The following is a 163,790-nucleotide window of genomic DNA, read 5'->3' as shown; positions in this document are numbered from 1 at the left end:
GGGCTTCGCTGCACGAACTGCAGCAAGCGAAGGAGCGGAATTCTAGTCACACGGATGTCATCTGGCAAGGGGTTTTTGGGACCCACCTCTGAACCGCTTCGTATGACCACATAAGCGGCAACCTTCCGAACGACAGCTTTCAGATTGCCTGCCACGAAGTGCGAGGCCTCCGCTCCACACGCCTTCCTTTGGTCGTCCTGTAGGGCAAACCGATGGGCCGCGCGGAACAGACTAGAATATGGGGTTCTCTGCATCCCAACTCACGGATTTATGCGCTCGCGAATCGCCAAACGCCTCCCTCCCGATGCCGACAAGCTCGTCGGCCTGTCGCTCGCCCTGTTCGCCTCGGGCAGCCGCACCGAAGACCGCTTCTGGGAGGCCAAGCTCGACACGCTGCTCGCGAAGGTCGTGCGCAACGGCAACCAGACTACGCTCGACGCCGCGCTCGATCATCTGCAGCAAAACCACCCGGACGCCTATGGTGCGCTCGCCGATATGGCCGAGACCCACAGCGAGTCGTTCCTCGTCGAGCATGACGGCGCGCAATACGAAGCGCTGCTCGTCGCCGCACCGGTGCTGGCCTGGACCCGCTACGTCATTCCGTCAGGCCCGCTGAAGGCGGATGCGTCGGATGCCCTGCGCACCCATCTTCAGGCGCACGTGCTGGCAAACGGCACGCGCGTCGCGATGGCGCCCTATCTCTATAGCATCGACCAACTGCCCCGGCACCATGTCGAAACCTGGCGTCTCGCCCAGCAGCTTTCGCAGGCCGCGCTGAACGGGACCGCGGCCAGGATCAGCGCGGGCGAGCTGCCCGAGACTTCGCCGATCCTCGCCGACCCCCGCTTTCTGCTGGCCGTGGTCGCTGCGCCAGTCGGCACGCCGCTCTTCCGCTGGCAGGAAGAGGAGCACGGTACGCGCATCGAGCGCGGCCAGTGCCTGGAGCAATGGACTACGCAGGGCGGCGCCAATCTCGCCATCGTCATGCCCGGTTGCGAATTCGAATGCCTGCTGCCGGACGCCTATTACTCGGCGTGCCGCGACGCCGACGAGCGAGTGCGCCCGCATACCATCCGCACCGCGGTGCGCTATCTGCTCGACACGATCGGTGCGAGCGCCCAGGATCTGCGCGCCGTTGTCGCGGGCTTCGGCGAGCGACGCATCGACGAATACCGTGTCGGCTTCACGAAACGCGGCAGCAACGACGTCCTGTACGGCGTGGTCTGGCCGCTCTATGGTCGAGAAAACGGCGATGCCGACATCGACGAAGAGCCGTCCGAAGAAAATGTCAGCAACGGGCCCCTGGAAGAGATCGTCGCACTCCTGAAGGAGTCGGGCATCACCGACATCCGCCGCCATGCCGGCCGTTTCGAGCCCGAGTATTGCGACGACTGCGGTGTGCCGCTCTATGCCGACCCACTCGGTGAGATTGTTCACGCTGAAATGCCGGAAGATGCTGAGCCCGTGCAGCCACATTTCCACTAAGCAAAACGGCTTATTCCTACTCCGCCCCGCCTCTGTGCGGGGCTTTTTTTTGCCCTACGTCCTACGCCATCTGGACAGGCCGCCGAGACGCAAGCTTTTTGTCATGATGGTGCCGTTGGCCCGGTTTTAAGCAGCGCATGCAAGGCATGCACCGCACAACATTTCGAGAGGGGCCATTTACGAGGAGGGCTTGGCTATGCGGTTCGCGGTATTCAATCCGGACGCCGAACGGCGCGAGGGGCTCAAGGCGCTGTTACGACAAATCGACCGGCGCGCGCGCTTCAACGACGCGCCGGACTGGCGCAGCGCAGAACGCGCAATGCAACGCTTCACACCGAACCTGCTTGTGATCGACTGGCACGACGGTATCCGTCCGGGCGAACTGCGCAACTTCGCGAATCGGCATCAGACGCTGCCGGTCGCCGTGCTCGTCGATCGCGCCGAGCCGCCCCACGCCGTGCGCGCAGTGCTTTCGGAAGGCGCGCGAGGCATCATCCGGCGCACCACCGATTCGATCCTGATCGTGAAGCTGCTCGAGCTCATCCTGCTCGGCGGCGATCATCTGCCTGCCGACGTCTTCGGTCCTTCGTTCTGTCCGCCGGGCGCGTGGCCGGTGCCCCAGCGGCGCAACGGCAAGAGCGCCGCGCATATCGCCAAGGCACGCCTCAAGGTGAGTCTTTCGCCGCGTCAGGAGCAAATTCTCCGCTGCGTCCACATGGGCAGTACAAACAAGATGATTGCCCGTGCGCTCGGCATCAGCGAAGGCACCGTCAAGGTTCATCTCGCGAGCATCTTCCAGCAACTCGGCGCTCCCAACCGGGCCGCCGCCGTGGCCATCTACAACGGCTTGCTGTCGAATCAATTGCAAGTGCTGCGAACGCGTCGGGACAGCGCGCCGAAACCGGCCTACGGCGAGCATGGCCCGATGCCGCTGCGCACCCGTGCCGAGCGGTCCTTCCGCTATCCGTTGCGACAAGACGACACTGCCGAAGCGCTACCGATCGCCGCCGAGCCCACCGTGCCTTACGGCGGCGCGGCACCCGCCCCGCTAGCGCCACGCTCCGAAGCCGAGTCGAGCAGCGAAGAGCAGGAAGCACCGCCCAGCTGTGCACACGATTTGCGTTCCAACGAGTAATATGAAGCATATGGGGTTCCTGTATACGCCGCTTCCGCTGTGGGTCATCGTCGGTGCATGGATTGCAACCGGGGGCCTGCTCGCGCTCGCGATATGGAACAACCCGTTCAAGCGTCTTCAGGACGCGACGCTCCAGCACGTGTGGCTCGCCATCATCGTGGCCGTCTCCGTGCTGTGGGCGAGCAATGCGTGGCTCGAGGACGGCACCGTGCTGCATCTGCTAGGCGCCACCCTCGTGGTCACGCTATTCGACTGGGGCCTCGCGCTCATCGCCATGGCGGTGGTCGTTGCGCTGGCCGCCGTGGTGTTCGACGCGCCCTGGGACGGCGTCGCACTCACCTTCCTTGTGTTCGGCGCGTTCCCGGTGGCCATATCGGCATTGCTGCAGCGCGCCTGCGCTGCATGGCTGCCCCGCAATCTTTTCATGTTCATCGTCGGCCAGGGTTTCATATCGCCTGCCATCGCGGTATCCGCGGCCGCCTATCTGGCGCTCGGCACTCACGTCGCGCTCAACAGCGGATCGCTGGTTACCGTTCCAGCAGGCTATGCCTTTAGCGTATTTCTGCTGGCGTCCGGCGAGGCCTGGTTCACCGGCATGGCTACGGCGCTGATCGCGGTCTATCGCCCCGCATGGGTCACGACCTATGACGTGCGGCGCTACCGGCTGGGCGGCCCGCGCACCTGAGCGGTTTGTCGCATGCGCAAGGCATGCGGTTGGCGCGCCGTTGACCCATACTCGACCGTTTCCTCGGGCACCAGGCAGCACGCCTGCGCTAGAATGGCCTGGCGCCAAAGCATGCGCGGCCACAAGCCGCAGCTAGCCCGCCAGCCACGCCAGAAAGCCCTTCCCCCAGCCGGCACCACGAAATATTTGTCCAGGACTGGAACTCATCCATGCGGCGCAGCATCTTACGGTGCCTGACGTCTCACCCCTCACCCAGAATAATCAGATGGACCGCAACAACGCATCCCGCCAGTTGCTGACTGTACTTGGCCGACTGGCCGCCTGCGCCGTGAGCCTCACGTTCGTATGCACGCCGCCCGCACTGGCCGATCAGGTCGACCCGATCGCTCAACCGGGAGACATTGCCAGCACGCAAAGCGATCTCGCCAACACCTACGTGACACAGATGCACGCCGATCCGCTGGTCGCCAGTTGCGCCGCGCATGGCAACTTCATCGCCAGTACGTCGAACGCGCTCGATCACGTCGAGTTTCCGCCCAGTTCCTTCGACAGCGCACACGCCACCGTGACGCCCTGGAACGACTCGTTCGACGAAGGCAAGCAGCGCGTGAAGGTGGACACGATCGTAACCGTCGATGGCATCGGCATTCCGAAAGACAGCAGCCACGCCCCCTACGATCTGAAGTTTCGTTGCGGCTACATCGGCCAGCAGATCCTCGCGTTCAGCTGGAACGATCCTGTCCCGCCATTGCGTGCACACAGCGAACCCCGCGCCACTGAAAGCGGCGCCGCGGCCCATGTGAGCGGCAAGCACGGCTCGAAGTCGAAGAAGGCAAGCGGCAAGAAGAAGGCGACGTCGGGCAAATCGAGCCACAAGTCTTCGGCGACGAGCACGAAGCACAGCAGCAAGTCGGCAGCCAAATCGACGACGAAATCGAGCACGAAGTCGACGGCAAAAAAGACCAGCACGAAGAAGAAGTCGACGAAGCAATGACGGCATGATGCCGCCGCGCACCACGCGGCGCAGATGAGAAAAGGGGGACGCGGCTCACACCGCTTCCCCCTTTTCTCATGTCATCGCCGCGATGATCCGCGGCTTTGCGTCAGGCGAACGTTTCGACGTGACGCAAGACGGCCTGCAGCATCGCGGCGCCCAGTGCGGCGCTGCGCTCGCCGTTCCAGCCCACGCGTTCGTCGGGCAGGTTCGCGTTGTCCTTGAACGGCATTTCGAGCGTGAGCGACAGGCAACCGTAGCGGTGCCCGATGTATTTCGACGCGAGCTTGAGCGCGTCTTCGCGATAGCGGCTCGCTTCGTAGCCGTGCTTGTCCTGGAAATCCGGGCTCGCTATCTTGAACGCTTCGATGAACGCCGTCTGCTCGGTACGCTGCTGGTCGGTAAAGCCCGGCAGCATCTCCGAGCCCGCCACGAACACGTACGGCAGCGTCTCGTCGCCGTGAATGTCGAAGAACAGATCGACGCCGGTCTGCTCGATCGCGTCGCGCACGACGAGCACCTCGGGACTGCGCTGCGCATCGGGCTCCATCCATTCGCGGTTCAGGTTCGCGCCCGCCGCGTTGGTGCGCAGGTTGCCGTGCACGCTGCCGTCCGGATTCATGTTCGGCACGATGTGGAAGATGACGCGGTCGAGAAGCTTGCGCGCGACCGGGTCGCCGGCCCAGTCGCCCCAGCCCGCCAGCCGCTTCACGAGCCCTTCGACGAACCACTCGGCCATCGACTCGCCCGGATGCTGGCGTGCGATGATCCAGACCGTCTTCTTGGGCTTGCCCTCGGGCGTGGCGTCGCCGGGCATACCGAGCGAAAGCAGCGTCATCGGCCGCCCCTCGACCGTCTGGCCGAGTTCGCTGAGCGTGGCGTGCGGCAGTTGCTGCAGCGCGCCGAGGAATTCGGAATGGCGCTCCTCGCTATAGGGCTCGAAATACGCGTAATAGATGCTGTCGAAGTCGGGCGTATGGTCGATTGTGAGCGTCTTGCCGTCGTACGAGGTCGGCACGCGGAACCAGTTCACGCGGTCGTAGCTCGCCGCGGCCTGGTAGCCGCGCCAGCCCTCGGGGAATGCGCACGCGGAGGCATTCTCGAACGTCATCACGCAACGCTCGCCGCGCGCGCCCGTGAGGCGGAAGTAGAACCACTGCGCAAAATCCGATTGATTGTCGGCACGCACGCGCAGGCGGATGTCGTCGGCTTGCTCGCACGAGAGCACTTCGATCGCGCCCGCGTCGAACTGGCTGGAAATGGAAATCGTCATGTCGGGGTCCTTCGCTGGGTCAGCAATCAATATGAAGCCATCGCGGCACAATCCTGCTTAATCGGTCAGACGCCGGCGGAATACATAGGTCGAATCGTTCGATGCCTCTGCATCGAATGCGTAGCCCTCGGAATCGAAGGCCTTGAGCGCCTCGGGCTCGGCGATGCGGTTCTCGACCGCATAGCGCGCCATCAGTCCGCGCGCGCGCTTCGCGTGGAAGCTGATGATCTTGTAGCGGCCGCCCTTCCAGTCTTCAAAGACCGGCGTAACGACAGGCGCCGCGAGCTTCTTCGGCTTCACGGCCTTGAAATACTCGGTCGATGCGCAATTCACCAGCACGCGCGCGCCCTTCGTTGCTTTTTCGTGGTTGCGCTCGAGCTGGGCGTTGAGCGCGTGCGTGATGCGCTCGCCCCAGAACGCGTAGAGATCCTTGCCGCGCGCGTTTTCGAAGCGCGTGCCCATTTCCAGCCGATACGGCTGTAGCAGATCGAGCGGACGCAGCACGCCGTACAACCCCGAGAGCACACGCACGTGCTGCTGCGCGTAATCGAGATCGGCGTGACTCAGCGATTTGGCGTCGAAGCCCTCGTACACGTCGCCGTTGAACGCAAGCACGGCCTGCTTCGCATTGGTCTGGCTAAAGTGCTGCGACCAGTCGGCATAGCGCTGGAAGTTCAGCCGCGCGAGCGGGTCCGAGATGCTCATGAGCGTGCCGATCTGCTGCGGCGAAAGACGGCGCAGGCCGTCGATCAGCTCGGCTGCGTCGTCGACGAAATCGGGGATGGTGTGGGTTTCGATGTGCGCCGGGGTGTCATAGTCGAGCGATTTGGCCGGCGACAGAACGATTATCATAGAGGCTTGCAGGCACCAGCGTGCCGATATTCAAAGGCGAAAGCCCGATTGTAGCGAATTCACGAATGACCGGTTTTACGCCCCCAGACAGCGCCCATGCGGATTCCCGCGCGGCGCTCGCGCAAGATGCCCTTCCCGTCGTGCTCGACTCGAACGTGTGGCTCGACATCCTCGTATTCGACGATCCGCATACGCGCCCCATTCGCGCCGCGCTCGAACGCGGCGCGCTCGCGGCGCTGATCGACGCGCGCTGCCACGCCGAGCTCGCCCACGTGCTCGATTACCCGCAATTCCAGGGCCGCGGCACCGACAAGGCGGCTGCGCTCGCCGCGCTGGCGACGCTCGTGCGACAGATCGAACCGCCAGCGCTGCCCGCCGACGCCCGCGCGCTGCCCCAATGCCGCGACCGCGACGACCAGAAGTTTCTGGAGCTCGCGCGTGCCAGCGGCGCTGCATGGCTCGTCTCGAAGGATCGCGCGGTGCTCAAGCTCGCGAAGCGCATCGCGCGCGATTTCGGCTTTCGCATCGGCACGCCGGACGCCTTCGTCGCCGAATGCGGGCTGACCGCTGCCGAGGTCTCGGCGGCCTGAGCCCGATGTGCCATCCGGCCGGTGTCGGTCAGGCACTCCCGGCCCAACCGCGCGCGGCCCCAGCGATTTGCCTACAATCAAGCTTTTCCGTTCCACCGTCCTCCTTCCGCCAGCGCCATGAACGCACCGCATCCCTCGCAAGATCCGTCGCACGCCCCGCTGCTCTCGCCCTCTTTTCCCTCGCGCCTGCCCGACGTCGGCACGACGATCTTCACAGTGATGAGCGCGCTCGCCGCCGAAAAGCGCGCGGTGAACCTGGGCCAGGGCTTCCCCGATTTCGACTGCGATGTGCGCATCGTCGACGCGGTCGCACAGGCCATGCGCGACGGCCACAACCAGTACCCGCCGATGGCCGGCGTTCCCGCGCTGCGCGAGGCCATCGCGGAGAAGATCGAGAGCGTCTACGGCCGCCGCTACGACGCGAATACCGAGATCACCGTGACGGCGGGCGCCACCCAGGCGCTGCTCACGGCCATCCTGTGCACGGTGCATCCCGGCGATGAAGTGATCGTGGTGGAGCCGACCTACGACAGCTATCTGCCGTCGATCGAACTGGCGGGCGGCAAGCCCGTGTTCGTGACGCTCGAAGCGCCCGACTATGCGATTCCGTTCGACCGCCTGGCCGCGGCCATCACGCCGAAGACGCGCCTCATCCTCATCAACACGCCGCACAATCCCACGGGCACGGTCTGGCGCGCCGAGGACATGCGCAAGCTCGAAGAGATCGTGCGCGGCACCAACGTGCTGATCCTCTCCGACGAAGTCTACGAACACATGGTCTATGACGACCAGCCGCACGAGAGCGTCGCGCGCTATCCGGAACTCGCGGCGCGCAGCTTCATCGTCTCGAGCTTCGGCAAGACCTTTCACGTGACGGGCTGGAAGATCGGCTACGTGGCGGCGCCCGCGCCGCTCACGGCCGAATTCCACAAGGTGCACCAGTTCAACGTGTTCACGGTGAACACGCCGATGCAGGTCGGTCTCGCACACTATCTGCGCGATCCCAAGCCGTACCTGGAACTGCCGGCGTTCTATCAAAAGAAGCGCGACTTCTTCCGCGCGGGCCTCGCGAACTCGCGCTTCAAGCTGCTGCCATGCGAAGGCACGTACTTCCAGTGCGTGGATTATTCGGCGATCAGCGACCTGCCCGAAGCCGAATTCTCGAAGTGGCTCACGGCCGAGATCGGTGTGGCGGCCATTCCGGTGTCGGCGTTCTATCACGAGCCGCACGAATCGGGCGTCGTGCGGTTCTGCTTCGCCAAGAAGGAAAGCACGCTCGCGACCGCGCTCGAGCGCCTTGCGCGGCTGTAGACGTTACAGATATTGCATCGTCACGGTCATCGAGGTATTCGCCGGACCCGGCGTGATGGCTGCCGCGGTCTGGTAATAGCGCGCCCGGAACGGAATCGTATAGCTGCCGCCCGTGCTCGTGACATAGCCGCTGAAGGTCTTGACCGTGCTGAGCGGGAACACCGCGCCGTTGCCGTCGAGCAACTGCACGCCGACGCCCGTCGCGGTCGAGCTGCCGTCGAGCGCCACCACGGATTGCCCCGCATTGAGCACGGGCGTTGCCGGATCGATCCGGTAGGTGACGCTCTTCATGCCGGACGGGCAGTTGCTCAGTGCGACGTTGAAGGACGTTGAAGACGAGAAAGTATTGACGCCCTTGAACTCCGATTGGAGGTGGTCGCCAAGCGGCACCGTCACGTCGGGCGTGGTGCATGCCGCAGCCTTCACGGCGATGTCGCTGGCCAGCACCATATCGACCACGTTCAGGCCGCCGATGGCACCGTAAGCGATCACGGTTCCTCCCGGTATGACCGTTCCGGCCGCGAGCGACCCCGTCTTGATCAGGCGGAAAGCATGAGGCGTGTTATACGGCGAACCCGAGCCGCTGTACGGATAAGTGCCATAGGACGTTGCCGGCGTGCCGTTGTAGATCCACTGGAACGCCAGCCCCGTGTCGCTGCCATTGACGTAGATCGGGTACTGGTTCGCGCCGTTGGCAGGCTGCGGTCCGATATTGTTCAGGATGCCCGACGGCGACGACGACGTGCACGTGATGTACGCGTTTCCCGAGGGCGAGACGTTGGGCGACGTGTAGAGCGTGCCGTTGGCCGCGTCGCGACTCACCGTCAACGTGGGCGGCACCGGCATGACGATGGTCTGCTCGCTACCTCCCGAACTGAAATTGCAGCCGGCATAGGCCGGCGCAGCCAGCCCTCCGAGGCACAGCACTCCCGCCAGAACCACCCATTTCCGCAAACCAGACATAGTCCCCCCTCCAGGTGCACCTGGCACTGTTGATTTCCATTTCGCGATGAGGGCGACAAACCTGCAATGCAGAAGCTGGCAAGGCCTGAGTGGGCTTGCCAGCCGGGTCTGAGCACCCTGCCGGGTCCGCTCACGTCTTCGGACGGAGAAATCTCTGAAGGCCCACGAGGCTTTACGCGGGCACTGCCGACAAAACGTTTACAGCCCGCTATCGTACAGCGCGCGAACGCGGCGCCAGGCGACCACCGCTCGGGCGCTCGTGATCTCAATCAACCTCCAATCGAACATTCCTGAACTGGGTGGCTGCCTGGCACGAAACAGTCAAGTCCCTTTAACAATCCAGGCCTTACGGTCGGCGCTCACGCGCGCCGCGGCGGGACGCTCCTCCAGTGTCTTAACGTAGTGCTTCCAGTCAATGCCGGCCTCGCTCAGGAAGTCGCGCCCATAAATTGCCCTGGTCGCCAGCGCCACCAGCGGCAGGCTCGCGTACCCCGCCGCATCGGCCACCGTAAAACGCTCGCCACGCAGATAGGGAGCAAATTTCGCGAGCCGCAGAAAGCCGGCGATATGGTGTACAAGAAGCTTTTCGGTTCGGTCTTTGGTCGCATCGCTGATGGTGCCGCCGAAGAACGCCTGCTTGTACAGATTTCGCGCGGTCAGTTCGAGGTGCACGTCGACGAACGTGATCAGCTCACGCTCCTTCGCCGCTTCCCACGGATCGGCGGAGAAAATCCCCTTATCGGGAAAACGCGCGGCCAGATACTCGACGATCACCTGCGATTCGCACAGGTCGCCGTGCTCCGTTTCCAGATACGGAACCTTGCCGAGCGGTGAATGCGCGAGAAACTCGGGCGACTGGCCCGGTTTCACCTCGACCTCCTCGAACGGAATGCCATACTCGAGCAGCACGAACTTGACCTTGTTGTAGTAGTTCGACAGCGCAAAACCATGCAGCTTGATCATTCTCATTAGCTCCTTGCGAGCGGCGGTGTCCGCAATGAACCCACCCAACCGCTATCGTGAGTTATCGTGAAATTGTACGACCGTGCTATTCTAGGCCAATCATGGAGCCAGGCTTCCAATGACTTCACATCATTTCAATATTGAGACAATCGGCATCGTCGGCACCGGCGCGATGGGCCGCGGCATCGCCCAGATCGCCGCGCAGGCGGGCCTCGCGGTGCGCCTCTACGATACCAATGCGCAGGCGGTCGCCGCCGCGAGCGCGTACCTCGCCGACACCTTCGCGAAGCTCGCCGCAAAAGGCAAGCTCAGCGAGACCGACGCCCAGGCCGCGCTCGAACGCGTGACGGGCGTGAATACGATCGACGGCCTGGCGGGCTGCGACCTCGTCGTCGAAGCGATCGTCGAGAATCTCGACGCCAAGCGCATCCTGTTTCGCGAACTCGAAACCGTGGTGAGCGGCAAGTGCGTGCTCGCCTCGAATACCTCGTCGCTGTCGATCACGGCAATCGCCGCCGCGTGCACCGATCCCTCGCGCGTCGCGGGCTACCACTTCTTCAACCCCGTGCCGCTGATGAAGGTGGTCGAGGTGATCGACGGCCTGCGCAGCGATCCCGCCGCCGGCGACGCGCTCATGGCGCTCGCGCGCCGCATCGGCCACACGCCCGTGCGCGCGAAGGACATGCCGGGCTTCATCGTCAACCACGCGGGCCGCGGCATGAACACCGAAGGCCTGCGCGTGGCCGGCGAAGGCGTGGCGAGCTTCGCCGAGATCGACCGCATCATGCGCGAGCAGGCGGGCTTTCGGCTCGGCCCGTTCGAGCTGCTGGACCTGACCGCGCTCGACGTCTCGCATCCCGTGATGGAGTCGATCTATCACCAGTTCTATGAGGAGCCGCGCTTCACGCCCTCGCCCATTACCGCCGTGCGGCTCGCGGGCGGGCTCGTGGGCCGCAAGGTGGGCGAGGGCTTCTATCGCTACGTCGAGGGCAAGCAGCAGACGCCCGAAGAACCCGCCGCGCCCACCACGCTGCCCGCACGCGTCTGGGTGAGCCGCCGCCACGCCGCGGCGCGCGATGCCGTGCTCGCGCTGGCCGCCCAGGCGGGCGTCGCCATCGACGAAGGCGACGCGCCCGGCGCCGATTCGCTCATCGTGGTGACGCCGCTGGGTCTCGACGCCACCACGGCCGCGCTCGAAGAGCAGCTCGACGCGAGCCGCGTGGTCGCCATCGATACGCTGTTTCCGCTCGCGGGCGCGAAGCGCCGCACGCTGATGACGACGCCGGCCACCACGCGCGCCGCCCGCGACGCGGGCCACGCGCTCTTCGCCGCCGATGGCGTGCCGGTCACCGTGATCCGCGATTCCACGGGCTTCGTCGCGCAGCGCATCGTCGCGACGATCGTGAACATAGGCTGCGACATCGCGCAGAAGCAGATCGCCTCGCCGCGCGACATCGATCTGGCCGTCACGCTCGGCCTCGGCTATCCGCACGGGCCGCTCGCGCTAGGCGACGCACTCGGCGCGCGCACGATCCTCACGATCCTGCGCAACATCCACGCCGTGCTCGGCGACCCGCGCTATCGCCCGTCGCCATGGCTTGCGCGCCGCGCGCAACTCGGCCTCTCCCTCACGCAACCCGACGCAGCAGACATCCACGCAACAGACGAGGCAACGCAATGAGCGCCGAACTCCGCAGCACCCGCCCGCACGACCACGAATCGACGCTCGTACTGACGCTGTCGAACCCCGGCGCACGCAACGCGCTGCACCCCGACATGTACGCCGCCGCCATCGAGGCATTCGATGCCGCCGAGCGCGACCCCTCGCTGCGCGCGATCGTCCTCACGGGCGCCGACAACTTCTTCTGCGCGGGCGGCAACCTGAACCGTCTGCTCGAAAACCGCGCCAAGGACCCATCGGTGCAGGGGGCCAGCATCGACATGCTCGCGCAATGGACCACGGCGATGCGTCAGTCGAGCAAGCTCGTGATCGCCGCCGTCGAAGGCGCCGCCGCGGGCGCGGGCTTCTCGCTCGCGCTCGCCGCCGACCTGCTGGTCGCCGCCGAGGACGCGAAATTCGTCATGGCGTACTCGCGCGTGGGCCTCACGCCCGATGGCGGCGGCTCGTGGTTCCTCTCGCGCTCGCTGCCGCGCGCGCTCGCCTTCGAGCTGATGATCGAAGGCAAGCCGATCGGCGCGCCGCGCCTCGCCGACCTCGGCGTCGTGAACCGCGTCGCCAAACCGCAGACGGCGCTCGATACGGCGCTCGCCTGGGCCGACGATCTCGGCAAGATCTCGCCGAACGCGGCCGCGCGCATCAAGGGGCTGACGAACGCCGCGCTCACGCAATCGCTCGACGACCAGCTCATCGCCGAACGCGAAAGCTTCGTGACCTCGCTCCATCATCGCGACGGGCTCGAAGGCATCACCGCGTTCCTCGAAAAGCGTCAGCCGGTCTACAAATGATGAGCGAATTCACCTTGCCCTCGCGCCGGCGCATCTATCTGATGCGTCACGGCGACGTCACCTACTTCGACGATTCGGGGCGCACCATCGACCCCGAGACCGTGCCGCTCAACGAAAACGGCCGTGCCCAGGCCACGGCCGCGGGCGAAGCCTTCGCGCAGCAAGGCGTGCGCTTCGACCGCGTGATCGTGAGCGGCCTGCGGCGCACGGTCGAGACCGCGCAGCGCGTGCTGGCCGCCACCGGCCAGCGCATCGAGCTCGACATACAACCGGCGTGGGAAGAAATTCGCGGCGGCCGCCCCGGCTCGATTCCGCCCGAGCAAGTCGAAGACGCGTTCCTGCGCGTCTTCGACGGCGTCGTGCCCGAAACGACGCGCTTTCTCGGCGGCGAGACCATCGGCGATCTGCTCGACCGCACGCTGCCCGCGCTCGCCGCGCTGCGCGCCGACACCTCATGGGACACGGCGCTGCTGGTCCTGCACGGCGGCGTGAACCGCGCGATCCTCTCGCACGCGATCACCGCGGGCGGCCGCGCGTTCTTCGGCCACCTCGCGCAGTCCACGGGCTGCATCAACGCGCTCGACGTGGGCGCGGCGCCCCACGACTGGGTCGTGCGCATGCTCAATTACGCGCCGCCCTCGCCGCTGCACCGCGACGTGCGCAATACGACGATGGAGATGCTGTACGCGCAATATCTGCGCTATCGCCCGCAGCGCTAGCCCGCGCAACGCCAATACAGCAGGGAGACGAACATGGCGCAAGCCACCCCAGAGGGAGACAAAACGAACGCCGATCGCTCGACCGATTTTTCGGCGTTCGAAGGCACGCGCCCCGTCGCCGAGCGTCAGCGCTTCGACACCGGGGCGCTCGCCGCGTGGCTTGCCGCGCATGTCGACGGCTTCGCGGGACCGCTCACGGTCGAGCAGTTCGCGGGCGGCCAGTCGAATCCCACCTTCAAGCTGATCACGCCAAAGCGCAGCTACGTGATGCGCGCGAAGCCCGGCCCGAAGGCGAAGCTGCTGCCATCGGCGCACGCGATCGAGCGCGAGTATCGCGTGATGGCCGCGCTCGGCGCCACCGACGTGCCCGTCGCCCGGATGCTCGCGCTCTGCGAGGACGAAGCCGTGATCGGCCGCGCGTTCTACGTGATGGAGTTCGTCGAGGGCCGCGTGCTCTGGGATCAGGCGCTGCCCGGCATGACGCGCGAAGAGCGTGGCGCGATCTACGACGAAATGAACCGCGTGATCGCCGCGCTTCACAACGTGAGACCCGACGCCATCGGCCTCGCCGATTACGGCAAGCCCGGCAATTACTTCGCACGCCAGATCGACCGCTGGAGCCGCCAGTATCAGGCCTCCGAAACGGAGTCGATCGACGCGATGAACCGCCTGATCGAATGGCTGCCGCAGCACCTGCCCGACGAGTCCGATGGTAGTGGCTCGCGCGTCTCGATCGTGCACGGTGATTACCGGCTCGACAACCTGATCTTCCACCCCACCGAGCCGCGCGTGCTCGCGGTGCTCGACTGGGAGCTCTCGACGCTCGGCGATCCGCTCGCCGATTTTTCGTACCACTGCATGGCCTGGCACGTCGAGCCGGGCCAGTTCCGCGGCATCGGCGGGCTCGACTGGAAAGCGCTCGGCATTCCCGACGAGCAGCACTATGTGCAGCGCTATGGCGAGCGCACGGGCCTCGAGATCCGCGGCGACTGGAACTTCTATCTCGCGTACAACATGTTCCGCATCGCGGCCATCTTGCAGGGCATCATGAAACGCGTGGTCGAGGGCACCGCCGCGAGCGCTCAGGCCACCGATGCGGGGCGGCGCGCGAAGCCGATGGCCGGGCTCGCATGGCAGTACGCGCAAAAGGTGCGCTAGCGCCGCATCGCATCGCATCGCATCGCATCGCATCGACATTCCATCAGCACGCGATCCTTACGCAGTGCTCTTTATTGGCGAGGTCCTGGATGAATTTCGACTACACCCCGAAAGTGCAGGCGCTGCGCGAGAAACTGCTCGCGTTCTTCGACGAGCACATCTACCCGAACGAGACCGTCTATCACGAGGAAGTCGAGCGTAATCGCGCGAGCGGCAATGCCTGGGTGCCGACCCAGATCGTCGAGCAACTCAAGGTGAAAGCGCACGAGGCGGGCCTCTGGAACCTCTTCCTGCCCGATTCGGCGCGCGGCGCGGGGCTCACCAACCTCGAATACGCGCCGCTGTGCGAGATCATGGGCCGCGTGATCTGGGCGCCCGAAGTGTTCAACTGCAGCGCGCCCGACACCGGCAACATGGAAACCATCGAGCGCTACGGCACCGAAGAACACAAGCGCCAGTGGCTCGCGCCGCTGCTCGAAGGCCAGATCCGCTCGGCCTTCCTGATGACGGAGCCCGAGGTCGCTTCGTCGGATGCGACCAACATCCAGACGCGCATCGAACGTGACGGCGACGACTACGTGATCAACGGCACCAAGTGGTGGTCGTCGGGCGCGGGCGATCCGCGCTGCGCGGTCTATATCGTGATGGGCAAGACCGACCCCGATGCGCCGCGCCATACGCAGCAGTCGATGATCCTCGTGCCCGCCGACGCCGCCGGCATCACGGTCAAGCGCCCGCTCACGGTGTTCGGCTACGACGACGCGCCGCACGGCCACATGGAGATCGAGCTCGAAAACGTGCGCGTGCCGGCGGCGAATATCCTGCTCGGCGAAGGACGCGGCTTCGAGATCGCCCAGGGGCGACTCGGGCCGGGCCGCATCCACCATTGCATGCGCCTGATCGGCCTCGCCGAGCGTGCGCTCGAATTCATGTCGAAGCGCGCGCTCTCGCGCACGGCATTCGGCAAGACCCTCGCGCAGCAGACGGTCACGCAGGAGCGCATCGCCGAGGCGCGCTGCATGATCGAGCAAGCGCGCCTGCTCACGCTCAAGACCGCGTACATGATGGACACCGTCGGCAACAAGGGCGCGCGCGGCGAAATCGCGATGATCAAGGTGGTCGCGCCGAACATGGCCTGCCAGGTGATCGACTGGGCGATCCAGGTGCACGGCGGCGGCGGCGTGAGCGGCGACTTTCCGCTCGCCTATGCCTACGCGCAGGCGCGCACGCTGCGCTTCGCCGACGGCCCCGACGAGGTCCATCGCAACGCCATCGCCAAGCTCGAACTCGCGCGCTATGTGGATCCGGCGGCGGCCTCGCGCGTGGAGATGCCGATCACGCGTTCGTAGGCGACTCGCCGATTCCGCGCTCATCGTGGGCCATTGCAGCACCGTCGCAAGCCCAGACGAGCCAAGCCCACAAGCGCAGCAGGGGCGCTCGTGGGCCTTCTGCGCCGCCCGGCGATCTATGCTAATTTGCGCCAGTTCAGGCGCCGTGGACCACCTGGTGGCGCCTTTATCAAAGCAGGCGCCAAGGAGCCACGATGATCGACGTCTACAGCTGGGCCACGCCCAACGGCCACAAAGTCCATATCATGCTCGAGGAGACGGGCCTCGAGTACCGCGTGCATCCCATCGATATCGGGGCCGGCGACCAGTTCAAGGCCGAGTTCCTCGAAATCAGCCCGAACAACAAGATTCCGGCCATCACGGATTCCGAAGGCCCCGCGCGCGCCGACGGCAAGCCGTTCTCGCTGTTCGAATCGGGCGCGATCCTGATCTATCTGGCCGCGAAGACCGGCAAGTTCATGCCCGAAGACCTCGCGGCGCGCTACGACGTGCTGCAGTGGGTGATGTTCCAGATGGGCGGCCTCGGCCCGATGCTCGGCCAGGCGCACCATTTCCGCATCTACGCGCCCGAGAAGATCGAGTACGCCGTGAACCGCTACACGAACGAGGCGAAGCGCCTCTACAACGTGATGGAGACGCAGCTCGAAAAGACCGAGTACCTGGCCGGCGACGACTACACCATCGCCGATATTGCCGCGTTTCCGTGGACGCGCTCGTGGCAGAACCAGGGCGTCGATCTCGACGCGCTGCCCAACGTGAAGCGCTGGCACGAAGCGATCGCGGCGCGCCCGGCGGTCAAGCGCGGCGTCGAGGTGCTGGCGAACGCCCGCAAGCCGCTCATGGACGACAAGGCGAAGGAGATACTGTTCGGCGCGACGCAGTACGAGAAGCACGGCTCGAAGGCGGCCTGACGATCGACGCAAAACCGACGCCAAGCCGACACCAGCCAGAACGAACGAGGGGCGTCCGGCTCAAGGCCGGACGCCCCTCTCGCATGCTGAACGCGCCAGGGCGCGCGAACGTTCTAACGCTTAGAAAAAGCGTTCAGAAGTAGTGCCGCGAAATGAATTCGGCCACGCATGCGGGCCGCTCGCTGCCCTCGCATTCGATGGCGATGTTCCAGACGACCTGCGCGCCGCCGCCCTCCACGTCGCTGACCTCCTTCACGCCGATGCGCGCCCGCACCCGCGCGCCCACGAGCACCGGCGAGGTGAAGCGCACGCGGTTGAGCCCGTAATTCACGCCCATGCGCTGGCGCATCGCCACGGTCTCCGCGAGCAGCGCCGGCACGAGCGAGAGCGTGAGAAAGCCGTGCGCGATCGGGCCGCCGAACGGCGACTCGCGGCGCGCACGCTCCGCATCGACGTGTATCCATTGATGATCGCCGGTCGCGTCGGCGAAACCGAGCACGCTCGCCTCGCTCACCGCGTGCCAGTCGCTCAAGAACGGCTCGGCGCCCACGAGCGCGCGCAAGCCGGCGACGTCGGCAATTTCCACCGCCGTCACCGCGCTCATGACCCGGCTCCCGGCTGGCGCAACCCAAATAGCGCCTTCGAGCTCACCGTCACCACGGTCTCGCCATGCTGATTGCGGCCTTCCCAGCGCGTCTCGACGATACCGCGATCGGGCTTGCTCTCCGAAACGCGCTTGCTCACGACGTGGTTGGTCATCGTGAGCGTATCGCCGACGCGCACCGGCTTGATCCAGCGAATCCCGTCGATGCCGGGCGAGCCCATCGACGTCGAGCCCTCCAGGAAATTGCGCACGAGCATGCCCATCATGACCGAGCACGTGTGCCAGCCGCTCGCGACGAGGCCGCCGAAATGCGACGCCTCGCCGGCCGCCTCGCTCAGATGAAACGGCTGCGGATCGTACTGCTGCGCGAACTGGACGATCTCTTCGCGCCCGAACGTGTGCGAGCCGACTTCATACGACTTGCCCACTTCGAGATCTTCGTAACTGACTCCCATCAATGCCTCTCCGTTTCGAATGGCTTCACAACGCGCTTCACGACACGCCTGCCGGCACGCGCTTCAGGCAGCCGCCTGCGCAAATCCCGGCAGCGACGCAAAACGTTCGAGATGGTGATCGACGTCGCCGAGCGTGGTCTCGATGATCGCGAGACGCTTGAACAGATGCGCCGCCGCGACCTCGTTGGTCACGCCCATGCCGCCATGCAATTGCACCGCCTGCTGGCCCACGTAGCGCGCCGCCTGGCCCACCCGCACCTTCGCCGCCGAAATTGCATGGCGGCGCTCGTCGGGCGAAGCGCTACTGTAGCGCGCGGCCGCGAGGTAGGTGAGCGAGCGCGCCTGCTCGCCGTGAATCAGCATCTCGGCCATGCGGTGCTGGAGCGCCTGGAAGCGTGCGATCGGCACGCCGAACTGCTGGCGCGTGTTCGTGTACTCGACGGTCGCGTGATTGAGCGCGTCGATGGCGCCCACCGCTTCCGCGCACAGCAGGAAGGTGGCGTAATCGGCGATTCGCTCCCACGTGGCCGCGCCCGCGTCGCCCAGACGGCGTGCGCTCGCGCCGTCGAACCTGAGCGCGGCGGCGCGCTGGCCGTCGATCGTGCGGTAGTCGCTCACCTCGACGCCCTTCGCATCGCGCGCCACCACGAACAGCGCGACTTCGCCCGCGAGGCGCGCCGGCACGATCCAGTAATCGGCTTGCGCGCCGTGCTGGACGACCGACTTGCTGCCCGTGAGCGCGAAGCCATCGCCGGTTTCCTTCGCGAGCGTCTCGAGCGCGAACAGGTCGTAGCGCGCGCCGGGCTCGTGAAATGCCGCGGCGAGCTTGATCTCGCCTGCCGCCACGCGCTCCAGCAGTTGCGCGTTTTGCCCATCGTCCGCGCCCGCGAGCTTGAGCGCCTCGACGCCTACCGCGCTCGCCCAGTACGGCTCGACCACGAGCGTGCGGCCCAGCTCCTGCATGACCACAAGCATGTCGAACGGCGAGCCGTCGAAACCGCCCTGTTCCGCCGGCACCGGCAGCGCCGTGAGCCCGAGTTCGACGAACGCCGTCCAGTGCGCGGCCGAGACGCCCTCGGGCGTCTTCACGATCGCCTGCCGCGCTTCGAAGCCGTAATTCTTGTCGAGATAGCGACGCAGCGCGTCGGCAAGTTGCTGTTGCTCTTCGGTGAAATTGAAGTCCATTGCGCCGCTCCTCAAATCCCCAGAATCATCTGCGCGATGATGTTCTTCTGGATTTCGTTCGACCCGCCGTAAATCGACGTCTTGCGATAGTTGAAGTAGTAGGCCGCGAGCGGCGCTGCGTCGTCGTCGCCGCCGGCCGCATGGGCGTGCTCGCCTTCGAGGAACGCCGGATCGAACGGCGCGGCGAGCGGCCCGACCGCGTCGACCATCAGCTCGGTGAGCGCCTGCTGGATTTCGGTGCCCTTGATCTTGAGCATCGACGCCTCAGGCCCGGGGCCGCGGCCATGGCCGCTGCTCGCGATCACACGCTCGGCCGTCACTTCGAGCGCCATCAGCTCGATCTCGACGGCGGCCACGCGCGCCGCGAAAACCGGATCGTGCAACAGCGGCTTGCCGTGCTTCTTCTGCGCGAGCGCGACGTGCTTGAGGAACGCGAGCTCGCGCTTGGACGCGCCCACGCGCGCAATGCCCGTGCGCTCGTGGCCGAGCAGATATTTCGCGTAGGTCCAGCCGCGGTTCTCCTCGCCGACGAGATTCTCGACGGGGACCCTCACGTCCTCGAAGAACACTTCGTTGACCTCGTGGTCTTCGTCGAGCGTGATGATCGGGCGCACGGTGATACCGGGCGTCTTCATGTCGATGAGCAGGAACGAGATGCCCTCCTGCTTCTTCGCGGCGGGGTCGGTGCGCACGAGGCAGAACATCATGTCGGCGTACTGGCCGAGCGTGGTCCAGGTCTTCTGGCCGTTCACGACGTAGTGGTCACCCTCGCGCACTGCGCGCGTGCGCAGCGAGGCCAGATCCGAGCCCGAGCCCGGCTCCGAATAGCCCTGGCACCACCAGTCTTCGCCCGAGAGGATACGCGGCAGGTAGCGGCGCTTTTGGGCCTCGTTGCCGTACTTCATGAGCACGGGCGCGACCATCGAGACGCCAAACGGCAGAACGGGCGGCGCGCCGATGCGGCCGCACTCCTCGTCCCAGATGTGGCGCTGCGTCTCGCTCCAGCCCGGTCCGCCGTACTCGGCGGACCACGCGGGCGTGGACCAGCCGCGCTGGCCGAGCAGCTTGTGCCAGCCGGCGATGTCGTCGCGACTCAGGCGTTTGTGGTTGAGAACCTTCTCGCGCACGGCTTGAGGCAGATTGGCCTCAAGCCAGGTGCGGACTTCGGCGCGGAACGCGTCGTCGGTGGGGGTGTAATCGAGATCCATGCGGGTTGTCTCCTGGCCGCGGCTGGTGGGGCATGCACCCCAAGCCACGGCGAAGACCCGCATGACCTTATTGCAGCGGATCCTTCAACGCGGCCGGAACCGGCAGCGGCATCACATCGATGCCTTCTTCGACGAGAGCTTGCGCATCTTCCGCGGATGCCACCCCGCGGATGTTGCGCGCCGGCGCTTCGTTGTAATGAATGCGCCGCGCCTCCTCGGCGAAACGGTCGCCTACGTTCTCCGTCTTCTCCAGGACCTCGCGCATCACGCGCATGGCATGCGCCTGCCATTGCGCCGCTACGTGTGCCGCCTGCCCGGCCTGTGACGCCTGGCCGGCAGCGGACGGCGCCGCGCTCGCGCCCGACAGATTCAGTCGGGGCGCGGACGGCACGCGGCTCACGTTGGTGGCGCTGCACATCGGACATTCGACCAGCTTGCGCGAAAGCTGCGACTCGAAGTCGTCAGCGGAAGCGAACCAGCCTTCAAACCGATGGCCGTCTGGGCACTGTAAATCGAGGACCTTCATGGGAATCGAGGCTTGCGTTGAGTGTAGCGCAAAACGGAAATTTGTGAACGACCGTTCGTAAAATTTTCGATGGGCTCGGCGGATCGTATCGAACATCATCGCAGCACCGGACGGCCGGCTAGCCGGTGGTCGATTGTAGCGCCGCGCGCGGCGGCCCGCTCGACACAAACATGCCGCGCTCAAGTGAATACGGCGGCCACGCGCCCGAGAGCGCCTTTTCGAGCCAGAAGGTGCCGATGATCGTCTTCACGTCGGTGATCTTGCCCGTGCGCACCCATTCGAGCAGCTCGGGCAGCGTCGCCGTAAACGTTTCGAGGAATTCGCCTTCGTCGAGCTTCGCCTCGCCCTCGATCAGGCCGCGCGCCAGATAGATGTCGATGAATTCGGTCGAGTACGAGATCACCGGGTGGATCTGCGCGAGATAGACGTACTCGCGCGCCTCATAGCCCGTCTCTTCCTTCAGCTCGCGGATCGCGCAGGCGAGCGCGCCTTCCTGCGGATCGAGCTTGCCCGCCGGAAATTCGGTCATCACGCGCGAGAGCGGATAGCGGTATTGGCGCTCCATCAGCACGCGGCCGTCGTCGAAGAGCGGGATCACCATCACGGCGCCCGGATGCTGGACGTATTCGCGCGTCGCGTGCTTGCCGTCCGGCAACGCGACCGTGTCGCACTTGAGCGTCAGGAATTTGCCCGCGTGGAGCGTCGTGCTTTCCACACACGTCTCGGCGAGCGCCGGGTCGTGTTTTTGATGTTCAGCAGCCATGTTCAACCTCTGGGAAGCGCCTCTACGGAGAAGTCGTGGGAATCCGCGATGCGATCGAATGGCGTACGCCCCGTCAAGAACGAGGCGTACGCATCACGCCGGACGGCGTTTGACGAGATATTGCCAGGTGAAGCCAGGAAACGCGAACACGACAAAGAGACTGAACGTGATGGCGTAGAACTGCCAGCCCTGGTCAAAGCGGTTGCCGGCACGCGCCTCCAGCATGAAGCCGAACGCGCCGACCACAAAATACAGCACGATCATTTCGGCAATGCGAATCCACGCGCTCTTCTTCGGTGCGCGCAGCGGCACGATACCGAGCAGCCGTTGATTGGCAAACGGCAGGTTGGCGCCCGCGAGCGCCAACAACACAATAAACCACCCTGCTGACGACATCAGAGCGGCAGCGTATGCGAAACGGCCTGCAGGCACAGCGACATCAGCGGCCCGGGAATGATGCCGAGCACCAGCACGGCCACGCCGTTGACGGTCAGCAGCGCGCGATTGAATGCGTGGCCCTCGATCGGCGCGGTATCCGTGGGCGCGTCGAAGTACATCAGCTTGACGATGCGCAGGTAGTAGAACGCGCCGAACAGCGACGTAATGACCGCGAGCACGGCAAGCCACGTGAGGCCGGCGTTCATGGTCGCTTCGAGCACGGCGAGCTTCGCGTAGAAACCGACCGTCGGCGGGATGCCGGCGAGCGAGAACATCATGAGCATCATGACGAACGCGAACACCGGGCTGCGCTGGTTCAGGCCCTTGAAGTCGTCGAGCGTTTCCGCCTCGAAGTCGCGACGGGCGAGCAGCATGACGATACCGAACGTGCCGAGCGTCGTGATCAGATAGATGATGCTGTAGAACATGGCCGAGCTGTACGCGCTGGCCGCGCCGGTCGCCTTGTTGTCGACGATGCCGGCCAGGAGGCCCAGCAGCACGAAGCCCATGTTCGAGATGGCCGAGTACGCGAGCATGCGCTTGACGTTGCGCTGGACGATACCCGTGATGTTGCCGACGATCATCGAAAGCGCGGCCAGGATGATCAGCATTTCCTGCCAGTCCACGGCCAGCGGCAGCAGACCCATGACGAGGAAGCGCACGGCCCACGCGAACGCCGCGACCTTCGGGCCACCGCCGGTGAGCAGCGTCATGGCCGTGGGCGCGCCTTGATAGACGTCGGGCACCCACATGTGGAACGGCACCGCGCCCATCTTGAACGCCACGCCGGCGACGATGAACACCACGCCGAACAGCAGAACGATGTCGTTGACGTGGCCCGAGGCAACCACCTTGAACACGTCGCCCAGATCGAGCGAGCCGGTCGCGCCGTACAGCATCGAGATGCCGTAGAGCAGGAAGCCCGATGCGAGCGCGCCCAGCACGTAGTACTTCATGGCCGCTTCGTTCGACTGCGTCGCGTCGCGGCGCAGCGCGATGACCGCGTAGAGCGAGAGCGACATCAGCTCGAGGCCGAGGTACAGCGTGAGGAAGTTGTTACCCGAGATCATCACGATCTGGCCGAGCAACGAGAACAGGCCAAGCAGGAAGAACTCGCCCCGGAACATGTCGCGGTCTTCGAGATACTTGCGCGAGTACACGATCGTGACCGCGTAGCCGAGCGTGACCACCGACTTCATGGCACTCGCGAACGCGTCCACCACGTACATCCGCGTGAAGTAGTAGTACACGTGCGGATCGAACGCGTTCACCGCGAACCAGATGCCGGCGATGACGGTCGTCAGCAGCGCGATGAAATAGGTCGTGCGCCGGCCCGAAGGACCGGTGAACGTATCGTTGAGCCACGCAACGATGACACCGGCCATCACCAGCGCATCAGGTAGCAGAGCGTTCATAGGGGCGTTTGGCATGATCTTTTGTTCCTCCGCTCGGTATTACTGTGACAGCGGCAGCTTCGACACTGCGACGTGGGAGAGGAGGTTTTCCACGGAAACGTGCATCACATCGGTAAAGGGCTTCGGGTAGATGCCCATGAGAAGCGTAAGCAGCGCGAGCACCGCAAGAATGAAGTATTCGCGGCAGCTGATGTCCTTCAGCTCGCGAACATGATCGTTCGCGATGGCGCCGAAGTACACGCGCTTGTACATCCACAACGTATAGGCCGCGCCCAGGATCAGCGTGAACGCCGCCCCGAAAGCGATCCAGAAGTTGAACTTCACTGCCGCCAGAATCACCATGAATTCGCCGACGAATCCCGAGGTGCCCGGCAGGCCGCAGTTGGCCATCGCGAACAGCATGGCCAGCGCCGCGAACTTCGGCATCGTGTTGACGACGCCGCCATAATCGGCGATGTCGCGCGTGTGCATGCGGTCATACAGCACGCCGATGCACAGGAACATGGCGCCCGAGACAAAGCCGTGCGAGATCATCTGGATGATCGCGCCTTCCATCGCGAGCTGGCTCGACGGGCCGAACATAAAGAAGCCGAGCGTGACGAAGCCCATGTGGGCGATCGACGAGTACGCGACCAGCTTCTTCATGTCCGCCTGCACCATCGCCACGAGGCCGATGTAGATCACGGCGATCAACGACAGCGTGATGATGACCGGCGCCAGGTAGTGACTCGCGTCCGGCGTGACCGGCAGCGAGAAACGCAGGAAACCGTACGCGCCGAGCTTGAGCATGATGGCGGCCAGCACCACCGAGCCGCCCGTGGGCGCTTCGACGTGCGCGTCCGGCAACCACGTGTGGACCGGCCACATCGGCACCTTGACCGCGAACGCGAAGAAGAACGCGATGAACAGCAGGATCTGCGGCGTCATCGCAAGCTTGGCGGCCTGCCAGGTGGCGAGGTCGAACGTACCGGTTTCGCGGTAGAGGTACAGCAACGCGATCAGCATCAACAGCGAGCCGGCCAGCGTATAGAGAAAGAACTTGAACGCCGCATACACGCGGTTCGGGCCGCCCCACACGCCGATGATGATGTACATCGGAATGAGCGTGGCTTCGAAGAACACGTAGAACAGCAGGCCGTCGGCGGCGCAGAAGACACCGATCATCAGACCCGACAGGATGAGGAACGCCGAGTAGTATTGCGCGACGTTCTTCTGGATGACCTGCCAGCCCGCGATCACGACGATCACGGTGATGAGCGCCGTGAGCACCACGAGCCACAGCGAGATGCCGTCGACGCCCAGGTGATACGAAATATTGAACCGCTCGATCCAGACCGACTTCTCCTCGAACTGGAGCGCAGCCGTGGAGGTGTCGAAGCCCGAAACGAGCGGAAGGGTGACGAGGAAACTTAGCACCGAACCGATGAGCGCGATCCAGCGGTCCGCGCTCGAGCTCCGCAGGGAACCCACTACAAGAACGATGATGCCAAAAACGATAGGCATCCAGATCGCAATACTGAGAATCGGAGTTGCGTGCATGCGTTTTTTTCCTCGCCTTCTTATTTGCCGCTGAGCGTTACAAACAGGGTAAGGAGGCCAAGCATGCCAATGATCATGGCGAATGCGTAGTGGTAGATATAGCCGGATTGCAGGAAACGAATCACAGTTGCAAACCAGCCGATAAACTTGGCGCTCCCGTTGACGACGCCGTCGATCACGACGACATCACCCTCCTTCCACAGACCGCGACCGATAGCGACCGCTCCGCGAGCGAAGACGATTTCGTTGATCTTGTCGAGGTAATACGCATTGCACAGCAGCTTGTAGACCGGCGAGAACGTGCGCGACACGACGGCCGGCAGCTCCGGGCGCTTCATGTAGAAGAACCACGCCACAATCACGCCTGCCAGTGCGAGCCAGACCGGCAGGCCCGAGAACGCATGCGCGCCCATCGCGGCCCAGCCCTGGAATTCCTGCCCCATCTCGGTCAGCGCCTCATGGTTCTGGCCGATGAAGATCACGTCCTGGAACGCCACGCCGTGCGAGAAGAAACCACCGTACAGCAACGGCTGGATCGCGTACGCGCCGGCGATCACCGAAGGAATCGCGAGCAGCACGAGCGGCACCCAGATGACCCACGGCGACTCGTGCGGCACGTGCACGTGATGCTCGTCGTGACCGTGACCATTGCCGTGACTGTGCGATGCGGCTTCGGCGCCCATCGGCGAGTCGGGGTGCTTCGGACCGCGGAAACGCTCTTCACCGTGGAACACGAGGAAGTACATGCGGAACGAGTACAGCGCCGTGACGAACACGCTCGCGACCACGGCGAAGTAAGCGAAGCCCGAACCCGGCAGGTGCGAGAGCTTCACGGCGTCGATGATCGAGTCCTTCGAGTAGAAGCCCGAGAAGAACGGCGTACCGATCAGCGCGAGCGAACCGATGAGCGAGGTGATCCACGTGATGGGCATGTACCTGCGCAAACCGCCCATGTTGCGCATGTCCTGGTCGTGGTGCATGCCGATGATGACCGAACCCGCGCCGAGGAACAGCAGCGCCTTGAAGAACGCGTGCGTCATCAGGTGGAAGATCGCGACCGGGTAAGCCGAGACGCCGAGCGCCACCGTCATGTAGCCGAGCTGCGAGAGCGTGGAATACGCGACCACGCGCTTGATGTCGTTCTGCACGACGCCGAGGAAGCCCATGAAGAGCGCGGTAATGGCGCCGATCACGACGATGAACGAGAGCGCGGCCTCCGAAAGCTCGAACAGCGGCGACATGCGCGCGACCATGAAGATACCGGCCGTCACCATGGTGGCGGCGTGGATCAGTGCCGAGATCGGCGTCGGGCCTTCCATCGAATCGGGCAGCCAGACGTGCAGCGGGAACTGCGCCGACTTGCCCATCGCGCCGATGAAGAGGCAAATACACGCGACCGTCAGCAGGTTCCACGAAGTGCCCGGGAACGTCAGCGCGGCGATTTCGTGGCCCTTCGCGAACACGTCGTTGTAGTTGAGCGAGCCGCCGTACGCGAGCAGCAGACCGATGCCCAGCAGGAAGCCGAAGTCGCCCACGCGGTTCACGAGGAACGCCTTCATGTTCGCGTAGATGGCGCTTTCACGCTTGAAGTAGAAGCCGATCAGCAGGTACGAAACGAGACCCACCGCTTCCCAGCCGAAGAACAGCTGCAGGAAGTTGTTGCTCATCACGAGCATCAGCATCGAGAACGTGAACAGCGCGATGTACGAGAAGAAGCGCTGGTAGCCCTCTTCGTCCGCCATGTAGCCGATCGTGTAGATATGCACCATCAGTGACACGAAGGTCACGACGACCATCATGAGCGCCGTCAACGAGTCGATCAGGAAGCCGACTTCGAACTTCAGGCCGCCTACCGACATCCATTCATAGACGGTCGCGTTGAAGCTCGCGCCGTTCACCACGTCGAACAACGTGATGCACGAGAGCACGAACGCAATCGCGACGCCGAGAATGGTGACCGTATGCGCGCCCGCGCGCCCTACCGTCTTGCCGAACAGACCGGCAATGAGAGAACCGGCGAGGGGCGCCAGCGGGATCGCCAGCAATAAGGTTTCGTTGAGTGTCGTTGCCATAAACAGCCTGCCTTAGCCTTTGAGCTGATCGAGGTCCTCGACATTGATCGTGTCGAGGCTGCGGAACAGAGTCACAAGAATAGCCAGACCAATCGCGGCTTCCGCTGCCGCAACAGTTAGCACGAAGAACACGAAAATCTGTCCGTGAACGTCACCGAGGTAATGCGAGAACGCGACGAAGTTCGTGTTCACCGCTAACAACATCAGCTCGATCGCCATCAGGATGATGATGACGTTGCGCCGATTGAGAAAAATGCCAACGATCGAGATCGCAAAGAGGATCGCGCCGAGGACGAGGTAATGGGCCAGGGTTAGCATGGTTCGCTCCTCTTCGCTTAAGTCTTGGTGCCGGAGCCGGACTGCACCGGCGCGGCCACGCCGGTCGCGACCGCCGCGGCCTGGTCGGTTTCGGCGACTTCAGGCAGTTCCTTGACGGCTTGCATCTTCACGAGGCGCACGCGGTCCTCGCGACGCACGCGCACCTGCTTCGAAACGTTCTGGCGCTTGGCGTCCTTCGGTTCGCGCACCGTCAGCGAGATGGCCGCGACGATCGCCACCAGCAGCACGAGGCCGGCGATTTCGAATGCGAAGATGTAGTCGGTATAGATGATCTTGCCGATCAGGTGCGTATTCGACACCGAGGCAGCAGCGGCAGCCGACGTGTCGGGCACCGGCGAGGTGGTCGCGCCGTAGCCGTGCCACAGGATCAGCGCGGTCTCGAGCACGATGATCGCGCCCACGATGGTGGCCACCGGAATGAAGCGCTTGAAGTCGCGGCTCAGTACGTCGATGTTGATGTCCAGCATCATCACCACGAACAGGAACAGCACCATCACCGCGCCCACGTAGACGAGCACCAGCAGGATCGCGAGGAATTCGGCCTCGAGCAGCATCCACACCGCAGCCGCGTTGAAGAACGCGAGCACGAGGAAGAGCGCGGACGAGACAGGATTGCGCGAGGTGATCACCTTCAGCCCTGATAGCGTGAGCAACAGCGCGAAGATGTAGAACAGGACGGTCGTGAATTCCATGATTACTGGTTCATCGTTGAGGCCATCGTAAGGCGGATTGCGCAGCGCAGACTGGCGGCCAGACCAGGGAGCGTCGCGCCGCGGTTCCCGGGCTGCGGCTTCGCGGTGTTTTCAGGCACACGCGTTCCCCACAGCCGGCCCGAACCGCGGGCCGATGCAGCGTCAAACTGAAGATCAACGGTACGGTGCATCTGCTGCCTTGTTCGCCGCAATTTGTGCTTCGTAGCGGTCGCCGACAGCCAGCAGCATTTCCTTCGTGAAATACAGATCGCCGCGCTTCTCGCCGTGATACTCGAGAATGTGCGTCTCGACGATCGAGTCGACCGGGCAGCTCTCTTCGCAGAAACCGCAGAAGATGCATTTGGTCAGGTCGATGTCGTAGCGCGTCGTGCGGCGCGTGTTGTCCTCGCGCACCTCCGACTCGATCGTGATGGCGAGCGCGGGGCACACGGCCTCGCAGAGCTTGCACGCGATGCAGCGCTCTTCGCCGTTTTCATAGCGGCGCAGCGCATGCAGACCGCGAAAGCGCGGCGAGATCGGCGTTTTTTCTTCCGGGAACTGCACTGTGAACTTGCGCTTGAAGGTGTAGCGCCCCGTCAGCGCGAGCCCCTTGAGCAGCTCGGTCAGGAAGAACGTCTTGAAAAAGTTTTGGATAGCGTTCATGTCTCGTTCGCCCCTTATTTCCAGATGCTCAGCGGCGACATATACCAGAAGCCGATCACGATCAGCCACACGACGCAGACCGGAATGAATACCTTCCAGCCAAGACGCATGATCTGGTCATAGCGGTAGCGCGGGAACGTCGCGCGGGCCCAGATGAACACCGACAGCAGGCAGAAAACCTTCAGCACCAGCCAGAACACGCCCGGGATGAAATCGAGGAAGCCGAACGGCGCGCTCCAGCCGCCGAGGAACAGCACCGAGGCCAGCGCCGAGATCACGATCATGTTGATGTACTCGGCGAGGAAGAAGAGCGCGAAGCCCATCCCCGAGTAATCGACCATGTGACCCGCGACGATTTCCGACTCCCCTTCCACCACGTCGAACGGATGGCGGTTCGTTTCGGCGATGCCCGAGATGAAGTAGACGACGAACATCGGCAGCAGCGGCAGCCAGTTCCACGAGAGGAACGTGATGCCCCAGTTCGCGAACATGCCGCGCATCTGGCCATGGACGATGTCGGAGAGGTTCAGGCTGCCCGAGACCATCAGCACCACGACGAGCGCGAAGCCCATCGCGATTTCATACGAGACCATCTGCGCCGCGGCGCGCATCGCGCCGAGGAACGCGTACTTCGAGTTCGAGGCCCAGCCCGCGAGAATCACGCCGTAGACGCCGAACGACGAGATCGCCATCACGTAGAGCAGGCCCGCGTTGATGTCGCCGAGCACCGCGCCCGCCTGGAACGGAATCACCGCCCAGACCGCGAAGGCCGGCACCACCACCATGATCGGCGCGACCATGTAGACCCAGCGGCTCGCCTGCGCGGGCTGAATGACTTCCTTGAGCAGCAGCTTGAGCACGTCGGCGATCGGCTGCAACAGGCCCGCCGGACCGACGCGGTTCGGGCCGAGACGCACGTGCATCCAGCCGATCAGCTTGCGCTCCCACAGGATCAGGTAGGCCACGCACAGCAGGATCACCACCGCGACGACGAGAATGCGCACCAGCGCCCAGACGGTGGGCCATGCCACGCCGAGCAACTGGCTGCCGCCTGCATTGATCGTATCGAACAAGCTCATTTACGCCTTCTCCACCAGCAGTTCACCGAACAGGCTGCCGAGCTGCGCGGCGGCCGGCGTTGCCGCCGACACGCGCACCACCGTCGGCGCAAGATTCGCATCGCGCGTCGCGGGCGCGCTCACCGAGAGCTCGCCCTGACGCACGCGCACGGCGTCACCTTCCTTCAGGCCGAGCTGGTCGAAGAGCGCAGCCGGCAAGCCGATGGCGTTCGCCACGCGGGCCGCCATCGTGAGCTGCAGCGCTTCGCCGCGGCGCACGAGTGGATCGGCGCGATAGATGGGCACGTCGGAGATGCGCTCGAAGCGGTCATCGGCTGCCTTCGCGAGGCTGCCTTGAGTGACTTGTGCCTCGGTCTTGTTCGACAGACGCGCTTCGAAGCTGCCGTCGCCGAGCGCCTTGCGGCGCACGTCTTCCGACGTGTCGTATTCGAAGCCTTGCGCGCCGAGCAGCGTGCCGAGCACGCGCAGGACCTTCCAGGCCGGACGCGCGTCGCCGAGCGGACGCACGACGCCGTTGAAGATCTGGACCGTGCCTTCGGCGTTGACGAACGTACCCGAGGTTTCCGTGAACGGCGCGATGGGCAGCAGCACGTCGGCGTAGTCGAGGCCCGTCTTGAACGGCGAGAACACGGCGACCATCTCGGCCTGCTCGAGCGCGGCGCGCGCGGCAACCGGGTTGGCCGTGTCGAACTCGGGTTCGACGTTGAACAGCAGATAGCCCTTGCGCGGCTGCTCGAACACTTCGCGAGCGTTCAAGCCGTCGCGGCCCGGCAGTGCGCCCACGAGGTGCGCGCCGACCGTGTTGGCCGCTTCCGTGAGGAAGCCGAGCGTGGCGCCCGTGGTTTCGGCGATGAACTGCGCGGCCGCGTGCAGGCGCGAGAATTCCGGATGCTGAACGGCCGCGTTGCCGAGCAGCACGAAGCGGCGCTCGCCGCTCGCGAGCGATGCGGCAACCTGCTTCGCGGCGTCGCTCGCTTGCGCGCCGGCGAAGCCTTCGGGCACTGCGACGCCCTTCGCCTCTGCGACGGCGGCGGCGATCGACGCGAGCTCGTCGAGCCATGCCGAAGGCGCGGAGACGATGCGCTGCGCGTTCGGGATCAGCGAGCCATCGGCCGATGCGTTCAGGAACGACACCTGTGCGCCGCCCTTCGCAGCCTGGCGCAGACGCGCGGCGAACAACGCGTGGTCGCGGCGCAGGAACGAGCCGATCACGAATGCCGAGTCGGCATACGAGAGTTCGGCGATCTTCGTGCCGAGCCACGGCGCGCCCGCGAGCGGCGCCGAGAAGTCGCTCTGGCGCAGGCGAAAGTCCACGTTCGGCGTACCGATTGCGTCCGCGAACTGCTTCGCGAGATAGAGTTCCTCGGTCGTGCAGTGCGGGCTCGCGAGCAGCGCGAGCTGGTTCTCGCCGTGCTCGTCGCTGATGCCCTTGATGCCCTTCACCACGTATTCGAGCGCGGTCTGCCAGTCGGTCTCGACCCACTGGCCGCCCTGCTTGATCATCGGGCGCGTGAGGCGGTCTTCGGCGTTCAGGCCTTCATACGAGAAGCGGTCCTTGTCCGAGATCCAGCACTCGTTGATGGCTTCGTTCTCGAATGGCAGCACGCGCATCACGCGGTTGTTCTTCACCTGCACGACGAGGTTCGCGCCCGTCGAGTCGTGCGGGCTCACCGACTTGCGGCGCGACAGTTCCCAGGTCCGCGCGGAGAAGCGGAACGGCTTGCTCGTGAGCGCACCGACCGGGCACAGGTCGATCATGTTGCCCGAGAGCTCCGAGTCCACCGTCTTGCCGACGAACGAGGTGATTTCCGAATGCTGGCCGCGGCCGAGCATGCCGAGCTCCATCACGCCGGCGATTTCGTCGCCGAAGCGCACACAGCGCGTGCAGTGGATGCAGCGCGTCATCTCTTCCATCGAGATGAGCGGACCGACGTTCTTGTGGAACACGACGCGCTTTTCTTCGCTGTAGCGCGAGGCCGACTTGCCGTAGCCGACCGCCAGATCCTGCAGCTGGCATTCGCCGCCCTGATCGCAGATCGGGCAGTCGAGCGGGTGGTTGATCAGCAGGAACTCCATCACGGCTTGCTGACCCTGCACAGCCTTTTCCGACATCGTGCGCACGACCATGCCTTGCGAGACCGGCGTCGCGCACGCGGGCACGGCCTTCGGCATCTTCTCGACATCGACGAGACACATCCGGCAGTTGGCCGCGATCGACAGCTTCTTGTGATAGCAGAAGTGCGGAATGTACGTGTCGACCCGCTGCGCAGCCTGGATCACCATGCTGCCCTCGGGCACCTGCACCTTCTTGCCGTCTATTTCAAGTTCAACCATGATGGTTAATCGTCCCTAACCTGTTACCGCCCAATTTCACAGCGGTCTACCCCGTTGCGTTCCGCCACGCGGTTCGCGCTCAACACGCCTTGCCTCTGCACTCGCCCTTCAGGCGGCCACTGTTTCCGTAGCCGCGTGCGAGCCGGCATGTCCGCCGACGAGACAACGCTTGTTGTGCACGTGATATTCGAATTCGTCCCAGTAATGCTTGAGCATGCCGCGCACCGGCATGGCCGCCGCGTCGCCGAGCGCGCAGATCGTGCGGCCCATGATGTTGCCCGCCACCGAGTTCAGCAGGTCCAGGTCTTCCTGGCGGCCCTGGCCGTGCTCGATGCGGTTCACGACGCGATACAGCCAGCCCGTACCCTCACGGCACGGCGTGCACTGACCGCACGACTCTTCGTAATAGAAGTACGACAGACGCAGCAGCGAGCGCACCATGCAGCGCGTCTCGTCCATGACGATGACCGCGCCCGAGCCGAGCATCGAGCCCTGCTTGGCGATGGAGTCATAGTCCATGTCGGTCTGCATCATCAGGTCGCCCGGAATGACCGGCGCCGACGAGCCGCCCGGAATCACGGCCTTCAGTTTCTTGCCGCCGCGCATGCCGCCGGCGAGCTCCATGAGCGTCGCGAACGGCGTGCCGAGCGGAATCTCGTAGTTGCCCGGACGCTCCACGTCGCCCGAGATCGAGAAGATCTTGGTGCCGCCGTTGTTCGGCTTGCCGAGCTCCATGTAGGTCTGCGGACCGACGCTCAACAGGAACGGCACCGCCGCAAAAGTCTCGGTGTTGTTGATCGTGGTCGGCTTGCCGTACACGCCGAAGCTCGCCGGGAACGGCGGCTTGAAGCGCGGCTGGCCCTTCTTGCCTTCGAGCGACTCGAGCAGCGCGGTTTCTTCGCCGCAGATGTACGCGCCATAGCCATGGTGCGCGTGCAACTGGAACGAGAAGTCGGTGCCGAGAATGTTGTCGCCGAGATAGCCCGCCTGGCGCGCTTCTTCAAGCGCGGCCTCGAAGCGGCGGTAGACCTCGAAAATCTCGCCGTGGATGTAGTTGTAGCCCACGGTAATGCCCATCGCGTAGGCGCCGATGGCCATGCCTTCGATCACCGAATGCGGGTTCCAGCGCAGGATGTCGCGATCCTTGAACGTGCCCGGCTCGCCTTCGTCCGAGTTGCAGACGAGGTACTTCTGGCCCGGGAACTGACGCGGCATGAAGCTCCACTTCAGGCCCGTCGGGAAGCCTGCGCCACCACGGCCGCGCAAGCCGCCGGCCTTCACGTCGGCGATCACCTGCTCGGGCGGAATCTTCTCTTCGAGGATGCGGCGCAGCTGCTTGTAGCCGCCGCGCGCGACGTAATCTTCGAGATGCCAGTTCTCGCCGTTCAGGCCCGCGAGAATCAGGGGTTTGATGTGACGGTCGTGCAACGAAGTCATTTCGAAAGCTCCTCGAGCAGCTGGTCGATCTTCTCGCGGCTCATGAAGCTGCACATGCGGTGGTTGTTCACGAGCATCACCGGCGCATCGCCGCACGCGCCCATGCACTCACCTTCCTTCAAGGTGAACTTGCCGTCGGGCGTGGTTTCGCCGAAGTCGATTCCGAGCTTCTGCTTCAGGTATTCGGCGGCGCTTTCCGAGCCGCCTTCCGGGCCGAGCTGGCACGGCAGGTTCGTGCAGAGCGTGATCTTGTACTTGCCGACCGGGTGGGTCTCGAACATCGTGTAGAACGTGGCGACTTCCTGGACCGCGACAGGCGGCATGCCGATGTAGTCGGCCACGAACTGCATGATTTCGGGGGACAGCCAGCCATGCTCTTCCTGAGCAACGGCCAAAGCCGCCATCACGGCGGACTGTCGCTGATCGGCGGGGTACTTCGTCAACGCGCGATCGATTTCTTTCAGGCCTTCAGCTGAGATCATTTTCAGACACGACTCTTTCATTTCCTACCGTTGCAATTCCCGCCACACAAACACCCGCCGCGCGTTAGCCTGGCTGCTCGCTGCGACAGACGTGGCGTTCCCGGTATTTCGCCGTGCGCCCTTCCGACCCGGCGCACAGCAGTTTGCTGCCTAGCGGTCGATTTCGCCGAACACGATGTCCTGCGTGCCGATGATCGTGACCGCGTCGGCAATCATGTGACCGCGCGCCATTTCATCGAGCGCGGACAGATGGGCATAACCCGGCGCGCGGATCTTCAGACGATACGGCTTGTTCGCGCCATCCGACACCAGGTAGATGCCGAATTCACCCTTCGGATGCTCCACGGCTGCGTAGGCCTCGCCTTCGGGCACGTGGAAACCTTCGGTGAAGAGCTTGAAGTGGTGAATCAGCTCTTCCATGTTCGACTTCATGTTCACGCGCGAGGGCGGCGCAACCTTGTGATTGTCGATCATCACCGGGCCCGGATTCTTGCGCAGCCACTCAATGCACTGTTTCGCAATGCGAGTGGATTGGCGCATTTCCTCGACGCGCACGAGATAGCGGTCGTAGCAGTCGCCGTTCACGCCCACCGGGATGTCGAAATCCATCTGGTCGTAGACCTCGTACGGCTGCTTCTTGCGCAGGTCCCATTCGATGCCCGAACCGCGCAGCATCGCGCCCGTGAGACCGAGCTGCATGGCGCGCTCAGGGCTCACCACGCCGATGCCCACGAGACGCTGCTTCCAGATGCGGTTGTCGGTGAGCAGCGTTTCGTACTCGTCGACGCAGCCGGGGAAGCGCGTGAAGAAGTCGTCGATGAAGTCCAGCAGCGAGCCCTGGCGCGCCTCGTTCATCCTGGCGAGCGCCTTCTCGTTGTGGATTTTCGACGCCTTGTATTGCGGCATCGCGTCAGGCAGGTCGCGATAGACGCCGCCCGGACGGTAGTACGCCGCGTGCATGCGCGCGCCCGAGACAGCCTCGTAGACGTCCATCAGGTCTTCGCGCTCGCGGAACGCGTAGAGGAACACCGCCATCGCGCCCACGTCGAGCGCGTGCGAGCCGATCCACATCAGGTGGTTCAGCACGCGCGTGATTTCGTCGAACAGCACGCGAATGTACTTCGCGCGCACCGGCACCTCGATACCGAGCAGCTTTTCGATGGCCATCACATAGCCGTGCTCGTTGACCATCATCGACACATAGTCGAGACGGTCCATGTACGGCACCGACTGAATGAAGGTCTTGTTCTCGGCGAGCTTTTCCGTCGCGCGATGGAGCAGGCCGATGTGCGGATCGGCGCGCTGGATCACTTCGCCGTCGAGCTCGAGCACGAGACGCAGCACGCCGTGCGCTGCCGGGTGCTGCGGGCCGAAGTTGAGCGTGTAGTTCTTGATCTCTGACATGCGACCCTCTTAGTGTTTCCTCAGACCGCCGTAGCGATCCTCGCGGATCACGCGCGGCGTGATTTCGCGCGGCTCGATCGTGACCGGCTGATAGACCACGCGCTTCTGCTCCGGGTCGTAACGCATCTCGACGTAGCCCGAAACCGGGAAGTCCTTGCGGAACGGGTGGCCGATGAAACCGTAGTCGGTCAGGATGCGGCGCAGGTCGGGGTGACCTTCGAAGACGATGCCGAACAGGTCGAACGCCTCGCGCTCGTACCAGTTGGCCGAATTCCAGATCTCGACGAGCGAGGGGACGATGGGCACGTCGTCGTCCGGCGCGAACACGCGCAGGCGCAAGCGCCAGTTGTTCGTGATGGAGAGCAGATGCGACACCGCCGCGAAGCGCGGGCCTTCCCACGCGCCGTCGCCGTACGTCTGATAGTCGACGCCGCACAGATCGATCAACTGCTCGAAGCGGAGCGACGGATTGTCGCGGAGCTCCGTCGCCACGCCGAGGTAATCTACTGATTTTATGACCAAGGTCAACTCACCGAGCGCTTCGGTGAGGCTGACGACGCGCGCACCAAGGGCCGCTTCGAGGTTCGCTTTCAGGGTCTCGAGTTTGCTTGCCATATTGTGGGGAGGCGCTTGGCCTTTATTGACGGGCGATGGTGCTGGTGCGGCGGATCTTGGCCTGCAGCTGGATCACCCCATACACGAGGGCTTCCGCTGTCGGCGGACAGCCCGGCACATAGACGTCGACGGGCACGATGCGGTCACAACCGCGCACGACCGAGTACGAATAGTGGTAGTAGCCGCCGCCATTGGCGCACGACCCCATCGAGATCACCCAGCGCGGCTCGGCCATCTGGTCGTAGACCTTGCGCAGCGCGGGCGCCATCTTGTTGCACAGCGTGCCGGCCACGATCATCACGTCGGACTGGCGCGGGCTCGGGCGGAACACCACGCCGAAGCGGTCGAGGTCGTAGCGGGCCGCGCCCGCGTGCATCATCTCGACCGCGCAACACGCAAGGCCGAACGTCATCGGCCACAGCGAGCCAGTGCGCGTCCAGTTGATCAGCTTGTCAGCCGTGGTGGTGACAAACCCTTCCTTCAAGACCCCTTCGATACTCATGTGCTTTCCACTCCAGACGGACGGCCTGCAGTGTACCCGCAGCGCCGCCCATGCTATCCGCTATCCGGCGATTAACCCCTCATTCCCAGTCGAGTCCGCCCTTTTTCCAGATGTAGGCGAAGCCCAGCAGGAATTCGAGCAGAAACAGCATCATCGACAGAAAACCGGGCCAGCCGATGTCGCGCAGGGCAACGCCCCACGGAAACAGGAATGCCGTTTCGAGGTCGAAGATGATGAAGAGAATGGCCACGAGGTAGTACCGTACATCGAACTTCATGCGCGCGTCTTCGAACGCTTCGAAGCCGCACTCGTACGGCGAATCTTTTTCGCTGTTGGGCCGGTTGGGACCAAGGATCTTGCCAATTGAGACCAGCGCTACGCCCAGACCAAGACCTACGAGAAGGAACAACAGGACGGGGTAATAGGTAGCGAGATTCAAGGCTATCCTCTATCGGTTGGTTCTGAGGTTCCGCAGGAACTTCAAGTCGCTCTGCGGGAATCACTTTACGTACTTCGCGCTGCGATCGAAACGAACACGACGTATAAAGCAAAAATGCCAGCCGAAGCTGAAGCAAGCGGCTGGCATTTTTTAGATAACATTGGTGCCGACGGCGAGACTCGAACTCGCACAGCTTTCGCCACTACCCCCTCAAGATAGCGTGTCTACCAATTTCACCACGTCGGCACTACATGCAATCCGGGACAACAATTTATTGAAACCCGCGAATCGCTTCAAGACTTAAATTCTAACTTGTTCCCGTCATTTGTTCAATGCACAAAAACAAGTTTTTCAGAATTATTTCGGTACGTCGTTACCGGGGTTCGATGCCGCCGCGGCCGGCGCTGCCGCCGGAGCGCTTGCCGCAGAAGCCACAGGAACCGATGCAGCAACCGGAGCCGAAGCCACGACCGGGGCGGGAGCCGCAGCGCCCAGCACGCCTGCCGAAGGCTTCGAATGATACGACCCCAAGTACGTTAATGCAAGCGTCGAGACGAAAAACACCGTTGCGAGAACGGCCGTGGTACGCGACAAAAAGTTCGCCGAACCGCTCGCGCCGAACAGGCTGCCCGAGGCGCCGCTGCCAAATGCGGCGCCCATATCGGCGCCCTTGCCGTGCTGCAGCAGGACGAGGCCGATCACCCCGAGCGCCGACAGAATCTGGACGACGATAATCAACGTTTTCAAATACAGCATCACACTCACCTGAGTCCTTGTTGAGCGCAGCCTCCCCGGAGGCATGCGCATATGCAGCCGGCACGCGTCTCACCAGAGAGGCGCCATGCCCGAGCCTTATTTTTATCCCGCGACGCTCGCGCCCGCCCCAGCGGCCGCGCAAATCGCGAGGAAATCTGTCGCCTTCAGCGCTGCACCGCCGATCAGGCCGCCATCGATATCGGCCTGACGGAAGAGCTCCGCCGCATTCTCCGGCTTCACGCTGCCACCGTACAGCAGCGGCACGTCCGCTACCCGTGCGCCCTTCGCGGCAAGCCGCGCGCGCAGGAACGCGTGGACCTGCTGCGCCTGCGCCGAAGTCGCGCTCTTGCCCGTGCCGATCGCCCAGACCGGCTCGTACGCAACGACGATGCGCGCCGCCTCGTCGGCCGACAACGCCGCCAGCACCGCGTCGAGCTGCGCGCCGACCACTTTCTCGGTCGCGCCGCTTTCACGTTCTTCCAGCGTTTCGCCCACGCAGACAATCGGCGTGAGGCCGGCCGCGAGCGCGCGCTGCGCCTTCTGCGCGACGAGTTCGGAGCTTTCGCCGTGATAAGCGCGACGCTCCGAGTGACCGACGATCGCGAAACCGGCTTCGAAGTCGGCGATCATGCCCGCGGCAACTTCGCCCGTATAGGCGCCCTGCTCGTGCGCCGACACGTCCTGCGCGCCCCAGACCACCCGGCTGCCGCCGAGCAGCGCCTGAGCCTGCGCGAGATAGGGAAACGGCACGCATACGCCGACACGCACATCGGACGGCAGCGCCTGCGCACCCTGCGCGACGCCTTCGAGCAATGCCGCATTGGCCGCGAGGCGGCCATGCATCTTCCAGTTACCGACTACGAGCTTCGATCGTTGATTCGTCATTGTTCCGGTTGCTGTTAAAAGCGGACGCAAAACGCACGATTTTACTGCGCGCAATCGAGGCGGGTCAAACTGGCCCGCCCTGGTCACGCGAAAAAAGTCTCGAAAAAGCCCGAGGAATCAAGCACGAAACCGCTGCAGCGCCCGAGGAGCGGGCCTGCAGCGGCGCCATCAAGACGCCTGGCCCCAGTCGAGCACGATTTTGCCGACGTGCTCGCTGCTTTCCATCAATGCGTGGGCCTCGGCGGCCTGCGCGGCGGGAAAGACGCGGAACACGACCGGCTTGATCCTGCCCTCTTCGAGCAGCGGCCAGACATTCGTCTTCAATTCCTGCGCGATCTGCGCCTTGAACTCGACCGAGCGCGCGCGCAGCGTCGACCCGGTAATCGTCAGGCGGCGGCGCAGGATCTCGCCCATGTTGACTTCGGCCTTCGAGCCGCCGAGCGTCGCGATCAGCACGATGCGGCCGCCGTTGGCGAGCGCAGAAAGCTCGCGTGGCACATAGCCGCCCGCAACCATGTCGAGGATGACGTCCACGCCGCGATCGTTCGTGAGCGCCTTCACGACCTCGACGAAATCTTCGCTGCGATAGTTGATCGCACGTTCCGCGCCCAGTTGCTCGCAGGCGCGGCACTTGTCGTCCGACCCCGCGGTCGCGAAGACGCGAAAGCCGAGCGCATGCGCGATCTGGATCGCCGTCACGCCGATCCCGCTCGAGCCGCCCTGCACGAGCAGGGTCTCGTTCTCGCCGCCCTCGCCCTTACCGAGCAAGGCGCGCTGGAACACGTTGCTCCAGACCGTGAAGAAGGTCTCGGGCAACGAAGCCGCTTCGATGTCCGTGAGCCCCTTCGGCACCGGCAGACACTGGCCGAGCGGCGCCACCACGTACTCGGCATAGCCGCCGCCCGCGATCAGCGCGCAGACACGGTCGCCCATCTTCAGCCCGAACGGATTGTTCTTTTCGTCGATCGTCCCGCCGACGATCTCGCCCGCCACCTCGAGCCCCGGCAGGTCGGAAATACCCGGCGGCGGCGCGTACGAGCCCTTGCGCTGGAATACGTCGGGGCGATTGACGCCCGACGCGCTCACCTTGATCAGCACTTCGCCGGCCTTCGGCTCGGGCGTCGGGCGCTCGGTCAGCTTGAGCACGTCCGGTGCACCGAATTCGGTAATCTCGACAGCCTTCATCTCACGTCTCCCAAGGGCCTGGACTTCGACTTCACATTCTCATAAAAAAACGGCCGGCGCGCTGATCGCGTGCCGGCCGTTTAGGGGAACCGCCTTACTGCTGCGGCTCGCCCTGCGGTGCGCCGTTAGCGGCTGCTTCGTTGAGCAGCGCCTTGGCGGACAGGCGCACACGGCCCTTCTCGTCCGTCTGGATGACCTTGACCTTCACGATCTGGCCTTCCTTCAGGTAGTCGTTGATGTCCTTGATGCGCTCGTTGGCGATTTCGGAGATGTGCAGCAGGCCGTCCTTGCCCGGCAGCAGGTTCACGATCGCGCCAAAGTCGAGCAGCTTGAGAACCGCGCCTTCGTACACCTGGCCCACTTCCACTTCGGCCGTGATGTTCTCGATGCGCTTCTTCGCTTCGGCCATGCCTTCGCTCGACGTCGAAGCGATGGTCACGACGCCGTCGTCGGAGATGTCGATCGTGGTGCCCGTTTCTTCGGTCAGCGCGCGGATCACCGAACCGCCCTTGCCGATCACGTCGCGGATCTTTTCCGGGTTGATCTTGATGGTGATCATGCGCGGCGCGTAGGCCGACAGTTCCGTGTTCACGCCCGAGACCGCCGAGGTCATCTTGCCGAGGATGTGCATACGGCCTTCCTTCGCTTGCGCGAGGGCGACCTGCATGATTTCCTTGGTGATGCCCTGGATCTTGATGTCCATCTGCAGCGCGGTCACGCCAGCTTCCGTACCCGCGACCTTGAAGTCCATGTCGCCGAGGTGATCTTCGTCGCCGAGGATGTCGGTCAGCACGGCGAACTTGTTGCCTTCGAGGATCAGGCCCATCGCGATGCCCGCGACGTGCGCCTTCATCGGCACGCCGGCGTCCATCAGCGCGAGGCAGCCGCCGCAGACCGAAGCCATCGACGACGAACCGTTCGACTCGGTGATTTCCGACACGACGCGGATCGAGTAGCCGAACTCTTCGGCGCTCGGCAGGCACGCGACGAGCGCGCGCTTGGCGAGACGGCCGTGGCCGATTTCACGGCGCTTGGGCGAACCCACGCGGCCCGTTTCGCCGGTCGCGAACGGGGGCATGTTGTAGTGAAGCATGAAGCGGTCGCGGTACTCGCCTTCGAGCGCGTCGATGATCTGCTCGTCGCCCTTGGTGCCGAGCGTCGCCACGACCAGCGCCTGCGTTTCGCCACGCGTGAACAGCGCCGAGCCGTGGGTGCGCGGCAGCACGCCGGTGCGGATCTCGATCGGACGCACGGTGCGCGTGTCGCGGCCGTCGATACGCGGCTCGCCGTTCAGGATCTGCGAGCGCACGATCTTCGCTTCGAGATCGAACACGATGTTGCCGACCGTGGCCTTGTCGGCCGCCGTCGTGCCGGCCGCAGCCGCTTCTTCTTCGAGCTTCTTCGACGTCGCCGAATAGACTTCCTTCAGCTTGGTCGAGCGCTGCTGCTTGTCGCGCAGTTGATACGCGCCGAGCAGGTCGTTGTAAGCGATGTCGGTGACACGCGCGATCAGCGCTTCGTCCTTCGGCGCCGGCTGCCAGTCCCATTCGGGCTTGCCGCCGTCACGCACGAGCTCGTGGATCGCGTCGATGGCCGTTTGCATCTGCTCGTGGCCGAACACGACCGCGCCGAGCATCACGTCTTCGGGCAGCTGGTCGGCTTCCGATTCCACCATCAGCACCGCGCGTTCCGTACCGGCCACGACGAGGTCGAGGCGCGATTCCTTGATCTGCGCGCGCGTCGGGTTCAGCACGTACTCGTTGTTGATGTAGGCGACACGAGCGGCGCCCACCGGGCCGTTGAACGGCAGACCCGAGATCGCGAGCGCAGCCGACGCGCCGATCAGCGCGGGGATGTCAGCGGGGACTTCCGGGTTGATCGACAGGACGTGGATCACGACCTGGACTTCGTTGTAATAGCCTTCCGGGAACAGCGGACGCAGCGGACGGTCGATCAGGCGCGAGATCAGCGTCTCGCCTTCCGACGGACGGCCTTCGCGGCGGAAGAAGCCGCCCGGGATCTTGCCGGCCGAATAGGTCTTTTCGATGTAGTCGACGGTGAGCGGGAAGAAGTCCTGACCCGGCTTCGCGGTCTTCGCGCCGACGACGGTCGCGAGCACGACAGTGTCTTCGACGTCGACGATGACAGCACCGCTCGCCTGACGGGCGATCTCACCCGTTTCGAGGCGAACATTGTGCTGGCCCCATTTGAATTCCTTCACGACTTTATTGAACATGGTCATGTCACTCACTCCTTACTCATTTGTTATGCGCCGCCCGCACACGCGAACGACACGGCAAGACAGAATCCGGCACCGCGCAGGTAGAGGAGTGTTATGCCATTCCAGCGGATCGCGCGGATGCCACGGCGACGCTACGCGCACGTGACCTGTTGTCGCGCACGACTCGATGGAATGACACAAAGCTCTGCCCCGAGGCCCGGTCCTGCTGCTTTTACTGCACGTCCTGCTGCAGATTGACTGCGTGGTTTACTGCTTCGTACTGCTATCCGGCACGCATCGTATGAAGCGTACCGTTCAAAAACAAAATGCCTGCATCAGTGGAACTGACACAGGCATCTTTCTGCAAGACCTTGCGATTACTTGCGCAGACCCAGCTTCTCGATCAGTGCGCGGTAACGATCTGCGTCCTTACCCTTCAGGTAGTCGAGCAGCTTGCGACGGCGGCTCACCATGCGCAGCAGGCCGCGGCGGCTGTGGTGGTCCTTCGCGTGCGACTTGAAGTGACCAGTCAGTTCATTGATGCGCGACGTCAGGAGTGCAACCTGAACTTCGGGCGAACCCGTGTCGCCGGTGCCGCGCGCGAACTGCGCGACGATGTCGGACTTCTTGATATCTGCTACGGACATTTGCTTTTCCTTTAAAACAAACAAGCGGTCACGGAAGAATGGCCGTGCCGTGAGTGTTGTTGCTGACTTGCCGTGGATTACGACAAGGGGCGTATTGTAGCACAGGCCCGATTCGCCGCGAAGCCGGCCTGTGCGAGGCGATTCAGGGGACACCGCTGGGACCACTCCGCTTGTTCGCGCCGGAATTCAAGGCCGCTTCATCTTGCAGACGGTTGCCGGAATCGTGCGCTCCGCGGGCAGCGCCAGCACCGTGCGAAAGCCGTAGCCCGAGCCTTCGTTGTCGTAGCGCACGCCGGGCGTGCCCTGCTTGTCCATCTGCATCACGTAAAGGGGCTGGATCGCCTGATGATCGGCGGCGCGCATCCACATCGGATGGAAGGCGCTTTCGTCGCCCCTGTAGCGCATCCCTTCCAGCGCCTTCGCCACCGCCTCCGGTTGCGCCGAGCCCGCCTTCGTCATGGCCTGGGCGAGCATCTCGACGAGCATCGTCATGCGCAGCACCGGATAGTCGTCCTGCACCGCCGGGTAGCGCGCGCGGAACGCCGCGTACCAGGCGTCGGAGGCCGCGCCGCCCGCGTTCGGATGCCAGTCGGCCACGGCGATCACGCGCTTGACGCCCGCCTCGCCGAGCGCCGCCGGCGCGCCAAGGCTGTTGCCATAAAACGTATAGAACTTCGCATCGAGCCCCTGTTCGCGCGCCGCCTTCACGAGCAGCGTGAGGTCGTTGCCCCAGTTGCCGGTGACGACGGCGTCCGCGCCGGCCGCGCGAATCTTCGCGATATACGGCGTGAAATCCTTCACCCGGCCGATCGGATGGAATTCGTCGCCCACCACGGCAATGTCGGGGCGCGTTTTCACCAGCGCTGCGCGCGCGAGCGTGCTCACGTCGTGGCCGAAGCTGTAATCCTGATTCAGCAGGTAGACCTTCTTGATGGAATGATCGGCGGCGATCACGTCCGCGAGCGCGTCCACGCGCATGCCCGCGTGCGCGTCGAAGCGGAAGTGCCAAAAGCTGCAGTCCGCGTTGGTGAGCGCGGGGTCATCCGCCGAATAGTTGAGGAACAGCTCGCGGTTACCGGGCTCGCGCGCGTTCTGGCGATCGATGGCCGCCACGAGCGCCGCCGCCACCGCCGAACTGTTGCCCTGCAGGACGAAGCCGATGTGGCGATCGGCTGCCGCGCGCAGTTGCATCAGCGCCGCCTCGGTGCTGCCCTTGCTGTCGAGCACGACCAGTTCGAGCGGATGGCGCCCGTCCGCGAGCATGACGCCGCCGCGCGCATTCACGCGCTCCACGCCAAAGCGCAGATTGCGCTCGACGGCCGCGCCGGCGTCCGCGAATGGCCCCGACATGCCCTCGATCAGCGCAAGCTGGATCGGCTTGCCGGCGGGCGTCCCGGCGCTCGCCGCGTGCGCGCCGGCAGCCATCAGTCCCGCGCCCAACGCGGCCGCAGCCAGCAGGGCCGCCGCCGCGCGGGTCCATCGTTCCTTCATACGTCCCTTCGTGCCTGCCTTCATGCGCTCTTCCCTCTCCGTTCTTCCTGTACGAGCCTCGCCGTATGAAGCGCGGATCATAGGACGCCCATGCGCACCGCCGCAAGCCGTCGCCATCCCGACGTGTCAAAATAACGGTTCCAGAGAGGGTTCCGGACAGTTCGAACCCAGCTTCGAATCCGCACGGCGTCCAGCGCGCACGTGCCATCGGGGGACTTCATGCTCAATCGCCTTTCATCCGCCATCGCGACGCGCCTGCCGCGCGCCACGCGCCGTGCGCTCGTCGCCAGCCTGGGCGCGCTCGCGTTGGCCGGCTGCGTGCCGCCGTGGCAGCAATTCCACGCGGGCGACGACGCCCAGTCCGTGATCGCGCGCTTCGGCCAGCCCGGCGAGGTCTACGACCTGCCCAACGGCGGCAAGCGCCTGATGTGGCCCACCCAGCCGATGGGCGAAATCACCGTCGCCGCCGACATCGACGCCAGCGGCAAAGTCGTCAACGTGCGCCAGGTGCTGCAACCCAACGAGTTCTACAAGGCCGAGATCGGCAAATGGACGCGCACCGACGTGCTCGTGAATTTCGGCCGCCCGGAAGAAACGGCCTACTTCCCGCTGATGAAGCGCGAAGCCTGGACCTATCGCTACCTCGAAGACGGCGTCTGGTACATGCTCTACAGCTTCTATTTCGACGATCAGGGCATCCTGCGCCTCACGCAAAAAACGCCCGACCCGCTGCACGACCCCGACCGGCGCAATCTGTTCTGAGCGCGGGAGGCATTCGAAACGCCTCGGTAGCGAATCAGCCGGTCGAACCAAAGCAAAACCCCCGCGCTCTTCGCGAGCGCGGGGGTTTTTCATGGATCGGCGCACGCGGGGCAAAGCGCCCCGCTGCCCCACCGCTTACGAGCGCTGCGGATTGAGCTTGTCGCCCGAGTAGAGCTTGTTGAGCGCCGAGATATACGCCTTCGCCGAAGCCGCGACGATATCGGGATCGGTGCCCACGCCATTGACGATGCGGCCCGCCTTGGACAGACGCACCGTCACTTCGCCCTGCGCCTGGGTGCCCGTCGTGATCGCGTTCACCGAGTAGAGCAGCAGTTCCGAGCCGCTGCCCACTTCGGTTTCGATGGCGTTGAGCGTGGCGTCCACGGGGCCGTTGCCCGCCGCTTCGCCGGTCACTTCCTTGCCGTCGGCCGAGAACACGACGCGCGCGTGCGGACGCTCGCCCGTCTCCGAATGCTGCGCGAGCGAGAGGAACTTGAAGTGCTCCTTCTCCTGCGCTTCAGCCGATTCCTCGGTGACGATCGCGATGATGTCTTCGTCGAAGATTTCGGCCTTGCGGTCGGCCAGTTCCTTGAAGCGTGCGAACGCGTTGTTGAGCTCGGCTTCGCTGTCGAGCGCGATGCCCAGTTCCTGGAGGCGCTGCTTGAACGCGTTGCGGCCCGAGAGCTTGCCGAGCACGATCTTGTTCGCGGTCCAGCCCACGTCTTCCGCGCGCATGATCTCGTAGGTGTCGCGCGCCTTGAGCACGCCGTCCTGGTGGATGCCCGACGCGTGCGCGAACGCGTTCGCGCCCACCACGGCCTTGTTCGGCTGCACCACGAAACCGGTGATCTGCGAGACGAGCTTCGAAGCCGGCACGATCTGCGTGGTGTCGATGCCGAGATCGAGGCCGAAGTAGTCCTTGCGGGTCTTCACGGCCATGACGATTTCTTCGAGCGACGTATTGCCCGCGCGCTCGCCGAGACCATTGATCGTGCACTCGATCTGACGCGCGCCGCCGATCTGCACGCCGGCCAGCGAGTTCGCGACGGCCATGCCGAGATCGTTATGGCAGTGGACCGAGAACACGGCCTTGTCGGAATTCGGAATGCGCTCGCGCAGCGTCTTCACGAGGTTGCCGTAGAGCTCCGGAATGCCGTAGCCCACCGTATCGGCGATGTTGATCGTGGTCGCGCCTTCCGCGATCACCGTTTCGAGCACGCGGCACAGGAAGTCCAGGTCCGAGCGGCTGCCGTCTTCGGGCGAGAACTCCACGTCGTTCGTGAACTTGCGCGCGTAACGCACGGCCAGCTTCGCCTGCTCGAGCACCTGCTCGGGCGACATGCGCAGCTTCTTCTCCATGTGCAGCGCCGAGGTGGCGATGAACGTGTGGATGCGGAAGTGGTCGGCGGGCTTGAGCGCGTCGGCGGCGCGCTGGATGTCCTTGTCGTTGGCGCGGGCGAGCGAGCAGATCGTGCTGTCCTTGATCATGCCGGCGATCGTGTGGATCGCGTCGAAGTCGCCATTCGAGCTGGCCGCGAAGCCCGCTTCGATGACGTCGACCTTCATGCGCTCGAGTTGCTTCGCGATACGGATCTTCTCTTCTTTCGTCATCGACGCACCGGGCGACTGCTCGCCGTCACGCAACGTCGTATCGAAAATGATGAGCTTGTCTGCTGCCATTTCGGGTCTCCAGGGGGACTTGTTCAGTGTCTAAAACGGATTTTGGGTGTTCGCGCCACCGATGGCGACGCTGACAATGAACGAGGCTTACGGAGGGCGAGCGAGATCAGCGCGGCAGGCGCGCTAGCGCTAGCGTGCGTAGGGACGCGCCGGCTTGAAGAGAAGAGAGGGGGAACTGGATGGTGTCCATGCCGCCGACTATAGCCGGAATCCGGCGATAGCGCAATTGGCAACGGTCCGCCGTTCCGGGAGGCGGAATAAAAAAGGGCCGCGCTCGTGCGCGGCCCCTGGTGCGTTTGCCTGCGGCGTGCCTGCTAGTTGCCCGAGGCCAGCGCCCTAACGCTCGCGCGGCGAGGAGCGCGCCGGATTCGCGCGCCCGCGTATGCCCTGCCAGGCCCAGAACACATAGCCCGAAAGGCCATAGAGCACGAACAAGCCGAACAGCATCAACGGCGGATCGGACGAGACGAGCACGAACGCCACCACCACGAGCAGCGTGGCCGCGAACGGCACGCGGTGCCGCACGTCGAGCGCCTTGCCGCTGTAGAACGGCGCGTTCGAGACCATCGTGACGCCCGCGTAGATCGTCAGCACGAAAGCCACCCACGGCAGCCAGGCGAGCTTCACCGGCACGCGGTTGTCGGTGGCGAGCCAGACGAAGCCCGCGATCAGCGCCGCCGCGGCCGGGCTCGGCAGGCCCTGGAAGAAGCGCTTGTCCACCACGCCGATGTTGGTGTTAAAGCGCGCGAGGCGCAGCGCGGCGCCCGAGCAGTAGACGAAGGCCGCCAGCCAGCCCCAGCGCCCGAGGTCCTTGAGCACCCACTCGTACATCACGAGCGCGGGCGCCACGCCGAACGAGACCATGTCCGAAAGGCTGTCGAACTGCTCGCCGAACGCGCTCTGCGAGTGCGTCATGCGCGCGACGCGCCCGTCCATGCCGTCGAGCACCATCGCCACGAAGATGGCGATGGCCGCCACCTCGAAGCGCACGTTCATGGCCTGCACCACCGCGAAAAAGCCGCAGAACAGCGCCGCGGTGGTGAACGCGTTGGGCAGCAGGTAGATGCCGCGCTTCTTCAGGAAGTCCTGGCGCGCGGCGCGGCGGCTCGCGGCCACGCCCACGGGATCCTGAACCGCCTTGTTGCGGCGAAACGGGCGCGGCAACGGCGCGCCGGCGGGATTGCGGGGTCGACGCGGTTTGAGTCCGGCCATCGCTACCCTCCTTATGCCGATTGCGTGGGCAGTTCGGCGAGGATCGTCGACGAGGCGGAGACCTTTTCGCCGATCGAGACACGCGGGCGGCTGCCCACGGGCAAATAGACGTCCACACGCGAGCCGAAGCGGATGAAGCCGTAGCGCTGGCCGCGCGAGAGCGGCTCGCCGGCGCGTACGTAGCAGAGAATGCGGCGCGCGATGAGGCCGGCGATCTGCACCGAGGTGACGGTCGTGCCGTCGGCCATCGTGAGCACGACGGCGTTGCGCTCGTTCTCGGTCGAGGCCTTGTCGATGGCGGCGTTCAGGTAGGCGCCCGGGAAGTATTCGACCTTCGCGACGGCGCCGTCCACGGGCGAGCGCTGCGAGTGCACGTTGAACACGTTCATGAACACGCTGATCTTGAGCGCTTCACGGTTGGCGTACGGGTCGTGCGCGGTTTCGACCGCAACGATGCGGCCGTCGGCGGGGCACAGCACGGCGTTGGCCTGGGTGGGAATCGGGCGCGGCGGATCGCGGAAGAACTGGACGACGAAGATCAGGATCAGCCAGAACGGCCATGCGAGCCCGAAGCCTGCGACCGCATGGATCAGGAGCGCGACGACGGCCGCAATGGCGATGAACGGCCAGCCTTCGCGCGCGATGATCGGATGAGGGTAATTCATGGTGGCTTCGCTGTTATTTTAAAAACCGTAGGATAGCAAAAGCCGCCCAGGGTTCATCCCACCTGGGCGGCTTTCTTTGATACCGCTTGTGGCGCGCGACGGCATAAACCCGTACGCGCGACCCGACTTGCACCGTCAGATTAGTTCTTCGACTGGTCGACGAGCTTGTTCTTGGCGATCCACGGCATCATTGCGCGCAGCTTGCCGCCGACCACTTCGATCTGGTGCTCGGCGCCCAGACGGCGGCGCGATTGCAGCGTCGGTGCGCCGGCCTTGTTTTCCAGGATGAAGCTCTTCGCGTATTCGCCGGTCTGGATGTCCTTGAGGACGTCCTTCATGACCTTCTTCGTCTCTTCCGTGACAACGCGCGGGCCCGTCACGTACTCGCCGTACTCGGCGTTGTTCGAGATCGAGTAGTTCATGTTCGCGATGCCGCCTTCGTAGATCAGGTCGACGATCAGCTTCAGCTCGTGCAGGCACTCGAAGTACGCCATTTCCGGCGCGTAGCCGGCTTCCACCAGCGTTTCGAAGCCGGCCTTGATCAGCTCGACCGTACCGCCGCACAGCACGGCTTGTTCGCCGAACAGGTCGGTTTCGGTTTCTTCGCGGAAGTTCGTTTCGATGATGCCGGCACGGCCGCCGCCGTTCGCTGCCGCGTACGACAGGGCGATGTCACGCGCCGCGCCCGACTTGTCCTGGTGGACGGCGATCAGGTGGGGCACGCCGCCGCCTTGCGAGTAGGTGCCGCGCACCGTGTGGCCCGGCGCCTTCGGGGCGATCATGATGACGTCCAGATCCGCGCGCGGGATCACCTGGCCGTAGTGGACGTTGAAGCCGTGCGCGAATGCCAGCGCTGCGCCGTTCTTGATGTTCGCGTGCACTTCCTTCGCGTAGACATCGGCGATCTGCTCGTCGGGCAGCAGCATCATGACGACGTCGGCGTTCTTCACCGCTTCGGCCACTTCCTTGACCTGCAGACCGGCGTTCTCAGCCTTGCTCCACGATGCGCCGTTCTTGCGCAGACCGACCGTCACGTTCACGCCGCTGTCCTTCAGGTTCAGTGCGTGGGCGTGGCCTTGCGAGCCGTAACCGATGATCGTGACCTGCTTGCCCTTGATGAGGGAGAGATCGGCGTCCTTGTCGTAGAAAACTTTCATGTTGGTTCCTTGGCGAGATACTGGGTGAATTCGTTACTGCTATTAGCTTTGCTGCACCGGATGCATGGCCGCGGAGGCCCGGCATCCGGTCAAGTTCCGGTGCAAGATCGACTGTGGTCGGGTCACACCTTCAGAATGCGCTCTCCGCGCCCGATGCCCGAGCCGCCCGTCCGGACGGTTTCGAGAATCGCGGTGGCGTCGATCGCTTCGATGAACGCGTCGAGCTTGTCGCTCGCCCCCGTCAGTTCGATCGTATAAGTCTTTTCGGTGACGTCGATGATGCGGCCGCGGAAAATGTCCGCCATCCGCTTCATCTCCTCACGTTCCTTGCCGACCGCCCTTACCTTGATCAGCATCAGCTCGCGTTCGATGTGGGCGCCCTCGGTCAGGTCGACCACTTTCACCACCTCGATCAGGCGGTTCAGATGCTTCGTGATCTGTTCGATCACGTCGTCCGAGCCAATGGAAACGATGGTCATGCGCGACAGCGAACGGTCTTCGGTCGGCGCCACCGTCAAGGTTTCAATGTTGTAGCCGCGTGCGGAAAAGAGGCCGACCACGCGCGAAAGTGCGCCCGGCTCGTTTTCCAGCAAAACGGAAATAATGTGTCTCATGATGAAAATCCGCGATTTATCCAGTTGACGTGACTGCCGCCCTTCCCCGCGAACCCGCGCGCCCTTTGTGTGGACGCGCGCCGCGCGAGGTCGAAACGGCGCCGTGCAAATACCGTTAGAGGTCTTCCGAGCCGAGCAGCATCTCGGTGATGCCCTTGCCGGCCTGTACCATCGGCCAGACGTTTTCGGAAGGGTCGGTCTGGAAATCGAGGAACACCGTGCGGTCCTTCAGGCGCAGCGCTTCCTTGAGCGCCGGCTCCACATCAGCCGTCTTTTCGATCCGCATGCCGACGTGGCCGTACGCCTCCGCGAGCTTCACGAAGTCGGGCAGCGCATCCATGTACGAATGCGAATAGCGCTTGCTGTATTCGATCTGCTGCCACTGGCGGACCATGCCGAGGTAGCGGTTGTTCAACGAGATGATCTTCACGGGCGTGTCGTACTGCTTGCAGGTCGACAGCTCCTGAATGCACATCTGGATCGAGCCCTCGCCCGTGATGCACAGCACGTCGTCGTCGGGGTGCGCCATCTTCACGCCCATCGCCGCCGGCAGGCCGAAGCCCATGGTGCCGAGGCCGCCCGAGTTGATCCAGCGGCGCGGCTGGTTGAAGCGATAGAACTGCGCGGCCCACATCTGGTGCTGGCCCACGTCCGAGCACACGAACGCGTTGCCGCCCGTGAGCTCCCACGCCTTTTCCACCACGTACTGCGGCTTGATGATGTCGCTCGAACGGTCGAACTTCAGGCAGTTCTTCTCGCGCCAGCCTTCGATGTCCTTCCACCAGTCGGCGAGCGCGGCCGTATCGGGGCCGTGCTCGGCGTGCTGAAGCTGCTCGATGAGCTCCTTGAGCACTTCCTTGACGTCGCCGACGATGGGGATATCGACCTTCACGCGCTTCGAGATCGACGACGGGTCGATGTCGATGTGAATGATCTTGCGCGGACGCGAGGCGAAGTGCGCCGGGTCGCCGATCACGCGGTCGTCGAAGCGCGCGCCGATCGCGATCAGCACGTCGCAGTGCTGCATCGCCATGTTCGCTTCGAAGGTGCCGTGCATGCCAAGCATGCCGAGGAACTTGCGGTCGCTCGCGCGATAGCCGCCCAGCCCCATCAGCGTGTTCGTGACCGGGTAGCCGAGCAGGTCCGCGAACTGGTTCAGCTCGCGCGACGCATCCGCGAGGATGATGCCGCCGCCGGTGTAGATGTACGGACGCTTGGCCGAGAGGAGCAGCGAGACCGCCTTGCGGATCTGCCCCGAGTGGCCCTTGGTGACCGGGTTGTACGAGCGCAGCGCGACGTTTTTGATCGGTTCATACGCGCACGGCGTCTTCGACACGTCCTTCGGAATGTCGATCAGCACGGGGCCGGGACGGCCGGTGCGCGCAATGTAGAAAGCTTTCTTGACGGTGGCGGCGAGATCGCGCACGTCCTTCACGAGGAAGTTGTGCTTCACGCAGGGACGCGTGATGCCGACCGTATCGCACTCCTGGAAGGCGTCCTGACCAATCGCGGCGGTAGGCACCTGGCCGCTGATGATCACCATCGGGATCGAGTCCATGTAGGCCGTCGCGATGCCGGTCACCGCATTGGTGACGCCAGGCCCCGAGGTCACGAGGCACACGCCGACCTTGCCGGTCGAGCGCGAGTAGGCGTCGGCCGCGTGCACGGCTGCCTGTTCGTGGCGCACGAGAACGTGCTGGATTTTGTCCTGCTTGTACAGCTCGTCGTAAATGTAGAGCACCGAGCCGCCGGGATAGCCCCAGATGAATTCGACCTGCTCGTCGGCGAGCGCCTTCATCAGCACGGTTCCGCCGATGGAGGTGTGAGCTTGAGGGTCAGATTCTTGCGAGGGGGGGACCGACGTGGAGAATTCCGCGCTGGGCATATTCATCGTTGACCTTTCGAATTTTCGGCAAAAAATTGATCGGGTGCTCTCTGCCGGGCTTGTGGCTCGGGTTCAAGCGGCGCGTCCAGTTGACAGATGAGCCTCATGGGCCACACCTGAATTGAGACAAGTCACTTATGTTGCGAACCATCGACGATATCGTTTCATCATTGTTCGGTCAAGCGATTATTGGCGCTTTTCGGGGCAGCGGGCATAAACGTTGCGTATGTGCCCAACTTGCGACTCATCCGGCCGCCTGGCTGCGCGATATATACCTGCGATAGTCCATGCCGCGGCCCGTCCCAGCGGCCTTCGGATGGCATCCGGTGCGGGACTCGACACGAGGCTTGACGTAGCGCAGGTGCCGCCGGCTACCCTCTTGGCGCGAAAATTTGCTAGCATCCGCGAGTTTTACGACATTTTTCAAACGATTACGCGTACGCTGGTGGCGGCGCCCTGCAACGGATGGCATCAGACAAGGAACTCGCCGACTTTCTGGCGGGCGTCGAAAGACGCGCGTTCAAGCAGACGGTCTACGCCGTGCGCGACGACGACGCCTCGCTCGATATCGTGCAGGACGCGATGATCAAGCTCGCGGAAAAATACGGAGACCGCCCCGCCGCCGAACTGCCTCTGCTGTTTCAGCGCATCTTGCAGAACACGATGCACGACTATTTTCGTCGGCAGAAAGTACGCAATACGTGGGTGAGCCTCTTCTCCTCGCTCGGCAACGCCGACGACGAGGAATTCGATCTGCTCGAGACCTTCGAGGCCGAGTCGGGATCGGCGGGCGCGGAAAGCAGCGAGCAGCAGATCGAGCGCGCGCAGGTTCTCAATCTGATCGACGCAGAAATCCAAAAATTACCGGCACGTCAACGGGAGGCGTTTCTGATGCGTTACTGGGAAGATATGGATGTCGCCGAAACCGCCGCCGCCATGGGTTGTTCCGAAGGGAGCGTGAAAACGCACTGTTCGCGGGCCACCCACACGCTGGCTCAAGCGCTCAAGGCCAAAGGAATCACGCTATGAGCTCCGCCCTCGACAATAAAGAACCAGAGTTCGTGCAGGCGATGCGCCGCGCGCTCGACGAGAGCGCCGCGAGCCTGCCCGCTGCCACCACTGCCCGTCTCGCCGCTGCCCGCAAGGCCGCGCTCGGCCGCAAAAAAGCCGAGCAGCCTGTGCTCGTGCGCGTGCCGTCGTTCGCCGCCGCCGGCGTGGGCACGCTTCCCGGTGGCCTGCATGGCGGCTTCAAGGCGCCGCGCCGCCGCTCCGCGCTGGCGCGCTTCGCGCTCGCCTGGCCGCTCGCGGCCCTCGTGGCGGGCCTGTTCGCCATCGCGTACTTCGAAGACCAACAACGCACTGCCGAACTCGCCGATATCGACGCGGCCATGCTGAGCGACGACCTGCCGCTCACGGCCTATCTCGATCACGGGTTCAACGCGTACCTGTCGCGCGCGCACTAAAGCGGGGGATTCACGGGGTGAGTTACAAGCGCGGCCTGGCCGTTGTCATTGGATCTGTGGTCGCGGCACTGGTGTCGTATGCAGCGACGTATCCGCGCTTTCATCCCGAGCCCGCCGCGGCCGCCGCGCCCGCGCAATCGCAGGCCCCCGCCGCCGAGACCGCGGCGGCCTCGCCTTTCACCCCGTTGCCCGGCAATGGCGGCCCGCTCTCCTGGGCGCGCCTCTCGGACGCGCAGCGCGCTGCGCTCGCGCCCTTCGCCGGCGAATGGGACCAGTTCAGCGACGCGCGCAAGCGCAAATGGCTGAAAATCGCCGTGCGTTACCCGAAAATGTCGCCCGAAGCGCAAAAGCGCTTGCAGGAGCGCATGACCGAATGGGTGCGCATGACGCCCGAGCAGCGCCGCGTCGCGCGCGAGAACTATCAGGTGTCCAAGGAGATGACCGCGCAGGCGCGTCAGCGCGCCTGGAAGGCCTATCAGCAGCTTTCCGAAGAGCAGAAGGAGCGTCTCGCCGCCAGCGAGCGCAAGCGCCGCACCGTGGTCAGCGCGCCGCCGAGCGGCAACAAGAGCGAAATCCGCGACATCGAGCGGCTCGTGAACGAACGCGAGCATCGCGTGCGCGCGCACACGGCGTCCGGGGCTTCGGGCACGCCCGGCGTGCCCTCGTCCTCGCCTGCGCTGCCGGGTCAGCCCGGCACGTCGGGACAGCTCGCGACGCCGCCCGCCTCGGCGCTCGCGGCCAGCGTTCCCGCCATTCCGGCCGCCGGTAGCTTCGAGCCGGCCATTCCCGTGCCGGTGTCGCCCGCCGAGGCGCCTGCGGCGTTCAAGGGATCCTGAGCGCGCTTCGGCGCGGGTTTCGGCACGCGTGCGTGGCCCTCGCACGTTTTCACGCTTGCCTGAAAGCGGTCACCGGCCTCACCTGACCCACCACCGCGTTTTCCCGCGTTCCACGCCGCGCCCCTTCGCGGTGGCCGCCACTTGCGGTTATTCTCACGGTGTCCCGTCCCCTATCGCCTTTACCCTTTGCGCCATCGCGACGCCGCCGTGACCGAACCCGTCTCCGCCACCGAGCCCGCCACGCGCGCGGCGCAACGCCCATCAGCCGCAAACGGCGCATCGCCCGATGCCTCGCTCCTTGCGGCCACCGCATCGGGCTCCGGAACGCCAACCGGTGTGCAAGACGAAGCGCAAAACGAAGCACCAACCGGAACGCCCGCACCGCCGTTGCCGCCCGTCACCGTGCGCCGCCGGCTCGCCGCGCTGCTCTACGAGAGCGTGCTGCTCTTCGGCGTGGTCTTCGTCGCCGGCCTCGCGTTCAGCCTCGTCCTCCAGCAGCGCAACGGCTACGTCCACCACCGCCTGATGGCCGCGTGGATCGCCCTCGTTGCCGGCATCTATTTCGTCGGCTTGTGGCATCGCGGCGGCCAGACGCTACCGATGAAAACCTGGCGCCTGCGCGTGATCGGCCCCGACGGCGCCCCGCCCTCGCTCGCCCGCGCCACGCTGCGCTACCTCGCGGCCTGGCTGTGGTTCCTGCCGCCGCTCGCGCTGCATCCGCTCCTTAACCTCACGGTGCCGCACACGCTCGTGCTCGAAGCCGTCTGGTTCGTGCTGTGGACCGCCTGCGCGCGCTTCATGCCGGAGCGTCAGTTCCTGCACGACCGGATCGCGGGAACGCGCATCGTCGCGGTGCCGAGGTAAGCGGGGCACAGGCGGTACAGGTCACGACGCGCCGTCACGCGTGAACGCGGTGTCTGCGCGGCGCCACGTCATCAAACCGTCACGGCCCGGCGCGCGAACCCTGCCATGCGCACCGCCAGCCACGCTGCCAGACGGCGCCGGCCTGCCACCAGCGCGGCCCGCGTGCAACTTCGCGTGGCGCCCTCCGCGCAGCTCGCAAGGACTGCGTAACAAGACTTTCTCGTGACTGTCACGGCGTCGTCACGGCCCCATGGCGCAATGCGCGTATTGCAACCTGCCGCGTGAGCCATGGCCCAGAAGACGTCCGCGACCCCACTCCTCCGGCAAACCACCGGTCCGGGCGCCGATCCCGCCGCCTTCCATCCCGGTCCGGGCGCCGCGACGCCCACCCTGCCGCTGCCCTTGCCGCTGAACAGCGCGCCCTCGCCGAGCGCCCACGACGACGATCATCCCGCCCCGCACCGCTACCGCACGATCTGGCTCTCCGACATTCATCTCGGCACCAACGGCTGCCAGGCGAACTATCTGCTCGACTTCCTGCGCCACAACGAGTCGGACTACCTCTATCTGGTCGGCGACATCATCGACGGCTGGCAGTTGCGCAAGGGCTGGTTCTGGCCGCAGGCGCACAACGACGTCGTGCAAAAGGTCCTGCGCAAGGCGCGCAAAGGCACCCAGGTGATCTACATCCCCGGCAATCACGACGAAGGTGCGCGCCAGTTCTGCAACCTCGCGTTCGGCGACATCCACGTGCGCGAGGAAGCGTTCCACACGACGCTCTCCGGCAAGCGCCTGTGGGTCGTGCACGGCGATCTGTTCGACGGCGTGATCCAGCATGCGAAGTGGCTCGCCTATCTCGGCGACTCGGCCTACACGGTGATCCTCGTGCTCAACCGCTGGTTCAACCGCGTGCGCGCGAGGCTCGGATTCCAGTACTGGTCGCTCTCGCAGTACCTCAAGCACCAGGTCAAGAACGCCGTGAATTTCATCTCGTCGTTCGAGCGCGTGATGACCGACGAAGCGCGCCGGCGCGGCTGTGACGGCGTGGTCTGCGGCCACATCCACAAAGCCGAGATCCGCGAGATCGACGGCATGCTCTATTGCAACGACGGCGACTGGGTCGAAAGCCTCTCGGCGCTCGTCGAAACCTTCGAGGGCGAATTGCGCATCGTCTACTGGACGGTGATGCAAGCCCCCCAGGCGCAGGGCGCCACGCGCAAGGCGCGCGTGAGCGCGGCCTGATCTGCCGCCCGATTCCCCAACACACGAAACCCGAGGGCCGACGACCGATGAAAGTGATGATCGTGACCGACGCATGGGAGCCGCAAGTCAACGGCGTGGTACGGACGCTGAAGAATACGACGCGCGAGCTCATCGCGCTCGGGCATCAGGTCGAACTGCTCACGCCGCTAGAGTTCCGCACGATACCGTGCCCGACCTACCCGGAAATCAAGCTCTCGCTGTTTCCGAAGCGCCACCTGCGCACGCGCATCGACGCCTTCCGCCCCGATGCGATCCACATCGCCACCGAGGGCCCGCTCGGCCTCGCCGCGCGCCGCTATGCGATCGACCACGACCTGCCGTTCACGACCGCCTATCACACGCGCTTTCCCGAATACGTGCAGGCGCGCTTCGGCATTCCGCTCGAAGCCACCTACCGCTTCCTGCGCTGGTTCCACAAGCCCTCGCTCGCGGTGATGGCGCCCACGCCCGTCGTGAAGACCGACCTCGAGAAGTTCGGCTTCACGAACGTCGTGCTCTGGACGCGCGGCGTCGATCTCGAGATCTTCCAGCCGATGGAGTCGAAGGTGCTCAACACGGCGCGCCCGATCTTCCTCTATGTGGGGCGCGTGGCCGTGGAGAAGAACGTCGAGGCCTTTCTCAAGCTCGATCTGCCGGGCTCGAAGTGGGTCTGCGGTGAAGGCCCGGCGCTCGCCGAGCTCAAGTCGCGCTATCCGCAGGCCAACTACCTGGGCGTGCTGAGCCAGCCCGAGCTCGCCAAGGTCTACGCCGCCGCGGACGTGTTCGTGTTCCCGAGCCGCACCGACACGTTCGGCCTCGTGCTGCTCGAAGCGCTCGCCTGCGGCACGCCGGTGGCCGCCTACCCCGTCACGGGTCCGATCGACGTGCTCGGCACGGGCAGCGCGGGCGCGATGAACGACGACCTGCGCGAGGCCTGCCTCGAAGCGCTCAAGATCGAACGCGCCACGGCGCGCGAGTGGGCCGAGCGCTTTTCGTGGATGGCCGCGTCCGAGCAGTTCGCGTCGCACCTGAAGCCACGCGCGCACGCGACGATGCAGGAATCGGGCGCCACGGCCTGAGCGCCGCCTGATGCCCACCCAAGGCCCGCAACGAAGCCGATGACCCGCCCCAGCACCGCACCCGGCGCCGACGACGGCGACCAGACGCTCGCAGCCATCCCCCGCGCAGCGGGGCAGGACGCGTGCGATACTGCGGCATCGACTCCGATTGTTATGGCCCCACGTCCTTCCTCCCCCTCGAAAGCGTCCGCCGCGCCGCGCGACACCGACGCGCCGCACGCGAGCGCCGGCGCCGCTTCGTCTCGCGAACCGCTGGGGCCGCCCGAGCCGCCGGAACCCGCGCATCTGCACGAGCCCTTGGGCCCCGACGATCCGCTGGCCCCGCTGCCGTTCAACCCCTACAAGGGCAACCGCGGCGTCATGCGCGCCTGGAACGCGCTCAAGTATTCGATCAAGGGTTTTCGCGTCGCGATCCGCGAAGAAAGCGCGTTTCGCCAGGAGCTCACGCTCGCGGCCATTCTCGTGCCCATCGGCGTGCTCGTGCCGGTCGAGCCGGTCGAGCGCGTGCTGCTGCTGGGCTCGGTGATGCTGGTGCTCATCGTCGAGCTGCTCAATTCGAGCATCGAGAATGCCGTCGATCGTATCGGTCTCGAGCGCAACGAGCTCTCGGGCCGCGCCAAGGATCTCGGCAGCGCCGCGGTGACGGTCGCGCTCCTCACCTGCGTGATGGCCTGGGGCTTGATCCTCGTGCCGCGCTTCGGCCCCGCGCTGCTGCACTGGCTCGGCGTGCGCTGAGTCCACACCTCCCCGCTCCCGTCCGACCCGCGTTTTTCTGCGTTCCTGCCCTGCTTGCCGGACAGGCTGGCTTCGCGCCCGGAACGTCGGTTTATAATCGAACGACAGTCTTTAAAAACGACCACCCGCGTACGGGCAGGCGGCGCAGCGCACAGGCAGCAGCGCTGCCGGCCCGACGCCGCACATCCAAGGCCGGACGACATGGATTCCAAACCTCCCCGACGTACACGCGAACGGATTCTTGAGCTGTCGTTGAAACTGTTCAACGAGATCGGCGAGCCCAACGTCACCACGACGACCATCGCCGAGGAAATGGAGATCAGTCCAGGCAACCTGTACTACCACTTCCGCAACAAAGACGACATCATCAACAGCATCTTCAGCCAGTTCGAGCAGGAGATCGAAAAGCGTCTGCGCTTCCCCGACGACCATCGCGCCACCATCGACGAAATGTGGGCGTATCTGCAGTATATGGTCGACTTCACATGGCGCTACCGCTTCCTCTATCGCGACCTGAACGACCTGCTCGCGCGCAATCGCACGCTGGAGATGCACTTCAAGCAGATCATCAGCCACAAGGTGCACTTCGCGAAGCAGTTCTGCGAGCAGCTCGTGGAAGACGGCGAAATGGTCGCGACGCCCGCCGAGATCGACGTGATCTCGACCAATATCGGCGTGATTGCCACGTACTGGCTCTCGTACCAGTTCGTGATGAACCCGCGCAAGTACAACGACCAGGAAGCGATCCAGGCCGAGCTGCACCAGGTGAGCGTGCAGATCATCTCGCTGATGGCGCCTTATCTGCGCGGCCGCGCGCGCCAGCTCTTCGACGACCTCGTCACGGGCAAGCTGCCCAAGCGCGAGTTCTACGATTACCTGCCGCCGCGCGAAGGGTCGGCGGGAAGCGCCAAGGACAACAAGGATTCACGCGAATGAAAGCAGTCTGCGTCTATTGCGGCTCCTCGATGGGAGCCCGACCGGTTTATCACGAGGCGGCGCAGGCGTTCGGCCGCGCGCTCGTCGATGCGAATCTCGCGCTCGTCTACGGCGGCGGCAAGGTGGGCCTGATGGGCGTGATCGCCGACACCGTGATGGCGCACGGCGGCCGCGCGATCGGCGTCATTCCCGAGCTGCTGGTGGACAAGGAAGTGGGCCACAACGGTCTCACCGAGCTGCACGTCGTGCCCGACATGCACCACCGCAAGAAGATGATGGCCGATCTCTCCGATGGGTTCGTCGCGATGCCCGGCGGCGCGGGCACGCTCGAAGAGCTGTTCGAGGTCTACACATGGGCGCAGCTCGGCTATCACCACAAGCCGGTAGGCATCCTCAATATCGGCGGCTTCTACGATCCGCTCATCGCGCTGCTCGAACACACCGTGAGCGAAGGCTTCATGCGCCAGACCTATCTCGATCTGCTGCAGATCGACAGCGATCCCGCCGCGCTGATCGGCAAGCTCAAGCACTATCACGCGCCCGCCAAGGACAAGTGGGCCGATCTGCGCGAGAACGTTTGAGCGCGTTTGGGTTCTAGCCCGAACCCCGGCAGCCGCAGCGCCCGATCACATCGACAGGAGGTGACACCCAGATGGGCAAGGTCGTTCTCATCACCGGCGCGAGCCGCGGCATCGGCCGCGCATGCGCGCGGCTGCTCGGCGCGCACGGCTGGACCGTGGGCGTGAATTATCAGCACAACGAACCGGCTGCCGAGGAAACCGCGGCCGAGGTGGGCCGCGCGGGCGGCCACGCGCGCGTGCTGCGCGGCGACGTGGCCAACGAAGCCGACGTGGTCGCAATGTTCGACGCGCTCGAATCGGCGTATGGGCGCATCGATGCGCTCGTGAACAACGCGGGCATCGTCGCGCCCGCGTCGCGAGTCGCCGACATGGACGCCGCGCGCCTCAAGCGCATGTTCGACGTGAACGTCTACGGCGCGTTCCTGTGCGCGCGCGAAGCGGCGCGGCGCATGTCGAAGGATCGCGGCGGCGACGGCGGCGCCATCGTGAACGTGTCGTCGGCGGCGTCGCGGCTCGGCTCGCCCAACGAATACGTCGACTATGCGTCGTCCAAAGGCGCCATCGACACGATGACGATCGGTCTCGCCAAGGAGCTCGGCCCGCAAGGCGTGCGCGTGAATGCGGTGCGGCCCGGCTTGATCGACACGGAGATCCACGCGAGCGGCGGCCGGCCCGATCGCGCGGCCGTGCTCGGCGCGCAGACGCCGCTCGGGCGGCCGGGCAGCGCCGACGAAGTGGCACAAACGATCGTGTGGCTGTTGAGCGATGCGGCGTCGTACGTGACGGGCGCTTTGCTCGACGTGACTGGTGGGCGCTGAGCCGATGCCTTGCGATCATCGGGTAGCTGACTCACTAATCGCCTGAAGCACGCCCGGCGCGCTAGAACGACGCGCCCGGCTCGCGCAGGAACGCGGCTTCGGCTTCGCTGCTCGCGCGGCCGAGTTGCGCATTGCGGTGCGGGAAGCGCCCGAAGCGCTCGATGACGGCGGCGTGGCGCCGTGCATATTCGTAGTACCCCTTAGCTTCCGGATCCTTCGCGAGCTCGCCGAAGAGCCGCAGCGATTCGCGCTGCGCGTCGGCCGATTCCGCATGCTCGAACGGCAGATACGCGAACACACGATGCTGGAGGCCAGGCAGGCGCTGATCGGCACCGCTCGCCACCATCGCGCGCGCGATGCCGAGCGCCTTGTCGTCCGAGGAAAACGCGCGCGGCGTGCCGCGATGGCAGTTGCGCGAGAACTGGTCGAGCACGATCACGAGCGCCAGCGCCCCTTCGGGCGTCGCGCACCAGGCGTCGAGCTCGCCCGCGCACGCGGCGTCGAGCAGCGCACCGAAGCGCTCGCGCAAGCGCGCATCGAACGCCTCGTCCTTGCGAAACCACATCTTGCGCTCGCGGCCGAATTCCTCGGAGCCTGGCATACCGAACCAAAAATCGAGCACCTCGCGGGCGCGCGGATCGAGCACCTCGTGAATGCGAGCGCTGTCCGGCGCGGCGCTCATTCGGCCAGCTCCAGCACGAGCCGGCGCGTACGCGCGCTCTTCTTTTCGAGCTTCGCCACGCGCAGCCGGCCGATCTCTTCGGTGTTGCGCACGTGCGTGCCGCCGCACGGCTGCAGATCGACGCTCTCGATGCGCAAAAGACGCACGCGCCCAAGCCCCATCGGCGGCTTCACGCTCATCGTGCGCACGAGCTCGGGGCGTTGCTGCATTTCGTCGTCGGTGATCCATTCGGTGGCGATGGGATGCGCGCCCGCCACCAGCTCGGCGAGGCGCGCCTCCACCCTCTCGCGCTCGATCGGCTCGACGGTCGCGAAGTCGAGCCGCGCGTAGTCGGTCGTGATGCTGCAGCCGTCCACCGCATACGGCAGCACCGCGCACATCAGATGGCTCGCCGTGTGCAGGCGCATATGCCGATAACGGCGTGCCCAGTCGATCTCGGCGCGCACGCGCTCGCCGGCGGCGAGACGCGCGAGCAACGCCTCCTGGCCCGGCGCGGGAACGTGCAGCGCATCGTCGGGCGTCGCGCCTTCGAACTTGGCCTTGCGCGTGTCGGCGATCTCGATGCGCGTGCCGTCGGCGAGCACGAGCGCACCCGTGTCGCCGGCCTGGCCGCCGCCGAGCGGATAGAACACGGTCTGGTCGAGCCGCACGCCGTCCTCGCCGACGGCGATCACGGTGGCGTCGCACTGCGTGAGGTAGGCGTCTTCGCGAAAGAGCGCGCGGGTGGGGGGTGTCGTCATGGGGTTCTGTCTCCTCGATGGGCCGCCGAATCCTGCATTATGACGATGCGCGTACCGGCCCGAAATGCAGACTGCGCGCGCGGCGCCACCGGACTGTATCGGTGCGCTCACCGGGCCAGTCGGTTCTCTAGCGCGCGCCTCAACCGGGCCGATTGCGCATCCAGTCCGCGGTATCGAAAAAAGAGTGCAGCAGGCGCTCGCGCAGCGTCTCGGGCATCCCGACGTCCTCCATCGCCCACGCCATGCAGCGCAGCCACTGGTCGCGCTCGGACGACGCGATGGCGAACGGCAGATGACGGGCGCGCAGACGAGGATGGCCGAAGCGCTCGATGTAATGGTCCGGGCCGCCGAGCCAGCCGCACAGGAACCAGAACAGCTTGTCGCGCGAGCCGTCCAGCGTCTGCGGGTGCATCGCGCGGATGCCGGCGAACTCGGGTTCGAGGTCCATCAGGTCATAGAAGCGGTCGACGAGCTCGCGCACGCGCGCCTCGCCGCCGACGAGTTCGAAGGCCGTGGGCTGCTGCGGCGCTTCGTCGGCAGGATCGGTCATACAGTTCAATCGTTGCGAAAAGGGAGGCGGCAAGGCGCCTCGCGCCCTGCCGGAAAGACCTGCATTTTCGCATGGCGGCGCAGGCGGCGCGTGCACCGCTCCTTCCTGCGCCATGCCCGCGGAGGTGGAGCGGCTAGCCCGCTCGTGCCCACACCCGCATGGCGTCGTCGATAAAGAGCGCCACCGCTTCGCCCTCACGCAGCGCCGCGTCGCTGCGCGCGATCACGACCGGCCCCGCCGGCGTGCGCACGCTGGCGAGGTAGACGTCGCCCGTGCCCTGCGCCCCTACGCGGTGCCGCACCACGGTGCTTTCCTCCACCACGCCGCCACCGGCTGCGGGCTCGCTCGTCCAGTGCGCCGCGCCGCAGCGCGGGCAGCGGTAGCGCGCCGGAAACACGGCCTCGCCGCAGGCGTTGCAGCGCTCAAGCGCCAGAACCGTTTCGCTCATGCCGACCTCCTTTCGAGCACGACGGCATTCGCACACATGCCGTATCGATACTGCACCATGCCGTAGCCGCTCGCGAGCGCGAGCTTCGCGTCGCTCACCTGACGTGCGCCCGCCGCGCCCTGCAGTTGCCGGATCGCTTCGACGAGCCCGTGCATGCCGCCCGCCGCCCCCGCCTGCCCCGCCGATAGCTGTCCGCCCGAGGTGTTCACCGCGAGCTCGCGCGACGCGATGCGCGCGATCAGCGCGCGCAGGTCGCCGTCGGGCGCGAAGCCGAGATCGGCGAGCTGGATCAGCGACATCACCGGGTAGTCGTCGTAGACCGAGATCACGTCGATGTCGGCGGGCGTGGCCCCGGCCTGGGTCCACAGCGCATCGGCGAGCGCGGCGAGGCCGGTTTCCAGGCCGTCGCCGCTCTGATGATCGGGGTTGTAGCGGCATTGCAATGCGCGCAGATGGAGCGGCGCGCCTGCCTGTGTGGCGCGCGCTTTCACGAGATCGGCACGGGCCACCACGATGGCGTTCGCGCCGCACACCACGGGCACGCAATCGAAGCGCCCGAGCGGGTCGGCGACGCGCGGCGCGCCGAGATAGTCGTCGAGCGTGAGCGGCGCGCGGTACACCGCGTCCGGATTGAGCGCGGCCCACTCGCGCTGCGCGACGCACAGCGCGCCGTAGTCGCGCGCGTCCAGCCCGTGGCGCCGCGCGTGGCGCTGCGTGAGCATCGCGAAGAGGCTGTTCGGGCCGCCGTTTTCGAGCGGCCGCAGATACGTGCGCGTCGTGAGGTTGTAGTGCTCGACCAGTTGGCGGAAATCGGCGGCCTCGAAACGGTCGCCGGAAAGCAGCACGATCACCGAGGCATCGCCGTGCTGCACCGCGCGCGCCGCGTGCTGGAGCAGATTGATCGCGCTCGCGCCGCCGTGGCAGTCGTCCATGCACCAGCGCGGGCTGATGCCCAGCCGCCAGGCCATGTCGATCGCGTGATCGGGCGCGAGCGTGAACGAGGCCACGCCGAGGCCATCCACCTCGCGCGCATCGAACCCCGATTGCTCGAGCGCCAGTGCGAATGCCTGGGCTAGCAGATCGCCCGTGGTGTGCCCGGGCGCCTGGCGGCGGTACGGCACCTCGACGCCGCAGACAACGGCAACGCCGTCGAAATCAGATTGCATGTCCCCTCCTCGCCCGGCCTGGCGCCGCGCGTGTCCTGTCCGTGTTCATCTTGCCTCGACTCCTCCGCGGTTTCCCGCCGTTTCCCGCTGTTTCCATCTGGTCCGACGATTCTTGTCCGACGAAACGCGGCGCCTCCGCCTCGGGAGCACCCGCCTTGACAGCCGGTTTTTTTCATTATCCAATAAAACACATGAATTTTCATATTTTCGAATCTAAAGGGTTTACGCGCAGATGGCCTCGCCGATGCGCCCGCCCCGCCCCACAAGGAGCCTCGAAATGAGCGCCGCGTCCGTCACCGATGCCTTCGACGTCATCGTCGAAGCCGTAGAGCCGCTCACGTCGCACGTCACCGCATTCCGCCTGCGCGCGCAAGACGGCCGGGCGCTCCCCGGCTTCGCCGCGGGCTCGCATGTCCGCGTGCAAGTGGGCGAAGGCGGCGGCGACTGGCGCGCCTATTCGCTCGTCAATCTCGCGTCGGAAGCCTGCGCGGCATGCGAACAGGCACCCGATCGCTATCTGATCGCAGTGCGCCGCGAAGACACGGGCGCAGGCGGCTCGCGCTGGATGCACACGCAGGTGCGCGCCGGCAACACGCTGCGCATCGCGCCGCCCGTCAACGCATTCGCGCTCGAAGAGCACGACGACGCCAGCGCCGACGTCGTGCTGATCGCAGGCGGCATCGGCATCACGCCGATCGCCTCGATGGCCGCCGCGCTCGCCGCGCGCGGCCGCCGCTACGCCTTGCACTACACGGGGCGCTCGATCTCGCAGCTCGCCTTCGTCGACGAATTGCGCGCGCTCGCGGGCGAGCGTCTGCATCTCTACGGCGACGACGAAGCCAGCGAGGCCGACCGCTTCGACCTCGCGCGCCTCTTCGCCACGCTCACGCCGGGCCAGCCGCTCTACGTGTGCGGCCCGCAAGGCCTGATCGACGCCGTCATCGCGCTCGCCACCGAACGCGGCTGGCCGCGCGAGCGCATCCGCTCCGAGCTGTTCGCGGCCGCCGCTCCCAAGGCCTGCGACGCCGCATTCGAAGTCGAGCTGCGCCAGAGCGGCATGACGCTCACCGTGGCTCCCGCGCAGACGATCCTCGACGCGATGCTCGACGCCGGCCTCGATCCGCTCTACGACTGCAAGCGCGGCGAATGCGGCGTGTGCCAGGTCGGCGTGATCGAGGGCGAAGTCGATCATCGCGATTACTGCCTGAGCGAGGCCGAGAAGTGCTCGGGCAAGGTGATGCATATCTGCGTGTCGCGGGCCCGCGCGGCGCGCCTCGTGATCGACGCATAAGCGCGACGCACAGGCACGACGTACAAGCCCGCGCCCCGCAGCACAACGCACAAACAAACAGCCCCAGCCAAGGAGCCCACCATGCCCCGCTATCGCGAAAACGACGCAGCGCTCGCCGCGCTCGTCGAGCCGGACCAGGTTCACCGCGACGTCTATCTGGACCAGGAAGTGTTCGACCTCGAAATGGAGCGGCTCTTTCACCGCACCTGGGTCTATCTCGGCCACACGAGCCAGGTGCCCAATGCCGGCGACTACCTCACCGTCGATATCGCCAGAGAGCCGCTCGTGATGGTGCGCCAGGCCGATGGCAGCGTGCGCGTGCTGAAGAACCGCTGCGCGCACAAGGGCGCAAAGCTCGTGAGCGCGCCCAGCGGCAACACCGGCAAATTCTTCCGCTGTCCTTATCATGCGTGGACCTACAAGACCGACGGCAAGCCGCTCGCGATCCCGCTGAAGAACGGCTACGAAGGCACGCGCATGACCGAATGCCCCTCGGGACAGGGCCTCACCGCCGTCGCCAACGTCGAGACGTATCGCGGCTTCGTGTTCGTGCGCCTGTCCGACGAGGGCCCCACGTTCAGCGAGTATTTCGGCGATTCGCTTTCGTCCATCGACAACATGGCCGACCGCTCGCCCGAAGGCGAGCTGGAAATCGCGGGCGGCTGCCTGCGCTACATGCACAACTGCAACTGGAAGATGTTCGTCGAGAACCTCAACGACACCATGCATCCGATGGTGGCGCACGAGTCGTCGGCGGGCACGGCGAAAAAGCTCTGGGACGGCAAGAGCGCCGACGAACCGAAGCCCATGGCCATCGAGCAGTTCGTGCCGTTCGTCTCCGGCTACGACTTCTTCGACGGCATGGGCGTGCGCGTGTTCGAGAACGGGCACAGCTACACGGGCGTGAACTTCTCGATCCATTCGAGCTACTCGGCGCTGCCCGAGTACGAGCAAAAGCTCGCTGCCGCCTGGGGCGAAGAGAAGGCGAAGCAGGTGCTCGGCACCGCGCGCCACAACACGGTCTACTACCCGAGCCTCACGATCAAGGGCGCGATCCAGGCGATCCGCGTGGTGCGTCCCATCGCGCCCGACAAGACGCTGGTCGAGTCGTGGACCTTCCGCCTCAAGGGCGCGCCCGACGCGCTGCTGCAACGCACGCTCACGTATTCGCGCCTCATCAATTCGCCAATGTCGGTCGTGGGGCACGACGACCTGCACGCCTACCGCGCGATCCAGGAAGGGCTCGCCGCGAACGGCAACGCATGGGTGAGCCTGCACCGCGACTATCGCGCCGACGAGGGCGAAGCGCAGGACCTCACCGTCAACGGCACGAGCGAAATCTCGATGCGCAACCAGTTCCGTGCATGGGCGCGCTACATGGCGCCGCAAGCGGCGAAATAATTTCGGGGAACCAGGCCATGACCGCAACACACGACACCCTCCTGAGCGACGCAGCGCAGTGCGCCGCTGCCCTGCGCGAGACGCTGACCGACTTCGCCTACCGCGAGGCGCGCCTGCTCGACGAAAAGCAATTCGACGCGTGGTACGAGCTCTTCGCCGAAGACGGCCTCTACTGGATTCCGCTCGCGCCCGATCAGCGCGACGGCCTCAATCACGCCTCGCTGATGTACGAAGACCGCCTGCTGCTGAAGCTGCGCATCGAGCGCCTGAAGCAGCCGCGCGCGTTCTCGCAGCAGCCCGAGAGCCGCTGCCAGCACGTGCTGCAACGGCCCGAAATCGAATCCGCCGGCGCCGAGGGCTATCGCCTGCGCACGCCGTTCTTCTACGCCGAAGCGCGCGGCGACGAGCAACTGGTCTTCACCGGCGTCGTGCGCCATTACCTCGTCGAGGAAGGCGGCGCGCTGCGCATCCGCGAGAAGCGTATCGACCTGCTCAATTGCGACGCGGCGCTGCCGTCGGTCCAGCTCTTCATGTGAGGCACGCGTGAACCACGAACAACGCCATTCCGATCCGTTGCCTTACCTGTCCGTTTATGCGGCCTTTGCGGCCAGCGCCGCGCGGTATCCCGATCACGACTTCCTCGTCGTGCTGCCGGAGACCGCGCAGATCTACGGCATCGACGCCCAAACGCTGCGCTATGGCGAGGCGCTCGCACGCGTGGACGCCCTCGCCGCGCGCTACCGCGCGGCGGGCTTCGGGGCCGGCCATCGCGCGGGCCTGATGCTCGAGAACCGGCCTGCGTTCTTCCTGCACTGGCTCGCGCTGAACGCGCTCGGCGTCTCGGTCGTGCCGCTCTCCACCGAGCTGCGCGCCGCCGAGCTCGAATACATCACGGGCCACAGCGAGCTCGATCTCGCCGTGGCGCCCGCGGCGCGTCACGCCGATCTGCACGCGGCGGCGCTTGCGGCGCAACGCAGCGTCGCGATCTGCACAGCCGATGCCGACGCCGATATGCAAGCGCTCCGGCGCGCCGCCACCGCGCCGCAAGCACGCACGCCCGACGCCGATACCGAATGCGCGCTGCTCTATACCTCGGGCACGACGGGCCGCCCGAAAGCCTGCGTGCTGCCCAACGAATACTTCCTGCTCGCGGGCCTCTGGTACAACCGCGTCGGCGGCCTGTGCACGTTGCGGCCCGGCGTCGAGCGCCTCGTCACGCCGCTGCCGATGACGCACATGAACGCGATGGCCTACTCGACCATGGCGATGATCCTCGCGGGCGGCGCCATCGTCGCGCTCGACCGCTTTCATCCACGCAGCTGGTGGGACAGCGTGCGCGCCGCGCGCGCGACCGTGATCCACTATCTCGGCGTGATGCCGGCCATGCTGCTCGGCGCGCCGGAAAGCGCGCACGATCGCGAACACACGGTGCGCTTCGGCTTTGGCGCCGGCGTCGACAAGACCTTGCACGCGCCGTTCGAAACGCGCTTCGGCATTCCACTGCTCGAAGCATGGGCGATGACCGAAACCGGCGCGGGCGCCGTGGTGATCGCCAACCGCGAGCCGCGCAATATCGGCATGTCGTGCTTCGGCCGGCCCGAGGCGGCGCTGGAGGTGCGCATCGTCGGCGACGATGGCCTGCCCGCGCCCGCAGACGAGCCCGGCGAGCTGCTCGTGCGCGCGAGCGGCGACGATCCGCGCCGCGGCTTCTTCCGCGCATATCTCAAGGATGCCGAAGCAACGGCGGCCGCGTGGGAAGGCGGCTGGTTCCATACCGGCGATATCGTGAAGCAGGACGCCGACGGCCAGATGTACTTCGTCGATCGCAAGAAGAACGTGATTCGCCGCAGCGGCGAGAACATCTCGGCGGTCGAGGTCGAGAGCGTGCTGCGCAAGCATCCGTGCGTCGCCGACGTGGCCGTCGCGGCCACGCCCGATACGGTGCGCGGCGACGAAGTGCTCGCCTGCATCGTCGTGCGCGAGCCGCTGCGCGAAGCCGACCGCGCCGCGCACGCCGCCGAACTCGTGCAGCTCTGCCTCGCGCAGCTCGCTTATTTCAAGGCGCCCGGCTATGTCGCGTTCGTCGACGCGCTGCCGCTCACGGGTACGCAGAAGGTCCAGCGCGCGGCGCTCAAGGACCTCGCGCGCACGCTGCCCGGCACGCCGGGCTGCATCGACACGCGCGCCATGAAGAAGCGCCAGGACTGACATGACGAACACGAACCGCGAGGAGAGCACCATGAACCGCAGTACGCACCGCGCCGCCATCGTCACCGGTGGCAATGCCGGCATCGGCCGGGCGATCGTCGAGCATCTGCTCGAAGCCGGCTATGAAGTGGTCTCGCTCGATCTGCGCGCGAGCGCGCCGGGGCACGCGCGCCTTCATACCGTCGAAGTCGATCTCTGCGACGCCGCGGCGACGCGCGAAGCGGCCGCCGAAGTCGCCGCGCGCCATGCGCCCACCACGCTGATCCACAACGCGGGCGCGATCCGCCCCGCGCTCCTGCCCGAGGTCGCGCACGAGGACCTGCTCGCGCTCACGAACCTGCATCTCGCGGCGCCCATCGCGCTCGCGCAGGCCATGCTGCCCGCGATGCGCGAGCAGCATTTCGGTCGGCTCGTGCTGGTTTCGTCGCGTGCGGCGCTCGGGCTCGCCACGCGCACGGCCTACTCCGCGACCAAGGCGGGCATGCTCGGCCTCGTGCGCACCTGGGCGCTCGAACTCGGGCCGCTCGGCGTCACCGCGAACGCGATCGCGCCGGGCCCGATCCAGACCGAGATGTTCCACGAGATCGTCCCAGCCGACAGCCCGAAGGTCGCGCAAATCGCGGCCGGCATTCCCGTGGGGCGCCTCGGCCAGCCCGACGACATCGCGCGCGCCGCGATGTTCTTCGCGGCGCCGGAGAACGGCTTCGTCACGGGGCAAACGCTTTATGTTTGCGGCGGCACGAGTACGGGGAGTCTTGCGCTTTGATACGGCTTTGATGGACCCGGCGCGCGCCTCACTTCGAATGCTGCGCGATCAGTTGCCTGAGCACATCGACGAAGATCTTCGCCGTCTCGGGCGCAAACGGCAGCAGCACCGAAGCCTCGTGCTCCAGCGCGAGCACGACCAGCTCCGCGGCGAGCGTGCTGCCATGCGGCGTGAGCGCGACGAGCGTGCGGCGGCGGCTCGCCGGGTCCTCCTGGCGCACGACCAGCCCCGCCGCTTCCATGCGGTCGATCAGCTTGCTCACGGTGGGCTGCTTCGCAAGGATCACGCGGCCCAGGTCGCCCATCGGCAGCGAGCCGTCGGAGAGGCACGCGAGCACGCGCCATTGCAGGACCGAAATCTTCTTGCGCGCGAGCGTCGCGTGGAATTCGTCGGAAATCAGGCTGCTCGCGCGTGCGAGCAGCGCGGCGAGGTAGGTGTCGAGAAAGCGCATCGGCGCGGCGTCGTGCGTTGACGGATCCGTCTCGATGCGGGCCGGCGCGGCCGGCTTGATGGAGTGTGGGGTCGCGCGCTTTGGAGCGCGCCTGGGGGTCGATTCGTTGGTCATGGCATCGGCAAGTAGAGCCCCGGCATCATATGCCGAAATCCCTGCCGCGGGCACCACCCACGCGTCGCGAAACAGTGACGCACGCCCCTGCCCTTCAAGTTCTCTACGCGTCGCGCAACGACTGCAGCGCTGGCCGCGCGAGCACGTGCCGCAAGCTGATCCATCCGCCCACGCCCGCGCAGGCCACGCCCGCCGCGATGCCCGCGGGCACGAGCCACGGATCGAATGCGAGGTAGAACGCGAACACGCGCGTGGCCAGCACCGAGCCCACGATCTGCGCGCCCACGGCCGCCATCAGCCCCGCGAGCGCGCCCACCGCGATGAACTCCGCCACCTGCACCGCGCGCACCTGCGCGTGCGAGGCGCCCAAGGCGCGCAACAGCGCCGACTCGCGCATGCGCTCGTCGCGCGTTCCCGCGAGCGCCGCATACAGCACGAGCACGCCCGCCGCGAGCGTGAACAGAAACAGGAACTGCACCGCGCCGATCACCTGCTCCAGCATGCGCTGGATCTGCGCGAGGATCGGCCCGACGTCGATGGCGGTCACGTTCGGATACTGCGCAACGAGCCCGTCCACCACGGCGCGCTGCGTCTCCGCCAAGTGGAAGCTCGTGATGTAGGTGGCCGGAAAATCGCGCAGCAGCGCGGGCGGCATCAGCACGAAGAAGTTCACCTTGAACGAGCCCCAGTCGAGCTTGCGCACGCTCGTCACGGGCGCCGTCACTTCGAGGCCGGTCACGTCGAAGGTCAGCACGTCGCCGGGCTTCACGCCGATCAGCTTCGCGAGGCCCTGCTCGATCGAAAGCTGCGGCGCGCTCGAATCGCCGTACCACGTGCCCGCCTCGATACGGTTGTCGTCGGGCAGTTGCGTCGTGTACGAGAGGTTGAACTCGCGATCGACGAGCCGGCGCGCATCCTCGCTCTTGTAGTTCGCGGGGTCCACGGGCTTGCCGTTGATCGTGACGAGACGCCCGCGCACCATCGGCTCCAGATCGGGATTCGCCATGCCGTGCGCCGTGAGCCACGCGGCCACGGCGTCGTGCTGGGCGGGCTGGATGTCGATGAGGAATTCGTTGGGCGCGTCGGGCGGCGTGGACTTGCGCCAGCCCTCGATCAGGTCGTTGCGCGTCATCGCGATGAGCAGGAGGCACATCAGGCCGATCGCGAGCGAGGTGATCTGCAGCGCGCTCGCGCCGGGCCGCCGCTCGAGCGACGCGAGCGCATAGCGCCAGCCCACGCCCGCGCGCGCCTCGAGGCCGTTGCGCTGGCTGCGCGCCACGCGCGCCGCGCCCCAGAGCGCGAGCCGCGCCACGATCGCGAACACGAGCAGACCCAGCGCAAAGCCGCCCGCGACGATGCCGCCGAGCTTGAGCTCGCCCGCCGCGATCACGAGCAGCCCCGCAAAGAGCGCGATGCCGATGGCGTACGCGGCCCACGCGGTGCGGCTCTCCTCGCCCCACTCGCGGCGCAGCACGCGCACGGGCGGCACGCGCGTGAGCGGCAAGAGCGGCGGCAACGCGAAGCCGAGCAGCAGCACGAGGCCGGCCGCGACGCCTTCGAGCGCGGGCAGCGGCCCCGGATACGGCAGCGCGACGTCGATCAGGGTGCCGAGCCACGCGAGCAGCGCGAGATGCCCCGCATAGCCGAGCGCCACGCCAATCGCCCCGCCCACGAGCCCGAGGCCCGTGAATTCGAGCACGAAGAGCGCGCGCAGCGTGCGCTGGCTCGCGCCGAGGCAGCGCATCGCGGCGCAGCCGTCGAGATGGCGGCGCGTGTACCGATGCGCGGCCATCGCGATCGCCACGGCCGCCAAGAGCGCCGTGAGCAGCGAAACGAGCGTGAGGAAGTGGCGCGCCCGGTCGAGCGTCTGACGCACCTGCGGCTGCCCCTCCTGCAGCGATTCGAGGCCGACGCCGCGCATCTTGCCGCCATCGACGCGCGCGTGCGCCCAGGCGGCGAACCGCGCGACGGCGGGATCGGCGCCGGCCACGAGCAGCCGGTAGGTCACGCGGCTGCCGTAACCCGTGAGGCCCGTCGAGGGAAGATCGGCGGCGTTGAGCATCAGGCGCGGCGAGAAGTTCACGAACGAAAAGCCGCGGTCGAGCTCGCGCGTGATGAGCGCGCCGATCGTCAAGGTGCGCGTGCCCACCTTGACCTGGCTGCCCACCTGCACCTTCAGCGCGTCGAACAGTTGCTGGTCGACCCAGACCGTGCCGGGCGGCGGAATGCCCTGCGCCGCGCGGTCGGGGGCGCCGGGCGCGGACGCGATGCGCAACGCGCCGCGCAGCGGATAGCCCGGCGAGACCGACTTGACCGCGGCAAGGCGCGTGGGCGTCTGGGCGTCCGGCGTGCTTGAGGCCGAGGCCGGGGCCGGGGCGCCTGCGGCGCTCACCATGCTCGGGAAAATCGCCGTGGTCGCGGTGCGCAAGTCGAGCGACTGCGCTTCGCGCAAGAACGACGGATCGACGGGATGATCGGCGCGCACGATGAAGTCGGCGGCGATCATGCCCCGGGCGTCGCGTTCGAGCCCGCGCTGGAGCCGGTCGGCGAGAAAGCCCACGCTCGAGAGCGCCGCCACCGCGAGCACGAGCGCCAGCAGCAGCATGGTCAGCTCGCCCGCGCGCCAGTCGCGCGCGCTCATGCGCGCGGCGAGACGCACGAGATCGGGCCAGCCAAGGGTGGCGCGGGTGACGCGCTCAGGGGTGCCGGCGCTGCCGTCGCGCGGATCGTCACCGCCCGGACGGGGCGGCGTGGACCCGGCACGGCCAGAGCCGCCGCCGGGCGCGGCATTGGACGAAGACGAGGAAGGCCCGGCGCCGCTCAATCGTGACGGCTCCGCAGCGAGAAACGCGACACCATATGGGTCGCCATGCCGCGAAAACCGCCCTGCACGCCGCGCCACAGACGCGGCAGCGCCCACGCGGCCACGAGCAGGAAGGCCACGAGCAGCACCAGAAACAGCACCGGCACGAAGAACGCGAGCAGCACGCCCACGAAGGTCATACCGTCTTCGGCGCCCGAGGTGACGACGTTCGACACCGGCTCCGGCGAGAGATTGATGAGCGCGCGCGTGCCGGCCTTGGCCAGATGCGCGGTGCCGGCGAGCGTGCCGCCCGCGAGCGCCGCGACCGTGAGCAGCGCCGGATCGGCATGGCCGAGCGCACCGGCCGCCAGCACGGCGCCCGCGGGAATGCGGATGAAGGTATGCACGGCGTCCCAGAGCGAATCGAACGCGGGGACTTTGTCGGCGAGGAATTCGAGCACCGTGAGCGCGGCGGCGACGCCGATCACCCACGGCGAGGCGAGGATCGCCAGCGTGTCAGGCAGATGGATGAAGCCAAGGCGTTGCAGCACGCCGGCCATCAGGACCGTGAGGTAGAGGCGCAGACCGCTGCCCCAGGACAGGCCTGCGGCAAGCGAAAGGGGTTCCAGCATGACTGCCTCCTCGCGCGAGGCTCGCGCGGCGCCGTCCCCACGAATCAGGCATGGCGCGGCGCGCAGATAAACGCGGCGCCAGGTGTAATCGGGCGCGGAGTGGTGTTATCGGGTTATGACCGTTCCATTATAGCCACGCTCGTTGCGGCGCCGCAGCGTTGTTGCGTGGGCGCGCCACGCGCGGCGCCGGCGGAACGGCACGAAGCGAGGCCAGGCGAATGGCGAAAATGTCGCAAAGCGGGCGCAAAGCGCCTCAGGCGCCCGACGAGAGCTTGAGCCCGACGAGTCCGAGCACGATCAGCGCGGCGCTGGCCACGCGCGCGACGCTGGCGGCCTCGCCCATCACGACGATGCCGAGGATGAACGCGCCCACCGCACCGATGCCGGTCCACACCGCATACGCCGTGCCGAGCGGCAGCTGGCGCATGGCGAGCGCGAGCAGCCAGAAGCTGCCGAGCGCCGTCACGATCGTGAACGCCGACCAGCCCAGTTTGGTAAAACCTTCGGATAGTTTGAGACCGGACGCCCATGCAACTTCGAGCACGCCGGCGATAAGGAGGTAAATCCAGGCCACGAGAACGCTCCCCTGAGAAGTGGGGCCGTCCCCGTTTGAAGATGAGACGCAAGGTCGTCCTTACGCGTCTGTAAGTATATCACGGAGGGGCCTGCAGCCGGCGCGGGCTGGCCGCCCGCGGCTGGCCGTCCGCGGCTGGCCGCCCGCTACTGGCCGTCCGCTACTGCACGCCCACGAGCCGATACCCCACGCCCGTCTCGGTGACGATGTGCTCGGGCTGCGCGGGATCGCGCTCCAATTTCTGCCGCAGATGCGCCATGTAGATACGCAGATAGTGGCTGCTCTCGACATGCGAAGGTCCCCAGACCTCGCGCAGCAGTTGCCGGTGCGTGAGCACGCGGCCCGCGTCGCGCACGAGCGTCGCGAGCAGGCGGTACTCGATCGGCGTGAGATGCACCGCCGCGCCGCCGCGCGTCACCTGGCGCAGGCCCAGGTCGACGATCACCTCGCCGAAGCTCACCTGCGGCGCCTCGTTCGCCCCGCCCCGGTTGCGGCGGCGCAGATGCGCGCGAATGCGCGCGAGCAACTCGGAGACGCCGAACGGCTTGGTGAGGTAGTCGTCGGCGCCGGCGTCGAGCGCGGCGACTTTTTCGCTCTCCTGAGTGCGCGCCGAAAGCACGATCACGGGCAGGTCGCTCCAGCCGCGCAGCTCGCGGATCACGTCGAGGCCGTCCGTATCGGGCAGGCCCAGATCGACGATCACGAGGTCGGGCTTGCGCGTCGCCGCCTCGACGAGCCCCTGCTTGCCGGTCTCGGCGTCGTAGACGGCAATGCCCTCCCCCTCGAGCGACGCGCGCACGAAGCGGCGGATCTGCTTTTCGTCTTCGATCAGGACAACGGAGAGGCTCGGGTCACTCATGGGCGGGCTTGGCGGGTTTGGGTTCCATGGCGGATTCGCCTGGGTCCGCGACATCGGCAGCATCGGCAGCATCGGCGACATCGGCGACGTCGGCAACGTCCGCGACATCGGCCGGCAGCGGCGGCGGCGTCTGAACCGGCAGCGCGAACCAGAACGACGCGCCTTCCACGTGGCCATCGGCGGCCACGCGGTTGGCCGCGCCGATTGTACCGCCGTGCGCCTCCACGATCGCGCGGCAGATCGCGAGCCCGAGGCCGATGCCAGGCTTCGCCGACTCCTTCTCGCCGCGCGTGAACTTCTCGAAGACGCGCTCGCCCATGCCGTGCGGCAGGCCCGGGCCCGTGTCGTCGATGCTCACGCGCACGAACGGCTCGCCGTTCTCCTCGATGCGGCGCGCGGCAATCGTGAGCGGCGTATCGGGCGGCGTGTACTTCGCGGCGTTTTCCAGCAGGTTCGAAAACAGCCGCTCCATGAGCACCGCGTCGAGCTGCAGCAAGGGCAAGCCCTCTTCGAGCTTCACTTGCACCGGATGCCGTGCCAGCACGCGCCGGCACGCGGCCAGCGCCGCGCCCACGGTCTCCTCGAGCAGTGTCCATTGGCGGTTGAGCTTGAGGCTGCCCGCCTGCAGGCGCGCCATGTCGAGCAGATTCGTGACGATGCCGGTCATGCGCAGCGCCTCGTCGTGAATCGCCTCGATGAGCTCGCCCGAGCGCGCGTCGCTGGCGTCGTCGGGCGTGCCGTGCGCGTTGGACGCGTTGGGTGCATTGGCCTCGCGCGTCTGCGCGAGCATCGACGAAAAGCCGACGATGGCCGTGAGCGGCGTGCGCAAGTCGTGCGAGATCGCCGAGAGCAGCGAGTTGCGCAATCGTTCGGACTCCATGTTGACGAGCGCGTCGCGCGCGATCTCCACGTAGTGCACGCGTTCGAGCGCGAGCGCGATCTGCGCGGCGAACGCGTCGAGCATGCGCTGCTGCTCGGGCACCAGCAGCTCGCGCGCGTCGCGCGTGACCACGGCGAGCACGCCGCGCGTGCGCATCGGCGCCTTGAGCGGCAGATAGAGCGCCGCCGCCGCGGGCAGCGTGTCGGTGCCGTGGCCCGCGGGCTTTTGCTGGTCGTAGACCCACTGGGCCACGTCGATGTCGAGGCTCCCGGCTTCGAGCATGATCTGCGGATCGGGGTCCTCGATCTTCTGCTGCACCTTGTCGGCGCTGTCGGGGAGGAGGATCGCCACGCGCGCGCCGAACACCTCGCTCACGTGGCGGCTGCCGGTCGCGACGATCTGCTCGGTCGCGAGCGCGGCGGCCAGCTCGCGCGCCATCGCGTACATCGCGCCGGTGCGCTGCTCGCGCCGCTGCGCGACGCTCGCTTCGCGGCGCAGGCTCGACGTGAGATGGCTGATCACGAGCGAGGTCAGCAGCATGCCCACGAAGGTCAGCAGGTATTGCGTGTCGCTCACCGAGAACGACATGCGCGGCGGCACGAAGAAGAAGTCGTAGGCCGCCACGCTCGCGAACGAGAGCAGCACGCCGGGGCCACGCCCGAGCTTCGTCGCCGTGAAGATCACGCCGAGCAGATAGAGCATCACGAGATTGGCGAGCGCGATGCGGTCGTTCAGCTGGTTCGCGAGCAGCGTGATGCCGGCGCAGATCGCGAGCGCCGCCGCGTAGGCGCGCGGCGGCGAGCGATGCGCGGCGCTGCCGGCACCCTCGGCGATGGCGGCGCGCCAGGCGTTGGCCGCACGCGCGGCGGCCGAGGCTTCGCGCGGCGCGCGGCCGGCGAGCCGGTCGTTATCGGTAGCGCTCGCGCGCACGAGGATCAGGTCGACGTCCTCGGCCTTCACTGCGAGGCGCTCGCCGAACGGCCGGCGCCACGCGCGCCACCATCGCGACGGGCCGTTGCGTTGCGAAGCGCCCGCCACGAGCTTCGAGACGTTGCGCAGCCGCGCATAGCCCGCGAGCGTAACGGCGGCGTCCTCGCCCGCGAGCGTGGCGGTTTCCGCGCCTAGTTCGGAAGCGAGCTTGAGCGCGCCGAGCGTGCGCTGGCGCACCTCGTCGGGCAGGCGCTGGAGCTTCGGCGTCTCCACGTAGACGGCGATCCAGTCGGCCTTGAGGCTCGCGGCAAGCCGCGCCGACGCGCGCACGAGCGCGCTCGCCTCGGGGCCCGGCCCCACGCAGACGAGCAGCCGCTCGCGCGCCTGCCACACATGCTGGATCGAGCGGTCGGCGCGGTACTCGTGCATCTGCGCGTCTACGCGGTCGGCCGTGCGGCGCAGCGCCAGCTCGCGCAGCGCGATCAGGTTGCCCTTGCGGAAGAAGTTGCGCACCGCGCGCTCGGCCTGCGCGGGCAGATACACCTTGCCGTCGCGCATGCGGTCGAGCAGCTCCTCGGCGGGCAGGTCGACGAGCGTGACTTCGTCGGCGCCGTCGAACACGCGGTCGGGCACCGTCTCCCAGACGCGGATGCCGGTGATCTGCCCCACCACGTCGTTGAGGCTTTCGAGGTGCTGGACGTTGACGGTCGTGTAGACGTCGATGCCCGCGTCGAGCAGCTCGTAGACGTCCTGCCAGCGCTTCATGTGGCGCGCGCCCTGCACGTTCGAGTGCGCGAGCTCGTCGACGAGCACGAGTTGCGGCTTGCGCGCGAGCGCGGCGTCGAGGTCGAACTCCTCGAGCGTGCGCCCGCGGTACGCGATGCGCAGACGCGGCAGCCCTTCGAGGCCGCTCGTGAGCGCGGCGGTCTCGCTGCGCCCATGCGTCTCGACGATGCCGACCACCACATCCACGCCGTCGTCGGCGCGGCGGCGCGCGGCCTGGAGCATCGCATAGGTCTTGCCGACGCCCGCCGACGCGCCGAAGAAAATCTTCAGCTTGCCGCGGCGGCGCTTTTCTTCGTCGCGCTGGAGCCGGTCGAGGAGTTCGTCGGGATCGGGGCGGTTCATGCGGATTTCATAGGGAGTGGCGCGTGGCTGAGGTGCCGGAAAGCACCGGAAACGCTACGGGGATCGTCTCACCGTGGCGATGAATAAGCAAACGGCCCCACCGCCGACAACGGCATGCGGTGCCCGCCCCGCGTCTTCGGCTCCTTGGCCCTGGCTCAGCTCGCCTCCTTGCCATCGAGCGCGAGGTTCAGCTCAAGCACGTTCACACGCCGCTCGCCAAGCACGCCGAACTGGCGGCCCTTCGTATAGCGGTCCACGAGCGCCTGCACGTCGTTCGCGTTCATCTTGCGCGCCTTGGCCACGCGCGCCACCTGGTAGGCGGCGGCGGCCGGCGAGATCTCGGGATCGAGCCCGCTGCCCGACGAGGTCACGAGGTCGGCGGGAATCGGCTGCGAGACGTCGGTGCCCGCGGCCTTGAGCGCCGCAATACGGCCTTTGACTTCGTCGGCGAGCGCCGGGTTGGTCGGGCCGAGATTCGAGCCGCCCGAACCCGCCGCGTTATACGGCATCGGCGAGGTGGCCGAGAGACGGCCCCAGAAATACCGGGGCGCGTCGAACTGCTGGCCGATCAGCGCACTGCCCACCACCTTGCCGTTCAGCTCGACGAGGCTGCCGTTGGCCTGGCGATGGAACACGGCCTGGCCGAACGCGGTCATCACGGCCGGATAGACGAGACCCGTGATGACCGCGAGCACGGCGAAGATCACGATGAGAGGTCGAAACTGCGTTTTCATTTTGGTTTCCTATTGATCTGGCGACGCGAGTGGGTCAAGCCCAGCCGAACGCGTGGAGCACCATATCGATCAGCTTGATGCACGGGAACGGCAGGAGGATGCCGCCGAGGCCGTAGATCAGCAGATTGCGGCGCAGCAGTGTCGCGGCGCCGAGCGGCCGGTACTTCACGCCCTTGAGCGCGAGCGGAATCAGCATCACGATGATGAGCGCGTTGAAGATCACCGCAGAGAGGATCGCCGAAGACGGCGAACTCAGATGCATGACGTCGAGCACGCGCAACTGCGGATACGTCGTGGCGAACGCGGCCGGAATGATCGCGAAGTACTTGGCGACGTCGTTGGCGATCGAGAACGTCGTGAGCGAGCCGCGCGTCATGAGCATCTGCTTGCCGATCTCCACGATCTCGATGAGCTTGGTCGGGTTCGAGTCGAGGTCGACCATGTTGCCCGCTTCCTTCGCGGCCTGGGTGCCCGTGTTCATGGCCACGGCCACGTCGGCCTGCGCGAGCGCCGGGGCGTCGTTGGTGCCGTCGCCGGTCATTGCCACGAGCTTGCCTTGGGCCTGGTGCTCGCGGATCGTCGCGAGCTTGGTCTCCGGCGTCGCTTGCGCGAGGAAGTCGTCCACGCCCGCTTCGGCCGCGATCGCGGCCGCGGTCAGGCGGTTGTCGCCCGTCACCATCACGGTCTTGATGCCCATCTTGCGCAGCTCGGCGAAACGTTCCTTGATGCCGCCCTTCACCACGTCCTTCAGCTCGATCACGCCGAGCACACGCGCGACCTTGTCGTGCATCTCGGCCACCACGAGCGGCGTGCTGCCGCGGCGCGCGATGTCGTCCACGGCCGTGTCGACTTCAGACGCAAAGCGCCCGCCACGCGTTTCCACGTAGTGCTTGATCGCGTCGGCCGCGCCCTTGCGGATCTCGCGCGCGTGCGTGCCGGGCGCCGTTCCCTCGGGCGAGAGGTCCACGCCGCTCATGCGCGTCTGCGCGCTGAAGGCGAGGAACACCGCGTGCAGCGCGCCCATGTCGCGCTGGCGAATGTTGAAGCGCTGCTTCGCGAGCACCACGATGCTGCGGCCCTCGGGCGTCTCGTCGGCGAGCGACGCGAGTTGCGCGGCATCCGCGAGCGCTTCCTCGGTCACGCCCGGCGCCGGCACGAAGGCTGAGGCCTGGCGGTTGCCGAGCGTGATCGTGCCGGTCTTGTCGAGCAAGAGCACGTCCACGTCGCCGGCCGCTTCCACGGCGCGGCCCGAGGTGGCGATCACGTTGGCCTGCATCATGCGGCTCATGCCCGCCACGCCGATCGCCGAAAGCAGCCCGCCGATGGTGGTCGGAATCAGGCATACGAGCAGCGCGACGAGCGCCGTGATCGTCACGACATGGCCCATCTTCGCGGCTTCGACCGAGAACATCGAGAACGGCAACAGCGTCGCGGTCGCAAGCAGCAGCACGATGGTCAGCGCGACCAGCAGGATCGTGAGCGCGATCTCGTTCGGCGTTTTCTGGCGCTTCGCGCCTTCGACCATCGCGATCATGCGGTCGAGGAAGGCCTCGCCCGGATTGGCCGTCACGCGCACGACGATCCAGTCGGACAGCACGCGCGTGCCGCCCGTCACCGACGAAAAGTCGCCGCCCGACTCGCGGATCACCGGCGCCGATTCGCCCGTAATGGCCGATTCGTCCACCGACGCAACGCCCTCGATCACCTCGCCGTCGGCCGGGATGGTGTCGCCGGTCTCGACCAGCACCATGTCGCCGCGCCGCAGATCGGACGCGGTCATGATGCGGATGGGCGACTTCGGGTGCGGCTCGTTGAGCTTCTTGGCCATCACGTCTTTCTTGGCCTGGCGCAGCGATGCGGCCTGCGCCTTCGAGCGGCCTTCGGCGAGCGCCTCGGCGAAGTTCGCGAACAGCACCGTGAACCACAGCCACAGCGCGATCGCGAGAATGAAGCCCGCGGGCGCCTCGGCCTGGCCCATGAGCGCCGCGATCCAGAGGATCGTCGTGAGCACGGAGCCCACGTAGACGCAGAACATCACCGGATTGCGCAACTGCGTGCGCGGCTTGAGTTTCCTGAACGAATCCACGATGGCCGGACGCACGAGCGCCGGATCGAACATGGACCGTGTAGCACTATGTTGTGTCATTTGATGAAGTCCCCGTTCAATGCACGCCCATCATGATCAGATGCTCCACACCCGGCCCGAGCGCGAGCGCCGGCACATAGGTGAGCGCGCCCACCAGCAGCACGGTGCCGAGCAGCAGCACGACGAACAGCGGCCCGTGCGTGGGCAGCGTGCCGCCCGTCACGGCGATGCGCTTCTTGCTCGCGAGCGAGCCGGCGATGGCGAGCACCGGCACGATGGTGCCGAAGCGGCCGAACCACATCGCGATGGCGAGCAGCCAGTTGTAGAACGGCGTGTTGACCGAAAGGCCCGCGAACGCACTGCCGTTGTTGTTCGCGGCCGAGCTGAACGCGTAGAGAATCTCCGAGAAGCCATGCGCGCCCGGGTTGGCGATGCCGGCCTTGCCCGCGTCGGCGAGCACGGCGATCGAGGTGCCGAGCAGCACGAGCAGCGGCGTGAGCAGCACGACGATCGAGACCATCTTCATCTCGAACGACTCGATCTTCTTGCCCACGTACTCGGGCGTGCGCCCGATCATGAGGCCCGCCACGAACACCGCGAGCAGCGCGAACACGAGCATGCCGTAAAGGCCCGATCCCACCCCGCCGAAGATCACTTCGCCGAGCTGGATGAAGAGCATCGGCACGAGGCCGCCGAGCGGCGTGAGCGAGTCGTGCATCGCGTTGACGGCGCCGCACGAGGCCGCCGTGGTCGCGACGACGAAGACGCTCGTCTGCGCGATGCCAAAGCGCGTTTCCTTGCCTTCCATATTGCCGCCGGCCTGCAGCGCGCTCGCGTGCTGATCGACGTTCAGACTCGCAAGCATCGGATTGCCGGCCTGCTCCGCCGAGAGCTCGACGCCCACCGCGACGGCGAATGCGATCGTCATTACCGCGAGCACCGCCACGCCCTGCCTGCGGTCGCCCACGACGTTGCCGAACACGAGGCACAGCGCCGCCGGAATGATCAGGATTGCTAACATCTCGACGAAGTTCGAGAACGGCGTGGGGTTCTCATACGGATGCGCCGAGTTCGCGTTGAAGAAGCCGCCGCCGTTGGTGCCGAGCATCTTGATCGCGACCTGCGAGGCGACCGGACCCATGGCGAGCGTTTGCGTCGTCGCCTGGGTGTCGACGGTGACGGGGTTGCCCTTCGCATCCTTGACTGGATTGCCTTGCGCGTCGAGCCTGGGCGCCGCGTAGGTCGTGGTCTGCAGCGTGGGCACGTCCTGATACGACTTGAAGTTCTGGATCATGCCCTGGCTCATCAGCAGCGCCGCGATGATCGCCGCCATCGGCACGAGCACGTAGAGCGTCGTGCGCGTGAGATCGACCCAGAAGTTGCCGATGGTCTGCGCCGAATGGCGCGCGAAGCCGCGGATCAGCGCGATCACCACGACGATGCCGGTGGCCGCCGAGAGGAAGTTCTGCACCGTGAAGCCGAGCATCTGCGTGAGGTAGCTCACGGTCTGCTCGGGCGTGTAGTCCTGCCAGTTCGTGTTGGTGACGAAGGAGACGGCGGTGTTGAACGCGCCATCGGTCGTCATCGCGCCGAAGCTCTGCGGGTTGCCGGGCAGCCAGCCTTGCACGCGCAGCAGCACGTAAAGAAAGCCCACGCCCAACACGTTGAACGAGATGGTGGCGAACGCATAGCGCTTCCAGTTCATCTCGGCGCTCGGGTCGACCCCGGCGATGCGGTAAAGCAGGTTTTCGAGCGGCGCGAACAGACGCACGACGCGTGAGCGTCCGTCGAGCACGCGCGTGATATAGCCCGCGACGGGGACCGCGAGCGCGAGCAGGACGACGATGAAAATCCCCGCTTGCAGCAGATTGTTGGCGTTCATTCGATATCCTCCGCGCGCAGGAGCGCATGGACGAGATAGACGAACAGCAACAGCGTCGCCGCCCCCGATAGCCAGAATATCCAGGTCATGAGCGCGCTCCCGTTGCGCCCCGATCCGCGCGGCGATACTGCATGAGCTTCTCGCAGCCGGCGATCAACGCGTAAGTGAGCGCGGCGAAGACCGCCAGCCCCCCGATATACAGCACATCCATTGTCGTGTTCTCCATTCGCGGATGACGGATGGCGGTAAGGTAAGGGTTATCGCGTTAAATCCGGATCAAAGCTGCTGGTGCGCGTATAAAAATTGCGTAAACGCGGTGGGGAACGGGACGTGGCATTGGCCTGGGAGGCTTGCTACGGGTGGCTGAAGGCGAATGAGCGGGAGATAAACAGCAAGCAAAAAGGCGCGCATGACTGGCATGCGCGCCTTTTTGCTTGAACGAAAACGAAGCGATTTAGATGCCGCGAAATTACGGCAGCAGAAGGGTCGATCCCGTCGTGCGGCGCGCTTCGAGATCGGCGTGCGCCTGGCCCACGTCCTGCAGCGCATAGCGCTGATTGATCGAGGTCTTGACCTTGCCCGAGGCGATCACCTCGAACAGCTCGGCGGCCATCGCTTCATAGTCCGAGCGCTTCGCGATATAGGTGAAGAGCGTCGGTCGCGTGAAGAAAAGCGAGCCGCGCCCCGCGAACTCCGACGAATCGATGGGCGGCAGCGGCCCCGACGCATTGCCGAAGCTCACGAACATGCCGAGCGGCGCGAGGCAGTCGAGCGATTTCGTATAGGTGTCCTTGCCGATCGAGTCGTACACCACGGGCACGCCCGCGCCGTTCGTGATCTCGCGCACGCGCGCCTGGAAGTCCTCGCGCGTATAGACGATCGGGTAATCGCAGCCGTGCGCCTTCGCGACTTCTGCCTTCTCGTCCGAACCCACCGTTCCGATCACGGTCGCGCCGAGCGCCTTGGCCCACTGGCACACGATCAGGCCCACGCCGCCCGCGGCGGCCTGGATCAGGATCGTGTCGCCGGCCTTCACGCGGTACGTGCGGCGCAGCAGATATTGCGCGGTCAGGCCCTGGAGCATGACCGAGGCGGCTTGCTCGTCGCTAATCGCGTCGGGCAGGCGGATCACCTGGTCCGCGCGCAGCACGCGCTCCTGCGCGTAGGCGCCCGGCGGACGCGCGACGTAGGCTACGCGATCGCCCGGCTTCACGAGCGTCACGCCCTGGCCCACGGCCACGACTTCGCCCGCGGCCTCCATGCCGAGCCCCGCCGGCAGCGGCTGCGGATAGAGCCCCGTGCGAAAGTACACGTCGATGTAATTGAGCCCGCATGCGCTCTGCTTCACGCGGATCTCGCCCTCGCCCGGCTCGCCCACCGTGACGTCCACCCACTTCATCACTTCGGGGCCGCCGGTCTTGTCGTAACGGATTGCCTTGGTCATCTTGCCTCCTTCGTCCTGTGAGTCCTGTGAATCCTGCGATCCTGAACCAGCCCGAGCGCGCCGCGCTCAGATCTCGTCTTTCAGGCGCAGCGTGAGCACGTCGAGGATCATGCGCGCCGTCGAGATGTTGGTCGCGCACGGTACGTCGTGCACGTCGCAGGCGCGCACGAGCGCGTTGATGTCGGGCTCGTGCGGCTGCGGAGTCATGGGGTCGCGCAGGAAGATCACCACGTCGACGTTGCCTTCGGCGAGCTGCGCGCCGATCTGCAGGTCGCCGCCGTGCGGGCCCGAGAGCATGCGCTCGACGTTCAGGCCGTGCGTCGCCGCGATGCGGCCGCCGGTCGTGCCGGTCGCGAGCAGCTCGCAACGACGCAGCGTGTCGACATATTCGCCGGTCAACCTGACGATGTCGTCCTTCTTGTGATCGTGCGCGATCAGCGCGACGCGAGTGGGCATGGCCTTGTTCCTTGTTTCGATGGGTTGAATGTGTCGTTCATGCACGCGGCAATGCGTGGCGGCGTGCGGTGATGCGCGGCGATAAAGCAGCGCGCCGCCACGCGCGAATCGAAACGTACCGGATCAGAATGTGCCCGGATAGGCGCCGCCGTCGATCAGCCAGTTTTGCCCCGTGATATAGCCCGCGTGGACGCTGCACAGGAACGCACAGGCGCGCCCGAACTCGTCGGGCGTGCCGAAGCGGCCCACCGGAATCGCCTTCGCGCGGCGCGCGCGCACTTCGTCGAGCGAGAGGCTGCTCGCCTTCGCCTGCGCGACGAGGGTGGACTGAATGCGATCGGTGTCGAAGGAGCCCGGCAGCAGATTGTTGATCGTCACGCCCGTGTGCGCGACCTGGCGCGCCACGCCCGCGACGAAGCCCGTCAGCCCCGAGCGCGCGCCGTTCGAGAGTCCGAGCACGTCGATGGGCGCCTTCACCGAGGAGCTCGTGATGTTGACGATGCGCCCGAAGCCGCGCTGGCCCATGGCGTCGACGGTGGCCTGGATCAGCGCGATCGGCGTGAGCATGTTCGCTTCGAGCGCGGCGAGCCAGGCTTCGTGCGTGTAGCTGCGGAAGTCGCCCGGCGGCGGGCCGCCCGCGTTGTTCACGAGAATGTCCGGCGACGGGCACGCGGCAAGCGCGGCGGCACGGCCGGCCTCGGTGGTGATGTCGCAGGCCACGGCCTTGACCTCGACGCCGGTGTTCGCGCGGATCTGCGCCGCGGTCTCCTCGAGCGTTTTTTCCGTGCGCGCGACGATCGTCACGTTCACGCCCTCGGCCGCGAGCGCCTCGGCGCAGCCGCGCCCCAATCCCTTGCTTGCCGCGCACACCAGCGCGCTGCGTCCTGCGATGCCCATGTCCATCGTGTTACGGTCCTCGTTCGTGATTGCGTGACGAATCTGTGACGGCAAGGCGACGGTGAGCGTCGTACGACTTTGCCCGCTTTTGCCCGCTTGCCGGTCCGGTTTTTGCGATTCTAGAAGAATCGGGCCGCGCGCGTTGAGCGCCGCGGACCGCGGATCGCATACCGCGCACGAGCGGCGCCGCAATCCGGCGCCAGTCGGCCTCAGTCCGGCCCCGATCCCGCTCAGTTCGCGCCCAGTTCTCGTATACTTGCGCCTGTAGCGCGGCCCAGCGCTCCCGCGAGCCACGCCGGACTTTCGATCCGGCTGCCTGCCGCGCGTGCGGCGGGCCCTGCTCGCCGCACGCTGCGCGCCCCCGCCCGCCTGGAAGCCCAGGCGGTTCGAGGCGCCCGGCGGCGGCACGACCGACACCCCGATCCCCCTTGCAGCCTCGTGCGCCCCGCCATGAAACAGGACAGCCGCTTTCCGAATCTCTTCATCCTCGATCACCCGCTAATCCAGCACAAGCTCAGCCACATGCGCGACCGGGACACGTCCACGCGCACGTTCCGCGAGCTGCTGCGCGAAATCACGTTGCTGATGGGCTACGAAATCACGCGCGAGCTGCCCGTCACGACGCGCCGCGTGCAAACGCCACTCGTCGAGATCGACGCGCCCGTGATCGCCGGCAAGAAGCTCGCGATCGTGCCGGTGCTGCGCGCGGGCGTCGGCATGTCCGACGGCCTGCTCGAGCTGATCCCGTCGGCGCGCGTGGGCCACATCGGCGTCTATCGCGCCGACGACCACCGCCCCGTCGAGTACCTCGTGCGTCTGCCCGATCTGGAAGACCGCAACTTCATCCTGTGCGACCCGATGGTCGCGACCGGCTACTCGGCCGCGCACGCGATCGACGTGCTAAAGCGCCGCGGCGTGCCCGGCGAGCGCATCAGCTTTCTCGCGCTGGTGGCCGCGCCCGAAGGCGTCGAGGTGTTCCAGCAGGCGCATCCGGACGTGCGGCTCTACGTGGCTTCGCTCGACTCGCATCTGAACGAGCACGCCTACATCATCCCGGGTCTCGGCGACGCCGGCGACCGCCTGTTCGGCACCAAGAACTGAGGCCGCCCAAGGGGCGGCGCCCCGGCCCGCCCCTCTGACGTCCCTCAAACGTCCCGCCGCGCTCCCCCGCTTTCCTCCGATCCTTGCCCCCGCGCGCTCGCGCGGCCCCCGCAAAATCCCCGCTCCATCACGCGCACGGGTGAGGCCGAGCGAGCCCGGCGTGATAAAATTCAGGTCCGCCCGACGGTCCCGAAGCAGTCGCGCAGCGCGCCGAAAAGCGCCTGGCGCGGCGCCGAGCGGCCCGGGAAGGGTCCCGGCCGGTCCAGGCGACACCGCCACGGCACTGGCAAGCCGCCGCAGGGCGCGCCAGGCAATCCGGTGCGCGTCCCGGGAAAGCGCGGAAAGCAACCGTGGGCGCCACGGCGCCGGACGCCGCCGTGCAAACCCCGGCCGCTTGCCCGAGCGCCAGCCGAGCAAACGCCGGCATGGCGGGCGGACAGCTTACTCATGGGTACTTCGGGCACATCGGCATGGATGCACTGGCCGCGAGCGCGCCACGCCGTGCCCTGGCATCGTATTGAAAACTGCAGCAACGACAACTGCACCATGCACGCGTGAAGCGTGCGACGGAGAAAGGTATGGCGGGTCATTCGAAATGGGCCAACATCAAGCACAAGAAAGCCGCGGCTGACGCCAAGCGCGGCAAGGTCTGGACGCGGCTCATCAAGGAAATCCAGGTCGCGGCGCGCATGGGCGGCGGCGAGATCGACTCGAACCCGCGCCTGCGTCTGGCCGTCGACAAGGCCTACGACGCCAACATGCCCAAGGACAACATCAACCGCGCGATCCAGCGCGGTGTGGGCGGCGTCGATGGCGCGAACTACGAGGAAATCCGCTACGAAGGCTACGGCATCGGCGGCGCGGCCGTCATCGTCGACACCATGACGGACAACCGCACGCGCACCGTCGCGGAAGTGCGCCACGCATTCTCGAAGTTCGGCGGCAACATGGGCACGGACGGCTCGGTGTCGTTCATGTTCGATCACGTCGGCCAGTTCCTGTTCGCGCCGGGCACGCCCGAAGACAAGCTGATGGACGCCGCGCTCGAAGCCGGCGCCGACGACGTCGTCACGAACGAGGACGGCAGCATCGAGGTGATCTGCCCGCCCAACGACTTCCAGAAGGTCAAGGACGCGCTCGAAGGCGCGGGCTTCAAGGCCGAAATGGCCGAAGTCACGATGAAGCCGCAAACGGAAGTCGAATTCACGGGCGACGACGCGGTGAAGATGCAGAAGCTGCTCGATGCGCTCGAAAACCTGGACGACGTCCAGGAGGTCTACACGAACGCGTCGATCGACGAGGAATAAGCAGCATCGGCGCTGCGCGGTCGCCGCCTGGCGGGTAGCCGCCCGGCGGTTAGCCGCCCGGCGGTTAGCCGCCCTCACGATTTCACGGCCGGCGCATGGGTGCGCCGGCCGCAACTGTTTCTGGTTCAGGTCTTTCGGGGATTTACATGAAGTTACTCGTCGTCGGTTCTGGCGGCCGCGAACATGCGCTGGCGTGGAAGCTTGCGCAGGCGCCGCGCGTCCAGCTCGTCTACGTCGCACCGGGCAACGGCGGCACCGCGCAGGACGAGCGGCTCGCCAACGTCGACATCACGGACATCCATGAGCTCGCCGATTTCGCCGAGCGCGAGCAGATCGCCCTCACCGTGGTCGGGCCCGAAGCCCCGCTCGCGGCCGGCATCGTCAACACGTTCCGCGCGCGCGGCCTGAAGGTGTTCGGCCCCACGAAGGAAGCCGCGCAGCTCGAAAGCTCGAAGGACTTCGCGAAGGCGTTCATGAAGCGCCACCACATCCCCACGGCCGCCTACGAGACCTTCTCCGACGCCGCGGCCGCGCACGCCTGGGTCGAGAAAAACGGCGCGCCCATCGTGATCAAGGCCGACGGCCTCGCGGCGGGCAAGGGCGTCGTGGTGGCGATGTCGCTCGAAGAGGCGCATCAGGCCATCGACATGATGCTCGCCGACAACAAGCTCGGCGACGCCGGCGCGCGCGTGGTGATCGAGGAATTCCTCGCGGGCGAGGAAGCGAGCTTCATCGTCATGGTCGACGGCAAGCACGTGCTCGCGCTCGCGTCGAGCCAGGACCACAAGCGCCTGCAGGACGGCGATCAGGGCCCGAACACGGGCGGCATGGGCGCTTACTCGCCCGCGCCCATCGTCACGCCGCAGCTGCACGCGCGCGTGATGCGCGAAATCATCCTGCCGACCGTGGCGGGCATGGAGAAGGAAGGCATCCGCTACACGGGCTTCCTCTACGCGGGCCTGATGATCGACGCGCAGGGCAACCCGAAGACGCTCGAATTCAACTGCCGCATGGGCGACCCGGAAACGCAGCCGATCATGGCGCGCCTGAAGGGCGACTTCTCGAAGGTCGTCGAGCACGCGATTGCCGGCACGCTCGACCAGGTCACGCTCGAATGGGACCGCCGCACGGCGCTCGGCGTCGTACTGGCCGCGTACAACTACCCGGATACGCCGCGCAAGGGCGACCGCATCAACGACATCCCCGCCGAGACCGAGAATTCGGTCACGTTCCACGCGGGCACGCAGATCGTGGACGGCAAGCTCGTGACTTCGGGCGGCCGGGTGCTGTGCGTGGTCGGCCTCGCCGATTCCGTGCGCAGCGCGCAGAACGTGGCCTACGAGACCGTGAACCGCATCTCGTTCGACGGCATGCAGTATCGCCACGACATCGGCTATCGCGCCGCCGGGCGCAAGCAGTAAGCGCAGCGCAGGACACGCGCACGGGGGCGGTTTGCGAACCCGTGCGCGCGCTGCCGGCATACCGGCGTGCGCGCCATCTGGCGTGACCGGCGCCGCCCCGCCTGGCGGTGCATCGCGCCACACGGCAAGCGCACGTGGCCGCCAGGCCGCGCCGGAGCGCAAGCGCCTGAAACCGCGGCGGCGGCGCCTGGCCAAACGGACGACTATCGCCGAACGGCCCGATGGCGTGCAATGCACGCAACAACGGCAACAATGCATGGGCGTCATAGCCGCGAAGCCGCGCCGAACGGCGTAAACTTCCCGCTACCGGCCGCGCCGCGCGACCCGTACCCCGATTCCGAACCCTATCCTGGCGCAGTGCCGGCCCCGCCGCCTCGCCCGCCCCATCGATGACCGAACCGATTCAAGACGGCCAAGCCCGCGTGACGCCCGCAAGCGCCACCCACGGCGCAACCCATGACAGCGCAGCCGTGCGCGCCTGGCTCTCGGGCCTGCAGACGCAGATCGCCGACACGCTCGGCGGCTTCGACGGCACGCCGTTCGCCACCGACAGGTGGCAGCGCGAACCCGGCGAGAAGCTGCGCGGCGGCGGCTGCACGCGCATTCTCGAAGGCGGCCGGTTCTTCGAGCGCGCCGGCATCGGCTTTTCCGACGTCGCGGGCGACGCGCTGCCGCCCTCGGCCACGGCCGCGCGCCCCGAGCTCAACGGGCGCGGCTTCGAGGCGATGGGCGTCTCGCTCGTGCTGCATCCGCGCAATCCGTACTGCCCGACCGTGCACATGAACGTGCGCATGCTGCTCGCCACGAAGGCGGGCGAGGCGCCCGTGTTCTGGTTCGGCGGCGGCATGGACCTCACGCCCTACTACGGCTTCGAGGAAGACGCGCAGCATTTCCACCGCGTCTGCCGCGACGCGCTCGCGCCTTACGGCGCCGGTCTGTATCCGCGCTTCAAGCGCTGGTGCGACGAGTACTTCTTCCTCAAGCACCGCAACGAGGCGCGCGGCGTGGGCGGCATCTTCTTCGACGACTACGCCGAAGGCGGCTTCGACGAGGCATTCGCGATGCTGCGCAGCGTGGGCGAGGGCTTCCTGAAGGCCTACGTGCCGATCATCGAAAAGCGCCGCGCGACACCCTACGGCGAGGCCGAGCGCGAATTCCAGGCATACCGGCGCGGCCGCTACGTCGAGTTCAATCTCGTCTGGGACCGCGGCACGCACTTCGGCCTGCAAAGCGGCGGGCGCAGCGAATCGATCCTCATGTCGATGCCGCCCAGCGCGAGCTGGCGCTACGACTGGCAGCCGCAGCCGGGCACGCCCGAGGCGCGCCTGTACACGGACTTCCTGCCGGTGCGCGACTGGATCTGACGCCGTGACGCAAGACTTGACCGTCCCCGCCGACGCGCCCGCCAGCGCCCCCGGCAACCTGCCGGCCGGCGCGCTCGCGCGGCGCGTGGGCCTGCTCGGCGGCACCTTCGATCCGATCCACGAGGGCCATCTCGCGCTCGCGCGCCATTTCGCGCAGGTGCTGGGCCTCACCGAGCTGATCCTGCTGCCCGCCGGCCAGCCCTGGCAGAAGCCCGAGGTGAGCGCCGCGGAGCACCGCCTCGCGATGACGCGCGCGGCGGCGGCCTCGCTCGTGCTGCCAGGCGTGACGGTGAGCGTCAGCACCGACGAGATCGAGCACGACGGCCCCACCTACACGGTCGAGACGCTGCGCCGCTGGCGCGCGCGCAGCGCAAGCAACGGCGCGGCGGCGCTCACGCTGCTGATGGGCGCCGATCAACTGCTCCACCTCGATTCGTGGCACGAGTGGCGGGAGCTGTTCGCGCTCGCGCATCTCGGCGTGGCGAGCCGCCCCGGCTTCGATTTCACGGCGCTGCCGGGCGCCGTCGCCGCCGAAGTGGCCGCGCGCCGCGCCGGCGCCGCCACGCTCGCGGCCACGCGCTGCGGGCATCTGCTGATCGACGCGACGCTCGCGCTCGATATTTCGGCCACCGAAATCCGGCGCGAGCTGGGCGCGTGCGTGGAGCGGCAGGTCGCGCCGGACGCAATACCAGAACAACGCGGCGGCACGGCCGCCGACAAGGTCCCCGCAGCAGTGTGGGACTATATCCTTCAACATCATTTGTACAGGCACCACGGGTAAACATGGACATCCGCAAACTTCAACGCGCCATCGTCGACGGTCTCGAAGACGTCAAGGCACAGGACATTCGCGTCTTCAACACGAGCCATCTGACCGAGCTGTTCGACCGTGTGGTCGTCGCGAGCGGCACCTCGAACCGCCAGACCAAGGCGCTCGCCAACAGCGTGCGCGAGAAGGTCAAGGAAGCCGGCGGCGACATCGTCAGCACCGAAGGCGAGGACATCGGCGAATGGGTGCTGGTCGATTGCGGCGACGCGGTCGTCCACATCCTGCAGCCCGCGCTGCGCCAGTACTACAACCTCGAGGAAATCTGGGGCGACAAGCCGGTGCGCGTGAAGCTCGCGGCCACCACGGGCTTCGTGGGCGCGCGTCCGAGCGAGCCGATCGACGACGAAGACGAGGACGAAATCGCCGCGCCCGCCGTGAAGAAACCCGCGCGCAAGGTCGCCTCGCGCCGCAGCGCGAAGTAATGGCGCCAGCGACGCGCATTGCGCGCGCAACGACCGGCCACGCGCCGGACCACCCGCGCACAAGCGCGTCACGCATTCGTTTAGCACCATGAAACTGCATATCGTCGCCGTCGGGCACAAGATGCCGGACTGGGTGGCCGAGGGCTTCGAGGAATACACGAAGCGCATGCCGCCCGAGCTGCGCATCGAGCTGCGCGAAGTGAAGCCCGAGCAGCGCTCGTCGGGCCGCTCGGCCGAGAGCGTGATGGCCGCCGAGCGCACGCGCATCGAGGCGGCGCTGCCGAAGAACGCGCGCATCGTCGCGCTCGACGAACGCGGCAAGGATTGGACCACGATGCAGCTCGCCCAGGCGCTGCCCGGCTGGCAGCAGGACGGGCACGACGTGGCGTTCCTGATCGGCGGCGCGGACGGGCTCGATCCGCAGCTCAAGTCGCGCGCCGACACGCTGCTGCGCCTCTCCTCCCTCACCCTGCCCCATGCGATGGTGCGCGTGCTGCTGGCCGAGCAGCTTTACCGCGCCTGGACCATCACGCAGAATCACCCCTATCATCGCGTTTGAAGCGGGCCGGATCGCGGATGGAATGTGCTGGATCGCGGCGCGCCGCAGCCGCCGCGATGCATAAACCCGCGCGAACCCGATTTCCGCCTCATCAAGACGTAAAAACGCCCCGATGACCACTACTGCGCCCTATCCGTTCGTCTATCTCGCCTCGCAAAGCCCGCGCCGCCAGGAACTGCTGCAGCAGCTCGGCGTGCGTTTCGAGCTGCTGCTGCCGCGTCCCGACGAAGACGCCGAATCGCTCGAAGCCGTGCTGCCCGGCGAGGCCGCCGCCATCTATGTCGAGCGCGTGTGCGCCGCGAAAGCCGATGCCGCGCGCGCCCGGCTCGTTGCGGGCGCGCACGCCTATGCGCCGATCCTCACCGCGGACACCACCGTGAGCGTCGACGGCCATATCCTCGGCAAGCCGCACGACGCCGCCGATGCCTACGCGATGCTCGAACGGCTCGCCGGCCGCGAGCACGAAGTGCTCACTGCCGTGGCCGTGGTCAATGCCGAAGGCGTCTGCCTGCCGCTCGCGCTCTCGCGCTCGCGCGTGCGCTTCGCCCCCGCGCTGCCCGCGGCGCTGGCGCGCTACGTCGCGAGCGGCGAGCCGTTCGGCAAGGCCGGCGCATACGGCGTCCAGGGGCGCGCCGCCGAGTTCATCGAGCGAATCGACGGGTCCTATTCGGGTATCATGGGTTTGCCACTTTTCGAAACGGCCGCCCTCCTGCGCGCCGCCGGCATCGACTTCTAAAACCAATCATGAACGAAGAAATCCTGATCAACGTCACGCCTCAGGAGACGCGTGTCGCGTTGGTCCAGCAAGGTGCAGTCCAGGAGCTTCACGTCGAGCGCACGCTGTCGCGCGGACGCGTCGGCAACGTCTATCTCGGCAAGGTCGTGCGCGTGTTGCCGGGCATGCAGTCCGCCTTCATCGACATCGGCCTCGAGCGCGCCGCGTTCCTCCACGTCGCCGATATCTGGCATCCGCGCATCGCGGGCGAAGCGCATGCGCCGGTCCATCATCAGCCCATCGAAAAGACCGTGTTCGAAGGGCAGACGCTGATGGTCCAGGTCGTGAAGGACCCGATCGGCACCAAGGGCGCGCGGCTTTCCACGCAGGTGAGCATCGCGGGGCGCACGCTCGTCTATCTGCCGCAGGAGCCGCATATCGGCATCTCGCAGAAGATCGAGAGCGAGGCCGAGCGCGAAGCCGTGCGCGCGCGCCTGACCGCCGTGCTGCCCGCCGACGAGAAAGGCGGCTACATCGTGCGCACGATCGCCGAGGACGCCACGAGCGAAGAGCTGGCCGCCGATGTCACCTACCTGCGCAAGACGTGGACGACGATCCTCGCGCAGGCGCAACGCATGCCCGCCACCAGCCTGCTCTATCAAGACCTCAATCTCGCGCAGCGCGTGCTGCGCGACTTCGTGAACGACGAGACCTCGCGCATTCAGGTCGATTCGCGCGAAACGTTCCAGCGGCTCACCGAGTTCGCCAGCGAGTTCACGCCCGCCGTGCTGCCGATGCTCCATCACTACACGGGCGAGCGGCCGCTTTTCGACCTCTACAACATCGAGGCCGAGATCCAGCGCGCGCTCTCACGCCGCGTCGATCTGAAGTCGGGCGGCTACCTCGTGATCGACCAGACCGAGGCGATGACGACCATCGACGTGAACACGGGCGGCTACGTGGGCGCGCGCAACTTCGACGACACGATCTTCAAGACCAATCTCGAAGCGGCGCACACCATCGCGCGCCAGTTGCGGCTGCGCAATCTGGGCGGCGTGATCATCATCGACTTCATCGACATGGAGAACGTCGAGCACCGCGACCAGGTGCTCGGCGAGCTGAAGAAGGCGCTCTCGCGCGACCGCACGCGCGTGACCGTGAACGGCTTCTCGCAACTGGGGCTCGTGGAGATGACGAGAAAGCGCACGCGCGAATCGCTCGCGCATGTGCTGTGCGAGCCCTGCCCCACGTGTCTCGGCAAGGGGCAGGTGAAGACCTCGCGCACCGTGTGCTACGACGTGCTGCGCGAAATTCTGCGCGAGTCGCGCCAGTTCAATCCGCGCGAGTTTCGCGTGGTGGCCTCGCAGCAGGTGATCGATCTGTTTCTCGAGGAGGAGTCGCAGCATCTGGCGATGCTGATCGATTTCATCGGCAAGCCGGTGTCGCTGCAGGTGGAGTCGAATTTGAGTCAGGAGCAGTACGATATTGTGTTGATGTGAGGGGCGTGCTGGGTCGCCTCGATCGCCCTCGATCGGGAAGACGCGCTTCGAATCCGTGGCGAAGCGCGCCGCCCCCCGATCACTGATAGCTTGTCACGACCGACACCAACGTCGGCCCCGCCGTGCGTGACAAGGCGCCTGCCTGAAGCCGGATCACCCCGCCGGCGCTGCCAATACCGTATCGTTCGTTGCCATCGACCTGGCGTCTATCGACAGCCCGGCCAGCAGCGCTTACCGACACAGCAGCCGGCGCGGCAAGCGACGCGCTCGCGTTGTCGCCGAGTGCAACGATCGATACGTCGGCGTAAGCCCTGCTGTTTGGCGCGGCGACATACGCGATGGACAGCGCGCCATCGGGCGCGACCGTCCACATGGGCGCGCTCGTGTTTGAAGCGCCGGCAAAACTGCCGGGGGCAGCGGTGATGCCGAACGTCGGTTCAACGATCGCGCCGCTGAAGCGAATGGTTCCCCCCGTTCCAGCCAGCGCGGCATCGCAAGCCGTGAACAGCATCGATGCGCCGAGCGCCCATTGCCGTGCCTTTCGTCCGTGCTTCGATTTCATCGTGCCTCCGTATGGAAGATCGCAAACGCCGCCCATCGGCGGAGCGCGTCTGCGCATGGCTTAACGGCGCATCACGAGCAAATCGTAGGTAGTGCTAATCCTAATTTAAAGATATGGGCGGCGTCATTCGTTGCACGGGCAAGTGGGTCAAGCAACCGTAGATCGTCGCTGACTCGCCACGTCGCGAACCGAATGCCGAGCGGGAAGTGCAAAGACTTGTCAAAGCACCGCGCAGATCAGTTCCGCTTGCCTCCGGAATGGCAATTCGTGCTGTGCGACGGGCGAGAATGCAAACGGCAACACCCTTTCCGGCCCAAGCCATCCGCATACCACGCATGGCAACCGCCCTCGTGCAACGCCCTTGCCTCTCATCCTGACTTGAAATCATACGGGATTCCCGTATAATCGAAAATGCGGACCGTAATCGAAACACCGACATTCCAGAAGCAGGCGGAGCGAATCTGGTCCGACGCCGAACGCCTCGACTTCATCACCTGGATCGCTGCCAACCCGCAAGCGGGAGATGTGATTCCAGGTGCGGAAGGCGCCCGCAAGGTTCGCTGGAAGCGTGCCGGCACCGGCAAGTCGGGCGGTACGCGGATCATCTATTTCGATCTGAGCGATGCGGAAATCGTGTTGCTCGTAGCGGTCTATGCCAAGGCCGAGCGCGAGAACATGCTCCCCAAGGACATCCGGAAGGTAGTGTGATGAAGGACATAGAGAGAATCGCCAAGGCCATTGAGGCCGATGCCGGCGAGCCGCTGCCGGATCTGCGGCAGGCGCTCGAGGAAGCGAAGGGGCGCATCGGTCGCGTGACCACTCCAGAGCAGATGCTCGTGCGTCAGGCACGTGAGGCGTCGGGCATGACCCAGCCGGCGTTTGCCGAATGCATCGGGACTCCCGTTGCCACGCTGCGCGATTGGGAACAGGGACGATTCGCGCCATCGGGCGCTGTGCTGTGCCTGCTGCGCCTGATCATCAAGCATCCCGAACTCATGGCCGAGCTCGCCGCCTGACCCCAGGTCTGCGCTAACTCACATTGCGGCTTCGCGCCTCCCGGCGCGAAGCTGTCGCACGCATCATCGGAGCACCGCAGTTGAATCATCAGCGCGCCACCCTTTCCCAGCTGGGCGAGTTCGACGAGATCGTCGACGTGAGAACGCCGCTCGAATACGCCGAGGATCACGTGCCCGGCGCGATCAATGCCCCCGTGCTCAGCAACGAGGAGCGCGTGATCGTCGGCACGTTGTACAAGGACTCGCCCTTCGAGGCCACGCGCGTGGGCGCGGCCATCGCCGCGCGCAATATCGCCATGCATCTGGACACGACCTTCGCCGGGCGTCCGCGCAACTGGCGCCCGCTCATCTACTGCTGGCGCGGCGGCAAGCGCTCGGGCTCGATGACGGCCATGTTCAACATGATCGGCTGGCGCGCGCGGCAGCTCGAAGGCGGCTACAAGACCTGGCGCCACGCCGTGCTAGAGGCGCTCGGCACGCTGCCCGCCCATCTGCGCTACGTCGTGCTCGCCGGGCCCACGGGCAGCGGCAAGACGCGTCTTCTGCAGGCGCTCGGCAAGGCCGGCGCGCAAATGCTCGATCTCGAGGCGCTCGCCGCGCATCGCGGCTCGCTGCTCGGCGCGCTGCCCACGCGCGCGCAACCCTCGCAGAAGTCGTTCGATACGGCGCTGGTTCAGCAACTGCGCGCATTCGACCCCGCGCAGCCCGTCTTCGTGGAGGCGGAAAGCCGGCGCATCGGCGCGATCACGCTGCCGGCCGCGCTCGTCGAGGGCATTCACGGCGCCACCTGCATCGTGGTCGAGGTGGCGCGCGAGGAGCGCGTGGCGCTGCTGCTGGAGGAATACGGGCATCTGCTCGACGACGAGACCTACTTCCGCGAGCAATTGCTGAAGCTCACGCCGCTGCACGGGCGCGAGCGCATCGAGTCGTGGTGCCGTCTGCTCGCGGAAGGCCGCCACGCGGAGCTGTCCGAGGTGCTCGTCACCGAACACTACGATCCCGCGTATTCGCGCAGCACGCGCAAGCACTATTCGACGCTTTCGGCGTCGCCGCACTTCGTCTTCCATCCGATGACGGGCGACCCGGTCGAAGAAGCGCGCGCGCTGCTCGCGCAACTGCACGGCGAAGATCTGCTTGGGGAGAAGTCGGAGCAAGCGCCCGGTTGAATCCGGGCGACGCTCGCCCGCTGTCTGCTTGTGTCGGGGACGGGCGCCGGATGGTGCGTGCCGCCCCCGCTGGCCAACCCGGGAAAAAGCGCCCGGGCACCCATTCCGTGCCCGGGCTAAGCCATCGGAGTCCCGATGGTGGAGGTTTCCTCCGGGGCAGGCCTCGTTTCGGAGCGGCATTGCACCGCCCGATCGCTACTCGATCGCCCACCGGCTGCGAGCGCCGCGTCGCCCTCCAGCAGCACGGCGCTCGATTGCTCAACCAGGCATTCGACTAAAGCCGGCTAGCGGCTTAGGGATGCGCGTACATCGCATTCCAGTCTTGCGCCGACACCGTCGCACCACGGACGCCCGATTCCGATGCATTCGCGACACCGCCGTACGCGCTATTGCCGTTCTGCGCGGCGATCCTGGCTTGCGCGGCCTGGATCGCGTCCGGGTAGTGCGCTTGATCGCCATCGCCGACGCGGTAACCGACCTTCTGGAGTTGCACGAGCTCTTCGCGCACCTGGGCGCGGGTGATGGTCGAGTGCGACTGCGCGAACGAAGCGACGGGAACGACGAGTGCAGCGGCAACAGCAACGGCTTGAATCAGGGACTTCATGGTTACGACCTCCAGTTTGTTCAGGACGGCCGACGTGCGACTGTGTGTATGTGCATGCGACCGATGTACGCATCGTATGCCTGTCAGACTCCAGGGTTAACCCTTGAAATCCTAGGGGTCCTTTCCAGATTTCGGAAGAATCGCGGGAGGCGCCGCGCGGGCACGCGGCGCAAGCTAGCGGGTCGGGGAAATGTCGGCGACGAGTTCGAGGAGCGCGTCCACGTGGGCCTGCACGCTCGCGTCGTACAGCACGGCGGAATGGAAGCCCGATGACCCATCGATGGGTCCGACGGGCCCCTCGGGTTCGACGCGCTGTCCGGGCGCCGCCACGGCCGCTTCGATCGCGCGGCGCAGGTCGGCGGCGTCGCCGGGCTGGAACAGATATTTGGCGGTATCGGCGATGGCGTCGCAGCAGCCGATATTCGAGGAGAGGATGACCGGCGTGCCGCACATGACCGACTCGATGCCGACGAGCCCGAACGGCTCGTAGGTCGACGCAAGAATCGAGTAATCGGCCGCGCGATAGGCGTTTTCGAGGTCCTTCACATAGCCGATGTAGCGTACGCGCTCGCTCGCGCGTTCGGGCGGGCGCCCCGCCACGGCCACCACGACGGGCAGGTCCAGCGCTTCGACGACCTGCTCGATGAGCGGCAAGCCCTTGCGTTCGTGGCTGCTCGATGCGAAGAGCAACACCGTCTCGTGGTCGGCGAATCCGTATTGCCTGCGCAGCGCGGCGCGCGTCGGGGCGTCCACGGGTGAGAAGCGCTCGCCGTCCACGGGGGGACAGAGCACCCGGATCTTCGCCGCGTCTACGCCATAAAGCTCGCGAAGTTCCGAGCGCATAAGATCCGAATGCGCGACGATCACGCGCGATCGCGCATATTGCTGGCTTTCGAGCGCGATCTGCCGGCTGTCGGAGCCGCGCTGCGTGCGCCCCGTCGCGCGCAGAAAGCCGCGATGCGTGCCGCCGCAGATGGCGATCTCCGAGGAATCGACCCGGTTGCAGCCGATCAGCACGTCCACGCCCGCGCGCCGCCGCAACGTCGTGAGCCGCCGCGAGAACCACGCGTCGCGCAGCTTCCCCGGCAGCAACGAAACGTTGATGCGATGCGGCTCCACGAGCGTGTATTCGGGTACGGATGGATCGAACTTGCGGGCAAAGAACACGGGCCGCACGCCGCGCGCGGCGAGGCCCCGGACCAGGTCCATCGCATAGCGTTCGAGGCCGCCGCTATGCTTGAGCGCGTTGCAGGAGATTCCAACCTTCATGACCGGTCCGACAGGTAAATTATTGTGCGCAATTCTCGCGTGGGCCGATTATAAAGCGCCAGTTCCTGACAGCGCCGAAGCCCGCCGCGCGAGAGTCTTAGGCGTGGCCCGACGCGGGCGTACACGATCCGCGAAAATTTCTGTAATGCGCCCGGTAAGCCGGGGTAAGCCGCCTGTCAGCGCATCCCGCGTACCCAAAATGCCCTCCGGTATAATCGATCGATTCATGGGCAGTCGCGCCGGGTCATCCGTTTGACCGGCTTGCACTGACCGCGGGGGGCGCAGCAGCGCTCGCCCGGCTGCATCGACATAACAACTGACTGCCCGCCCCGATTTGCGCCGGCCGACATGAATCACGATACGACGACCTACCCTCGCCGCCTGGCTCCAATCGTTACCCTGCTGCTCCTGCTTGGACCCGCCACCAATCTGGTCTGGCGCGGCGGTACGGGTTACTGCTTCTTCCTGCTGCTCGCGTTCGCGCTCTATGGCGCCTGCGCGTACCGCCGTGACCCCCGCTATTTCGCGCCGTGGCGCGAATACCGCTGGTACACCGCCGCGATGCTCGCCCCGCTCGTCGTGGTCGTGCTCCAGCAGCCGTTGCTCGGCTACTGGGCGCCGCACCAGTTCGACGCGCTGTCGCGCCTCACGCTCGCGCTGCCGATCTTCCTGCTGCTCGCCCGCCTGCCTTCGCGCCGCCTCACGGTGGTCGGCTGGGGCTGCGCGCTGGGCGCGCTCGCGGCGAGCGCCTGGGTGTTCGTCGACCGTCCCGCGGGCGGCTGGAACGACACCGAGCGCCTCTCGAACTACTACACCAACGCGATTCCGTTCGGCGACACCGCGCTGCTGTTCGCGTTTCTCGCGGTGTTCACGTTCGGCTGGGACCGCAAGGCGCGTCCGCTGGCGCTCATCGTCAAGCTCGCCGCACTGGTCGCGGGTGGCTTCGTTTCCTATCTCTCGGGCACGCGCGGCGGCTGGATCGCGGTGCCCGTCTTCGCGCTCCTGCTCGGCGTGCAGTATGGGTGGTTTTCGCACTGGAAACGCGTGGTCGTCACGCTGGCGCTGCTCGCCGTGGCGGCCGGCGCGTTGTTTTCGACGAACGGCATTCGCCACCGCGTGGCCGACGCGGGCTCCGATTTCACCCTCATGCAGCGCGGCGACAAGGACACGTCGGTGGGGCTGCGCCTGCAACTGTGGAACGCCTCGGTGACGCTGTTCGAGCGCCATCCGGTCTACGGCGTGGGCAAGGGACGTCTGGAACAGGCACTCGGCGAGCTCGCGCAGCACGGCGAGGCGAGCCAGCAGATCGTCAATGAGCGCGCGCACAGCGACTTCTTCTCGGCCATCGCCGAAATGGGCGCCGTGGGCGCGGCCACGCTCTTGTTGGTCTACTTCGGCACGTCGGTTTATTTCTGGCGCGCGCGCCGCGCCGCCGATTCCGTGATCCGCACCGCCGCCTGCAGCGGCCTCGCGGTGTCGTTCAGCACGATCCTGTTCGGGCTCACGATCGACGTGCTGGTGCCGATCCAGGTCGTCGTCCTGATCGCGCTGCTCACGACCAACTTCCTCGCGATCATCGTGTCGCGCAAGCGCGAACTCGAAGGCGGCGCCGCGGCCTGAGCGGCCGCTCCTCCCTGCCCTTACGCCGCGTTCTGCTGGAACTGGATCTGATGCAGATGCGCGTACAGCCCGCGCTGTTCGAGCAACTGCTGATGCGAGCCGCGTTCGACGATACGGCCCGCTTCCATCACGAGGATGCGGTCCGCGCGCTCGATGGTCGAAAGCCGGTGCGCGATCACGAGCACCGTGCGGCCCTTCATCAGCGTTTCGAGCGCCGCCTGCACGTGGCGCTCCGATTCCGAGTCGAGCGCCGACGTCGCTTCGTCCAGAATCAGGATCGGCGCGTCCTTGTAGATGGCGCGCGCGATCGCGAGGCGCTGGCGCTGGCCGCCCGAGAGCTTCATGCCGTTGTCGCCGACCAGCGTGTCGATCCCTTCAGGCAGCGCCGCGATCGTGTCCCAGAGATTGGCCGCGCGCAGTGCGTCCTCGACGCGTGCAGGATCGGCTTCTTCGCCATAAGCCACGTTGTTCGCGACCGTGTCGTTGAAGAGCGTCACGTCCTGGCTCACCATCGCGATCTGGCTGCGCAGCGCGTGAATGTCGTACTCGGGCAGCGGTACGCCGTCGACGAGAATCTCGCCGCCGCTTGGATCGAAAAAGCGCGGCAGCAGGTTCACGAGCGTGGTCTTGCCGCTGCCCGAGGGGCCCGCCAGCGCGATCATCTCGCCCGGCGCCGCGCTGAACGTCACGCTTTCGAGGATCGGCCGCCCGTTCCCATAGTCGAACGACACGTTGCGGAACTCGATCTCGCCGCGCGCGCGCTCGAGCGGCTTGCCGCCGCCCGCGGGCTCGGCCGGCTCGTCGATCAGGCCGAAGATCAGCTCGGCGGCCGTCATGCCGCGCTGCAGCGGCTGGTTCACGTCGATCAGGTGCTTGAGCGGCGAGATCACGAGCAGCATCGAGGTGACAAAGGCCACGAAGCCGCCCACCGTCGTCTGGTCGTGCGAGGCCTGCACCACCGCAATGGTGATGACGATCGCGAGCGCGATCGAGGCAAGGAACTGCGTGAGCGGCTGCGCAAGGCCGCCCGAGATCGTCATGCGCATCTGGTAGCCGCGCAGGCGCTTGCTCATCTCGCCGAAGCGGTCCATTTCGTACTGCTCGCCGTTATGAACCTTGACGACCTTGTAGCCGCCCACGGTTTCTTCGACGATGTACGACAGCTCGTTCGTGAGCGCCTGGTGCTCGCGGTTCAGGCGGCGCAGGCGCCGGTTGATCTTGCTGACGAGCCAGCCGATGGCCGGCAGCAGCACCGCCACGATCAGCGTGAGGCGCCAGTTGAGGATGAACAGGTAGCCGAGCAGGAAGACCACAGTGAGCGAGTCGCGCACGGAGGTGACCAGCACGCTCAACAGCACGCCGAGAATCTGGTTGACCTCGAACACGATCGCGTTGATGACCGTGCTCGCCGTCTCGCGCTGGAAGAAGCCCACGCTCGCGTGGATCATGCGTTCGAACATCTTCAGGCGCAGCTCGAGCAGGATCCGGTTGGACACGTACTGGAGCAGGTAGCCGGAAGCGTACTGCGCGAGGCCGCGCACGAGCGCAAGGCCGATCACGGCGCTGGGCACGATCCATCGGGCGCTCGGGCTGCCCTTGGTGCCGAAGCCGTGGTCGAGCAGCGGCTTGAGCAGCGCGGGAATGCCGGCCTCGGTCGCGGCCACGATCGCCAGCGTGGCAATGGCCGCGATCGACACCCAGAGGAGCGGCTTGAGGTACGGCCACAGCCGCCGTCCGACCGACGCGGGATTCGACTTCGTGCCGGTGCCGATCGGCTTGCTGAGGGTGGATTGTCGGGACGTCTCGCTCAAGGAATCCTCTGGAAAGGCGTGTGCTGGAAATGCGCGATGAATACGGGTGTGAATGCGACGCGTGCCGGGACAACTGCCTCGGCCAACCGGCCGGGCCACCTGCCGCTTCGGGGCAGCCAGACAGTCTGACGGACGGTCCGGCGGCGCGGTACGCATTGTATACGCTTGGCGCGGGTGCGCCCGACGCGAGAAGCATCGTCTAGAATACGCACCTCTGCGCCTGGCCGGTCCCCGGCGGGCGCGACGCGGCTCACCGCTTCCGACACTCCTCCAGAACAGGCGACCTCTGCATGTCCGACGGACTTTCTCCGACCCGCCCTGGCCGCGAGGCCAGCGGCACGCCGCGCGCCACGCTTTCGGTCATCGTGGTGGCGATGAACGAGGCGCACGACATTGGCGACTGCCTCGAATCGGTGCGCGGGCTCGCGATGGAAACCATCGTGTTCGACTCCGGCAGCACCGACGGCACGCCCGATATTTGCCGCGCGCTCGGTGCGCGCGTGTTCGAAACCAACTGGCCCGGCGACGGCCCGCAGAAGAACCGGGCGCTGGCCGAAGCGCGCGGCGACTGGGTGATCTGCCTCGACGCCGACGAGCGCCTGAGCCCCGAGCTGCGCGACGAAATCGCCACGCTGCTCGTGCAAGGCTCGACGCACGCCGCCTTCAGCACGCCGCGCCGCTCGAGCTTCTGCGGGCGCTTCATGAAGCATTCGGGCTGGTGGCCCGACCGCATCGTGCGCCTGTTCCGGCGCGGCAGTGCGCGCTTCACCGACGTGCGCACGCACACGCACCTCGAAATCGACGGCACGACCGGCCGCTTCGACGGCCCGTTCATCCATATTTCGATGCCCAACCTGCACGAGGCGCTGGACAAGACCAATGTCTACTCGACGGAGGGCGCGCTGACGATGGCCGAGGCCGGCAAGCGCTCGTCGCTCGCGAAGGCGCTCGGCAAGGGTTTCTGGGCGTTCTTCCGCACCTGGGTGATACGCGCGGGTTTTCTCGACGGCGCCGAAGGGCTGATGCTCGCCATCAACAACGCCGAGACGACGTACTACCGCTACGTCAAGCTCGCGCTGCTCACGCGCGACGGCAAGGTCGCGAAAAAGCGCTAAACGGCGCTCATTGACGGCGCTCCATTTGATTGCGCTCCGTTGAGACCTGAAACGCAGAACGGGCGGCCCTGGCCGCCCGTTCTGCTTTCACGCGCCCGATAACCCGTCGTCAATAGACGATTTCGATGGCGCTGCCCGCGAACTCGCCACGCAGCGCGGCGATGAGGTCGTCGGTGGGCTTCACGCGCCAGGCGTCGCCGAGACGCACCTCGCCTTGCGCGCGGTCGTTGCTGTAGACGATCTGCACCGCGAGGCCATTGGGAATGACCACCTGCTCGCGCTCGCGGCCCCGGCCGCCATAGCCACCGCCGCCGCCATCGCGCCCGCCACGCCCACGCGTTTCCACGACCGGCGCGGGCAGCGAATCGTCGGGCTTCGCGCGATGCGCCTCGAGCACCGTGCGCAGCGCGAGCGCGTCGGCGTTGCCGTTCATCTGCACCTTCACGGCCTGCGCGTAGCGGCTGCGAGCGCGTTCGAGATCCATCACGGTATCCACGGTGAAGCGGATGCCGCCCGTGAACGCGTCGTTGCGCGCCCCGCCCTGCACGACCAGCAGCTCGTCTTCCTTGAAGAGCGCCTTGTGCGCCTCGTATTGCTCGTTGAACACCGTCACTTCGCACTGGCCGGTGCCGTCGTCGAGCAGCGCGATCAGCATCTTGCCGCGCTGGGTCATCTGCGTGCGCAGCGAGGCGATCACGCCCGCGACGAGCTTGTCGCGCCCTTCCTTGAGCTCGCCGATCTTCTGGCGCACGAAGCGCCGCACTTCGTCCTTGTAGGCGTCGAAGAGGTGGCCCGACAAATAGAAGCCGAGCGCACCCTTCTCTTCCTGGAGCCTGCGCTTGTCGCCCCAGGCGGGCTCGTCCACCAGCTCGTGCGCGGCCAGCCGCGCGTCGCCCATGTCGAAGAGACCCGCCTGCATGGCGTTGGCGCTCGCCTGCTCGGCGGCCTCCATCGCCATCGGCACGGAGGCGAGCAACTGCGCGCGGTTCGCATGGATCGAATCGAACGCGCCCGCGCGGATCATTGCCTCGATCGTACGGCGGTTCACGAGACGCCGGTCGATACGCTCGCAGAAGTCGAACAGGTCCTTGAAGAGACCGCCTTCCTCGCGCGCACGCAGAATTTCTTCGATGGCGTTCTGCCCGCTGCCCTTGATCGCACCGAGACCGTAGCGGATCGTGCGCGAGCGCTTGCCTTCGGCCACATGGGCATCGGCGACCGGCTCGAAGCGATACGCCGACGCGTTGACGTCGGGCGGCAGCACCTTGAGGTTGTTGGTGGCGCAGTCCTCGAAGAGGATCTTGACCTTGTCGGTGTCGTCCATGGCGAGCGACATATTCGCCGCCATGAATTCGGCCGGATGGTGCGCCTTGAGCCATGCCGTGTGATAGGCGAGCAGCGCATAGGCGGCCGCGTGCGACTTGTTGAAGCCGTAGCCCGCGAACTTCTCCATCAAATCGAAGGTTTCGTCGGCCTTCTCGCGCGTGAGGCCGTTTTTCGCCGCACCTTCCGCGAAGATCTCGCGGTGCTTGGCCATTTCCTCGGGCTTCTTCTTGCCCATCGCGCGGCGCAAAAGGTCAGCGCCGCCGAGCGAGTAGCCGCCGATGATCTGCGCCATCTGCATCACCTGCTCCTGATAGACCATGATGCCGTAGGTCTCTTTCAGAACCGGTTCGACGCGCGGATCGGGATACTCCACCACTTCACGGCCGTGCTTGCGCGCGCAGAAGCTCGGGATCAGGTCCATCGGGCCCGGACGATACAAGGCCACGAGCGCGATGATGTCCTCGAAGCGGTCGGGCTGGGCGTCCTTGAGCATGCCCTGCATGCCGCGGCTTTCCAGCTGGAACACGGCGACCGTATTCGCTTTCTTGAGGATCTGGAACGAGGCCGCGTCGTCGAGCGGCACCTGCGCAAGCGACCAGTCCTGCTTCGACGGATCGAGCATGCGGATATAGCGCTCGGCCCAGTCGAGAATCGTGAGCGTGGTCAGGCCCAGAAAGTCGAACTTCACGAGGCCAACGGCTTCCACGTCGTCCTTGTCGTACTGGCTCACGACGCCGCTTTCGTCGCCCTGCGTGTAGAGCGGGCAAAAATCCGTGAGCTTGCCCGGCGCGATCAGCACGCCGCCCGCATGCATGCCCACGTTACGCGTGAGCCCTTCCACGAGCTGCGCAAGATCGAGCAGCTGGTGTACTTCGTCTTCGTTGTCGTAGCGCTCCTGGAGCAGCGGCTCTTCCTTCATCGCGTCGGCGATGGTGACGTGCTTGCCCGGCTTGAACGGAATCAGCTTGGCCACGCCGTCCGTAAAGTTGTAGCCGAGGTCGAGCACGCGGCCGATGTCGCGCACCGCAGCCTTCGCGGCCATGGTGCCGAAGGTCGCGATCTGCGAGACCGCGTCGGCGCCGTACTTCTCCTTCACGTACTGAATGACGCGATCACGCCCGTGCTGGCAAAAGTCGATGTCGAAGTCGGGCATCGAGACGCGTTCCGGATTCAGGAAGCGCTCGAACAGCAGGTTGTAGCGCAGCGGATCGAGGTCGGTGATGCCGAGCGCGTAGGCGACGAGCGAGCCCGCGCCCGAGCCCCGGCCCGGCCCCACCGGCACGCCGTTGTTCTTGGCCCAGTTGATGAAGTCCGCGACGATCAGGAAGTAGCCGGGGAAGCCCATCTTGATGATGGTCCCGCACTCGAAATCGAGCCGTTCGTAGTAGCGCGCGCGCTCGTTCTCGCGCTCGGCTTCGTCGGGATAAAGCTGCACGAGGCGCTTTTCGAGGCCCTCTTTCGAAAGCTGCACGAGGTAGTCGTCGAGCGACATGCCATCGGGGGTCGGAAAGAGCGGCAGCTTCGGCTTGCCGAGCTCCAGCTTGAGATTGCAGCGCCGCGCGATTTCGATGGTGTTCGCGATGGCCGAGGGAATGTCCGCGAACAGCGCGGCCATTTCTTCCTGGGTGCGAAAACGCTGATCGGTCGTGAAGCGCTTCTGGCGGCGCGGATTCGCGAGGATGTCGCCTTCCGAGATGCACACGCGCGCTTCGTGCGCGGTGTATTCCTCGTCGGTCATGAACTGCATGGGGTGCGTGGCGACCACGGGCAGCTTCAGCTCCGCCGCGATCGCGACGGCCTGCTCGACGTACTGCTCGGCGCCTGGCTGGCCGCAGCGCTGCAGCTCGATGTAATAGCCGTTCGGGAACAGCTTCGCCCAGCGCTGCGCATGACGCTTCGCGCTTTCGACGTTGCCCGCCGCGAGCGCGAGGCCCACGTCGCCCTGCTGCGCGCCCGAGAGCGCGAGCAGCCCTTCGCCGAGACCCGCCTCGAGCCAGGCAACGTCGATTTCCGCGCGGCCGCGATATTGATTCGTGAGCCACGCCTTGGAAAGCAGTTCGCAGAGATTCAGGTAGCCGACCTTGTCCTTCACGAGCAGCAGCAGGCGCGAAGGCTTGTCGCGGTCGTCCGGATTCATGATCCAGACGTCGCAGCCGGCAATGGGTTTGACCCCTTTGCCGCGGGCTTCCGTGTAGAAACGGACGAGGCCGAATGCGTTGCCGAGGTCGGTGAGCGCGAGCGCGCCCTGACCGTCCCTGGCCGCCGCCTTGACGAGGTCGTCGAGGCGCACGATGCCGTCGGCAATCGAGAATTCGGAGTGGACGCGGAGATGGACGAAGCGGGGATCTGACATGGGCGTCATTGTACCTCTACGATCCGGCGATTTTTGCCGCCGCCTGCACGCAGAACGCCGCGTTGGCCAAAACGGCCCGGGCCATACGGATAAGGCCTTGCGCGCCATCAGCATTGCGCGACATGCAGTGCAGCGCGCAGGAGGCGCCGCATCGCCCGGTTGAGGGATAATAGCGGATTACGCCCGCCGCGCAGCCTGTCGCACTTTGGCCCCCTTTGCCACGCCTCACGCCGCGCCCTCACCGCGCTTTCACCCCGATTTCGCCACCGGCTCGATCGGCGCGCGCCGAAGAGGCGGGTCCGTCCGATTCAGGTTTTCAAGTTGGCCATGCGTATTCTCAATCTCTCCGCCTACCAGTTCGCGACACTCGACAAGACCGCCGAATGGCGTCCGCTCGTGCTCGAACGCTGCCACGCGCTCGACTTGCGGGGCACCATCCTGCTCGCGCCCGAAGGCATCAATCTGTTCGTCGCGGGCGACGAAGGCAACGTGCGCGCCTTCATGGACTACATCAACCATGACCCGCTCTTCGAAGGCAAATTCGCGACGCTGCGATTCAAGGAAAGCTTCTCGGAAAATCGCCCCTTCAACCGCATGCTCGTGCGTCTGAAGCGCGAGATCATCACGATGAAGAAGCCCGCGATCCGCCCCGAGGAAGGCCGCGCGCCCTCGGTCGCGCCGGTCGTGCTCAAGCAATGGCTCGATCGCGGCTTCGACGACGCGGGCCGCCCCGTCGTCATGCTCGACACGCGCAACGCGTTCGAAGTGGATGTCGGCACGTTCGAGCAGGCGCTCGATTACCGCATCGACAAATTCAGCGAATTTCCGGGCGTGATCGAAGCAAACCGCGCCGATCTCGAAGGCAAGACCGTGGTGTCGTTCTGCACGGGCGGCATCCGCTGCGAAAAGGCCGCCATCCACATGAAGGAAGTGGGGATCGAGCACGTCTATCAGCTTGAGGGCGGCATTCTCAAATATTTCGAGGAAGTGGGCGGCGCGCACTATAGCGGCGACTGCTTCGTGTTCGATCAGCGCACCGCGCTCAATCCGCAGCTCGAACCCACCGACACCGTGCAATGCTTCGCATGCCGCGCCGTGGTCTCGCCCGCCGAGCAGGCTTCGCCGCTCTACGTCGTGGGCGAGAGCTGCCCGGCGTGCCATCCGGAGCGCGCGCAAGCGTCTGCAGGGGCCCAGGCTCCGGCCCAGGCGGCTTGATTCACGTGTGAGCGTGAGCGCACCGGCTCGACCGCAGCAGGAATATCGCGGGCGCTTCGCGCCCTCTCCCACAGGACCGCTGCATTTCGGCTCGCTCGTCTCGGCGCTCGCGAGCTGGCTCGACGCGCGCGCGCATGGCGGCGCGTGGCTCGTGCGCGTGGAGGACATCGACGGCCCGCGCACGGTGCCCGGCGCCGCCGAGGACATCCTCGCGACGCTCGAGCGCTTCGGCTTTCACGCCGACGAGCCGCCCGAATGGCAAAGCCGCCGCGTGGATCTTTATCGCGCGGCGCTCGACCGGCTGATCGCGAAGGGGCACGTCTATCCGTGCGGCTGCACGCGTAAGGAAATCGCCGATTCGCAACTGCACACGCACCGGCGCAACAGCACGTTGATCTACCCCGGCACCTGCCGCGACGGCCTGCACGGCAAGCCCGCGCGCGCGTGGCGTCTGCGCGTGCCGGACGACGATCCGCACGCCGCGCACCATCCTGCGCTGATCCTTTTTGACGACCGCTGGCAAGGCCCGCAGCAACAGGACCTCGCGACCGAGGTCGGCGACTTCGTGCTGCTGCGCGCGGACGGCCAGTGGGCCTATCAGCTCGCCGTGGTCGTCGACGATGCCGCGCAACACATCACACACGTCGTGCGCGGCGCCGACCTGCTCGACTCCACGGCGCGCCAGATCTGGCTCCAGCAGTGCCTGGGCGTGCCGACGCCCGCGTATCTGCACGTCCCTGTGGTGACCAACGAGGCCGGCGAAAAGCTCTCGAAGCAGACCGGCGCGCTGGCGCTCGACGCAACGCGGCCTCTGGAAGCCCTGCTGGCCGCCGCGCGGCATCTCGGGCTCGAATTGCGCAACCCCGCGCCCGCCACGCTCGAAGCCTTTCAGGCCGACGCCATCGACGCCTGGACGCGCCGCCTCGCGCAACTGCCGGCCATCACTGCGTGAACGCGTAACGCTCGATTGCGCACAGAAATGCGAAAGCGGCGTGCCGGTCGAAACCGGCACGCCGCTTTTTTCATCGCGCGAAGCCGCGCCAACAAGCTAAATGCGTATCACGACGACGACGAAGACGTCGGCTTGTTACGCCACGCCGAACCCAGGCCGCCCAGCAGCGCCGCGAGCGGCTGCTTCGGCTTTTGCGAGGTGGCGGCGGCCGCGGGCTTGTCCTCGGCCTGGCTGCGCGCGCTCGGCGACGGCTCGTAAGGCTTCAGGAAGAAGTCGTCGACGGGCTGCGCCTGGCGGTGATGATGCGGCCGCTCGTACGCGCCGGCGCGGCGGTGGCCCACGCGCTCCCCGCGGCCTTCGTGACTGTGGCCGTCGCGCCCGTCACGCTCCCGGCGGCGGCTGCCGCCCTCGTGATGCGCGACCGGCGTGTCGACCACGAGACGCTCGACGGTCAGCGGGCGCTTGATCAGCTTTTCGATGTCGGCGAGCTGCTTCTTCTCGCTCGGGCTGCACAGCGAGAGCGCGTCGCCCGAGGCGCCCGCGCGGCCCGTGCGGCCGATACGGTGCACGTAGTCTTCGGCGTTGAACGGCAGATCGAAGTTGATGACGGCCGGCAGCTCGGCGATGTCGAGGCCGCGCGCGGCCACGTCGGTTGCCACCAGCGCCTCGATCTCGCCGCGCTTGAAGGCGTCGAGCGCCTGCATGCGCTCGTTTTGCGAGCGGTCGCCGTGAATCGCGGCGGCCACGATGCCCTGCTTCTCGATCTGGCGCGCGAGCCGGCTCGCGCCGATCTTGCTGTTGCAGAACACGATCACCTGCTTCAGGCCCCGGTCACGGATCAGTTGCACCACGGCGCCCGTCTTGTCACCTTCGGCCACTTCATAGACGACCTGGGTGACATTGGTGGCCGTCGAGTTGCTGCGCGCGACCTCGATGGTCTGCGGCGTGCGCAGGTAGGTCGCCGCGAGCTTCTTGATTTCGGGCGAGAACGTGGCCGAGAACAGCAGCGTCTGACGCTCCTTCGGCAGCAGGTTCAGGATGCGCTGGAGGTCCGGCAGGAAGCCCATGTCGAGCATGCGGTCGGCTTCGTCGAGCACCAGCATCTGCACCTGGCCCAGATTCGTGGTCTTCTGCTGCACGTGATCGAGCAGGCGGCCCGGCGTCGCGATCAGGATTTCCACGCCCCGGCGCAGCTCGTCCGATTGCGGATTCATGTCGACGCCGCCGAACACCACCGCGCTGCGCAGCGCCGTGTGCTGCGCGTAGGTGCGCACGTTGTTGGCGACCTGGTCCGCGAGCTCGCGCGTGGGCGTGAGGATCAGCGCGCGCACCGGATGGCGCGCGGGCGAGGCGCTCGTGCTCGCCATCGGCAGCAGGCGCTGCAGGATCGGCAGCGAGAAGCTCGCCGTCTTGCCGGTGCCGGTTTGCGCGGCGCCCATCACGTCGCGGCCCGTGAGGACCACGGGAATGGCCTGCGCCTGAATGGGCGTGGGCGTCGTGTAGCCCTGCTCCTTGATCGCCTTGAGGATCTCGGGCGCGAGGCCGAACTGATCGAAGGTCTCGGTGCTGGGCTTGACGGCTGTGTCGGACATGGTGGCTTCGCTATAAAGGCGCTATGCGCGTGAGGCGCGGCGCGCCTCTGAATAATCACTGCTGGTTGCTGCCGGGTTGCTTCGAAACGTGCTGGCAAACCGTGCTGACGAACGCTACGGCGGCTGCGGGGCCGCAGCGGCTTTCTGCCCGGACTGCCGGCCGCGGCAGCCGCGGCGTCAATTCGACGAACGGCTCGCGCAAGATGCCCGGCATTTTCGCGGGAACGCCATCGATCGATGGTGCGCAGGGTGCGCTGGCTGCACGGCCGCGCTCGACCCGCTCGTTCCCTTGTTGCCGGCCGGTGTGCCTCGATGCACTTTCATGCACGCTGGCCCGGCCGCTTCAGTCGATGTCGACGTCCTGACGCCCCGGCGTCCGTAATGTCCGCCTTGCGTCCCCACTTCATGGCGCCGGATCGTACCGGCGCTCACGGGCGTGGCAATCTGCCCCATCGCCGGCCGGAGCCCGCCACGAGGGCGGACGCAATCCGGCGAAAGGCCGGTATTGTAGCACCTTGGCATAAATCCCTATGGCCGCGCGGATCGGCTTCTGCAACGCCGGGCGCCGCACGGCCGGACCCAGACTGCGGCAGATCCGGCCCTTTGTGGCCATCCAGGCCAATTCAAACCGCCCGCGCTCACCACGTTTCGCGCATCACCATGAGCCGCAGCTCGGTCATGTCCTCGATCGCGTAGCGCACGCCCTCGCGCCCGAGGCCCGAATCCTTCACGCCGCCATACGGCATGTTATCGACGCGAAATGACGGAACATCGTTGATCACGACGCCGCCCACTTCGAGCCCGTCCCAGGCGCGGTGCGCGTTCGCGAGCGAATCGGTGAAGACGCCCGCCTGGAGGCCGAAGTCGCTGTCGTTGACGATCTCGAGCGCCTTGCCGAAGTCCTCGAAGCGCTCGAGAATCGCCACCGGCCCGAACGCCTCGCGCCGGTAGAGCTCGGTATCGCGGCCCACGTTTTCGAGCAGCGTGGCCTCGAACATCGCGCCGTCGACCTGGCCGCCCGCGACGATCTTCGCGCCCGCCTGCACCGCGCGCTCCATCCAGCCCGCCAGACGCTTCGCCTCGGATCCGGAGATCATCGGCCCGACGAAGGTCTGTTCGTCCTTCGGGTCGCCCATCTTGAGCGATTTCACCTTGGCGATCAGCTTCTCGCGCAGCGCGTCGTAGATCGACGCGTGCACGAGAATGCGCTGCACGCCGATACAGCTCTGCCCCGACTGGTAATAGGCGCCGAACGCGAGCCGGTCGACTACGTAGTCGAGCTTCGCGCCCTGATCCGCGTCGACCACGGCCGCCGCGTTGCCGCCCAGTTCGAGCACCACTTTCTTCTTGCCCGCCTTGTTCTTGAGATCCCAGCCCACGGCGGGCGAGCCCGTGAACGAGAGCAGCTTGAAGCGCTCGTCGGTGGTGAAGAGATCGGCGCCGTCGCGGTGCGCGGGCAGGATCGAGAATGCGCCCTTGGGCAGATCGGTTTGCGCGAGCACCTCGCCGATGATGAGCGCGCCCACCGGCGTGCGGCTCGCGGGCTTCAGGACGAACGGCACGCCCGCCGCGAGCGCCGGCGCGACCTTGTGCGCGGCGAGGTTGAGCGGGAAGTTGAACGGCGAGATGAACGAGCACGGTCCGATCGGCACGCGCTTCACGTAGCCGTGATAGCCCTTCGCGCGCGCCGAGATTTCGAGGTTCACGATGTCGCCGTCGATGCGCACGCTCTCCTCGGCGGCCACGCGGAACGTGTCGATCAGGCGCGTGACTTCGCCGCGCGAATCGTTGATCGGCTTGCCTGCCTCGATGCACAGCGCCATCGCGAGCTCGTCGAAGCGCTCGCGAAAGCGCGCGACGCAGTGGTCGATCACGGCCTGGCGCTTGAAGGGCGGGAACGCGCGCATGGCGGGCATCGCGGCCTCGGCGGCGGCGATGGCCTGGTCGATGGCCTTCGCATCGGCGAGCGCGACGCGCGTGGCGACGGCGCCGCTGTATTTGTCGGTGACTTCGAGATCGGTGTTGGCGGCAACGGCCTCGTTGGCCAGGTAATACGGATAAGTCGGTTTCAGCATGACGTGTTCTCCGGAAATACGGGGCGTGGCGCAAGGCACGCGCCTGTTCGTTGTGCAGCCCGCACGCCGCGGCACCTCAGAGCTGCGCGCTCAGCCGCTTGATCTCGCGATTGAGCACGCGTTCGTTGTCCGAATAGTCGACGGGCACGTCGATCACATGCACGCCCGGCGTCGAGAAACACTGCCCGATGAGCGGCGCGAGCTGATCCGCCTCGCTCACGCGATGGCCGTGCGCGCCATAGCTCTGCGCGTACTCGACGAAATCGGGGTTCTGCAGCGTCATCCCGTAGTCGGGGAAATTCATGTTCTCCTGCTTCCAGCGGATCATGCCGAAGGCGTCGTCGCGCAGGATCAGCACGACGAGGTCGAGCTTCAGGCGCACCGCCGTCTCCACTTCCTGCGAGTTCATCATGAAGCCGCCGTCGCCGCAGACGGCGACCACCTTGCGCTCGGGGTGCACGATCTTCGTCGCGATGGCCGAGGGCAGCCCCGCGCCCATCGAGGCGAGCGCGTTGTCGAGCAGCAGCGAATTGGGCTCGCGCGCCCGGTAGTAGCGCGCGAACCAGATCTTGTACATGCCGTTGTCGAGGCAGAGGATGCCGTCCTCGGGCATCGCGCCGTAGACGTCGTGCACGAGGCGCACCGGATACATCGGAAAGCGCGGGTCGTGCTGGCCCTTCGCGAGATGCGCGTCGAAGTGGCGCTTGATCTCCTCGAAGCGCGCGAAATCCCACGCGTGCTCGCGCGGCTTGAGCGCTTCCTTCAATTGCCACACCGCGTTGGCGATGTCGCCCACCACCTCGATCTGCGGGAAATAGACGGGATCGACCTCGGCGCCCAGAAAATTCACGTGAATGACGGTCTTTTCCTCGGCGCTGCGCATGAAGAACGGCGGCTTTTCGATCACGTCGTGGCCGACGTTGATGATGCAGTCGGCGTGCTCGATCGCGCGGTGCACGAAGTCGCCGTCCGAGAGCGTGGCGTTGCCGAGCCACAGCGGATGCGATTCGTCGATCACGCCCTTGCCCATCTGCGTGGTGAAGAACGGGATGCCGGTCTGGTCGACGAACTCGCGCAGCACGTTGCGCGTGGTCTTGCGGTTGCCGCCCGCGCCGATCATCAGCAGCGGATGGCTCGCCGAGCAGATCGCCGCCACCGCATGCGCGACGGCCTTTTCCTCGGCGACGGGACGGCGGCTGTAGCTCTTGGGGATGGGCTTGCCGTCGCCCTCTTCGTCGGCCACGTCCTCGGGCAGCTCCAGATGCACCGCGCCCGGACGCTCCTGCTCGGCCTGGCGGAACGCCTCGCGCACGAGCGCCGGAATATTGCCGATGGAGACGATCTGGCGCGCGTACTTGGTGAGCGGCTCCATCATGCGCACCACGTCGACAATCTGGAAGTGGCCCTGCTTGCTGGTCTTGATGGGCTTCTGGCCCGTGACCATGAGCATCGGCATGCCGCCGAGCTGCGCATAGGCGGCGGCGGTCACGAAGTTGGTGGCGCCCGGCCCGAGCGTGGCGAGACACACGCCGGTGCGGCCCGTGAGCCGGCCATAGGTGGCGGCCATGAAGCCCGCGGCCTGTTCGTGACGCGTGACGATCAGACGGATCTTCGAGCGCCGCAGCGATTCGAGCAGATCGAGATTCTCCTCGCCCGGAATGCCGAACACGTATTCGACACCCTCGGCTTCGAGCGCCTTCACGAACAGATCGGATGCTTTCATCGGCTACCTCGCGGTTCTGCTAGCGCCAGTTCAATGCGCTTGCGTACGACATGGCCTATACGCAATCCGCATGAATCGTGCGCGACGACCGCCAGATTACGCCGGTGGCGCGGATCGCGTCGGCAAGCGTGCATCGGCTCCCGAGATCGCTCGCGCGGCGAGCGGCCTAGCGCATGATCGTGGCGCAGCCGGACACGATCGGCTTGGGGCTCGCTTCGTTCATGGCGTCGTAGAGATCGGCGCCGGGACCCTTGGTCCACCAGGTATAGCGGTCGGCGACGTACTTCACGCCGGACGCGGCGATCACGCCGACGAACAGCAGATTGCGGCCCTCGACGGGAACGAGCGCGAAGCTCTGCCCGTTGGTGCCGTTGATGTAGGTGACCTTGAAGGTCTTGCCGTCCGCGCAGGTATAGCGGAACGTGTGGCGCGGCTGGGTCTGGATCTCACGCACGTCGAGCGAGGCGGCCTGCGCCGCGAGGCTCGCGCCCATGCCGGCGCCGAGGACGGCAAGCGCTGCCGCGCAGGCCGCGAGCCTGCGCGGCAGCGCACGCGCGTCGGCCGGTGCGCTGAGGTTGTGGGCGAAGGGGCGCGCGTCGCTGCGTCCGCGGATCATGGCGTGTTCTCCGGTGTTGGGTTGAGCTGGGCGGGTACGTTGCGTCGCTGTTGCGTCGCTGTTGCGTCGGCTGGCGCGCCTGGCGCACGCGTCAGGGGTCGATCACATCGGCGCAGGCATCGGTGGGCGCGGCGGCCACGTGCCCGACCAGTGGCACGATCTTCAGGCCCGCGGACGCCACGCGGCACGGCGCGGCGGCAAGACCACAGCCCGAGAGCGCGAAAACGCATCCGACCACGGCCAGCGTGCGCAGCGCATACAGCGCAATCGACTTCATCATCCCCACCTTCCTGCAGTTGCGTGACACGATAACCCGGCAAACGCCGTGGCGCCTTGCGGATGCGCCGCCGCTGTCGCACGCCGCGCAGTGAAAAACCGAAATTATTTGGCGCCGGGCGCGCGGCGCGCATGCGGCAGATGCGCGCCGTGGTGAGCCAGGAGCACCGACTATTCCGACGCCTCGCCCGACACAGGACGCACCGCCGCCGCCGCGGTCCGTGCGCGCGAGCGTGCTTCCTCGATATCCGCGCCCGTCGCGAGCGCCACGCCCATCCGGCGCTTCACGAAGCTCTCGGGCTTGCCGAACAGGCGCAGGTCCGCGCCCGGCACGGCCAGCGCCTGCGCGACGCCCTCGAAGGCGATGCCGCGCGCATCCATGCCGCCATAGATCACCGCCGACGCGCCCGGCCCGCGCGCCGTCGTATCGACGGGCAGCCCGAGAATCGCGCGCGCATGCAATTCGAACTCCGAGAAGCGTTGCGACGCGAGCGTCACAAGGCCCGTATCGTGCGGACGCGGGCTCACTTCCGAGAACCAGACGTCGTCGCCGCGCACGAACAGCTCGACGCCGAAGAGGCCGCGGCCGCCCAGCGCCGCCGTCACCTTGTGCGCGATCTCGCGCGAGCGCTCGAGCGCCCTCGCGCTCATCGGCTGCGGCTGCCACGACTCCACATAGTCGCCGTCCACCTGGCGATGGCCGATCGGATCGCAGAAATATGTCTCGACGGCGCCGCTCGCGGAATCGGTCGCGCGCACGGTGAGCAGCGTGATTTCGTATTCGAAGTCGATGAAGCCTTCCACGATCACGCGGCCGTGATTCACGCGCCCGCCCGCGAGCGCGTATTGCCAGGCGCGCTCGACGTCGGCGTCGCTCCTGAGCACCGACTGCCCCTTGCCCGAGGACGACATCACCGGCTTCACCACGCACGGGTAGCCGACTTTCGCGATGCCGGCCTTCAGTTCGTCGAGCGAATCGGCGAACGCGTAAGGCGAGGTCGCGAGGCCAAGCTCCTCGGCGGCGAGGCGGCGGATGCCTTCGCGATTCATCGTGAGCTGCGCGGCGCGCGCCGTGGGGATCACGACGGCGGCGCCCTCGGCTTCGACGGCCGCCAGCGCATCGGTGGCGATGGCCTCGATCTCGGGCACGACGAGGTGCGGACGCTCGGCGTCGATGAGCGCGCGCAGCGCCTTGGGATCGGCCATGTCGATGACGTGGGCGCGATGCGCGACCTGATGGCCCGGCGCGTTTGCGTAGCGGTCGACGGCGATCACTTCGACGCCGAGGCGCTGCAGCGCGATGATCACTTCCTTGCCGAGCTCGCCCGCGCCGAGCAGCATGACACGGGTGGCGGAAGCGGAAAGCGGCGTGCCGATGCGAGTGCCGGTCTGCATGATGATCTCCAGGAATGACGATGAAGCCGCGCGCGAAACGCGCATGACGGGCGCGTTTCGGGATGCACGAAGGCGAGGGAGCGCCGATGTTAACACCGCCGGCAGCGCGCCGTGGCGCCTGCGCGTGAAATAGGCGCGAATTGCTCGCGAGTTGATCGCGAACGGTCCGCGAACGGTCCACGATGGCGGATGAATGGCTCAGCCATGGCGCCCGGAATGCGTCTCGACCGCGCCGGGAATACCGCTCGAACGTGTGCGCGAAGCCTGCTTTTGTGAATCTTTGACGAACGTTTGCGCTCGCATGCCGCCCCTTGGTGCGTTACGCTTACGCCTTCGCCAGTTACGAGGAACGATGCGATGCCCCACCGCTCGAGCGCACGCCCCGCCGCACGCAATATTGCGCGCCTGCTCGCCTCGCGTGTTTCACGTGTCTCACGCGCCGCGCCGCTCGCGGCGGCGGCAGCGGCTGCGCTGATGCTGGCCGCCTGCAAGCTGCCGGTTCACGAGCAATCGTCCGCGCCGCCGCCCGACCCGTTCACCCCCGCGGCAACGCAGTTGCTCGACAACACCCAGTGGCAGCTCGTCGAATGGAAACGCGCCGACGGCACGCTGCGCGCGGTGCCCGGCGCGAACACCGCCAACGGCGCGCCCACGGATACGGCGGGCGCACCGAACGCGCGGCCCGTCACGCTCGACCTGTCCACCGCCAGCGGCCAGCGCCGCGCGAGCGGCTTCTCGGGCTGCAATCGCTACATGGGCAGCTACACGCTCAAGGACGGGCTGATCTCGTTCGGCCAGCTCGCGGGCACGCGCATGGCGTGCATCGGCGCGGGCGGCGAAATCGAAGGCCCGTATCTCGACGCACTCGCGCATATCCAGCGTACAGGCGTACAGATGCGCGATCCGCAGGCGCTGCTGCTCATTCTCGACAATGGCGACCGTCTGACGTTCGCCCGTCCGGGTTCGTCCGCGGCCGCCGTCGCGCCGACCGGTGCATCCGGTGCATCCGGTGCATCCGGCGCCGCCGCGCCCGCGAAGCAGGGCGAGTGAGGCGTCGCACCGTCCGCAGCCGCGCCCTCGCACGGCGCGGCTCTTTTTTTGGCGCGCGCCGCAGCACGACGTGCGCACGCATGACGCGCACGGGTTGGCGGCGCAGGCCGCCACGACCTGATTTCCCGCTGAATTTTCCGCTGCAGGCTGCCCGATGTTCGGCCCCTCCGGCCTCACCTGGCGTCTATCCGATTGATGCCCGCGCCGGCAAAACTGCAGCGCCGCGGCAACGCGCATTGCCGTACGCCGAGGCCTGGCGGTTACACTCGACACGTTGCACCTCTTTGTTGCACCTCTTTTAATCGTTGATCTCTGGCATGCACACGGTAGTCCCTGGCTGGTTCGGCTTATCGGCCGTCTGGTTCATCCCTCTGATCTGGCGGCTCGTGAAGTCGGTGCTGCCCGGCGGCGCGGGCTTGCGCGGCCCAGGCACCATCCGGCTCTGGCTCGGCTTTGTCTGCGTGTTGCTGGCGAGCTGCACGCTCGAGGCCACGCTCCTGCACATCGACGGCTTCGATGCGCTCGGGCATGCGCTCGCGCTCGGCCTCGGCAAGCTGGTCGGGCACACCGCCGCGCCGCTCGCCATGACGGCACTGCTGTTCGTGAGCCTGCCCTGGCTCATCGATTTCCGCTGGCGCAACTTCTTCGCATGGGCCGACGACTCGCTCGGATTCGGACTGAATATCCGTCTGGCGAGCAGCGACAACGACGACGGCGAGCGCCGTAGCCGTCGCGCCGCGAGGCAAGACGCCGCGCCGCCGCAAGGCGCGGCGCGCTCGGGGCTGGACGGCCTCGGCAGCCTGGGAAACCTCGGCAAGCTGGCGAGTGGCCTGGGTAGTGGACTCGGGCTCGGTGGCGGCGGCCTCGCCTCAGGCACGGGGCCGAGCATCGGCTCGGGCGGCGGCGCGGCCGAACCGCTCGACGGCACGCGCCGCAAGCGGCCGACCGTGTGGCGTCCGCAGATGCCCGGCAAACGCGCGGCGAGCGCCGCGGGTGCTGCCGGTGCCGCTGCCGGCGCTGCGGCGCAGGGCAAGGACGGTGCCTCCGCTGCGCACGGCGGCGCACGTGGCGGCGCCTCGCCCTGGCGCACCGAGCCGGATTTCGCTTCGCCGGAGCCCAGCCCCGCTGCCGCGTGGGCGCGCACCGAACCCACCGCACCGGCAGGCTGGCTGCGCGACGGCCAACCGGCCGCGCGCCCTCCCATGCCCGGCGCACATGGGCCCAATACCGTGAATACGGCGCCCGGCGATGCGTGGCGCAATCCGTCTTCGAGTCTGAATGGAACCGCGCCGCTGTCCGCGTCGGCTGGACCTGCGCGCGCTGGCGCGCCGGCCGATGCACGTCGCGGCTCGGCCATGGGCGCGCACGGCACGCCACTGCCGACACCGTCGGCCAGCTTCCCCGCTGACACCCGTCGCCAGGCAATGGCCGGCATCGGCGGCACGGCGGCTGGCATGGCCGCCTCCGCCGTGGCGGGAGCGCCTGGCGGTGCCGCGTTGGGCGGTATTGCGTCGAGCGGCGCTCTGTCGGGCCGTGCGTCCTTAGGTAGTGCGGCCCCAGGTAGCGCCCCGTCAGGCAGCGCGACGCTTGCTGGCGCGACCGGCAACTCAACGCCGTGGCGCGCGTCGCCGACACGTGCGGCAGCCACACTGGCGGCAGCTCCGCTTTCATCCCCGCTTTCGCCTCTGAGCGCGCCCGGTGCGCGCCCGGCGGCTGCATCGGCCGCGCACGCCGCGGCGCTCGCCTCGATGACCACCGTCACGCCGCGCGGCCCTTCGGCGCCGCGTGACCCGCTGGTGTCGCCCTTTGCGCAGCCGGCCCCCGTGCGCCGCAGCACGCCGCCGCCCGTTGCCGGCAGCACGGCCGCGCGCGCGGCGGCAGCGGCCGCACCGCAAGCGCGTCAGCAGAAGCCGCAGCGGCCGTTCGTCTGGCCGACGAAGAGCACGCCCAGCACGGCGCAACGGGCACCCGCGCCATTCGGTGCGTCCGCAACGACGCCGCTCGCGTCCGCGGGCCAGGTCACGCCGGCCTATTCCCGCCCCGCGCACGGCGCGGCATCCGCGCCGCAAGCGCCGCTCTCGACGAGCGTGCTCGAAACCTTGCGCTCGATCGAGGAAAACGCCGCCCGCTGGACGACGCTCGCGGGTGCGAGCCTCGCGCGCCGCAGCAGTATCGATCAGACCGTTGCGCAAACCGAAGCGCCCCTCCGTACGGAGGCGACGCCCACGTCCGGCGACGCGAGCGCCCCCCCGGCGCACGCGCAGTTTCCGCTCGCCGCGCCGCAGATCGCGCCGCCGCCCGAAACGGCGATGCCCGATGAAGCGCGCCCGGTTAACGGAGTGGGAGGAAACGCCGATGTGACAGCGCCTTCGGACGCCGCATCGGCCGGATTCGCTCAAGAGCCTGTAAGGGTGCGCGACGATGCGTCGCTGGCCTCGCCGCCTCTGGCGCAACGGGCCGAGCCCGCCTTGGTGTCCGTTACACCAACTGCCTCGATGGCACCGGTTGCGCCACTCGCCGATGCCGAATCCGGTACGCCGTGGACCTACGCCGACGACACATCGAATCCGTTCGCTCTGCCCTCGTTCCTCATCGATGTCCCGGAAGAAGACGCGCCGGCTGATGTGGCATCGGCGCCAGTATTCACGGCGCCTGGTTCAGTCGACGTAGTACCCGCCGAACCCGTCACGCCTGCCAAGTTCGTCAAACCTGTCACGTCCGTCGCCACCGCCACGCCTGCCGCAGCGGTCGCTCCACAGGCTACGACTCCATCAGCAGAGCACGCGAACTCGTCCATCCAGTGGCCGACCTTCGATAACGGCATGCCCTGGATCATGCTCGACGACGAGCTCGACGCAACCGAACCGGCAAACATTGCGCACGACGAAGCCGCCTCGACGCCCGAGCAAGCGCCTGCTGCTGCCAGCCTCGTAACGCCCGGCGACGCTGCCGCCGCGAATGCTGCCTCGTCGTCGGTGCCTCCCCTGCAGGATGCCGCCGCAAACGCGACGCACGAGGCGCACCAAACGCACGTAACGCCAATTCCCGAGGCAACGCGCGATGCCCCCGAACCGGAAAGCGCTGAAAACGTAATCCGCTTCCCGCGCGTTGCGACCGGGTCGTTGCACGCTGTGCCGTCCACGCCGGCAAGCGGCGACGCCATCGCGCAAGTTCCGCCCGTGAGCGCCGGGCAACGCGAGGACGCTCCGGTTGACCACTACGAAGCCCCGTCGCGCACGCCGGACACCAACGTGTTCACGCCGACACCCATCGTCGAAGTGCCTTCGTTCCTGGCCGCCGTCCCGACTGCCGCGCAGCCGACGCCCGTTGCGACGCCTGGCTTCGCGCCCCACGCACCTGTAGCGCCGCACGCCTGGCCGACGCCGGCTTCGTTCAGCACCGCGCCAGTCCACACAACCGATGCGCCCGCCATCGTGACCGCCGAGCCGGAGCCCGCGGAACCTGCAGAGTCTGGTCCGGAAGCGCCACAAGCCGCCTCCACGACACCGGCATCAGCATCTGAACCGGCATCAGTTAGCGTCACGAACACGCCCGCCGTTACCGCACCTCAAGCGGCGCCCCAGGCCACGCCTGGCACCGCACCATTCGTTGCGTCGACGGTCGAAGTGCAAGCGCAGACCGCTGCGCCCACAACGATCAAAGCGCAACCGCGCACGGCAGCGCCCACGACACCCGTCGCGCACGAACCAACAGCGCCGCTGTCGCCCACGAGCGTCGCACCGGGCGGCTACGCCGACGCGACCCCGCCCTGGGCGCAGCCACAGCCGGCAACAACCACGGCACAACCGCTCGCGGCCCTGGGCAACGGCGCACAAACACCGCCCGCCCCCCAGCCCGAAGCCCCGCGCCAGCCCGTGCGCGGCCATGCGCCGACCTCGTTCGAGTTCCAGCCGCTCAGTGCATCGGCGGTCGAGCTGCCCGGCATCGATCTGCTCGAGCGCGCCTCGTCCGAAATCGAGCCCGTCTCCGAGCAGAAGCTCGCCGAAACGAGCCAACTGATCGAGCAGCGCCTGCAGGAATTCAAGGTGCCCGTCACCGTCGTGGGCGCGTCGGCGGGCCCGGTCATCACGCGCTTCGAAGTCGAGCCCGCGCTCGGCGTGCGCGGCAGCCAGATCGTCGGCCTCATGAAGGACCTCTCGCGCGGCCTCGGCCTCACCTCCATCCGCGTGGTCGAGACCATCCCCGGCAAGACCTGCATGGGCCTCGAATTGCCCAATGCGCGCCGCCAGATGATCCGCCTTTCGGAGATCCTTGAATCGGCGCCCTACCACCGCTCGCAGTCGAAGCTCACGATCGCGATGGGCAAAGACATCGTCGGCCATCCGATCGTCACGGACCTCGCCAAGGCGCCGCACATGCTCGTCGCGGGCACGACCGGCTCGGGCAAGTCGGTGGCGATCAACGCGATGATCCTCTCGCTGCTCTACAAGGCGACGCCCGAGGACGTGCGGCTCATCATGATCGACCCGAAGATGCTCGAGCTCTCGGTCTACGAGGGCATTCCGCATCTGCTCGCGCCCGTTGTCACCGACATGAAGCTCGCCGCCAACGCGCTCAACTGGTGCGTGGGCGAGATGGAGAAGCGCTACCGGCTGATGTCGGCGGTGGGCGTGCGCAATCTCGCCGGCTTCAACCAGAAGATCCGCGACGCCGCCGCGCACGAGAAGAAGATCGGCAATCCGTTCTCGCTCACGCCCGAGGCGCCGGAGCCGCTCTCGCCGCTGCCGATGATCGTCGTGGTGATCGACGAGCTCGCCGACCTCATGATGGTGGCGGGCAAGAAGATCGAAGAGCTGATCGCGCGTCTCGCGCAGAAGGCGCGCGCGGCCGGCATCCACCTGATCCTCGCGACGCAGCGTCCTTCGGTGGACGTCATCACGGGTCTCATCAAGGCGAACATCCCGACGCGCGTGGCGTTCCAGGTGTCGTCGAAGATCGACTCGCGCACGATTCTCGATCAGATGGGCGCCGAGTCGCTGCTCGGCCAGGGCGACATGCTGTTCCTGCCGCCGGGCACGGGCTATCCGCAGCGCGTGCACGGCGCGTTCGTCGCCGACGAGGAAGTCCATGCCGTGGTCGAGTATCTGAAGCAGTTCGGCGAGCCGGAATACGTCGAAGGCATCCTCGACGGGCCGGCCGGCGAAGGCGCGCCGCAGGACCTGTTCGGCGACTCGCCCGACGCGGAAGCCGATCCGCTCTACGACGAAGCCGTCGCGTTCGTCGTGCGCACGCGGCGCGCGTCGATCTCGTCGGTGCAGCGGCAATTACGCATCGGCTATAACCGCGCCGCGCGCCTCGTCGAGCAGATGGAAGCGGCGGGACTCGTCTCGCCGATGGGCATCAACGGCAGCCGCGAAGTGCTCGTGCCGGGCCAGCCCGAATAAGCCAGCGCACACGATAAAACGCCGCACCGGACCCGATCCGGCGCGGCGTTTTTTTCATCCATCCACTCGCCGCGCGGCGCTCAGAATTCGTAGCGCGCCCAGAAGAATCCCAGATCGCCCTTGTTCGCGCCGCCCGGCAGGCGCGGAATGAACGCACCCATCACCGACGCGCGCCGATAGCGCAGCGAGGCCACCGGCAGAACCAGCGGAAACGGCACGTAGTGCGCGATATCGGCGCGCGCGCTAAAGCCCGCGAAGTAGCCGCCGCCGATCGAGAGGCCGCCCAGCACCGGCTTCGTGTACCACTGGCGCGCCCAGCCGCCGATCGGCTCGGGGCTGTCGTGCGAGTCCATGAAGACGAACAGGAACAGGATGTCGTCGTTGCCGTTTTCGTCGGTGAAATGCTTGCCCGCTCCGCCGCCCCACGACTTCGCATTGAGCGCGTGACGCTCCTCGGCGGTGTAGCCGTCGATATGCCAGCCATAGCCGGTCAGATAGAGATCCCACGTGCCCTGGTCCCACACGCGCTCGACGCGTGAGCAGGCGCCCGCGATCCAGGCGCTCGAAAAGTCGCACGCGGCGCGCGCATTGTTTGGCAGACCGAACTGAAGCAGGACCGCCACGCCGATCGGCAAGGCGAACGCGTTGACTGCGCGTGGTATCCGGGCCATGTGGAAACCTCACACGGATCGCAGCGGCGGCGCCGCGCGCATGCCCACGCGCGGCGCCCCGCTTCAAGGCGCGACGAACTTGAAGTCGACGGGCGAGCCGATATCGATCCGCTTCGGATTCGGTTCGAGCAGGCCCGTCTCCTGATCGCGGCGGAACACGTAGGCCGTGTCGCTGTTCTGGTTGCCGACGATGAGCCACTGGCCGCTCGGATCGATCGCGAACTCGCGCGGCGACTTGCCGAGGCTCGACTGACGGCCCACGCGCTTGAGCTTGCCCGTCTGCGCGTCGACGGCAAAGATCGAGATGTCGTTGGCGTCGCCGCGGTTCGACACGTAGAGGAACTTGCCGTCAGGCGAAAGGTGCAGCGCCGCCGCGCCCACGGCGCCCTTGAAGCCCGGCTCCGCGAGCTTGTCGACCTGTTCGAGCGTCATATGGCCGTCGTGATACGCGAACACGCTTATCGTGCCCGCCAGCTCGCTCGTGAGATACGCGTAGCGGCCATCGTTGCCAAAGACGAGATGGCGCGGGCCCGTGCCGGCCTTCACATCGGTATAGCGCCACTCGGCCGGGCTCACGAGGCCGCGGCTGCCATCGGGCGTATAGCGATAGGTCCAGAGCTTGTCGGTGCCGAGATCCTGGGTGAAGAGGTAGCGCCCGTCCGGCGAAAACACCGTGGAGTGCACGTGCGCGTTGTCCTGGCGCCCCTTCACGGGGCCGCCGCCCTCGTGGTGCACGGTGAGCACCGATTGGCCGAGCTTGCCGTCCTGCTCGACGGGCAGCACCGCGAAGCTGCCGCCGGGGTCCGCGGCCACCGAGTAGTTGGCGACGAACAGGTAGCGTCCATCGGGCGAGAGGCTCAGATAGCACGGGTCGTTGCCCTGCGAGGACACCTTGTCGAGGAACGTGAGCTGGCCGCTCGCGGCGTCGAAGCCGAACGCGCTCACGTCGCCGCGCAAGCTCGCCGGGCCGTTGTCGCCGGGCAGCTCGTTCACGGCATAGACGAAGCGCTTGTCCTTGCTCACCACGAGATACGACGGATTCACCGTCTTCGCCACGCTCACCTGCTGGGCGTCACCCGTCTTCGAATCGAAGCGATAGACGTAGATGCCCTCGCTCTTGCCACCGGTATAGGTGCCGACGATCAGGTCGTAGACGCCATTGGCCGCATTGGCCATGGTGTCGGCGGGCGCCGTGCCCGCGCTGGTCTGAGCGAACGCCTGGGTTGCGGCGACTGAGGCCATGATGGCAATACCCTTGATGATCTGATGAATGAAGCCGCGCCTTTTCGTGCGCGGCGCATGGTGACGACGATCACGCCGATGCGCGGGCATGGCGATTGCGGCGGCATGAACCTGAAACATGTCGACCTCCTTTTTCTTGTCGAAGCTGGAGCGAATCGGCGGCGCACGGCGGCGCGAGTCGATGCCAACGAGCATTGCGCGAACACCGATCTGCCGCGCGAATGTTATGAGGGTTTGAAGCCCAGTATAAGAGACGTTGCGCGCGGCTGGGCGTTGGGCGCGCAGCGCACTTCATGCTTCGCCACGCCCGGCTATCCAACACCGTGGGAGAAACACTATGGACGTCCATGTCGCCATCGGCCCGCTCGTCGCGCTCATCGCCGGCATCCTGATCCTCGTGGTGCCGCGCCTGCTCAACTACATCGTTGCGCTATATCTCATCATCATCGGCTTGATCGGGCTCTTCGGCGTCGGCGGGCATCTCGGGCATTTTTGATGCCGGCTGTTGATGCCGGCCGCGCCTTCGCGAAAGTTCCCGCATCGGTCTTTTGTGCGCGGCGGGCAGTAAAACGCGTTGCGCGAGTCCCCCCGCACCCACTACTCTTGTGCGTGCATGTGCCCTATCCGCGGGCCTGTTCCTGTTCGTAACGGGCCCAAGCGTAATGCTGTCAATCTGCTTACCATGCCTGCACTCATCGAAGACTATGCAATGATCGGCGACGGCCATACGGCCGCGCTTGTGTCCCGCGACGGTTCCATCGACTGGCTCTGCTGGCCGCGCTTCGACTCCGGCGCGTGCTTCGCGGCGCTGCTCGGCACTCCGGAAAACGGCCGCTGGCTGATTGCGCCCGTCCCGCCCGCCGACGGCGCCCAGGCCGAAATCAAGACCACGCGCCGCTACCGCGGCGACACGCTGATCCTCGAAACCGACTTCGAGACGCCCGAGGGCGCCGTCACGCTCATCGACTTCATGCCGCCCGGCAATGGCTGGAGCGAGCTCGTGCGGCTCGTGGTGGGCCGGCGCGGCACCGTGCGCATGCAGTGCGAGCTCGTGCTGCGCTTCGACTATGGCTTTTCCGTGCCGTGGGTGAGCCGCCTCACTTACGAGAGCGGCATCAAGGCCACGGTCGGCCCGGACACCGTGGTGCTGCGCACGCCCGTCGACCTCCAGGGCGAGAACATGCGCACCGTCGCCGAATTCGACGTGAGCGAAGGCGAGCGCGTGCCGTTCTCGATGGCCTACGCGGCCTCGCATCTGCGCCTGCCGCCGCCGCGCGACCCGTTCACGGCGCTCGCGCGCACCGAGAACTTCTGGGAGGAGTGGTCGGCGCGCGGCACCGTCGAGGGCCGCTGGGCCGAGCCCATCCGCCGCTCGCTCATCACGCTCAAGGCGCTCGCGTTCGAGCCCACGGGCGGCATCGTCGCCGCGCCCACCACGTCGCTGCCCGAGCAACTGGGCGGCACGCGCAACTGGGACTACCGCTACTGCTGGCTGCGCGACGCCACCATCACGCTGCTCGCGATGATGCGCGGCGGCTATTACGACGAGGCGCGCGCCTGGCGCGCGTGGCTCGGCCGCGTGATGGCGGGCTCGCCCTCGCAGTTGCAGATCATGTACGGCCTCGCCGGCGAGCGCCGCCTGCCCGAGTTCGAGCTCGACTGGCTGCCGGGCTACGAAGGCGCGAAGCCGGTGCGCGTGGGCAACAACGCGGTCGGGCAATTGCAGCTCGACGTTTATGGCGAAGTCATGAACGCGCTGCATCTCGCGCGCGTGGGCGGTCTGCAGGCCGACGAAACCGCGTGGTCGATCCAGTGCGCGATGCTCGAGCATCTGGAGAAGATCTGGACCGAGCCCGACGAAGGCATCTGGGAGACGCGCGGCGGACGCCAGCACTTCACGTTCTCGAAGGTCATGGCGTGGGTGGCGTTCGACCGCTGCATCCGCTCGGCCGAAAAATTCGACCTGCCGGGCCCGCTCGATCACTGGCGCACGCTGCGCGACACCATCCACGCGACCATCTGCGAGCGCAGCTTCAATCCCGCGCTCAACTCGTTCACGCAGATCTATGGCGGCACCGATCTCGACGCGAGCCTCCTGCTCATGCCGCTCGTGGGCTTCTTGCCCGCGACCGACCCGCGCATCGCGGGCACGGTCACGGCCATCGAGCGCGACCTGATGTGTGAAGGTTTTGTGATGCGCTACCGCACCACCGAGTTCAACGACGGCCTGCCCCCCGGCGAAGGCGCGTTCCTCGCCTGCAGCTTCTGGATGGTGGACAACCTCGCGCTCCAGGGCCGCATGGACGACGCGCGCAAGATGTACGAGCGCCTGATCGCGCTCGCCAACGACGTCGGGCTGCTCGCCGAGGAATACGACCCGATCGAAGGCCGGCTTGTGGGAAATTTCCCACAAGCGTTCTCGCATGTGGCGCTCGTCCATACGGGCCTCAATTTGATGCGCCACGAGCAGGAAATGGCCCGGGCGACGGGGCATCCGGCGGTTGGCGGCGTTCCGCCGATCGAATCGGACCTCGCGACGACGACCAGTACGGCGTCGTAAAGCGACGAAAAGGGATAAAAAAGGTTCGATACTGCACGAAAGCGACCATGCCCGTGCCCCAAGTGCGCTACACTTGAAATCTGCGTTGCTGCGTTGCACAACGATCGGACCTGGCCGGAAACCGGATGGCGGTTTCTGGCACGAGGATTCGCGTTGGCTCGCGGCAAGCCGTGTGCCGCGCCGCTTGAGCGGCCGACTGCAAAGCCGATAAACAGGCTAATTGACCAACTTACCGGCCCGCTTCTGCGCCGTGCTCATCCAGCGCGGCCCGGGGGCGAACCGCCTCTGATGCCGGAGCGTCCATGCTCTACCAAATCCGTGAATTTCAGCGCGCCCTGCTGAGCCCGCTTACCGCCTGGGCCCAGGCCGCCTCCAAGTCGTTCTCGAACCCGTCGAGCCCGTTCTCGCTCGTGCCGGGCGCCACGCGCCTCGCGGCGGGCTACGAATTGCTCTACCGTCTCGGCAAGGACTACGAGAAGCCTGAATTCGATATCCGCCAGATCGAGAAGGATGGCTTCAACATCCCGATCGTCGAGCAGACCATCATCGAAAAGCCGTTCTGCCGGCTGCTGCGCTTCAAGCGCTTCGCCGACGAAACCGCCGCCGTCGCCGCGCTCAAGGACGAGCCCGTGGTGCTCGTGTGCGCGCCGCTCTCGGGCCACCACTCGACGCTGCTGCGCGACACCGTGCGCACGCTGCTGCAGGACCACAAGGTCTATATCACCGACTGGATCGACGCGCGCATGGTCCCGCTCGAAGCCGGTCCGTTCCATCTGGACGACTACATCGCGTACATCCAGGAATTCATCCGCCATATCGGCGCGAAGAACCTGCACGTGCTCTCGGTGTGCCAGCCCACGGTGCCGGTGCTCGCGGCCATCTCGCTGATGGCGAGCCGCGGCGAGCCCACCCCGCTCACCATGACGATGATGGGCGGCCCGATCGACGCGCGCCGCTGCCCCACGGCGGTCAACTCGCTCGCCACCGAGCATTCGATGGAATGGTTCGCGAACAACGTGATTCACACGGTGCCCGCCAACTATCCGGGCGAAGGGCGCGCGGTCTATCCGGGCTTCCTGCAGCACGCAGGCTTCGTCGCGATGAATCCGGGCCGCCACACCACCGCGCACTGGGACTTCTACAAAAGCCTCCTGCGCGGCGACGAAGAGGATGCCGAAGCACATCGCCGCTTCTACGACGAATACAACGCGGTGCTCGACATGGCCGCCGAGTATTACCTCGAGACCATCCGCACGGTGTTCCAGGAGTTCAGCCTCGCCGAGGGCACGTGGGACGTCGCCGGTGAGCGCGTGCGTCCGCAGGACATCCGCGAGACGGCGCTCTTCACGATCGAAGGCGAACTCGACGACATCTCGGGCTCCGGCCAGACGCGCGCCGCGCACGATCTGTGCACGGGCATCCCGGAGCACGAGAAGCATCATCTGACCGCGGAAAAGTGCGGCCATTACGGTATTTTCTCGGGCCGCCGCTGGCGCACGATCATCTATCCGCAACTGCGCGACTTCATCCGCCAGCATCAACGCGCGAAGCAGAACGCAAAAGAAAGCGCCGTGGCCTGACGGGCAACGACGCTTTCGGGTGCTAAAGAATCTCGAAGCGGTAATCGAAGCACGATATCAAACGCCGCGCCCTGATCGAACAGGGCGCGGCGTTTTTCATTTGCAGCACTTTAGTTGCGTGCCCGGTTGCGCATCGTTAGCGCCTTATTTGCGCATCAGAAACGCGAGCAGCATCTCGGTGTTGAGCTGGATGATCTCGGCGCGCTCGGCGCTCGTGCTGAAGTCGCGTCCGAGCGTGGCGTTGAGCGTGTAGCGATTGGACACGATGTAGTAGCCCATGCCCGAGAGCGTCACATAGAGGCGCAGCGGATCGATGTTCGCGCGAAAGAGCCCCGCGGCCTCGCCGCGCGCAAGAATGGAGCCGAGCGTGGCGACGATCGGCGAAACCATCTCGTGAATGCGCGTGGACTTGCCCATATAGCGCGCCTCGTGCAGGTTCTCGTTGTTCACGAGCCGCAGGAGATCGGGATGATCGCGGTAGTAATCCCAGACGAAATGCGCGAGCCGCGTGATCGCCTCGACTGGTGCGAGCCCGGCGAGATCGAGTGCGCGTTCGGCCTCGTTCAATGCGCCGAATGCGTGCTCCAGCACGGCAGTGAACAACTGCTCCTTGCTGCCGAAGTAGTAGTAGAGCATGCGCTCGTTGGTTTCCGCGCGGCGCGCGATCTGGTCGACGCGGGCGCCGAACAGGCCGCCGCTCGCGAATTCTTCCGCTGCGGCAAGCAGGATGCGGCGGCGCGTGCCTTCAGGATCTCTTTTGATTTTCGTCTGATTCATGGTGGCAGGATCGCTCAATAGGCGCGCGGCTTTCCACTTTGCGCTGCCGGGCCTCTCCAAGCCCATCTTGCGGCAGCGTGGCATGGAGCGCGCCGGGTTAATGGACTGACACCCTTCGCTTCCCGGTCTTTCTTTGTTTGCAGTCGTCTTGACCCCTCGCCCGACGCTGCGTATTTGACGCCGTCCTGCGGACTCGATCCGATGCCTCGCGCATGCGTGCAAACACTCGCGCAGCCATTCGAATTAAGCGCTTTGATTATGGCACATGCCCCGCCGATGGCAATGCGGGAAATCGGCGATAATGCGGGCTTTGGCACGCGTGCGTGCGCCCCGCAGACGTTGCGCTCCCGCAGTCCGTCGCCTGTCCACGCCGCCGCCCGGCCAGACCCGCTCTCGTCAAACGCGCGACATCGGACCAGGCCCGGCGGGCCCGCCCAGAAATCGCAACCGTGAACGATTCCAGAACACTCGCAGATCGCATCGAAGATCTGCTGCCCCAGACTCAATGCACCAAGTGCGGCTACGACGGCTGCTGGCCTTATGCCGAAGCCGTCGCCGCCGGCACCGCGAATTACAACCAGTGCCCGCCCGGTGGCGCCGAAGGCGTCGCACGCCTTGCCAGGCTGCTCGGCAAACCGGTGATCCCCATCAATCCCGTGAACGGCGTCGAGCGGCCGCGCCCCGTGGCCTTCATCGACGAGCAGTTGTGCATCGGCTGCACGCTGTGCATGCAGGCGTGCCCGGTCGATGCGATCGTCGGTGCGCCCAAGCAGATGCACACCATCGTCAAGGATCAGTGCACGGGCTGCGATCTGTGCGTCGCGCCGTGCCCCGTGGACTGCATCGCGATGATTCCGGTGACCGGCAACGCAACGGGCTGGGACGCCTGGAGCCAGCAGCAGGCCGATGAAGCCCGCGTGCGTCACGACCGCCGCCAGGCGCGGCTCGCCGCCGAGCGCAACGCAGCCGAAGCGCGCGCTGCTGCGCGCCGCGCCGCTGCAGCGCCTGCGGGAGCGGCCGCTTCCGGTGGTTCAACCGCTGCGAGCACCGTGCCCGATGCGCCGGCCAGCGCGCCTGCGAGCACCGACGATGCCGAAGCGAAGAAGAAAGCGATCATCCAGGCCGCGCTCGAACGTGCGCGGCGCAAGAAAGCGGAGCTGGCCGAGCACGGCGTTGCCCCGCGCAATACCGAGCACGTGAGCGCCGACGTGCAGGCGCAAATCGATGCCGCCGAGGCTCGCCGCAAACGTCTCGGTATCGGCGACGATGCGGGTGCTCCGGCGCAAGCCGCGGGCAAGACCGCTGGCACCGCTACGCCCGCCGCAGCGCCTTCCGCCACGCCCGAGCCGCCCGCACAAAACAGCGGCCAGAACGAGCGCAGCGAACACGACAACCCTCCGCACGACGACAAACCCGCATGAGCCGCCTCGAGCGGACGGCCCTCGCATACCAGTCATGAACGCCACCAAGCGCCGCGCCATCTACGAAACCTTCCAGAGCCTCGATCCGCACCCGACGACCGAGCTGGAGTTCACGACACCCTTCGAACTCCTGATCGCCGTGATGCTCTCCGCCCAGGCCACCGACGTCTCGGTGAACAAGGCCATGCGCAAGATGTTTCCGGTCGCCAACACGCCCGAGGCGGTGCTCGCGCTGGGCGAGGAAGGCGTCGCCGACTACATCAGGACGATCGGCCTCTATCGCACCAAGGCGAAGAACGTCATCGCCACCTGCAAGATCCTGATCGAGCAGCACGGCGGCGAAGTCCCGCAGACGCGCGAGGCGCTCGAAGCCCTGCCCGGCGTCGGACGCAAGACCGCGAACGTGGTGCTCAACACGGCGTTCGGCCACCCGACCATCGCCGTGGACACGCACATCTTCCGCGTCGCCAACCGCACCGGTCTCGCGCCCGGCAAGGACGTGAAGGCCGTGGAAACGGCGCTGGAAAAGGTCACGCCGGCCGAATTCCGCCAGGACGCGCATCACTGGCTGATCCTGCATGGGCGCTACGTGTGCAAGGCGCGCCGCCCGGAATGCTGGCATTGCGTGATCGAGCCGCTCTGCGAATTCAAGCCGAAGACGCCGCCGCCCGAGCTCTGACGAGGCCCGCCGGCGCCCCGGCGCGGGGCGCATGCATCGGCATCAAGGCATCGGCGTAAAATTGCGGCTTGAGCCGCCGCGTCAGGCGGATTCGCAGCGCTTCAGGCGCTCGCTACCGAGCCCTTTTCACCGCACGTTTCAAGCACGACACGATGTTCAATCCCAGCCGCGACGAAGTCCGCCGCTTTTTCACCGAGACCTGGCGCAAGCAGCGCGCGGGCGAAATCCTCACGCCGCTCGAAGCGATGGCCGCCGACTGGATCGTCGAGCATCCCGAGTACCACGCACAGCTCGCCGACGCCGAAGCGGCCGCCGCCGAGGACTACTCGCCCGAGCGCGGCCAGAGCAATCCCTTTTTGCATCTGTCGATGCATCTCGCGATCAGTGAGCAGCTCTCGATCGACCAGCCGCCGGGCATCCGCGCGGCGCACGAGCGGCTCGCGGCGCGACTGGGCTCCACGCACGACGCGCAGCACGCCATCATGGAATGTCTCGGCGAGACGATCTGGGAAGCCCAGCGCACCAATACGCCGCCCGACACCGACGCTTACCTCGCCCGCATCGAACGGCGCGCCTCGCGCGACTGAATTCCGGCCGGGTCCCCACTGAGAAACGGGAAAAGGCCATGAAAAAACACCCCGTGTGAGACGCCTCTACGCATCTCACACGGGGTGTTTCGCATCCGCGCGCAACTCGTGCACAGCATCATGCATATCGCATGACGCCCGCTCCGCGCTTATTTTTTCTCGACCAGATCGCCCTTGAGCGATTCGACGTAGGCGGCCAGATCCTTCAGATCGCGCTCCGAGAGGCTCTGCACCTGCGCCTGCATGATCGGATTGCTGCGGCCGAAGTTCGGGTTGCCCGTGCCCATCTGGTACTGGCGCAGCGCCCAGTAGACGTAGTCGGCGTGCTGGCCCGCCAGCTTCGGATACTCGGGGCTCACCGGCTTGTTCAGGTTCACGCCGTGGCAGGCCGCGCAGTTGTGGCTGTCGGCGAGCACCTTGCCGTTGGAGGCGTCGGCGGCCTGCGCCGGCTGCAGGGCCAGCGCGAGCGTTGCGGTGGCGCAAACCGCGAGAGCGGTCTTGAGAAGCGAGGCGCGGGCAGCAATGCCGCCGCGGCGGGCAGACGTGTGCTCGGCCGTGTAGGGCTTGTTCATGGATTCTCCTGTCCCGTGCCGGTTACTTCTCGGGATTGTTTTTCGTGGCGGCCGTCTGCGACGAGTAGTACGCCGCGATATCGGCGATGTCCTGGTCGGACAGCGACGACGCGATCGCATGCATCGTCCCGAAGTGGCGGTCGCCCTTCTTGTAGCCGTGCAACGCGTTTTCGATGTACTGCGCGTTCTGGCCGCCCAGGATTGGCACGTGATAGACCTCGGGATAGGCGGTGCGGTAGTCGGGAATACCATGACAGCCGATACACATCGCAACCTTGCCCTGCCCTGCCTTCGCGTTGCCCACGACATCCGCGTGTGCCGTGGCCGCGAAGCCCGCCAGCACTGTCAATGCTCCGAACATGACGTGCTTGCCGACAATTTTTTTCATAGCATCCAACCTGGCTTGAGGGGATTCGAACGCCCGAACCGCAGGCCACGGCCTGCGCCGCATTACTGCTGTTTTACTTTTGGGTCGCCGTGCAGGCCGAAAAAAATCGGTCCGAGTATACCGCGACGCCCCGCCACACGTCCACCGGGCTGCCGCCCGCATGGCGCCCGCTCAGGCCCGCCGGACGGGGCTCGGGCGTGAATGGAAAATTCGCGGGCGGTCCGGCGTGGGGGCGTGCGGGTCATCCCTGATGCGTCTCGCCCATCAGGCGCGAGCCACAAACAGGTGCCGCATCGGGCGGACCCAACGATACGCGAGCCCCCCCGGACCCAACACCCCTTCTGACTTATACTGGGATTTTTTTAGCGAGCGGTTGATCATGCGCGCCACGCGTTTCGAAGGCTCTTCGCAGTATGTCGCCACCGACGACCTCAAGCTCGCGGTCAACGCCGCGATCACCCTCAAACGGCCGCTGCTCATCAAGGGCGAGCCCGGCACCGGCAAGACCATGCTCGCCGAGGAAGTGGCGGCGGCGCTCGACATGCCGCTCATGCAGTGGCACATCAAGTCCACCACGAAGGCGCAGCAAGGCCTCTACGAGTACGACGCGGTCTCGCGCCTGCGCGACTCGCAGCTCGGCGACGAGCGCGTGAAGGACATCGGCAACTACATCGTGAAGGGCGTGCTGTGGCAGGCGTTCGAGTCGGAGCAGCAAAGCGTGCTGCTGATCGACGAGATCGACAAGGCCGACATCGAATTCCCCAACGACCTGCTGCGCGAGCTCGACCGCATGGAGTTCTACGTGTACGAGACGCGCGAGCTCGTGAAGGCGAAGCAGCGCCCGCTCGTCATCATCACGTCGAACAACGAGAAGGAACTGCCCGACGCCTTCCTGCGCCGCTGCTTCTTCCACTACATCAGCTTCCCCGATCCGGCCACGATGCAGCGCATCGTCGAGGTGCATTACCCCGGCATCCGCCGCGATCTGCTCAACGCGGCGATGGAAAGCTTCTTCGAGCTGCGCAACGTGGCGGGCCTGAAGAAGAAGCCGTCGACTTCCGAGCTGCTCGACTGGCTCAAGCTGCTGCTCGCCGAAGACATTCCGCCCGACGCCCTGCGCGCGGCCGATGGTTCGAAGTCCATGCCGCCGCTCGCCGGCGCGCTGCTCAAGAACGAGCAGGACATGACCCTCTTCGAGCGGCTCATCTACATGAACCGCCACAACCGCTAAGACCACCGCCAGGCGCGGGGCAAGCTCGCAAGGCCGGAGAATCCGCATGCTGATCGACTTCTTTTACACGCTGCGAGACGCGAAGCTGCCGGTCTCCGTGAAGGAGTACCTCACGCTCGTCGAAGCGCTCAAGGAGCGCGTGATCGCGCCCTCGCTCGACGACTTCTACTACCTCGCGCGCATGACGCTCGTGAAGGACGAGCAGTATTTCGACCGCTTCGATCAGGCGTTCGGCGCGTACTTTCGCGGCATCGAGAAGAAGTCCGAACTGGCCTTCGAGATTCCCGAAGACTGGCTCAAGAAGAAGCTCGAACGCGACTTCACGCCCGAGCAGCGCGCGCAGATCGAGGCGATGGGCGGCCTCGACAAGCTCATGGAGCGCCTCAAGGAGCTGTTCGAGGAGCAGAAGGAGCGCCACGAAGGCGGCAGCAAGTGGATCGGCACGGGCGGCACCTCGCCGTTCGGCAACGGCGGCTATAACCCCGAGGGCATCCGCATCGGCGGCGAAGGCGGCCAGCGCAGCGCGGTGAAGGTCTGGGACGCGCGTGCATACCGCGACTACGACGACCAGGTCGAGATCGGCACGCGCAACATCAAGGTGGCGCTGCGGCGCCTGCGCCGCTTCGCGCGCGAAGGCGCGGCCGAAGAGCTCGACCTCACGGATACCATCCGCAGCACGGCCGCGAACGCGGGCTGGCTCGACATCAAGATGGTCCCGGAGCGCCACAACAACGTGAAGGTGCTGATGCTGCTCGACGTGGGCGGCTCGATGGACGATCACATCAAGCGCACCGAAGAACTCTTTTCGGCAGCGAAGGCCGAGTTCAAGCACCTCGAGTTCTACTACTTCCACAACTGCGTCTACGACTATCTGTGGAAGAACAACCGCCGCCGTCACGCCGAGCGCACGCCCACCTGGGACCTGCTGCACAAGTTCACGCCCGACTACAAGCTCATTTTCGTGGGCGACGCGACCATGAGCCCCTACGAGGTGCTGCAGCCGGGCGGCTCGGTCGAGTACAACAACCCCGAGGCCGGCGCCGTATGGCTGCGGCGTCTCGCCGACCAGTTCCCGCATTTCGCGTGGCTCAACCCCGAGCCCGAGCGGCTATGGGAGTATCGCCAGTCGGTGTCGATCATCCGCGAGATACTCGGGCATCGCATGTATCCGCTCACCGTCGCGGGGCTCGAAACGGCCATGCGCGTATTGAGCAAATAGCGGCACCGTACCGCGAGGCGCATGGCGAGACCGTTGCGCACACAACCATAAAACGAGGAGATTTCCTGCATGAACGCGCCTTCGTCCCCGGACCTGCCATCGACGTTCCGGCCCGGACCGCTGCGGCCCTTCGCCGATACGTCGGTGGCCACGATCGTCGCGGGCTTCGTCGCGATGATGACCGGCTACACGAGCTCGCTCGTGCTGATGTTCCAGGCCGGCCAGGCCGCGCATCTTTCCCCGGCGCAAATCTCATCATGGATCTGGTCGCTCTCGATCGGCATGGGCCTCACCACCATCGGGCTGTCGCTCTGGTACCGCGCCCCCACCGTGATCGCCTGGTCGACGCCGGGCGCGGCGCTCCTGATCGGCTCGCTGCCGCACGTGCCCTATGCCGAGGCCATCGGCGCCTATCTCGTCTGCGCGCTGCTGCTCACGGCCGTGGGTGTGACCGGCTGGTTCGATGCGCTGATGAAGCGCGTGCCCGCCGGTATCGCGGCGGCGCTGCTCGCGGGCATCCTGTTCGAGATCGGCATCGAGATCTTCCACGCCGCGCAGGTGCAGACGCCGCTCGTGCTCACGATGTTCTTCGCCTACCTGCTGATGAAGCGCTGGGTGCCGCGCTACGCGATCGTCGGCACGCTCGTGGTGGGCGTGGCCGCGGCCGCCGCGCTCGGGCTGCTCGACTTCAGCCACTTCCGCGTGGCCGTCGCGAAGCCCGTGTTCACGATGCCGGCGTTCTCCGTTTCGGCGATCGTGAGCATCGGCATTCCACTGTTCGTCGTGGCGATGGCCTCGCAGAACGTGCCCGGCATCGCCGTGCTGCGCGCCGACGGCTACAGCACGCCCTCGTCGCCGCTCATCGCCACGACCGGCATCGCCTCGCTCATACTCGCGCCGTTCGGCTCGCACGGCATCAATCTCGCGGCCATCACCGCGGCGATCTGCACCGGCCCGCACGCCCATGAAGACCGCGCGAAGCGCTATATGGCGGCCGTCTGGTGCGGCATTTTCTATCTGATCGCGGGCATCTTCGGGGCCACCATCGCGGCGCTGTTCGCGGCGTTTCCGCAGGCGCTCGTGGTCTCCATCGCGGCGCTCGCGCTGTTCGGCTCGATCATGAGCGGTCTCACCAACGCCATGCAGAACCCGAAGGAGCGCGAAGCCGCGCTCGTGACCTTCATGGTGACGGCTTCGGGGCTCACGCTGCTTTCCATCGGCGCGGCGTTCTGGGGGCTCGTGGCGGGGGTGATCACGCAGGTGATCCTGAACGCGCGGCGCGCGTGAGACCTGGAGGGCCGTCGCGCGGCACTGCACTTGCGCAGTCGTCGGCAACGCCTGCAGAGCCGACCCGCGCGGCGCCTTGGCGCGTGCCTGAGACGTGCCTGATGCATGCCCGAACGCATGCGAGACGCATCCCGGACGCGCACGTCATCGCACCGCCACCCGATCCGCCATAAAATGGTGGCGTACGCCGTGCCCGCCGGCACGGCATCGCGCTCCGTCCCCGCACTCGCGGATGACCGTGCCAGGGACGGCGACGCAGCGCCCCGTCATGCGCCGTTACGGTGACGTATTGCGGGTGTGCAGGCGTTTCAGGCGTTCTGCATTTCGCGTTCCGCCCTTCGCGCCAGGAGCCCGCAGCTCCGGGGCGCGAGGCCGTTCAACTCCTACCAACGCCGGCGCGCATGCGCCCACAAGGCCTGACATGACTACCGCACTCGATCAGCTCAAGCAGTACACCACCGTCGTCGCCGATACGGGCGACTTCCAGCAGTTCGTCCAGTACAAGCCGCAGGACGCGACCACGAATCCGTCGCTGATCCTCAAGGCCGTGCAGAAGGCCGAGTACCGGCCGCTGCTCGAAAAAACCGTGCGCGATCATGCGAGCGAATCGGTCGAATCGATCATCGACCACCTGCTGGTCGCCTTCGGCACCGAGATCCTCAAGATCATTCCGGGCCGCGTCTCGACCGAAGTGGATGCGCGCCTCTCGTTCGACACGAAGAAGTCGATCGACAAGGCGCATCACATCATCGACCTCTACAAGCAGGCCGGCATCGCGCGCGAGCGCGTGCTGATCAAGCTCGCGTCCACGTGGGAAGGCATCCGCGCGGCCGAGGTGCTGCAAAAGGACGGCATCCGCTGCAACATGACGCTGCTGTTCTCGCTCGCGCAGGCCGCCGCGTGCGCCGAAGCGGGCGCGCAGCTCATCTCGCCGTTCGTCGGCCGCATCTACGACTGGTACAAGAAGGCCAAGGGCGCCGACTGGGACGATGCGAAGGATGGCGGCGCGAACGATCCGGGCGTGCAGTCGGTGCGCAAGATCTACGCGTACTACAAGAAGTTCGGCTACAAGACCGAGGTGATGGGCGCGAGCTTCCGCAACACGAGCCAGATCGTCGAGCTGGCCGGCTGCGACCTGCTCACGATCAGCCCGGACCTGCTGCAAAAGCTGCACGACAGCACCGACAAGGTCGAGCGCAAGCTCTCGCCCGAAGCGTTCAAGGACGCGCAGATCGAGTGCGTGGCCGTGGACGAGCCGTCGTTCCGCTTCCAGATGAACGAAGACGCGATGGCGACGGAGAAGCTCGCGGAAGGCATCCGCGCGTTCGCCGCCGATGCGATCAAGCTCGAAAAGATGATCGAGGAACTGCGCGCGCGTTAATCGCGATGCCGCCATCGAGCGGCCACTGAGCCTTCGTTGAGTCTTCATTGAGCCGCCGTCGGGCCGCACAGGCATCCTGTGCGGCCCTTTTTGCATGCCGCGCCGGGTGGGCGCACGATCCCGTTCGCGGCGCCCCGCCGCGCATACTCCATTCCCGTCTGCGCACTCGCAAACCCTGGTGACACGGGCCCGCGAAACAGGCATTTGGACATCCGGAGCGCCTAGAATCAGTGCAGCGGCGCCCTATGCCGCGCCATCCCGGCCCCGCCCTGCCGCGCAGCGTCATCCAGTCCGCGCGGCATGGCTTCATGGGACCGGCCATCCCGGGATCGCCCACCGTGGGATCGCCCGGCGATCCAGTCCGCAAGGAAATTGACGATGCAAATCCAGCCCTATCTGTTCTACAACGGCAACTGCGAAGAAGCGATCGCGTTCTACCGCGAGGCGCTCGGCGCGCAGGAGCTGTTCAGGATGCGCTTCAAGGAGGCGCCGCCCGACCCGGAGGGCCCAATGCCGCCCGAATTCGCCGAAAAAATCATGCACGCCACGCTCCAGATCGGCGACGCGCAAATCTTGATGTCCGATGGCGGGTGCATGACGCAGAACGACAAGTTCGCCGGTTTTAGCGTCTCGCTCACGGGAACCGACGCCGCCGCCGCACGGCGCCACTTCGACGCGCTCGCCAAGGGCGGGCAGGTGACGATGCCGTTCCAGAAGACCTTCTGGTCGCCCGGCTTCGGCATGCTGACCGACAAGTTCGGCGTGCCGTGGATGGTCAGCGCGCCGCACGACAATCCCGCCGCCTGAACGGCGCGAGAACGCTCCCACGCAGCGCCCAGGCGCGCGTCACACCATGCGGTGCATGTGGGCGCGTTCGATGTTCCATCTGGGCTCGGTTTCGAGGAGCAGGGCACGCAGTTGCCCCACCTGCTCCTCGAAGCGCTGTTCGAGCCAGTACGGCCCCTGCATTTCCGGCGCGAGCGGTGCGGCACCCGGCTCCAGCGGCGCCGTGCCGGGGACGCCCGTTGACACACCTGTTTGCGTCGCCTCGGGCGCCAGGTCCGGTGCGACGCCCGATCCGGCCAAGCCCCCCGCCCCGCCCGAAGCCGCCTCGAGCGCCCCCGAGCGCAACGCGCGCGCGGCCGCCTCCGGATGCCGCGTGCCGCCAAAACGCAGCGCCCGCGCCGTCGCCAGCAGCGCTTCGCGCACGGATGCGCTGCGCCCCGCGAAGGCCACGCGCACAAGCTGCTGCTCGTAGTTCCCGAGTCCCGTCGACATCATCTCCAGCGAACTCAGCAGCGAGCGGTGCAGACGCTGCACCTGCTCGAGCCGCGCGAGCGGCACGTCGATCTCCTTAGCCACCGAAGGCATCAGGCCGCGCAGTTGCACGAGCCGCGCGTTCAGGCGCCGGAAGGTCTCCACCTGCGCATCGGTGCTTACGTGCGCGCCGCTCACCACCTGGGCGTAGACGCGCGCGATCTCGCGCAGATTGTCGGCGAGCCGGTAGCGCCACGAATAGGTCGCGTGCAGCGGCAGCGCGAACGAAAACGCCAGCGCGATCACGATGCCGATCATCACGTTGAGCGTGCGCCACAGACCCGTGTCGATGAGGTTATCGCCGTGGCCCGCGACGATGCACATCGTGATGGCCGTGAGGAGCGGCACGTAGCCCGCCTTGCCGATCGCGTAATAGCTGCAGACGGCCGCGACGATCGCCATGAGCAGGTAGGTGAGCCACGTGAGGCCCGTCACCGCCTGCACGACGATGAGCGTCAGGCCGATCAGCGCGCCGAGCACGGTGCCGAGCGCCCGCTCGGCGGCCTTCTTGCGGATGTTGCCGTGGTGCTGGAGCCCGCCGATCACCACGAGCAGCGTGACCGACGCCCAGATGCCGTGCGGAACGTCGATGCCCGTGGTGGCGAGGATCGACACGAGCATCGCGAGCCCCACGCGCACGCCGTGGATGATCCCGGCATTGCGGTAGCGATAAAACGGCGACGTGAGCGAGCGCCAGATGCGCGCCGCGCGCGAGCGCCGGCGCACGGGCCTGCGGCGGCCGGCGGTGTTCGCGTCCTGGCGCAACGCATCGCCGGTCGCGGCTGCTGCTGCGGCGGCGGATTCGGAGTCGGTTTCGGTGTCGTGGTCGGACGAAGCCATGGCGCGCTCGAAGCCTGCTGGACGTGACGCAAGTGGGCGGAAAATCGACGAAAAAGCGGCGAGGAACCGCGAACGACGTCTCCGCAGAGGTCGTCCCTGCGAGCATCGTGCACCAGAAAAACAAATGCCCGCAACCATGACGTTGCGGGCATTGCGTGGAAACGAGGCGGCGCGCACGGGACCCAGGCTCGAGCCCGGCCCCCGGCGCGCACCCGGTCAGCCTTCGACCGGGTCGAGATAGTCCTCGGGGCGCGTACGGTCCTCGCCCTTTTGCATGCCGACCAGGTGCACGAGCAGCGAAACCACCACCGAGACCACGAGGTTCACGATCAGCGACCACACCGCCGCATAGCCCGGCACGTCCATCCCGAACAGATGCACGACGAAAATCGAGCCCTTGAGGTGCAGCGAGATGGCCATCCACGTGCCGGTGGCAATGCCCACCGCCCAGCCGAGCAGCAGGCCGCGCCAGTCGAGCATGCGCGTGTAGAGGCCGAGCACGATCGCGGGCAGCGTCTGGATGATCCAGATACCGCCGAGCAGTTGCAGCTGGATCGCGTACGTGAGCGGCAGGCCCAGGATGAACGCCACGGCGCCCACCTTCACGATCAGCGAGACCAGCTTGGCGATGTTGGTCTCCTGTTCGTGATTCATGCCGCGGTTGATGAACTCCTTGTGGATGTTGCGCGTATAGAGGTTCGCCGCCGCGATCGACATGATCGCCGCCGGCACCAGCGCGCCGATGCCGATGGCCGCGAACGCCACGCCCACGAACCACGACGGGAAGTACTGCAGGAACAGCGCCGGCACCGCGAAGTTCGGGCCGAAGGCCTTGAAGTACGGCGCGTACTGCGGCATGTCCTTCACGCCCGAGGCGAGCGCCATGTAGCCGAGCAGCGCGAGCAGGCCGAGCACGAGCGAGTACGCGGGCAGCATCGCCATGTTGCGGCGGATGGTGTTGCCCGACGACGACGAGAGAATCGCCGTGACCGAGTGCGGATACAGGAACAGCGCGAGCGCCGAGCCCACCGCGAGGGTCGCATAGGCGCTATAGCCGTTCAGGCTCGACGCATCCGGGGCCTTGAGCAGCAGCTTGGCCGGCGGCACCGCGCTGAAGATATGACCGAAGCCGCCCAGTTGCGCGGGAATCACGATCATGGCCACGATGATCGTGACGTAGATGAGCACGTCCTTCACCACCGCGATCATGGCCGGCGCGCGCAGACCCGAGGTGTACGTGTAGGCCGCGAGGATCGCGAACGCGATGATGAGCGGCAGGTCGCCGACGAAGCCCGTCGTATTGAAGCCGAGCGCGCCGATCACCACCTCGATACCCACGAGCTGCAGCGCGATGTACGGCATGGTCGCGACGATGCCGGTGACCGCGATGGCGAGCGCGAGCATGCGGCTGCCATAGCGCGCGCTAACGAAGTCGGCCGAGGTGACGTAGCGGTGACGCTTGGCGATGGCCCAGAGCTTCGGGAACACCACGAACGCAAACGGATAGATCAGGATCGTATAGGGCAGCGCGAAGAAGCCCGTTGCGCCCGCACCGAACACGAGCGCCGGCACCGCCACGAAGGTGTACGCCGTATAGAGGTCGCCGCCGAGCAGGAACCACGTGACGACGGTGCCGAAGCGCCGGCCGCCGAGACCCCACTCGTCGAGATGGGCGAGATCGCCCTTGCGCCAGTGCGCGGCGAGAAAGCCGACGATCGTGACGCCGATGAAGAGCAGGACGAAGACGAAGGTTGCGACGACGTTCATTGCGCACCTCCCGCCTTGCCGGCGCCCGTCGAGCGGCCCTTGGTCTTGAAGTAGACGAGCGCGGTGATAACGGCGCTGATCAGCACCCAGAGCAATTGATACCAGTAGAAATAGGGGAAGTCCCACAGCGTGGGCTCGACCTTGTTGTACGACGGCACCCAGATCATGGCGATCCAGGGCAAGAGCAACAGCCACAGCCAGTGCTTGCTGGCCTTGTTGGCGTCGGCGTCGTGAGCCATGACGTCTCCTTGTTACTTATGTAGTTATGGGGGTTTTGAAACGGTCCACCGCCCGATATGAAGCGGCTCCTGGCCTGCGAGATCGTGCCTCGCAAGGTCCCCGAAAGCGCAGAAAAGAGTAGCGACGCCGCGGCGGCGGGTCAAGAAGGGCGGACCCCAATTTAGATGAGGTTGTCAAGACACAGTGCCAGCGCGCTTGACGTGAAACTGTCAGCCGTTAGAAAGCTTCGTGGTTCGAAGCGTAAAAAAACCGGCCCCACTTGTCATGGGGCCGGCTTTTCCTTGTACACGTCCGGCCTCTGCCGATGCCTCGATGCGCCGACGTGCGCCACGCCTCGCGGCGCTGGGCACAGTCCGCAACCGTCAGATAGCGAACGTTTCTCCGCTCTTGCCGTTTTCGGCGTCCGACGCGCGCAGCGCCTTCACCCATTGATGCGCCGGCAAGCCGAGCTTGCTTTCCAGCAGGCGCGCGCGCTTGTCGAGCGCCGCCCAGCTCACCTCGAGCGCCGGACCCGAGAACGCCAGCGCAATGCGATTGCCGTCGTGCACTTCGGGCAGCGCGATCACGCGGCCGTCGAAGGCCTCCTTCAGGCGCTTCATGTTGCGCACATAGCTCGGATGATCGCCGAACAGATTGATGGTCGCGACGCCCGCATCGGCGAGGCACGCGCGCGCCGCGCGATAGAACGCCACGCTGTCGAGCACCGGACCGCGCGCGGTCGCGTCGTAGACATCGATTTGCAGCGCGCCGATCGTGCCGTGATTGGCGCGGTCGTGCACGAAGTCCCACGCATCGAGCTCGCGCACGGCGAGACGCGCGTCGTCGTGCGGCAGCTCGAACATCGTGCGCGCGGCCACCACGACCGCCGGGTTCAGCTCGATCGCCTCGACCTTCGCGGGACGCAGATAGCGATGCGCGAACTTGGTCAGCGACGCGGCGCCGAGACCCAGTTGCACGATGCGCGCAGGCGCGGCGAGGAACAACAGCCAGGCCATCATCTGCTGCGCGTATTCGAGCTCGATGTGCTGCGGCTTGGACAGACGCATCGCGCCCTGTACCCACTCGGTGCCGAAGTGCAGATAGCGCACGCCGCCCTCTTCCGAGAACGTCACGGGCGCAAAGCGCGGCTTGCGCGGCGCCTCGATGACCGGCGCGTTGTCCAGATCGGCGTCGGCCTGCTTCGAGGCGGCGTTGCTGCGGGTCTTGCTGCGCGTCTTGCTGAATGCGCGCGCTTCGGCCGAAGCGCGCTTGATGAGAGTCGTCATGTGAAGATGTCTTGCTTGTGAGGAGCAGATGCAGAGGCGAAATCCATCGCCACTGCGAGGGCGACCGAGAGCATAGCATTGGCGGCGCATCGGGCCGGTTTTATGCGGCAGGCGTCGGCCCGGTTTTACGGGTTCCGCCCGGCTTCCGCTGCTTCAATTGCATGCGCTCACGCCGCCCACGCCATTGCAATGCTGCACGCGCCAATGGCTTTCGTCGGAGAGACCCACGCCCGCGTTCGTGCCGCCGATCGCGGGCGTCCCCGCTTTCAAGGCGATGGGATTCACGCGCACCGGATGAAAATGCATGTCGATGCGCGCGATATGCAGCGGCAACGGCACCGCGGGCAAAGGCGAAGCCACGTCGATCGCATGCTCGACGGACTCGTCGTAGTCGTCATTCCCGGTCGAGTGCAGGAGCTTCACGGAGCGGATCGAGCCATCGGACGCGACGCTGATCGAGACAACGGCTTCGGCATCGAGCGGCACCTTCTTCGGATTCACGAGCATGTTGCCGCCGAGCTTGCAGCTCACGTAGCGCCGCCATTGCCACGAACTCAAGCTGGCTTCCGTGGGCGGCGCGAAGCCCGGCGTCGCGACGAACGCGAGACAGCGGTTCATCACTTCCTGTGGCGAAGGACGCACGTGCGGCCCCACCGTCGACAAGTCGTCGGATGCGCAGGCGGCCAATGCGAGCGCGAGGGGAACAGCGATCAGGAACGGGCGTTTTTTGTTCACTATGGTCTCGTGTCCCGGCGACGAGGAGAATGCGCCCGGACGGGCGCGAGACCATGCTAGCGTGGCGAGATTGCAGCGGGTTTACGTTTGGGTGCGCTGGCGCGCGGTTCTCCGGCGAACTCGCCCAGCGCGCGCCATGCCACGAGCTTCGCGGCAAAAGTCATCGACGCATAGGCAGGACTACTGGAGGGCAGACGCAGGATGCGAAAGCGCCTTGCGTGTGGCCCGAGAATGCGCTCGCCGATGCGCGCCGCGGTGCCGCCGTTGAATGCGATGGCTTCCCCGGCCGAATGGCCAACTTGCACTGACCCGGTAGCCGGAGGATATTGCATCGCAATTGCGACGCATCGAGGTACGCCATGAAATCCGCCACCATTCCCTCTATCCGGGTCGAACCGGAACTCCTTGACGCGGCCGAAAATGTCCTGGGCGAGGAAGAAACGCTCTCGGGCTTCGAGCAATCGATCCGCGAGGGCATCGAACGTCGTCGCAACCAGAGCGAGTTCATTGCTCGTGGCATCGCATCGCGCGATGCGGCTCTACGCACCGGCGACTACCTGCCCGCTTCCGAAGTGCTGGCAAAACTGGAAAGGCAGCTCGATGCCCTTCGCACGACGCGGGCAAAATCTCGATGACGAATACGGTCCGGTTCACACGGGCGGCTTCCGATGATCTGGATCACCTTTATGGCTGCATTGTCGAGCGCGACGACGCCGATGTCGAACTCACTTCCCGCGCACTTGTGGCCATCGCTGCCGGTATCGCGACACTGGAATCGTCACCATTTACTTGCCGCAAAGCGCATTCGTCAATGCCATTTTTGCGGGAACCGGTTATTCCGTTCGGCGCATCGGAGTATGTTGCGTTATTCGAAATCGACGACGATCAAACGGTGACGATCCTCGCCCTGCGCCGCCAACGCGAAAGCGATTATCACTGAGCCGGAGTTTTCGAAACAAGCGACGTATTCGACACGAAATCGCTCGTTCGCGTTGAGAAAAGAAGGCGTCCCGGACCTCGTACCTACATCTGCAACCACTGACGCAGCGCCACCCAGGCGCGCCGCTTCACGTCGTAAGGCACCGCCGCGTACGCCGGGCTGCTCGAGGGCAACCGGATGAGCCGATATCGACCTGCCGTCTCATCAAGCGAGCGCATCCCGATCTTCTCCGCAGTTCCGCCGTTGAACGCGATGGCGACCAGATTCGGCAGCGTATCGACCAGCGCAACCAGATCGTTATGCGCATGATCGCGAATACTGCTATCAAGGCTCCCGATACGTCGAGCCTCAGCAACAACGTCCCACAAGCCGACGCGATGTTGCAGCAAGGTTTCGAGCCGAGTCGAATAATCCATCGCGATGAGATCCGCCCCGATCACATCACCAACAAGCGCCCAAAACTTGTTCTGCTTGTGCGCGTAATACTGCTGATGCGCGAGCGACGCCTCGCCCGGCAAGCTGCCGAGGATCAGCACGCGCGTATGCGCGTCGACGACGGGGGCAAAGCAGCGCTTGAGGCTCATCGGCGAAGGCTCGCTGGCTTGGACGACGGCGCTCAGCGCACCGCTTGTTGGGACGGATGAGAGGCGCGGGAGGCCGTGTGCCCGAGCGGCCCTCGCTCGCGCGCCGAATGCGCGGACAAGGCCGGCTGCGCATCGCGTGCGAGATGGGCCCACAGCGCGGGCAGCATGCATTCGGTCACGAGCAGCGGCGCGCCGTGGCGCTCGAACACCGAACGGCGCGCCACGAACGCGTGCGGCACATGCGCCTGCGTCTCGCGCGCGGCGAGCGCATGGAGCGGATGCCGCGCGCCCACGCGCCGGCTCACGAGCGCCGAGCGCGCGACGCCGCTATCGGTGTAGAGCAATTCCGCCAGCGGACGCGTGCGCAGGCGGCGCATGGCCTGCCAGATACCGTGGCTCGCCACGAGCGGCGTGACGCTGTGCGCGGCCACGAACGGCACGCCGTCGACTTCGAGCACGATCTCGCGCACCCAGGCGCGCTCGCGCGGCGCGAGGCCGAGCGCTGCGCATTCGTCGGGCCAGGGCATATCGACGGCTTCGCGCGTCACGCGCACGACGACGTGGCCGAGCGCGCGCAGATGCGCGGTGAGCGACCCACCGCGCGTGAGCCAGTCTTTCTGATCGGCATTAAAGGCCGCGAGGGGCGCGACGCGCCAGTGCGCGTCGGCGGCATCGAATCGGATGGGCATGGCGCGCATTATAGGCCGCGTGCATTGCAATCCGCCGGCGGCCGCACATCGAAGCTAAACGGAGCCGATTGAAGCCATAAAGAAAATCCCCTTGCAGCTCAAGGCCGCAAGGGAATCGATGATGCAATCGCCGCGCACACGCGAAGCATGCGCGGTGACATCCGCCTTAACCCGGCCGCCCCAGCAACAACGCATTCGTCCGCTTCACAAAGCTCGCCGGGTCCTCAAGCGCACCGCCTTCGGCCAGCAGCGCCTGATCGAACAGCAGATGGCACCAGTCGCCGAAGTCCGCGCTATCCGTGCGCAGCGCCTTCACGAGCGGATGCTCGGGATTGACTTCGAGGATCGGCTGCATCTGCGGCGCCTGCTGGCCCGCGGCCTTGAGCATGCGCTGCAGATAGCCGCTCATGTCGCCTTCGTCGGCCACGAGGCAGCTCGGCGAATCGGTCAGGCGGAACGTGAGGCGCACGTCCTTGGCCTTGTCCTTGAGCGCGTCCTTCATCTGCTCCACGAGCGGCTTGAGCGCTTCGCTCACCTTCTCTTGCTGCTGCTTTTCCTCGTCGTTGAGCGCGCCCAGATCGAGGTCGCCGCGCGCCACGCTCGCGAGCGGCTTGCCGTCGAATTCGTTGAGGAACGAGAGCATCCACTCGTCCACGCGGTCCGTGAGCAGCAGCACTTCCACGCCCTTCTTGCGGAATACTTCGAGGTGCGGACTATTCTTCGCGGCCTGCCAGGTATCGGCGGTCACGTAGTAGATCTTCGTCTGCTCGGGCTTCATGCGCGCGACATAGTCGGCGAGCGAGACGGTCTGCTCGTTCGTGGCGTTGTGCGTCGACGCAAAGCGCAGCAGCTTCGCGATGCGCTCGCTGTTGCCATGATCTTCGCCCACGCCTTCCTTGAGCACCTGGCCGAACTCGGTCCAGAAGGTCGCGAACTTCGCCTTGTCTTCTTCCTTCGCTTGTGCATCGGTTTGCGCCGAAGCCATTTCTTCGAGCATCGAAAGCACGCGCTTGGTCACGCCGTCGCGAATCGCCTTCACGTCGCGGCTTTCCTGGAGGATTTCGCGCGAGACGTTGAGAGGCAAATCGCTCGAATCGACCACGCCCTTCACGAAGCGCAGGTAGTTCGGCAGCAGTTGCTCGGCGTCGTCCATGATAAAGACGCGCTTCACGTAGAGCTTCAGACCGCTCTTGTGGTCGCGGTTCCACATGTCGAACGGCGCGTGCGCCGGCACGTAGAGCAGTTGCGTGTATTCGCTGCGGCCTTCGACGCGGTTATGCGTCCATGCGAGCGGATTCTGGTGATCGTGCGCGAGGTGCTGATAGAACTGCTGATACTGCTCGTCGCTGATGTCGTTCTTCGCGCGCGTCCACAGCGCGCTCGCCTGGTTGATGGTCTCGTACTCGTCCTTCGTGACCATCTCGCTCTTTTCCGCGTCCCATTCTTCCTTCTTCATTTCGATGGGCAGGCCGACGTGATCCGAATACTTCTGGATGATCGACTTCAGCTTCCACGCCGAGAGCAGCTCGTCTTCGCCTTCGCGCAGATGCAGCGTGATCGTGGTGCCGCGCTGCGCGCGCTCGATCTTGTCGACCGAGAATTCGCCCTCGCCCGCGCTTTCCCAGCGCACGCCTTCGCTCGTGGGCAGGCCCGCGCGGCGGCTTTCGACCGTGATCTTGTCCGCGACGATGAAGCCCGAGTAGAAGCCCACGCCGAACTGGCCGATGAGCGCCGCGTCCTTCTGCTGGTCGCCCGAAAGCTTGCCGAAGAATTCCTTGGTGCCCGAGCGCGCGATCGTGCCGAGGTTGGCCACGGCTTCGTCGTGGCTCATGCCGATGCCGTTGTCGTCGATGGTGACGGTGCGCGCGGCCTTGTCGAAGCCCACGCGGATGCGCAAGTTCGGATCGTTTTCGTAGAGCGCGCTGTTCGCGAGCGCCTCGAAGCGCAGCTTGTCGGCCGCGTCCGATGCGTTCGAGACCAGCTCGCGCAGGAAGATTTCCTTGTTGCTGTACAGCGAATGGATCATCAGATGCAGAAGCTGTTTCACTTCCGCCTGGAAGCTCATGGTTTCTTGTGCCATGGTCGGGGTCCTCGTTCGTTGCAATCAGATCAGTAAGGTTGGCGGCGCGCGGGTTCCTGCCCAGCCGGCTCCCGCGGCGCATTGCTCGCGCATATGGGGACGCGCTGCGCAGGTTTCAAGGGCGCCGGGCTCGGGCGCTGCGGGCGCCCTCGGGCTCAGGCGCGCCCGGCTTGGGCAGCGCCGGATCAGGGCCGCCGGGCCGCGCCGTCCAGGTAGCCGGAGAGAAACGTCGGCAGCGCCGGGTCGCCGCAGTTCGCGATGTTAAAGCGCATCCACGTGGTGGGCGACTGGTGCGGCGAAAACAGGCTCCCCGGCGTGAGCAGGAAACCCGCCTCGTGGCCGGCGGCCGTGAGCGCGTCGGCGTCCACGCCGGTGTCGACCCACAGGAACATGCCCGCGCCCGGCGCGATGAAGAGCTTGCAGCCCGCGCGCTCCAAGAGGCGCGCGGCCTTGTCGCGCACGGCGTCCAGCCGCGCGCGCAGGCGCTCCACGTGGCGCCGGTAGTGGCCTTCGGTCAGCACGCGAAAGAGCACGCGCTCGTTGAGCTCGGGGCTCGTCATGCCCACGAGCATTTTCTGGTCCGCGACCGCCTGCGCCACATCGAGCGCACTCGCGACGAAGCCCACGCGCAGGTTGGGCGCGAGCGTCTTCGAAAAGCTGCCGAGGTAGATCACGCGGCGCAGCTGGTCGAGGCTCGCGAGGCGCGTGGCCGGATAGCCCGTGGGGCAAAGATCGCCGTAGATATCGTCTTCGACGACGATGAAGTCGTACTGCTCGGCGAGCCGCAGGATGCGAAACGCCTGCGCGGCCGTGAGCGAGGTGCCGGTGGGGTTCTGCAGCACCGAGTTGATCACGAGCATTTTCGGCCGCCACGTTTGCACGAGCGCTTCTAGCGCGTCGAGGTCCGGCCCTTCGGGCGTGTACGGCATGCCGACGAGACGCGCGCCTTGCGAAGCGAAGCGGCCGAACATCTGGAACCATGCGGGGTCGCCCACCACGACGGTGTCGCCGGGCTGCACGTACAGTCGCGCGAGCAGGTCGATAGCCTGGGTGACGCCCGAGACGAGCACGATCTGCTCGGGCGTCGCGCCGATCTCTAGCTCGGCAAGGCGCGTCTGCAACTGCTGGCGCAGCGGCAGGAAGCCTTGCGGCGAGCCGAAGCCGAGCAGTTGCGCGCCGCTCTGGCGGCCGAGCGAACGCATGGCGCCCGCCAGCAACTCGCCGTCGAGCCAGCGCGCGGGCAGGTAGCCGAGCCCCGGCCCCTTTTCCGGATGCGTCGACGAATGGAGCATGTTGCGCAGCAGCCAGACCACGTCGAGGGTGGGCGGCGGCGCGGGTTCGGCGCTCCCGCTGGCGTCGATGCCGGCCGCGGTCGAACGGCGCTCGAGCGGCGTCACGGCCGCGAGCCGCTCGCGCACGTAGAAGCCCGAGCCGCGCCGCGAATCGAGATAACCTTGGGCGACGAGGCGCTCGTAGGCCTCCACCACCGTGAAGCGCGAGACGCCCTTGTCGAGCGCGAGCTTGCGGATGGACGGCATACGCATGCCGGGTCGGAACACGCGCTCTTCGATACGGCGGCGGCCCCATTGGACCAGCTGGTCGACGAGCGTGGTCGTGGCCGCGTCGTGCGGCGCCGGGATCTGGTCGAGGGGGACGGACACAAGGGGTACGGACGACATGGCGGCTCCAACTGTACCGAACACTATCGGAGCGATTGTACCGTTACTGTCTGCCACCATACCGGTACATTTCTTCGCATAGGGACCGGTAAGGCGCCGATCATGCGCGCACTGCATGCATCATCAGGCTTCCCGTCCTTCCGGCCGCTTTTCGTGCTTCCTGTTGCGACTGGCGCTCACCGTGCGCCGTGGGCCCCACGCGCGCCAGTCCGCCCCGCTCTCCAGACGATTTTTATGACCGCCACGCCGCTCCGTCTCGATCATCTCGTCGTTTCCGCCCGCACGCTCGACGAAGGCGGGCAATACGTCGCCGATACGCTGGGCGTGGCGCCCGCGGGCGGCGGCGCGCATCCGCTCATGCGCACCCACAACCGCCTGCTCGGGCTGTGGGGCGGCATCTACCTCGAGGTGATCGCGATCGACCCCGGCGCGAGCCCGCACGCCGCCGGCCGCGCGCGCCTCTTCGCGCTCGACGATCCCGCCGTGCAGGCGCGCCTCGAAACGGGGCCGTACCTCTCGCACTGGGTCGCGCGCGTCGATCCGCCCAAAAGTCTCGAACGCTGGCGCGGCCAGTATCCGCAGCGCATTGCCGACCTCGTGCCGATGACGCGCGGCAAGCTGAGCTGGCAGCTCACGGTGCCGCTCGACGGCGCGTTCCCGTCCTGGCAACGCGCGGGCGACGGCATCGTGCCCTCGCTGATCCAGTGGGACACGCCGCGCCATCCGTCGCAGACGCTCACCGACACCGGCATCGTCCTCAAGTCGCTCACGGGCTTCCACCCCCACGCGCAAACCGTGCGCGAGCAGGTGAGCTGGCTCGGCGCGGCGTCGCTGATCGCGGTGGAAGAAGCCGCTGCGCCCGCGCTCGTCGCGCAGTTCGAAACGCCATCGGGATTGCGCACGCTCGGCACGCCCGTGTCCGCGCGCGCCGTCTGAGCGCGATTCGCGTCATAATCAAAGGCTTTCGGCGGTCCGCGCCCCTTGCGCCGGCGCCGCCTCAATCCGGGCCAGTGCGGCCCGCCCGACCTCAACAAGGAGACCCCATGGACCAAAGCGATCTCAAGGCTGCCCCCGCGTGGCAACTGTCCGAGCGTGCGATCAAGCTGACCAGCTCGGCGATTCGCGAAATCCTGAAGGTCACCGAACGGCCCGAGGTCATCTCGTTCGCGGGCGGCCTGCCCGCGCCGGCCTCGTTCCCGGTCGAGGAAATGCGCGCGGCCGCCGACCGCATCCTGCGCGACAGCCCGACGGGCGCGCTCCAGTACAGCGCGACCGAAGGCTATCTGCCGCTGCGCGAATGGGTCGCCGAGCGCTACTCGGTGGGCGGCGCGAAGATCCGCGCCTCGCAGGTGCTCATCACCACGGGCTCGCAGCAGGCGCTCGACCTGCTCGGCAAGGTGCTCATCTCGCCCGCGAGCCCCGTGCTCGTGGAAACGCCCACTTATCTGGGCGCGCTGCAGTCGTTTTCGCTCTACGAGCCGCGCTACGTGCAGGTGCCCACCGACGACCAGGGCCTCGTGCCCGAAGGCCTCACGCCCGAGCTCACCGCCGACGCGCGCCTGCTCTACGCGATCCCGAACTTCCAGAACCCGACCGGCCGCCGCCTGCCGCTCGAACGCCGCGAGGCGCTCGCGCGCTTCGCGCAGCGCGCGCCCTTCCCGGTCATCGAAGACGATCCCTACGGCGCGCTCGACTACGCGGGCCAGCCGCTGCCCACGCTGCTCTCGATGGCGCCCGAGCATATCGTGCATCTGGGCTCGTTCTCGAAGGTGCTGGCGCCGGGCCTGCGCGTGGGCTACATCATCGCGCCCGAAGATCTGCACTTCAAACTGGTGCAGGCCAAGCAAGCCACCGACCTCCATACGCCGAGCTTCACGCAGCGCATCGTCCACGAAGTCGTGAAGGACGGCTTCCTCGACACGCATATCCCGAAGGTGCGCGCGCTCTACCGCGACCAATGCGCGGCGATGCTCGACGCGCTCGCGCGCAACATGCCCGAGGGCGTGAGCTGGAACCGCCCCGAAGGCGGCATGTTCGTCTGGGTGACGCTGCCCGAGGGCATCGACACCATGAAGCTGCTCGAAGAAGCCGTCGCGCAGAACGTGGCCTTCGTGCCGGGCGCGCCGTTCTTCGCGAGCGAGCCGCAGCACAACAAGCTGCGCCTCTCGTTCGTGACGGTGCCGCCCGCGAAGATCGACGAAGGCGTGGCGACGCTCGCGAAACTCATCCGCGCGCGCATCTGATGTGCGCGCACCGATCACCCCAACCGTACAAGGACTCCTGATCATGGCTGACATCAACGTCTACGACCGTCTCGAACAGCTCGGCATCGAACTGCCCGAGGCAGGCGCACCCGCCGCGGCCTACGTGATGAGCGCGCAGAGCGGCAAAACCGTGTACCTCTCGGGCCACATCGCGAAGAAAGAAGGCAAGGTCTGGGCCGGCAAGCTCGGCGAGTCGCTCACGACCGAGGAAGGCAAGGCCGCCGCGCACTCGGTCGCGATCGATCTGATCGCGACGCTGCACGCCCACACGGGCGACCTCAACAAGATCAAGCGCATCGTCAAGCTGATGAGCCTCGTGAACTCGACGCTCAGCTTCACCGAGCAGCACATCGTCACGAACGGCGCCTCCGAGCTGATCGCCGAAGTGTTCGGCGAGAAAGGCAAGCACGCGCGCTCGGCATTCGGCGTCGCGCAGATTCCGCTCGGCGCGTGTGTAGAGATCGAGCTGATCGCCGAAGTCGAGTAAGTATTCGCTGTAAAGCGGATCGGCCTGAGCGGTCCGCACCCGCGCAGCTTCCTCCCGCGCACGCGCCGTCCGGTGCGTGCGCCACCATCGCGGCGAGCGCGCGATGCAGCCTGCAGCGCGTTTTGCCCCTCCCGGCCGCCGCCCCCGTCACGCTTCTTTCTCTCGCGCCATGACCCAGCCCAGCGTCCGCTTCAAACAGGTCGACGTGTTCGCGTCGCGTCCCTTCACGGGCAATCCGCTCGCCGTCATATTCGACGCCGACGGGCTCGACACGGCGCAGATGCAAACCATCGCGCGCTGGACCAATCTCTCCGAAACCGCCTTCCTGCTCGCCCCCACCGACGCGCGCGCCGACTATCGCGTCCGCATCTTCACGACGCAGGGCGAATTGCCTTTCGCGGGCCATCCGACGCTCGGCGCCGCGCACGCGTTTCTGGAGAGCGGCCGCGAGCCGAACACGCCGGGACGCCTCGTGCAGGAATGCGGCGCGGGCCTCATCGAACTGGCCGCGCGCGGGCCGGCAGCGCACGCCGACGACGCGACGCCCATCTGGGCATTCGCCGCGCCGCCCGCGAAAATGACGCCGCTCGCCGAGTCGCAATACGACGCGTTGCGCGCGGCCCTGCGCTCGGACGCGATCGATTTCGGTGCAACGCCCTACGGCGTCGACAATGGTGCGCCCTGGCTCGTCGTGCATCTGTCCTCGGCGCGGGCGGTGCTCGCGCTCGACATCGACTACGACGCGCTCGCCACCGTCGCCGCGAGCGTGGGCGCGCAAGGGCTCGCGGCCTACGGCGAGCATGGCGCGGACGGCCCGGCCACCTTCGAGGTGCGCTGCCTCATGACGGGCCTCGGCAAAGGCGAAGACCCGGTGACCGGCAGCGCCAATGCCGCCATCGCCATGTTGCTCGCGCAGCAAAACCGCCGTCCCGGCAGCCGCTATACGGTGCGCCAGGGCACCGCGATGGGGCGCGACGGCCGCGTCTTCGTGGACTACGACGACGCGGCGGGCAAGATCTGGATCGGCGGCACCACGCGCACGGTCGTCGACGGTACGATCCGGCTCGCATGAGCGGCGCGTGATCCCCGCGTGATCGTCACGCGACGGTAATCCGTCGTCACCGGATCGCCGCAGATGTGCATGCGAGGCGTGCGCCCAACACCGCCCCGCATTAATCGAACCACACAGGCGCATCCAGCGCGCATACGTCGATCCCTACGTTTGCAGGCATGCGTCCTGCGCAGACCCGCGCCGGTTCATGCTCCGCGCCGCCATGCGCGGCATCTCGTCTATGCGCCGCGAATCGCGGCCGCGCCCCCGCCCGCCCGCGACTGGCGTATACCCGGGGAGGGATGGCTTCCTTATTCATTGCCCAACCATTAAGATCCAGACATCGGGCGCAAACACGCGTCCGCTGGCCCTTGTTCGCGCACTTCGCGCTATTTCCACAGCCGCTTTTCGCATTCGATGCCGCCGATCCAACCGAGCGCCTTGTCATCGTCCCGGCCGCCGCATCAGCGGCGCGACGGTGCGTGCGTGCGGCGGGCGAGATGAGCGCGAACTGGCGCCCTTTCTCGCGCGACGCGGGCCTGCGCAGCGCTGCGCCCGGGCCGGCCTACACACGTCCGCGCACGCTGCTCGCCATTCCGCTGCTCGGCGTCCTCGTGCTGATCCTGCTGTGGGCCGTGATCTTCACGCGCCTTGCGGTCGAGAAGGACGCCACCGAGCGCGAGGCAACGGCCTCGGCCGCCATTCTCTCGGCGGCGCTCGAGCAGCACACGGTGAAGGCGATCCACCAGGTCGACCAGATCACGCGCTTCGTGAAATACGAGTTCGAAAAGACGCCCGACCACTTCAATCTCATCAGCACGGTCGAGAAAGGCGTGGTGCAAAGCGACTCGCTCGTGCAGGTGTCGATCATCGACGAGCACGGCACGCTCGTCGCCAACACCGCCGAGCCCAATCCCAAGCCCATCGACCTCTCGGACCGCGAGCACTTCAAGGTGCACGAGCACGAGAACGACGACCAGCTCTACATCAGCAAGCCGGTGCTCGGCCGCGTCTCGGGCCACTGGACCCTGCAGATGACGCGCCGCCTCAATCATCCCGACGGCTCGTTCGCCGGCGTGGTGGTGGTCTCCGAAGACCCGAGCTACTTCACGAGCGACTTCTACAACAACGCCGCCATCGGCCGTGACGGCGTGATCGCCGTGATCTCGGACACCGGCGCCGTGCTCGCGCGCCGCACCGGCAATGCTGAGCGCGCGAGCGGCGCGTTCTCGGCGAGCGGCGTCTATCCGATTTCCGAGCATGTCTCGGGCACCTACGTCGATCCGATCGACCACGTCATGCGCATCGTCTCGTACCGCCATATCGACGGCTATCCGCTCGCGGTGCTGGTGGGCCTCTCGCAAGCCGAGCAGTTCGCGGACTACAACCACACGCGCAACGTCTACCTGATGATGGCGACCTTCATCTCGCTCGCCATGCTCTCGTTCTTCGCCGTGGCCACAGGCTTGATCGGCAAGCTGCTCGGGCGCGAGCGCGAGATGTCGCAACTCGTGCAGTACGACCTGCTCACGGGCCTGCCCAACCGCTACGCCACGCTGCAGCGGCTGCGCCACGAAGTCTCGCAGCCGGGCAATCTCGGGCGCCTCGCGATTCTCTTCATCGACCTCGACAACTTCAAGACCGTCAACGACACGCTCGGCCACAACGCGGGCGACATCGTGCTGCAGATGAGCGCCGCGCGTCTGGCCGACGCCGTGGGCGGCGCCGGCACGCTCGCGCGCATCGGCGGCGACGAGTTCGTGGTGATCGTCAAGGGCGACGAGATCGAGAAGCGCGCGAGCGCGATCGCCGAAGTGACCAACGCCGCGTTCACGCATCCGTTCGACGTGCGCGGCAGCGCCTTCGTGCTCCATGCGAGCACGGGCATCGCGCTCTTCGCCGTGGCGCACGAGAGCGAGATCGACCTGCTCAAGAAGGCCGACCTCGCGATGTACGCCGCGAAGGAAGCGGGCCGCAACTGCTTTCGCTTTTACTCGCCGCAGCTCGCGCACCGCGCCGACCATCTGATGAAGTGGGAGCAGCAGCTGCGCATCGCACTCGGCGAAGGCCAGCTCTTTCTCGCCTATCAGCCGAAGATCGACCTGCGCCGCCGCTGCATCACGGGCTTCGAGGCGCTGGTGCGCTGGAACCATCCGCAGTACGGGCTCATTCCGGCGAGCGAGTTCATTCCGGTGGCCGAATCGACCGGCCTCATCGTGCCGGTGGGCGACTTCGTGATCCGCACGGCGTGCGCGCAGCTCGCGCAATGGCAGCAGCAAGGCTACGAGACGCTCTCGCTCGCCATCAACATCTCGGCGGTGCAGTTCTGGCGCGGCGACCTCTACGAAACGGTCGCGCACGCGATCGAGGAGACCGGCATCGCCGCGCACAAGCTCGAACTCGAAATCACCGAGACCGCGATGATGGAGTACCCCGAGCTCGTCTCCGAGAAGATCTTCGCCTTGAAGCGCCTCGGCGTACGCGTCGCGCTCGACGACTTCGGCACCGGCTATTCTTCGCTGTCCTACCTGAATCGCTTCGCCGTCGACACGCTCAAGGTCGACCGCTCGTTCGTGCAGGCGATTCCGGCCGACCGCAGCGTCTGCGTGATGGTCTCGGCCATCGTCAATCTCGCGCGCTCGCTCGGCCTCACCGTGGTCGTGGAAGGGACCGAGACCGAGGAGCAGATCGCGTGGCTCTCCGCGCTCGGCCCGATCGAGGCGCAGGGCTTCCTGTTTTCGCGCCCCGTGCCCGTGGAAGGCGTGCCCGCGCTGATCGAGCGCTTCGGCGTCTGCGGCATGTCGCAGGCCCTCGGCACGGCCGGGCAAGGCGAACGCCTGAGCGACGCCCCGCAGTCGCGCTGAACGGCGGCCGCCCTCACCCGCAGTGCGCCGCCGTGCACTAACGTGCGCGTGTCCCCGTAAAGCCGCCGAAGAACGCCCGCGCGTTGGCCTCGAGGCTTTCGAGGTGGTAGCCGCCTTCCTGCACGATCACCGAAGGCAGGTCCAATGCGCCAATCGCTTGACCGAGCTTGCCGAAGCCTTCGGTGCTCACGGCCACCTTCGACTGCGGATCGTCCTTGTAGATGTCGAAGCCGAGCGCGAGCACGAGCGCATCGGGCTGAAAGCGCCTGAGCACGCGCAGCGCCGCATCCACGCGCTCGAAGAACGCGTCTTCCGACGCGCCGTGCGGCATCGGCAGATTGACGTTGTAGCCCGCGCCCGCACCATCGCCGCGCTCGTCCTCGTAGCCCGCGACCACGGGATAGAAGTTGGTCGGGTCGCCATGAATCGAGATATAAAGCACGTCGTCGCGGCCGTAGAAGATCTCCTGCACGCCCTGGCCGTGGTGCATGTCCGTGTCGAGGATCGCGACTCGCTTGAAGCGTCCGCGCAGCGACTGCGCCGCGATGGCCGCGTTGTTCAGATAGCAGAAACCGCCCGCCGCATCGGCACGCGCATGGTGGCCGGGCGGGCGGCACAGCGCATAGCTCGCACGCGCGCCGTCGTTGACCGTCGCGGCCGCCGCCAGCGCGCTCTGAGCCGACCAGTAGGCCGCGCGCCAGGTATTCGTCCCCACCGGGCAACTGCCGTCGGCGAGATAGCGCGCCGCCTGGGCGAGCACGCCGCGCAACGGATTCGGATCGCGCACGTAGATGTTCGACATCACTTCGTCGCCCCAGTCTTCGGGCATGCGCTTCCACTCGGCGTGCGCTTCCTCGAGGAAGCGCAGGTAGTTCATGTCGTGCACGGCGGCGATCGGCGCGGTGCCGAAATCGGCGGGCTCGCTCACCTCGAAGCCGAGCGCGTGCGCGGCGGCAACGAGACGCGCGGCGCGCTCCGGCACTTCCTGCGGCTCGCGCATCTGGCCGCGCGAGAGATAGCTGCGCGGATGATGGAGCAGTTGTTCGGGATGAAACCAGGTCTTCATGCTCAGTATTCCTTCAAGGTTTGCTCATGCACTCGAGTGCGCCGGATAACCTGCACTCCGGTGCAGCACGGTTCGTGCAATTTCATGCAGACAAGGCTTGCGGCGCACGTGCACTAATGTGCTCGCCCACGCGCACGCCGGCGCGCGCGGCCACCGCGTTGAGCAGCACGTTCGTGCCCGCCGTGACGTCCTCGGGCAGCGCATCTTCGGCTTCGTTGTGCGAGAGGCCGTCCACGCAGGGGATGAAGACCATCGCCGTCGGGCAATAGCGCGCGAGGTGGATCGCGTCGTGGCCCGCGCCGCTCACGATGCGCTCGTTCGAATAGCCGAGACGCTCGACCGCCTCGGCCACGAGCGCGACGCAAGCCGGGTCGAACGGCGTGGCCGGCGAGGTCCAGCAATGCGCGATCGCCACGCCGAGCCCGCGCGTGCCGCCCACCGCCGCGCAGACCGCGCGCAGGTCCTGCTCCATCGCGTCGAGCTCTCCATCGTCGGGATGGCGCAGATCGACCGTGAAGGTCACGTTGGCCGCGATGGTGTTGCGCGACGAGTTGGCGATCTGCACCTGGCCGATCGTCACAAGGCCGAGCGGCGCATGGCGCGCCATCGCGCGCTCGATCTCCAGCGCCATGTGCGCGGCGCCGAAGAAGGCGTCCTTGCGATAGCGCATCGGCGTCGTGCCCGCGTGCGCGGCCACGCCCGACACCGTCACGTCGAACCAGCGGATCGCCTGGCCGCCCGTCACCACGCCGATGGTCGTGCCGTTCGCCTCCAGGATCGGGCCCTGCTCGATATGCGCCTCGAAATACGCATCGACGGCCACGCCCTGCACGGGCCGCGTGCCGCGCGCGCCGCATGTGTCGAGCGCCTCGCCGAGCGTCACGTCCTGGGCGTCGCGGCGCGCGAGCGCGTCGTCGAGCGTCATCGCGCCCGCGAACACCGCCGAGCCGAGCATCGCGGGCGTGAAGCGCGCGCCCTCCTCGTTGGTCCACGAGCAGATCTCGATGGGCTTTTCGGTCACGGCGCGCGCATCGTTGAGTGCGCGCACCACTTCGAGCGCGGCCAGCACGCCGTAGACGCCGTCGAAGCGGCCGCCCTCGGGCTGCGTATCGAGATGGCTGCCCATCAGCACGGGCGCGGCCTGTGGATCGGCGCCTTCACGCCGCGCGAAAAGATTGCCCACCTGATCGGTCCACACCGTCATGCCGGCCTCGCGGCACCACTGCGCGAACAGCTCGCGGCCGCGCCGGTCTTCCTCGGTGAGCGCGAGACGGCGCACGCCGCCGCCCGCGGTCGCGCCTATGCGCGCCATGTCCGTGAGGCTCGCCCACAGGCGCGGGCCGTCGATATGCAAGAGGTTGTTCATCGGTCTATCCATCTCCGGTCGAATAGTAGTTTGGGTCTGCACGGCCTGCGCCTGAGTGCAGGTCATGCACTGCGGCACAGGCAGTGCAGATTGCGCAATGCAGTGCAGGGCGCGCAGCGGCATTACCGTGCAGCGCGCCGCGCGTATCAATGCATCAATGCGAACTGAGCGCCTCGGCGGCTGCTTCGTCATGCGCCTGAGAGGCGCGGCGCGCGTCGAGACCGACGATGCACAGCAGCGACACCGCAGCCAGGCAGGTATAGAACACCGCGAGCGGCCACCATTGACCCGCATAGCGATGCGCGAGCCAGGTGCCGACGAGCGGCGTGAGACCGCCGGCCACCGCGCCGCACACCTGGTAGGACAGCGAAATAGCGGAGTAGCGCACGCGCGTGGGGAACACGCCCGAGACGAAGCCCGCGATCACGGAATAGAAGCTCGCCATGCAGACCACGGCGATGGCGATGCCGATCACCATCGGCACGACCTGGCCGCGCTGGACCAGCACGAACATCGGGTACGGCGAGAGCATCGCCGCGATGGCCGCGCACTTCAGGAAGCGCGCGCCGCCCATGCGCTCCGCGAGCCACGCGGCGATGGGCTGCGCGAGGAACTGGATGATCGCCACCGCGAACAGGCAGTCGAGAATCAGCGAGCGCGTGATGCCGACGTACTGCGTCGTGTACGCGATCATGAAGGTGTTGGTGAAGTACACGCCCGCGATGCCGATGGTGTTCGCGCCGATGCACAGCAGCACGAGCCCCCACGCCGAGTGGAGCACTTCCGCGACCGGCAGCTTCACGGTGCGGCGCTGGACCTTGAGCTTCTCGAACTCGGGCGACTCGTTCACGCCGAGGCGGATCATGATGCCCACCACGAGCAGCACCGCCGAAACGAGGAACGGCAGGCGCCAGCCCCATGAAAGGAAATCGGCCTTGTCGAGCGAGGTGACCGAGCGGAACGCCAGCAGCGAGAGAATCAGGCCCGCCGGGGAACCGAGTTGCGCGAACGACGCGAAGAAGGTGCGGCGGCCTGCGGGCGCGTGCTCGCCCGCCATCAGCACCGCCCCGCCCCACTCGCCGCCCACCGCCACGCCCTGCACGATGCGCAGCAGCACGAGCAGCGCCGGCGCGAGCAGGCCGACCTTCGAGTACGACGGCAGCAGGCCGACGCAGACGGTGGCGACGCCCATCATCATGAGCGTGGTCATGAGCGCCTTCTTGCGGCCGATGCGGTCGCCGAGATGCCCGAAGATCACGCCGCCGAGCGGCCGCGCGAAGAAGCCGACGGCGAACGTGGCGAACGAAGCCATCGTGCTCACGAAGCGGTCCTCGGACGGGAAATAGAGTTCGCCGAACACCAGCGCGGCGGCCGTGGCGTAGATGTAGAAGTCGTACCACTCGATCATGGTGCCGATGAACGCCGCTGCAGCGGCGCGCACCGGCTGTCGTGTGGCAGGGGTGGTGGTTTGCGGGGTGGTCATGGGGGTGTCTCCTTGCGGTTTGGTCGTGCGTGCTGCTTGCCGCAGGACTTGCAATACGCATGAAAGCTTTATCGCTGTCCATAAAACATTAGTCAAATTTCGAGTTATTATTCGGCACATAAATTTGACTAATGACTGCGCCGCAGACCGGCGAGGAGACTGCCCATGCGCGCCGACACCACCCGCTTTCTCAACGACCGGCTCGACTGGAACCTGCTGCGCACCTATCTCGCGATCATGCAGGAGCGCAGCCTGAGCCGCGCCGCCGCGCGCCTCTACGTGACGCAGCCCGCCGTGAGCCAGGCGCTCAAGCGGCTCGAAGACGCGCTCGGCCGCAAGCTCATCGAGCGGCGCGGCGCGCATTTCGTGCCGACCCAGGCCGGCGAGGAGGTCTATCGCATCGCGAGCGACATCTACGGCACCATTTCGCAGCTCGAAACCGGGCTCGACGAGCGCACCGCCGACATCACCGGGTCGATCCGGCTCCTCACGGTGAGCCGGATCGAATCGCGCGTCTACGACGAATTCCTCGCCGAATTCCACCTGGCGTATCCGCGCATCGATCTGCAGATCGAAGTGATGCGCTCGTCGGACATCATCTCGTCGCTACTGCAGAAGACCGCGACCGCGGGCCTGAGCCTATGCCGCACGCCCGTCGAGAAGCTCGAGATGCGCTGCTTCCTGCGCCAACGCTACGCGATGTTCTGCGGCCGGCACCACCGGCTGTTCGGCCTCTCGCAACTGACGATGGAAGACTTGCTGGCCGAGAATTTCGTGTCGTTCACGAGCGACCAGATCGGCGACAGCCTCTCGCCGCTCACGGTGTTTCGCGATCAGCGCGGCTTTACGGGGAGAATCGTGGCGTCGTCGCCGAGCCTCGACGAGGTGCGGCGGCTCATCTTCGCGGGCTACGGCATCGGCTGCCTGCCCGAGCACGCGGTGAAGGACGATCTGGCGCGGCAGCGTCTGTGGCGGCTGCCGCCGGAGGAAGGGCTCGTGGACGTCGACATCCACTTGCTGTGGCATCGCGAACGCAAGCGGAATGCGGCCGAAGAAGCGTTCTTCGACGCGATGGAGCGCTGCATGCAGCGCCATGCGCTCGCGGAGCGGCTTTGAGAACATATTTGAACTGACATCGCATCCTCCTTGCGCGCCGTTGTCGCAAAAACGCATGCATCGCGCATTTGTTCGCTTTAGCTTGATTGTCTGCAATCGTGCTTTGACAGTTTTTGTCGATTG

Annotated in this window: 149 protein-coding genes, 1 tRNA gene and 1 pseudogene; 65 read left to right on the top strand and 86 right to left on the bottom strand. The window is 66.4% G+C overall.

The window, feature by feature from the left end; translation table 11 throughout:
• Positions 1-270: 270 nt before the first annotated feature.
• The 4 genes from U5775_RS19240 to U5775_RS19225 all read left to right on the top strand — a co-directional run bounded on the left by U5775_RS19240 (position 271) and on the right by U5775_RS19225 (position 4,299).
• On the top strand, positions 271-1,485 hold the full coding sequence (locus U5775_RS19240) for a DUF2863 family protein (RefSeq protein ID WP_322059668.1): 1,215 nt from the start codon (positions 271-273) through the stop codon (positions 1,483-1,485).
• Between the two features lie 196 nt (positions 1,486-1,681).
• Positions 1,682-2,620, top strand: a complete 939-nt coding sequence (locus tag U5775_RS19235; RefSeq protein WP_322059667.1) for a response regulator transcription factor — start codon at positions 1,682-1,684, stop codon at positions 2,618-2,620.
• A 10-nt stretch (positions 2,621-2,630) separates the two neighbouring features.
• Positions 2,631-3,305 carry an energy-coupling factor ABC transporter permease gene (locus tag U5775_RS19230; protein ID WP_322059684.1) on the top strand — a complete coding sequence of 225 codons (675 nt, stop codon included), beginning with the start codon at positions 2,631-2,633 and terminating at the stop codon, positions 3,303-3,305.
• Positions 3,306-3,570: 265 nt separating this feature from the next.
• Complete coding sequence (locus U5775_RS19225) at positions 3,571-4,299, top strand: BspC domain-containing protein (RefSeq protein ID WP_322059666.1); 729 nt, start codon at positions 3,571-3,573, stop codon at positions 4,297-4,299.
• Between the two features lie 109 nt (positions 4,300-4,408).
• On the opposite strand, the gene U5775_RS19220 is transcribed toward U5775_RS19225, so the two are convergent.
• Positions 4,409-5,572, bottom strand: a complete 1,164-nt coding sequence (locus U5775_RS19220) for a M14-type cytosolic carboxypeptidase (RefSeq protein WP_322059665.1) — start codon at positions 5,570-5,572, stop codon at positions 4,409-4,411.
• A gap of 57 nt (positions 5,573-5,629) precedes the next feature.
• Positions 5,630-6,424 carry a peroxide stress protein YaaA gene (gene yaaA, locus U5775_RS19215; RefSeq protein ID WP_322059664.1) on the bottom strand — a complete coding sequence of 265 codons (795 nt, stop codon included), beginning with the start codon at positions 6,422-6,424 and terminating at the stop codon, positions 5,630-5,632.
• Between the two features lie 65 nt (positions 6,425-6,489).
• On the opposite strand from yaaA, the gene U5775_RS19210 reads away from it, so the two are divergent.
• The gene (locus U5775_RS19210) at positions 6,490-7,014 is read left to right on the top strand and encodes a putative toxin-antitoxin system toxin component, PIN family (RefSeq protein ID WP_322059663.1); all 525 of its coding nucleotides are present in this window, start codon (positions 6,490-6,492) and stop codon (positions 7,012-7,014) included.
• A 117-nt stretch (positions 7,015-7,131) separates the two neighbouring features.
• Positions 7,132-8,325, top strand: coding sequence for a pyridoxal phosphate-dependent aminotransferase (locus tag U5775_RS19205; protein ID WP_322059662.1), 1,194 nt, complete (start codon positions 7,132-7,134; stop codon positions 8,323-8,325).
• A 3-nt stretch (positions 8,326-8,328) separates the two neighbouring features.
• Here U5775_RS19205 and U5775_RS19200 read toward each other — a convergent pair whose 3' ends face one another.
• Positions 8,329-9,288, bottom strand: coding sequence for a fimbrial protein (locus U5775_RS19200; protein WP_322059661.1), 960 nt, complete (start codon positions 9,286-9,288; stop codon positions 8,329-8,331).
• A gap of 321 nt (positions 9,289-9,609) precedes the next feature.
• The gene (locus U5775_RS19195) at positions 9,610-10,251 is read right to left on the bottom strand and encodes a glutathione S-transferase (protein WP_322059660.1); all 642 of its coding nucleotides are present in this window, start codon (positions 10,249-10,251) and stop codon (positions 9,610-9,612) included.
• Positions 10,252-10,369: 118 nt separating this feature from the next.
• Between U5775_RS19195 and U5775_RS19190 the strand changes: the two genes are divergently transcribed.
• The 6 genes from U5775_RS19190 to U5775_RS19165 all read left to right on the top strand — a co-directional run bounded on the left by U5775_RS19190 (position 10,370) and on the right by U5775_RS19165 (position 16,854).
• Entirely contained in the window at positions 10,370-11,932 is a 1,563-nt protein-coding gene (locus U5775_RS19190; protein ID WP_322059659.1) for a 3-hydroxyacyl-CoA dehydrogenase, read from the top strand.
• Entirely contained in the window at positions 11,929-12,717 is a 789-nt protein-coding gene (locus U5775_RS19185; protein ID WP_322059658.1) for an oxepin-CoA hydrolase, alternative type, read from the top strand. The genes U5775_RS19190 and U5775_RS19185 overlap by 4 nt, the downstream gene beginning before the upstream one ends.
• Positions 12,717-13,436 (top strand): histidine phosphatase family protein, encoded by a 720-nt coding sequence (locus tag U5775_RS19180; RefSeq protein ID WP_322059683.1) that lies wholly within the window; start codon positions 12,717-12,719, stop codon positions 13,434-13,436. Before U5775_RS19185 ends, U5775_RS19180 begins: the two co-directional genes overlap by 1 nt.
• A gap of 33 nt (positions 13,437-13,469) precedes the next feature.
• The gene (locus U5775_RS19175) at positions 13,470-14,594 is read left to right on the top strand and encodes a phosphotransferase (protein ID WP_322059657.1); all 1,125 of its coding nucleotides are present in this window, start codon (positions 13,470-13,472) and stop codon (positions 14,592-14,594) included.
• Positions 14,595-14,683: 89 nt separating this feature from the next.
• On the top strand, positions 14,684-15,943 hold the full coding sequence (locus U5775_RS19170) for an acyl-CoA dehydrogenase family protein (protein ID WP_322059656.1): 1,260 nt from the start codon (positions 14,684-14,686) through the stop codon (positions 15,941-15,943).
• A gap of 194 nt (positions 15,944-16,137) precedes the next feature.
• Complete coding sequence (locus U5775_RS19165; protein ID WP_322059655.1) at positions 16,138-16,854, top strand: glutathione binding-like protein; 717 nt, start codon at positions 16,138-16,140, stop codon at positions 16,852-16,854.
• Between the two features lie 133 nt (positions 16,855-16,987).
• On the opposite strand, the gene U5775_RS19160 is transcribed toward U5775_RS19165, so the two are convergent.
• The 28 genes from U5775_RS19160 to U5775_RS19025 all read right to left on the bottom strand — a co-directional run bounded on the left by U5775_RS19160 (position 16,988) and on the right by U5775_RS19025 (position 44,230).
• The gene (locus U5775_RS19160) at positions 16,988-17,458 is read right to left on the bottom strand and encodes a MaoC family dehydratase (RefSeq protein WP_322059654.1); all 471 of its coding nucleotides are present in this window, start codon (positions 17,456-17,458) and stop codon (positions 16,988-16,990) included.
• A complete protein-coding gene (locus U5775_RS19155) occupies positions 17,455-17,913 on the bottom strand; it encodes a MaoC family dehydratase (RefSeq protein ID WP_322059653.1) in 459 nt (152 codons plus the stop codon). The genes U5775_RS19160 and U5775_RS19155 overlap by 4 nt, the downstream gene beginning before the upstream one ends.
• A gap of 63 nt (positions 17,914-17,976) precedes the next feature.
• Complete coding sequence (locus U5775_RS19150) at positions 17,977-19,098, bottom strand: acyl-CoA dehydrogenase (RefSeq protein ID WP_322059652.1); 1,122 nt, start codon at positions 19,096-19,098, stop codon at positions 17,977-17,979.
• An 11-nt stretch (positions 19,099-19,109) separates the two neighbouring features.
• Positions 19,110-20,306: an acyl-CoA dehydrogenase family protein gene (locus U5775_RS19145; RefSeq protein ID WP_322059651.1), complete on the bottom strand. Its 1,197-nt coding sequence runs from the start codon at positions 20,304-20,306 to the stop codon at positions 19,110-19,112.
• Positions 20,307-20,373: 67 nt separating this feature from the next.
• Entirely contained in the window at positions 20,374-20,832 is a 459-nt protein-coding gene (locus U5775_RS19140; protein WP_322059650.1) for a DUF1178 family protein, read from the bottom strand.
• Between the two features lie 118 nt (positions 20,833-20,950).
• Positions 20,951-21,595, bottom strand: a complete 645-nt coding sequence (locus U5775_RS19135) for an NUDIX hydrolase (protein ID WP_322059649.1) — start codon at positions 21,593-21,595, stop codon at positions 20,951-20,953.
• Between the two features lie 93 nt (positions 21,596-21,688).
• Positions 21,689-21,991, bottom strand: a complete 303-nt coding sequence (locus U5775_RS19130; RefSeq protein WP_322059682.1) for a DUF2818 family protein — start codon at positions 21,989-21,991, stop codon at positions 21,689-21,691.
• Positions 21,991-23,463 carry an NADH-quinone oxidoreductase subunit NuoN gene (gene nuoN / locus U5775_RS19125; RefSeq protein ID WP_322059648.1) on the bottom strand — a complete coding sequence of 491 codons (1,473 nt, stop codon included), beginning with the start codon at positions 23,461-23,463 and terminating at the stop codon, positions 21,991-21,993. Before nuoN ends, U5775_RS19130 begins: the two co-directional genes overlap by 1 nt.
• A gap of 24 nt (positions 23,464-23,487) precedes the next feature.
• The gene (locus U5775_RS19120) at positions 23,488-24,987 is read right to left on the bottom strand and encodes an NADH-quinone oxidoreductase subunit M (RefSeq protein WP_322059647.1); all 1,500 of its coding nucleotides are present in this window, start codon (positions 24,985-24,987) and stop codon (positions 23,488-23,490) included.
• 20 nt (positions 24,988-25,007) lie between these two features.
• Positions 25,008-27,059 carry an NADH-quinone oxidoreductase subunit L gene (nuoL, locus tag U5775_RS19115; RefSeq protein ID WP_322059646.1) on the bottom strand — a complete coding sequence of 684 codons (2,052 nt, stop codon included), beginning with the start codon at positions 27,057-27,059 and terminating at the stop codon, positions 25,008-25,010.
• A 12-nt stretch (positions 27,060-27,071) separates the two neighbouring features.
• A complete protein-coding gene (gene nuoK / locus U5775_RS19110; protein ID WP_006052894.1) occupies positions 27,072-27,377 on the bottom strand; it encodes an NADH-quinone oxidoreductase subunit NuoK in 306 nt (101 codons plus the stop codon).
• A gap of 17 nt (positions 27,378-27,394) precedes the next feature.
• Positions 27,395-28,090 (bottom strand): NADH-quinone oxidoreductase subunit J, encoded by a 696-nt coding sequence (locus U5775_RS19105; RefSeq protein WP_322059645.1) that lies wholly within the window; start codon positions 28,088-28,090, stop codon positions 27,395-27,397.
• Between the two features lie 174 nt (positions 28,091-28,264).
• Positions 28,265-28,753, bottom strand: coding sequence for an NADH-quinone oxidoreductase subunit NuoI (nuoI, locus tag U5775_RS19100; protein WP_322059644.1), 489 nt, complete (start codon positions 28,751-28,753; stop codon positions 28,265-28,267).
• A gap of 14 nt (positions 28,754-28,767) precedes the next feature.
• A complete protein-coding gene (gene nuoH / locus U5775_RS19095; protein ID WP_322059643.1) occupies positions 28,768-29,832 on the bottom strand; it encodes an NADH-quinone oxidoreductase subunit NuoH in 1,065 nt (354 codons plus the stop codon).
• Positions 29,833-32,166, bottom strand: coding sequence for an NADH-quinone oxidoreductase subunit NuoG (gene nuoG, locus U5775_RS19090; RefSeq protein ID WP_322059642.1), 2,334 nt, complete (start codon positions 32,164-32,166; stop codon positions 29,833-29,835).
• Positions 32,167-32,274: 108 nt separating this feature from the next.
• Positions 32,275-33,603 (bottom strand): NADH-quinone oxidoreductase subunit NuoF, encoded by a 1,329-nt coding sequence (gene nuoF, locus U5775_RS19085; RefSeq protein ID WP_322059641.1) that lies wholly within the window; start codon positions 33,601-33,603, stop codon positions 32,275-32,277.
• A complete protein-coding gene (gene nuoE / locus U5775_RS19080; RefSeq protein WP_322059640.1) occupies positions 33,600-34,085 on the bottom strand; it encodes an NADH-quinone oxidoreductase subunit NuoE in 486 nt (161 codons plus the stop codon). Before nuoE ends, nuoF begins: the two co-directional genes overlap by 4 nt.
• A 150-nt stretch (positions 34,086-34,235) precedes the next feature.
• Entirely contained in the window at positions 34,236-35,489 is a 1,254-nt protein-coding gene (locus U5775_RS19075; protein ID WP_322059639.1) for an NADH-quinone oxidoreductase subunit D, read from the bottom strand.
• Positions 35,490-35,498: 9 nt separating this feature from the next.
• Complete coding sequence (locus U5775_RS19070) at positions 35,499-36,104, bottom strand: NADH-quinone oxidoreductase subunit C (RefSeq protein ID WP_322059638.1); 606 nt, start codon at positions 36,102-36,104, stop codon at positions 35,499-35,501.
• A 22-nt stretch (positions 36,105-36,126) separates the two neighbouring features.
• Positions 36,127-36,606, bottom strand: a complete 480-nt coding sequence (locus U5775_RS19065) for a NuoB/complex I 20 kDa subunit family protein (RefSeq protein WP_027819582.1) — start codon at positions 36,604-36,606, stop codon at positions 36,127-36,129.
• Between the two features lie 79 nt (positions 36,607-36,685).
• The gene (gene ndhC, locus U5775_RS19060; RefSeq protein WP_028218518.1) at positions 36,686-37,045 is read right to left on the bottom strand and encodes an NADH-quinone oxidoreductase subunit A; all 360 of its coding nucleotides are present in this window, start codon (positions 37,043-37,045) and stop codon (positions 36,686-36,688) included.
• Between the two features lie 161 nt (positions 37,046-37,206).
• Positions 37,207-37,291, bottom strand: a tRNA-Leu gene (locus tag U5775_RS19055).
• 111 nt (positions 37,292-37,402) lie between these two features.
• Complete coding sequence (secG, locus tag U5775_RS19050; RefSeq protein ID WP_322059681.1) at positions 37,403-37,801, bottom strand: preprotein translocase subunit SecG; 399 nt, start codon at positions 37,799-37,801, stop codon at positions 37,403-37,405.
• Positions 37,802-37,903: 102 nt separating this feature from the next.
• Complete coding sequence (tpiA, locus tag U5775_RS19045; protein WP_322059637.1) at positions 37,904-38,686, bottom strand: triose-phosphate isomerase; 783 nt, start codon at positions 38,684-38,686, stop codon at positions 37,904-37,906.
• 168 nt (positions 38,687-38,854) lie between these two features.
• On the bottom strand, positions 38,855-39,871 hold the full coding sequence (locus U5775_RS19040) for an NAD(P)H-quinone oxidoreductase (RefSeq protein WP_322059636.1): 1,017 nt from the start codon (positions 39,869-39,871) through the stop codon (positions 38,855-38,857).
• Between the two features lie 94 nt (positions 39,872-39,965).
• Positions 39,966-42,113, bottom strand: a complete 2,148-nt coding sequence (pnp, locus tag U5775_RS19035) for a polyribonucleotide nucleotidyltransferase (protein ID WP_322059635.1) — start codon at positions 42,111-42,113, stop codon at positions 39,966-39,968.
• A gap of 356 nt (positions 42,114-42,469) precedes the next feature.
• On the bottom strand, positions 42,470-42,739 hold the full coding sequence (gene rpsO, locus U5775_RS19030) for a 30S ribosomal protein S15 (protein WP_027795476.1): 270 nt from the start codon (positions 42,737-42,739) through the stop codon (positions 42,470-42,472).
• 186 nt (positions 42,740-42,925) lie between these two features.
• A complete protein-coding gene (locus U5775_RS19025) occupies positions 42,926-44,230 on the bottom strand; it encodes a branched-chain amino acid ABC transporter substrate-binding protein (protein ID WP_322059634.1) in 1,305 nt (434 codons plus the stop codon).
• Positions 44,231-44,449: 219 nt separating this feature from the next.
• Between U5775_RS19025 and U5775_RS19020 the strand changes: the two genes are divergently transcribed.
• Positions 44,450-44,992 (top strand): hypothetical protein, encoded by a 543-nt coding sequence (locus U5775_RS19020; protein ID WP_322059633.1) that lies wholly within the window; start codon positions 44,450-44,452, stop codon positions 44,990-44,992.
• 135 nt (positions 44,993-45,127) lie between these two features.
• Here the strand turns inward: U5775_RS19020 and U5775_RS19015 are convergent, their stop codons facing one another.
• The 6 genes from U5775_RS19015 to U5775_RS18990 form a co-directional block, all read right to left on the bottom strand.
• Positions 45,128-46,672, bottom strand: a complete 1,545-nt coding sequence (locus tag U5775_RS19015) for a 2-isopropylmalate synthase (protein ID WP_322059632.1) — start codon at positions 46,670-46,672, stop codon at positions 45,128-45,130.
• A 336-nt stretch (positions 46,673-47,008) separates the two neighbouring features.
• On the bottom strand, positions 47,009-47,884 hold the full coding sequence (gene pssA, locus U5775_RS19010; RefSeq protein WP_322059631.1) for a CDP-diacylglycerol--serine O-phosphatidyltransferase: 876 nt from the start codon (positions 47,882-47,884) through the stop codon (positions 47,009-47,011).
• 11 nt (positions 47,885-47,895) lie between these two features.
• Positions 47,896-48,549, bottom strand: coding sequence for a phosphatidylserine decarboxylase (locus tag U5775_RS19005; protein ID WP_035534386.1), 654 nt, complete (start codon positions 48,547-48,549; stop codon positions 47,896-47,898).
• Positions 48,550-48,689: 140 nt separating this feature from the next.
• Positions 48,690-49,706: a ketol-acid reductoisomerase gene (ilvC, locus tag U5775_RS19000; protein WP_322059630.1), complete on the bottom strand. Its 1,017-nt coding sequence runs from the start codon at positions 49,704-49,706 to the stop codon at positions 48,690-48,692.
• A gap of 122 nt (positions 49,707-49,828) precedes the next feature.
• The gene (gene ilvN / locus U5775_RS18995; RefSeq protein WP_027795483.1) at positions 49,829-50,320 is read right to left on the bottom strand and encodes an acetolactate synthase small subunit; all 492 of its coding nucleotides are present in this window, start codon (positions 50,318-50,320) and stop codon (positions 49,829-49,831) included.
• Positions 50,321-50,435: 115 nt separating this feature from the next.
• Positions 50,436-52,211: an acetolactate synthase 3 catalytic subunit gene (locus U5775_RS18990; protein ID WP_322059629.1), complete on the bottom strand. Its 1,776-nt coding sequence runs from the start codon at positions 52,209-52,211 to the stop codon at positions 50,436-50,438.
• Positions 52,212-52,670: 459 nt separating this feature from the next.
• On the opposite strand from U5775_RS18990, the gene U5775_RS18985 reads away from it, so the two are divergent.
• From U5775_RS18985 to U5775_RS18940, 10 genes are all read left to right on the top strand, one after another.
• Positions 52,671-53,234 (top strand): RNA polymerase sigma factor, encoded by a 564-nt coding sequence (locus U5775_RS18985; RefSeq protein ID WP_322059628.1) that lies wholly within the window; start codon positions 52,671-52,673, stop codon positions 53,232-53,234.
• Entirely contained in the window at positions 53,231-53,668 is a 438-nt protein-coding gene (locus U5775_RS18980; RefSeq protein WP_322059627.1) for a DUF3619 family protein, read from the top strand. The genes U5775_RS18985 and U5775_RS18980 overlap by 4 nt, the downstream gene beginning before the upstream one ends.
• A 17-nt stretch (positions 53,669-53,685) precedes the next feature.
• On the top strand, positions 53,686-54,504 hold the full coding sequence (locus U5775_RS18975) for a DUF3106 domain-containing protein (RefSeq protein WP_322059626.1): 819 nt from the start codon (positions 53,686-53,688) through the stop codon (positions 54,502-54,504).
• Between the two features lie 387 nt (positions 54,505-54,891).
• Positions 54,892-55,368, top strand: a complete 477-nt coding sequence (locus tag U5775_RS18970; RefSeq protein ID WP_322059680.1) for an RDD family protein — start codon at positions 54,892-54,894, stop codon at positions 55,366-55,368.
• 288 nt (positions 55,369-55,656) lie between these two features.
• Positions 55,657-56,610: a UDP-2,3-diacylglucosamine diphosphatase gene (locus U5775_RS18965; protein WP_322059625.1), complete on the top strand. Its 954-nt coding sequence runs from the start codon at positions 55,657-55,659 to the stop codon at positions 56,608-56,610.
• Between the two features lie 47 nt (positions 56,611-56,657).
• Positions 56,658-57,689: a glycosyltransferase family 1 protein gene (locus U5775_RS18960; RefSeq protein ID WP_322059624.1), complete on the top strand. Its 1,032-nt coding sequence runs from the start codon at positions 56,658-56,660 to the stop codon at positions 57,687-57,689.
• Positions 57,690-57,842: 153 nt separating this feature from the next.
• Complete coding sequence (locus tag U5775_RS18955) at positions 57,843-58,424, top strand: diacylglycerol kinase (RefSeq protein WP_322059623.1); 582 nt, start codon at positions 57,843-57,845, stop codon at positions 58,422-58,424.
• A gap of 201 nt (positions 58,425-58,625) precedes the next feature.
• The gene (locus tag U5775_RS18950; protein WP_322059622.1) at positions 58,626-59,360 is read left to right on the top strand and encodes a TetR/AcrR family transcriptional regulator; all 735 of its coding nucleotides are present in this window, start codon (positions 58,626-58,628) and stop codon (positions 59,358-59,360) included.
• Positions 59,357-59,941 (top strand): TIGR00730 family Rossman fold protein, encoded by a 585-nt coding sequence (locus U5775_RS18945; protein ID WP_322059621.1) that lies wholly within the window; start codon positions 59,357-59,359, stop codon positions 59,939-59,941. Before U5775_RS18950 ends, U5775_RS18945 begins: the two co-directional genes overlap by 4 nt.
• Positions 59,942-60,012: 71 nt before the next feature.
• Positions 60,013-60,759 (top strand): SDR family oxidoreductase, encoded by a 747-nt coding sequence (locus U5775_RS18940; protein ID WP_322059620.1) that lies wholly within the window; start codon positions 60,013-60,015, stop codon positions 60,757-60,759.
• A gap of 61 nt (positions 60,760-60,820) precedes the next feature.
• On the opposite strand, the gene U5775_RS18935 is transcribed toward U5775_RS18940, so the two are convergent.
• The 5 genes from U5775_RS18935 to U5775_RS18915 all read right to left on the bottom strand — a co-directional run bounded on the left by U5775_RS18935 (position 60,821) and on the right by U5775_RS18915 (position 64,345).
• Positions 60,821-61,441: a DUF924 family protein gene (locus U5775_RS18935; protein WP_322059619.1), complete on the bottom strand. Its 621-nt coding sequence runs from the start codon at positions 61,439-61,441 to the stop codon at positions 60,821-60,823.
• Positions 61,438-62,181 carry an alanyl-tRNA editing protein gene (locus U5775_RS18930; RefSeq protein ID WP_322059618.1) on the bottom strand — a complete coding sequence of 248 codons (744 nt, stop codon included), beginning with the start codon at positions 62,179-62,181 and terminating at the stop codon, positions 61,438-61,440. Before U5775_RS18930 ends, U5775_RS18935 begins: the two co-directional genes overlap by 4 nt.
• A 139-nt stretch (positions 62,182-62,320) precedes the next feature.
• Entirely contained in the window at positions 62,321-62,731 is a 411-nt protein-coding gene (locus U5775_RS18925; protein WP_322059617.1) for a group II truncated hemoglobin, read from the bottom strand.
• A gap of 133 nt (positions 62,732-62,864) precedes the next feature.
• Positions 62,865-63,179, bottom strand: coding sequence for a Zn-ribbon domain-containing OB-fold protein (locus tag U5775_RS18920; RefSeq protein ID WP_322059616.1), 315 nt, complete (start codon positions 63,177-63,179; stop codon positions 62,865-62,867).
• The gene (locus U5775_RS18915) at positions 63,176-64,345 is read right to left on the bottom strand and encodes a thiolase family protein (protein ID WP_322059615.1); all 1,170 of its coding nucleotides are present in this window, start codon (positions 64,343-64,345) and stop codon (positions 63,176-63,178) included. The genes U5775_RS18920 and U5775_RS18915 overlap by 4 nt, the downstream gene beginning before the upstream one ends.
• A 277-nt stretch (positions 64,346-64,622) precedes the next feature.
• Between U5775_RS18915 and U5775_RS18910 the strand changes: the two genes are divergently transcribed.
• The 5 genes from U5775_RS18910 (at position 64,623) to U5775_RS18890 (ending at position 70,011) form a co-directional block, all read left to right on the top strand.
• Positions 64,623-65,636, top strand: a complete 1,014-nt coding sequence (locus tag U5775_RS18910; RefSeq protein WP_322059614.1) for a PDR/VanB family oxidoreductase — start codon at positions 64,623-64,625, stop codon at positions 65,634-65,636.
• Positions 65,637-65,717: 81 nt separating this feature from the next.
• Entirely contained in the window at positions 65,718-67,037 is a 1,320-nt protein-coding gene (locus tag U5775_RS18905) for an aromatic ring-hydroxylating dioxygenase subunit alpha (protein ID WP_322059613.1), read from the top strand.
• 17 nt (positions 67,038-67,054) lie between these two features.
• Positions 67,055-67,573 carry an aromatic-ring-hydroxylating dioxygenase subunit beta gene (locus U5775_RS18900; RefSeq protein WP_322059612.1) on the top strand — a complete coding sequence of 173 codons (519 nt, stop codon included), beginning with the start codon at positions 67,055-67,057 and terminating at the stop codon, positions 67,571-67,573.
• A 37-nt stretch (positions 67,574-67,610) separates the two neighbouring features.
• Positions 67,611-69,245 (top strand): AMP-binding protein, encoded by a 1,635-nt coding sequence (locus tag U5775_RS18895; protein ID WP_322059679.1) that lies wholly within the window; start codon positions 67,611-67,613, stop codon positions 69,243-69,245.
• A 31-nt stretch (positions 69,246-69,276) separates the two neighbouring features.
• Positions 69,277-70,011, top strand: coding sequence for an SDR family NAD(P)-dependent oxidoreductase (locus tag U5775_RS18890; protein WP_322059611.1), 735 nt, complete (start codon positions 69,277-69,279; stop codon positions 70,009-70,011).
• A gap of 28 nt (positions 70,012-70,039) precedes the next feature.
• Here the strand turns inward: U5775_RS18890 and U5775_RS18885 are convergent, their stop codons facing one another.
• From U5775_RS18885 to U5775_RS18820, 14 genes are all read right to left on the bottom strand, one after another.
• Positions 70,040-70,576: a MarR family winged helix-turn-helix transcriptional regulator gene (locus tag U5775_RS18885; RefSeq protein WP_322059610.1), complete on the bottom strand. Its 537-nt coding sequence runs from the start codon at positions 70,574-70,576 to the stop codon at positions 70,040-70,042.
• A 103-nt stretch (positions 70,577-70,679) separates the two neighbouring features.
• On the bottom strand, positions 70,680-73,217 hold the full coding sequence (locus U5775_RS18880; protein WP_322059678.1) for an ABC transporter permease: 2,538 nt from the start codon (positions 73,215-73,217) through the stop codon (positions 70,680-70,682).
• Between the two features lie 179 nt (positions 73,218-73,396).
• Positions 73,397-74,011 carry a DUF4126 domain-containing protein gene (locus U5775_RS18875; RefSeq protein WP_322059609.1) on the bottom strand — a complete coding sequence of 205 codons (615 nt, stop codon included), beginning with the start codon at positions 74,009-74,011 and terminating at the stop codon, positions 73,397-73,399.
• A gap of 253 nt (positions 74,012-74,264) precedes the next feature.
• Positions 74,265-74,585: a multidrug efflux SMR transporter gene (locus U5775_RS18870; RefSeq protein WP_322059608.1), complete on the bottom strand. Its 321-nt coding sequence runs from the start codon at positions 74,583-74,585 to the stop codon at positions 74,265-74,267.
• 160 nt (positions 74,586-74,745) lie between these two features.
• Positions 74,746-75,444 (bottom strand): two-component system response regulator KdpE, encoded by a 699-nt coding sequence (gene kdpE / locus U5775_RS18865; protein WP_322059607.1) that lies wholly within the window; start codon positions 75,442-75,444, stop codon positions 74,746-74,748.
• The gene (locus U5775_RS18860) at positions 75,437-78,382 is read right to left on the bottom strand and encodes a sensor histidine kinase KdpD (protein WP_322059606.1); all 2,946 of its coding nucleotides are present in this window, start codon (positions 78,380-78,382) and stop codon (positions 75,437-75,439) included. Before U5775_RS18860 ends, kdpE begins: the two co-directional genes overlap by 8 nt.
• A 155-nt stretch (positions 78,383-78,537) precedes the next feature.
• A complete protein-coding gene (kdpC, locus tag U5775_RS18855) occupies positions 78,538-79,116 on the bottom strand; it encodes a potassium-transporting ATPase subunit KdpC (RefSeq protein ID WP_322059605.1) in 579 nt (192 codons plus the stop codon).
• A gap of 34 nt (positions 79,117-79,150) precedes the next feature.
• Entirely contained in the window at positions 79,151-81,262 is a 2,112-nt protein-coding gene (gene kdpB, locus U5775_RS18850) for a potassium-transporting ATPase subunit KdpB (RefSeq protein WP_322059604.1), read from the bottom strand.
• Between the two features lie 16 nt (positions 81,263-81,278).
• Entirely contained in the window at positions 81,279-83,084 is a 1,806-nt protein-coding gene (gene kdpA, locus U5775_RS18845) for a potassium-transporting ATPase subunit KdpA (protein ID WP_322059603.1), read from the bottom strand.
• Complete coding sequence (gene kdpF / locus U5775_RS18840; RefSeq protein ID WP_027819619.1) at positions 83,081-83,173, bottom strand: K(+)-transporting ATPase subunit F; 93 nt, start codon at positions 83,171-83,173, stop codon at positions 83,081-83,083. Before kdpF ends, kdpA begins: the two co-directional genes overlap by 4 nt.
• On the bottom strand, positions 83,170-83,295 hold the full coding sequence (locus tag U5775_RS18835) for a potassium ABC transporter ATPase (protein ID WP_322059602.1): 126 nt from the start codon (positions 83,293-83,295) through the stop codon (positions 83,170-83,172). The genes kdpF and U5775_RS18835 overlap by 4 nt, the downstream gene beginning before the upstream one ends.
• A gap of 258 nt (positions 83,296-83,553) precedes the next feature.
• Positions 83,554-84,528, bottom strand: coding sequence for a quinone oxidoreductase (locus U5775_RS18830; RefSeq protein ID WP_322059601.1), 975 nt, complete (start codon positions 84,526-84,528; stop codon positions 83,554-83,556).
• Positions 84,529-84,594: 66 nt separating this feature from the next.
• Positions 84,595-84,984: a methylglyoxal synthase gene (locus U5775_RS18825; protein WP_322059600.1), complete on the bottom strand. Its 390-nt coding sequence runs from the start codon at positions 84,982-84,984 to the stop codon at positions 84,595-84,597.
• 123 nt (positions 84,985-85,107) lie between these two features.
• Entirely contained in the window at positions 85,108-85,887 is a 780-nt protein-coding gene (locus U5775_RS18820) for an SDR family oxidoreductase (protein WP_322059599.1), read from the bottom strand.
• A gap of 444 nt (positions 85,888-86,331) precedes the next feature.
• Here U5775_RS18820 and upp point away from each other — a divergent pair, with 444 nt between their 5' ends.
• The 9 genes from upp (at position 86,332) to rng (ending at position 95,098) form a co-directional block, all read left to right on the top strand.
• On the top strand, positions 86,332-86,982 hold the full coding sequence (gene upp, locus U5775_RS18815; RefSeq protein WP_322059598.1) for a uracil phosphoribosyltransferase: 651 nt from the start codon (positions 86,332-86,334) through the stop codon (positions 86,980-86,982).
• 578 nt (positions 86,983-87,560) lie between these two features.
• Entirely contained in the window at positions 87,561-88,289 is a 729-nt protein-coding gene (locus U5775_RS18810) for a YebC/PmpR family DNA-binding transcriptional regulator (RefSeq protein ID WP_322059597.1), read from the top strand.
• Positions 88,290-88,435: 146 nt separating this feature from the next.
• Positions 88,436-89,710, top strand: coding sequence for a phosphoribosylamine--glycine ligase (gene purD / locus U5775_RS18805; RefSeq protein ID WP_322059596.1), 1,275 nt, complete (start codon positions 88,436-88,438; stop codon positions 89,708-89,710).
• Positions 89,711-90,099: 389 nt separating this feature from the next.
• Positions 90,100-91,074: an oxygen-dependent coproporphyrinogen oxidase gene (gene hemF / locus U5775_RS18800; protein ID WP_322059595.1), complete on the top strand. Its 975-nt coding sequence runs from the start codon at positions 90,100-90,102 to the stop codon at positions 91,072-91,074.
• Between the two features lie 16 nt (positions 91,075-91,090).
• Positions 91,091-91,855, top strand: coding sequence for a nicotinate-nucleotide adenylyltransferase (locus U5775_RS18795; protein WP_322059677.1), 765 nt, complete (start codon positions 91,091-91,093; stop codon positions 91,853-91,855).
• A gap of 2 nt (positions 91,856-91,857) precedes the next feature.
• Complete coding sequence (gene rsfS / locus U5775_RS18790; protein ID WP_322059594.1) at positions 91,858-92,325, top strand: ribosome silencing factor; 468 nt, start codon at positions 91,858-91,860, stop codon at positions 92,323-92,325.
• A gap of 88 nt (positions 92,326-92,413) precedes the next feature.
• Complete coding sequence (gene rlmH / locus U5775_RS18785) at positions 92,414-92,884, top strand: 23S rRNA (pseudouridine(1915)-N(3))-methyltransferase RlmH (RefSeq protein WP_322059593.1); 471 nt, start codon at positions 92,414-92,416, stop codon at positions 92,882-92,884.
• Positions 92,885-92,996: 112 nt separating this feature from the next.
• Complete coding sequence (locus U5775_RS18780; protein ID WP_322059592.1) at positions 92,997-93,620, top strand: Maf family protein; 624 nt, start codon at positions 92,997-92,999, stop codon at positions 93,618-93,620.
• An 8-nt stretch (positions 93,621-93,628) separates the two neighbouring features.
• Positions 93,629-95,098: a ribonuclease G gene (rng, locus tag U5775_RS18775; RefSeq protein ID WP_322059591.1), complete on the top strand. Its 1,470-nt coding sequence runs from the start codon at positions 93,629-93,631 to the stop codon at positions 95,096-95,098.
• Between the two features lie 79 nt (positions 95,099-95,177).
• Here rng and U5775_RS18770 read toward each other — a convergent pair whose 3' ends face one another.
• Complete coding sequence (locus U5775_RS18770) at positions 95,178-95,660, bottom strand: hypothetical protein (protein ID WP_322059590.1); 483 nt, start codon at positions 95,658-95,660, stop codon at positions 95,178-95,180.
• A gap of 411 nt (positions 95,661-96,071) precedes the next feature.
• On the opposite strand from U5775_RS18770, the gene U5775_RS18765 reads away from it, so the two are divergent.
• From U5775_RS18765 to mnmH, 3 genes are all read left to right on the top strand, one after another.
• Complete coding sequence (locus tag U5775_RS18765; protein WP_322059589.1) at positions 96,072-96,368, top strand: DNA-binding protein; 297 nt, start codon at positions 96,072-96,074, stop codon at positions 96,366-96,368.
• Complete coding sequence (locus U5775_RS18760; protein ID WP_322059676.1) at positions 96,368-96,676, top strand: helix-turn-helix domain-containing protein; 309 nt, start codon at positions 96,368-96,370, stop codon at positions 96,674-96,676. The genes U5775_RS18765 and U5775_RS18760 overlap by 1 nt, the downstream gene beginning before the upstream one ends.
• A gap of 80 nt (positions 96,677-96,756) precedes the next feature.
• Positions 96,757-97,842 (top strand): tRNA 2-selenouridine(34) synthase MnmH, encoded by a 1,086-nt coding sequence (gene mnmH / locus U5775_RS18755; RefSeq protein ID WP_322059588.1) that lies wholly within the window; start codon positions 96,757-96,759, stop codon positions 97,840-97,842.
• A 292-nt stretch (positions 97,843-98,134) separates the two neighbouring features.
• On the opposite strand, the gene U5775_RS18750 is transcribed toward mnmH, so the two are convergent.
• Positions 98,135-98,446, bottom strand: a complete 312-nt coding sequence (locus U5775_RS18750; protein WP_322059587.1) for a DUF4148 domain-containing protein — start codon at positions 98,444-98,446, stop codon at positions 98,135-98,137.
• Between the two features lie 174 nt (positions 98,447-98,620).
• Positions 98,621-99,715 carry a glycosyltransferase family 4 protein gene (locus U5775_RS18745; RefSeq protein WP_322059586.1) on the bottom strand — a complete coding sequence of 365 codons (1,095 nt, stop codon included), beginning with the start codon at positions 99,713-99,715 and terminating at the stop codon, positions 98,621-98,623.
• A gap of 348 nt (positions 99,716-100,063) precedes the next feature.
• Between U5775_RS18745 and U5775_RS18740 the strand changes: the two genes are divergently transcribed.
• Positions 100,064-101,335 carry an O-antigen ligase family protein gene (locus U5775_RS18740; protein ID WP_322059585.1) on the top strand — a complete coding sequence of 424 codons (1,272 nt, stop codon included), beginning with the start codon at positions 100,064-100,066 and terminating at the stop codon, positions 101,333-101,335.
• Between the two features lie 20 nt (positions 101,336-101,355).
• Here the strand turns inward: U5775_RS18740 and msbA are convergent, their stop codons facing one another.
• Positions 101,356-103,107, bottom strand: a complete 1,752-nt coding sequence (gene msbA, locus U5775_RS18735; protein ID WP_322059675.1) for a lipid A export permease/ATP-binding protein MsbA — start codon at positions 103,105-103,107, stop codon at positions 101,356-101,358.
• Between the two features lie 329 nt (positions 103,108-103,436).
• On the opposite strand from msbA, the gene U5775_RS18730 reads away from it, so the two are divergent.
• Complete coding sequence (locus U5775_RS18730) at positions 103,437-104,261, top strand: glycosyltransferase family 2 protein (RefSeq protein WP_322059584.1); 825 nt, start codon at positions 103,437-103,439, stop codon at positions 104,259-104,261.
• A gap of 109 nt (positions 104,262-104,370) precedes the next feature.
• Here the strand turns inward: U5775_RS18730 and dnaE are convergent, their stop codons facing one another.
• Complete coding sequence (gene dnaE, locus U5775_RS18725) at positions 104,371-107,949, bottom strand: DNA polymerase III subunit alpha (protein ID WP_322059583.1); 3,579 nt, start codon at positions 107,947-107,949, stop codon at positions 104,371-104,373.
• Between the two features lie 318 nt (positions 107,950-108,267).
• Between dnaE and U5775_RS18720 the strand changes: the two genes are divergently transcribed.
• Both U5775_RS18720 and gluQRS read left to right on the top strand, forming a co-directional pair.
• Positions 108,268-109,155 (top strand): sulfurtransferase, encoded by an 888-nt coding sequence (locus U5775_RS18720; RefSeq protein WP_322059582.1) that lies wholly within the window; start codon positions 108,268-108,270, stop codon positions 109,153-109,155.
• A gap of 13 nt (positions 109,156-109,168) precedes the next feature.
• Positions 109,169-110,107 carry a tRNA glutamyl-Q(34) synthetase GluQRS gene (gene gluQRS / locus U5775_RS18715; RefSeq protein ID WP_322059581.1) on the top strand — a complete coding sequence of 313 codons (939 nt, stop codon included), beginning with the start codon at positions 109,169-109,171 and terminating at the stop codon, positions 110,105-110,107.
• A 107-nt stretch (positions 110,108-110,214) separates the two neighbouring features.
• Here gluQRS and U5775_RS18710 read toward each other — a convergent pair whose 3' ends face one another.
• The 6 genes from U5775_RS18710 to purT form a co-directional block, all read right to left on the bottom strand.
• Positions 110,215-111,699 (bottom strand): DEAD/DEAH box helicase, encoded by a 1,485-nt coding sequence (locus U5775_RS18710; RefSeq protein ID WP_322059580.1) that lies wholly within the window; start codon positions 111,697-111,699, stop codon positions 110,215-110,217.
• Positions 111,700-112,337: 638 nt separating this feature from the next.
• A complete protein-coding gene (locus U5775_RS18705) occupies positions 112,338-113,774 on the bottom strand; it encodes an aldehyde dehydrogenase family protein (RefSeq protein ID WP_322059579.1) in 1,437 nt (478 codons plus the stop codon).
• A 76-nt stretch (positions 113,775-113,850) separates the two neighbouring features.
• Complete coding sequence (locus U5775_RS18700; protein ID WP_322059578.1) at positions 113,851-115,497, bottom strand: acetolactate synthase large subunit; 1,647 nt, start codon at positions 115,495-115,497, stop codon at positions 113,851-113,853.
• Positions 115,498-115,663: 166 nt separating this feature from the next.
• The gene (locus U5775_RS18695) at positions 115,664-116,113 is read right to left on the bottom strand and encodes an MliC family protein (RefSeq protein WP_415913604.1); all 450 of its coding nucleotides are present in this window, start codon (positions 116,111-116,113) and stop codon (positions 115,664-115,666) included.
• 91 nt (positions 116,114-116,204) lie between these two features.
• The gene (locus tag U5775_RS18690) at positions 116,205-116,390 is read right to left on the bottom strand and encodes a DUF6726 family protein (RefSeq protein ID WP_322059673.1); all 186 of its coding nucleotides are present in this window, start codon (positions 116,388-116,390) and stop codon (positions 116,205-116,207) included.
• A 170-nt stretch (positions 116,391-116,560) separates the two neighbouring features.
• A complete protein-coding gene (gene purT, locus U5775_RS18685) occupies positions 116,561-117,784 on the bottom strand; it encodes a formate-dependent phosphoribosylglycinamide formyltransferase (protein WP_322059577.1) in 1,224 nt (407 codons plus the stop codon).
• Between the two features lie 357 nt (positions 117,785-118,141).
• On the opposite strand from purT, the gene U5775_RS18680 reads away from it, so the two are divergent.
• Both U5775_RS18680 and U5775_RS18675 read left to right on the top strand, forming a co-directional pair.
• The gene (locus U5775_RS18680) at positions 118,142-118,834 is read left to right on the top strand and encodes an META domain-containing protein (RefSeq protein ID WP_415913603.1); all 693 of its coding nucleotides are present in this window, start codon (positions 118,142-118,144) and stop codon (positions 118,832-118,834) included.
• A 317-nt stretch (positions 118,835-119,151) separates the two neighbouring features.
• Entirely contained in the window at positions 119,152-124,239 is a 5,088-nt protein-coding gene (locus U5775_RS18675) for a DNA translocase FtsK (RefSeq protein WP_322059576.1), read from the top strand.
• A gap of 80 nt (positions 124,240-124,319) precedes the next feature.
• On the opposite strand, the gene U5775_RS18670 is transcribed toward U5775_RS18675, so the two are convergent.
• Both U5775_RS18670 and U5775_RS18665 read right to left on the bottom strand, forming a co-directional pair.
• Positions 124,320-124,910 (bottom strand): antimicrobial peptide resistance and lipid A acylation PagP, encoded by a 591-nt coding sequence (locus U5775_RS18670; protein WP_322059575.1) that lies wholly within the window; start codon positions 124,908-124,910, stop codon positions 124,320-124,322.
• A 63-nt stretch (positions 124,911-124,973) separates the two neighbouring features.
• The gene (locus U5775_RS18665; RefSeq protein ID WP_415913605.1) at positions 124,974-126,242 is read right to left on the bottom strand and encodes a lactonase family protein; all 1,269 of its coding nucleotides are present in this window, start codon (positions 126,240-126,242) and stop codon (positions 124,974-124,976) included.
• A gap of 247 nt (positions 126,243-126,489) precedes the next feature.
• Here U5775_RS18665 and U5775_RS18660 point away from each other — a divergent pair, with 247 nt between their 5' ends.
• The 3 genes from U5775_RS18660 to U5775_RS18650 all read left to right on the top strand — a co-directional run bounded on the left by U5775_RS18660 (position 126,490) and on the right by U5775_RS18650 (position 130,292).
• The gene (locus tag U5775_RS18660) at positions 126,490-126,648 is read left to right on the top strand and encodes a DUF3096 domain-containing protein (RefSeq protein ID WP_322059574.1); all 159 of its coding nucleotides are present in this window, start codon (positions 126,490-126,492) and stop codon (positions 126,646-126,648) included.
• Between the two features lie 186 nt (positions 126,649-126,834).
• Entirely contained in the window at positions 126,835-128,712 is a 1,878-nt protein-coding gene (locus U5775_RS18655; RefSeq protein ID WP_322059573.1) for a glycoside hydrolase family 15 protein, read from the top strand.
• A 302-nt stretch (positions 128,713-129,014) separates the two neighbouring features.
• The gene (locus U5775_RS18650) at positions 129,015-130,292 is read left to right on the top strand and encodes a polyhydroxyalkanoate depolymerase (RefSeq protein WP_322059572.1); all 1,278 of its coding nucleotides are present in this window, start codon (positions 129,015-129,017) and stop codon (positions 130,290-130,292) included.
• 144 nt (positions 130,293-130,436) lie between these two features.
• Here U5775_RS18650 and U5775_RS18645 read toward each other — a convergent pair whose 3' ends face one another.
• Positions 130,437-131,069 carry a TetR family transcriptional regulator gene (locus tag U5775_RS18645; protein ID WP_322059571.1) on the bottom strand — a complete coding sequence of 211 codons (633 nt, stop codon included), beginning with the start codon at positions 131,067-131,069 and terminating at the stop codon, positions 130,437-130,439.
• Between the two features lie 449 nt (positions 131,070-131,518).
• Between U5775_RS18645 and rsxB the strand changes: the two genes are divergently transcribed.
• The 3 genes from rsxB (at position 131,519) to U5775_RS18630 (ending at position 133,756) form a co-directional block, all read left to right on the top strand.
• Entirely contained in the window at positions 131,519-132,490 is a 972-nt protein-coding gene (rsxB, locus tag U5775_RS18640; RefSeq protein ID WP_415913602.1) for an electron transport complex subunit RsxB, read from the top strand.
• A 34-nt stretch (positions 132,491-132,524) separates the two neighbouring features.
• A complete protein-coding gene (gene nth, locus U5775_RS18635; protein ID WP_322059570.1) occupies positions 132,525-133,169 on the top strand; it encodes an endonuclease III in 645 nt (214 codons plus the stop codon).
• Positions 133,170-133,321: 152 nt separating this feature from the next.
• Complete coding sequence (locus U5775_RS18630; RefSeq protein ID WP_322059569.1) at positions 133,322-133,756, top strand: DUF1841 family protein; 435 nt, start codon at positions 133,322-133,324, stop codon at positions 133,754-133,756.
• Positions 133,757-133,905: 149 nt separating this feature from the next.
• On the opposite strand, the gene U5775_RS18625 is transcribed toward U5775_RS18630, so the two are convergent.
• Positions 133,906-134,328 carry a c-type cytochrome gene (locus U5775_RS18625; RefSeq protein WP_322059568.1) on the bottom strand — a complete coding sequence of 141 codons (423 nt, stop codon included), beginning with the start codon at positions 134,326-134,328 and terminating at the stop codon, positions 133,906-133,908.
• Between the two features lie 22 nt (positions 134,329-134,350).
• A complete protein-coding gene (locus U5775_RS18620; protein WP_322059567.1) occupies positions 134,351-134,716 on the bottom strand; it encodes a cytochrome c in 366 nt (121 codons plus the stop codon).
• A 379-nt stretch (positions 134,717-135,095) separates the two neighbouring features.
• Between U5775_RS18620 and U5775_RS18615 the strand changes: the two genes are divergently transcribed.
• The 5 genes from U5775_RS18615 (at position 135,096) to yjdN (ending at position 140,641) form a co-directional block, all read left to right on the top strand.
• On the top strand, positions 135,096-135,947 hold the full coding sequence (locus U5775_RS18615) for a MoxR family ATPase (RefSeq protein ID WP_322059566.1): 852 nt from the start codon (positions 135,096-135,098) through the stop codon (positions 135,945-135,947).
• Positions 135,948-135,993: 46 nt separating this feature from the next.
• A complete protein-coding gene (locus U5775_RS18610; RefSeq protein WP_322059565.1) occupies positions 135,994-137,166 on the top strand; it encodes a VWA domain-containing protein in 1,173 nt (390 codons plus the stop codon).
• Between the two features lie 69 nt (positions 137,167-137,235).
• Positions 137,236-138,453 carry a benzoate/H(+) symporter BenE family transporter gene (locus U5775_RS18605; protein WP_322059564.1) on the top strand — a complete coding sequence of 406 codons (1,218 nt, stop codon included), beginning with the start codon at positions 137,236-137,238 and terminating at the stop codon, positions 138,451-138,453.
• A 421-nt stretch (positions 138,454-138,874) separates the two neighbouring features.
• A complete protein-coding gene (gene tal, locus U5775_RS18600; protein WP_322059563.1) occupies positions 138,875-139,834 on the top strand; it encodes a transaldolase in 960 nt (319 codons plus the stop codon).
• 378 nt (positions 139,835-140,212) lie between these two features.
• Positions 140,213-140,641, top strand: a complete 429-nt coding sequence (yjdN, locus tag U5775_RS18595; protein ID WP_322059562.1) for a VOC family metalloprotein YjdN — start codon at positions 140,213-140,215, stop codon at positions 140,639-140,641.
• A gap of 39 nt (positions 140,642-140,680) precedes the next feature.
• Here the strand turns inward: yjdN and U5775_RS18590 are convergent, their stop codons facing one another.
• The 6 genes and pseudogenes from U5775_RS18590 to U5775_RS18565 form a co-directional block, all read right to left on the bottom strand.
• Positions 140,681-141,991: an FUSC family protein gene (locus U5775_RS18590; RefSeq protein ID WP_322059561.1), complete on the bottom strand. Its 1,311-nt coding sequence runs from the start codon at positions 141,989-141,991 to the stop codon at positions 140,681-140,683.
• Between the two features lie 216 nt (positions 141,992-142,207).
• Positions 142,208-143,758 carry a monocarboxylate uptake permease MctP gene (gene mctP / locus U5775_RS18585; RefSeq protein ID WP_322059560.1) on the bottom strand — a complete coding sequence of 517 codons (1,551 nt, stop codon included), beginning with the start codon at positions 143,756-143,758 and terminating at the stop codon, positions 142,208-142,210.
• Positions 143,755-143,997: a DUF3311 domain-containing protein gene (locus U5775_RS18580; protein ID WP_322059559.1), complete on the bottom strand. Its 243-nt coding sequence runs from the start codon at positions 143,995-143,997 to the stop codon at positions 143,755-143,757. The genes mctP and U5775_RS18580 overlap by 4 nt, the downstream gene beginning before the upstream one ends.
• 363 nt (positions 143,998-144,360) lie before the next feature.
• Positions 144,361-145,263 carry a spermidine synthase gene (locus tag U5775_RS18575; protein ID WP_322059558.1) on the bottom strand — a complete coding sequence of 301 codons (903 nt, stop codon included), beginning with the start codon at positions 145,261-145,263 and terminating at the stop codon, positions 144,361-144,363.
• 153 nt (positions 145,264-145,416) lie between these two features.
• Positions 145,417-145,998, bottom strand: coding sequence for an energy transducer TonB (locus U5775_RS18570; protein WP_322059557.1), 582 nt, complete (start codon positions 145,996-145,998; stop codon positions 145,417-145,419).
• A gap of 56 nt (positions 145,999-146,054) precedes the next feature.
• Positions 146,055-146,273 (bottom strand): annotated as a pseudogene (locus tag U5775_RS18565) (hypothetical protein); the annotation flags it as partial.
• Positions 146,274-146,357: 84 nt separating this feature from the next.
• Here U5775_RS18565 and U5775_RS18560 point away from each other — a divergent pair.
• Positions 146,358-146,633 (top strand): YlcI/YnfO family protein, encoded by a 276-nt coding sequence (locus U5775_RS18560; RefSeq protein ID WP_322059556.1) that lies wholly within the window; start codon positions 146,358-146,360, stop codon positions 146,631-146,633.
• Positions 146,630-146,938 (top strand): type II toxin-antitoxin system RelE/ParE family toxin, encoded by a 309-nt coding sequence (locus U5775_RS18555; RefSeq protein WP_322059555.1) that lies wholly within the window; start codon positions 146,630-146,632, stop codon positions 146,936-146,938. Before U5775_RS18560 ends, U5775_RS18555 begins: the two co-directional genes overlap by 4 nt.
• Before the next feature lie 83 nt (positions 146,939-147,021).
• Here the strand turns inward: U5775_RS18555 and U5775_RS18550 are convergent, their stop codons facing one another.
• The 4 genes from U5775_RS18550 to U5775_RS18535 form a co-directional block, all read right to left on the bottom strand.
• Entirely contained in the window at positions 147,022-147,522 is a 501-nt protein-coding gene (locus U5775_RS18550) for a DNA-deoxyinosine glycosylase (RefSeq protein ID WP_322059554.1), read from the bottom strand.
• Positions 147,523-147,554: 32 nt separating this feature from the next.
• A complete protein-coding gene (locus U5775_RS18545; protein ID WP_322059553.1) occupies positions 147,555-148,211 on the bottom strand; it encodes a chorismate--pyruvate lyase family protein in 657 nt (218 codons plus the stop codon).
• A gap of 166 nt (positions 148,212-148,377) precedes the next feature.
• Positions 148,378-150,291: a molecular chaperone HtpG gene (htpG, locus tag U5775_RS18540; RefSeq protein ID WP_322059552.1), complete on the bottom strand. Its 1,914-nt coding sequence runs from the start codon at positions 150,289-150,291 to the stop codon at positions 148,378-148,380.
• 185 nt (positions 150,292-150,476) lie between these two features.
• Positions 150,477-151,952, bottom strand: a complete 1,476-nt coding sequence (locus U5775_RS18535) for a PLP-dependent aminotransferase family protein (protein WP_322059669.1) — start codon at positions 151,950-151,952, stop codon at positions 150,477-150,479.
• Positions 151,953-152,204: 252 nt separating this feature from the next.
• Between U5775_RS18535 and U5775_RS18530 the strand changes: the two genes are divergently transcribed.
• The 5 genes from U5775_RS18530 to U5775_RS18510 all read left to right on the top strand — a co-directional run bounded on the left by U5775_RS18530 (position 152,205) and on the right by U5775_RS18510 (position 158,636).
• On the top strand, positions 152,205-152,906 hold the full coding sequence (locus tag U5775_RS18530; RefSeq protein WP_322059551.1) for a VOC family protein: 702 nt from the start codon (positions 152,205-152,207) through the stop codon (positions 152,904-152,906).
• 107 nt (positions 152,907-153,013) lie between these two features.
• On the top strand, positions 153,014-154,213 hold the full coding sequence (locus tag U5775_RS18525) for a PLP-dependent aminotransferase family protein (RefSeq protein ID WP_322059550.1): 1,200 nt from the start codon (positions 153,014-153,016) through the stop codon (positions 154,211-154,213).
• Positions 154,214-154,256: 43 nt separating this feature from the next.
• The gene (locus U5775_RS18520; RefSeq protein ID WP_322059549.1) at positions 154,257-154,721 is read left to right on the top strand and encodes a RidA family protein; all 465 of its coding nucleotides are present in this window, start codon (positions 154,257-154,259) and stop codon (positions 154,719-154,721) included.
• A 169-nt stretch (positions 154,722-154,890) separates the two neighbouring features.
• Positions 154,891-155,793, top strand: a complete 903-nt coding sequence (locus tag U5775_RS18515) for a PhzF family phenazine biosynthesis protein (RefSeq protein ID WP_322059548.1) — start codon at positions 154,891-154,893, stop codon at positions 155,791-155,793.
• A 479-nt stretch (positions 155,794-156,272) separates the two neighbouring features.
• Positions 156,273-158,636, top strand: coding sequence for an EAL domain-containing protein (locus U5775_RS18510; protein ID WP_322059547.1), 2,364 nt, complete (start codon positions 156,273-156,275; stop codon positions 158,634-158,636).
• A 37-nt stretch (positions 158,637-158,673) separates the two neighbouring features.
• On the opposite strand, the gene U5775_RS18505 is transcribed toward U5775_RS18510, so the two are convergent.
• From U5775_RS18505 to U5775_RS18495, 3 genes are all read right to left on the bottom strand, one after another.
• Complete coding sequence (locus tag U5775_RS18505; RefSeq protein ID WP_322059546.1) at positions 158,674-159,702, bottom strand: histone deacetylase family protein; 1,029 nt, start codon at positions 159,700-159,702, stop codon at positions 158,674-158,676.
• A gap of 82 nt (positions 159,703-159,784) precedes the next feature.
• Positions 159,785-161,068, bottom strand: a complete 1,284-nt coding sequence (locus tag U5775_RS18500; RefSeq protein ID WP_322059545.1) for a Zn-dependent hydrolase — start codon at positions 161,066-161,068, stop codon at positions 159,785-159,787.
• Between the two features lie 154 nt (positions 161,069-161,222).
• Entirely contained in the window at positions 161,223-162,551 is a 1,329-nt protein-coding gene (locus U5775_RS18495) for an MFS transporter (RefSeq protein ID WP_322059544.1), read from the bottom strand.
• Positions 162,552-162,716: 165 nt separating this feature from the next.
• Here U5775_RS18495 and U5775_RS18490 point away from each other — a divergent pair, with 165 nt between their 5' ends.
• Positions 162,717-163,667, top strand: coding sequence for a LysR family transcriptional regulator (locus U5775_RS18490; protein ID WP_322059543.1), 951 nt, complete (start codon positions 162,717-162,719; stop codon positions 163,665-163,667).
• Positions 163,668-163,790 lie beyond the last annotated feature (123 nt).

Origin of the sequence: Paraburkholderia sp. J63 (assembly GCF_905220245.1) — a bacterium.
Lineage (GTDB): Bacteria > Pseudomonadota > Gammaproteobacteria > Burkholderiales > Burkholderiaceae > Paraburkholderia.
The sequence above is the reverse complement of the archived record's forward strand: the minus strand, read 5'-3'. Positions and strand labels throughout refer to the sequence as shown.

Excerpts from the sequence above, each read along its gene's own strand:
- U5775_RS19240 (WP_322059668.1), top strand. The coding sequence starts at position 271 with ATGCGCTCGCGAATCGCCAAACGCCTCCCTCCCGATGCCGACAAGCTC.
- U5775_RS19235 (WP_322059667.1), top strand. The coding sequence starts at position 1,682 with ATGCGGTTCGCGGTATTCAATCCGGACGCCGAACGGCGCGAGGGGCTC.
- U5775_RS19230 (WP_322059684.1), top strand. The coding sequence starts at position 2,631 with ATGGGGTTCCTGTATACGCCGCTTCCGCTGTGGGTCATCGTCGGTGCA.
- U5775_RS19225 (WP_322059666.1), top strand. The coding sequence starts at position 3,571 with ATGGACCGCAACAACGCATCCCGCCAGTTGCTGACTGTACTTGGCCGA.
- U5775_RS19220 (WP_322059665.1), bottom strand. The coding sequence starts at position 5,572 with ATGACGATTTCCATTTCCAGCCAGTTCGACGCGGGCGCGATCGAAGTG.
- yaaA (WP_322059664.1), bottom strand. The coding sequence starts at position 6,424 with ATGATAATCGTTCTGTCGCCGGCCAAATCGCTCGACTATGACACCCCG.
- U5775_RS19210 (WP_322059663.1), top strand. The coding sequence starts at position 6,490 with ATGACCGGTTTTACGCCCCCAGACAGCGCCCATGCGGATTCCCGCGCG.
- U5775_RS19205 (WP_322059662.1), top strand. The coding sequence starts at position 7,132 with ATGAACGCACCGCATCCCTCGCAAGATCCGTCGCACGCCCCGCTGCTC.
- U5775_RS19200 (WP_322059661.1), bottom strand. The coding sequence starts at position 9,288 with ATGTCTGGTTTGCGGAAATGGGTGGTTCTGGCGGGAGTGCTGTGCCTC.
- U5775_RS19195 (WP_322059660.1), bottom strand. The coding sequence starts at position 10,251 with ATGATCAAGCTGCATGGTTTTGCGCTGTCGAACTACTACAACAAGGTC.
- U5775_RS19190 (WP_322059659.1), top strand. The coding sequence starts at position 10,370 with ATGACTTCACATCATTTCAATATTGAGACAATCGGCATCGTCGGCACC.
- U5775_RS19185 (WP_322059658.1), top strand. The coding sequence starts at position 11,929 with ATGAGCGCCGAACTCCGCAGCACCCGCCCGCACGACCACGAATCGACG.
- U5775_RS19180 (WP_322059683.1), top strand. The coding sequence starts at position 12,717 with ATGAGCGAATTCACCTTGCCCTCGCGCCGGCGCATCTATCTGATGCGT.
- U5775_RS19175 (WP_322059657.1), top strand. The coding sequence starts at position 13,470 with ATGGCGCAAGCCACCCCAGAGGGAGACAAAACGAACGCCGATCGCTCG.
- U5775_RS19170 (WP_322059656.1), top strand. The coding sequence starts at position 14,684 with ATGAATTTCGACTACACCCCGAAAGTGCAGGCGCTGCGCGAGAAACTG.
- U5775_RS19165 (WP_322059655.1), top strand. The coding sequence starts at position 16,138 with ATGATCGACGTCTACAGCTGGGCCACGCCCAACGGCCACAAAGTCCAT.
- U5775_RS19160 (WP_322059654.1), bottom strand. The coding sequence starts at position 17,458 with ATGAGCGCGGTGACGGCGGTGGAAATTGCCGACGTCGCCGGCTTGCGC.
- U5775_RS19155 (WP_322059653.1), bottom strand. The coding sequence starts at position 17,913 with ATGGGAGTCAGTTACGAAGATCTCGAAGTGGGCAAGTCGTATGAAGTC.
- U5775_RS19150 (WP_322059652.1), bottom strand. The coding sequence starts at position 19,098 with ATGGACTTCAATTTCACCGAAGAGCAACAGCAACTTGCCGACGCGCTG.
- U5775_RS19145 (WP_322059651.1), bottom strand. The coding sequence starts at position 20,306 with ATGGATCTCGATTACACCCCCACCGACGACGCGTTCCGCGCCGAAGTC.
- U5775_RS19140 (WP_322059650.1), bottom strand. The coding sequence starts at position 20,832 with ATGAAGGTCCTCGATTTACAGTGCCCAGACGGCCATCGGTTTGAAGGC.
- U5775_RS19135 (WP_322059649.1), bottom strand. The coding sequence starts at position 21,595 with ATGGCTGCTGAACATCAAAAACACGACCCGGCGCTCGCCGAGACGTGT.
- U5775_RS19130 (WP_322059682.1), bottom strand. The coding sequence starts at position 21,991 with ATGTCGTCAGCAGGGTGGTTTATTGTGTTGTTGGCGCTCGCGGGCGCC.
- nuoN (WP_322059648.1), bottom strand. The coding sequence starts at position 23,463 with ATGCCAAACGCCCCTATGAACGCTCTGCTACCTGATGCGCTGGTGATG.
- U5775_RS19120 (WP_322059647.1), bottom strand. The coding sequence starts at position 24,987 with ATGCACGCAACTCCGATTCTCAGTATTGCGATCTGGATGCCTATCGTT.
- nuoL (WP_322059646.1), bottom strand. The coding sequence starts at position 27,059 with ATGGCAACGACACTCAACGAAACCTTATTGCTGGCGATCCCGCTGGCG.
- nuoK (WP_006052894.1), bottom strand. The coding sequence starts at position 27,377 with ATGCTAACCCTGGCCCATTACCTCGTCCTCGGCGCGATCCTCTTTGCG.
- U5775_RS19105 (WP_322059645.1), bottom strand. The coding sequence starts at position 28,090 with ATGGAATTCACGACCGTCCTGTTCTACATCTTCGCGCTGTTGCTCACG.
- nuoI (WP_322059644.1), bottom strand. The coding sequence starts at position 28,753 with ATGAACGCTATCCAAAACTTTTTCAAGACGTTCTTCCTGACCGAGCTG.
- nuoH (WP_322059643.1), bottom strand. The coding sequence starts at position 29,832 with ATGAGCTTGTTCGATACGATCAATGCAGGCGGCAGCCAGTTGCTCGGC.
- nuoG (WP_322059642.1), bottom strand. The coding sequence starts at position 32,166 with ATGGTTGAACTTGAAATAGACGGCAAGAAGGTGCAGGTGCCCGAGGGC.
- nuoF (WP_322059641.1), bottom strand. The coding sequence starts at position 33,603 with ATGACTTCGTTGCACGACCGTCACATCAAACCCCTGATTCTCGCGGGC.
- nuoE (WP_322059640.1), bottom strand. The coding sequence starts at position 34,085 with ATGATCTCAGCTGAAGGCCTGAAAGAAATCGATCGCGCGTTGACGAAG.
- U5775_RS19075 (WP_322059639.1), bottom strand. The coding sequence starts at position 35,489 with ATGTCAGAGATCAAGAACTACACGCTCAACTTCGGCCCGCAGCACCCG.
- U5775_RS19070 (WP_322059638.1), bottom strand. The coding sequence starts at position 36,104 with ATGGCAAGCAAACTCGAGACCCTGAAAGCGAACCTCGAAGCGGCCCTT.
- U5775_RS19065 (WP_027819582.1), bottom strand. The coding sequence starts at position 36,606 with ATGAGTATCGAAGGGGTCTTGAAGGAAGGGTTTGTCACCACCACGGCT.
- secG (WP_322059681.1), bottom strand. The coding sequence starts at position 37,801 with ATGCTGTATTTGAAAACGTTGATTATCGTCGTCCAGATTCTGTCGGCG.
- tpiA (WP_322059637.1), bottom strand. The coding sequence starts at position 38,686 with ATGACGAATCAACGATCGAAGCTCGTAGTCGGTAACTGGAAGATGCAT.
- U5775_RS19040 (WP_322059636.1), bottom strand. The coding sequence starts at position 39,871 with ATGAAGGCTGTCGAGATTACCGAATTCGGTGCACCGGACGTGCTCAAG.
- pnp (WP_322059635.1), bottom strand. The coding sequence starts at position 42,113 with ATGACCATGTTCAATAAAGTCGTGAAGGAATTCAAATGGGGCCAGCAC.
- rpsO (WP_027795476.1), bottom strand. The coding sequence starts at position 42,739 with ATGTCCGTAGCAGATATCAAGAAGTCCGACATCGTCGCGCAGTTCGCG.
- U5775_RS19025 (WP_322059634.1), bottom strand. The coding sequence starts at position 44,230 with ATGAAGGAACGATGGACCCGCGCGGCGGCGGCCCTGCTGGCTGCGGCC.
- U5775_RS19020 (WP_322059633.1), top strand. The coding sequence starts at position 44,450 with ATGCTCAATCGCCTTTCATCCGCCATCGCGACGCGCCTGCCGCGCGCC.
- U5775_RS19015 (WP_322059632.1), bottom strand. The coding sequence starts at position 46,672 with ATGGCAGCAGACAAGCTCATCATTTTCGATACGACGTTGCGTGACGGC.
- pssA (WP_322059631.1), bottom strand. The coding sequence starts at position 47,884 with ATGGCCGGACTCAAACCGCGTCGACCCCGCAATCCCGCCGGCGCGCCG.
- U5775_RS19005 (WP_035534386.1), bottom strand. The coding sequence starts at position 48,549 with ATGAATTACCCTCATCCGATCATCGCGCGCGAAGGCTGGCCGTTCATC.
- ilvC (WP_322059630.1), bottom strand. The coding sequence starts at position 49,706 with ATGAAAGTTTTCTACGACAAGGACGCCGATCTCTCCCTCATCAAGGGC.
- ilvN (WP_027795483.1), bottom strand. The coding sequence starts at position 50,320 with ATGAGACACATTATTTCCGTTTTGCTGGAAAACGAGCCGGGCGCACTT.
- U5775_RS18990 (WP_322059629.1), bottom strand. The coding sequence starts at position 52,211 with ATGAATATGCCCAGCGCGGAATTCTCCACGTCGGTCCCCCCCTCGCAA.
- U5775_RS18985 (WP_322059628.1), top strand. The coding sequence starts at position 52,671 with ATGGCATCAGACAAGGAACTCGCCGACTTTCTGGCGGGCGTCGAAAGA.
- U5775_RS18980 (WP_322059627.1), top strand. The coding sequence starts at position 53,231 with ATGAGCTCCGCCCTCGACAATAAAGAACCAGAGTTCGTGCAGGCGATG.
- U5775_RS18965 (WP_322059625.1), top strand. The coding sequence starts at position 55,657 with ATGGCCCAGAAGACGTCCGCGACCCCACTCCTCCGGCAAACCACCGGT.
- U5775_RS18960 (WP_322059624.1), top strand. The coding sequence starts at position 56,658 with ATGAAAGTGATGATCGTGACCGACGCATGGGAGCCGCAAGTCAACGGC.
- U5775_RS18955 (WP_322059623.1), top strand. The coding sequence starts at position 57,843 with ATGGCCCCACGTCCTTCCTCCCCCTCGAAAGCGTCCGCCGCGCCGCGC.
- U5775_RS18950 (WP_322059622.1), top strand. The coding sequence starts at position 58,626 with ATGGATTCCAAACCTCCCCGACGTACACGCGAACGGATTCTTGAGCTG.
- U5775_RS18945 (WP_322059621.1), top strand. The coding sequence starts at position 59,357 with ATGAAAGCAGTCTGCGTCTATTGCGGCTCCTCGATGGGAGCCCGACCG.
- U5775_RS18940 (WP_322059620.1), top strand. The coding sequence starts at position 60,013 with ATGGGCAAGGTCGTTCTCATCACCGGCGCGAGCCGCGGCATCGGCCGC.
- U5775_RS18935 (WP_322059619.1), bottom strand. The coding sequence starts at position 61,441 with ATGAGCGCCGCGCCGGACAGCGCTCGCATTCACGAGGTGCTCGATCCG.
- U5775_RS18930 (WP_322059618.1), bottom strand. The coding sequence starts at position 62,181 with ATGACGACACCCCCCACCCGCGCGCTCTTTCGCGAAGACGCCTACCTC.
- U5775_RS18925 (WP_322059617.1), bottom strand. The coding sequence starts at position 62,731 with ATGACCGATCCTGCCGACGAAGCGCCGCAGCAGCCCACGGCCTTCGAA.
- U5775_RS18920 (WP_322059616.1), bottom strand. The coding sequence starts at position 63,179 with ATGAGCGAAACGGTTCTGGCGCTTGAGCGCTGCAACGCCTGCGGCGAG.
- U5775_RS18915 (WP_322059615.1), bottom strand. The coding sequence starts at position 64,345 with ATGCAATCTGATTTCGACGGCGTTGCCGTTGTCTGCGGCGTCGAGGTG.
- U5775_RS18910 (WP_322059614.1), top strand. The coding sequence starts at position 64,623 with ATGAGCGCCGCGTCCGTCACCGATGCCTTCGACGTCATCGTCGAAGCC.
- U5775_RS18905 (WP_322059613.1), top strand. The coding sequence starts at position 65,718 with ATGCCCCGCTATCGCGAAAACGACGCAGCGCTCGCCGCGCTCGTCGAG.
- U5775_RS18900 (WP_322059612.1), top strand. The coding sequence starts at position 67,055 with ATGACCGCAACACACGACACCCTCCTGAGCGACGCAGCGCAGTGCGCC.
- U5775_RS18890 (WP_322059611.1), top strand. The coding sequence starts at position 69,277 with ATGAACCGCAGTACGCACCGCGCCGCCATCGTCACCGGTGGCAATGCC.
- U5775_RS18885 (WP_322059610.1), bottom strand. The coding sequence starts at position 70,576 with ATGACCAACGAATCGACCCCCAGGCGCGCTCCAAAGCGCGCGACCCCA.
- U5775_RS18880 (WP_322059678.1), bottom strand. The coding sequence starts at position 73,217 with ATGAGCGCGCGCGACTGGCGCGCGGGCGAGCTGACCATGCTGCTGCTG.
- U5775_RS18875 (WP_322059609.1), bottom strand. The coding sequence starts at position 74,011 with ATGCTGGAACCCCTTTCGCTTGCCGCAGGCCTGTCCTGGGGCAGCGGT.
- kdpE (WP_322059607.1), bottom strand. The coding sequence starts at position 75,444 with ATGAGTGACCCGAGCCTCTCCGTTGTCCTGATCGAAGACGAAAAGCAG.
- U5775_RS18860 (WP_322059606.1), bottom strand. The coding sequence starts at position 78,382 with ATGAACCGCCCCGATCCCGACGAACTCCTCGACCGGCTCCAGCGCGAC.
- kdpC (WP_322059605.1), bottom strand. The coding sequence starts at position 79,116 with ATGAAAACGCAGTTTCGACCTCTCATCGTGATCTTCGCCGTGCTCGCG.
- kdpB (WP_322059604.1), bottom strand. The coding sequence starts at position 81,262 with ATGACACAACATAGTGCTACACGGTCCATGTTCGATCCGGCGCTCGTG.
- kdpA (WP_322059603.1), bottom strand. The coding sequence starts at position 83,084 with ATGAACGCCAACAATCTGCTGCAAGCGGGGATTTTCATCGTCGTCCTG.
- kdpF (WP_027819619.1), bottom strand. The coding sequence starts at position 83,173 with ATGACCTGGATATTCTGGCTATCGGGGGCGGCGACGCTGTTGCTGTTC.
- U5775_RS18835 (WP_322059602.1), bottom strand. The coding sequence starts at position 83,295 with ATGGATGTGCTGTATATCGGGGGGCTGGCGGTCTTCGCCGCGCTCACT.
- U5775_RS18830 (WP_322059601.1), bottom strand. The coding sequence starts at position 84,528 with ATGACCAAGGCAATCCGTTACGACAAGACCGGCGGCCCCGAAGTGATG.
- U5775_RS18825 (WP_322059600.1), bottom strand. The coding sequence starts at position 84,984 with ATGCCCACTCGCGTCGCGCTGATCGCGCACGATCACAAGAAGGACGAC.
- U5775_RS18820 (WP_322059599.1), bottom strand. The coding sequence starts at position 85,887 with ATGGACATGGGCATCGCAGGACGCAGCGCGCTGGTGTGCGCGGCAAGC.
- upp (WP_322059598.1), top strand. The coding sequence starts at position 86,332 with ATGAAACAGGACAGCCGCTTTCCGAATCTCTTCATCCTCGATCACCCG.
- U5775_RS18810 (WP_322059597.1), top strand. The coding sequence starts at position 87,561 with ATGGCGGGTCATTCGAAATGGGCCAACATCAAGCACAAGAAAGCCGCG.
- purD (WP_322059596.1), top strand. The coding sequence starts at position 88,436 with ATGAAGTTACTCGTCGTCGGTTCTGGCGGCCGCGAACATGCGCTGGCG.
- hemF (WP_322059595.1), top strand. The coding sequence starts at position 90,100 with ATGACCGAACCGATTCAAGACGGCCAAGCCCGCGTGACGCCCGCAAGC.
- rsfS (WP_322059594.1), top strand. The coding sequence starts at position 91,858 with ATGGACATCCGCAAACTTCAACGCGCCATCGTCGACGGTCTCGAAGAC.
- rlmH (WP_322059593.1), top strand. The coding sequence starts at position 92,414 with ATGAAACTGCATATCGTCGCCGTCGGGCACAAGATGCCGGACTGGGTG.
- U5775_RS18780 (WP_322059592.1), top strand. The coding sequence starts at position 92,997 with ATGACCACTACTGCGCCCTATCCGTTCGTCTATCTCGCCTCGCAAAGC.
- rng (WP_322059591.1), top strand. The coding sequence starts at position 93,629 with ATGAACGAAGAAATCCTGATCAACGTCACGCCTCAGGAGACGCGTGTC.
- U5775_RS18770 (WP_322059590.1), bottom strand. The coding sequence starts at position 95,660 with ATGAAATCGAAGCACGGACGAAAGGCACGGCAATGGGCGCTCGGCGCA.
- U5775_RS18765 (WP_322059589.1), top strand. The coding sequence starts at position 96,072 with ATGCGGACCGTAATCGAAACACCGACATTCCAGAAGCAGGCGGAGCGA.
- U5775_RS18760 (WP_322059676.1), top strand. The coding sequence starts at position 96,368 with ATGAAGGACATAGAGAGAATCGCCAAGGCCATTGAGGCCGATGCCGGC.
- U5775_RS18750 (WP_322059587.1), bottom strand. The coding sequence starts at position 98,446 with ATGAAGTCCCTGATTCAAGCCGTTGCTGTTGCCGCTGCACTCGTCGTT.
- U5775_RS18745 (WP_322059586.1), bottom strand. The coding sequence starts at position 99,715 with ATGAAGGTTGGAATCTCCTGCAACGCGCTCAAGCATAGCGGCGGCCTC.
- U5775_RS18740 (WP_322059585.1), top strand. The coding sequence starts at position 100,064 with ATGAATCACGATACGACGACCTACCCTCGCCGCCTGGCTCCAATCGTT.
- U5775_RS18730 (WP_322059584.1), top strand. The coding sequence starts at position 103,437 with ATGTCCGACGGACTTTCTCCGACCCGCCCTGGCCGCGAGGCCAGCGGC.
- dnaE (WP_322059583.1), bottom strand. The coding sequence starts at position 107,949 with ATGACGCCCATGTCAGATCCCCGCTTCGTCCATCTCCGCGTCCACTCC.
- U5775_RS18720 (WP_322059582.1), top strand. The coding sequence starts at position 108,268 with ATGCGTATTCTCAATCTCTCCGCCTACCAGTTCGCGACACTCGACAAG.
- U5775_RS18710 (WP_322059580.1), bottom strand. The coding sequence starts at position 111,699 with ATGTCCGACACAGCCGTCAAGCCCAGCACCGAGACCTTCGATCAGTTC.
- U5775_RS18705 (WP_322059579.1), bottom strand. The coding sequence starts at position 113,774 with ATGCTGAAACCGACTTATCCGTATTACCTGGCCAACGAGGCCGTTGCC.
- U5775_RS18700 (WP_322059578.1), bottom strand. The coding sequence starts at position 115,497 with ATGAAAGCATCCGATCTGTTCGTGAAGGCGCTCGAAGCCGAGGGTGTC.
- U5775_RS18695 (WP_415913604.1), bottom strand. The coding sequence starts at position 116,113 with ATGATCCGCGGACGCAGCGACGCGCGCCCCTTCGCCCACAACCTCAGC.
- U5775_RS18690 (WP_322059673.1), bottom strand. The coding sequence starts at position 116,390 with ATGAAGTCGATTGCGCTGTATGCGCTGCGCACGCTGGCCGTGGTCGGA.
- purT (WP_322059577.1), bottom strand. The coding sequence starts at position 117,784 with ATGCAGACCGGCACTCGCATCGGCACGCCGCTTTCCGCTTCCGCCACC.
- U5775_RS18680 (WP_415913603.1), top strand. The coding sequence starts at position 118,142 with ATGCCCCACCGCTCGAGCGCACGCCCCGCCGCACGCAATATTGCGCGC.
- U5775_RS18675 (WP_322059576.1), top strand. The coding sequence starts at position 119,152 with ATGCACACGGTAGTCCCTGGCTGGTTCGGCTTATCGGCCGTCTGGTTC.
- U5775_RS18670 (WP_322059575.1), bottom strand. The coding sequence starts at position 124,910 with ATGGCCCGGATACCACGCGCAGTCAACGCGTTCGCCTTGCCGATCGGC.
- U5775_RS18665 (WP_415913605.1), bottom strand. The coding sequence starts at position 126,242 with ATGCCCGCGCATCGGCGTGATCGTCGTCACCATGCGCCGCGCACGAAA.
- U5775_RS18660 (WP_322059574.1), top strand. The coding sequence starts at position 126,490 with ATGGACGTCCATGTCGCCATCGGCCCGCTCGTCGCGCTCATCGCCGGC.
- U5775_RS18655 (WP_322059573.1), top strand. The coding sequence starts at position 126,835 with ATGCCTGCACTCATCGAAGACTATGCAATGATCGGCGACGGCCATACG.
- U5775_RS18650 (WP_322059572.1), top strand. The coding sequence starts at position 129,015 with ATGCTCTACCAAATCCGTGAATTTCAGCGCGCCCTGCTGAGCCCGCTT.
- U5775_RS18645 (WP_322059571.1), bottom strand. The coding sequence starts at position 131,069 with ATGAATCAGACGAAAATCAAAAGAGATCCTGAAGGCACGCGCCGCCGC.
- nth (WP_322059570.1), top strand. The coding sequence starts at position 132,525 with ATGAACGCCACCAAGCGCCGCGCCATCTACGAAACCTTCCAGAGCCTC.
- U5775_RS18630 (WP_322059569.1), top strand. The coding sequence starts at position 133,322 with ATGTTCAATCCCAGCCGCGACGAAGTCCGCCGCTTTTTCACCGAGACC.
- U5775_RS18625 (WP_322059568.1), bottom strand. The coding sequence starts at position 134,328 with ATGAACAAGCCCTACACGGCCGAGCACACGTCTGCCCGCCGCGGCGGC.
- U5775_RS18620 (WP_322059567.1), bottom strand. The coding sequence starts at position 134,716 with ATGAAAAAAATTGTCGGCAAGCACGTCATGTTCGGAGCATTGACAGTG.
- U5775_RS18615 (WP_322059566.1), top strand. The coding sequence starts at position 135,096 with ATGCGCGCCACGCGTTTCGAAGGCTCTTCGCAGTATGTCGCCACCGAC.
- U5775_RS18610 (WP_322059565.1), top strand. The coding sequence starts at position 135,994 with ATGCTGATCGACTTCTTTTACACGCTGCGAGACGCGAAGCTGCCGGTC.
- U5775_RS18605 (WP_322059564.1), top strand. The coding sequence starts at position 137,236 with ATGAACGCGCCTTCGTCCCCGGACCTGCCATCGACGTTCCGGCCCGGA.
- tal (WP_322059563.1), top strand. The coding sequence starts at position 138,875 with ATGACTACCGCACTCGATCAGCTCAAGCAGTACACCACCGTCGTCGCC.
- yjdN (WP_322059562.1), top strand. The coding sequence starts at position 140,213 with ATGCAAATCCAGCCCTATCTGTTCTACAACGGCAACTGCGAAGAAGCG.
- U5775_RS18590 (WP_322059561.1), bottom strand. The coding sequence starts at position 141,991 with ATGGCTTCGTCCGACCACGACACCGAAACCGACTCCGAATCCGCCGCC.
- mctP (WP_322059560.1), bottom strand. The coding sequence starts at position 143,758 with ATGAACGTCGTCGCAACCTTCGTCTTCGTCCTGCTCTTCATCGGCGTC.
- U5775_RS18580 (WP_322059559.1), bottom strand. The coding sequence starts at position 143,997 with ATGGCTCACGACGCCGACGCCAACAAGGCCAGCAAGCACTGGCTGTGG.
- U5775_RS18575 (WP_322059558.1), bottom strand. The coding sequence starts at position 145,263 with ATGACGACTCTCATCAAGCGCGCTTCGGCCGAAGCGCGCGCATTCAGC.
- U5775_RS18560 (WP_322059556.1), top strand. The coding sequence starts at position 146,358 with ATGAAATCCGCCACCATTCCCTCTATCCGGGTCGAACCGGAACTCCTT.
- U5775_RS18555 (WP_322059555.1), top strand. The coding sequence starts at position 146,630 with ATGACGAATACGGTCCGGTTCACACGGGCGGCTTCCGATGATCTGGAT.
- U5775_RS18550 (WP_322059554.1), bottom strand. The coding sequence starts at position 147,522 with ATGAGCCTCAAGCGCTGCTTTGCCCCCGTCGTCGACGCGCATACGCGC.
- U5775_RS18545 (WP_322059553.1), bottom strand. The coding sequence starts at position 148,211 with ATGCCCATCCGATTCGATGCCGCCGACGCGCACTGGCGCGTCGCGCCC.
- htpG (WP_322059552.1), bottom strand. The coding sequence starts at position 150,291 with ATGGCACAAGAAACCATGAGCTTCCAGGCGGAAGTGAAACAGCTTCTG.
- U5775_RS18530 (WP_322059551.1), top strand. The coding sequence starts at position 152,205 with ATGACCGCCACGCCGCTCCGTCTCGATCATCTCGTCGTTTCCGCCCGC.
- U5775_RS18525 (WP_322059550.1), top strand. The coding sequence starts at position 153,014 with ATGGACCAAAGCGATCTCAAGGCTGCCCCCGCGTGGCAACTGTCCGAG.
- U5775_RS18520 (WP_322059549.1), top strand. The coding sequence starts at position 154,257 with ATGGCTGACATCAACGTCTACGACCGTCTCGAACAGCTCGGCATCGAA.
- U5775_RS18515 (WP_322059548.1), top strand. The coding sequence starts at position 154,891 with ATGACCCAGCCCAGCGTCCGCTTCAAACAGGTCGACGTGTTCGCGTCG.
- U5775_RS18510 (WP_322059547.1), top strand. The coding sequence starts at position 156,273 with ATGAGCGCGAACTGGCGCCCTTTCTCGCGCGACGCGGGCCTGCGCAGC.
- U5775_RS18505 (WP_322059546.1), bottom strand. The coding sequence starts at position 159,702 with ATGAAGACCTGGTTTCATCCCGAACAACTGCTCCATCATCCGCGCAGC.
- U5775_RS18500 (WP_322059545.1), bottom strand. The coding sequence starts at position 161,068 with ATGAACAACCTCTTGCATATCGACGGCCCGCGCCTGTGGGCGAGCCTC.
- U5775_RS18495 (WP_322059544.1), bottom strand. The coding sequence starts at position 162,551 with ATGACCACCCCGCAAACCACCACCCCTGCCACACGACAGCCGGTGCGC.
- U5775_RS18490 (WP_322059543.1), top strand. The coding sequence starts at position 162,717 with ATGCGCGCCGACACCACCCGCTTTCTCAACGACCGGCTCGACTGGAAC.